Source organism: Cystobacter fuscus (assembly GCF_002305875.1).
GTDB lineage: Bacteria > Myxococcota > Myxococcia > Myxococcales > Myxococcaceae > Cystobacter > Cystobacter fuscus_A.
In genome coordinates this window covers 4763831-4994516 of record NZ_CP022098.1, presented here as the reverse complement: position 1 = coordinate 4994516, position 230686 = coordinate 4763831, and the positions used below count along the sequence as shown (strand labels likewise).

Genomic DNA, 230686 nt, shown 5'->3' with positions numbered 1-230686 from the left:
GCCGCCCACTCCGGCCAGGTCCTTCACGCGGTGCAGCAGCGCGTTGACGAGTGTCCCCGAGGCATGGCCCGCGCCCGGGTGCACCACCATGCCCGCGGCCTTGTCCACCACCACCAGGTCCTTGTCCTCGCGCAGCACCGCGAGGGGCAGCTCCTCGGCCACCGGCAGGGCCGGCGTGGGGGCGGGAACCTCGAGGGTGAGCCGCTCGCCGCCCTTGAGCCGCAGGGAGACCTTGGCGGGCTTGCCGTCGACCCGGGCGTGGCCGGACTCGATGAGGCCCTGCAGGCGCGAGCGCGTGAACTCGGGGAACACGCGCGCGAGCACTTGATCCAACCGCTCACCCCGGGCTTCGGGCGGGGCCAGCTGCTCGCGCACGGCGGGGCCTACCAAATCTTCGACTTCACGTGCGCCTTGGAGCGCAGGACGATGTCGTTGATGGCCCGCTCGAAGAAGTTCATGCGCTGGAAGATTTCCGGGCTGACGCGGCTCTTGTACAGCTCACGGCCTTCCTCGAGCTCCTCCTTGAGGACCTCGAAGAGGTTGTCCTGCTCGATGCCCTTGATGATCTTCTGCTCGTTGTAGAGCGAGATATCCGAAGCAATCGCGCGGGCCAGCCGCATCGCCTTGATCTTTTCTTCTTCCGTCATTCTGGCCCTTTCTAGGCAGCGCCTCCTGGGGTGTCAACTTCGTTGCCAGGGGCAGATGCGGGGGAATGACGTTCCCGCTCAGCGCTTCTTCCTATCCTCCGAGGAAGCAAGGGCCATGTAGCTGCGCGCCACGCGCAGGCCGTCCAGCCCGAGCTCCCGGGCCATGCTCATCAACATGCCGCGCAGGTAGACGGGCGCGGGCAGCTGGTCGTAGCGATCCGCCTCGATGTTCTCCACGTGCCGCACGGAGATGCGGGTGCGATCGGCCAGGGACTGCGGCGAGAGGTTGCGGCCCTCGCGCACCTGACGCAGCAGCTCGCCGTTGAACTCGGCCTCGGCCGAGATGTCGACGACCGTCTTGAGGCGGGTGCGCGAGTCGCGCCGATTGAGGGACGGCTCGGCGGGGGAAAGGGGCGCCGCCGGGGGAAGCGCCGAGGCCTCGCCGGGCGGTTGTCCCGGGGACGGACGGTTCACCACGCGCGACGGCTCCACCGCGGGGCGGGCGGGAGGCGGGCGCAACCCCGGGCGCGCGGGCAAGGGAGGAGGAATGACGCCGCCGTGCCTTCTCGCCGGCGCGGAGGGCCGCGCGTGGACGACGGGCTTCGTGCCCACCTGAGGCTCGGGCAGCAGGGCTTCCGGAGGCGGAGGTGGGGGCGGAGTCACCACCGCGACCGAGGCCTCGACGATGACGGAGGACTCCTCCCCCATCGGCGCGGCCTCCAGCATGGCCGTCAGGTCCACCACCACCGAGGCCGCGTCCACCACCGGCGCGGTCTCGGCGACGGGGGCCACTTCCGCCACGGGCGTGGACACCTGCTCCGGCACGGTCTCGGCAACGGGGGCTACTTCCGCCACGGGCGCGGCCGAGGCCATCGGGGCCGCCGTCACCACCGGAGCGGCCTCCGCCGCGGACGGGTCCTCCACCACCACTTCCGTCTCGAGCAGTTCCAGGGCCTCGATCTCGGAACCCTCGGGGGCCGGCGTCTGGGGGGCGGCCGCGCGCGCGAGGTCCTCGCCCCGCAGCAGGGCCAGCTCCTCCGGAGTCCGCGTCACCCCGAGCTCCCGGTCGTACTCCAGGCGGCGCTCCAGCGTGCAGAGCACGTCCCGGGCCTTGGCGAGGCGCTGATGCAGGGCCTCGAGCTGTCCCGGGTCCACCAGCGTGTACACGGCGATGGAATCCGGCGCGTATGTCTCCATGGCCTGGGTATAGGCGCCGAGGATCTGCGCCTGTGAAGCGGATACGGGAACCTCCAGCAGCTCGTAATACGACTGTTGCTCGAAGTGGTTCATGGGGAAGTCACTCCGTCGAGAGCCAACAAACGGTCGGCGATGCGCTGGATGCCCAGGGCGGAGGGGGAATCGGGCTTGTCCAGCACGATGGGACGGCGCTTGCGCACCGCGCGCCAGGCCTCGTCGTCGTAGCGGATGGCGCCGAAATCATCCATCTCGAGGCCGAAGAACTTCTTCCACGCGGACACCACCGCGGCGTTCACCTTCACGTCCGCGTCCGTGCGGGCCTGATTGAGCACCAGCTTCACGCGGAAGGCGGCCAGCTCCTTCTCCAGCTTCGCGGCGAGCGTGGGGCTCTGCTGGCGCACGTGCTGGACGATCTCCAGCGGCGTGCGGCTCGCGCCCTCGCGGGTGGACAGGGCACGCTCCACCAGCCGCTCGATGCCGTACTCCGCCTCCACCTGCTGCAGGCGCCGGAAGAAGGCGGCCTTGACGAAGCGGTAGGCGTTCTCCACCGAGGTGGGCTCGGGCAGGAGCACCAGCACGCCATGGTCGGCGATGATGAAGAAGTCGAGCGTGTTGAAGCTCGAGCCCGCGCCCAGATCGAGGATGAGATAGTCCACGGACTGGCTCTGCAGGCTGCGCAGCAGCCGCTGCTTGTGGGCGTACTTGATGTTGGCCGCGTCCAGCACGTCCAGCGCGCCGGCGATCAGCGACAGGTTCGGCACGCCCGTGGGCACGATGACGTCCTCCAGCCGCGACTTGGGGCGCAGCAGGAAGTCGGACAGCGTCGCCGTGGGCTGGCCCACGCCCAGGCACGTGTGGAGGTTGGCCCCGCCCAGATCCGCGTCCACCAGCAGCACGCGTTGCCCTCGCGCCGCCAGCGCGACTCCCAGGTTGGAGGACACGAGCGATTTGCCAATCCCACCCTTGCCGCCTCCCACCGCGATGATGCGGTGGGGGCGGGCCCGCGCGGTGCCCGTGGGTTCCACGGGTGCGGCGTTGGGAGCGGAAGGCGAGGCTGCGGAGCGGAGAGAGTTCAAGGCAACCGCATCAAAACCCGTCCCGGGCCGCTCGTCGACTCCCTGACCGGACGGAAAGACCCTTGGCCCTCGGACCCAGGCCGTCACCTCGTCGGGCGGACAGGCGACCCCCTGGAATCCGGAGTCGTCCGGTTTCAGTCATCGAGCAATTCTACGTTCCAGTACGACGCATCGGCCAGGTTGAGGAACGGCAACCACTCCCGGTAGGTGACGCGGCGAGACGCGCCGCGAAAGAAGGGCGTCCAGCGGGGCCGGACCGGGGTGCGCAAGAGCTTCATGGCCGCCTGCTCCGGCGTGCGGCCTCCCTTGCGCAGGTTACAGGGCACGCAGGAGCACACCACGTTCTCCCAGCTCGTCTTGCCGCCCTGGGAGCGGGGCATGACGTGGTCCAGGTTCAGCTCCGAGCGCGGGAGCTGCCGGGCGCAGTACTGGCAGGTGTCGTGGTCGCGCGCGTAGATGTTGAGGCGGGAGAAGCGCACCCGACCCCGGGGCAGGTACTCGTAGGCGGAGAGCACCACCACCCGGGGCACGCGGATGCGCCGATCCACGGTGCTGATGGAGTCATGGGCGGTGGTGGCGCTCAGGGCCGCCCAGTCGTCGAACTCGTAGAGCCGGTACTGCGAGTCGATCGCCTTGGCCACCCCGAGGTAGAGCAGCAGGACGGCCCGCTTCACCGAGGTGACGTGAACAGGCTGATAGTTGCGGTTCAACACCAGAACGGCGCTGTTCAACATGGCTGCCTTCCCTGTGAAGCCATGGCGACGGCTTCAGCAACCGGCTCGAGGTCCTCCTCCGCCAGGCAGCGGACATCGAGAACGACATCCCCGTCCGAGATCCGCCCGATCACCGGAACGTCCGCTTTCCGAAGACATTCCAGAAGAGCGGCTGGCTGGTTGAAATTGAGGACGCACGCGAAAGAAGGCAACCGGGCCGCGGGCATGGCCCCCCCACCTACCTGTCCGGAAACAGGCGCGACCCGGGCATGAATGCCTTTGGGGGTCAACAGGGAGAGCAGCCGTCGCGCGCGCGCTTCCAACACGGGCGCGGGCGTGGTGAGCAGCCGGTAGGTGGGAATCGCCTCCAGGCGGCCATCCCGGTACAGCTCCAGGGTGGCCTCCAGCGCGGAGACCGTCATCTTGTCGACGCGCAGGGCCCGGGTGAGCGGGTGTTGGCGGATACGGGCGAGCAGCGCGGCGCGGCCCACGAGGATGCCCGCCTGGGGGCCTCCCAGCAGCTTGTCGCCGGAGAAGGCCACCACGTCGGCGCCCGCGGCGACGGTGGCCGGAACGGTGGGCTCGTGGACGAAGTCCTCGCCCGGCAGGGACACCAGGGCCCCCGAGCCCAGGTCCACCAGCACGGGCACGCCGCGCGCGCGGCCGAGCGCCGCCAGTTCCTTGACCTCCACCTCGGCGGTGAAGCCCACCAGGGCGAAGTTGGAGCGGTGCACCTTCATCAACACACCGGTGTCCGGCGAGAGGGCGGACTCATAGTCCGAGTGCCGGGTGCGGTTGGTGGTGCCTACCTCCACGAGCCGGGCCCCGGACTGCTTCATCACGTCGGGCACCCGGAAGCCGCCGCCGATCTCCACCAGCTCGCCGCGGGACACGATCGCCTCGCGGCCCGAGGCCAGCGCGGCGAGCATCAACAGCGCCGCGCCCGCGCAGTTGTTCACCACCAGGGCGTCCTCGGCGCCGGTGAGCTGGGTGAGCAGCTCGACGACGGGGGCGTAGCGGCTGCCCCGCTCGCCCTCCTCCAGGTCATACTCGAGGTTGCAGAAGCCGCGCGCCACGCTGGCCACGCGCGCCACGGCCTCCAGGGCGAGAGGCGCCCGGCCGAGGTTGGTATGCAGCACCACCCCGGTGGCGTTGAGCACGGGCCTCAGGTTCGGGGTGGACAGGGCGCGCAGGGCCCCGTCCACGTCCGCGTCCTCGAACGCTCGCTCCTCGCCCTGGAGCAGCCGCTCGCGCACGGATGCCACGGCCAGACGGAGCGCGGCGACGGCCCGGGCGCGAGGAACGCCCGCCAGCCGCGCCTCCAGGGAGGGGCGACGGAGGAGCTGCTCGATGGAGGGGAGTGCGCGCAGCCGCGCGTTCTTCCCCCCGTCTTCGGTCGAGGGTGCACCCACGCCGACAAGTGTAAGAGGCAACGGGCGCGCGCGCCAGCCAACCCCCCTCCCCTTCACCGCGAAGTCACCGTCTCACCGACTCCAACACCACCCTCGTCTACCTGATGCATTCCGGCTACGGCGAGTCCGTGCAGTTGAAGGAAGTCGTGCGGCGTGAAGGCGGGAAGTTCATCACCCCGTAGGCGCTCACCCGCGAAACCGGGGGCTTCCCGGAGCGGGCGGCTCGAGTGGAGCTGGAGCGGTCTCCTCGTCCGGGTCCTGCCGCCGGGGCTGACGCCGCATCATCTGGAAGTTGTGCGTGCGCTCCAGGTACCTCGCGTTGGTGCCCTCCCGCCATCGCTCGTCGTCCACGGGCTTCCGCTCGGCGGGCGGTGGTGGCTCGGCCGGTGGGGCCTCCGCGGCCATCGCCGGAGCCTTCGTGGCCGGAGCCTTCGTGGCCGGAGCCTTCGTGGCCGGAGTCTTCGCCGGAGGCGCCTTCACGGAGGAAGCCTTCTCGGGTGAGGGTTTCGCGGAGGACTCCCGCGCGGCCATGGCGGCCTCGCGCTCGGCCCGGAGCTTCTTCATCTGGACGATGTGCGTACGCTCCATCTCCATCGCCTTCATCACCGGCGCCGCCCCCGCCCGCCGCCGGGTGCCCGCCGACCTCGGCGCGGCGAGGGGATCCCGCTCCGCCAGCGCCATGACGAGCGCGCGCAGGCTCTCGACGTGGCCGGTGCGGTACGGGCTGAGGTGCGTCCGCGCCACCCCATCCAGCTCCGCCAGGACGCGGGGGGCCTGTTCGGGATCGGGGTTGCCGCGCAACCGCTCGAGCAGCTCGGCGGTGAGCTGGCCCCCCTCCGAGTTCATGCCGTACAGCGCCGCGTGATGACAGAGGGCCGAGCCCAGCAGCCTCCGCGCCTCCTCGCTCTCCCCCTTCTGACTGCGCGCGAGGACCACCCCACTCAGGGCCCGGAACACCTGGCGGGCGACGCGTTGCACGAACAGGCTGCCCCCGTTGCGATAGTGGGCAGCGGCCAGGCCGCACTCGGCCAACAACTGGAGGATGCGGGGATGCCCCAGGGGGCGCACCGCCACGGGCACGATGCCCAGGAAGCTCGGTTCCCCCAGCTCTTCCGCGATGAGCGTCTGGCGCAGCAACCGCTGCCCGCTGTCCGTGGTCCCCACCGCGTCGAGGCTCGCCACCGCCACGAGCGCCTCGGTGACCAGGGGGCCATTGCCCCCGCCCGGCACCACGTTGCGCGCCGCGAGCAGCAGCGCGCACATCGGCATCAGCTCGGCCAGCGTCGAGACGTGTCCGTCGAGCTTCTGGCTGCGCTCGAGCAGCTCGCCCTTGTCCACCGCCGTCTGCACCGCGCCCAGCATCGGGCCACAGCGCTCGCGCGCCTTCTGGACGATGTCCTGGAGGCTCTGGCCCAGGGCCGCGGCCACGTCGTGCTTGCCACTCTCCGCCAGATTCAACATCAACCGGACGGCCCAGTTGCCGCCCTCCGGTGCCTCCAGGAGCGCCGGGCCCAGGGCCTTGACGAGCTTGCCCGCCGCGTCCGCGGAGCCCGGGCCGAGCGCTCCCGCCAGGAAGGCCTTCGACATCGTGTTGCAGGCCACCCGTCCCAGCGCCTCCGACGTGCCCAGGAACAACACCAACACGTCATGGAACTGATTGGTCGGCAGGCGGATGGCGTCACGCGCCAGCCGCTCGATGTGTCCACGGCTCTTCTCGACGAGCGTGGCGCGGTAGGCCGGGCTCGCCGCGCACCGCAGCGCGGCCTGGAATTCGGAAACACGCTCGGCCACGCCCGCGCCAGAGAAGGCCGCGAGGTGTTTCGCCTCGGCGCTGGCCGTCTCGGCGAGCATCTTGTCGAACGTCCCGGCGTTCTCGCTTCCGGCCATGTGGGCGGCGCGCGAGATGAACGCGGCGATCTTCCGCCGGTTCTCGGTGGTGGCCTGGTCCACCTGGCCGGCGAGCCGATCCAACTGCGGCTTGAGCTCGCGCGCCAGCATGCTCTTGAACTCGGAGCCCTGCGCCCCACTGAGCTGCTCGTTCAACTGGCTCACGATGCGCGTGGGCGCCTCGCCCTGGTGCTCCATCTGGCCGAGCAACCGCGCCTCGCGCCGCGCCTGATCCACGGCGTTGATCTCCGTGTCCTCCCCGAGCAGCCGCGTCCTCATGACCGAGCGGGTGTGCGCGTCGTTCTCCTCCCCCTTGACGAGCGGGCGATCGACGAGACCCGGGATGCGCCGCGCCTCCCTGTCCGCCCCGGCGCCCGGTGACTGGGAACCGGGAGACTGACGCCCGGAACCCGACCCCATCCTGGACCCGGCGGGAGCCTTCGCGGCGGGAGGGCGGCGTGGGGCGTCCGGAAAGAAATCCCCGCCGGGTTTCGGGGCGGGACTCCTCGCCAGGCCCTTCCCCTCTTTCGTCCCAGACGCGCCCGGCGAGGACTCGGGCCGGGCGGGCGATGGGGGCTCGGGGGGAGCGGACTTGGGCATGGAGGCCCGATTCTACCCGCTCCTGGCCGGGCGCGTCAGACGCAGGTGGGGTGAGGAAACGTGAGACCGAAATTCCCTGCTTCCACGAAGAATCCTGTTATTTCTATTTTTTCAGATAAAAGCCTTGAGACTGAGACAATGAGGAACCCTCTCATGAAGAATCCCTGGATGAAGCGTGGTCCCTGGCTCGCCCCACTCGCCCTGTGCGTGCTCCTGGGGACTGCCTGTGGAAATACCCAGACGTCGGAGGAACCAGGCTCGGGGCAGACCGGCACCGACCACCCCTCCGAAGGCAGTGGCGGTGGCGGTGGTGGCGGCGACCAACCCATCCAGGCCTCGGACTGTGCCGCGGGCCAGGCGGCCGCGCTCGAGGACCTCGGAGACGACCTGCCGGAGGGCACGGGCACGCCGGTGACCACCATGAGCATCCTGAACGTGGGGGGCACGGGCTCGTACCAGCGCGTGACGAACATGTTGCCCGGCGTATGGGGACAGCCCTGCCCGTCCAATGCCTGTCAGAAGGCGGATACGCCCGTGAGCGGCCCGCTCGCGCCCTTCAACGAGGAGATGACGGTCAACTTCCGCGGCCCCATGGAGCTGTATGACATCGCGGTCTACCAACCGGGCGCGAGTGCCTGGAACCGCGTGTCCTCCTGGAACCGCTGCGGCTCCACGAACCTCACCTTCTTCAACAACCTGGGGGGCGGTGACGTCAGCGGCGAGTGGACCGTGTGTGGAGGCAACAGCCAGAGCTATGCCTCCGCGGATGGGAAGACGGCGGCCAAGGCGCCCACGCGCTTCAACGGCACGCTCGCCAACCGGACCGAGTTGAACATCCTCTCCGACAAGGCCTGCGTGGGCACGGGCGACTCGAGCGAGTGCGGCTTCTACCGGGGAGTGACCCGCCATGGCTGGGGCGGTGCGAAGATCTTCGCCATCCGCGCCCGCATGCCGCGCTACACCGAGCCCAAGACCCAGTACTACGACGACGTGCCAGCCATCTGGATGCTCAATGCTCGCGTGGTGCGCACCGCCCAGTATGGCTGCAATTGCCGGGGCATGGGCTCGCCCGGCGGCTGCGGGGAGCTCGACGTCGCCGAGGTGATCCATGGCGAGAACCCGCTGTACGCCACGAGCACCATCTACTCGTTCGAGGGCGCCACCGGCAGTGGGTCGAAATACTTCCAGCGTCCGGTGAAGGAGAGCGCCACCTTCATCGTCATCTTCGACGCGAGCGGGAAGATCCAGATGCTGCGGCTCGCGGCGGATGCCTTCAACTTCGGTGACACCGTGTCCAACACCACCGTGTCCGAGTGGCTCGCGCGCACGGGCCTCAAGATGTCCCTGCCGTGAACGGTGCTCCGGGTTGATGGCGATGTCTGGGTTCCAGATGGCCCCGCTCGGTGCCATCCTGTGTGAATGGAAGATCCCATTCTCGTCCGTGTGGTTGATGCGCTCCGGTCCGTCCCAGGCGTTGCCGCGCTCGTGCTCGGTGGCTCGCGAGGGCGGGGCACGGCGGGCCCCACTTCCGACTACGACATCGGCCTGTACTACGAGCCCGACGCGCCACTCGATGTCGCGGCGCTCCGGTCGGCCATTGCCCCACTCGTCGATGACCCCTCGTCGACGGTGACCTCGATCGGCGAGTGGGGACCGTGGATCAACGGCGGCGGTTGGCTCACCATCGCGGGCGTGGAGGTCGATCTCCTCTACCGCGACCTCGGACGCGTGCGCGAGGTCATCGCCGAGGGGCGACAGGGCCGCTTCTCGATGAACTACCAGGTGGGCCACCCTCACGGCTTCTGCTCGGTCATCTGGATGGGCGAGGTCGCCACCTGTCAGCCGCTGCTCGATCCGCTCGGCCTCATCGCGGAGCTGAAGGGCCAGACCCGGCCCTATCCAGAGCCACTGCGGGATGCACTGATCGCCCGCTTCGGCTGGGAGGTGGGCTTCGCCATCGACAACGCCGAGATCGCGGCCAGGCGCTCCGAACAGACGCACATCGCGGGCTGCGCCTACCGGGCACTGAGCTGCGTGGCCCAGGTGCTGTTCGCCTTGAACGGCCGCTACCTCATCAACGAGAAGGGCGCCGTCCCCGAAGCCGCGACCTACCCCCTCACGCTCGAGGGTCTGTCCAAGACGCAAGCCGAGATCTGGAGCGACATCGGCAACGCGGACCACGCGAGCGCACTGCGCCGGTTGCGCGGCGTGTCCGACGGTCTCCGCGCGCTCGTCGAGCGAGCGGGGATGAAGGCTAGTTGATGGGATAGGAGTGCACGAAGAAGTAGACGAGCATTCCCTGGAACAGGGCGCAGCCCAGGATGATCGGGTCGCGCAGCGCGGGACGGCGGGCGAGCCACGCCCCCAGGGGCAGAAAGGCCGGCCACACCGCGGCGCTGTAGCGCCCCAGACCCACCAGGCCCACCGTCCACAGCACGAGCATCAGGGGAAGCGCGAAGGCGGCCAGCACCCACCACTGGCGCTGCCGCAACAACAACAGGGCTCCCACCCCGGGGATGAACGACACCCCCACGTAGAGGCCGACCTCCGGCGCCCACTTTCCGCGCAGCCAGTCCCCCAGCCCCGCCCAGGCGCCACCCCACCCCTGCGCGCGCACCTTCCACCAGAGCTGGGGATCTCCGAAGGTCCGCCACAGATAGACGAAGTAGAGCGAGGTGATCAGCGGAGGCAGCAGCAGCGCGAGCACATCCCGGTGCAGCAGCGCCCGGACGCCCCCGCCCCGCGAGCGGAGCTGTTGGTAGAGCAGCGAGAAGCCCGCCAGCAGCGAGAGATGGCGCGCCAGTCCCGCCACCCCCAGCGTGAGCCCGGCCCACCCATGTCGGCCCCGCAGGCTCAGCGCCACCGCGAGCGCGGTGAGCAGCACCATCAACGACTCGGGATAGCCCGCGGAGTGGAAGAAGGCGAAGGGATAGGCCGTGAAGAGCAGCAGCGCGGTGCGTGCCTCCTCCTCGTCCGCCAGCTCGCGGAAGAGCTGGTGCAGCACCACGAGCGCCAGCAATCCGGCCACCTGCGCGATCCCCACCAGCGCCACCGGAATGCTCAACCCCGTGAGCTCATGCACCATCCGTCCGAGCAGGGGCAGCAACGGAAAGAAGTTGGTGGCCTGGGCCCGGGTGTAGCCCTCCTGGGCGATGCCCGTGTACCAACCGCAGTCCCACCAGCAGAACGCCTCCAGGCCCGCGAGTCCGGGGTACTTGAAGGGCGGGCGGTACAGCCGCGTCTCCAGCACGAGCGACACCCTCGCGAGCAGCAGGAGCGCCAGGCGGCTGAACACGAACAGACCCACGGGAAAGGCGATCCGAGCCCCCCACTCGCGCAGCCGGGCGCTCGCGCTCATGGCGTCATCACCCGGAGGTTGAGCTTGCGGAAGGGGGCCAGGGTGGACTCGGAGGCGGGTGTCTCGGTCACCAGCGCCGCCAGGGCTTGCACGGGCGCCACCACGAAGGGCGCGAGCGTCCCGAGCTTGTCGGCCGTCACCACCGCCACCGTCTCGGCCGCGCCCTGGATCATCGCGCGCTTGACGGCCGCCTCCTCGGCATGGAGCGCGGTGATGCCCGCCTCGGCGTGCAGTCCACAGACGCCCAACAGGAACAGGTCGGCCCGCACCTGCCGCAGTGCCTCCACCGTCTCGGCGCCCACCAGCGTCAGGGCCTGCGGGTGCACCCGGCCCCCCACCAGCCGGACCTCGAGCCCCGGATGCTCCGCCAGCGCGAGCGCCACCGGCGGACTCACCGTGACGACGGTGCCCCGAAGCTCCCGCGGCAGGCACCGCGCCACTTCCAGCATCGTCGTTCCCCCATCGAGGAAGAGCACCTGATCGGCGCGCACCAGCCCGGCGGCGATCCGCGCCAGGGCCTGCTTCTCGGATTGCCGTGCCTCGGCGCGAACCGTGTGGGCCAGCGGCGCCTGGGCTCGGGGAAGCGCGCCACCATGCACGCGCCGCAGCAGGCCCGCCTCGTCCAGCTCACGCAAGTCCCTCCGGATCGTATCCTCCGAAACCCGCAGGATCCCGCAGAGGTCGGCGGCGAAGACCCGGCCCTCGGTCGCGAGCCGCTCGAGGATGATGCGCCGCCGCTCCTCGGGCAGATGCGCGGTGGCGGAGCTGTCTGGAGGTGGCATTCCCTTCCATCTTCCGTGCGGTTCGACGCGTGATACCGCGGGCCCCTGCGGGACTCAAGCGGAGGAAGTGGAACGGGGCGGGAGTGGAAAAAACACACGGCGTCTGGCTCGCTCCCCACGAACCAGACGCCGGCGGAGGGTGAAACCACCCTCGATAGAAACCCTTCGTGACTCAGTAACCGACGTAGCCGCTGCCGTTGTTCATCGCCTGCAGGCCGGGCACGTTGGACACCGAGCCGTAGCGATCCACCGCGTAGCGCACGCCCGCGATGATGTTGTCCACCGGGTTGCGGATGTTGTCGTGGCCGGGCAGCTTGTACGCATCGAACGTCGGCTGGATGGTCTGCATCAGGCCGATGGACGGCGTGCCCTTCTTCGCGTTGTCGTCCCACAGGTTGATGGCGTTCGGGTCACCGCTCGACTCGTGCTGGATGATCTTGGCGATGTCCTCCGCCTTCATCTTGTCCGCGGGGATGCCCGCCGCGGCGAGCTGCTTCTGCGCCTCCTTGATCCAATCGCCCACCTGGCCCTTGGGGGCCTCACCCGCGCCCTGCGTACCGCTCGTGCCTTCCGGACCGCCCGGACCACCCTCCGGAGCGCCCGGGCCCTCCGGGTTCTGGAAGAGCGACTGCGGCTGCTTCCCACCCGCCGGCGGCTCCTCGCCGATCTCCGGCGCCTGCAACAGCTCGGTCAGCTGCTCCAGCGTCTGCACGAGCTGCTTGGCCTGCTCCAGCAACTGGTCCAGCCCTCCGCCCTGCCCCGTCGGGTCGCTGAAGCTCGACGGGGTCGGCTCGGTGCTGAAGGCGTCCGCGAACAGATTCAGCAGCTGGCTGGGATCCAGCTCCGGCAGGGTCTCCGTCGGCGTGGAGGCGAACGACGGGGTCTCGGGAAACTTCACTTCGGGGAGGCGATACGACGAGCTACGCGAGTTGACGGAGAAGGACATGGCTGAATTCCTTGGGGTAAGGGGAGCGCGGCTCGCCGCCGCCGAGATGCCCTGACCCAAAGCAGGCTCCGTGCCAGCCGCTCCCCGCCCCCTGGGAGACACGTATCCCCCTGATCTTCTTGGGCCGTGGCTCCTGGAAGCTGAATCCCGGGGGCTCGAGCGGAGAATTCGGGGCCCTGGACCTGGTGACTGCTGTCACCGGTCGCTGACGGTTGTCACCAGATCCACTTCCCACCCGGCAGCAGGCGGGCACTCGATGGAGGGGTTGCCCCTTGCCGGAGGAACAACCCGTTCACATGAGTTCACTCCGAGCAGTGAATCCACGCAGCCCACACACCCACCTGGAGACGAGCGACATGGGAATCAGCAAAGGCAGCGCGCAGTGGAACGGGGGGCTCAAGGACGGCCAGGGGGTGATGAAGCCCGCCCACGCCCCCGAGGCTCCCTTCTCGTTGGGGACCCGCTTCGAGGGAAAACAAGGGAGCAATCCCGAGGAGCTCATTGGCGCGGCGCTCTCGGGATGCTTCTCCATGGCCCTGTCGCTCGGCCTGGAGACCGCCGGCCTCAAGCCCACGAGCATCAAGACGTCCGCGGACGTGCAGCTCGACAAGCAAGGCGCTGGCTTCGCCATCACCACCATCGCGCTCACCACCGAGGCCATCGTGCCCGGCGCGAGCGATGAGCAATTCCAGAAGATCGCCGAGGAGACGAAGAAGGGCTGCCCGGTGTCCAAGGCACTCGCCGGTACGACCATCACGCTCAAGGCGTCGCTCGCCCGCTGAGCGCCGCCTCGGGTCCTCGGGTCATCCCCTCCGGTGGCGGACGCATCCACCGGAGTGCCCGGGCACGGCGGCGCGCGAAGGAGCCGCCGTGTCCGAGCGCTCGGGGACTACCAGCAGGTGATGCCCACGTTGTTGTAGCGCACGTTCGCGGTCTTGAAGACCAGGGTCCGCATGTCCCCCGCCGCGAAGCCGCTCTCGCCGCAGGCGCAGGTGGAGCCCGTGCCCGTGCACGACGTCCAGTTCGTGGTGTCGCCGCCTCCGTCCACGCGGTACTCGGCGTTGAAGACCGCCTTGTTCTGGCTCACGAACGAGGTCTTGTAGACGCCACACTCCTGGTAGCGCTGGCACTCCTCGTTGATGGCGAAGTCGAAGTACGGGGCGAGCTGGGTGACTTGATCGATGTCATTCTTGAGCGCGATGCCCAGGCAGTTGGCATGGGCCGTGTCGGCGAGCCAGCGGTTGTAGGCGAGCTGATCCGCTGCCGTGATGCCCCAGCAGGCCTGGTCGGTACACGAGATCTCATCGTCGTGCGAGTAGGCATCGACGTTGTCCGGCTCGACCGCGTCACATCCCTTGGTCTTCGCCAGTTGAATGCGCGTCGCCATCACGTCACGCACCGCCTGCTTGCGGTGATCCAACCACCACTCACAGTTTCCGCCGCTCTCACACCAGTCACCCATGATGTGGATGGACTCGTTACAGTCCTCGCCGGGGCTGCAATAGGTGTTCTGCGGGAACTGGTTGGCATCCTCCCGCCAGTTCTCGAAGGAGCCGGCGCTGAAATAGCAGACCACCTTCTTGCCGGCGTTCTTGTACGCCTGGATCGTCGTGCTCGTGGTCTCATAGAGGTCCACGACGTAGACCTGGGCGTTGAGATTCGTGGGCAGCGAGCTGTTCTCGAGGTCCCAGATCCAGGTGGAGCCCTTGGGGAAGCTCGGAATGGTGCACGCCGCGCTGTCCACCGTGCTCACGGCCGTGTCGCCGCTCCCCGCTCCCTCCCAGGCCTCGTCCCCCTCCAGGGGCTGGCACGCGGACATGAGCAGCGCGGAACAGGAAATCAGACAGGTCAGCCGCTTCGACATGATGTCTCCCTTCATGCGTCGGTGTTGAACTTCGCCGCGCATAAGCCACGCCATGCCGCTCGTCCGCAACTGACAAATGTGAAGTCCGAGAAAATGTCGAATAACAAGAAAATTAGCAGAACCCGCCGCTGATCCGGCGGGTTCCCCTCTCCTTTTCTTAGAGGGAGAGATCGATGCTCACGCGGATCCCGAAGTCACACGAGGCCGTATTGCCGGACGCGTCCTTCGCGGTGCAGGTGATGCGGGTCAGGCCGGGCAGGAAGATGGTGCCGGGGGGAATCGAGCAGGTGACGGGCGCCGGGCCGCAGGCATCCCGGGACGAGACGGCGTACTGAAGGGAGACACCGATCTCGCCGAGGCGGATCTTCGCTTCCAGCGCGAGGGGGCAGGTGATGGACGGGGGCGTGTCATCCACCACGGTGACCGAGCCCACGCACTGAGCGCTCGCCGCGCCATCCGAGGCAATCAACGTGACGGCGTGGCGGCCCGGGCCGAAGGACGCATCGGGCGACTGGGACACGGAGAGCGGCGCCGGGCCGTGGTCCGGATCGTAGCTGCCATTGTCCACGCTGGCGCGGGCCTGACAGGAGGCATCGGCGCGGACGGTGACGTCGCGGCAGAGCGCCACCGGGGGTTGGTTGCTCGGAGGCAACTGGCAGGCGAGCTCCATCGAGGTGGAGGTGGTGTTGTTGCTCTCGATGCACTCGGTGTGGCGACCCCCGCCCTGGCCGTCATCGTCCGCGATGGCCGAGAAGCTCACCGGGCCGTTGGGTGGGGCGGGCACGGAGAGCGCCGCGAGCGCGCTGGTGCCCACGGGCAGCGCCTCGGCCACGGAGGCCACGCCGAGCAGCGTGCCGCCCGAGGTGGGCTCCCCGTCGAAGAACGCCACCTTCACGCCCGCGGCCACCGGGGCCTCGCCCTGGTTGAGCACGCGCGCGCGGAGCACGACCTGGCCCTCGCCCTCGCACGTGGCGGACAGCTCGGACACGACGAGGTCCGCGGCGGCGTAGGGGCCGGGGCCCTCGCCGAAGTGGTTGGCGACGTTGGCGTGGAAGGTGTTGAGCCGCGGGTGGAGCCAGTGGCTCGTCGAGGCCGCCGGGATGGAGCCATCGTCGAGGACGTTCGTCACCGAGTAGGCGTGCTGGTTCCAGAGGCTCCGGGTGCCCGCCCACCCCTGCCGCCCCTGGAACACGCGAACGCCGTGGGTGCCCGGGTAGGCATGGTCGTTGGAGACCACCACGAGCTCCGCGGCGGGGTCCCCATCCACGTTCGCGACGACGGGGTTCTCGTGCGTGGTGCCCGAGCTGTTGGGAAGCTCCCAGCGCACGACCCCTGTGGCGGCGTCCAGGATGCGCAGCTTCAGCTCGTCGGCGAAGACGATCTCGAGCGTGCCGTCATCCTCGAAGTCGAAGGTGGTGGAGCCCACCTTGCCGGAGCTGAGATCCTGGAGGGGGGTGGACCACTTCACGGAGCCGTCGGAGGCGAGCGCCGAGTACGCCCGCTCTCCGGCCACGCCGATCTCCAGCGCCCCATCTCCGTCGAAGTCCGCGAGGGTGGGCGAGCCCCCATGACCCCCGCCGGGAACGTCGACACTCCAGCGCAGCGAGCAGTCGTCGTCGAGCAGGCTCACCCTGCCACGGCCCGCCACGACGATCTCCCCGGCCGGGTCCTCATCGAAGTTGGCCACGGCGGCGAAGCCATGGGGAATCTCCGTGTTGACGCACAGCGGGGTGCCATCGTGGCGGTAGATGGCGCGGTCGTTGACCACCTCCTGCTGGCCGTCCTGATCGATGTCCGCCGCGAAGGAGACCGGACCCGTGTACTGGGCGCCGCCCATGCCGTCGGAGCCCACCCACTTCAGCGTGCCGGTGTGATCGTAGACGCGGTTGCCGTCGAGGATCTCCACGAAGCCATCGCCGTCCAGGTCCGCCAGCGAGGGGCCTCCCCATTCGTTGTAGTCGTTGGCGGCGAGGGCCGAGCGGAACTTGAAGGTGCCGTCGTTCTCGAAGCAGATGATGCCGCGGCCGTTCTCGGGGATGGCGCAGATCTCCACCTGACCATCCTCGTCGAGGTCTCCGGCGGCGAGGCTGGCGGCGGGCTTCACCCGGGCCGCCGGGTCCGTCACGGCCCACAGGTCGTGCCCGTCCTCGCCGCTGACGGCCCGCAGCACGCCATCCGCCTGGAACGTGCCTCCCGCGAAGGTGCTGAAGACGATGTCCGCGACACCATCTCCGTTCACGTCCACCACCACGGGCGTCATCATCACCTGGTGGTGCTCGGGCATCACCGCGCTGCCCGTCCACGCCCACTTCAACTCCGGCTCGAGGACGCCCGGGGCCGGCGGCCGCACCTCGCAGCGCTCCGCCAGGGGGCGCGCCTTGAGCGTCATCTCCTCCTGCGGCGCCTGCGTGTTGCCGCACCCCGTCACGGACAACATCCCCAGCACGGCGAACATCCGCCCATACAACGGCCCACTCCCTGCCACATGACGATGGATACCGTTTCGCGTCTTCATGCCGTGTCTCCTCCCCTCACCGGCCAGACCGGGGACAGGGCCCACCCAAGAGCCACGCGTGCCGGGTGAGCAGTCCTGGTTCCATTTCATTGGAGCAGAGCGCTGGAATTGGATCTCCATGCCCTGGGTGTGCTCGTGCCGCACTCGGAGGCTGCTCGCTCGGGCTCGGTCCTCCGCCACCGTCTCGGTTCATGGACTGACACGGTCAGGAGATGCGGGGAATCGACCAGGCGAGTCCGGAGTGTTGCTTCCCTGGCCGTCGACTGAACAAACCCGGCTGTTCCGGCGGGCCAACTTCCTCCGGGTGCGCTCTTCCTGGTAGACATGACGTATCGCGCCAGATGTCCGGCCGGAAAAACCCATGGAGCACCGGTTGATGCAGACAGCAGACGCCTCACCCCAACAAGTCTTCCGTCAACTCAATCAGGTCTCCCTCCGCACCGTGACGGCCCACGCCGTGCCCATCGTGTATCTGATCATGGTGATCATGGGCTTCTCGGGGGAGGAGGTGACTGGGACGCTGTTCATCATCGCCCCCGCGCTGCTGCTGATCGGCGTCGCGGGGCCGTACCTGGTCCTCAACTGGCTGGTGTCCCGCGCCCTGCGCGAGACCGATGTATTGGAGTCCAAGGAGGCCCGGCTGCAGCGCATCCTCCGCCTGCCACAGGCGTACGAGGGCGGGCTCATCGCGCTGACCGCGCTCGGCACGGCCGTCTATGGCGCCGTCCCGACGCTCTACTACCCGGACAAGAATCCGTGGGCCATTCCCTGGGCCATCGTCACCGTCGTGCTGCTGTGCCTGCTCAGCGGCATCCACAGGCGCTTGATGTTCGAGCAGGTCCTGCGCCCCCATGCCATCCAGGAGTTCCAACGCCATCCGGAGCTGGACCTGGGAGGCTCGGGTTTCTCCTGGCCGCGCTACCGCTGGTACCTGCCCTACGCCTTCGCCCTGTTCATCCTCTGCGCGCTGGTGGTGAGCTTCACGGTGCTCGGCCAGGAGGCCCGCCCCGTCTATGCGCAGGTGCTGGCACAGGTGGACGCCGCGCCCCCGGGCCAGGCCTCGCCCTACCTGCGGGCGGCCGTGAGCCGGGTGCTCGAGTCCTCCGCCCTCCCGCTGTTGCTGCTCAACAGCTACCTGCTGTTGGTGGCCACGCTCTCGGCCTTGAGCCTCGCCCGGCATCTGTCGGAGGGCGCGCGCAGCGTGCAGGCCTCCATGGAGGCGCTGGCCGAGGGCGCGCCCATCCTCCCCGAGTGGTCCTCCACCGACGAGATCGGCGACCTGGCCGCCGCCACCGCCCGCGCCTTCGCCAAGCTGCGCGACTTCTCCCTGTCCCTGCGTGACTCCGCGGGCGCGCTCAAGAACAGCGCCGAGCAGCTCGGCATGTCCACCACCAAGCAGACCGAGGTGCTCACCCTCCAGGCCACCGCGCTCCAGGAGACCCAGGTCACCGCCCAGGAGATCAAGGAGACCTCCGCCATGGCCACCCAGAAGGCGGAGAACGTGCTGCGCCAGACCGAGCGCGCCAATGAGATCAGCCAGGTGGGTGAGAAGGCCATCGAACGCACCCTGGATGGACTCAAGGCGATCCAGGGTCAGGTGAACGAGATGGCCTCGCGTATCCGCGCGCTCGATGAACGCGCCCGGCAGATCGGCCGCATCACCGAGAGCGTGAAGAGCCTGGCGGACCGCTCCAACATGCTCGCCCTCAACGCCGCCATCGAGGCGGTGCGCTCGGGCGAGCACGGCAAGGGCTTTGGCGTGGTGGCGCGGGAGATCCGCTCGCTGGCGGATCAATCCATCAAGGCCACCCACAACGTGAGCATCATCCTCGAGGACATCTCCGAGGCCATCCGCTCCACCGCGGCCATCACCGAGGAGGGCTCGGCGAAGGTGGGCAGCAGCCTGGGGGAGATCCGCGAGTTCGGCGAGACCCTCCAGCAGTTGTCCAACATCGTCCGGGACAACGCGCAGTCCGTGCGGCAGATCACCACGGCGGTCAATCAGCAGGGCACGGGCATCACGCAGATCTTCCAGGCGGTGAGCGACCTGTCGACGATGATGGACCAGACCATGGCCCAGCTGAACACCTCCATGGGCGCGGTGGACCTCGTCCGGGACGTGTCGCACCAGGTGTCCAACTTCCTCGGCAACTATGGCTGGCAGGAGAAAGAGAAGAACCCGGAGTCGTACTGAGGCCCCCCCGCGCGCGGGCTCCAGGCGGGCGGACGCCGGGGGCCCCCTCCGTGGCCGAGTGTCTTTCGTGTTAAAAATCGAGCCCTACTCCAGGGGCGAAAGACATGTCCTCCACAGCCGAGCGGCTCATTGAAACGCTGAGAGCGGAAATCCCCGCTCTTGGTCAGCAGGGCGGAGTCGTCACGCCCTCCGTCTACGACACGGCGCAGGTGCTGCGGTACGCCCCGCCCCCGGATGCCCAACCCGCCATTGACTGGCTGATGGCGCAGCAGCATGCGGACGGAGGCTGGGGACCCGAGGTCATGCCCCTGGCCCGGCACGTTCCCACGCTCGCCTCCGTCCTGGCGCTGCTGGTGTCCAGCGACGCGCCGGGCAGCCACGACGCGGCGACGCGCGGACTCGACTTCCTACGCCGCAACGCGGAGCTCTGGTCCTTCGAGCAGGCGCTCCCGGATGACATCCCGGTCGCCGTGGAGCTCGTCCTGCCCCGGCTGCTGGAGGACGCGGCCGCGCTGGGGCTCGATCTGCCCCAGCAGCCCTTCCGGTTGCTGCGCACGCTGGGCGAGCGGCGGCGCGGGTTGATCGCCCGGATGAAGATCCGCGCGGGCACCACGCCCGTCCATGGCTGGGAGGCGTGGGGCACCCAGGCGGACCCCGCGGTGATCGACGCCACGCAAGGCGTGGGCAACAGTCCCGCGGCGACCGCGCTCTGGCTCAACCGGCGCCGGGCGGCCACCCCGGGAGCACAGGAGCTCCGGGGCGTGGAGGAGTTCCTCGCGGGGGCCTCGGCGGCGACCCGGACGGGCATTCCGGGCGTCGTGCCCACCGTCTGGCCCATTCCCACCTTCGAGCGACCCTGGGGCTTGCTCGCCCTGCTCTCCTCGGGACTGCTGTCCCACCCGGCCCTCCAGGACGTCATCCGTCCCCAGCTCGAGGCCCTGCACCGGGCGCTCAAGCCCGAGGGCATGGGCATGAGCGACAACTTCGACGTCGACGGGGACACCACCACGACGACCGTCGCCCTGTTGGCCAACGCGGGCCACGAGGTGGATGGCCGCGTCCTGGAGCGCTACCAGCGCGATGGGTTGTTCATCACCTACTCGCACGAGCTGCAGCCCTCGCTGACCACCACGGCGCATGGCGTGCTGGCCCTGGCGATGCTCGGCCAGGACGCGTCCCAACCCCTGCGCTTCCTCCTGGAGAAGCGTGGACACAACGGGGTGTGGGTGGGCGACAAGTGGCACTGCTCCTGGCTGTACGCCACCTCGCAGGTGATGGGGGCCCTGGCCCAGGCGGGAGCGGCGGCGGAGCTGCGCGCGAGCGCGGAGGCGATGATCGCCCTGCAGCGCGACGACGGTGGCTGGGGCGTGGGCACGGCCTCCAGCGCGTCGGAGACGGCCTTCGCCGTGCATGCGATGTATGGGCTGCGCTCGGCGCCGGGCGCTAGCGGCGTGGCGGTACGGCGCGCGCTGCGCAAGGCCGCCGCCTGGCTCACCGCCTGGGACGCCGCTCCCCGCGCCGCCGAGACACTGTGGATCGGCAAGGAGCTGTACGGCCCCGTCCGGGTGGATCGCGCCTTCGTGCTCACCGCCCGGCTGGCGCTGGAGCTCGACCGCGAGCTGCTCTCGCGCTGAAGCACCGGGGGGAGTCGGTGGTGGCCCCTCCACGTGGGTGTGGCGGAATGACCCAGCCCGCCCCCACCTGGAGTGCGGGCGACGGGCGCCCCTTGCGCTCGCGTCTGCCCCGTGCCCCTCGAGCACCACTCGTGGGCGGTGGACCCCGTTCTGCTTGATGAACGACTTGGCATGCTCCGTGCTGTGGAGGGTCTCTGGACACACGGAGCGATCTCGGGTCTGTATGCGCCGCCTACATCAAACACAGCAGCCAGACGGACGGGTCTTCTCGCCCATGTCCTCCACCCCGGGTGGAGGGGCACGGGGGGAGCGGTTGGACGGGGACCCCGCGGGAATCCGACTTGGAGAACTCATGAGCCACACCCACTCGGCGGGCCCCAGGCGCCTGTCGCTTTTCGCCACACTGATGCTCGCCGCCACATCGCTCACCGGTTCGGACGCGCTCGCCCAGCCCACGGGCCTGGGCCGCTTCGAGCTGGAGCGCCTCGTGCTCAATCCCAACGGCCAGGGCTCGCTCACCGTGGGAACGGGCGAGCTGCTCCCCCAGGGAGGCTACCGGCTGTCGCTGCTGGGGCACTACGAGAACGATCCCCTGGTGATGTACCGGGACGGCAACCGGCTGGGCTCGGTGGTGCGCGACCGCGTCACCGCGCACCTGCTGGCGGCCTGGGCTCCCTTGCGGTGGCTGGAGCTGGGCGCGCAGCTGCCCGTGGTGGCGTGGCAGAACGGGGATGACCTCTCCGGGCAGGGCGTGGGCGCACCGGCGCGCACGGGCCTGGGCACGCCCATGGTGTACGCGCGGCTGGGACTGCTCGCGCAGCAGCGCGAGGCGCCATTGGATCTCGCGCTCGAGCTGGGCGTGGGCCTGCCCGTGGGCAGCGTGGACACGCTGTCGCGGGACGGGAGCGTGCGCCTGGAGCCCAAGCTGATGCTGGGCCGGCGCTTCGGCGGACTGCGCGCGGGCGTGGAGGGCAGCGTGCTGGTGCGGCCCTCCGTCGTGTTGGGCGAGGGCGGCGAGCTGGAAGACGAGGTGGGCAACGAGGTGCGCCTGGGCGCGGTGGTGGCCACGACGGGGCCGGGGCTGCGCGGAGAACTCAACCTGCGCGGAGTCCTCCCGCTCGGCGGCCAGCCGCGGTCCATGGAGCTGCTGGCCGGTCTGCGGCTGCCCCTGAGCGAGCGCGTCGAGGCCTATGCCCTGGGCGGTCCCGGCTTTGGTGACACCCTCGGCACGCCCACCTTCCGCGCGCTGCTGGGCGTGGCGCTGGTCGACGGGAAGCCGCGCGACGCCGACAAGGACGGCATCGAGGATGGCCAGGACAAGTGCCCCAACGAGGCGGGCCCGGCCGAGCGTCAGGGCTGCCCGGTGCGCGACGCCGACCGGGACGGCATCGAGGACGGCCAGGACCAGTGCCCCAACGAGGCGGGTCCGGCCGAGCGCCAGGGCTGCCCGGTGCGCGACGCCGACGGGGACGGCATCGAGGACGGCCAGGACCAGTGCCCCAACGAGGCGGGTCCGGCCGAGCGCCAGGGCTGCCCGGTGCGCGACGCCGACGGGGATGGTACCGAGGACGGCCAGGACCAGTGCCCCAACGAGGCGGGTCCGGCCGAGCGTCAGGGCTGCCCGGTGCGCGACTCCGATGGGGATGGTCTGGTGGACGAGCGGGATGCCTGCCCCTCGCAGCCAGGACTGAAGGAGCTGCGCGGCTGCCCGGCGAAGGACAGCGACAACGACGGCGTGGCGGACCACCTGGACAACTGCCCCACCGAGGCGGGTGTGGCCGACAACCAGGGCTGCCCGGCGAAGCAGAAGCAGATGGTGGCCATCCAGAAGGGCAAGCTGGAAATCAAGGAGCAGGTGTTCTTCGCCACGGGCAAGGCGGTCATCCAGCCGCGCTCCTTCAAGATGCTGGATCAGGTGGCCAAGGTGCTGCGTGAGCACCCCGAGGTGGAGCAGATGGTCATCGAGGGCCACACCGACAACCGGGGCAAGGCGGAGGCCAACCGCAAGCTGTCCCTGGCTCGAGCCGAGTCGGTGAAGAAGTTCCTGGTGGGCAAGGGCGTGGAGGAGTCGCGCCTGGAGGCCAGGGGTTTCGGCCCCGATCAGCCCATCGCGTCCAACGACACGGAGAAGGGCCGCGCGACCAACCGGCGCGTGGAGTTCATCATCACCACCGCCGAGCGCGAGCTGAAGTAGCCGGAGAGGAATTCGAAGAACATGAACACTCCAATCATCAAGAAGTGGCTCGCGGCGGTCCTCTGCCTGCTCTGCGCGCAGCCAGCACTGGCGGCACGGGACATCTACCTGCTGGGCAACGGCCACAACGGACCGCTCGATGTCACCACGGGCCAGCTCGTCGTCAACAGCTACGCCAAGGTGGCGGCCAACGTGGCGCAGGGCGCCACGGAGCTCTCCGTGGACACCAACACGGGCTTCTCGCCCGGGGACCTCGTGCTGGTGCACCAGTCGACGGGACTCACCCCCGAGCCCGCGCCGGGAAACATCGCGGACATCAACCTCGGCAACAGCTCGGTGGGCCGCTGGGAGCTGGCGCGGCTCAGTACCGCTGCCATGGAGTCGGGCAAGCTCAAGCTGGATGCGCCGCTGATCCACGCCTACACGGCGACGGGCGCCCAGGCCGTCAAGGTGCCCGAGTACACGGACGTCACCGTCCGGGGTGGCGCGGAGCTGACCGCTGATCCCTGGAATGGCTCCAAGGGTGGCATCCTGGCCTTCCTGGCCAACGGGGCCGTGACCATCGAGTCGGCAGCGTCCATCAATGCCACGGCCCTGGGTTTCCGTGGCGGGCAGTACATCAAGGACACCACCACGACCCGCCGGGCATGCTCCAGCGACACCGAGGCTGCTCCCGGAGGCGCTCAGCGGGCCGAAGGCGTCGCACCCGGTCTGTATAGCCCCACGTCCACCGGACGTGGCAATGGCGCCAACGGTGGCGGTGGAGGCGTGTGCTACCTGGCGGGTGGCGCAGGCGGCGGCAGCTCGGGCCGGGGCGGTGATGGCGGCAAGACGCACTCCTCGTCAGATGGCGCGCGCTCCGTGGGAGGAAAAGGCGGCTCCAGGTTCATCCTCGATCCGCTCAACCGGATGATCTTCGGCGGCGGCGGCGGCGCGGGACACGGCATCATCGATTCGACCGCTCAGGGAGGCAGGGGGGGCGGCATCATCTTCATCCGGGCCAAGAGCCTGGATGGCGGTGACGGCACCATCCTGGCCAATGGCGCTTCCGGCCCTACCACGACGGGCAACAGCGGCGCGTTTGGTGGAGGAGCCGGCGGTACCGTGTACCTGCGCTTCGCCCAGCTCGCGAACTGCAATGTGCTCTCCCAGGGTGGTCGCGGCGGCGACACGAGTCTCAGTACGGCCTTCATTGGCCCGGGTGGCGGTGGTGGCGGCGGGCGCCTGCTCATGCAGTCCCAGACCGGCACCTGCGACATCTTCGCCGACGGAGCCGTCGCGGGCCAGACGCCCACGCAGCGTCCCGGCGACACGGTGAACTACGGCGCGACCCCCGGCAGCACGGGCGAGGTGGCGCAGATCGTCAATGATGGTTTCCCCGAGACCATGCCCACGCCCGTGGTGGTCACGCCCGCCAACGGGAGTTCCACCAACAACCAGCGGCCCACCTTCACGGGCACGCTCGACCCGTCCTTCCCGACGGGCGCCCAGATCATCCTCACGGTGACGACGGGCACGACCACACTGACCATCAACCTGCCTGCGGCGGCCAACTGGAGCTATACGCCCACCTCGGACCTGGCGGTGGGCAGCTACACCGTCTCCGCCGTGCTCACGAAGCAGGAGGTCTACAGCCCGCAGAGCAACACCAACACCTTCACGATCGACATCACCGCGCCCGCGGCGCCGGTGGTGACTACGCCGGCCAACGGCTCGCGGACCAACGACACCACGCCGACCTACAGCGGCACGGCCGAGCCGGGCAGCACCGTCACGGTGATCGTGGACGGCACGCCCTTGCCCCAGACCGTCACGGCGGATGCCAGCGGCAACTGGAGCATCACCCCCACCACTCCGCTGGGACAGGGGTCGCACACGGTGACGGCCACGGCGAGGGACGCGGCGGGCAACGTGAGCACCAGTTCCAACACCAACACCTTCACGGTGGACACCACGCCTCCGGCGGTGTCGGTGACGACGCCGGCCGAGGGCACCACCATCAACGACGCCACGCCGACCTACAGCGGCACGGCCGAGCCGGGCAGCACCGTCACGGTGAGCGTGGATGGCACGCCCTTGCCCCAGACCGTCACGGCGGATGCCAACGGCAACTGGAGTCTCACCCCCACCACTCCGCTGGGGGATGGGCCGCACACCGTCACGGCCACGGCCACGGACACGGCGGGCAACTCCGCCACCGACAGCAACACCTTCACGGTGGACACCACGCCGCCCGCGGCGCCGGTGGTGACTACGCCGGCCAACGGCTCGCGGACCAACGACACCACGCCGACCTACAGCGGCACGGCCGAGCCGGGCAGCACCGTCACGGTGAGCGTGGACGGCACGCCCTTGCCCCAGACCGTCACGGCGGACGCCAGCGGCAACTGGAGTCTCACCCCCACCACTCCGCTGGGGGATGGGCCGCACAACGTCACGGCCACGGCCACGGACACGGCGGGCAACGTGAGCACCAGTTCCAACACCAACACCTTCACGGTGGACACCACGCCTCCGGCGGTGTCGGTGACGACGCCGGTCGAGGGCACCACCATCAACGACAACACGCCGACCTACAGCGGCACGGCCGAGCCGGGCAGCACCGTCACGGTGAGCGTGGATGGCACGTCGGTGGGGACTGTTACGGCGGACGCCAACGGCGACTGGAGCATCACCCCTACCACGGGCCTCTCGAATGGCTCGCACACGGTGACGGCCACGGCCACGGACACGGCGGGCAACTCCGCCACCGACAGCAACACCTTCACGGTGGACGTCGTCATTCCGGCGTCCCCCGTGGTGACCGGTCCTCCCAACGGCACGGTGACCAACGACAACACGCCCGTCATCACCGGCACCGCCCCGCCCAACACCACGGTCACGGTGATCGTGGATGGCAACCCCATCGGCACCACGACCTCGGACGCGGAGGGCAACTGGACGTACACGCCCTCCACCCCGCTGCCCGATGGCCCGCATGACATCAACGCCACCACCACGGATGACAAGGGCAACACCAGCCCGCCGTCCAACACCGTCCACGTCACCATCGATACGGAAGTGCCAGACACCACCATCATTTCCGGTCCCTCCTCGGGCACCACGCCCGACCGGAGCGCGACGTTCGAGTTCGACTCCGGGGAGCCGGGCGTGACGTACGAGTGCCGCCTGGATGGTGGGGAGTGGACGCCGTGCACGTCACCCGTCACCTACGACAACCTGCCCGATGGCGAGCACACCTTCGAGGTCCGCGCCCGTGACTCCGCGGGCAATGTGGACTCGACGCCCGCCACCCACACCTGGACCGTGCACGTGGGGGACATCGACTTCCGCGGCGATGGTCTCGGCTGCTCGGCCTCCGGCGGGGACTCCTCGCTGGTGCTGATGGCGCTGGGCTCGGTCCTCGCGCTGGCCCGCCGTCGCCGTCAGCGCTGAGCCCCACCCACACGTGATGCAAGCCGGGCCCCCTTCCCTCCTGGGAAGCGGGGCCCGGTCCTTTTCTGGCTCCCCGCCGGGCCGTCACGGGGCCATCACTCCCCCCGCGATAGAGACTCACTCCGAGGCCGGCGGGCTCCACCCGCCCCATCCCCTCAGTGAGGAGCACATGATGAATGCCAAGGCGAAACAGGTGCTGGACGCGGCGCGGGAGCTGGCTCCGGTGGTGTCCTCCCGGGCGGCGGACATCGAGGCGGGGCGCCGGCTGCCGTTGGAGCTGCTCGGCCAGCTCAAGCAGGCGGGCTTCTTCCGGATGTTCGTCCCCCGGAGCCATGGAGGCCTCGAGGTGGACCTGCGCACCGGCATGCAGGTCCTGGAGACCCTGGCCCGAGCGGATGGGGCCACCGGGTGGACGACGATGATCGGCTCGGAGAGCCCCCACCTCTTCTCGTTCCTGTCACGGGAGCGCTTCGATGCCATCTACTCGGGAGGGCCGGACGTCATCCTGGCTGGCGGCTTCAACGCCCAGGGACAGGCGGTAGTGGAACCGGGTGGCTACCGCGTCACCGGGCGGTGGGCCTTCGCCAGCGGCTGCCAGCACGCGGACTGGCTGATGGGCAACTGCGTCGTCCTGCGTGACGGCAAGCCGCTCCCGAGCCCCACCGAGGGCACGCCCCGGATGCGGGCCATGCTCCTGCGGCCCCAGGAGGTGCGCATCCTCGACACCTGGAACGTGCTCGGCCTGAGGGGCACGGGCAGCCATGACCTCGAGATGGAGGGCGTCTTCTGCCCCGAGGAGAACACCCTCGACATCTTCTCCGGCACGTCCCACCTGCCGGGCCCGGTCTTCGTCGCGCCCCTGTTGCAATTCGCGCTGCACATGGCGGCGGTGGCGCTGGGCATCGCCCAGGGCGCGCTGGAGGATCTGGTGACGCTCGTCGGGACGGGCAAGCGGCGGATGTACGCCCGCGCGCCCCTCTCCGAGTCCCCCGTCTTCCAGCTCCAGCTCGGCCGCGCCGACACGCGTGCGCGGGCGGCCCGGGCGCTGCTGCGCGACCTCTCCGAGGAACTCTGGGACGCGAGCACGAACAACCCCGCGGCCATTCCGGCCGTGGCACCACGGGTCTCGGCGGCCCTGGCCTGGGTGACGGAGACGGCGGTCGAGGTCGTGGGCGCGTGCTACCAGGCGGCGGGCGGCAGCGCGCTCAAGGACGGCTCGAGCCTGCAGCGGCGCTTCCGGGACCTGCACACCTTCCGGCAGCACGCGGCCGCGGCGGAAGGCTGGTTCGGCCAGGCCGGGGCCGCCCTGCTCGGGCAGCCCACGGGCTTCTGGACCTGAGCGGCCGGAGCCGCCCGCTCGCTACTTGGAAGCCTGGAGCAGGGGCGCCTTGGTGGGGCGCCCGTAGAGGAGCTGGTAGGTGTTGAACGAGCGCAGCACGCGCTTGATGTAGCCGCGCGTCTCGGCGATGGGCACCTCCTCCACCCACGCGTCCAGCGGCATGCCCGGACGATCCGCGCGCCACCTGTCCACCGCCAGGGGGCCCGCGTTGTAGCTGCCCACGGCGAACGGCGTCTGCCCGGGGAAGCGCTTGATGAGCGAGCCCAGGTAGTGCGCGCCCAGACGGATGTTGAGCTCCGGCTCCAGGAGCGCCTGCGTCGAGGGAGCCTTGAGCTTGAGCTGCCGGGCCACCGCATTGGCCGTGGTGGGCATGAGCTGGGTGAGGCCGAGCGCCCCCGCCCACGAGAGCGCCTTCGGGTCCAACGCGCTCTCCTCGCGCATCAGGGCCTGCAGCAGGTCCGGCTCCACGCCCGCCGCGGCGGTGTGCTTCTCGATGAGGTCGCGGAAGGCGTTGGGATAGGCCACCTCCCACAACGGGCGCGTCTGGGGGGTGATGGGGCCGCTCAGGTCCCGGCGCAGGGCGATGCGCGCCACCGCGTGGGCCCCGCGCTCATCTCCGGACAGCGCCAGCAGGTGCACGATGAGCCGGATGTTCTCGGCCGGGAGGCTCACGCGGTTGATGGCGAGCAGCTCCGAGGACACCGCCTCGGGGAAGCCCAGGCGCAACAGCTCCACGGCGGCGAGGAAGTGCGGATCCTTCTCCATGTCGCCGGCGTGCAGCGGCCAGGGCTCGCGCCGCTCCTGCTGGGAGAAGTCGAGCTGGGGAGCCAGGCGCCGCGTGCGCTCCGCGTCGAGCGTGCCCAGCATCGTGCGCGCCAGCAGGCCGTAGTAGGTGGCGGGGTGCTCCAGCGCGAGCGACTCGAAGAGCGTCGCGGCCTGCTCGGGCTGCTTGCGCTCCTGCAGCGTGCGAGCCCGCCAGTAGCGCGCGCGCTCCACGTCGTTCGTCTCGTCCGCCTCGGCGAAGCGCTTCTCGATCTCCTCGAGGATGGGGATGCCCCCGTCGGCGACCTTGCGCTCGCGGGCGATCCAGTAGTCCTTGAAGAGCGCCTCGCCCAGGTAGTCGCCCTGGGGGTAGAGCATGGCCAGCGTCTTGAGGCGCTCGGAGGCGAGCTCCAGCCGTCCCGTCTTCACGTACAGGTCGGCGGCGAAGAAGAGCGCGTCATCGGCGAAGGAGTGCTCGGGGAAGTCGCGGGCGAGCCGCTCGTACGTCTCGGGGCCGCGCACCTGATCCACGATGGAGCGCGAGGAGCCGAGCACGTAGAGCACGCGGGGCAGCAGCTCGCGATCCTGGCACTTGTTGGCCACGGGGGTGAGCGCGGCGATGGCGCTGGTGTGCTGGCGCTCCTTGCGCAGGGCCTTGCCGTAGGCGAAGTGGGCGCGGCAGGCGAGCGCGTCGGGGAGCACGAGCTTGGGCAGGAGGGGCTGGAGCAGTTCCAGACCCTGGCGGTTGCGGTGCAGCTCGATGAGCTGCTCGGCGCGCACGACCTTCATCTCCAAGGGGGGCTGCTGGCCCTTGAGCCGGGCCTGGGCGACCTGCGCCAGGGGGGTGAGGGGGTGGCGGGCCCACAGGCGCCAGAGGAAGTCGCGCTCGCGCGCCTTGTCCTTCAGGTCCACGGCGAGGTCGGCGCAGGCCAGCAGGGCCTCGGCGCCGACGTTGCGGCCCCAGGCGGGGGCGACGAGGTTGGCCAGGGGCGCGAGCGCGGTGAGGGCGCCCTCGGCGTCCTTCGTCTTGCGCAGCACGCGGCCGAGCCCCAGGCGGGCATCGGCGTAGAGCCGGGACGACTCGGGCACCTGGGAGAGCATCTCGGCGGCCTCGGGGAAGCGGCCGAGGGCCTCCAGGGCGACGCCGGCGTGGGTGAGGCAGCGGTCGCGCAGCGCGGGGTAGTCCGCGGCCAGGGAGCGCATCTCCTCGGCGGCGCGCGCGTTGTCTCCGGCGCGCACGGCGCTCAAGGCGCGCAGGTAGCGCACGGGGGGAGAGTTGCCCTCCTTCTCGAGCAGCTCGCGGGTGCGCGTGTACTGGCCCTGGTCGAAGGCGGCCTTGGCCAGCGGGAGCGTGCCCTGGGCGAAGTACGGGGCGAGGTCCTCCAGGCCGTAGGCGCGACCGAGGGAGACGGGAAGGGCCAGGGGCGGCGCCGGGGGCGGCTCACCCGGGAAGGCCGGGTTGAAGACCTGCATGTAGCCCGGGGGCACGAGGGACTTCTCCGTGTCCGGGGGGGGCGAGAGCTGGGCCTCGGGGGGCGCGTTGCCGGTGAGCGACCGGGGAGGCGCGGCCGGCTCCTGGGAGGCGGACTCCGGGGGGGGAGACGCCTGGGTGAAGGCCAGCGAGGTGGCGGCGGCGACGGCGAACAGCGGCAGGAAGGCTTTCATACTGGGGGTGCCCTGGGAGATGGACCGGGGCGGCGACAGGAGACACGGGGAAGCAGGGGAAAAATTTCCAGAACGCGATGAAGGTTAGACTCTCGACCCGCCCATGGACATCCGGACACAGAGCGCACTTCTCGCATCCATCATCGGCCTGGCGCTTGGCGTGTCCATGTTGTTGAGAGCCGCACGTCCGCGGGTGCTCACGCTCTACTCCGTCTTCGCGTTGACGTTGGGGGGATACTACCTCTCCACCTTCATCCATGGAGTGTTCCCCTCGGGCCACTACCCGTGGGTGGCGCGGGTGGCGGTGGGAGCCACCATCCTACTGGCTTCGCTCGTTCCTGGCGCGGCCGTCGCCTTCTTCCTCGAGTTCCTCGGCGTCAGCCAGGGTACCCACCTGCTGGGCAGGCGGCTCGCCTTCCTCTCGGCCGTGTTCGGGCTGATGGTGGCGGTGTCCCCGCTGGCCCAGAAGGAGTGGGCGCGGATCGTCGTGGGCACGTGGGTGCTCGGCGCGCTGCTGGCCTCGGTGTCGTTGCTGCTGCGACGAGTGCGCACCACCGAGTCGCGCATCGAGCGGCTGAGGCTGACGTACCTGGCCATTGGCGCCGGGGCGGCCATCCTCTTCAGCGTGCTGGATCAGCTCGAGCGCTACGGGCTGCCCTTCCCCACCCCGCTGGGGCCCGTCTTCACCACGCTCTACCTGTTCTTCCTCGCGCAGACGCTGTTGCGGCTGCGGCTGATGGATCTGCACGAGCTCCTGGCGAAGATCGTCTCGCAGACGGTGCTCGCCTCCATCCTGGCGGTGGTCTTCACGCTGCTGACGATGTGGGTGGACAAGAACAACACGTCGCTCTTCATCTTCAACACGGTGGTGGCGGCGTTCGTGCTGCTCATCCTCCTGGAGCCCTTACGGGCCAAGGTGGAGGAGCGGGTGGTGGCGGTCTTCTTCCGCGAGCGCTTCGAGCTGCTGCGGGTGCTCGGCAGCACGCGGGCGCGCATGGCGGGCGTCATCGAGATCTCCGAGCTGGCGCGGCTGGTGCTCGACGCGCTGCACGAGTCGGGGCGAATCACCCACGCGTCGCTGTACCTCCTGGCCGAGGACCGGCCGGGCTACCGGCTGTTGGACGCGCGGGGGCCGGCGCCGGTGTCGTTCCTGGACACGGGGGCGGCGCGCGGGGTGCTGTTCGCGGTGGCGTCGGGGCAGAAGGCGGTGCTGCTGGAGAACGTGGAGCGGCGCATCGCGGTGATGAGGCAGCAGGCGGTGGAGGGCAAGCGCTTCCGGGACGAGCTCAAGCGGCTGCACGACACGCGCGCGGCGCTGGTGCAGATGAAGGCGGGCATCACGGTGCCGCTCTTGGGCAATGACCGGGTGATCGGCTTCCTCAACCTGTGGGACGAGCGGGTGCCGGAGGCGTACGCCTCGGATGAGATCGCGCTGATGCTGGAGGTGGCCGAGCGGCTGGCGACGGCGCTGGAGAACTCCAAGCTGTACGAGACCATCCGAGAGAGAGATCGCCTGGCGGCGCTGGGCGAGATGGCGGCGGGCCTGGCGCATGAAATCCGCAATCCGCTGGGGGCCATCAAGGGCGCGGCGCAGTGTCTGGATCCGCGGCGGCTGCCGGGCGAGGAAGGAGAGTTCCTGGAGGTGATCGTCGAGGAGGTCAACCGGCTCAACGGGGTGGTGTCGGCGTTCCTCGACTACGCGAGGCCGCTGAAGCAGACGTTCGGGCCCACGGACCTGAACGAGGTGGTGACGCGCACGGCGCGGCTCATCCACAACGAGCTGCCGGCGGGGTTGGAGCTCAAGGTGGAGCAGGAGGAGAACCTGCCGCGGGTGGAGGCGGATGCGGAGCAGCTCAAGCAGGTGCTCATCAACCTGGTGCAGAACGCGATGCAGGCGCTGGGCGGGGAAGCGGGAGGAGGCATCACGGTGAAGACGGTGCGGCCGGACCGCTTCAACGACTTCCGGCACGCGGGGGACTCGTTCGTCGAGCTGCACGTGTCGGACACGGGCCCGGGGATTCCGCCCGAGCAGCACCAGAGCATCTTCGTGCCCTTCTACACGACGAAGCAGAAGGGCACGGGGCTGGGGCTGGCCATCTCGCAGCGCATCGTGAAGAACCACGGGGGGACGCTGTCGGTGCGCAGCAAGCCGGGCGAGGGCGCCACGTTCATCATCCGCCTGCCCGCCCCTCCCCCCGAGCCCACCCAGACCCATGACTCGGGGCTCGCGAACGAGCCGTCCTTTCCCAACGGGAGGCTCGCCGAGACTCCGCCTCCGGATGGCACGCCAACTCCGCCCCGGCATGAGCGCAAGTCCAGGCGCGAGAAGAAGCGCCGGGCGGTCTGAGACGTGGGGGTGAAGGCCAGCATGTGGAGAAGATCTTCGGAATCAGCCATCTCCGGAGCATCTCCTGGCTTCACCACGGCATCAAAGTGTCCCGAAGCGTCTGCCGGATCCTCACGCCCAGGGTCCGAGGAACCGGCTTCCTCGTAGCGGGTCCCTGGCTCCTCACGAACCAGCACATGATTCCGGACGCTCAGGTGGCCACCAATGCCGGCGGTGAACTGGTGGCCAATGCCTGCGGCGACAAGGTATTCGCAAACCAGGGCATCCACATGCCTTTCGAAAGCGCCAACTCAAATATCGGCACAGCCTGGCAGAAGACCCTTACAAAACCCCGCATATCCAGGCAGACACACGAACCATACCAAAGATCCGACCTGCCGCCTCATCACAAACGTGCGCGACCTTATTGGATATAGCAACACGTTGCCGCCGCCATCACCTTGTTGCTGGATGTGTTTATAAGATAGCAACCATAAGCGCCAGCAGAAAGAGATGATTGCGCGAAAGTCGTAGATCCCCCACTCTGAGAACACGCGCCTCCCATTGCATACCATCCCGCCGGACAGCGTGCATAAGTCCATGCACCAGAGGCTGAAACCGGCCCGTTCACAACTCCACACTGAACGATTGCTTTGGGACCAGGAGGGCCTTGGGGTCCGGTCTGACCGGTATCGCCCTTGGGACCAATGGCGCCCGTCAGCCCTTTCTCGCCTTGAGGACCAATTGGACCTTGCTTGCCCTCGGGACCGACCGGGCCAACGGCACCCGTCGCCCCAGGGTCACCCTTTTCACCTCGAGGACCGGCTGCACCGGTATCGCCCTTGTCTCCCTTGGGACCCGGAGAGCCCTGCGGGCCGGGATCGCCCTTGGGGCCCTGTGTGCCCAGAGTCACATCGAAGGAGTCATTCTGTTCCACGTTGGGGCCGGTCGACATCGTCAGCAGGTAGGAACCGGCTCCCAGGAACGATAGAGGCACGGAGATGATGACATTAGAGGTGTCGTAGGTCACGACCCCCACTCCCGTTCCCATGAACTGGACGACGGGCGGGACACCAGAGGCAGTGGCGAGGTTTCGACCATGGATGGTCATCTGGCTCAAGGCGTAGTTCACCTCCACCTTCGTGATAACCAACTGCGTCTGGGTGTCCTGCGCCTGTACCTGTGCCGGAACCGTGAGTCCCGCCATCACGCTGGTCAGCACACCCAGTCTCGTGGTCATGGACGACATGCGCAAGCGGGCAGCCAACGTCCTACTGATGAAAAACCTCAACATGAAGTGAGCTTGTCTCTTTTGATGTGTGGAACTGCGACACGCGCGAAGGCGCAATCGCTGGAATCCAGCTTATAGTAAAATCCCTGCCTTCAAAGGGGCGCCAGGGACTACCGTTTCAGGTTGGCTGCTCCTCGAACGAGCAGTTGAACGAGAGGTGAGCAAGCCCGCGCCTCGAGAGGGTGTCCGGAGAGGGTGTCATAACGGAAGTCAGTTAAATGTGGATCTTCTGTAGCCGAAATGGGCGTTCCCGCCGTGGACGGGAGGGTCTCCGATGAGAGATGGGGAGCGAGAAGCCGATAGAGGCTGTCGCTCTGGGAAGAGACCAGGTCGCGGAGTTGCAGTACGTGCCGCCCCTGCGGTGCTGGAGGGGGAGGCGGGGCGTGGCGGGGCCAAGGCTGCGAGAGGTGCTGGGGCGGGTGTTGCGCATCCAGAGGCTGAGTGTGCAAGGGGCCCGGCTGGAGGCCAAGGGAGTGGTGGTGGAGGTGCGCCCGTGCCAGCGCAAGCCGCGCTGTGGAGTGTGCGGCCGGCCCGCCCCCGGCTACGACGCGAGCCCTGGGCGGCTGTGGCGGCACCTGGCGCTGGGACAAACCATCTTCTGGCTGCATTACGCCCCGCGCCGTGTGCACTGCCGCGAGCATGGGGTGAGAGTGGAGCGGGTGCCCTGGGCGGCGCACGACTCGAGAGACCCTCCCGTCCACGGCGGGAACGCCCATTTCGGCTACAGAAGATCCAGAAGAGGGCGGCCACCTCGGCCACGCACTGACTTGAAGCCGTAGTTTGTAACGCGCCATGGAGGAGCTGACATCCCTCTCAAGCATCAAGCCAGAAGCGACTGCCTCCACCAACGCTCGGCCTCGGCCTTCAGTATCCCCGATGAAAGTTAAATGTGTGGATGCGGGTCGGTTTAGTGAAAGACCAAACTGTAGTCGTAGCTGGTGCTAGCGTTGCCGGTGTGGGCTCCACCGGCGGGGCATACCGAGCCAGGATTTCCTCCGTTTAGCAGGCGAGCAAGAGAGCGGTGCTTCGGCTGATTGGTGCAAGAAGTAGGACCCGCATGCTTACTTCTGCGGTCATGCGCAAGCCTCGCCTTGATGACCAGCAAGTCCATGCCTTCCTGGAGTCGCTCTTCGAGGAGGACCTGCACGCCAAGCGCGTGCTGTCGCTGGCCTATGCCGTCCTGGGTGTCATTCACGCGGCCAGTCTGGGAGTGCATCTCATCGGCAAGGCCCTGGCGTGGGCGCGAGGCACGAAAAGCAAGCATGGCGTGAAGCAGGTGGACCGGCTCTTGTCCAACCAGGGAGTCAACGTTTGGGAACTCTTCGCGCAATGGGTGCCCTACGCCTTGGGTCAGAGGAAAGAGGCCGTCGTGGCCTTGGACTGGACGGACTTCGACGCGGATGGACAGACGACGCTGGTGGCGTCCTTGGTGGCCAGCCATGGGCGAACCACGCCGCTGGTGTGGCACACGGTGGAGAAGTCCGCCCTGGAGGGGATGCGCAACGAAACAGAGGATTTCGTGCTCCATCGACTGCGACAAGTCGTGCCCGAGGGGGTGAGGCTCACGGTGCTGGCCGACCGGGGATTTGGAGACCAGAAGTTCTACGCGTTGCTCGAGCAGTTGAAGTTCGACTACGTCGTGCGCTTCCGTCAGTGCATTCAAGTCATGGATGAAAAAGGAGAGAAGAAGAGCGCGGGCGAATGGGTGCCCGAGTCGGGGCGGGCGGTGAGCCTGCCAGGAGCAAGGGTCACCCAGGACGAGACGTCGGTGGGAGCGGTGGTGTGCGTGAAGAAGAAAGGAATGAAGGAGGCGTGGTGTCTGGCGACCAGCTTGAAAGAGTCGACCGCGGCCTTCGTGGTGGGGCTGTACGCCAAGAGGTTCCGGACGGAAGAAACCTTCCGCGACATGAAGGATTTGCGTTTTGGAATGGGCCTGTCGTGGGTCCGGGTGCGCTCGGCGGACAGACGAGACCGGCTGCTGCTGGTGAGTGCGCTCGCCTGCGCGCTCTTGACGCTCCTGGGGACAGCGGGAGAGAGCTTGGGAATGGAGCGCTATCTCAAGGCCAATACAGCGAAGACGCGCACCTACTCGCTCTTCCGTCAAGGCTGTGAGTATTACCAAGCCATCCCCATGATGCCGGAGGATCAACTGGTCCCCTTGATGGAGCGATTCGCTGAGTTGTTGCGCGAGCAGCCTGTTTTCCAGGAAGTTTTCGGCCCAATATGAGGGGATGGCTCAGCCCCAGGGCTCCTCCGAGTCCAGCTGACGACCAGGAAGCTTCAAGGGAGGAGGCTGCGCCTGGGCAACGAGGACACTCAGGAGCACCAGGACAAAACCCACCACACTCCAGGTGCTCCGCCTCCTGCGTCCACACTCGTGTCTGCTCAACATGCTCTATTGCCGCTCCAGTTCCCCGTCCCAATCCGCCAGCAATCCAGACACCGCGTAGAGGCAGGCGCTGGAACAACGCTCGAAGTCCTTTGGAGGGAGCGCGGCGAGGTGCTCGCGCAAGAAGTCCGGGTCGCTGAGCACCTCGCGGTGCTTCAAGTCGTGTTTCAGTTCCAACAAGACGGGAATGAAGCGGAGCACGACCTCCATGCACTCTTCCCGGGTGGCGCGCGCCATGCGCTCCACCGTCAAGGCCAGGTGCTCGCGCACCGAAGCGGGGCCCCCGGGGCACCACGCCTCCAACGTCTTGCGGTAGAGGTAGTCCATGAGTTCTTCCAGCGAGCAGTCCCGCCACTGAAACGCCCAGAACGCGTAGCGCGGGGCCTGGAGCACGTCCCAGAAGCGCAGCAACGCCGCGAGCCGTCTGGCCATGCGCTCCGCGCTCTCCGGCGGAGACGGAGAGACCGCCTGGAAGAGAGCTCCCCAAGGAGTGCTCAGGCAGAAGGCTTCGAAGGACTCCTCCATTCGCTGGCGCTCCTCTTTCGGAGCGCCGTCACTCAAGCTCATGAAGACATTGATGAAGAGGTGCACCTGCCAGCGAGGATGGAGGTTGACGTCGAAGTGGCCCACTGGGTCCATGACCAGCAGCTCGCCGGGCGGCACCGGGAGCATCCGCCGGGGCAGGGAAAAGGCACCCGTCTCGAGGTACTCCCGCGCCCAGCTCTGCCCCTGGGTTCTCACCTCGCGGATGATGTTTTCGGTGTGGCCGTAGAGCATCTCCGGAAGCTCGAGCACCGGGAACTGAGGTGTGGTCATGGCACCGACCCTACTACAGAGGTCACATCCACCTCAAGCGCCAGGGCACAGGCATCCACCGCAGCCCAGCGCCGTGTCATCCAGCTCCGGCTCCGCCGAGTAGCACCGCCTGGAACATCCTCAACAGCCAGCCCATCCCCCTCCCCCGCATGCACTCCGCCGAACCGGATGCACCCCGTGGGCCAACTCCAAGTCCTCCGTTCTCGCGCGCGTCCCTCATTTCGAGTCCTTTGACACCGTCTCCGGGTGTGCTGAGGATGCTTGTAACGTTGTAGGATGGGATACATGTGTTTCCCGCACGCCATGAGGGGCGCTGCTCTCTTGTGTCTGCTGCTGACCACGTGTGCCTCTTCGGCTCCCGCTGTTCAGGGGGACGAGGAGCCATGGGAGGCCGTGGTTTCGTGGGAAGAAGCCCGCGAGGACGCGAGCTGCGGTGCATCCCCTCGCGCGAACCCTTTGAGAAGCACCACATCTTCCCGCAGGAACCGCTCCTGGCGGGTTGGTTCAAGCGGCAGAGTATTGATATCCACGCCTTCACCATCAGGCTCCCCAGGAGCTTTCATTCCTGGTTGCACTATTGCCAGGAACGATGAAGATGCCATGAATTACTTCAGGATGAAGGAAGACAGAGCGGCGGGCTATACAGGCTTCGTTGATGCTGCCCATCGTTGGGGGCTTCCTGGCATTCACTGCCCCGTGTGCAAGTCCACTTGGAGTGGAGGAGCCAAGGTATATCCCTCGGTGGATCTGACGCCAGTGATTGCGCTGGCTGACTTCGAGGAAGCGCGCACCGAGCCCATCGAGGAGTATGAGCGGCTGAGTGAACTGGTCCGTCCGCTGTTGCCGCCGGGAGCCCAATTGGAACCTGGTGCGACATTCGGGCCGCTCGTGGGTAAGGCACAGGGTCGTTTCGGGCAGTTCGTCTCCAACTACTCTTTCTTGATCCTGATTCGCCGCGAGGCGTACGAGCAGCTTCAGTCCGAGCCCCTGCGCGGACTCAAGGGGTGCCGGATGGAGGTGCGCTTTCGTCAGCGCAATCCTCCCGAGTTGCTCGAACTGGAACTCCTCCCCAATGGACGCGTACATCCAGACTGCCTTCCGCCGGACCACAAGCCCCCATGCCCTCGCTGTCATCGCCGGGGCATTCCACTCCCCAAGGACCTCCTCCTGGACGCCACTATGCTCCCCACCGAGCTGGACCTTTTCCGCCTGGAGGACTTCCCCACGGTGGTGGTCTGCACCGAGCGCTTCGTCGAAGCCTGCCAACGCCTGGGGCTGGATGGCCTCGCCTTCACGCCGCTCCCAGTGCGCTGAGGACAGCCCACGATGGGACGAGGAACCTGTCCCACGCTCCTGCCTGCTGCATCTCCACCCGAAGCGGACCAACAACCACTCCACAGGACCTGTAGTTCACCTTGACTTGTTGGGTCAAATCCGTTCCGCTGGTCGCTGACTGGAGAGGGCGCGCACGTGGCGAATGACCAGAATGGCAAGGACGGTGGACGGGGGCGGTTTGAACGGGGCGCGGCCTACGACGAGGTGGGGCCCGGCCTGGGCCGCCTCCACGACGCGTGGGACGTGGAGACAGGGCGGCCGGCCTTGCAACTGCTGCCCACGGAGCGCGTGGACTGGCAACCCGAGGGGCCCTGGCGAGTGTCCCTCCTGTGCGAGCCTCATCCCACCTCGGTGACACTGAGGGTGGAGGAGACCCCCCCGTCCGTGCCCGTCTCGGAGCTGGCGGACATCCTCGTGCTCACGACCGCCGCCGTCACGCGAGTGGAGAACAGTCCCCGTCTCCGGGAGCACCTCGCCTCGGGCCTGTCGCTCCCACCAGTCCCACCCAGCTCACACCGGAGCCCGGGGCACACCGTGGCGAACTGGACGGGCCTCTGGCTGGGTCTGGGCTTCTGGCTGCTGACGAGTCTCTCCGAGTTCCCCCGTCCTCCCGTGGAGGAGACACCCGACGTCTTCTCCCAGGAGGACGCCTCGTCCCTCGTCGACCTGGAGGCGTCCGACCCGGTGGCCCTCACCTACCCCCTGCCCGCCAAACCCTTTCGCAATCAGGCCGTGCCCCCCTGCAAGATCAACAAGGGCGCGGTGGAAATCAAGGGCGGGTGTTGGGTGGCATTGGAGCAGAAGCCTCCCTGCTTCAGCGATCAGGCCGAGTACCAGGGCAAGTGCTACCTGCCCGTCGCCAAGCCCCAGCGGCTGCCGCAATCCGCCGCTCCTTGACGGAAAACATGAGGCCGGAGGCCAGAAAATGGATGCGGCGTGAGCGAACTCAGCGGGCGTACATTTCGCCGGGTGAATAGGCAGCACGGATCCACGACGCATCCGTTCCAATGGAATTGACCTGGTACTTGATCCACATGTACCCATTCAATCCCCATTTCACCCCCCAGGAGTTGCGAACCAGCCAGGCCCCCTTCTCATCGTCCCAGCCGACGATGGCGACCGCGTGATTGGCCGGCCCTTTTTCGTCCTGATTGAACACGCCCTCCGCGTAGGCCTGCATCGCCAGGGTAGCTCTCACCGCGCTGACGATGGGGCCGTATCTGCAAAGGGATTCCTTGATCGCGGGAGTACTGGGAACCACTTCCTCGGCATTGACATAGCCCCAGGACAGGGCACGCATCTTCCCCGAGGGAGGGATGCAGTCGGAACGTTGGCCGAGATAGGGCTCGACCTCGGCGCCCACGGCCCCCTTGTTCGTGAGGACCTTGTAGGCGTCGATCACCAGTCCCCCGTTGCAATCGCTCGATTCCGAGGCGCAATTCAAGACGTTCTGCTCCGAGACAGGGACGTACTTGCCATGTTGGACGGAGTAGCTCCCCTCGAAGGCAGCGGCGGCGGCGAAAGCCCAGCAGGAAAAGCATTGACTGCCTTGATCTCGGATGTTGCCAACGTGACCCTCGGTCCGCCAATCCCACTGGGCCGCCTTGGGGTCACATCGGGTATTCCACGGCCCGTTGAGGGGTTTGCTCGCGGAAACGGGCTGAATCCTGGATTCCTTCGTTTGCTCACGCGGCTGCCGCGAACTCATGGTCCTGAGCGGAATCCGTGGGGGGGAGATGGAAGAAACTCCTTGGAGAGTAGTCTCCGCTGTGTCCAGGCTATTTCGCCGCGACCGCGAGCTGGACGCTGAAGGTCTTCTCGGCGTTCTGCTTCTCCCAGGGTCTGGCCTTCTTGAACTCCAGACTCACGTCCCCTTTGGACACCGCCTTGAAGCGAAAGACCTGGACTTCACGCAGTCCGACCCTGCCCGCGGAGCTATTCTGGGCTTGAGTCTGGGGCTGTGCCACTTCAGAGCCCAGAAACTCCAGGTTGACGGGAGTGGCGCCAACAAGGTGCCAACTCGAGCCCGAACTCATGTGGACATTGAGGCTGACCTTGACGGTGTCTCCAGCACGGAGCTTGACCGGGCGTGTCGTCGTCTCGTCCACGCTGACCTCCGTCTCGTCCACGCTGGCTTCCGGTGGATTGCTACAGGCCAGCAGCAGGAGCGCGGGAAGCGCGACTCGAAGATGTCGAAAACCCTTTTTCATCCCGACTCCGGTCGTGTTCAGTGCACCACCACAACAGGGATGGAGGATTGTCGCGACGACACAGAACGCGGTTGCGTCTTTCCCCCTGCCCCTGGGCTCTCAATAACTTCAAGGGTTTACCAACATCCCTGCCCCTGCCACAACCCATACGAAACCCGTATACCCGGATAGACCAGCTTGATTGGATGAATTGGTCAAGCATGCACCTGGTTCCTGGCTCTCCGCAACTGGCCTGCTCCGGTGATTCACCAAATAGGGTCAACCTGCCAACATCCCGGAGAGCGTGTCTCGGAGAGGGTGTCAAAGAACTCGAAGGCGCTCGGGCCGGGTATGCGGATGCTGGGCCCTCACGGCTCTTGCCAATGCCCGCCAGACTCCAGGTGCTCCGCCTCCTGCGTCCACACTCGTGTCTGTCCAACATGCGCTATTGCCGCTCCAGTTCCCCGTCCCCATCAGCCAGCAATCCAGACACCGCGACGAAGCGGCGGATGTGCTTCACCAGTGCGTCCGGCGACTCGAGCATCGGCAGGTGCCCCGTGGCCGGCAGCACCTCCATCCTCGCCCCCTGAATCCGCGCCACCACCTCGCGCTGGAGTACGTCGACCGGCTCGACGTGGTCTGCCTCGCCGACGATGACCAGCGTCGGCACATGGATGCGCTGGAGGTCGGCGGACACGTCGTCGAGCATGGCGACCTCGGTCCAACCGGCCCGTGCCGGTGGCGCCCCGCGCAGGCTGTCCTCCATCACACGCGAGCGCTGCTCCGCCGACAGCGGCCGGCCCGCCATCACGCCGATCGCCTGCTCGACGCCGGCCGGCGTCTCGTAGAGGTGGGTCATCGACCGGCGCGCCTCCGCGGGCACCCCGAGCGGCGTCGCGGGCGCGGGCGCCACCAGCACCAGCGCGCGCAGCCCGGCCGGCCGCCGAGACGCCACGAGCTGTGCCGTCTTGCCGCCCATCGAGTGCCCGACCAGCACGTAGTCGTCGAGGCCGAGCGCGCCGATCACCGCTTCGCAGTCATCGGCCAGCTGACGAATGTGATACCCCTCCGGCGTGGGTGCCGCCTCCGAGTCACCCCAGCCCCGGTGGTCGTAGGCGATGCAGCGATGCGAGCCGCGCAGCTGTTCGATCACCTCTCGCCATGTTCTCGAGGAGCCGCCCCAGTAGTGAAGGAAGACCAGCGCCGGTCCCCCGCGTCCCTCGTCAGTCACGCTCAGCCGCAGCCCATTTGCCTTGATGTGCACGTACCTACCTCCTGCACATCAAGCTATTCCCCGTGGCTCCATCCATCATCGGCGCTCTGGTTCCGAGACTCCGCACTGCGAGTGCATAATCGGCGAATGGACCAGGTTGAGAGCATGAGGGTGTTCGTGCAGGTCATCGGCAGCGGCAGCTTCGCCGGCGCCGCGCGGCAGCTGCGCCTGTCTCCCGGCATGGTCGGCAAGCACGTCCGAGCCCTCGAGGATCGCCTGGGCGCGATGCTGCTGCATCGCACCACGCGCCGGCTTCGGCTGACCGAGGTCGGCGAGCGCTACTACCGTCGGTGCACGGCAATCCTGGCGGACATCGACGACGCCGAGCGCGAGGCGCGCGCGCGCCAGTCCACACCGCGTGGCCTGGTCCGCTTGAGCGCACCGGTGTCGTTCGGCGTTCTCCACCTCGCCGCGGCGCTGGGCGACTTCGTGGCCGCGCACCCCGCGGTCACCCTCGACATCGGCTTGAGCGATCAGTTCGTGGACCTGGTGGCCGAGGGCTACGACCTGGCACTGCGCATCGGGCAGCTCGGCGACTCGAGCCTGATGGCGCGGCGGCTGGCGCCCTGCCGCATGGTGGCGTGCGCATCGCCCGAGTACCTGCAACGGCACGGTGCCCCCGAGTCACCGGAGGCGCTGGCGCGACACGACTGCCTGTACTACACGGCGACGGCGGGGCCGGGCCGATGGCGCTTCGTGCACAAGAAGCGCGTGCACGTCGTGCAGGTCACCGGCGGTGTCATCGCCAACAACATGGACCTGCTGCGTGTGCTCGCCGTCAGCGGGCGCGGCATCGTCCTCGGGCCCACGTTCGTACTCGGCGCCGACCTCGCCTCCGGACGCCTGGTGCCGGTGCTCGACGGGTACGAGCAGCCCGCGCTCACCATTCATGCCGTCTATCCGCCCGGCCGCAACGTGCCGGCCAAGGTGCGTGCGGTCGTCGACTTCCTGGCCACGCGGTTCGGACCCGAGCCGAGCTGGGATCGCTGGCGCGGCCGGACCTGAGTGACGGACGTCTCCTGGCCACCAGAAACTGCGAAACTCGAACTTATGGGCAGCGTTCAGATTGCCCGTGTATCGGGGGGAGGGGTCTCTTTCCAACGCGTAGAGTTTCATGCGGGCGAGTCCGAAGTTCAAGGAGCGAGGAGTTGGAGTCCAGGGGCGGGCACCGGAGCGTGGTACGGCCTGATGGGACCGGCGATGTCGAAGCGCAAGGCCAGCTCGAAGGCCTTACGGATCAGGACCTCCCGTGGCACATAGCCTGGATTGGCATTGATGTATTGCCGCCACGCCTGATTCCATGGGCCGCCATTCGCTCCGTGATGGATATGCGCAGGTGCACGTGCTCCGGGATCCGCATCGTCCACTCGAGGAGCGAGCACGACGCACTGGTCGGCATCCGCGTCGTCGCAGGCGGTGGTGTCGTCAGGCTCGGTGCCCTCCAAGGCGGGTTGGGGAGGTGGCGCACGCGGCCAGCACCAGCGCGGAGAGGAACAGCGGCAGCAGGGGTCGGGGCCGGGGGGATTGGGTCATACAGCGCCGAGATTCGAAACCCGGAACCGAGCGAGGACGCGACCCGACCCGGACAGATGCATTTGCCGATTTCCGGGGGTTAATGTGCCAGGCGAGCACTTCAGCCCTGGGAGACAACTGACACATGCGAAAATCCAAGTTCGTCCTGACGGTGGTGTCCGCCGCCCTACTCGCGCTCGCTTGCGGTGGCGGCGCCCCGCCGGGTGCTGGCAATCCTCCCGGGACGGAGTTCCCCGTGGACCCGGCCGTGCTCGCGGCACAGCCCAAAGCCTCGAACACGCCGATGGACGAGATCGTCACCCGGCAACTGCTGCCGACGATTGATCGCCTGTTTGACCAGGTGCGCGCGCAGGGACTGGACACGGAACTGCAGGGCGTGAAGGTCTTCGCTCCGAACAGCGGCGACAAGTTCCTGCCGGGCAAGGTGGCCATCGGGTTCTCGTACCTGCTGCTCAACGCATCGCCTTCGGACGCCAGGTACCAGACCTACCTCGACGGCTACCGCGCGATCTCCGACATGACGATCAACGTGACGAACGAGACCTGGGGCATCTACTACTACCTCTCGGCCCTCTGGAAGCTCAAGAAGGCGGGCTACCTCGACAGCGCGAACCCGGCCGTCAGCGCCGCCACCCTGGACAAGCTCAAGACCCGGCTCGACTGGCGCACCTTCGTCAACCCCGATTACACGTTGATCAATCTGCCGACCAACTACTACGGCGTCGCTTTCAGCGTGGCACGTCTGCGCTACCTGCTCGGCTGGGAAGGCCCCGAGGCCAGCGAGGCCCTGCTGCAGAAGATGATCAACCACTACAAGACCTTCTCGGCCTTTGGCTTCTCGGACGAAACCGATGGCAGCGGCCGCTTCGACCGCTACAGCATCCTGCTCATCGGCGAGATCGTGCAGCGGCTGATCGAGACCGACATGCAGGTCGCGCCCGAGGACCTGGCCGCGCTCAAGGGCTGGCTGCGCCAGTCGGTGGATGTCATCAAGATGCGCCTGAACCCGGCGGGCAATGGCATCGACTATGGCCGCAGCCTGAGCGCCTACGCGGACACGTCCTTCGCCGAGGTGCTCTCGGCGGCCGCGCACATGAACGTGCTGACGGCCGAGGAAAAGGACATCGCCTACGCCTTCGCGACACGCATCACGGCGAAGTACGCCGAGTTCTGGTACGACGCCGAGACCGGGTCGCTCAACATGTGGGACAAGGGCCGCCGCACCGATGGCTACCGCGGCAAGGCGCGCATCCTGGGCGAGAACCTGAGCCTGTCGCACCAGTTGCTCTACACCAACAACCTATGGAAGGTCAGCGGCCATGCGCAGAAACCGCCGGTGTCGACCCGCGCCTTCATCGACTACCTGGACACGTTGCCGCGCACGGCGCTCACCCGGTTCGCCGGCTTCGACGGGCAGTCGGCCACCTACGACCGCGGCCTGGTCACCTACCGCGACGGCCTGCGCATCATCAGTCTGCCGGTGGTCAACGGCGCGGCCACCTACCACCGCACCAATCCGTACTTCGCGATCCCGTATTCGTACAACATGCTCTCCGGTGTGGCCGACACTCAATGGCCGCAGTTGCAGCCGATGTTCACCCTGGCCGATACGAGCACGGGCACGCCACAGGCGCTGATTCCCGCGGCGTACCAGAAGAACCTGCGGACGCAGGAGTCCGCGGACGGCAAGGTGTTGCGGGTGAGCTACGAGCAGGACGCCATGGACCGCGTGACCGGCACCGGCAGCGGGGGCTCGCCGTTCAAGGACAAGCGCATCACCTCCACCACCACCTACACCTTCGAACCTGGCCAGATCACACGCGAGGACACCTACACACCCAATGGCGCCCTGAGCCTGTCGAAGATCGAGCTGGAGTTCGGCTCGTTCTCCGACGGCGTGAGCACCAGCGGCGACAAGCGCTTCAGCTACGCCAGCGGCGATGTCTACGCCTTCGAGGTGGAAGGTCTGCAAGACTGCACCGTGGCCGACGTGCGCGGCGACGCGGACTACAACACGCCCGGCGGTGCGCTCCAGACCAGCATCCGCTGCTCCACTCCGGCCCAGACCTTCAGCACGCCGCTGACCATCAAGTGGATGCTGAAATACCACTCGCCCGGCGTGGCTTCGCTCGCGCCGCACTGAGTTTCAACCCCCAACTCCTCCTTCCCCTGGGAAGGTGTCAAAAGACTCGTTCCGACACCTCGTTTCCTACGAATCGTCTGACACCATTCCGGAGGCCTTACGGACTAGTGAGGCGCAGCAGGTGGAGGTGCGCGCCACACCGTCGTGCGTGGAAGTGCTGCTGGGCGGCCGGCGCGTGGCCAGCCACGTGCGCAGCGAGGAGCGCGGACGCTTCACCACACAGGCCGAGCACATGCCGGCCAACCACCGCGCGCACGCGCAGTGGACGCCGAGCCGCATTTTCTCGTGGGCCGCCACGCTGGGCCCCAGCACGGCAGGGCTGGTGGAGGAGGTGATGAAGCGCCGGCCCCAGCTTCCGCTCCGCCCTGGGCGTCATCCGCCTGGCTGAGCGCCACGGGCCGCAGCGCGTGGAGAAGGCCTGTGCGCGGGCACTGCGCCACCGCGCCTACAGCTACAAGTCCGTGGCCGCCATCCTCCAGCACCACCTCGAGGAGGTGGAAGCGAAGCACGAGGACAAGGGGCCGCAGCCCCAGCACGAGAACGTGCGCGGCGCCGACTACTACCCGTGCGCGCTCGGGCAGAAGGCCTGCCGCGACGGCTACGGCGTGGTGTACCGCCGGGCCTCGCGTCTCTTCGACGAGCTGGCGCAGGCTCGCGCCGACGGCATCCACCCGCAGTTGCTGCGCAGAGGCCCAGGTGCTGATTCTGGACGAATTCGGCCTGGAGCCGCTGGGCTCCAGCGAGCGCAAGGAGCTGCTGGAGGTGCTCGAGAACCGCTACGGCGTCGGCGCCACCGTGGTGACGAGCCAGCTCGAATCCAAGGACTGGCACGCGGTGATTGGCGACGCCACCCTGGCCGACGCCATTCTCGACCGGCTGGTGCACAACGCTCACCGCCTCAAGCTCTCGGGCGACTCGGTGCGCCGCCCGGATGGGAATTTGACCCGGGGGCCAAGAAGGGGGCGAAGTGAACCGCACCCAGCGTCGCTGACGCTCCGACTGTTTCTCATGGCCGGAACGAGTGTTCCACTTCGCCGGAATACGCACCTGGAAACGGTGGCCGAGCATCTGCACCGCGCGCTGGTACTCGGCCGCCGTGAGGGCCACCACGCACGTGTTGCCGCGCGCCAGGGGACTATCCGCGAAGACAACCACCATGGGCTCGAGTTGGCGCGGAGCCGCGCGGGCCTCCTTCGCCGACGAAGGCCGCCAGCGGCGCTCCTCGGCAACCTGGCCTCCCATAGGGGCCTGCGTCGCGCATGCCGCGTTGAGGAAGAAGAGGATGAGCCCAAAGGCCCCCGCGGGTGCCCCTTGCGACGGGCCCCTCGTCACCTCTCTCCGAGCTTCAAGCTGCGTACCGCCGCCCTCCCCCGCCCCAGGACTTCGGTACTCGTTCGCCATGACGCTAGCCTATCCCCCAGGTGGAACAGCCCTGGAGGATAGGATGCGGGACAGCCACCCATACAGAGGGGAGGACCCGCACCGGCCCGCCAAATGACTCGCCCCCACTTGACGGCGCCCTCCCGCTTCGAGTTGCACTTGTAGGACACGAGCCCGGAGATTCCGCCCGAGCAGCACCAGAGCATCTTCGTGCCCTTTTACACGACGAAGCAGAAGGGCACGGGGCTGGGGTTGGCCATCTCTCAGAGCATCGTGAAAGAACCACGGGGGGACGCTGTCGGTGCGCAGCTAGCCGGGCGAGAGCGCCACGTTCATCCTCAGCCTGCCCGCCCCTCTTCCGAGCCCACCCAGTCCCACAAGCCGGAAATCGCGGACGGGCCGTCCTTTCCCAACGAGGGCTCGCCGAGACTCCGCCGCCGGATGGCACGACGCCTCCCGCGCAGCACGAGCGTAAGTTCAGGCGCGAAAAGAAGCACCGGGCGAGCCCCCGAAGGGTGGGATTCGAGCGGTGCGCTCCCTCCGCGAATCCTTTGACACCTTCTGAAGGCCCATTCATCATCTATGCGTCAGTGAACCATGGTCTTGGAGGTGTACTGATGTTCACCGTGAGAGTATCAGGTGGCTCTGACGGACTTCATATCCCATGGCACCTTCTGTGCGACACGATGCAGCGTTTAGCGCCTACCTCTGTCCCGTTCCACCAACTGTGATCCCAATCCCCTCGGAACGTTCATATGACAAAATCATCCGCCCTGTTGCTGCTCTCCTTCGCCATATGGTCCGCGAGTTGTGCTCCTGCTGACACTGGCTCGGCGCAGTTCTCCGTGTCCGTGCGTCAAGAACTAGTTGACCATATTTCCCGAGTATCTGTCACGTCCAGCGCCGCCGATTTCTCCTCCATCACCCTGGACTTGGCCCCCACAAATGGAAAATGGGGCGGCGTCCTCGGCAACATCCCTGCGGGTAGCAATCGCACCTTCCTCGCACAAGCGTTTGATGCCTCGGGCACCAAGCTCTTCGAAGGGTCCACATCAGGCATCACCATCTCTGCGAACCAGACGACCGAGGTCGTCCTCATCTTGCAACAAGTCAACCCACCGCCTCCGTTCGAGAACGAGGCACCGCTGATCGACTCGTTAACCATCTCGTCCACCACCGTAGCAGTGGGTGGTTCCATTTCGCTGGTGGCCACCGTCCACGATCCCAACCCGGGTGATACGTCATCCTACGCATGGAGTGCCACAGCCGGAACGTTCTCCATGCCGAACGCTCTCTCTACTTCGTGGACGGCCCCCGTGACCACGGGCATTCAAAAGCTCACTCTCTCCGTGACAGACTCAAGGGGTCTGTCCTCCAGCGTGACTCTGACTGTCAACGTCTCCCAAGTAGGGCAAGAGGGAGAAGCAAGTCTCGACATTTCGTTCAACAGCTCGCCCAGGGTGTCCGCCATGAATGCCAGCCCCACGCAACTCTCCATGGGCAACCCATCAGTAGTATCTGTCACGGCTTCTGATCCAGATGGCGACGTCCTTTCATACCAATGGAGCGCAACTTGTGAAGGAGTCTGGAACAACTCTTACTCCCGAACGGCTCAATTCACTCCCTCCGCATCGCCCATTGGCGCTTGTAATAACTGCCAACTGACTGTCGTGGTCTCGGATGGGCGGCAGGGTCAAACCAAGGGCACAGTGGCCATATGTGTTGGCAATGCGCCTGCTGTCGACCACTTCAACCCCGTGATCGTGCGTTCCTATCGTTCCTCGGATACAGCCTCCGCCGGGCAGGAAATCACCTATGAGGTGGTAGCCAACGATCCCGAGGGGTCCGCGCTCACCTACGCATGGACCACTAATACAGGCGCGCTCGCTACTCCGAGTCATGGCGACTTCAACAGCCGCGTGGTTTGGACTGCGCCTTCCTGCGTCAGCCCCGGCGTCTCTCCCACTGTGGTCGCCACCGTCACCAATGGATTCAACTTGAAAGCAACCCGAAGCTTTTCTGTGACGGGACTACCAAATTGTTCGGGGTGGATTCCGACGGGCTCCATGGCCGAGCCGCGTCGAGACTATACGGCGACACTACTGGCAGACGGCAGGATGCTCGCTGTGGGAGGCATGAACGCCACGAATCAACAAATGGCGACCGCAGAGGTGTATAATCCAGTCACAGGTGTATGGACTGCCACGGGTTCCCTGAGTGTGTTTCGTCACAGTCATGCGGCGACACTGCTCCCCAACGGAACAGTGCTTGTCTCGGGAGGAAGTAGATTTGGCGGAGCCAGTGCCAGCGCGGAGGTGTACGACCCTTCCATGGGCACTTGGAGAAACACCACGCCCATGCGCACGCCCCAACACCAGCATACATCGACGCTGCTGGCCAATGGTCAGGTACTCATCGCTGGAGGATGGGTCGCCACCTCGACAGCAGAAATTTACGATCCAATCATGGAAACATGGACTGCTACCGGTCCGATGACGGAGGGCCATCGCATAGCGCCCACGGCGACGTTGTTACCCAATGGCAAGGTGCTCGTTGCTGGCGGAATGCGCCTTCGCAACAACGAATGGGAAGGGATCGCGTCAGCAGAGCAATACGATCCTTATTCGGGCTCATGGAGCGTTACCGGATCCATGTCCACGCTGCGTCGATATCACGCGGCGACGCTGTTGCCCAATGGCAAGGTGCTCGTCACGGGTGGGTATAATACCAACACGGCACTCAGAAGCGCGGAAGTGTATGATCCTTCCTCGCGTACCTGGACCGTCGTGCGCTCCATGGCGGTGCCTCACGTCGGACACACGGCAACGCTGCTACACAACGGCAAGGTACTCATCGCTGGCGGAACCTTTGGATCTTCCGATTCCGTAGAAATCTATGACCCGGAAACGGACACCTGGAGCGTGGTGAATGACATGACTGCCGTGAAGAGAATGGGGCACACGGCGGTGTTGTTGCCCACCGGCCAAGTGCTCGTCGCGGGCGGCTATGGACCCGTCACCTACCTTGCAACGGCGGAATTGTATTATCCCTGACTCCCGGTTTTTGGCTGCGCGAGCTTCGCCGGCCTGCTTTTCTTGATATCAATCTTCGTTCAGTCCGCCAGGAGCGAGTTCGAACCCGGGGAGAGCGCCAGACTCGACTTTCGCTATTTTTGACCAGCCGAGAGCCGTGGTTCATGCGGCTCTCAACTGAGGCCAAGAAGTGGGCAGGGGCAAACGGGCGAAAAAAAGACGCGGGTCCACCCGATCCACCGAGGCGAGCGTACACTGGGCGAGGCGCAGAATGTCAGCGAAGCTGACGGTGCGGCCTTTTCGTCCTGGTTGAACAAGCCAAGACACGCACTTGGTAGCCCGCTGCCCACGGCATTTGCTTCTTCATGGGTTGCACTACCGGCAGTAGCCTCTCCGCGATCCCCTGTACCAAGGCCCGCACCACCTGCGGCTCGGTGCGATTTACCTTGTCGTAGAGCGCAGCCAGTGAGACGGGCAACTACGGGTTGGACTGTGCCGACTGGGAGACGCCTGCCGCCTCCTCAGTGGCAGTCATGTTACCGCGCAGCGTAGATGGGGGAGATCGGCCCGGAAATGGACCGACTGGATGATGGGAGGAGCCGTAGGGGCGTGGAGTGGCCCATCACCCAGCAGGTTCGGGTCAAGCCATGACGGGTGAGGTAGTGCGCAAGGCCCAGGAGGGCGGGGCCGCGAGGCAGGGAGTGCCGCTCCGACGGCCCGGCTGGGGCGCGGAGAAAAAGGAGGCCCGTGACGTGTAGCAGCACGGCACGGGCCAGAGCTCCGCGCAGACATTGGAGAAAGAGAAGCGGAGCAGCCGAGAAATCATCCGAGTCGCGCTGCCAGTCAAGACCTGGAAGCAGGGGCCGCCGGACGTGGAGGCGGTGAGGCCGGGGAGGTGCCCCGGGTGCGGCGCGGCGAGCCGACCGGTGGGAGGGCGGGTGGTGCTGCACGGGCACGGCAAGAGAAGCCGGCAGGTGCTGGGGCCCGAGGAGCCGGGAGGGACGCCGAGGCAGGAGGAGGTGCAGGTGCGGCGCTACCGCTGCCAGGCGTGCGGGGCCACGTGCACGGTGGCGCCGTGGGAGGTGTGGACGCGGCGACTGTACTCGCTGGCGGCGGTGGCGTGGGCCTTGGCGTTATGGGCAGTGGTGGGGCTTGGGCTGGCGGCGGTGCGTGGATGCGTCAGCCCCTGGGTGCACGTGGGAGCCACCTCGGCCCGGCGCTGGCGCACGCCGCTGGCGTGGGTGGAGGCGGTGGAGGAGCGCAGGCTGCTGTTGCGCGTGCGCCCCTGGCCGGCCGGGTGGGCAGCGCGCCGAGCGGCGGCGCACGTGGCCAGCGCGGTGGCGGGCCACGCACCGCCGAGCGCGCCCTCGCCGCCGCTGGCGGTGCAGGCCTTCCGAGGAGCCGTGCACGCTGCGTGAGGGGCGGCGGCGTGGGGCTGGGGCCCCAGGCAGCCCCCACCCGAGAGGTTGCCTCCCCGCGCCGGCTGGTGGCGGGCACGGTGGGAGTGCGCCCGCGGCGTGTGGCCACCACTTACGGCCGGCGACTGGCGGGCGCGGGAGAAGTCCACGTATGGAAGGCCTCACCCCCAAGTCCCACGCCGAAGCGGTAGCGGTGTTTCGCCATGGCGTGCTGGGCTCCCTCACCCAGGCACAGTTGGAGAAGGGGCAGCTGCGCGCGGCGCTGCTCGCCCTCAGCCAGCAGCGCTTCCGCCCTCCTGGTGCCCAGGCCACGCGCAGCTTCTCGGTGCCCACCCTGGAGCGGTGGTACTACGCCTACAAGCGGCAGGGCCTGCCGGGCCTGGTGCCCACGGCGCGTGGCGACAAGGGCCGCGCCCAGGCCCTGTCCCCCGAGCAGCGCCAGCTGCTGCTGGACATTCGCAAGGAGCACCCCTCGGCCTCGGTGCCCCTCATGCTGCGCACCCTGGAGGCGGACGGACGGCTGGAGACGGGCGCCGTGTCGGCGGCCACCGTGCGCCGGCTGCTGCGCGAGGCAGGGCATACGCGCCAGGCCCTGCGCGACTCCTCCTCCAGCCATACCCGCCTGCGCTGGCAGGCCGAGGCCCCCATGGCCCTGTGGCATGGCGACGTGTGCCACGGCCCCTCCCTCTCCCTGGAGGGCAGGACACTCCCTCTTCGTCTCCACGCCCTGTTGGATGATGCCAGCCGTTACGTGGTGGCCCTCGAGGCCCACCACTCCGAGCGCGAGGTGGACATGCTGGGCCTGCTGGTGCGCGCCCTGCGCCGCCACGGCAAACCGGACGCCCTCTACCTCGACAATGGCAGTACCTACCGCGGCGACACCCTTGCCACTGCCTGCGCTCGCCTGGGCACCACTCTGTTGCACGCCCGCCCTTATGACCCTCAAGCTCGTGGGAAGATGGAGCGCTTCTGGCGCACGCTGCGCGAGGGCTGTCTGGATTTCCTCGGCACCCTGGCCAGCCTCCACGACGTGAATGTCCGCCTGTGGGCCTTCCTCGACGAGCACTACCACCGCGCTCCCCATTCCTCGCTGTTGGGGCGCTCGCCCCTGACTGTCTTCCAAAGCCATACGCAGACACCTGGCGGCTTCGACGAGCAGCAGTTGCGCGAGGCCCTCACCGTGCGCATTCGCCGCCGCGTGCGCCGCGACACCACCGTCAGCCTCGGGGGCGAGGACTACGAAATGGACGCTGGCCACCTGGCCGGCCGCGTGGTGACGCTCTGCCGCTGCCTGGTGGACGCGCAGCAGGCGCCCTGGGTGGAGCACGAGGGCCAGCGTATTGGCCTGCACCCGGTGGACCCGGTGCGCAACTCCCGGCGCGAGCGGCCCTGGCGCCGCCCCCACCTGGATGAGACGGCTCCCAGCCACCCGGCCTTCGACCCGCCGCGCGCCCTGCTGGACAAGGCCACGGGCCGCCGCCCCGCCCACGCCGCCGGTGAGGACGGGGGTGAGGCATGACTGCCGCGTACCTCTCCCACTTCGGCCTCACCCTGGCTCCCTTCTCCAAGGAGATTGCCGATGCCGACCTCTGGCTGCCCTCTTCCAAGGCCGCGCTGGTGGAGGAACTGTGTGAGGCCCTGCGCCAGCACCAGAGCGTGGTGCTCACCGGCGAGCCGGGCGTGGGCAAAACCTGCGTGCTGCGCGCGCTGCGCCACCGGCTCCCCCACAGCGGCTTCCGCCTCACCTACTGCCACAACGCCACCCTGGGCCGACGCGACTTCTACCGCCAGCTGTGCCTGGCGCTGGGCCTCAAGCCTTCGGCCACCGCAGCGGCCGTCTTCTACGCCGTGGCCACCCATGTGGAGCAGCTGGGCCAGGAGCGCACGCACCCCGTGTTTCTCCTGGACGAGTCGCACCTGCTGCACCAGGACGTGCTCGACCACCTGCACATACTGCTCAACTACCATTGGGACTCCCAGGCCCTGCTCAGCCTGGTGCTGGTAGGCCTGCCGGAGCTGGAGGGCCGTCTGGCGCGTCGGCACAACCGCAGCCTCTACTCGCGGCTGCACACCCGGCTGCACCTCTCTCCCCTCTCGCCCGAAGACACCGCCGAGTACCTGCGCGTGCGCCTGGCTCATGCCGGGTGCGAGCGCGAGCTGTTTGCCTCCGACGCCGTGGCCATGCTGCACGAGGCGGCCAACGGCGCCCTGCGCGATATGGACCGGCTGGCCACCGCCGCGCTGCGCGAGGCCGCTCGCAAGAAGAAGAAACTGGTGGAGCGCGACACCCTGGCACGTGTCCTCGACTCCGGCTCCCATGAGGACTGACATGGACGCGCACCTGGAGCTCGTCCTGTGCGCCCCGGAGCTCGCTGTGCTCGCCGCTCTGGAGGCCACGCTCCGCGCCTCGGTCGCGGCCCTCACCGCCGCCCACGCGGAACTGGAGGCCGAGGACTTCGCGGCCTCTCCTCATCCCCCCTCCGCCCAGGCGTGTCTGGCCGATGCTCTCCTCACCCAGGTGGAGGCGCTCCAGCACTCCCTGCGCCGCTACCGCACCCTCATCATCATGCAGGAGGTGTGGGCGCGTGCCGCGCCTCCCTCCGAGCACTCCTCCAGCTGAACCTCACTCCGGCCAGCCCTCGCCGGACGTGCGCACCCACTGCTCACGTCCCGTGAGGGCTCCATCAACGAGCGTGACGCGCGCCCGTGTGCCCTCGCTGATGCCCATCAACCAGCCGGTCCAAATCTCCATCTCCATCAACAAGCGTGCGCGGTAACAGCTACCTGCCATTCGAGAAGCGCAGTGCCCACCTCTTCTTCCAACTGGTGGCGCGTCGTTACGAGAAGGGCAGCATGCTTCTCACCACCAACCAGATGGTGGGCCAGTGGGGCGGCGTCTTCGGCGATGACGTGCTGGCCGCGGCCATCCTCGACCGGCTGCTGCACCACAGCCACACGCTGCTCATCCAGGGCGACAGCTACCGGCTGCGGCAGAAGAAGAAGGCCGGGCTGCTGAGCCGGAGCGTGCCGCAGGCCACCGGCAGTGCAGCTGAACCCGAGCGCTGAGACTCGGCGGGCGCCTGCGCTCGCCCTCGCTTGAGAAACAGCGAGGGCGAGCTCCGGCGGACGCAGGACGCAGAACGACGTAGCATCACGACGTAGAAACCGGGCCTTGGGAGGGGGTCAGTTTTAGTGACGCAAGGGGGTCAAAAATTCCTGTCGCCTGACAGCATCTGACAGATGGAGTGCCCATCTTGGTACAGGGGCCCGTCCGCATCGGGCTCTATGCGCCCGGGCACCCGCTGGATTTTTCGACTACTGCGCTCAGCGTCTCCATCATCCATGGCAAGGTCAAGAAACTCCTCGATCAACTCGGGTTGAGCAGCCAGATGCAGTTGTTCCCCATCACCGTTGAAGGGCAAGCAGAGCCCTATTACCTGTTGAACCTGCTCCGAGTCGTTCGCTGTATCGACGATGCGCGGTGTGAGGAGGTTGCGTATCGAACCGCCGAGGCCGGCTACGAGGACAGAATCGGTGAATACCGTAACGTGGTCGGCATGCGGATTGACCCGAGCAAGGTAGGGGACGCCGAGACATTCCGCCCGTGGGGCTGGCAGACGAACATCATCGTTTCTGAGCGAGTCAAGCGTGCCATGGAGGAGTCCGGTATGACAGGTGCGCGCTTCACGGAGGTTTGACGGATATTCCCACCAGCCAATATGCCCGTCGTCTCCCTGTTGCCGCTCACCGCCGACGGCCCATCAGCCCATCCCCCTCCCCCGCTTACACTCCGCCGGGCCGGATGCACTCCGTGGGCCAGCTCCAAGTCTTCTGCTCTCGCGCAAGTCCCTCGTTTCGAGTCCTTTGACACCATCTCTGATAACGGATTTCAGTTGAATGTTCCGGTCGAAATTGACCTATTGGAGCTGGAGGAGGAGTCATGCCCCGGCCCTATTCGGTGGACTTGCGTGAGCGCGCAGTGGCGGCCTATAGACGTGGTGGCAGAACCCTGGAGGAGGTGGCCGCTGAATTCAGTGTATGCGCCAAGACACTTTCTCATTGGCTGACGCTCGAGGACGAAACGGGGAGCCTGGAGCCACGGCCAAGGGGCGGAGGCAACTTCTCGGCCATTCGGGGGGAGGTGCTGGAGGCGCTTGAGGGCCAGGTACGTACACAACCCGATGCCACGGTGCGGGAGCACTTCGACGCGTTGGTGGCCCGAACAGAAGTGCATACCAGCTCCTCGGCGGTCTGGCGGGCACTGCGACGCCAGGGACTGGGGCTCAAAAAAAGTCGCTCGTAGCTTCGGAGCAGCGCTCCCCTCGGATTCAGGCACTGCGGCGTGTCTTCCTCCTGCTGATGCTCCTGCTCGACCCGCGACGGTTCGTCTTCCTCGACGAAACCGGCTGTCACACGAGCATGACGCGCACTCGCGGACGTGCTCCCCGAGGCGAGCGCGTGGTGGGGTACGTCCCCAGGAATCGCGGCGTCGTCACCACCGTACTGGGTGCACTGGCTCTGGACGGCATTCGGGCGCTGATAACTATCGAAGGAGCCACGACGGCCGGTGTCTTCGAGGCCTTCGTCGAGCACATGCTCGTCCCCAAACTCAATCCGGGCGACATTGTGGTCATGGACAATGTGGGGGCGCACAAGCCCGCGCACATCCTGGAGCGTATTCGCGCCGCCGGTGCCCATGTTCTCTTCCTTCCACCCTACTCGCCGGACCTCAATCCCATTGAACTGCTCTGGAACAAGCTCAAGGAGCTGCTCAAGAGCATGGGTGCGCGTACCCTACAGGCTCTCGATGACGCCATTGCCAGGGCCATGGACCTCATCACTCATGACGACATCGTCGGCTGGTTTCGGTATTGCGGATATAATATATAGGAACATTCAACTGAAATCCGTTATGAGACACCCTCTCTGACACCATCTCTGGGTGTCGGGCTCAGCGGACCTCCAGCTCCTTGAAGACAACTCCATCCAGTTCCAGGCGGCGTACCGCGTCCACCAGGAGCTCGTTGGCGATGATGCGCGTCGAGGCGTCGGCCAGCCGGAAGATATCCACATGCTGTGGCAGTGAGGCCGCGTCGAGACAATACGAGTCTGGGACGCTGTAGCCCATGGCAACACCACAGGTGGGGCATGGAGGGTTCGGAGGCGGTAAGCAGTCCGGGTGGAATCGCCCGTGGATTTCGAGCTGGATGTCCCGCAGGTTGGGGGCGTGTCTGGTCCGGAATCGCACCTGGGTGGGGCAGCCGGTCAGGCCACGTACGCCCGCGCTCTGCAAGCGCTCCAGGGCCTCACGGCGCATGCAGAGGGACCAGGGGTTCTGCATGACGAGCTGGCCGAAGTAGCCCAGGCCACTCCCCTGCAGCGGGCCAAAGCGCGCTCCCGATGTAAGCACGGCATAGGCAGGCACCAGAGGCCGCACCAGCTCGCGCAGCCGGATGAACTCCTCACGCGCAACGGGCCAGGAATCGGATAGCTTCCTCTGGTCCTGGGGCGGCAGAGCTGACAGGTCCACGCAAGGGTATTGGCCCATCGTATACTCCTCTGGCGGCAAGTCACAGACAGGGCAACGCTCCACACCGGGCAGCCCCCACTTGTGGGTAGCGTTCAGATTGCCCGTGTAGCGGGGGGACGGGTCTCTTTCCAACGCGTAGAATTTCATGCGGGCGAGTCCGAAGTTCAAGGAGCGAGGAGTTGGGGTCCAGGGGCGGGCACCGGAGCGTGGTGCGGCCTGATGGGACCAGCAATGTCGAAGCGCAAGGCCAGCTCACAGGCCCAAGCCCCCCTGCCCCCATTTCTCTTATGCGCAACAAGGCCTTCAGAAACGGCCGCGAAGGGCTTCATCCAGAGCGCGAAGCAGCTCCCCGACGCGCCCTCCACCAGGCGGTGCCGCAGGGTAGCGTTCAAGCACGTCTATGACGGCTGATGTCACGCGCCGGCGCACTTGCTCGATGTGCTCAGCGCCGACATCTCGATCATCGCCAGCGATGAGTTCGACCGCTCGCGCCGCATGGGCCGCTGCTCCGAGAATGTGCTTCACCTGGTGGGCGTCGGCCAGTGGATGCAAGTACGCAGCGGCGGCCGCGGACATCGCTGCTCGCGCCGCATCACCCGCCGCCGCCGTGTCTGCGTGTCGGGCCGCCTTGTGCGCCGCCCACCCGGCGTCGCGCAATGCCTTTCCGCGCGCTCCGCCTCGAGCGAACGTCCATGCGGCGTCGATCGCGTCGCGAGGCCGCGAGTCGGCCGGGTGTGCTCTCTCGAAAATCTCCAGGACTTCCTGCGCGCTCTCCGCAGCGTAACGGGTGACCTCACGAAGATCCTGCATGCTCAGAACGATCTCGCTGGTTTCGTTCGCCATCGGTACCGTCCTCGTCTACCACACGGGGAAGGTGTCAAAAGACTCGTTCCGACACCTCGTTTCCTACGAATCGTCTGACACCCTTCCAGGGATGCACCCGGCCGTACGCGAGGAGGCCGCAGTCTACGTCCTCGGGTGCTTCGAGCGGCGCATCACCCTCTACAGTGGTTGCCGTCCACCGGAAGTCCGTAGTCAGGTAGCGCCCATGCTGTCCACGCCAAGCGTCTCCCTCCTCGTGATGCCCGTCCTCCTGCTGCTCACGCCCGGGTGTCTTCGGCGGTCCTCGGTGGAGAGTCCCCGCGCCACTCCGCTCCCGCGTATGGAGCAGCCCCTCGGCGGAGCGCTGCTCGTGGAGCGTCAGCCGTGACGGGGCCCGGGCCGGGGTATATCGAGCGCCCCCCATGCGCCGCGCTCGCGCCCTTCGTCCAGTGCTACTGGGCGTTGACCGGGTACGTGGCCTCACCGCGGGGCCACCGGGTGCTGCCGGATGGGTGCATCGATGTGCTGGTGGAGCTTGGCTCCTCTCGGAAGATCATCCGGGTGGTGGGGGCGATGCAGCGCGCGGAGGTGGTGCCGCTCCTGGGCGAGGTGTGCTCGCTCGGCATCCGCTTCCTGCCCGGAGGGGCCCACCCCTTCCTGCGCTTCGGGCTGGATGTGCTCACGGACGGGGACCTCGCGCTGGATGCGCTCTGGCCCCGCGAGGCGCGCGAGTGGGTGGAGCGCCTGGAGGAGACCCGGGGAGTCCAGGCCCGTCTGGCCCTGCTGGACACGCTGCTGTTGGAGCGGCACGTACCCGCGGTGCGCGACGAAGCCCTCGCCCACGCGGTGGGGCTCATCCACGCGGCGCGGGGGCAGATTCGGATCCAGTCCCTGGAGGAGCGACTGGGAGTGGGGGCCCGCCAACTCGAGCGCCGCTTCCGCGCGACGGTGGGCCTGTCCCCCAAGGTGCTCTGCCGCATCGCGCGCATGCAGCACGCCACGGAGCTGCTCGAGCGGTGGCCGGATGTCGGGGGGGCCGAGCTGGCCTTGGCCGCCGGGTACTACGATCAGGCTCACCTGGGGAAGGAGTTCCGCGCCCTCACGGGGCTGGCTCCGGGGGCGTATGCGCGCGAGCGGGCGGGTGTCGGATTCGTACAAGCCACCCCGGTCCCGGGCGCCTAGAGTGCCCGGCCCATGACCTCTTCCGCTTCACAGACCCAGGCCCAGCACCACCACCGCGTCGACTACCTCGAGCTGCCCGCCACGGACATCGCCGCCACCAAACAGTTCTACACCACCGTCTTCGGCTGGCACTTCGAGGACTACGGCCCCGAGTACACGAGCTTCCAGGATGGCCGCATGAGCGGGGGCTTCTTCAAGGCACCCTCCGTTTCGCCAGGGGGTGCGCTGCTCGTCATCTACTCGCGCGACCTGGAGGCGAGCCTCGCGCGGGTGCGCCAGACGGGCGCCCGCATCGTGAAGGAGACCTTCTCCTTCCCCGGTGGCCGGCGCTTCCACTTCGCGGACCCGAGCGGCAACGAACTCGCGGTGTGGACCGAGCCCTGAACTCGAGGAGTCATGATGTCGTGGAGCTTGAGAGGGAGCGCGACGAGACCGAACCTCCCAGGACCCATGGTCCACCTTGACTTGTCTGGTCGAATCCGTTCCCCTGGGGGCCCAGGAGATGGGCGCGAGCACCGTCGTCTGGTGCATGGGGACCCATCCAGGAGCCGCGCATGGCGAACGAGAAGAACGGGACAGGGGATGGAACGGCGTCCTTCCAGTGGGGCAAAAGCTACGAGGTGGATCCCCGCCTGGGACGCCTCCACGAGGCGTGGAACGTGCTCACCGGCACTCCGGCCCTGACGCTCGTCCCGAGGGGTGACGTGGCCTGGCAACCCGCGGGGCCCTGCCGGATGAGTCTCATCTACGAGCCGGAGCGGGACTCCGTGACGCTGGACGTGGAGCAGGCGCCCGCCTCGGTGCGGACCTCGGAGCTGACCAACCTCTTCGTCTTGATGACTGGCGCGCTCCAACGCGTGGAGGATGATGTCCAGGTGGAGGCTCACCTCGCGGGGGGGCCGGTCGGGGCTGGGGTGCCTGGGGCCTCGCCCGTGCGTCGGCTCTGGCGTTTCAGGACGGGACTCGCCGCCGCGGGAATCGCCGTGCTCGCGGTGGGCCTGGGTGTCTGTCTCTCCTCGAGGCTGGACGCCGCGCATTCCCATGTCGGCAATTGCGTCTGGGCCCTTGAGGATGCGCTGCAACGGGAGACGGACTTCATCGACCTGAGCAATCCGGACCGGGAGACCATCGCCTATCCCCTCCCCGAAAAGCCCTGGACGAAACAGGCCGTGCCTCCCTGTGAGACCAACAAGGGCGCGGTGGAGATCAACAAGGGATGCTGGGTGGCGCTGGAGAAGAAGCCGCCCTGCTACAGCAATCAGGCCGAGTACCAGGGCAAGTGTTACATGCCCGTGCGCAAGCAGGACCCCGTGCCGCAATCCGTGGAGCCGTGAGCCCGGTCTCCCTCCGAGATGCTCCGTGCGCAACGATGACAAGCCGACAGTGGCGGCTCAAGGTGGACGGGCCTTTCTTGAAATTCGAGAAGGGCTCGTCTATACGGGCCGGGCGCGCCGGCCTGTTCTTTTTTGAACTCGTGGCTTCTTCACGGTCCGGCGCGTCTACCCCTCGAACACGGAGAAGACGTCATGAAGATGCGGACCCTCGCGGGACTGATGGTGGCGGCGCTGTCTTTTGGGATGACGGCGTGCGGTGACGCGGAGATGGCGAACGACGAAAGTCTGCCCAACCCCGGTGAGGAGGGCGGCTACGTGCACGCCATGGCCTCCGTTACCAAGACGCTCTACTACGAGGGGGCGTGTTCGTGGCTCAAGTGCGCCAACGGCAACTCGGCCACGGGCGCCTGCGGTTACGGGTGTAGCGACAGCAAGCTGGCCTTCGCCCGTGACTCCGCCCAGCGCATGACCTGCGGCCAGTCCGCGAAGGTGACGGCCAACGGCCGCACCGTGACCGCGACCGTGTGGGATCAGTCCTGCTGCAACCGTTTCGAGGGCACGGATGGCCTCATGACGGCGCTCAGCATCTCGCACGGCGACGGTGCGTGCCGCGGCAAGGGCGACTTCGACTACGGCTACGGACAGGCCTCCGCTACCTTCGTGTACTGAGAAGGGCCGGTTCATCGCGGACCCATGAGAGGATATATGCGTCGTGCTTCGCTTGCAGGTGTCGTGACCCGGGTCACGTCGTGGGTTGGACTCGTATTGCTCACCCTCGTCCCGGCGCTCGGTTGCAAGGAGCGCGCACCTCGTCCTCTCGTGTTGCCCGCCGTGGAGCGCACCTGGGTTCCGCTCAGTGGCCTGCCGCTGCGCGGACCCGCCACCGCCCAGGTGACGCTGCTCGTCTTCTGTGACTTCCAATCCCCCTACTGCGCGCGCGCGGCCGAGCGGCTGCGCGAGTTGAAGCTCGCCAACGGGGACGCGCTGCGCATCCAGTACCGCTTCAACCCGCTGCCGCTCTATCCCCAATCGCAGCTCGCCGCGGAAGCCTCGGTCGCCGCCGCCGAGCAGGGCCAGTTCTGGCGCTACCACGACATCCTCTTCGCCCACCAGGACGCGCTGGATCGCGCCTCGCTCGAGCGCCATGCCCAGGAACTGGGGCTGGATCTGCCGCGCTTTCGCGACGCGCTCGACACCGAGCGGGCCCGCCAGAAGGTGGACGACGACTCGCTGCTCGCTGGCAAGCTCCAGGCGCGCGGCGCCCCGGTCTTCTACGTGAATGGCCGGCCCGTGCGAGGCCTCGTGCCCACCGACGTCCTGCAGAAGCTCATCGACGAGGAGAAGGCGGTGGCGCGCAGCGTGCTCGACAGCGGCGTGGAGCCCAAGGCGCTCTACCAACGCATCGCCGGCCGGGACTCGGCCACCGAGAACCCCCCGGCCACGAGCACCACGAGCACCGCCCTCCCCGAGAACCCCCCGGCCACGAGCAGCGCTCCCCCCGAGCCCGCCCCGGTCCCCAACGTGTCGCTCTCCGATCCGGACCCCGTCTACAAGGTCCCCGTGGGCGAGTCCCCGAGCAGAGGCCCCGCGGACGCCAAGGTGACGATCGTCCTGTGGTCCGACTTCGAATGCACGCGCTGTGGCTCCTTCGAGGCGGCGCTCGACACCGCCATGGCCAGCGCGCCCCGGGACGTGCGCGTGGTGTGGAAGTTCCGCCCGGTGGTGGACCACCTCGGCGCGCTCCTGGCCTCCGAGGCGGCGCTGGCCGCCGGCAAGCAGGGCAAGTTCTGGCAGATGCACGACAAGCTCTTCGCGGACCCGGACTTCGAGCAACCCAAGCTGGAGGAGCACGCGCGGCAGCTCGGTCTGGACCTCGCGGCCTTCCACACGGCGCTCGAGGAGCGGACGTACTCGGAGCAGGTGGCGCGCGATCTGGAGCTCTCCGAAGAGCTGGCCATCGGCAACCTGCCCACCCTGTTCATCAACGGCCGGCGTCTGGAGTACGGCGGGGGAGGACGCAGCCAGCCCAACGTCGCCCTGACGGCGGAGGCGCTGCGCGAGCGCATCCAGCAGGAACTCCAGGCGGCCCAGCGGCTCGTGAAGCAGGGCGTGCCGGCCGCGAAGCTGTACGAGACCCTCACCGCCCAGGGCCAGGAGTTCGGGCCCCCGGTGGGAGAGATTCCCGCGCTGCCCACGGGCCTCTACGCGGTCGACGTGGGGGACTCGCCCGTGCGCGGCCCCCAGGACGCGCCCATCACCATCGTCACGTTCTCCGACTTCCAGTGCCCGTACTGCGCGCGGCTGGAGAAGACGCTCGCCCGGGTGCGCTCGCACTACGGGGACAAGGTCCGCATCGTCTGGAAGGACGCCCCCAACATGGAGATCCACCCGGGCGCGATGGTCGCGCACGAGGCGGCGCGGGCGGCGGGGGAGCAGGGACGCTTCTGGGAGATGCACGATCGCATCTTCAGCCGGCCCTTCGTCCTGCGCCGCTCCACGTTCGAGCAGTACGCGGCCGGGCTGGGGCTGGATCTCGCGCGCTTCCGCGAGGCGCTGGACTCGGGCCGGTTCCAGGCGGCGATCCGCGAGGAGAGCGCGTACGGTGTCAGCCTCGCCGGCCCGAGCGGTACGCCGGCGGTCTTCGTCAACGGGCGGCTGCTTCCGGGCGCCTTCCCCTTCGAGACCTTCCGCCAGGTCATTGACGAGGAACTGCAACGGCGTAAAGGCCCGTGATCATCATGCGAGTGCAACGCGGATTGTGGATGGGGGCAGCGGCGCTGCTCGTGCTGGCCCTGGGGATCTGGATTGGCGTGCGGTGGAGCGCTTCCGCGCCTTCGCCGGCGGGAAGCCGGGAGCAGGAGGGGGCCGAGCGTCCCTCCGCGCCCATTGCCCAGACTCCGGCCCCGACGCCCGTCCCGTCCACCACGCCACCGCCCCGACCCGCCTCGCCTCCGCCGGCCTCTCCGCCCGCGCCGCCTCCCGCGAACAGCCCGCCCTCCGAGGACGATGAGGTCCTGCTCCCGCCGCCGCCGGCGGACATGCCGGACACCCGGGCGGATCGCTACGAGTCCCAGGATGGGGGCGAGCCGGAGATCCGCACCATCCTCGCGGTGGGGGACATCCGGATGGGCGTGGTGCGCGACTCGGAGATCCGCGACCAGGAGGGACTCAACCGGGTGCTCGTGCGGATTGGCGGTGAGCTGGAGCGGCGCATGCAATCACAGCAACCCCAGCAGCGCGGCGAGCTCGCGATGCAGAAGCTGCTCGACGACTACCAGGAGGAGCTGGGCCGGTACATGAATGGCGAGGTGGAGCTGCGAGGCCCCGGCTTCTCGATTGGCACCGAGGTGGGGCCGCCGCTACCGCGTGAGAAATGGTGGAAGCCGCGGCCCCAGTGAGGCCCCGGCCCCGACCGTCACGCCCCCATCACGCGGTCCGCGTAGAGCAACCCGCCCAATCCCGATTCGAGGAGGCGTGCGTGGCTTTTTCCGTGGAGGCACTGAAACAGCGTGGCGACATCCTGGGGGAGTCACCCACGGCTCTCGCGCCCATCCGGGTCCTGCTGGTGGATCCGGAGCGTGCGACCCGCCAGGCACTGGGGCTGCGGCTGGCCGCGGATCCCGAGGTGGAGCTGGTGGGCCAGTGTGCCAGGGGTCCCGAGGCGCTCCGGCTCCTGCGCCAACACCCCATGGATGTCGTCTTCCTCGATGTGGAGCTGTCGGGCATGGATGGCTTCCAGGTGCTGCGGGAAGCGGGTTCCGAGCGCACGGGGGCCATCATCTTCGTCACCGCGGCCGCCACCCATGCCCTCAAGGCCTTCGAGGTGCATGCGCTCGATTATCTCCTCAAACCCATCCAGGACGAGCGCTTCACCCGGGTGCTGGCCCGCGCCAAGGAGCACGTCCGGGGCGAGCGGATCCAGGTGCTGGCGCGCCAGCTCGTGGGACTCCTGGGCATGACCCCTGGGGCGGCGCCCTCCGCCCCCTCCCTGGTGCCACCGCCCTCCGCGCCGCACTATCTGGAGCAACTGGTGCTCAAGGAGGTTGGCCGGGTGGCCTTCCTTCCCGTGGGCGAGGTGGACTGGATGGAGGCCGAGGACTGCTACGTCCAGGTGCACGCGGAGGGACGGACGCACCTGCTCCGCCAGTCCCTCCGGGAGCTGGAGGGGCGGTTGGATCCCCACCAGTTCGTGCGCATCCACCGCTCGACCATCGTCAACGTCCACCGGGTGCGGGAGATGCGCCCCCTCTTCCACGGCGAGTACCAGGTCATCCTGCGGGATGGCACGTGCCTCAAGCTCAGCAGGAGCTACCGCCAACGGGTGGATGTCCTGCTGGGCCGTGCTCGGAGTCGCGCGTGACCACCAGGGAATCCACCTGCCATGGCAGGTGGAGCCGTTGTTTTACTGTTTTAACGGCTTTCCTTTACAAACTCGATTTCCTGGTGCCATGCTCCCAGGCCATTCCGGGAGGTTGTCTCATGTTCGCGTCTCACCGCCGCCGAGCGAGGTTGCTCGCGACCACGTTGCTCTCCACGGTGGCCGGGGTCGGCCTGTCGGCCCTGCCCGCTCACGCCGCCCTCGGGTCCGTCACCAGTGCCTCCCTCTCGGGTGACACCCTCACCCTCACCGTCGGCGGCGACAAGCTCCTTGTCCAGGCCCTGCGCCCGGACATCGTCAAGGTGGACTACCACCCCGGTGGCGTCGCCGATCCCCCCACCGCCGTCATCGATCCCGCCAAGACGTGGGCCACGGGCAACATCACCTCCGCCGACACGGCGTCCAATCCCATCGTGGTCACCACGGCGCAGCTGACCGTGAAGATCAGCCGGAATCCCGCCCGCCTCTCCGTCTTCGACGCCACGGGAGCGCTGGTGCTGAGCGAGCAGGTCGCCGAGGGCGTGTATGAGGACGGGGTGAAGTTCCACCATGGGTCCGGACAGGCGTTCTACGGCATCACCGGCAACCCGGTGCCCTGGGCCGAGAAGGATCCCAAGCAGAACCTCGCCGAGGGCATGCAGCGCAACGACGGCGGCCGGGTCAACGCCAACATGCAGGGGGACGGTGGAGCTCCGCTCGCCTTCACCAGCCGTTATGGATTGCTGGTGGACTCCATCGATGGAGACTTCGCCATCACCGACACCACGCTGGAGTTCAGTGGCGTGTCGACTCGCAACATCGCGTACTACGTCCTGGTCGGTCCGCCCCGGCAGGTGATGGCGGGCGTCGCGGAGATCTCCGGCAAGCCCGCCCTGTCACCCAAGTGGGCCCTGGGATTCAACAACAGCGAGTGGGGAACCTCGCAGACGGAGGTCACCTCGATCGTCCAGGGCTACCGGGATCGGAAGATCCCCCTGGATGCCTTCACGCTGGATTTCGACTTCAAGGCATGGGGCGAGGATGACTACGGCGAGTTCCGGTGGAATTCGACCTCCGCCAGCGGCAACGTGCACCCGAACAAGTTCCCCAGCGGGGCGGCCGGGACGTTCGCCCGGGACATGGCGGCCAGGGGCGTCATGTTGATGGGGATCATGAAGCCCCGGGTGATCGTCGGGAAGGCGGGCGGAGGCACCACGGCGCAGGGACAGTGGGCGCGCACCAACAACTGCTTCTACCCGGGCCTGGCCGATTACAACGAGTACTTCTCCGGCCGACCCGCCAATGACGTCGACTTCTCCAAGCAGACGTGCCGTGACTGGTATTGGCAGCACTCCCGGACGCTGTTCGACGCGGGCATCGCGGGCTGGTGGAACGACGAGGCCGACGAGGCGAACGGGACGATCTTCAACAGCCTCCAGCACTTCAACATGCAGCGGTCGCTGTATGACGGGCAGCGGGCGTACTCGGACCGGCGGGTGTTCTCGCTCAACCGCAACTTCTACCTCGGCGCCCAGCGCTACGGCTACGGCATGTGGTCCGGCGACATCGAATCCGGGTTCGGCAACATGGCCGATCAGCGCACCCGCATGCTCACCAGCATCAACATTGGCGAGAGCAAATGGGGCATGGACATCGGCGGCTTCTTCGGGGATCCGTCCTCGGAGAACTACGCGCGTTGGATGCAGTTCGGCGCGTTCGTGCCCATCTACCGGGCCCATGGCGTGGATGGCAAGCAGCGCCAACCGTGGGTCTACGGGGCCACCGCGGAGAGCGCGGCCAAGCGCGCGATCGAGCTGCGCAGCCGGTTGATGCCCTACCTGTATGCCCATGAGCGGATCAATTACGAGACGGGTATCGGTCTGGTGCGGCCCCTGTTCTACGACTACCCCACGGATCCGAACGCCGCGAACCTCACCAGCGAGTGGATGTTCGGCGAGTCGCTGCTCGTGGCGCCCGTCGTCGAGCCGGGGGCGGCCAGCAAGCAGGTGTACCTGCCCGCGGGCACCTGGACCGACTACACCCGTGGCTCCGTCTACACGGGCCCCCTCACCTTCAACTACCCGGTCAACGCGTCCACCTGGCAGGACATCCCGCTGTTCGTCAAGGCGGGTGCCATCCTCCCGACCCAGGAGGTGCTGCAGTACGTGAGCGAGAAGCCCGTCAAGCAGATCGACCTCGATGTCTTCCCCACCACGGCCCGGAGCGAGTTCACCCTCTACGACGACGACGGCCTGACCCGGGCCTATGAGAACGGAGTCTTCTTCAAGCAACGCATCACCGCGCAGCGCACGAGCACCTCCGTCACCGTGGAGACCCAGGCGAAGACCGGCAGCTTCAGCCCGGCGCTCACCCACTACATCGTGAAGGTCAACGCCACGGCGGGCACGGCGGCGCGGATCAACGGGACCGCCCCCACCCGCTACGGAGACCTCGCGGCGCTCAAGGCCGCCACGGGCGAGGGGTGGACGACGGGTGTCGATGTCTACGGTCCGTACACCGCGGTGCGCATCGCGGCTGGGGTGGCGCGGACGGTCGTGGTCGACGGCACCCCGAGCACTCCCCCTCCTCCCCCCCTGACGAGCGTGCTCGAAGCGGAGGACGCGGTGCTGTCCTCGGGCGCGATCGTCCAGAACGACCACCCGGGCTACTCCGGGCGCGGGTTCGTCGCCGGGTACTGGAACTCCGGCGCGGCCACCACGTTCACCGCGCAGGCCAGCACGGCGGGCACCTACTCCACGACCCTGAAGTACAGCAACGCCAACGGCTCGGCCAGGACGCTCACCCTGGAGGTGAATGGCGTGCGCACCCAGCTCACCCTGCCCGCGACGGCGGACTGGAACACCTGGTCGACCTACACCACGCGAATCCCGCTGAACGCGGGCACCAATACCCTCGCCCTCGTCTACGCCCCGGGAGACTCGGCCCACGTCAACCTCGACTCCCTGACACTCTCACCCCTCCCGACGATTGTGCTCGAAGCGGAGGACGCGGTGCTGTCCTCGGGCGCGATCGCCCTGAACGACCACACGGGCTACTCCGGACGCGGGTTCGTCGCCGGGTACTGGAACTCCGGCGCGACCACCACGTTCACCGCGCAGGCCAGCACGGCGGGCACCTACTCCGCGACCCTGAAGTATAGCAACGCCAACGGCTCGGCCAGGACGCTCACCCTGGAGGTGAATGGCGTGCGCACCCAGCTCACCCTGCCCGCGACGGCGGATTGGGACACCTGGTCGACCCACACCGCGCGAATCCCGCTGAACGCGGGCACCAATACCCTCGCCTTCGTCTACGCCCCGGGAGACTCGGCCCACGTCAACCTCGACTCCCTGACACTCTCACCGTAGCGGACCACGGTTCCAACGAGCTCACCCAACCCGGGGAGCTCTACCGGTGCCTGCGCCTGGCTCCGCCGCGGGGAAGTCCCAGCGGCGGAGATACCGGCTCGGTCAGCGTCGCCAGCGCGTCCACGAACAGGCGGACCTTCGACGGGAGATTCAACCGGCTCGGGTAGACGGCATAGATGGTCCGCAGCATCGCCGGCCTGGGTCCGAAGAGGATCTTCAACCGTCCGTCTCGAACCGCCTCCCGGCAGAGGAGCTCTGGAACCCGCGCGATGCCGACACCGGCGATCGCCGCCTCGCACGCCACTTCGAGGTCGTTCACCGTCAGCACCGGATCGATCCGCGTCTTCACGTTCTCGGCCTCCCAGGTCTCGAACGGGCTGAAGCCAATGCATCGCGCGGAGCGAAGCGCCTTCGCGCTCGGCATCCCGTGTTTCGAGAGGTACCCGGGACTCGCCACGAAGTAGAGGGGACCCTCCCCGAGCTTTCGCGCCACCAGGGACGAGTCATCGATCGTCCCGATGCGAATCGCGAGATCCAGCCCCTCCTCGATGAGGTCGACGCGGCGGTCGGCGAGCACCAGCTCCACGCTCGCCTTGGGATGGCGGGAGAGGAAGTCCGCGACCACTGGCGCCAGGTAGCGGCGGCCGTAGAGCATCGGCGAGGCCACCCGCAGCAGACCCACGGGCTCCGCCTGCCGCCGCTGCACCTCGCTGTTGGCCTCGTCGATCTGCGCGGCGATCGCGGCGCACCGATCGTAATAGGTGGTTCCCGACTCGGTCATCCGCAGACGTCGCGTCGTTCGCTCGAGCAACCGCACCCCGAGCTGCTCCTCCAACTTGCCGATCCGCTCGCTGGCCGTCTGCTTGGTGATGCCGAGCTGGCGCGCCGCTCGCGTGAAGCTGCCTTCACGCACGACCGCCGCGAACAGGACCATGTCGGCTGGCGAGATCATCATCGTCAAGAATAACCTGACAAAGAGTCCATGGGCGAGGTCATTGTCGCCAGGAGGGATGGGACTGCATGTTGTCGCGGCTCACCCCCCACAGGAGTTCTCCGATGAAGCTCTACTTCGCCCCGCGAACCCGAGCGACCCGCGCCCGCTGGCTGCTCGAGGAACTCGAAGTGCCGTACGAGCTGGTGAAGCTCGACGTCGCGAAACAAGAGACCACGACCCCGGCCCACCTGGCGTTGCACCCCCTCGGCGAGGTCCCGGTGCTGGTGGATGGCGCCACCGTGCTCTTCGAATCGCTGGCGATCTGCCTCCATCTGGCCGACCGCTTTCCCGAGAAGAAGCTGGCGCCGCCCCCAGGCTCGGCCGATCGAGGCGCCTATCTCCAGTGGATCGTCTTCGCCGAGGTGACGCTCGATCCGTTGGTCGTCGAGCACTACTGGAACACTCAGCAGCCCGAGGAGAAGAAGGCGGACCTCTCACGGCAACACGCACGCCTGAACGACGTGCTCGAGGTGCTCGACGTCCGGCTCGACGGCCGTGAGTTCATCGCGGGCGACTCGTTCACCGCCGCCGACGTGGTCCTGGCGTCGATCCTCCACCTGGCGCACACGTTGAAGCTGCTCGATGGGTACCCGAAGCTGTTCGAGTACACGCTCCGTCAGGCGAAACGCCCCGCCACGCGACGCGCGGTCTCGGGGTGAGGGCCCTGCTCGGGCTCCTGCGGGGCCTCGCCTCGTGCGATGCGGTCGGCGACGGTGGGACTGGTACGCATGGGCTCGGCCGATTCGACGGCCATCAGACCCGAGAGTTCGCCCGGGTCGATGTGGATCCGCTCCTCGGGGATGGTAAGGCCCCCATCAGAACCGAGGGGGTCTGGCTGGTGAACCGTGGCTTCCCGGCGGGCCGCTCCGCTTTCCATGGAGCGGCCCGCGTTCGCTGTGGCTACTTCTTCTTCGCGGCGGGTTTGGTGCCGGAGGCCGGCTTCACCGCGGGAGCCGGAGCCGGCGCCGGGGCCTTCTTCACCGAGGCAGCCACCACCGCGGACGGAGCCTGCTCGGCCGGCGCGAGAACGATCTCGATGCGCCGGTTCAGGCTCCGCCCCTCCACCGTCTGGTTGGAGGCAATGGGCTGGTATTCGCCATAGCCCAACGCGGAGAGCACCGTGGGCGGCACGCCCTGCTCCTGCAGCAGCTTCACGACCACGAGCGCGCGCGTGGTGGACAGCTCCCAGTTCGAGTCGAACTCTGTCTTCGTGTCCGTCGGCACCGGAACGTTGTCCGTGTGGCCCTCGACCCGGATGATCTTCCCCTGCACGTCCTTGAGGGCCTGCGCCACCTTCGCCAGCGCATCCTGGCCCTCCTTGTTGAGCTTCGTGCTGCCGGAGGAGAAGAGGATCTTGTCCTTCATCTTCACCACCATCCGGCCCTTCAGCTCGGACAGCTCGATCTTCCCGGTCTTGATCTCCTCCTTGAGGCTCTTGGCGAGGCTCTCGTACTCGCCGGACTTCTTCTCGAGTGCCTCCTTCGCCGCGGCGAGCTTCTCGGTGCTGCGGGACAGTTCCTGGTTGAGCTCCGACAGTTCGTCCACGCGCTTGCGCAGCGCGCGGCGCTCGGCGTCACTGTTGGAGAGCGAGGACTCCAGCTCCGCGTTCTCCTTCTGGGCCTTCTCGGCCGCGGCGCGGCTCTCGCCAAGCTGCTGCTCCAGCGCCTTCCTCTGCTCCTGTTGCTCGTCGTACTGCTGCTTGAGGGTGAGCGCCTCCTTCGACTTCGAGTCGAACGCCTTCTGCGAGACGCACCCGGCCAACGGAACCAGCAGGACGACACACCAATGCATGCGCATTCGAGGCTCCTTGGGTTGAAGAAGTGCTCTTATACCTCCTGGCCCACCCGGGTGGGAGGGCGCGTGTTCCCCACCTGGGGAGTCGAACGTGAGGAAACACGACGGTGTCACGCGAAAACTTCCATGGGAGAAACGAGTTCCGAAGAGGTTCTGGTCCGTATTCTCATCTTTCGACATTCGAAGAATGCGCTGGCATCCAAGATGGGCGATTCGAATTGTTGAAAGGCAACAGCGTGGTGCCATGGCGAGCTGGATGCGGTGCTGCCGCGGCTCCGGCGCTCAACGAGAGCTGGCCTGAGCTGGTGGCGCGCGGCCCGCCGCCCGGCCCAGGCGCTCGGACATGCGCCGCAGGTGGTCGATGAGCTCCGGCGGCTCGTGGACCTCGAAGTCGAAACCCATGGAGCCGAGCAGCCACGCTACCGCCTCCAAGGTCTCCGCCCCCGTGTGCACGAGGCACCGTCCGGACTCCTGTTCCTCGACACGGAAGGCGATGCCGGACAGCTTCGCGGAGACCGTCTGCGCCGGGGCGTGCACCGTCGCCCGCGCGCGGAAGCGGTAGACGTCCGTCGAGACACGCTGCGAGACGTAGGCCGCCACGTCCCCGGCGGGCAGGGGCCGGGGCTTGAAGGCGCGTCCCGGCCTGAGATTCGGGCCGATGCGGTCGACGCGGAACGTGCGCCAGTCCTCCTTCCCAAGGTCATACGCCAGCAGGTACCAGCGGAAGCGGGTGTGGACGAGGCGGTAGGGCTCCACGTGGCGCTCGCTCGCCTCGCCCTCCCGGTTGCCATAGTCGAAGCGCAACTGGAGTTCGTCGCGGCAGGTGTTCGCGAGCACTGCCAGCGTCCCGGCGTCCACCGTGGGCCCCGCCGCGTCTCCAAGCCGCACGCTCACCGCCTGCAGCGCGTTCACCCGGCGGCGCAGGCGCTTGGGCAGCACCTGCTCGAGCTTGCTCAGGGCCCGCACCGCCGCCTCCTCCAGTCCCGTCACCGGACCGACCGCCGCGGCGCGCAGTCCCACCGCGACGGCCACGGCCTCATCGTCCTCGAGCGGCAATGGAGGCAGTTCCTTTCCCGCGCCGAGCTGATAGCCGCCCCCCACTCCCGCCGTCGCATGTACCGGGTAGCCCAGCGTCCTCAGCCGGTCCACGTCCCGGCGGACACTGCGCTCGGTGACCCCGAGCTGGCTCGCCAGGTCCCCGCCCGCCCAGAAGCGCTGGGACTGCAACAGGGACAGCACCTTGAGCAGTCGGGCGGACGTCTGAACCATGGAAGGGCACCTCGAATCGCGGACCGAACCTGTCCGCTACCCTTCCTACCTTCTCCTCGTCACCGGGGCGAGCCCGAAAACGCCCCCTTCCTTCCCGAAGCAGGAATCAGAAAGAACGAACGTCACCCATGCTCGACTCAATGACACGCATCAATTGGCTTGCCGTTCTGGCGGCGACCTTCGCGGCCACCATGCTTGGTGGAGTGTGGTTCACCGTGCTGTTCGGCAAGGCCTATGCCTCCATCCTCGGCCGGGCGCATGATCCGAAGGCGAAGCCCGCCCCCCTCTTCATCCTGGGGCCGCTCGTCTGCTCGCTGCTCACGATCATCACCAGCGCCCTCCTGATGAAGGCCCTGGACCTCTCCTCCGTCGGTGACGCCATGGCCTTCGGGGGGGTGATCGGCCTGGGCTATCTCGTCGCGACCATGGCGAACACCGCCATCAACCCCAACATGCCCCGTCCGCTCATGTACAGCCTGGTCAGCGGACCCTATTTCTTCCTCATGAGCATCATCTCCAGCCTCATCCTCGTGGCGATGCCGTAGCGCCGGAGAGCACAACCTCCATGGGCGTGACCTTCCTTTGGGCGCTCGCGCTCATCACCAGGGGCAGAGGGGAACCGGGGCGAAACCGCACCGCCCCGCGTGCTAGGTTGAGCGCATGTCCTCCGACCGTCGCCCCTGGCTGGCCGTGATGGTGGCCGCGCTTGGCTACTTCGTCGACATGTTCGACCTCGTCATGTTCTCGATCCTGCGCATCCCCTCGCTGCGCGGCATCGGCGTGACGGACCCCGAGGAGCTGGCCCGGCTCGGCAAGCACCTGCTGGACATGCAGCTCATCGGCATGCTGCTCGGGGGCTTCGCCTTCGGGGCCGCGGGAGATCGCTTCGGCCGGACGCGCACCCTCTACGCCTCCATCGCGCTCTACTCGAGCGCGAACCTGCTCAACGCCTTCGTCACCAACGTGGAGGCGTACGCCGTGCTGCGGGCCCTGGCGGGCTTCGGGCTCGCGGGAGAGCTCGGCGCGGGCATCACCCTGGTGGGCGAGCTGCTCCCCACCCGGCTGCGCGGCGTGGGCACCACCCTCGTCGCCACCGTGGGGCTGCTGGGCGCCGTGGTGGCGGGCGCCACCGCCGAGCTGCTGGGCTGGAAGGCCTGCTATGTGCTCGGCGGGGTGCTCGGCTTCGTGCTGCTCGCCATGCGCCTGGGCGTGGCCGAGAGCGGCCTGTTCGAGCAGATGGCCCGGGGCACCGCGCCCCGAGGCAATCCGCTGGGGCTGCTCTGGCCCTCGGAGCGGCTGATGCGCTTCGGCTGCATCGTGCTGAGCGCCATGCCCATCTGGTTCGCCACCGGCGTGCTCTTCGTGTTCGCGCCCGAGCTGGGCAGGGCCATGGGCCTGTCCGAGGCCATCCAGCCCGGCCGCGTCATCGGCTTCGCCTACGGCGGCGTGGTGGTGGGCAACTTCTCGAGCGGCTGGCTCAGCCAGGTGTTGCGCAGCCGCAAGCGGGCCATCGGGGCCTTCCTCGTCGCGCTCGCCGTCTCCATGCTCGTGTTCCTCGAGGTGGCCCCGCTCGGCGCCATGCCGTTCTACGCGATGATTTTCGTGGTGGGCGCGGCCACCGGCTACTGGTCCGTCTTCGTCACCACGGCGAGCGAGCTGTTCGGGACGAACCTGCGCGCCACCGCCGCCACGAGCGCGCCCAACGTGGTGCGGGGCCTGGCCGTCCCCATCACCTCGCTCTGGTTCGCCCTCAAGCCCACGCTCGGAGTGATCCCCGCCACGCGCATGCTGGCCCTGGGCTGCTGCGCCATCGGGCTGGTGTGCACCCTCATGCTGCGCGAGACGTTCCACCGGGATCTCGACTTCACCGAGTCCTGAGCACGGGCGACTCCGCACCCCCCCCCCAACACGGCACCCCTGCGTCCTATACGTTCGGCTCAGGGCCGGGGCGCGCGGGGAAGGCGGCTCATGCGCCGGGCGAGGTGGAAACTCATCTCCAGCGCCTGACGGTAGTTGAGCCGCGGATCGCACAGGGTGGCGTAGTTGCGCTCCAGGTCCTGCTCGGTGATGCCCACGGCACCGCCCACGCACTCGGTGACGTCCTCCCCCGTGAGCTCGAAGTGCACCCCACCCAGGTAGGAGCCGAGCTTCTCGTGCACGTCGAAGCTCTGCTCCACCTCGCGCAGCACGTCCTGGAAGTTGCGCGTCTTGATGCCGGAGGAGGTGCTCACGGTGTTGCCGTGCATCGGGTCGCACACCCACAGCACGAGCCGGCCCGCCCGCCGCATGGCCTCCACCACCGGGGGAAGCGCGTCCGTCACCTTCTGGGCGCCCATGCGGGTGATGAGGACGAGCTTGCCTGGCTCGTTGTCCGGGTTGAGCGCCTCGGCCAGGCGGACGGCGTCCTCGGGGGACACGCTGGGGCCCAGCTTCACCCCCACCGGGTTGCGGATGCCGCGGAAGAACTCCACGTGCGCTCCGTCCAGGGCCCGGGTGCGCTCGCCAATCCACGGCAGGTGCGTCGTCAGATCGTACCAGCCCTCGCGCCACGGAACCTGACGTGTCTGGGCCGACTCGTAGTGGAGGTTGAGGCCCTCGTGGCTGGTGTAGAAGTCCACGCGGGTGAGGTCCGCCACGGTGCGCTCGCCCAGGGCCTCCATGAAGCGCAGGGCCTCGCTGAGCTTGCGGGTGGTCTGCTCGTACTCCTCGCGCAGCTCGCCCGGCACGGCGGCCTGCCGGAAGAAGCTCAGGTCCCAGTACTCGGGGTGGTGCACGTCGGCGAAGCCACCGTCGCTCAGCGAGCGCACGAAGTTGAGCGTCATCGCCGCGTGGTGGTAGCAGGCCAGCAGCAACTTCGGGTCCGCTCGCCGCGCCTCGGGAGTGAACTCCGGCCGGTTGACCAGGTCCCCGAAGTAGCTGGGCAGCTCCACGCCCCCGCGAACTTCCGTGGGCTTGGAGCGCGGCTTGGCGTACTGGCCGGCGATGCGTCCCACCCGGATGACGGGCCGGTGCCCCCCGTGGATGAGCACCAGCGACATCTGCAGGATGATCTTCTGCCGATTGGTGATGATGTCCGAACGGCAGTCGGAGAGCGACTCGGCGCAGTCTCCGCCCTGCAGCAGGAAGCGGCGGCCCTGCTGGGCTTCCGCCAGCAGCTCACGCAGCCGCTCCACCTCCCAGGAGGTGACCAGCGGAGGCAGGCGGCCGAGCGCCGCGACGACGTCCTCGACCTCCTTCGGATCCTCGTAGCGGACGTCTTGGGTGATGGGCTTCGTCTTCCAGGAACCAGGGGACCAGGTGCGCATACCCGGGTAGAGATATCAGACCAAGGCCCCTGGGTGAGAGCGGCTGGAGACCGTCCCCGACACCCTGCGGAAGCTCTTCAAGGGCGAGAACACGGGCAAGCTCGTGCTCCAGGTCGCCAGGGAGTAGCCCCGCCGCAACCGCGCCCGCCGAGGCCCACGGTGGGCTCCTCGGCGGTGCAGTCCTCGTCTCCGGCTTAGGGGATCAGACGGCACGTCCTGACGTCACAGTAGTACCCATCCGGGCAGGGCTGGGGGTCATCCACCTTGCACATGGGCAGCAACTGCTCCTGGCTGTCCAGGTGGGTCTCCGTGTCCGTGGCCTCGTCCACCGGGCCGCCACAGCCCACCATCGCGATGACCGCAACGAACCCCAGCCCCTTGAACAACATGTCTCGCAGCATTGCGTTCCTCCGGTTGAGGTCCCGAGGCTCCTCCATTCCCGAAGGAAACGTCAATCAACCTTTCTGAACGGCCACGGGCTGCGCTTGAGGTGCTCGGGCCAGGTATGCCCATTCCTCCGCGAAGCGTCCCCGCGCTCCCGCCGCGTCCTTGCGCCCCCTCTTGCTCCAGCGTTTTGTCCAGTTGAACGACTGGAACACTCACCCCGGGTGCATGCTCGTGGAGGTGGCGGCGGTGTGTACCCGGAGACCTCACGCTGGATGATGGCCATGGCACTGCACGTCAGGCAACTTCCTACAACCCGCCAACCTGGGGAACATATGATCCGTCCCATCCTCATCATCCGAAGACGCAGGGAGACATGTACAAAGACGCGCTTCTTCATGAACAGGGCACCCCCTCACGCATCACCCCACTCGGAGTTCAATGATGGGCGAGCACTATCCGCGTATTCGTATCCAGATGGGCGTTGATGGTGTCCGCTCCCTGTACATCCGGGAGAGCGTGAGCATCACCTTCTACATGCGGTCCTCACACCGGGAACTCGTGAAGCCGGTGCTGCGCGCCCTGGATGTATATCGAAACACCGTAGGTCTCCAGAGGCTCGGTTGGTATATCAACCCCTACAATGAAGATTGGGACGAACTCGATGACAAGGGTTGGGCTTACGTCCGGAGCGAGATGCATGAGCGTCCCGCCACCTCCATGTGGCTGAGAGAGCTGCCCAGCGACACCACGGGGTACGAGTTCAACTACCAGGGTCGTCCACTAGAGGCCTACAACGCGGAAGCGACGAGTGCTGTCGCATTCCATCTCCCCACGGAATACATGGAGGAGCATGGACCCGGACACGTCCAGGAGCTGGCGTTGAAGCTCGCGGCCGAATTGCCCTTCAACTCGGGTCATGCGGGTCTCGCTTTCGACTTCCCGGAGGGTCTTCTCGTCGCTACGCGAGCTGTCGAAGCACGGTGTTCCCGCTACCCGGGCATGGATGTCCCCGGCTTGCACTTCACCTCTCTCTTCATCGGTACGAAGGTCGATGGCGTCCATTGGCTGAACTTCCTCGGCCCCCCCGTATTGGGAGGACTCGGAGGGGCCGCGGGTCTCCGCGCCCAGCTGCATTCACCCGGCATGACCGTGCGGGAACTCGACGGCGAGCGGGCGGTGGTGATGCTCGGCGAGTGGCCCGAGGCAGGAGATACGGAGCAGGGCCACACTCTCCCCGCGTACCGTGAGCTGGCGCGCGTCCTGGAGCCATGGCTCCATCTCAGCCGCACCTCCGACGAGAACATGCGCCGGTGGGAGCGACGATTCCTCGACTGACGCACTCTGGGGGCACACCCTCAACGGCCAGCGCCGCCAGCCAGGTGGCGGGCCCGGGTTCAGGGCTCGAACTGCACGACGTAGACGCCCCACCGCGCCAGCTTCTCACCGGAGTCGCGGGCGATCTGCAGTTGTGTGGACGAGTTGAACTCGAACGCGCCGAGGGACTCTCCGATGAGATCATTGCCTGAGTAGGCCGACTCGCCTCCTCCCTGGCCGTTCATGGCCTGCCCGCTGGCGAACGACACCGTGCGCGATTCATCCACCGAGGAAATGCTGGCCTGGGTGTCGTTCTCGCCCGAGCCAATGGACACCGTGAGCGCCTGCACCTTCGCGAGCGTCCTGAAGTCGATCCGCTCCCAGGCGATCTCCTCGATGACCGCCGTCGTGCATCCCGTGGTGGTGCCCGCGCCCCGCGAGAAGGAGACCCCCGTGCTCGAGGACATCTCGCCTCGCAGGACCCGGTCACACAGGTTCGCCGTGGCCACGTTGGACACCCGGTAGGTGAAGAGCAGCGCGCTGGAGGCGAGATTCACGACCGGCTGAGAGGTATAGGCCACCTGGGTCTGGGTTCCGGACATCGTCCCCGCGCCCCGGTGGACCTGGATTCCGTCGGCCTCCACGACCTGGAGCGAGCCTTTCCAGGCGGTGTTGCAGGCGGTGGAGAAACGCAGCTCCACCTTGTTGGTATCGGTCAGCTTCGCCGTGTAGAAGTTGTCTCCCAGCGTCGAGCCGCTCACCTCGCTCGACACCAACAAAAAGGTCTTCGAGGGTGTCACGGGCTCGATGGGAACCGAGAGGGTGCTCCCCCCCTGGCAGGTGGGCTGCAGGTGCTGGACCTTCAGCCCGGACCCCAACTCCACGGTCTTCCACACGATGTAGACGTAGACCCCGGCTTGATTGCGTCCACAGGTGAGGGCGTCCCTGCCCGACAGCCAGCAGCGCAAGCTCGCGGCATCGGGACTGGTTCCCCCGGGATTGGCCTGGACGAACAGGATCGTCTTCGACAGATCGATCTGACCCGGAGAGATGGGGCAGGTCACCGAACGGCGCTCGGAGGGCATGTCACAAAAGCCCGTGCGCACCACGGGCCGGATGGTCTGCTCCTGCCTCACCGTGCTCAGACCCGACACCGCCGCGGAGAGCGTGATCGTCCCGCTCGTCCTGCCCTCGAAGTAGAAGGCGGAGCGCGTCGCGCCCGCGGCGAACACCGGATTGGACAACGGCGTGGTGCACGCCTCGTCGGAGAAGAACGAGAGCCCCGTTCCCGACAGCGTCATGCTTCTCGGAGAGGAGAGGACGACGGGGTTGGCGCCGCTGTCGCGCACCTCGAGCTCCACCTTGCCCGAGCATCCCCTCGTGGCCAGCGTCTGGGCTGCGGAGACGAAAGCCACGCTCACCGGCGGACGGCCCCCCGCGTCCGGAGTACCCGAGTCCGGAGTGCCCGAGTCCGGGCCCTCGGGCTCCAGGGGGCGCTGACACATGCCCGCACGGCAGACGAAGCCCGAGACACACTCGTCATCCCCGGTGCAGGCGTAGCGCCGGGTGTCGGCGCCCGTGGAACCGGAGGGACATCCCGGCAAGATGACCAGAAGCACCAGGACCAGCCAGAAGCAACGATTCATATGGGGTGAGACCTTCCGATGCACAGCCAACCCCATTCGGGGAAGTCGCGCAAGAAGCCGAGGTGGCATGCCATGGAAGGAGCGCCCTGGCACGACTCGACCGGACCCGGCTCCCCGATGCCTCCCGCCCGCGGGACTCCGTGCGAGAGAGCCTGCTGACGTTCAAGGACATCCCCGGGCGAGCCATCTGGAGTCGCACCTTCCCTTGAACGGCGGGAAGCGTAAACCGCGGCTCCCGGCGGATGTCTGACTTTCAGGAACCAGACATCCCCAAGCAGCGCTCTCCTGGACGACAGCCATTGATGGGCTCGTATGTCTGCATTCCAGACGACGTCCGAGGTCCTTGATCCATGTCCGCGCCGTCCACACGTTGCAGAGCATGGACACACCAACACTCGCCACGATCATCTCCCGCCATACCTCGGATTTGAAGCAGGCAGATCGGATGCCACCCGAGACATTGAAAGACTATCAGTCCGCGGCCCTGCGCGCCGTGGCCACCCGGGCCCAGGAGTACTCGCCCTTCTACCGGGAGAAGCTGGAGCGGGCGGGCATCCGCCCCGGAAGTATCAGAGGCCTGGAGGATCTCCCGCGCCTGCCCTTCCTGACCAAGGAGGAGCTGCGCGGACACCCCTGGCGTCTGCTCACCTGCGAGCGCCGGGACATCATGATCATCCAGGTCTCCACGGGCACGAGCGGCGGCGAGGAGATCTACAGCACCCAGAGCCGGTTGGATCTGCGCTATCACCTGTCCGCCCATTATCCCTCGCTGCTCCCGGTCACCCCGGGAGACGTGTGTCTCAATGCGCTGCCCTATGAGATGAGCACCTCGGGGCTGGCCATGCACCGGGAGTTCACCGAGGGCAGCCATGCCACGGTCATCGCCGCCGGGAAGGGCGGCGCGTACTCCACGCCCGCGAAGACCCTCAAGGTCTTCCGAGACCTTCGTCCCAGCATCGTCATCACCAGTCCGTCGTGGGCCATCGCCCTGGCGGAGGAGGCGGTCAACCAGGGCCTCTCCCTGCCGTCGATGGCCCCCCGGAAGATGTGGCTCACCGGCGAGGGCTGCTCTCCCTCCTTCCGGCGGCGCGTGGAGGCGCTCTGGGGCTGCGCTGCCTTCTTCCTCTATGGCTCCCTGGAGGGCGGAATGATGGGCGTGGAGTGCGAGGCCCGCGAGGGCTACCACCTGACCCAGGGCCACACCCTGCTCGAGGTGGTGGCCCCCGACACCGGGGTGCCCCTGCCCCCGGGCTCGGTGGGAGAGCTCGTCGTGACGGCGCTGCTGCGCCACGACAGTCCCCTGCTGCGCTTTCGTACCGGGGACCTGGGGGTGTTCGAGAAGGACACGTGCACCTGCGGCGCCACGGCGAGCCGCTTCCGCGTGCGTGGCCGGGCCTTCGAGCAGCTCCACTACCGGGGCCAGCGCGTGTCACCCCTCTTCCTGGAGGAATTCCTCATGCGCATGCCCGAGGTGGGCAACTGGTTCCACTTCGTCGTGCCCGCCTCGAACACCGCCCGCATCAAGGTCCGATGTGAGCCCGCCACCGGGGTGCGGCCCTCCCGGGAGCTGGGCAGCACGCTGGCCAGCAGGATGGAGGCCTTCACGCACCTGCCCTTGGACATCGAGTTCGTCGAGCGCCTGCCCCGCACGGGTACCAAGACCCTGCGCGTCGTGCGCGAGTGAGGACAGTCCCACCCCAGCAAGGAGTCGCGGCATGATCATCGACGCACACGCGCATCTGTGCCCCAAGCCCTATGGCTCGGTGGAGCACTACCTCTCGCAGCTGGACCGCAGCGGCATCAAGCAGGGCCTCGTCTGTCCAGGGGGCATGGTGGATGTCCGTCGGATGAACGAGTTCACCTCCGGCAGGCGCCAGGCCGACCCCATCCCCTGCAATGACTACATCCAGCAAGCCGTGCTCGCCCATCCCGGGCTGGCCGCCGTGGCGTGCCTGGACCCGCGCCCGCCGCACGCCCCGGAGGCGCTGGAGGAGTGGGTGTCCCGGGGCTTCCGGGGCCTGCTCGTGAGCCCCCTCGTCCACCGGTTCTCGTTCCTGGACGAGTGCATGGCGGCGCTCGCGTCGCTCTGTGGCGAGCGAGACATTCCGATCGTCTCCCACGTCGGCTTCCGGACAGGGGCGAACCCCGGAGACTTCATCCAGCTCGCCCGGCGCTTCCCCAAGACGTGCTTCCTGCTCGAGCACATGGGCGGGCCCCAGGCGGACACGGACGTGGTGGACGCGGCCGCGAGCCTCGACAACTTCTTCCTGGAGACGTCCCTGGGTACCTTCATGCACCTGCAGGAGACGGTGAAGAAGACGGGCGCGAGCAAGCTCGTCTTCGGCTCCGAGTTCCCCATGTCCCACCCGGGGCTGGAGCTCAAGAAGATCAGCCTGCTGCCCGTGTCCGAGGCCGAACGCGACCTCATCCTCGGCGTCAACGTCCAGACACTGTTCCACCTGAACTGACCTGATTTCTCGAAATACAAAATCCGCCGTGCCCGGTGACACGTCGAGGGGGGATTGGTTTTCCATGGAATCGGAAGACCCAATTCACGAGGAGCACAGGTGCTTCGACGATTCATTCTGGGGGCGGCCCTTTTCGTGTCGGGGGAGGTGTTCGCCAAACCGCCCGCCGGCGGAGTGTTCTGCACCACCTATCCTTCGGCACCCGTTTGCACCGGGCAACAGCCCTCCTGCACCTACTGTCACGTCGCGCCGCCACAGCGCAACGCCTTCGGAGCCGGGTTGGAACCCCACCTGGCGCCCGGTGCGCCGCGTCCGCTGTCCGACAATGACTTCGCCTATGCACTCCCCACCGCACTGAGGGCCGCCGAGTCGGCGGATGCCGATGGCGACGGCGTGCCGAACCTCGTGGAGATCCAGCGAGGCACCCTGCCGGCCGACGCCAACAGCTTCCCCGTGGAGACGGGCGGCTGCGCGGCGGGCACCAACCCCCAGTACGACGTGTGCCGCTACGACACACGCTTCGCGTACCGGCGCGTGCGGCTCGACTTCTGCGGGCAGTCACCCACCTACGCGCAGCTCGAGGAATTCGCCGCGTTGAACGCCGAGGCGCAACGCGTCCGGCTCGACGCCGAGCTCGATCGCTGCACCCAGAGCGAGTTCTGGCGCGGCAAGAACGGGCAGTTGTGGAAGCTCGCGCACCCGAAGATCCGCCCGGTGGGCTCGCTCAAGGAAGGAGAGGACGAGGGAGCCATTCCCCTCGCCGACTACTACGACGACTACGCGCTCTACGCCTATTCGCAGCTCGACGACCACGACGCGCGCGAGGTGATGACGGCGAAGTACTTCGTGCGCAGGGAGTCCAACCCCACGCGCTACTCGATGACGACGAAGCCGAATTCGATGCTGTACGTCCAGGACGAGCAGCACCGCGCGGGCAACATCACCTCCTCGTGGAGCCTCGTCTACTTCGTGATGTTCACCGCGATCCCTCGGAACGCCGCGTCACAGGCCTACCGCGCATATCTGGGCTACGACATCGCCAGACAAGAGGGCCTCTACGGCATTCCCAACGAGCCCCGCGACTACGACGCCAAGGGCGTGACGGAGCCCGCCTGCGCGGCCTGCCATGCGACGCTCGACCCGCTGAGCTACCCCTTCCGCAACTACCAGGGCATTTCCCTCACGGACCAGCAGAGCTCCGCGAACTACATCCCCAATCGCCTCGAGACGTACTTCAGTGACGTCGCGCCGACCATCACCCAGACCCCCGAGGCCGGCTACATCTTCGGCCAGAAGGTGAACAACCTCGTGGAGTGGGCGCGGGTGGGCGCCAACAGCGACGCCTTCGCCATCGCCACCGTCACCGACTACTGGAAGCTGCTCATCGGCCATCCCCCCACCCCCGAGGAGCACGCCGAGTTCGTCACCACCTGGAAGCGCTTCAAGGGCACGCACCAGTACCGCGTGCAGCGCATGCTTCATGACCTGATCCGCACGGAGGCCTACGGTGCGCCCTGATTCCCTTCGCGTGTTGTTCCTGTCCGCCGCCTGCGCTCTTACCGCCTGCCCGTCCCCCGCTCCCTCCCCCACTCCACCGGGGCAGGACCCGGGCACGCCACCACCCGCCGAGCTGGCACGCTCCTCGCGCAACAACCCGCGCTTCAAGGGCCCGGAGCGGCTGGCGTCCGACTTCGCGGCGGCGTTGTCCCTGCCCGTCGAGCAGGTGTGCAACGAGTTGGGCCAATACTCCTGCACCGCTTCCGTGCACACCGTGGCCCTGGGAGGCGTCGACCCCTACGGCCTTGGCTTCTACGAGCCGCTGCCCTTGACCGGAGTGACCACGCCCATCGCCGTGGACCGCGTGGCGACGGCGGCTTGCGTCCGGCGCGTCACGCTCGACGTCACCCTCCCCGCGGAGGCTGTCATCTTCGGGGGCATCGAGCTCGACTCCCAGGGGCGTCTGGCGAGCCGGGAGGGAGAACCGGTGAAGAACGCCATCACCGCGCTCTACCAGCGCGCGCTGTTGCGAGACCCCACGGAGGCCGAGGTGGGCACGCTGTCGCAACTGGCCACCGACATCGAAGCCTCGAGCAGTCAGGCGCCCGGCCGCGACTGGATGAAGGCCGCCTGCTTCGTCGTCCTCTCCTCCGCCGAATCCATCTTCTTCTAAAGGAAAATGACATGTCACTCCGCGACAATGGTCGGCTCTCGCGCCGGGAAATGTTGAAGGCACTCTCGCTGTGCGCGGCGGGCTCCGCGACGCTGGGACCCCTGCTGACGGGCTGCCGTGACGGGCTCAACACCCCGGAGACACTCGAGCGGCTCGGGGGCGTGCGCCACGCCCGCCTCGATGGCAAGCCCCGCTTCCTCATCGTGGTGGGCGCCGCCGGAGGCGCCTCCATCGTCGACAGCCTGCTGGCGGTGCGCGCCTCGGAAGCCGGCGCCAACGCCTCGCGGCTCAACACCTTCCCCGACGAGCAGGTGCGGGGCGTGGACGGCTCTCCGTTCCGCGCGGTGAAGGTGAGCAACCAAATGCTGGGCACCATCCCCCAGTGGGTGAACACGGATCAGCTGCCCTTCGTGCGCAAGCACAAGGACTCCATGCTCGTGGCCACCTCGGTGGGCACCTCGGTGAACCATGCCATCGCGCAGAAGCGGAGCATCACCGGCAACGCCGCCTGGCGCGGCCGCACGCTGCAGGAGTGCGTGGCCCTGCAGCATGGCGCGGGCTTCCCCATTCCCAACGTGAACATGGGAATGGGCGGCTACTCCGAGCGCGGCACCGATGGTTCGCTGCCCTCGTACTGCTACGGGGAGGTGGTGTCCAACGCCTCGTTCTGGCCATTGGGGCTCGACGGCGGCAAGGGCATCAAGGACGCGCCCCCACGCGACGTGGTGGAGATGGCCCGGCGCACGCGCAATACGCTCGATTCACAATCGGTCTTCGGGCGGACCTTCGAGAACGCGGCGGCGCTCCAGCGGTGGAACGAGCAGCGCATCGTGGGGCAACCCGCGCTGGAGGCGAAGGATCTGATCAACCGCCTCAACGTGCTGCCCGACCAGCCGCCGAAGATGCCTCTCACGGAGTACGGCCTGTCGAGCTCCCCCGATGGGGATCGGCTGCGCACGCTCTTCCCGGATTACCTGACCGACCCCGTGCAAGGACAGGCGGCGCTGGCGTTCCTGCTCCTCAAGTACCGGGTGTCGGTGACGGTGACGATTGGCCCGTCGTTCAACGTGGCGGTGGGGAACGATGAACAGGCTCCCATCGCCAACCCACCGCTGGCCTTCGACTTCAGCCACACCGATCATCGCGCGGGTCAGGCCTTCATGTGGGCACGGGTGATGGACGTGGTGGACAAGCTCATCGACCTGCTCAAGGCGGAGCCCTTCGACGGGACCACCGGCGAGAGCATGTGGGACCGTACGCTCATCTACGTGGCGACCGAATTCGGGCGCACGCGCTCGCGGCCCAATGACACCATGGCGTTCAGCACCGGGCATGACCTCAACAATGGCTTCTTGATGCTCTCGCCGATGCTCAAGGGCAACACGGTGCTGGGTGGGATCGACAAGGGCACCACGCTGACCTACGGATTCGACCCGCGCACCGGAGCTCCACGACCGGGCAAGGTGGAGACGAACGAGCCCGACATCTTCTCCGGCATCCTGAGCGCCCTGGGCGTGGATACCTCTGGCAGCGGACTCCCCGACGCGAGCGCTTTCGTGCGCACCTGAGCCGAGCCATCGAGACCAAGGTGTCAATCGTCTGACCCCCTTCGGGGGGCGGGGGCTCCCGGCAGGCGCCATTGCAACCGCAGACGCGGCTCTCCCTCCTGGGTCCAGTGGACCTGCAGTCCGCCCATCAACCGGGGATCCTCCGGGAAACCGCTTCGCTTGCGCTCCACCAGGGCCTCGAAGAAAGGCAGCAACAGCTCGCGCACCTTCCCCTGAAGCGACCGAAGGGCGGCCCGAGTGGCCTCCACCCTGTCCTTCCCAGGCTCCCAGGTGTCGAACACCACCGCGTTCCAGGTGGTGACCGCCAACTCGAGCATTGTCATGAATTGTTCGGGGTCCAGCTCCTCGGGCTCTGGAATGAGCGGCTCGACGAAGGAGATGAGCGTCTGGGAAATCTTGCGATGGGGAGGGGGTGGTACCCGGGGCGGAGGCACGGTACCCGGCTCGACAGGCCGAGGACGCCTCGGCGGAGACACGGGCGGGGGACGCCTCGCGGTGAAGAGTGGCACGTGGGCGCGGATGTGCGCACTGACGCGCAGCCCACCCAACGACGCCTCTTCTCGAAGCTCGAGCTGTTCTGGCGAGAGCCGTGCGAGGGCTCGGGTGAGCGCGAGGAGCGTCAACAGATCCTCCCGGCGCAGGGGGACGAAGCCTCCACCCGACAAGCGCAGTGGGGAGGGAAACATGGGAAGGCCGGCGAGCCGGCGAACCTCGGCGCGCACCCAGGCGGGCTCCTCCTCGAAGATCAGGGCGAGGCACTCCTGGTGGAGCGACTGCTTCATGCGTTCGACTTCCGGGAGTTGGCCCAGGCGCATGATGGAGCCGGGTTGTTCGTAGAGCGCGAAGCCGAACTCCTCGCCCCCATTGCCCAGCACGCACAGCTCGCGCCAGCCAGGGACGGGGCCCTCCAGCCGCAGCGTGAGCACCTCGATGTTCGTCCACAGTTCCCAGGGTCGAGCCCGCCACAGGGCACCGGCCGCCTCGAGGAGCCGCGGGAAGAACTCGGGTGGGACATCCTTCGGACCCAGCGGACCCCATTGCGTGGAGAGCGCCATCATGGCTCGTAACGGGAACAGCTCCCGAGGTACGGGGCGAGAGACGAAACCATACGAGGCCCCAGCGCGCGCCAGCCGGGGCTCACAGTAGAGACGGTGCCCCGGGAAATGGGGGGCCAACCGGGCCAGTCCCCTGGCGTCGCCTTCCGCCACCTCCGGATGGTGGGCTGTCCCATCCCCTCGCAGGGCGAAATAGACGAAGCACCGGCCCTCCTGCGTTTCCAGGGGTCCCAGCTTGAAGACATAGAGCGCATCGGGCTCGAGGCCCGGGTGCCCGGTTTCCATGGAGCGGGAGGCATGGCGCCTGCGGAAGGGCACCACCTTGTCATCATCCGACTTGGAGTCCATGGCGCTTCACGCTACCAGCTCCGGGGCCCGGAGATGACCGGAAAAGTCACGTCGTTGGAGTGACTCCCGCAGTCGTCCTCGTGGACAGGGGATCGGACTCGACGCCCGCCCCACCGTGTGACGAACCGGTCACGCGAGTGCGAGAAGCAGGTGAGTTGAGTCGTGGACGGTTGAGGGGGCGGCGGCGCTGCGTCACACAGTCGTGGCGAAGGTGCCCGAGGGGAGGACCGTCCGGATGTGGAAGCTGCGGTGGGGAGTGCTCGCGGTGGTGATGCTGCTGGCTGCCTGCAAGGAGTCCAGCCAGGGGACTCCCAGTGCACCCGATGCCACGCGCGAGCCCCAGGCGGCGAGCGGCGGGCGGCCCGTGGTGCTGACGGTGGCCTACGGCAGTGAGAAGAAGAGCTGGTTCGAGGAGCAGGCGCGGGCCTTCGAGCGGAGCGGGTCGAAGACGAAGTCGGGCCGGCCCATCCGGGTGGAGGGCCAGGCGATGGGCTCGGGCGAGGCGGTGCAGGACATTGTCTCCGGCAAGCTCCAGGCGCACGTCTACAGCCCGGCCTCCAGCGTGTACCTGCCGCTGCTCAACAACGCGTGGATGACGTCCAGGGGCGGGACGACACCCGTGGTGAACGAGGCAGAGCCGCTGCTGCTCTCGCCCATCGTCATCGCCATGTGGAAGCCCATGGCACAGGCGCTGGGCTGGCCGGGCAGGCCCCTGGGCTGGGCGAACCTGATGAAGGTGGCGGCGGACAAGCGGGGCTGGGGCGCATACGGGCACCCCGAGTGGGGCCGCTTCAAGCTGGGCCACACCCACCCGGACTCCTCCAACTCGGGCCTGCTGTCGGTGCTGGCCGAGGCCTACGCGGGCTCGGGCAAGACGCGCGGGCTGACGGTGGCGGACGTGGAGAGCAAGAAGACGAAGGCGCTGATGACGGAGATCGAGGGCACGGTGGTGCACTACGGCAAGTCCACCGGCTTCTTCTCGGACAAGATGCTGCGGCGGGGGCCAGACTACCTGTCGGCGGCGGTGCTGTACGAGAACCTGGTCATCGAATCCCACGGCAAGCAGACGGACGCGCCGTTCCCGTTGGTATCCATCTACCCGGTGGAGGGTACCTTCTGGTCGGATCATCCGTACGCGGTGCTGGACGCGGACTGGGTGGGCCCCGAGGAGCGCGAGGCGGCGCGGACCTTCCTGGCCTTCCTCAAGGCGCGGCCGGCACAGGAGCGCGCGCTGGCGCTGGGCTTCCGTCCGGCGGACCCGTCGGTGGCGATCACCGCGCCGGTGGACGCGGCGCACGGCGCGGATCCCAAGCAGCCGCGGACGCTGCTGGAGGTGCCCGGCGCGAACGTGCTGGAGAAGCTGCTGGCCGTGTGGCGCGAGACGAAGAAGCCCACGGACGTCACCTTCGTCTTCGACAAGTCCGGCAGCATGACGGGCCGCCCGCTGGCCGAGGCCAAGGTGGGAGCGAAGCGCTTCCTGGAATCGCTGTCGGACCGGGACGCGGTGACGCTCGTCCTCTTCGACAACAACGTGTACCCGCCCCTGGGGCCGATGGTGCTCGGCAAGGGCCGCGCGGAGCTGCTCGGCCGCGTCGACAACATCATCGCCGACGGGGGCACCGCCCTCTATTCGGCCACCCAGACCGCCTACAAGCTCGCTCGGGAGCGGGCGCGGAAGGAGCCGGGAAGGATCCACGCCGTGGTGGTGATGACGGACGGCATGGACGATAGCAGCACCCTCACGCTGGGGGACCTGGAGCAGGGCCTGAGCACTTCGAGCGGGGAGAACCCGGTGCGCATCTTCACCATCGCCTACGGCGAAGACGCCGAGGGCAAGGTGCTCGAGCGCATCGCCGAGGCGGCCAGGGGCTCCAGCGCGAAGGGCGGCGTGGAGGACATCGTCCAGGTGTACCGGGACATGGCGTCCTTCTTCTGAGACGTGGGATGAGGGGACTGGCCAGGAGCCGAGCCCCCCGCGCTCAGCCCTGCAACTCGCGCAGCGTCACCGAGGGCGGCGCGTCCAGCACCCGCCGGGTGGCGAACATGCCCGCGCTCACCGCCGCGAGCACCCCCAGCCCGCCGCCCACTCCCACCAGCCGCCAGTCCGCCTGCCATGGCAGTTCGAACACCTGCGTGGCGATGACTCCGGCCAGGAGGGAGGCGGCGAACGCCGCGGTGAGGCCCGACAAGAGGCCAATGGCCGCGAACTCCGAGGCCTGCGCGAGCCGCAACTGCCGGCGGCTGCCGCCCAGCACCCGCATCACGCCACCTTCCAGCAGGCGCTCGTCCTGACTGGCGCTGACCGCGGCCATCAGCACCAGCAGGCCCGCGAGCAGCGAGAAGTAGAACACCACTTCCACCACGGTGGAGACCTGGTCCGCGGTGTCGCGCGCCTGCTTGAGCAGCGCATCCACATCCACCACCGAGAGGTTGGGGAAGCGGGACACCAGCTCCGCGGTGAAGCGCGTGCGCTCGGGGGGCACGTGCATCGCGGTGATGTAGCTGGCCGCATAGCCCGCGAGCGAGCCCGGCGACACCAGCACGATGAAGTTCGGCCGGAAGCTCTCCCACTCCACCTCGCGCAGGCTGGTGACGGTGGCCTCGAGCCGCTGGCCCGCGATGTCGAAGGCCACGCGATCTCCGAGCTTCCAGCCCATCGCGGAGGCGAAGTCCTCCTCCACGGAGAGCTCCGGCTTCTCCGGGCGCCGCGGTCCCCAGAACGTGCCCGCGGAGATGCGGTTGTCGTCGCGAAGCGTGGTGACGCTGGAGAGGTTGTACTCGCGATCCCTCCGCCGCTGCCCGCGACGCTCCTCCTCGGTGTTGGCGGCACCCTCGGCGGGCGTGGCCTTCACCGGCTCGCCGTTGTGCGCCACCAGGCGGCCGCGCACCATGGGGAAGAGGTCCGGCGCGGGCAACCCCCGCTCGGCCATGAACGCGCGCACCGGCTCGAGCTGATCCTCCTGCACGTTGACGATGAAGCGGTTGGGGGCCTCCTTGGCGAGCGCCACCTGCCAGCGGTCGAGCAGATCGGTGCGCACGAAGGTGAGCAGCAGCAACGCCATCAGCCCCAGGCCGAGCGCCGACACCTGCGCGACGCTGGTGGCCGCGCGCCGGCTCACATTGGCCAGCCCGTAGCGCAAGCTCCCGCGCAGCCGCGAGCGCAGCCGCCGCACGACGGAGATGAGCCCCCACGCCAGGGCGGCCAGCACGCCCAGCGTGGCGACGATGCCGAGGAGCATCGCGGACGCCAGCCCCGCCGAGCCGGCCTTCCACCACAGCAGCGCGGTCAACCCCGCCACGCCCGCGAGCCCCACCAGCCAGGAGCTCGGCTCGGTGCGGTCGAGGTCCCTGCGCAACACGCGCAGCGCGGGCACCCGGCGCAGCGCGAGAATGGGGGGCGCACCGAAGGTCAGCAGGACCACCAGTCCCACCCCATACCCCTGCATCGCCGGCACCCAGCCGGCCGCCGGAATGTCCAGCTTCAGCGCTTCGGAGAGCCACCTGCCCACCAGCCACTGCACGAGGAAGGCGAGCAGGACACCGAGGGAGCTCGCGATGAGGCCGGCGAGGAGCAGCTCGCCACCGTGGGTGGCCACCAGCGTGCGCTGGCTCGCGCCCAGACACCGCATCACCGCGGTGCTCGACAGGTGCCGCTCGCTGTGCCGGCGCGCCGCCATGGCCACGGCCACCGCCGCCAGCACCACCGACACCAACGCCGCCAGGCCCAGGAAGCGGTCGGCCCTGTCGAGCGCGGAGCGCATCTCCGGACGCGCGTCCTTCACCGTCTCCAGGCGCTGGCCACGCGCGAGCCCCTCACGCGCGGTGCGCACGAAGCGCTCCACCGCGTCCGGCTCTCCGGCGACCACCAGGCGGTAGCGCAGCCGGCTGCCCTCCTGCACCAGCCCCGTCGCGGGCAGGTCGGCGAGGTGGAGGAACACCCGGGGCGCGATGTTGAAGTAGTCGATCGCCGCGTCCGGTTCCTGCACCACCAGCGCGGAGAGCCGCAACTGCGACTCGCCAATGCCAATCATGTCCCCCAGTCTGGCATCCAGCGCGTCCGCGCCAGCGCGGCTCAGCCACACGCTGCCGCGCTCGGGAATGCCCGTGGCGTCGCGCTCGGGGCCGTCCACCGAGTCCACGATGCGGAAGCGGCCCCGCAGGGGAAAGCCCTCACCGAGCGCCCGGAGCTCTCCGAGCTTGAGCCGCTCATCGTCCGCGTCGCCGACCCGGATCATGCTGGGCAGCTCCTGCGTCTCGGTGCTCCGCAGCCCGGGCGCTTTCGCCGCCTCGCGCACCACCCCCTCGAGGGGCGTGTCGCCGAGCACCACCGCATCTCCGCCGAGCAGCCGGTTGGCCTCGAGGGCCAGCGCGCGCTCGGCGCGGTCGGTGACGAAGCCGATAGCCGTCACGGCCAGCACCGCGAGCACCAGGGCGGCGAGGAGGATGCGCAGCTCTCCGGCGGCGAAGTCACGGCGCAGCTGGCGCCAGGCCATCTTGAGCAGTCTCATGACGCTTGCCGCTCCTCGGTGACCAGTCGGCCCCCGTCGAGCCGCAGCCTGCGCCCGCAGCGCGCCGCGAGGTGATCGTCATGGGTGACGAGCACCAGGGTGGTGCCGGCCTCCGCGTTGAGCGAGAACAGCAGCTCGACGATGGCCTGGCCGGTGCGGGTGTCGAGGTTGCCGGTGGGCTCGTCGGCGAAGAGCACCGCCGGACGGGTGACGAAGGCGCGCGCCAGGGCGACGCGCTGCTGCTCTCCGCCGGACAGCTGGCGCGGGTAGTGGCCCAGCCGCTCCCCCAGCCCCACCTTCCCGAGGATGGCCCGGGCGGGCGACTCCACGTCCGCGTCTCCGCGCAGCTCGAGCGGCAGCATCACGTTCTCCAGCGCCGTCAGCGAGGGCAGCAACTGGAAGCTCTGGAAGACGAACCCCACCTTCTCACCGCGCACGCGCGCACGGCCGTCCTCGTCCAGGGCGGACAGCGGCTCGCCGTCCAACAGCACGCTCCCGCTGCTGGGCGTGTCCAGCCCGGCCATCAGCGACAGCAGCGTGCTCTTTCCCGAGCCGGAGGCGCCGACGATGGCCACGGTGTCTCCATGGGAGATGGAGAAGCCCACCCCCTCGAGGATGGTGAGCGCGCCGGACGGCAGGGACACGCGTTTGCCCAGTTCCGACACCTGGAGGGCCAACCGCCGCGGGTCGGGCTGGACTTTGATGTGCATCGCGAGATCGTGGGGCATATTCGAGTTGTTTGTCAGGGGAGCGTCTGCTCGCGGAGCAGGCTTGTAACGGCGGCCCGGAGGAGTTGCAGCGGATGAGCCAAGAATACATGAGGGAGCGCACCCGGATCGTCGGTGTGCTCGGTTACCTGGTGGTGATACTGGCCATGGGGCTGGCCACGCTGGGAGCACCGGTCGCGGAGGCCGGGCCCGTGCGGACGGTGCTGATGATGGGGGACTCGCTGTCCGCCGCCTACGGGCTCGCGCCGGAGGAGGGCTGGGTGGCGCTGACGGCCGAGCGGATGGCCAAGGAGACGCCTGGCTGGCGGGTGGTGAACGCCAGCGTCAGTGGAGAAACCACCGCGGGCGGAGCCGCGCGAATCGAAGGAGAGCTCACGCGCAACCAGCCAGCGGTGGTGGTCATCGCCCTGGGCGGCAACGACGGGCTGCGGGGCCTGCCGCTCAAGCAGACCCGGGCCAACCTGGAGAAGATGGTGAGCGCGGCCAAGGCCTCTGGAGCCCGGGTGTTGCTGGTGGGCATGCGCATGCCGCCCAACCTGGGAAAGGCCTACACGGAGGGCTTCACGGCCAACTACCGAGCCGTGGCCGAGGCGCACAAGGTGTCCCTGCTCCCGTTCCTGCTGGAGCCCATCGCCATGGACCGCGCCTCCTTCCAGGCCGACAACATCCACCCCGTCGCCGCCGTGCAGCCCAAGCTGCGCGACCATGTCTGGCCCGCGCTGGCCCCGCTGTTGAAGTGAGGGCCCTCGCGCCCCTTGGTCCCTCGAGGCCCGCGGCTGTGTCCTTCTGCTCGCGAAGGTGAACGCTCCCCGAATCAGGCACCTCGCCCTGTTCAACTGTCAACAACATACCGAAGACCAAGGCCAGCGCCGCATGACGATGCTGGCTTTCATCCAGACACCAGAGGAGGGATCTCGGCGAACCGACCCCAGCCCCACTCTTCCCATGAAAGGTGCTTTCCCATGAAGCGAGTCTCTTATTTCGAACTTCTCTCCAAGGTATCGCCCGCCCAGTCGGCGTTGAGGGCCGAGGAGTCGAACCGGCTATTCGCGGAGAGTCCTCGCAAACGTCGCGAAGAGCTCGCGCCCTCCGTACGGGCACTGGCCGAGTACGTGAAACGCCCGGAGAACGAGTTCCTCCGCATCTACATCGGGAGCATGCTGGACGAGGCCAACCAGAAGAACCCCATCAACATCAAGACGCCGGAGGACTTCTTTCAGCAGCTCAACAACGCGCTCAACAGCCTTCCGAGGTACGATTCGAACTTCATGGCCGCGCTGCCGTTCTACACGGTCCTGCAGCCCTTCATGGAGAACAGCTACGGCTGGGCCTTCTTCACCAACGAGGCGGTCCGGCCCTATTTCGCCGAGATCCTGAAAGCGTATCACGCCAAACTGGAGACGCCCGCCTCTCTCGCCTACCTGAACGACTCCTACGGGAACTGGCTCAGCGCGGAGGCCAGCAAGTATCTGAGCCTGGACGAGTACGTCTACGATCCCGCCGCGCCGCACGGCGGATTCAAGTCCTGGAACGAGTTCTTCATCCGCAAGTTCAAGGACTTCGACGCCAGCCGCCCCCTGGCGCCCGATCCCACGGGGAAGGTGCTGATCAGCCCCGTGGACGGGCAGGTCTGGAAGATCTCCAAGCAGGTGCAACGCGAGGCCGCGTTCGAGATCAAGGGCGAGCAGTATTACCTCACGGACCTCCTCGCCGAGAGCGCCGACAGCCCCCTGCTGCGACCCTTCGTCGACGGGCTGGCGGTGCAGATCGTCCTGATGCCCTTCAACTACCACCGGTGGCACTCGCCCGTGACGGGCAAGATCAAGAAGGTGCGAACGGTCCCGGGATACTTCTTCGCGCAGCCGGCCCCGAACCAGGATTACGCGGCATCGTTCCCCTTCCTGAGCCACGTCAACACCCGGACGATCGTCTTCATCCAACCCGAAAATCCAGACATCGGAGAGATCGCCATGATCTTCGTGGGGCTGACGGAGGTGTCCTCGTGCATCGCGACAGTCAAGGAAGGCGATTCGGTGCAACGAGGAGCCGAGATCGGCCACTTCGCATTCGGTGGGTCGACCTGCTGCATGCTGTTCGACCGGTCGAAGATCTCTTCTCTCTACATCACGGACAACGCCACGTTGAGCGACGGCTCCAGCGGGTCTGGCGAGAAGCTGGATAACGTGGTGCAGGTGAGACAGAACATCGCGATCGCGCTGTAGCGGCGATCGCGGCGTCCCCTCGAGACGTGACAGCCCCACCGGTGATTCGAGCGCGTACAATGGCGCCATGCTCTCGTTCCGCTCGCATCTGCTTCTCCTGGGGCTCCTGGCGTCTCCCGTGCTGGCCGCGGTCCCCACCGGCTTCCAGGAGACGGCGTACACCTCTTCGGCTCTGACCCCCGCGACGGGACTGGCCTGGGCACCCGATGGCTCGGGGCGGCTCTTCATCACCAACAAGAACGGCCAGGTGCTCGTCGCGGCGATGCGCGATGGGGCGCTCGTCGTGCAGGACTCGAAGCTGGTCACCTCCGTGTTCGCCACGGAGAGCGTCTACACTTCCGAGGAGTGTGGCCTCCTCGGAATTGCGTTCGATCCGAACTACACCGTCAACCGCTACGTCTATCTGTTCATCACGGCCATCGGATCCAAGCAGCAGATCGTCCGCTATACGGACGCCAACGGAGTGGGCACGGCACACACGGTGCTCGTCGACAACCTGCCGACCGCCACGCAGAACCATAACGGCGGAGCAATTGGTTTCGGCCCGGATGGAAAGCTGTACTGGGCCATCGGGGATCTGGGCACGGGCGCGGGCGTGAACGCGGATCTCACCTCGATGGCGGCCAAGGTGAGCCGGGCCAATCTGGACGGCACTCCCGCCAATGACAATCCCTTCAATGATGGGGTGGGCCCCAACAGCGAGTACATCTGGGCGCGCGGCTTCAGCGACCCCTTTACCTTCACCTTCCAACCGGGCACCGGGGCGCTGTGGGTGAACACGCCCGGAACGGACTACGAGCAGATCTTCGTGACGAGGAGAGGGGAGCATGCGGGCTACAACAGCTACGAGAACAACCAGCCCGCGGGGTTCATCACCCCGGTCATCAAGTACCGCACCAACGGCGTGGACACGCGCAACATCACCGCGGGTGGCGCCGTGCGCAGCGCGGGCCGCGTCACCTTCACCACCACGGCGCTCCACGGCTTCCGCAAGGGGGAGAAGATCACCGTGGCCGGCGTGACGGACCCGAGCTTCAACGGGGAACTCCACGTGTCCAGCGTCCCGAGCGGTACGACGTGGACAGCGGTGCAGGCGGGAGTGGATGCGACGAGTGGCGGGGGCACCGCGACGACGCAGTCCCTGGGAAGCGCCCTGACGGGCGGGACCTTCTATGACTCCACGCTCTTTCCGAGCGACTACCGCGGCAACTTCCTCTTCGGGGACTACATATCCGGAAGGCTGGTGCGAGCCACGCTGGCCGGGGATGGCTCGGTGGCCACCGTGGATGCATGGGCAAGCGGCATCACCCATGCCGTGGATATGGACGTGGGACCGGATGGCGCGCTGTATGTCGTGGGGGTCGACTCGGGCAGCCTCCGGCGGATCTCTCCCACCGCGTCCGGGCAGAAGCTCCTCGTCTCGGCGCTGCACGTGACACTCGTCGAGGGCGGCAGGGCCGTGTTCACGGTGAGGCTGGCCGAGGCGCCCACCGCGGAGGTCACCGTCCGCGTGGCGCGGGACTCGGGCGACGCGGATCTGACGGTGGTGGACGGCGCGGAACTCACCTTCACACCGGCCAACTGGAACCAGCTTCAGCGCGTCACCCTCGCCGCCGCCGACGACGCGGACGTGACGGCGGACAGCGCGGCCTTCACGGTGTCCGCACCCGGGCTGAGCCCCGAGACGGTCCAGGTCGTGTCCATCGACGACAACACGGCGCGCCTGGTGCTGTCCTCCACGGCCCTGACGCTGAACGAGGAGGAGACCGCATCCCTGACGGTGGCGCTCTCCAAGGCCCCTTCCAGGAATGTCTCGCTCACGGTGGCGCGGACCGAGGGGGATGCGGATGTCAGGGTCTCCAGCGCCACGACCCTGACCTTCAGCCCGGCCAACTGGAGCACTCCGCAGACCGTCACCGTGGCGGCCGCGAAGGACGTGGACTACCTGGCGGACTCCGCCACGCTCACCCTGGCCCTGGCCGGAGGGGACGCGCGCACGGTGTCCGTCACCGTTCGGGACAATGACGCCGTGGCCCCGGTCATCTCGTCCACGCCTGGCACCTCCGCGGTGGTGGGTGTCTCGTATCGCTATCAGGTGGTGGCCGACGGGCTGCCCGCTCCCTCGTTCTCGCTGACGAGCAGCGTGGCGGGCCCGGTCATCGACTCCAGCACCGGCGTCCTCGTCTGGACGCCGGAGAGCGTGGGCACGGTGGACATGACGGTGAGCGCGAGCAACGGGGTCCTTCCGGACGCGCAACAGTCCTTCCAGGTCCTGGTGGTTGTGGCGGCGGAAGACCCGCGGGGCTGTGATTGTGGCGTGGGCCCTGGAGGCGCGCTGGCGTGGGGAGGGCTGGTCCTGGGTGCGATGCTGCGCCGAAGGCGGGCGAGCAACGCATAGGAGGGCGGGCCCACGCCTGCCTCGTGCGGGCCCCCCCGGCTCTACGCCTCGGCTCAGGACGCCTCTTTCATCTCCTCTTCTTCCACGTCCTCGAAAACGGGCTCGAGCGCTGCTTCGAGCGCCGGGTAGATGCCGAGCAGATCCTCGACACTGGAGTTCAGGCTGAGCCAGTTCACGATCCGCACCGCGTCCTCGTTGGTGATGCACACGCGCCGCAGGTGGCGGTTCACCACGAAGTGGCGCTTGCCCTGGGGCGTGTCGAACGCATACCCACGCAGCAACTCGGCGGCGGTGTATTGGCGGATCGCCGATTCCACCTCGGAGAGCTGTTTCTTGAGCTCCGCGCGCCCGTAGCGGCTGAGCAGCAGCAGCAGGTGTTCGCGATCGATCCAGTGCCCGTGCATGTAGACGCCCCGCGCGCGCTTGAGCTTGTTGTAGCGCTCCAGCGCGCGCTGCGCTCCCTCGGCGCTCAGGCCCGTGGTCGTCTCGTAGTCGTAGAACAGATCCAGCACGGTGTCCGTCCGGCTCATAGCGGCAGACGTAGTCGAAGCAGGTGCCGAACAAGCGCGTGACCCAGCTCATCCTGCCCCAGGGCGCGGACCAGCCGGACAACGCCGAGGCGGCCCAACGGCGCGGGCTGGCCGTGTCGCTCTCCCCCACTCCAGAGAACCGGGAGCCCGTGGAGGCGGCGCTCGAGCGGGTGCTGAAGGACGCCGCGCTCCGAGCGACAGCACGCGCCGTCCAGGAGGAGATGGCGGGACTCCCGACGCCGCATGACATGGTCGAGCGGCTCGCCGCGCTCACCTGACGCCTCCCGCACACAACGAACACCCACACTGTGAAATTGACTTTGATAATCGATTTCAACTAGGAGGAGACCGTCACTTCGTCCCTGACCCAGGAGACCGAGCATGCCGCCGTCCGCCGCCCCCTCGTGGCCGCGCCAGGAAAGGCCCTGGCGTGTCGTCCTCGCCCTGTCCACACTGTCATTGACCCTGGCCTGTGCCTCACGGTCCGGAGTCTCCGCCGGGAGCGGAGAACACCCCGTGTCCTCCGCGTGCGACCCGGAGCGGGATCGGGCCGCCATCCTCCAGATGGCGGGCAACTACCGGGTCGAGTTCGCCTTCGACGAAACAGTGGGATTCAGCGAGGGCTACACGCTCCACGCGCCCTACCGCGCGAGCGCGACGGAGTGGGTGGAGGTGTTGGAGGACACGCCCCGGAAGGTGTCGCTCCAGCATGTCCTGATGATGGAGCGGGACGGCAAGCGCGCGACCCTGAAGCACTGGCGGCAGGATTGGACCTTCGAGGACACCACGCTGCTGGAGTTTCGCGGGCATCGGACATGGGAGCGCCGCGTTCTGGCGCCTCACGAGGTGGCGTGCACGTGGAGTCAGGCCGTGTACGAGGTGGACGATGGGCCCCGGTACGAGGGCCATGGGAGGTGGACCCATGCCCATGGCGTCTCCGCCTGGCAGTCCGAGGAGACGTGGCGGCCCCTGCCTCGCCGCGAGTACACGAAGCGCGGTGATTATGACGTGCTCGTCACCACCAACCGGCATGCCCTGACGCCCACGGGATGGGTGCATGAGCAGGACAGCCTCAAGGTGGCGCTCGGCCCCACCCCGCATGCGCTGGCACGAGAGCACGGACTCAATCTCTACACACGCCAGCCGGCCGACACGGCCTCCACCGAGACGAGCACCGCCTGGAAACAGACACAGGGCTTCTGGAGCGAGGTCCGTGATGAGTGGCGGACCCTCTTCCAATCCCACCCGCGCTTCACCCTGCGGGACAGCGTCGACGGCAAGCCGCGCTTCGAACACCTCTTCGCTCTCGAGCACACGGCGGCCTCCGAACGGCGCGAGCGGATCCGCGCGGCGATCGAGCGCTTCCTCGAAACCACGGTGAGTGCCAGGGCAGCTCCCCCTGGCGAGTAGACAACCTCCCAGCCAGCGTGCGCCGAGGCTCAGTTGTTGGGCGCGTCGGCGAGGATCCAGGAGCGGATGCGGGTGAGCTCGCCGGGGTGCTCGTCGAAGTAGGCCAGGTTGTCCTGCGGCATCCTGGTACCGCAGAGGGGATTGGCGATGAGCTTCTTCACGAGCAGCGAGTCGTCGGGCTGCTTCGGCAGCACGCGCGCGAGGTTGGTGCTGACGCAGGGCGCATTGTTGCTCTTGACGTTGACCATGGAAGCCCAGGACTTGCCCGCATCGAGGTTCAGCCCTCCGCGGGTCGCCGTGCCGCTGTTGTGACAGCTCGTGCACTGCGCGTTCCAGATGGGCTGGATGTCCCTGGCATATGAAGGGAGGGTGACCTCCACGTTCACCGAGCGCGTCACCGAGTCGTGCCCGTCGGACACCGTGACCTGGAAGGTGTAACTCGTCGCCGCGGCGAGGTCGCCGGAGCGCCACTGCGCGGCGGCGGCCGTGGGGTTGGTGAAGGTGCCCGCACCCGCCGGATCGACCGTCCAGGCATAGGTGAGGATGTCCCCGTCCTGATCCGTGGCGCCGATGGAGAGGTTGACGGTGTCACCCGCGATCACCGAGCCAGGCGCGGTGATGGCCGCATCCACGGTGGGGGGGCGGTTGACGGTGGGAACGTTCTTCACCACCACGTCCACCGAGCCCTCGGCCGTGCCGTCCTTCCCATCCGAGACCGTCACGTGCAGGGTGAAGGTCGTGTCGGCCGGCACGGCGGGCGCTGTCCACGTGCGACTCGACCCGGTCTCGGTGCCGAAGGTGCCGACGGGGGTGGCGGGGGTCTGTGTCCAGGTATAGGTGAGCGGATCCCCGTCCGGGTCGGTGGCGGTCACCGCGAGGGTGGTGCTCGCGACCTCGTTGACGGAGGCCGGCGTGGCGGTCACCTGGGTGAGGGAGGGAGCCTGGTTCTGGTCCTCCGGGGAGTTCTGACCGAACAGCCCGCATCCGCTCCACCCCAGGCTCAGGAGCAGGAGCGCGTGGAACGACTTCCGCGATGGCCGCCACGAGGGCGGGGTCGGCTGAAGCGTGTGCATGACTCTTCCTTGTTCGGGCACCACTCGCGAGTCCGGTGCCAGCGACCATCCTATGCCGGACCCGCGCCAGGACGCTCCCGGGCAAGGAAAGGTTCGCTGGCCCTGTGAAGTCGGTAACAACGCCACGCCCGTCGTGTGCACGAGGGCACAGGGCGACTACTTGATGCCCTGGTTGAGCTGCGCGCACTCCGCGGCGGTCACGTTCTCACCGCAGACCGCGATCTGGTCCTGTGGCTTCGCGTCCGACAGGTTGCTCACCAACGCGTTGCCGAGCACGTGGTTGAGCGCGTTGAGGTTGTAGCCGTTGTCCTGCTCCACCTGCCACCCGAACACGCCAGCCAGACCGTTCGCCTTCGCGTAGGCGGCCTTCAGCGCCACGGTGCGCGGCGTCTCGAGGGTGATGAACGAGCCGAGCGGGTTGACCAGGTAGTCCGCGTTGGAGGCCTTGTCCGTGTAGAGGTGGTAGCCGTTCTTGGGCTTCAGGTCCTTGTCGAGGAAGTTCTGATACAGGTCATAGCCCTCCAGCACGCCGGCCTCCCACGAGCCGACGCCGGCAACGCCCAGCACGAGCCCGACGCCCGTGGCGTTCAGGTCGCCGAAGGTGGAGCTCCCCTTCAGGCCGTGGGTGTACTCGGTGATGTCTCCGGGCTTGATGGCCTTGGCGCGGTGGTAGTTGGCGATGCCAATCATGATCTTGTTCGCCGGCGCGCCCGCCTGCCTCAGCGTCCGGACCGCCGCGTCCACGGACAGGGGCGCGGTGTTGCCCTGGGCATCCTTGAAGTTGGGGTTGGTGAGCAGCGGCGTGTGGTGACTGAACTGGCGCTCCCAGGCACCGGAGAAGTCGTACGTCATCAGGTACAGGCGGTCGAGGTACTTGCTCGTCTCCGCCCAGTTGATGAGCGTCAGCTTGCTCGGGATCGCCGCGATGGCGCTGGAGAGACGATACTGCTTGCCGGTCTTCCTGCTCAGCCAGTCCATGCCGGCGCGCAGTTCCTTCAACAGTTGCAGGTAGTTCTGCGGATCATCCGGACGGGACATGCCGGGCACCGCGCCGTCCGCGCCCGGGTACTCCCAGTCGATGTCGATGCCATCGAAGTCGAACTGCTCCAGGAAGCGGACCACCGAGTCCACGAACGCCTTGCGCCGCGTCGGGTCGTACGCCATCCACGGGAAGCCCTCGCTCAGGGTCCACCCGCCCACCGACAGATCCAACTTCAGGTGCGGGTTCTCCTGACGCAGCTTGTAGAGGACGCCGAACACGCCCGCCACGTCCTTCGGGTCCAGGTCATACATGGGCTCCGTGCCCGTCACCTTGCCTCCGGTCTGGCCCGGCAGAACGCGCAGGAAGGCCGCCTCGAAGTCCGCGACGGCCATCGCACCGTCTGGCAGGTTGCTCTGCTTGCACGTCCGATTGACCGCCGCGGGCGCGGTGGTGGGGAAGCCCGGGTCCTGCGTGTTCTTCGCGGCCGGGAAGCAGATGCCCGCGAACCCGTAGACGAGCCGGTGCACGTTCTTCACCGGCAGCTTGTTGAAGTCGAAGCGACGGCCATAGATGGCCCAGTCCCCGAGGTACTCGACGATCTCCTGTCCGGCGCTCAGCTGATACACATTGTGCTGGAGTGGCAGGGTCCCGGGAGGAAGCTTGGAGACACGCGCGCCCGTGTCCGCGTCGAAGCCAGGGTGGTTGCCACCCGGATCCTTCGAGGGATCGATACCGCCCCGGGTGCCACCGGTGCCGGTGCCGGAGACCGGGTGGGCCGCGCCGATGGGTCCCGAAGGCGCGACGCTGCCCGCGCGCTCGTTGCCCGTCACCACCGACGGCTGGCCGTAATCGATGGTGTTGGGGATGGACACCGGGCACAGGGCCGCATCCGGAACGCCGACGAGTTGCCACATGTTGTAGACGGTGTCGTCGGGCCTGATTCCGTGCACGTCGGCCAGGGCGCGATAGGCCCTGCTGTCGTATCCGACGACCTTCCCCTTCGCATAGATCTTGGTGGCCACCCACGCGGGTGCGCAGAAGGGCGTCGTGGGGCCGCCTCCTCCCGTGTCGGGCGGAGCCACCTTCCACAGGGAGGGGACATTGGGCGGCTCCCAGCCTGGCCCGGAAGTATGGGCGAAGATGCACTGGTACTTCACGCCATTGTAGGAGACGACGTCGCCCACCGCGTACTGCGTGTTGGCGGCCCAGGGTGTGGCCGTGCTGGTACCAGCGTCAGTGCCGGTGCCAGCGTCAGTTCCTCCGCCTGTACCTCCGTCCGTGCTTCCTCCACCGCAACTCCCTCCTGTCTGCCAGAGAGTAGTCGTATCCCTCGGATTCCAATTGGCCCCGGGATGTGCGGTGTGGGCCACCCGTGCGGTGTACGTCGCCCCCTGGTAGGTCACCACCTGCCCGGCCGTGTAGCTCGTCCCTTCGGCCCACTCGGAGCAGGCCGCGGCCAACGAACTCTCGCTCTTCGCCAGCGGGGGGGCGTCATGCTCACCGCAGGCAGTTCCAAGAAACAGGATGGCCGCCACCGTGGCGGACAAACCACACGCACGACGCCGCATAACGCCTCCGCAATGCACGATGTCTGGTCAAGCGGCCCTCCTCGGGCCACGCCGCCAGGTTCAGGCAGAAGGAGACGGGTGACTCATTTTTCGGGTCATCGCGCGGCTACGGCCCCCAGTGGAAGCCGGTGCCATCCTCGGCCACGCTCCAGACCTCGTCCGACGACAGCGCCTCGAGGCTCGAGAAGCCCTGCGTGCCGAAGCGGAAGTCCAACCACCGCGTCCCGTCGAAGCGGACGATGTCATCCGTGTCCAGGCGTCCGAGGACGGAGCCCTTCCCGAAGGACACCACGTCGAGGATGTCCGGGGCGACGCCGCCGTCCACGTAGATGGGGTACGCGGGCTTCGTGGTCCACGTGTCCCCCTCGCGCTCCAGCAGCAGCCCCTGGTCTCCCGAGGCGTAGGCGAGGCCCGGGCTCACCACGTGCACGGACTGGAGGGCAGACTGCCCCGCGGAGGACGACGGCAGCGGTTCCGGCAGCCACGTGCCACCATCCGGGTTGGCGTGGTAGGCGACCGGCACCTTGCCCCCAGCCGTTCCCACGGCGATGAGCGTCCGCGGGTCGAGCCCGTGGATGGAGCGCAGGTCCGCGTCCACGTGCGCCACCCGCACCGGGTCCTCCGGGTAGTCCCAGCGGAGGATGTCCCCGGACTCGCTCACCGCGTAGAGCGTCGTGCCCCCGTCTCCCTCGAACCCCACGATGTCCTGGATGGCCGCGCCGCCCCCGTCGAAGGACGCCAGCGTGCAGGGCGCCCCGACGACGGTCGTCCGCGTGGCGAGCCGGCCCAGCCAGGAGCCCACGAAGACGCGCCCGTCGCTCGGCCTCGCCCAGGCGGTGGACCACTCCCCCGGGCAATCGCTGAACCGCCGCACGTCGAAGCCGCCGTCGGCCTCGCGGCTGACATAGGCGAGCACCCCCGTGTTGTCGCTCACGAACCAGGCCCGGCCGCGCGCGTGGGGGGCCACGTCCCGGAGGGCCACTCCGCTCATGGGCGGTGTCGTCCTCCATTCGACGCCGGCGCAGATGGGATCCGGGTCCACGCGGGTGTCGCAGTCGTTGTCGAGGAAGTCGCAGCGCTCCTCCAGCCCGGGTGCGATGGAGGCGGAGCGGTCATCGCAGTCCGTGCCCTCGGAGGAGGCGCTCACGTAGCCGTCTCCATCCTCGTCGAGCGCGCTCAGGCCCAGGGAGACCTCCGCGCTCCCCTCGTCGGGAACCTCCACCCGGCCCGTCGCGGTGGCCACCTCCTGTCCGGTGCACGAGTGCTCGCGGGCGGAGGCCGACACCACCACGGTGTGGCTCCAGCCGGCCTTGCGGATGAAGCCCACCTCGCGGGTGCCCTTCCCCTCCAACACCGGAGGATCCACCGGGAGTTCCAGCGTCCTCGAGGACGCCTCCGCGTCCGCGAGCCGCAGCGTGACGCAGCCCGGGCGGAAGCCGTCGTAGGACAGCAGCACGCGGACCTGGCAGGGGTGGTCCGCGTCGCAACTGCTCGGGCGCTCGGCCTCGAGCTCATCGATGTCCGGCACGGTACAGGTGATGCAGAGCCACCCGAGTCCCACGGCCACGGCACGCTTCATGGCGACACCTCCACCCGCGACGACGGCGTCCTGTCCGCGAGGAACCAGGTGACGGCCGCCCCGGCGGCGGCGGTGACGGCCGCGCCCAGGAGGACGTTGGCCACGAGCGCCTGTCCCCGCGCGCTGTCCAGGTGAGCCCGCCGGTCGCTGTAGAAGGCGGCCTCGCGCGCGTTGCTCACGTTGCCGCGTGACTGCAGGCCGAAGTAGCCGCCCACGCCGCCGAGCACCGCGCCCGCCCCCAGCAGCGCCAGTGGGAGCACCGGCGTGGAGCGCGAGGCGCGCACCTCCGCTTCCGCTCCGCCAGGGGGGACGAGCCCGGAGGCTGGCGTCTGCGCGAGCTTCGCGTCCGGCACCGCGCGCGGCGCGTCCGACGGTGGGCTCGGGTTGAGTGCCAGCACTTCACGGCGCACGTCCTCGAAGTCGCTCGCCACCTTGGGGGACACCTTCACCGGGAGGCTCGCATTGGGCCGCAGCATCAGGCCGGCGCGGAAGGCAGCCCGGGACGCCTGGCGCCGCCTCAAGTCCCCGAGCACGAGGCCCCGGTAGATGGCCACCCGGGCCCGCTCTCCATCGTCGCGCGCGAGGCGGCTGGCGCCTTCGAGCTCCTGGAGCGCATGTTCGTAGTCGAGGTTCTCGTAGGCACGCGCCGTGGCCGCCATGCGGCCCTCGAAGTCCGGGGCAGTGGAGGCCGACGGCTGGCTCCACGCTGGTGACGCCAGCATCAGCACGAGGCCGAGCACGATTCGCAGGTCCATGGACGGGCAGGATACTCACCCGGCTCCAGGCCGCGAGACGTTCCGTCTCCATGGTGCGGTTGTCACCGGCGCTGTAACCCGGTGAGCATATGCTCATGCGAAAAAGTTATTTATCTCCAGACGACTCCTCGAACACGCTGATTACTCCGTGTTCGAGGAGCGTCGCGCATGAGCGCATCCCTGTTTCCCCATCGGCTGCTGGCGGTCCTGGTTGGGGGCTGTCTGGCACTGTCCGCCCAGGCGGCTGACATCGTCATCGGATACCAGACGGGCATCGACCCGACCAAGGTGCCGCAAGCCGACGGCACCTACGAGAAGGCCATCGGCCAGAAGCTCGACTGGCGGCGTTTCAACAGCGGCGCGGAGGTGATCACCGCCATGGCCTCCGGCGCCGTGCAGCTCGGCAACCTCGGATCCAGCCCGCTGGCCGCTGCCGCCACCCGGGGCCTGCCGATCGTCACCTTCCTGGTCTCCGCGCAGATCAACTCCGCCGAGGCCCTGGTGGTCCGCCATGGCAGCAACATCAACACCCCCCAGGATCTGGTGGGCAAGACCATCGCCACCCCGTTCGTCTCCACCTCCCACTACAGCCTGCTCGGCGCGCTCAAGCACTGGAAGCTGGACGCGACCCGGGTGAAGGTGATCAACCTCAACCCCACCGAGATCGCCGCGGCCTGGAAGCGCGGTGATATCGACGGTGCTTTCGTCTGGTCTCCGGCCCTCGGCGAAATCAAGCGGAGTGGCAAGGTGCTCACAACCGCCGCCGAAGTGGGCGCCTGGGGCGCGCCGACCTTCGAGGTCTGGGTCGCGCGCAAGGACTTCGCGGAAAAACATCCCGAGGTGCTCGCCCGTTTCGCCAGGGTCAGTCTGGAAGCCTTCGCCGACTACGCCGCCCACAAGGAGGCCTGGACCGCCCACTCCGAGCCGGTGCGGAAGATCGCCAGGCTGACCGGCGCGAACCCGGAGGACGTGCCGGAACTGCTGGCCGGCGCCACCTTCCCGGATGCCAGTGCCCAGGAACGGCTGCTCGGAGGCGAGACCGCCAGGGCCATTGCCGCCACCGCCCTGTTCCTCAAGGAGCAAGGCAAGACCGACACGGTACGGCCCGACTACTCGCCCTACGTCAGCGCGAAGTACTTGAGGGAATGACGCTGTTCCGCCCCTCCCCTCCCCGAGACGACGATGGCCCTACTCCAACTGGAGCGCATCAGCGCACGCTACCCCGGCACGGCCGGTCCGGTCCTGACGGACATCTCCCTCAGCCTCGGGCCACGGCAGTTGCTGGTCGCACTCGGCCCGTCCGGCAGCGGAAAGACCACGTTGCTCAACCTGATCGCTGGCTTCGTGCCACCCAGCGGTGGACGCATCACCCTCGACGGCGTCCCGGTGCGCGGCCCCAACGCCGAGCGCGGCGTGGTCTTCCAGGACGACGCCCTGCTGCCCTGGCAGGACGTGCTGACCAACGTCGCCTTCGGCCTCGAACTGGCCGGCATGCCGCGTGACCAGCGCGAGGCCCGGGCCCGCGAACTGCTCGCCCTGGTCGACCTGGCCGGTTTCGACACGCGGCGCATCTGGCAGCTCTCCGGTGGCCAGAAACAGCGCGTCGGCATCGCCCGCGCCCTCGCCGCGGACCCGCGCGTCCTGCTGATGGATGAACCCTTCGGCGCGCTGGATGCCTTCACCCGAGAACAAATGCAGGAACTCCTGCTCCAGGTATGGAAGCGCACGTCCAAGCCGGTGTTCCTGATCACCCACGACATCGAGGAGGCGGTGTTCCTCGCCACCGAGCTGATCCTCCTGTCGCCCCATCCGGGACGGATCAGCGAACGCCTCGAGCTCGACTTCGGCCAGCGCCATGCCGCCGGAGAGAGCGCGCGGGCGATCAAATCCGACCCGCGCTTCATCGAAACCCGCGAGCACGTCCTGGCCCAGGTCTTCGCCGAACGGAAGAGGAGAACGGCATGAGCAGCCTCGAGCTTCCAGCCGTGGCGAACACCCCCGAGCCCACGGTCCGGCCTCCGCGCCGCCCGCTGAGCCTCACGGTCATCAGCGTCCTGACTGTCTCCACCCTGCTGTTCCTGTGGTGGGCGGTGACCACCGCCGGGCTGATCGAGCCACTGTTCCTGCCGGGCCCCCAGGCCGTGGCGCGGAAGGGCTGGGAGCTGCTGACCCTGGGCTACATGGACGCCAGCCTCTGGCAGCACCTGGGGGCCAGCCTGGGACGCATCGGCGTGGCCCTGCTCGCCGCCGTACTGACCGCGATTCCACTGGGCATCGCCATGGGTCGCAGCCGCGTGGCCCGAGGCATCTTCGACCCGTTGATCGAGTTCTACCGGCCGATCCCCCCGCTGGCCTACCTGCCGCTGATTGTCATCTGGTGCGGCATTGGCGAGCTGTCCAAGGTGCTGCTGATCTTCCTGGCCATCTTCGCTCCCATCGCCATCGCCACCGCCACCGGCGTGCGCCATGTCGATCCGACCCGGCTGCGTGCCGCGCAATCCCTGGGCGCCACCCAGGCACAGTTGATCCGCCATGTCATCCTGCCCAGCGCCCTGCCGGACATCCTCACCAGCGTGCGCATCGGCCTCGGTGTGGGTTGGTCGACCCTGGTGGCCTCCGAGCTGATCGCCGCCACCAGTGGCCTCGGCTTCATGGTGCAGTCGGCGGCGCAGTTCCTGGTCACGGACGTGGTGATCCTCGGCATCCTGATCATCGCCCTGATCGCCTTCGCCCTGGAGCTCGGCCTTCGCGCCCTGCAACGCAGGCTGGTGCCCTGGCATGGGCAGAATCACTGAACCTTCAGAAGAGGTAGAGACGATGTCCCTGAAGATCACCCCCTTGAATCCCGCCCTGGGTGCGGTCATTGAAGGCATCGACCTGCGCGAGCCCCTGAGCGACTCCCACCGTGATTCCATCGAGAAAGCCCTGCTGCAACACCAGGTGCTGTTCTTCCGCGACCAGCCGCTGACGCCCCGACAGCAGGCCGCCTTCGCCGCGCGCTTCGGAGAGCTGCACATCCACCCCATCTACCCGAACATCCCCGAGCAACCACAAGTGCTGGTGCTCGACACCGCCGTCACCGACGTGCGTGACAACGCCATCTGGCATACCGACGTCACCTTCCTGGAAACCCCAGCCCTCGGCGCCGTGCTCGCCGCCAAGAAACTACCCCCCTGTGGGGGCGATACCCTGTGGGCCAGCAGCAGCGCGGCCTTCGACGCCTTGTCGAAGCCGATGCAGAAACTGCTCGACGGCCTCACCGCCCTCCACGACCTGACCCGCTCCTTTCCCCTGGAGCGCTTCGGCACCACCCAGGAAGACCTCGCCCGGTACGAGGAAGCCAAACGCAAGAACCCACCGCGCACCCACCCGGTGGTGCGCACCCACCCGGTGACGGGACGCAAGGGATTGTTCGTCAACGATGGCTTCACCACCCGCATCAATGAACTGGAGCCGGCGGAGAGCGATACCCTTCTGCGCTTCCTCTTCGCCCACAGCACCCGCCCGGAGTTCTCCCTCCGCTGGCGCTGGCAAGAGAACGACGTGGCCTTCTGGGACAACCGCATCACCCAGCACTACGCGGTCGACGACTACCGCCCACAGCGGCGGGTGATGCACCGCGCCACCATCCTCGGTGACAAGCCGTTCTGACGTCATGGAGTCACCGATGAGTTGCTTCAGTAGAGGTTGGTCTTGTAGTCCTTCTCCAAGCCCTTCAGCAGAAGGCCGGTAACGCCGGGAACGGACAGGACCGCGCCCGCCAGCCTGGCTCCGAGGCCCTTGTCGCTATTCAGCTTGAGGTGCGCGACGAACACCTTTGCCGGATCGATGCCTTCGGTACGCGCTTTGACTGGCCAGAGATTGGCGCGGACGAGTGTGGGGCTCTCGCGCAGATCGATGGTCGGGTCGTCGATGCCAGTCACCAGCGTGGGCGTCTTGCCCTGAACGACGAATCGCGCGCGAACCGCCTCATCGGTCGTGAGCCGCGCGACCCCCGATAGATGGGCGACGTGCGTCGAACCAGGGATCAGGAGCGCGGCGGCGACATGCGGCTGGGCGATGATGTTGCGGAAGCTGTCCACGCGGCGGTTTCCCGGACGATCGGCGAACCAGGCCCCGCCATCTTCGAGACTCGCCATCGTGCCAGCTGGATCGCCCTTGGGGCTGAGGTCGGCGCGTCCCCGCGCGTCGATCGTCGCCAGCGCCATGAAGCGGCTGGCGGAAAGGAAGGCCGCGGCCTCCCGCGGCGTGGCCGCGCCAGGCGAAGCAGCCCAGAAGTCCGAGCGGATCAGCGCCTTGGCGCAATGGCCATAGCATTCCTCGACCGTGATGCGGAACTCGCCCCCGTCCACCTTCGCCACCCTGCCGTTGACGCGCAGGGTCTCGCCAACGCCGGGGAGCAGGAACAGCGAGCCGAACCCCATGCCTGGCCGGGCCAGCGTCGGGTCGTCGAGCAGCGCGGTGGGCAGACGCAGCTCATGAGCGTCGCCCCCAGCGAAACCGGGGTGGCCCCCACCGAGGGTGACACCGATGCGGGAGCCATCCCCGAACCCGGCGAAGACAAGGGGCGACGCGGCGATCCAGCGCAGCGCGCCTTCGTCCAGATGATCGATGACCTTGAGATTCACCGGCGCTGGCGCCTTGCCGATGTAGGCTTCCAGCTCGTCAACCGTGGCGATTGAGTCGCTCGTCCTCCGCACGATGTTCGCTCCTTCTGATGAGGATGAAAGGCGTGACCCTGTCCCTTCAACCTGACCTGATTTCCGCTTGACCGCATTGCGCAACCTGGCCAACTTGTTTCGAGATTCGGCCACCACGTAGAATCGACCCCGAATGCCCCACCTCACCCTCCCTGCCGATGCCGATCCGGATGACGTCGCCCGACCCGCCCTGGTGGTCGGGATGGAGATGATGACCGGGGAACTCGAGCTGGGCTTTCACACTCACCGCAAGGCACAGCTGTTCTTCATCGTCCGTGGCGAAGTGACGTGTGAGGCATCAAACGCCCTGTGGCTCGTCCCCCCTCAGTCCGCGCTGTGGATTCCAGGCAATACGAACCACAACATCAAGGGCCGGGCACCTCTCGAGGGGGTCGCGCTGTTCGTGGAGCCCGACGCGATCGCCACCTTGCCCAGGGAATGCTGTGCGGTTTCGGTCAGCCCTCTGCTCCGGGAGCTGCTGTTGCGCGCCGCGATGCTGCCAGCACTGTATCCACTCGACGGGCCGGAGGCCCGGCTGTTCGCCGTACTGCTGGACGAGCTGGCGGCGGCGCGGGTGGAGAATCTGCGGCTGCCCATGCCCACGGATGCGCGGCTCCGGCGGCTCGTCGAGATGATCACCGCCCATCCGGCGGACGGCTCGACCATGAAGGAATGGGCGAAGCGGATGGGCGTTGGCGAGCGAACGCTGAACCGCCTGCTCGTTCACGAGACCGGCATGAGCTTTGGTCGATGGCGCCAGCAACTTCACATCATCCTGGCATTGCAATGGCTCACGCGGGGAGCCTCCGTGCAGAGCGTGGCCATCGACCTGGGCTACGAAAGCGCGAGCAGCTTCGTGACGATGTTTCGAAAGGCGTTCGGCACGTCGCCCGCGCGGTACATCTCGCGGCGGCTGGACCTCGCCAGCCCCGATGCTGGCGACTGACTGCCTGTGAATGCCCTCCCCGCCGCCTGGGTCCGCGGGGCGAGGTCCTCGCTCCGGGCTCGGTGTCAATCCTCGTCGGCTGCTGGTTTGTCAGCATCCCGTATCGGGCGCGAGTCCTGATCGTTGGCCCAGACAGCACCTCCGGGCGTTTCGACCTTCACCGAGACTCCGGACTGCTTGGCGTCGATCGGCCCCCGCACCGTCGCATTGAAGGTTTTCACGACGCGATCATCATCGGTGATCCGTCGACCAGCGTGCCTCAGTTCCTCTTCGTTCCATTCCTGCTTGCCCCCATGGGTCCGGGGAATCAGGGCGACCGCCCGGTCGGCCTGACCGCCGTCGGCGACGTCCCGGCCGAGCTTCTCCTCGTCGACTTCCACCGAGATGCTGGTCGCGGCGGGTCCCTGAACCGTTGCGGCCGTCTCGACGTGAATGGCCTTGGATGTAACGTGGGGTTGGGATCTGGTCTTTGACATGGTTCATGCCTCGGGTTGGCCGAGCCATGAAGTTAGGGATTCACACGTCAACATCAAGTGTCCCTACCTTTTTTATCTGGTTGAAATCTTGTCAAAGCAAGGCACTGTCAAGATGAAAAGTCGTCGGGGTGAAAAGCTGTCAAAGCCGGCCCCTCGGCGTATAAAGGGACGCGTTTTCCCGACAACGTCGTTACAACGAGGAGTTCCGTCCATGTGGTTGCGCGGCAAGAAAAGAATGGCGGGTCTGGTGGTCGCTGGACTGCTCGCCGGCTGCAAGAGCACCGTGCCCCCCCCGGTCGACGAGCCCGATGTCCCGGGAGGGGATGAGCCCACCGAGGTGGATCCCACCCCATTCGTCAACCCCTTCATCGGCACCCAGAACTTCGGCAATACCTTTCCCGGCGCGAGTGCGCCCTTCGGAATGGTGCAGGTCAGCCCGGACACGGGTGGACAGGGCGGCTACGACTACCAGCAGGACTCCATCTACGGGTTCAGCCAGACGCACCTGTCCGGTGTCGGCTGCGGCGTCATGGGTGAATTGCCGATCATGCCCACGACCGGCGCCGTCGAGACCGTCGACGTCAACGGCTACAAGTCGAAGTACTCGCATGACGACGAGGAGGCCACGCCCGGGTACTACCGCGTCGGCCTCTCCCGCTACGGCATCAAGGCCGAGCTCACGGCCACCGAGCGGACCGGCTGGCTGCGCTTCACCTTCCCGGCCACGGCCGCCGCGAATGTCCTGTTCAACACCGGGAAGGCCAACCAGGCGGTTCAGGACTCGGAAATCCACGTCGTCGGGGATCGGACCCTCGAGGGCCGGATCAGGGCCGGCGGCTTCTGCGCCGGGCGTGACCAGCACACGGTGTACTTCACGGCCACGTTCGACCGGCCCTTCGCGTCCCACGGCTCCTGGCGCGGCTCCACCCCGACACCGGGCTCGCGGGACGCGGCCGGACCAGGAGGCAACGGGGCCTGGGTGACGTTCGACACGACCACGGATCTCGACGTCACGGTGAAGGTCGGGCTGTCCTATACCGGGCTCGACGGAGCCAGACGGAATCTCGCGAAGGAGACGGGCGAGTCATTCGACTTCGATGCCACACGGACCCGGCTGCATGACGCGTGGGTCGACAAGCTCGGGGCGATCAAGATCAGCGGGGGTTCCCGCGACCGGCAGGTCGCCTTCTACACCGCGCTGTACCATGCGCAGTTGCACCCGAACCTGGCCGGCGACGTGGACGGTCGGTACGTCGGTTTCGACAACCAGGTGCACACCGCGAGCGGCTACACGCCGTACCAGAACTTCTCGTTGTGGGACACGTACCGTCCCCAGAACCAGTTGCTGGAGTTGCTCGAACCCCAGGTCGCTCGGGACATCGCGCTGTCGATCCTCGCCATTGGCCGGGAAGGGGGCTGGCTGCCACGCTGGGCGCTCGCCAACAGCGAGACCAACATCATGACCGGGGATCCGGTCACGCCGTTCCTCGTCGAGGCCTGGGCCCGAGGGCTGCTCGAGGGCCATGAACAAGAGGCCTACGCGCTGCTGCGGAAGAACGCGCTCAGCACGCCCCCCTCCTCTTCGCCCTACAACGGACGTTCGGGTATCGAGTACTACAACACCCGCGGATACCTCCCGTCCGGTCTGAGCCTGGGCGTCGACTGCGCGCACAAGGGCGGTGACAACGACTGCGTGCACCCGGCATCGGCGACGCTCGAATATTCGGCGGCCGACGCGGCGCTCGCGTTGATGGCGCGGGGGCTCGGGCACGAGGACGATGCACGGCTGTTCGCCGAGCGTGGGCAGTGGTACCGCAACCTGTGGGACTCGTCCCTCGGCCAGTTCCGTCCACGCACGGTCGACGGCACGTGGATGACGCCGTACGACCCGGTGGCGGCCTCCCACCAGTTCCACGAGGGAGGGGCCTACCAATATCAGTGGCTGGTGCCACAGGATCCCGCCGGGCTGGTCGCACTCATGGGTGGTGAGCGCGCGACCGAACAGCGGTTGGATGCCTTCTTCGCCTACGACAAGCTGCTCGCCGATCCCACGGGAACCGCTCGCGGGGAATGGATCACCCAGCCCTACGACTACTACGGCAAGCCCACGTACAACCCGAACAACGAGCCCGACCTGCTCGCGCCCTACATGTACCTGTGGGCGGGAGCGCCCGCGAAGACGGCCACGGTGGTGCGCGCGGCGATGACGTTGTTCACCACGGGGCCGGACGGCATGACTGGCAACGACGACCTGGGCACGATGTCGGCGTGGTATGTGTTCTCCTCGCTCGGGCTGTACCCGACGATGAGTGGCGCGAACTTCCTCGCCCTCTCCAGCCCCCAGTTCGAGTCCGCCGTGGTCCGCATCGGGTCCTTCGGCACCCGCCAGGGCGGCACGCTGAAAGTCACGGCGCCCGGCGCCAGCGACACCCAGCGGTACATCCAGCGCGTGACGCTCGACGGGCAGGATGTCCCACGGACCTACCTGGAGTGGAACGAGCTCGTGCGGGGCGGCACCCTGGCGCATACGCTCGGCGGCGAGCCCTCGAGCTGGGGAACCGCGAGCACCGCGAGGCCACCGTCGGTCAATCAGGCCGAGGGGGACTCCCGCGGTCATGTCGACGCGTCCGTGCGGCCTTCCTCGGCTGTCATCGCGGCGAGCAACGAGGCACAGACGGTCGAGCTGGCCCTGGACGTGCTCGGCCAGGCGCCTGTCGGGTTGGACGTTTCCGTGACGCCGACCGTCCCGGCGGGCTGGTCCGCCACGGCGCCCTCGTTCCGGTTGTCGTCACAGCGTCTGCCCGTGCAGTGGACGGGGCCACTCACCATCACCGTGCCCGCGAACACTCCTTTGGGCGTGTATCCACTCCAGGTGGCCGTCTCGGCGGATGGCGCGAACACCGTGACCCGAAACGTGACCATCGAGGTACGGCCGGCGGGGGCCTGCATGCCCAGCATTCCCGAGCAATGCGCCGTGGATCTGGCGAACGATCGCAACCATGACGGCACCGCGACGGTCGCCCAATCGCGAGAGGGCAACTTCGACGGCCAGGGTTGGAGCTACGACGCGAACCTGCTCCCCGTGGCCGGAGCCATTACCTGGTCGGGCGTGACGTACTCGGCACCCGATCCGAGCGGGAGTGCGAACAACTTCGTGGAGGCTCGCGGTCAGGGAATCCTCCTTCCGCGGGGCAATTACCAGACGCTTCACCTGATCTCCGTGTCGCACAATGGTCCCGTGACGACGGCGATCACCGTCCGGTATTCGGATGGTAGCCAGACGGACATCCCGGTCACGGCGGGGGACTGGGCGGGAAGCACGCCGTCCGGCACCACCGTGTTGCTCGACATGCCTCATCGGATCAAGGCCGGGAGCGGCGTGGACGGGCCGCCGGTGCGGTTGTTCGGCCAGTCACTCGCACTCGACCCGGCGAAGCAGGTGCACTCCATGACCCTGCCGAACGACGCGCGGTTCGAGGTGTACGCCATCTCGCTCGGCGAATCCAAGTGAAGCACAGCGCACCCAATGGACTGGAGCATTGGGTGCGCAATCCATCCCCATCCATGTCGAAGGACGCGGTCCGCCCTACCCTGCCCTGGTGTTGTTCCTTCGGTCTCGACTCCGAGGAAGACACAGGAGTAACGTGTTCCCGGCCGTCCCCCGTAGAAGAACCCAGGAGCTTCCTCCATGCGTATCAAGTCCTTTCTCGCTGTCTCCATCGCGGGCCTCACCCTCGGCCTGATGGGCTGTGGCACCGAGGCCGTGGTGGTCCCGTCGTCCGAGCCCGCCGCCGTCTCGGAGCAGGCCCCCACCGGAGAGCAGGAGTCCTTGCAGAGCACGGCCCTGGTGGGCATCTGCCCGTTGAAGTGGACGTGCAATTTCCAGACCTTCTACAGCACGCAGACGCAGTGCACCACCGCATGTGGCGGCTCCGAGTGCTGGCGTGAGTACGCGTGTACGGGCGGCTGCGTCTGTCCTTGAGGCGTTGACGGGCGGAGCAGGACGCACCCCTGCTCCTCCTTCCCGGTCAAGGCGATTCCGGCCCACGGCACAGGTGGACGATACGACTTTCAAAGTGGGGCCGCTCGTGCGGCGCGAGCAGGTTCCGCACCGCGGCGAGCCGACGCAGGTCGATCGTGCTGCGCGCCACCAGCAGCGAAGTACCCGCTTGCCGGCAGACCACCTCGAAGCTCATCTCCAACTCGGCTGCCATGCACTCCACTATTTTCCGCCTGCTTCTCGAAGACGCGAACTCCCGCGAGGGAGTGGCGGCGCTGCAAGCGACCCAGCCCTGAGCCTTGCTCGTGAGGGTGAGCGGGACTCAGGTGGAAGCCGAGCCCCCTACCGATTTCACATGGTTCACCAGCCACTCGGCAAGCGTCTTCGGGGCCGCAGTGCCAGGCAGGCTTCCTATGTCAGAATGATTGAAGTCCCACTTGCCCCCCCGAGTACGCTTCGAGGGGACGAGTTCGAAGCGATCGGGCAGGTGCGTAATCATGAAGCAGAGGGCACGCTTCTCGAAATCCCGCCAGTTCTTCGCACCGGATGCCTTGATGATGATGGGCTCGTAGGTGTTGCGGTTGGGAGTGGGGATTCGCGGATTGCCACGCTCGATCGTGGCTTGAAGCGCGCCAGCCAACCCTGCCACGTCCGCCATCTCGACAGCACGGACTGGCTCGATATCCACGGAAACGTCATCCATCGTCCGCCCGACATCTGGGACGTAGAAGCGATTCTCAAAAAAATAGACCTGAATACTTTGTGCAGAAGCGCTCATCGAATCTCAATCACCTTCATCAGAATGCCACGGCTATTGGCATTTTGGATTGCTTGGTTGATGACCTGTTGCTGGGCTGGGCTCACTGCCCCCTTTGGGATGACGACTTCGAGGACGCGAGACTGAATTTGGCTCTGGCTGATGGTCTGGCCCATCCGAGAAGCTCCACGGAAGTTCGCGAGTTTGTTGACATACCCGTTGAGCAACGACGAGAGTCGAGATGGATTTTGATAGGTCGCGGCTCGCAAATTAATGGACTTGATGCTGGTTGCCACGCCTCTGGAGAACTTGTCGATGACAGGGAATCCGTAGGGCAGTTTTCCCCCGAGGTGTCCTTCGATCAGATATCCCCGGAGGGATTTTGGCAATCCCCAAGGCCGTAGAGCCCACCGCGGCAACCAGGAACCAATAGTGGAAGCCAGTTTGGTGCTGCCCACGCTCCGCACGATGCCGCGGCCGATGAAGCCCGCGAGCCGCCCCAGTATCCAACCTCCCGCCAGCGTGATGAGGGCCTTGGCTGCAGCACAGGCGATGCAAACGTTCGACCAGCCATTTTCCAATCCTTGGTGGAGCACGTCCGCCGCCATCATGGCGCCAGCCCCCAACCAGGGATTGACCGCGAACGCCGCACCAACGACAGCCCCCTCGAGCGCGGCGGCGGCGATCTCTAGCGGACTCTTGCCCTCACTTGCCGCCATGACACCACTGACGACGGCGCCAATGATAGCCCCCGCCGCGATCCAGGCCCATTGCCCGTACGGATCGATGCGGTTCCAGGGATCATTGTCGCAGTAGCTGTAGGCCGTCGCACCGTGCTTGAACCAGAAGGGGTCGCGCGAGAGATACGACTTGAGGATGGGGCTATAATACCGTCCCAGATTGTAATAGAGCCCGGTGCCCTCGTCCTCGTATTGGCCAGCAAGACGCCAGGGCTGGCGAATCTCTCCGACCTCGACACGTGCCTGGCCAAACGAGTCATAGCTTGCCTTCCAGACAAGCCGTGCCTCCTCGTCGAAAGCACAGATGACAGCGCCTCGCGTGTCCTGTTGCAGCCAGAACGTCCGTCCCGCCTCGTGGAAGGCGATGGGCGTGTTGCCACCCGGCAAGTAGAGATACTCCCGGCGGAGCGGAGGCTGTTCCGCGGAGGAGACAAGCTCCTCCCAGATCAACTGGAGCCCAGACCAGCCATAGCGCCAGGTGCGCTGCCCATCAGTCGCCTCGATCCGTCGACCGAGCGCATCGTACTTGAACCGCCACGACACGCCGTTGGCGCGGACCTCCTGGAGAGTGCCATCCAGCCCATGCTGGCATCCGAGGTCACCCTTCTTGCCAGGCACCCGGGTCGCTTGCCCCAGTGCGTCATAGGTGACCGGGTTTCTCCCGTGGATGACGACCTCGTCCATGAGGCCAATCTTCCGGAGCGTATCGCCGTCCCGAATGAGATTCCCATTGGCATCATGGCCATACCTGACGGAGCGCAGGACCGTGCCATTCTGGCCGACCGACTCGGCAAGCAACCTGCCGCCCCGGTCATATTCGAACGAGCGCTCGCTCCACGGCGTTTCGAACTCCCGCGAGAAGAGCGCTACCAGCCGATCACAGGTGTCGTAGAGATAGCGCTGCTCACCCAGGCTGTGGCCCGAGCAAGCTGTGACCCGGGCATGGGTCAGTCGCCGGCCACGCGCGTACTCTCGCTCTTCCTGGAGGGAGTCGCCGTAGCGCAAACGCTCGAGTCTTCCCGTGGACGTGTACTCGAAAGAGACCGTCTTTCCCCAGGCCCGGACGCACAGCAGCTTTCCATCAGCGTCGTATTCGTAATGGGTGGAGGGCCCAGGTTCCGCGAGCGAGGCGACCAGGCGGCCGGCCTCGTCGTACTGATGCTGGACTGTAGTATCTCCGGAGCGCTCGTATTCGAGACGGCCCGACGCGTCGTAGCCGTATTCGGTTCGGGCGTGTGGGTTGGAGATGGCCAGGAGGCGACCCAGCTCATCCGTCTCCAGACGCACGGTCGTGCCATCAGCCCAGCAGATCTCCCGGATATTCGCACGCTCATCCAGTCTCCGTAGGACGGGCTTCCCGTCCCTCCCGGTCATGACGGCTGTCCGCTCGATCGGATCGTACGAGAAAAACTCTTGCGAGCCGTCTGGATAGGAGATGGATGCGAGGTTGCTCTGATCGTCAAAGTCGAGAAGTGTCCGGCGCCCCAGCGGATCAATGGAGCACTGGAGTTGCCCCTTCGCATCGTAGCCATAGCGCCGAACCGCTCCCGACCGCTCCCGCCACTCCGTCACCCGGCCCCCCTCGGCGTACTCCCATTCCTCCTTTATTCCGTCAGGATGGAGGATGCTCTGGAGGCGATCCTGCTCGTCGTAGCTGAACTGGTAAGTGGAAACACCCACGTGGCTGGCGGAGATGAGCCGGTCACGAACGTCACGTCCAAGCTCGAAGCGTTCGCCATCCGGGAGCACGACCGTACGCAGTCTGCCTTTCGAATCGTTCTCGAGCCCATAGATTGAACCTGCCGGGGTCACCAGTTTCTGGGGGAGGAAGCCGGGTCCGAAGGAGATTCGTGTCTGGTGGTTCAGGGCATCGTGCCCAACGAGATCGCCAGTGGAGGATTCCCGCCAGACGGTGTGCCCTTGTTCACGAAGGAGCTTCAGGAGTCGCTCGGGAACGTGCTGATTCACGAGCGGCTGGAAGGCAACGACGTGGGACTCGCGCATGCGGAAGCGCTTGCCTACGGGCCAGGGGCTGACGGCCTTCAGGTATCCAGAGGACGGCCGCTGAAATCTCTGACCACCTTCTGCCTGGGAGAAAACCGAGAAGGCCGCGAATTGGCCAAAGAAGTCCTCCAATTCCCCGACGGTGCAAACCGGAAGGAACGCACGGAGGATACGCGGATCGTAGTACCGGAAGAGCCAGCGCTCACCCGCTGGCGAGTCGACTGTCAGGAACTTGCGAAGGTGACTGAAGACCTCGGCGAACGGGGCCTGGGCATGAACGAATATGCCCCACGGCCGGCCTGAAAGATCGCGGAGGATCCATCGCAACCGTTCTTCGTCCACCTGGACGAGGTAGGGAGCCTGTTCAGCGAAATTGTTGGCTGCCGAGCCCTTGTACAAGCAACAGGCCCGATCGATGCCCAGGGAAGACACCTGCGCAAGCACTTCCGGACTGCCACAGGAATCGAGCACGGCGAAGAGCGAGCCTCGCCGGCTTTCCCTGAGGAGCTCATCATCACCAATCGCCGAGGCATTGAGCCACGACGCGGAGCTCACCGGTGGAGTTGGCATATTCGCTCTCCCAGAGACCTGTTGGGCGAAATAGAAGACCGGAGGACATCACTCGGCCATGTCGATGCTAACGAAGGGAGCGGCGTTGTCGCGAGCCGCGCTCATCGCGCTGTATGACTCATCGCCAATGAATACTGTCGCCGCTCCCGAGACGATCTTGCCGCCATGGCACAAGGTATCTCCCAGGCGCGCCGCCTTCTGGTTACCGATGATAACGGTAGAGGCACCCGAGCCCGTCTTGGCCTCGGCCCCGACGCCCGTACACAACGCCGGATCACCTACTCGGGCAGCGGGGCGACTCTCGATGAGTACAGTGTTCTCACCCGAAGTGATGGGACCCCCCACGTGTGGAGTGGGTCCTGGATTCACCAAGGGACAGGATTGGATGTCTCCGACTCGCGCGGCTGGTGGCACGTCTCTCTTCCTCCCATACTCCGCAAGAAAATATCTCGTTTCTCCTGCGTCCTGCGGAAAATCGAACCCGTCTCTCTCCCTGTCCCACTGCCTCTGCAGACCTTGTAGACGGGCTTGCGCTTCTCGGCAAAGACGCATAGAGCGAACAGGTGGCCTGTTGAGGGCGAGAGTTGGGGCAGAGGGACCGAGGAGGATCGCGAGCTGGTGCCGCCCGGGCTGTACGCCGGGCCGAAGGAGAGACCGTGCAGCCCCTTGGGGTACACGCCCGCCCAGGCGGCCCACCCAGGCGGGAGGCAGCAGGGGCGTGGGCGTCTACTGCTTGCCACATTCCAGTTACCTGGCGAAATCCCGCTCCACGTACCGAGGCAGGCAGCGCCCCAACTGAATCCCATCGGAGAGCCGTGTAGTACCGGGCACTCCGGCGATCCCGCCCACCACGAGACCCGGAGGGCGGTGAAGAATCCAGGCACCTCCCCTCGACTCCGGATCCGTCCATGATCGACTCACCCCCTCGCCGCGCGCGGCTCGTCTTCGTGTTCCTCCTCTGTCTGTCCTTTTCGGCCCAGGCGGCGGAAGTGACGTCTCCGGAGTCCTTCCTCGCCAGGCACAACACGGAAGCGGCGCGGATGAATCAGACGGCCATGACGGTGCTGCTCGGCTGGGCCGCGCTCAACATCGCCACCGGCACGGCGGGACACTTCGCCACCCAGGGGGAGACGCAGGCCTTCTGGCAGGCCAACGCGGCCTGGAACGTGGTGAACCTGGCCATCGCGGGCTTGAGTCTCCACGGGCAGGCCACGGCCTCTCCGGGGTCCTGGGACCTGGCGCGCAGCCTCTCCGAGGGACAGAAGATGGAGAAGCTCCTGCTGCTCAACGCCGGATTGGACGTGGGCTACATCGCCTTCGGGGGCCTGCTGCTGGAACGGGGGTATCGCACGGACTCGGCGCGGCTGCGGGGATGGGGCAAGAGCCTGCTGCTGCAAGGCGGCTTCCTGCTGCTCTTCGACACCGTGCTGTGGGTGCTCAACTCGAACATCAACTCGAGGCTCACCGCCCGGCTGGTTCCCGCCCCCAATGGGGTCGGCCTCGTCTTGAGATGGCCATAGGGCGCAACAGCAGCGAGGCTACTTCTTCGCGCCCTCGGGCTTGTGCGCCTGTATCCGCTCACCCGTGGCGAAGAACACGCCGCCAGCCAGGTGGTGGATGGGGCGGTACTCCTCTCCGGCGCTGAAGTCCCACCCACCCTCCTTCCACACCGAGTCCTCGACCCAGGCCGCGACGACCTCGGCGAGGAACAGGTCGTACTTGCGCTGGACGTCCGACTCGGGCAGCACGCGGCACTCCAACCACCCCACGCAGCCCTCCACGAGCGGCGCTTGCACGCGTGAGGCGGGAGCCGCCCTCAGCCCCGACAACGCCCACTTGTCCTCGTCGCGCCCGGAGTCCGAGCCCACGGCGTACACCGCGTCCAGCTGTGCGCGCGTGGGGACGCACAGGGTGAGCTCACCCGAGGCATCCACCAGCTCGCGCGTGAAGGTGCCCTCCCCGATGACGACGGCGACCTTGGGCGGCACCAGGTCGACGGGCATGGCCCAGGCGGCGGCCATGACGTTGGTGCGGCCATGCGCGGCGCTCGTGACGAGCGTGGTGGGTCCGTGGTTGAGCAGCTTGTAGGCGCGGCGGAGATCGAGCGGGACTCTCATGGTCCGAGCACTCTAGCCGCGATGCATGGCATCCACGACCCGGCTCGACGCGCTCGTTGGAACATCACGAGCGCGTCGCAGTCGCCCTTGTCGACTCGAGTGAGCCCCCAATGCGTCGGGGGCCCGGAGTTCCCTACTGCCCGAGAACGACGCGGAAGATCTTCTCGTTGCTGTTGTCGGGGATGCTGTCCTTGTCGCCCTGGTTGGTGGTGGTCAACCACAGGTTGCCGTCGGGGGTCGGCTCGACGGTGCGCAACCGGCCGTAGGTGCCGACGAAGAACTGCTGCACGTTGGTCAAGCTGGAGCCGCTGATGACCTCGCGGTAGAGGCGTGAGCCGCGGGCGCAGGCCACGTAGAGGACGTCGCGGACCACCGCGATGCCGGAGCAGGAGCCGTCCGCCGTGGAGTACGTCTGCTTCGGAGCGATGTACCCGGCCGTCGCGCAGCCCGAACCGCCCTGGGACACCGTCCCTTCACAGTCCGGCCAGCCGTAGTTCCCGCCCTTCTGGATGAGGTTGGTCTCGTCCATCACGGAGTTGCCGAACTCCTGTTCCCACAGGCGGCCCTGGGAATCGAAGGCCAGCCCCTGCGGGTTGCGGTGGCCGTAGCTCCACACGTAGTTGCCGAAGGGGTTGTCGGACGGGACGCCGCCGTCGGGATTGAGCCGCAACACCTTGCCGGCCAGGTTGTTGATGTCCTGCGCGTAGGAGCCGTTCTGGGCATCCCCGGTCGACGCGTAGAGCTTCCCGTCCGGTCCAAAGCGCAGGCGCCCGCCGTTGTGGAACTTGTTGCGACCGATGCCCTGGATCAGCACCTGGAGCGAGGCGGTGTCGAGGGCCCCGTTCTCGTACCGCAGACGCACGATGCGGTTGTCGGTCGGAGAGGTGTGCATCACGTACAGCCAGTGGTCGCTGGAGAAGGTGGGAGAGAGGGCCAACCCCATCAGCCCGCCCTCGCCGTCCGTGCTCTGCACGTTGGGGATGGTTCCCACCGACGTCTTCTGGCCTGTCGCCGGGTCCAGGCGAACGATGTTCTGCGCGTCCCTGCGGCCGTAGAGCACCGAGCCGTCCGGCAGGTTCACCAGGCCCCACGGGATGTCCGTGTCGGTGGCGACCTGGATGACGGAGCAGACGGCGTTCGCGCAGGCCTGGCCGGTGGTGACCGTCACGGCCGGACTCTGGGCCGACGCATTGCCCTGGGCGTCACGGGCGAGCACGGCGTAGGTGTAGGCCGTGTTCGGGGAGAGGCCACTGTCGACGAAAGTCGTCCCGGGCGGCGAGCCGGACACCGTTCCGATCTTCACGCCCCCTCGGAACACGTCGTACGCGCTCACGCCCAGGTTGTCGGTCGACGCGCTCCAGCTCACGGTCACACTGGTGCCCAAAGCAGTGGCGGTGACGCCAGTCGGGACGCTGGGGGCCTGGGTGTCCACCTGGCACGGCGGCGGGGTGATGGAGAGCGAGGCGCTGCCTTGAGAGACGTTGCCCGCCGCATCCCGCGCGTTCACGTACAGACCCCAGGTGGCGCCAGGGACCACGGTCAGAACGGTCGACACCGTGGCGCCGGAGACGCTCTTCATGAGCTGGCCGTCGTGGTAGACGTCGTAGAAGGCGACTCCCTCGTTGTCCGTGGACGGAGACCACGAGAGCGTGGCCGAGTTGCACGTCACGTTGGACAGGATGAGCCCGGTGGGCACGGTGGGCGACTGGGTGTCGGGCGGCAGCGACCACTGCTGGTTCGTCTGGGCGTTGCAATTCCAGAGGATCACCGGCGAGCTGTTGGTGGTGGCCTGGTCGGAGACGTCGAGGCACAGCGAGGACGGCGTATGGATCACCGCGCCGTTGGCGTTGCGGACCCACCGCTGGTTCGCCGCCCCGGTGCAGGCGCCGATGACCGCCCGTGCCCCAGCGCCGGCGGTCGCGGGCTGGACGCACCAGGCGCCGTCGAACACGCGCAGTTCGCCCTCGGGCGTGAACAGGAACCGCTGGTTCGCCTGCCCGTGGCAGTCATAGATGTTGAGCCCTTGCCCCGGCGTCTGGCTGTTCTGGGCCACGTCGAGGCAACGGCCGGATTGCACGCTGATGAGCCGGGTGCCCGCCGTGAGCGCGGCGGTTCGCGTTTGGAGTTCGGGGTCGTTCTCCGGCTTCACGCCACAGGCAACGACGGTGGCGAAGACTACGGCCAGTCCGGTACGACGAACGACGACGGGCAGGTGACGAAGGTTCATTGAGATGGGACGCTCCTTTGCGGCCGCCTCCTTCCCGGTCTTCGGGGTTGGATTCAAGTGATCTTTGTGGGTCCGCATCGCCAGGTGTTGAACCCCGAGCAACAGGTGCCCACAGGCCCACGGCCCCGCGCACAGCCCGGGTAGCACCCGTTCGCTGCCCTCCTCGGTTAGATTGCCGCGCTGGCTCTGGAAAGAGCGACAGGGAGAACCCAACGATGGTCACGTCCATGCCCGGTTATCGGGTGACGGAGCAACTCCACGACGGACAAGGCTCCACCGTCTACCGGGGGGTACGGAATTCGGACGGACTGGCGGTGGTACTCAAGGAACTCAAGCCCGCCTATCCTTCTCCGGAGAAGATTGCCTGGTTCAAGCGCGAATACGACGTGCTTCGCGCGCTGGATACCACTGGAGTGGTGAAGGCCCACGAACTGGGGACCAGCCAGTACCGCTGGGTGATGGTGCTGGAGGACTTCGGAGGTCAGTCGCTCGACCGCATCCTGCGGCGGCACCGGTTGTCGCTGGAGGAAGTGCTCACGCTGGCGATCAAACTCGTGAGCGCGCTGGGCCAGGTTCACCAGCGAGGCTTGATCCACAAGAGCATCAACCCCGGCAACATCGTCTGGAACCCGGAGCGCGACGAACTCAAGCTCATCGACTTCGGGATCGCGACGGAGCTTCCGCAGCAGAGCACTCCGCCGAGAACTCCAGACGTCATCGAGGGCGTGCTCTCGTACATCTCGCCCGAGCAGACCGGGCGGATGAATCGGGCCATCGACTTCCGCTCGGACTTCTACTCGCTCGGCGTGACGCTCTACGAGCTGCTCACCGGCCAGCTGCCCTTCCAGGCCACGGAGCCCCTGGAGCTCGTCTACTGCCACATCGCCCGGCAACCCACCCCACCCCATCAACTCGACCCGGCCATCCCCAAGCCCATCTCGAAGCTGGTCATGAAGCTGATGGCCAAGACGGCCGAGTCCCGCTACCAGAACGCCCATGGCATCAAGGCCGACCTGCAAGAGTGCCTGAACCAGCTTCGGGCGCGTGGGACCGTGGAGGACTTTCTCCTCGGGCGGCATGACACACTCGAGCGGTTCCAGCTTCCGCAGAAGCTCTATGGACGAGAGAAGGAGCTGGAGCGGCTGCTCGCCAGCTTCGACCGGGTAGCGGCGGCCCAGGGGAGCGCCGAGCTGATGCTGGTGACGGGCCACCCTGGAATCGGCAAATCGATGCTGGTGCGGGAGCTCTACAAGCCGCTCACCGCTCGGCGGGGTTACTTCATCTCGGGAAAGTTCGAGCAGTTCCAGCGGAGCACACCGTACTCCGCCGTGGCGAGCGCCTTCCGGTCGCTGGTGAAACAACTGCTCGTTGAGAGCGAGTCCCAGGTCAATCAGTGGCGGGAACGGCTGCTGAGCGCGCTCGGCCCCAATGGGCGCGTCCTCATCGAGGTCATCCCCGAGGTGGAGCTCATCATCGGCGAACAGCCTGCCGTCGCGCAGCTCGGACCGACCGAGGCACAGAACCGCTTCAACCTGGTCTTCCAGAGCGCCATGCGGGTGTTCGCCCAACCTCAACACCCGCTCGCCCTCTTCATCGACGACCTCCAATGGGCGGACTCCGCCAGCTTGAAACTCATCGAGCTGGTGATGCGTGACGATGAGCTCCGCCACTTCTTCCTCATCGGCGCGTACCGGGACAACGAGGTGGGCCCTGCCCATCCGCTGACGATGCTCCTCGATTCGCTCCGCGAGGGCGGCGCCGTTCTCGAGGAGCTGCACCTCGGTCCGTTGAGCCTGGACCAGACCACGGAGCTGATCGCCGACGCGGTGGGACAGACTTCCGAGGCGCTCGGGCCGCTGGCGGAGCTCGTCCACCGCAAGACCGAAGGCACTCCCCTGTTCGTCAACGAGCTTCTCAAGCGGGTGCATCAGGATGGACTGCTCACCTTCGACGCGCAGGAGGGACGCTGGCGCTGGGACATCGCCCGCATCGAGGAGAAAGGCATTACCGACAACGTCGTGGAGCTGATGGTCGGAAACCTGAAGCGGCTGTCGATGCAGACGCAACAGGCCCTGAAGCTCGCGGCGTGTCTTGGACACACCTTCGATCTGCGCACGCTGGCCACCATCGTGGAGCAATCGCTCGCGGAGACGGCGGCGCGGCTCACACCGGCCCTCCAGGCGGGGTTCCTTCTCACGGCATCGGAGCCGGAGGTGAGGACCGAGGAGAAGGGGGGCGAGGACTCGCTGCTGGTCCACGACTACAAGTTCGTGCACGATCGAGTGCAGCAGGCGGCATATGCGCTCATCGGCGAGAATGAGCGCCAGGCCGCCCATCTGCGGATCAGCCGGTTGATGCTCGCGAACGCGACGGAGCAGGAGCGTAGCGAGCGGGTCTTCGAGCTCGTGCGTCAGTCGAACCTCGGGCGCGCGTTGATGACGGATGAAGCGGAACGGCTCGCGCTGGTGCGGATGAACATGGAGGCCGCGAAGAGGGCCCGGTCCTCAATGGCCTACGCCGCGGCGCGGGAGTACCTCACCGTGGCGATGGAGCCGCTCACCGAACGGAGCTGGGAGGAGCACTACGAGGAGACCATTCACCTGCACCGGGAGCTCGGCGAACTCGAGCGGTTGAATGGCAATCATGATAAATCCGAACCGCTCCTCCGGCGAGCGTTGGAACGCGCACGGACGCCAATCGAGAAGGCCCACATCCACCAGATGCTGGTAATCCAGTACGCGATGTTGGCCAGGCACCAAGAGGCCCTCAAGGAAGCCCGGAATGGTCTCGCGCTCCTGGGCATCGAGCTCCCAGAGGGTGACGCGACGGCGGCCATGCAGGCGGAGTTCGCCGAGGTCCAGAAGAACCTGGGGGGCCGTGACCCCTCCTCGCTGTTACACCTGCCTCCCATGTCTGATCCCCATGCCAGATGCATGACGAGGCTCCTGGGCACCGCTCTGGCCACCGCGTACCTTCTGGATCAGACGCTGTATACGCTGCTCCTCCTCAAGTCGATGAACCTGCAGCTCCGGTACGGACCGCACACGGAGTCCTTGGACGTATTCGCCAGCTATGGGTTCATTCTCGATGTCATGACGGGCCAGTACCGCTCCGGCTACCAGTTCGGATTGCTGGGGCTGAAGCTGAGCGAGCGATTCAACAATCCCGCGAGCCAGTGCAGGGTGAGCTTCCTCATCGCGAACAACCTGGCCCCCTGGGTGGAGCATCTCCGAACCGCTTATGCCTTGCACGACGTCAGTTACCGGGCAGGGCTCGAATCGGGTGAGTTGAGGTACGCGGGGTTCTCCCTCATCTCCAGAATACTCTACCAACTCCAGGAGGGCAGGCTGCTCTCCCAGGTACGAGCAGACCAGCAACAGTTCCTTCTGTTCAATGAGAAGATCAAGAACCAGTTCAGTGTGGACTGCCTGCAGGGAACAAAGCTCATCGTCGCCAACCTGAGCGGGATGACGGCTGGGCGACTGGACTTCAGCATGGAAGGCCTGACCGAGGAAGAGTTCCTCACTCAATGCCAGGCGAACAAAAGCGCTCCGGCCAGCTGCTTCTTCTACGTCTTCAAGACGATGGTTCTTTGTCACTATGGCGAGACATCCGCCGCCCTCGAAGCGTCGAGGAACGCGGAGAAACTCATCCGCGCCATCGCCAACAACGCAGTGGTGGCCCAACACATCTTCTACACCTCACTCAGCCTCGCCGCGGACTACCTGAAGCAGTCCGAGGACGAGCGTCAGAAGTCCTGGGCACGGCTCGAGGCCCATCAGAAACAGATGAAGCAGTGGGCGGAGAGCTGTCCCGCGAACTTCGCACACATGCACGCCCTGGTGGCCGCGGAGCAGGCCCAGCTCTCCGGAAAGGACGCCGAGGCGGTGGGCCTGTACGAGCAGGCCATCGCGCTGGCCAACAAGCACGGCTTCCCCCACCAGGAAGCACTGGCGAATGAGCTGGCCGCGCGGTTCTTCCAGAAACGAGGCCAGGAGCAGCGCGCTCGCGAACTCCTGGACGCCGCCTATTACGGCTACCGGTTGTGGGGAGCCGAGCACAAGGTGAAGGACCTGGCCGCGAAGTACCCGCATCTGCGCGAGGACACGGAGGAGGCCAGACCCAGCGCGGCTCCTTCCGGCAACACGAGACCCGGGGCTGCCGGTGCGCTCGATCTCATCAGCCTCGTCAAGGCGTGTCAGGCCATCTCCAGTGAGATCGTGCTCGACAAGCTCCTTTCCAAGCTGATGGGCATTGTCATCGAGAACGCCGGAGCAGAGCGTGGCATCCTCCTCCTCGCGAGGGACGGACGGCTGACGGTTCACGTGGATGAGGGCCAGGATGCGCGGAATGCGTCCGGGGCCCAGGCGCTCCCCATGGCGGCCGACAGCTACCCGTCCATCGCGCAAGGCCTCATCAACTACGTCGCTCGGACGAAGGAGAGCGTCATCCTCAACGACGCCCTCCACGAGGGAGACTTCACGCGAGACCCCTACGTCACCCGTCGAGAACCCCGCTCCATCCTGGGCACTCCCCTCATCACCCAGGGGCAACTGGTGGGCATCCTGTACCTGGAGAACAACCTCACCACCGGCGCGTTCACCCAGGAGCGGCTCGAGTTCCTGCGCCTGCTGTCGCACCAGATCGCCATCTCCATCCAGAACGCGCTGCTCTACGACGACATGGAGAAGAAGGTGGAGAAACGGACCGAGGAGCTGCGGGCCAGGAACACGGACCTGCAGTCCGCGCTCCAGCACCTCCGGGAGACGCAGCTCCAGCTCGTCCAGGCAGAGAAGATGGCCTCGCTGGGGCAACTGGCCGCCGGCATCGCGCACGAAATCAAGAACCCTCTCAACTTCATCAACAACTTCGCCGAGCTCAACGTCGAGCTCATCCGGGAGCTGTTCGATGAGCTGAAGAACAACCCCTCGTTCTCCCCGCGCGACATCGAGAGCATGCTCGCGGATGTGAAGACCAATGGAGAGCGGATCCTCGAGCACGGAAAACGAGCCGACGACATCATCCGCAGCATGATGCAGCACGCGAGCGGGGCCTCCGGCGAGCGCCAGACCACCGGCGTCAACGCGTTGGTGGACGAGTACGTCAAGCTGGCGCAACATGGCCTGAAGGGGCTGGAGGAGCAAGGCGGGGTGGTACTCGAGCGGGCCTACGACGGGGCGGCCGGCAAAGCCGAGTTGGTGCCGCAGGACATCGGGCGTGTCCTCGTCAACCTGCTCAACAACGCCTTCTATGCCGTTCGAGAGCGGCAACTCTCCGTGCCCCGGGGACAGTACATCCCCAGGGTCACCGTCCGCACACGCAGGCAGGGCCAGAACGTGGAGATCCTGGTCGAGGACAACGGCGTGGGTGTCCCGGCCGCGTTGAAGAGCAGGGTCTTCGAGCCCTTCTTCACGACGAAGCCCCCCGGTGTCGGAACGGGGCTGGGCCTGTCCTTGAGCTACGAAATCGTGGTGCAGGGGCACCGTGGGATGCTCAGTGTCGATGGGCAGGAGGGCCAGGGGGCGACCTTCATCATCTCCCTGCCGTCGACCATCGGATGAGCAGACGCGGCAGCCGCGGGCCTTGAAAGTGTCCTCGAGGCGGTCCCTGGTCAACCGTGCACGGTGCGGCTGTCGGCGGGCGCGTCCGCCCGGTCCTTCAAGCCGTAATCCCTGACGACGTGGGCCACGCGCAGACGGTAGTCGCGGAACACGCCCTCCCGGCCTTCTCCCTGGGCTTCCCGATGGGCTTGCTGGCGCCGCCATTCGGCCACCGCCGCCTCGTCGCGCCAGTAGGACAGCGACAGCAACTTGCCTGGATCGCCGAGGCTCTGGAAGCGCTCGATGGAGATGAATCCGTCGATACCCGACAGCAGGGGCCGCAAGGCCGCGGCGAGATCGAGATACCGCTGGCGGTGGTCCTCGTGGGCCCAGACCTCGAAGATGACGGCAATCATTGTAGACCTCCCAGGATGCGAGCGTTCGTGGAAGCACGCCAGGTGATGGACTTCGACAGCGGGGTGAGTTCCAGGCCACTCGCGAGCACGCGCTCCACCGCCGCGGAGACCATCGTCACCGCGAGTTCCCGGCCCGGACAGGCATGGGCGCCCAGGCCGAAGGTGAAGGTCTGGCGTTCGGGGCGGCGTGGGAGGAACACGTCGGGCTGGGGATTCACCCGGGGATCGCGGTTCGCGGCGGCGAGCACGACGACCACCGTCGCCCCCGCCTCCAACTCCTGATTCGCAACGGTCGCGCACGCGTGGATGAAGCGCCGGGTGTTCTGGATGGGGGACTCGTGGCGCGCCGCCTCCCGGACCACGTCGTCAATGGAGCACTCGCCCCGAGCGAGTTGTTCCCGCAGCGCGGGCATCCGCGCGAACGCGAGCAGCGCGGCCCCCAGGAGGCCGGCGGTCGCCTCATACGCCTGGGTGAGGAGCCCCACCGCGTTGGGAACCAGTGCCTCCAGCGCCCCTCCCTCCTCCCGCATCCGCGAGGAGAAGGCACCGAGCAGTTCCGGTGCACGGGGTTTCGCCTGGAGACACGCCGTCACGCGCTCGACGAGCCGCACGGCGCCCAGAGCGCCCTCTGTCCGCGCCCCCGGTTGGGTCACCGAACGAACGTACGCATCCACCTCCCGCACGCTCTCCGCCAGGAACTCCTCGGGAAATCCCAGCAGGCAGCCGAGCACGAACACGGGAAGCTGGAGCGCCTTCTCTGGCAGGAGCGACAGGCGCGGCTCGGAGAAGAGCCGGGCCGACCAACGGCGACTTTCCGCATCCACGGCCCGCATCACCGTCGGAAGCGCGGAGGCCAGGGCTTGTTTCACGGCCGCGGAGGGCGCTCCGTCGTTCATCCGCACGAGCCGCCCGAAGAGCGCGCCAGCGGGAGAGCCGAGCAGGTGCGACGGGACGGGCTCCGCCTGGGGGCGAACCCGGCAGGCCTCGCTCGTGAGCACGGCGCGCACCGTGGCGGCATCCGCCGCGATCCAGGGCTCGAAGCCCGCGATGCGTTGCAGACCTCCGCGGGCACACAGGCTCGCGTAGTACGGATAGGGGTCGGGGTGCGTGACGGCCTGATAGGGGTCGGTGGGGGGTGTCATCGGTCCTCGCCCGGAAGACACTGCCCTTGTTGACCCCTCCGTGTGCTAGGAAATGGTTCGTCATGGAACGAACGATGAACGCGGGGCCGGACCTCGCCGAGCTGGCCGGAGCCGTCGGAGATGCCACGCGGATCCGGATGTTGGAATTGCTCATGGAAGGCCGGTCGCTCGTCGCCAAGGAACTGGCCTTCGGCACGGGCGTGAGCCCCGCGACGGCGACGGTCCACCTCCGGCGGCTGGAGCAGGCCCGGTTGATCCGCTCGACCCGACAGGGGCGAAACAAGGTGTTCCGGCTCGCCACGCCCACCGTGGCGCGCATGGTGGAAGCGCTGATGACCGTGGCGGTCCGAGGGCCTCGCGCGTCGGCGACGCCGGAGAATCTCCGGGCCGCGCGCTACTGCTATGACCATCTCGCGGGGCGGCTCGGGATGGGCATCACCGATGCGCTCCTGCGCAACGGGCACCTCTCCCTCCGGCGGCGAGCCTTCGCGCTGACACCGAGCGGTGAGGAGTGGTTCGAGGCCTTTGGAATCGAAGTGGCCCCCTTGCGCGAGCAGCGGCGCCAGTTCGCCCACCGCTGCCTCGACTGGAGCGAACGACGGGATCACCTCGCCGGTGCGCTGGGGGCGGCGCTCGCCTCACGCGTGTTCGCGCTGGGCTGGGTCGAGCGTCAACCCGACTCGCGCGGACTCATCGTCACGCCCGCGGGCCAGCGGGGACTGCGTCGTCACTTCGGCGCGCCATGAGTGGAGACGTCACGACAGGAATTGCACCGCCATGAGCGCGAGGGAGCCCACGAAGTAGAGCAGCGCGCAGGTGATCTCCACGAACCGCCGGACCCCTCGCGCGCGGCGTGGAGACAACCACGTTCCCCCCAATGCCAGCACTTCCGCCGGGACACGCAGGAGCGTGGCGTACACGACGAGCGCCGCTCCGAAGTACACCCAATAGGTGAACAGGCTTTGCAGATAGGGCGCGAGTCCATACATGCGGTACTGCGCGAACGGCCCACCGTAGGTGATGTATTGATTGGCCCGGAACATGATGCCGCCGGGGATGAGGGGAAACAGGAAGAACTTGAACGCGAACAGGAGCGCCCCCGGACGCATCACCGTTGCCCGGGCGTGAGCGAAGGCGGTGAGCGGATGCCGCGCCTCCTCGCGCGCCTGGGCATGCTCCTGGCCGAACGCCTCCAGCACGGGGAGCGGATCCTCCACCTGGACGCCGTATTGGAAGCGCCTCCCCGAGCGCATCCGCAGCGCGAGCCCCGCGACCGGCAGCGGCAACCGCCACCCGCGAACGGACTCCACCGAGGACACTGGAATCTCGAACCGGTCCCCGCGGCGCTCCAGCACGAGCCGCTCGGGTTCCACCTGGAGGGTGGCGGCCGAGCGCCAGCGCAACAGGCGGAGGAGCCCATACAGGCCCAGCGCCAGCAACCCGAGCATTCCGGCCCGAGGCGGAGGCGTCGGGTTGGCCTCGCCCTCGAAGGTGAAGTGGAGGATGAGCACCGCGGCGGCGAGGACGGTGGCCACGAGCAGGGCCTGGAGCACGGCGTCGGCGAGCCGTTGCGGTGCCGTCCAGGCGCGAACGGGGAAGCCCGGGAGTGTGGCCTGACGCGGAGCGGCGGGCGCCGGGGCGGCATCGGCGTGCGGAGAGGACATGGGGACGGATTGCCCGGGAGGCGAGGGGTCCGTAGCATACGGGGCCCGAAGAACAGGGGCGAGAATGGCTTCGCGGCCTCCTACCTATGAGCGGCACGTCGATGGTGATGGCGTGACCCGCATCCAGAAGAAGAACACGTCCCAGGGCACCTGGCTCATCTGGCTGGCACTCGGCTTCACCGCCGGCTGCGCGGCCCTGTGCGCGTGGCTGCTGTGGCCCGAGGATCCCTCCCCCGCGCCCGAGCGGATCGCGCCCCCGCGCGTCACGGCGACCCGTCCCCCTCCGCCGCCACCGCGCACGGGCAACACGCCCGCCCCCCTCCCCCACGCCGAGGCTCCGCCCTCGCCCGCTCCGGAGCCCGTGCCGCCACGGGACGAGCCCGCGGAACCCTCGGACGGCGTCCACCTGTACCGCCCGGGAACCAAGCCCCTCAAGCAGGGCCTCGTCGTGCCCGAGGGCTTCGAGCTGCCCCCCGGCTACGTGCGCCACTACCAGTCCACGGATGAAGGGCAGGCCGTGAAGCCCATCCTCATGTTCCATCCGGACTACCACCCGACCGACTCGAACGGACAGCCGGTGGAGTTGCCCGCCAACCGCGTCGTCCCGATGGAGCTGGCTCCCCCGGGCATGCCCCTGGAAGTCCTGGAGCTTCCCGAGGGGCCCGAAGGAGTGGAGCCCCTGCCATGAGCGGGTGGGCGGCACGCGCGGGGAGATGGGGGCCCGCGCTGCTCGGCATCCTGGCGAGTACCACCCTCCTCGCGTGGTTCGCGCGCCTGGAGGCCCGGTGGGTGGCGCTCGGCTGGGTGGAGCTCGTCCCCTGGCTGTGGGTGTTGGATCGCACCCGCTCCGGGAAGGAGGCCGTCCTCGCGGGCACGGCGCTCGCCATGACCTTCACCGCGGCCATCTTCGGCTGGTTCCCCGAGGCGCTGCACGGCTACTCCCAGGCGCCCCTCGTGGTGTGCTGGCTCGCCGTGCTGCTGCTGGCACCGCTCATGGAGTCGCAGTTCATCATCTACGCGCTCGTGCGCCACCACCTGCGGCGTACCACCCCGGAGCCCCTCGGCTTCGGGCGCATCACCCTCACCTGCGCCCTCGTGTACGTGGGCACCGAGTGGTTGTGCCCCAAGCTCTTCGCGGAGACGTTGGGCCAGGGCTTCTACGCCTCCGAGTCCCTCCGGCAGGTCGCGGACCTCGCCGGAGCACACGGGCTCACCTTCCTGCTGCTCATCGGCAACGAGTGCGTGCTCGCCGCGGGCAAGGCGCTCGCGGCGCGCGAGGCCCCCCGACGCGTGGCGGTGCCGCTGGCCGTGCTGGCAGTGCTCGTCCTGGCGGGGAGCGGGTATGGGCGGCTTCGCATCTGGCAGGTGGCGCGGGAGACGGCGCGTGGGCCCGCCCTGGAGGTGGGCGTCGTCCAGGCGAACATCACCAAATACGACAAGCTCGCGGCGGAGACGGGCATGTACGAGGTGGTGCGGATGATCCTCGACACGCACTATCGGCTCTCGGACGAGCTGCTCCAGGGCCGGGGCGTGGATCTGCTCATCTGGCCCGAGACCGTGTATCCGACGACGTACGGCTCGCCCAAGAGCGAGGCGGGCGCCGAGTTCGACGCGGACCTCTCCGGGTTCATCTCCGAGCGCCGGGTGCCCCTGCTCTTCGGCACCTACGAGCTCGAGCAGGAGCGCGAGTACAACGCCGCCGTGTTCGTGGGACCGGGACACGGAGGGGAGCTGACACGCTCGGCCTACCGCAAGACGATGCTCTTTCCCCTCACCGAGTGGGTGCCCGAGTCGCTCGACTCGCCGTGGTTGCGCGAGCGTCTGCCGTGGACGGGCTACTGGAAGCGGGGGCCGGGACCGCGCGCGCTGGAGCTGGCCCTGCGCGAGGGCCGGCGACTCACCATCGCGCCGCTCATCTGCTACGAGTCCATCTTCCCCGGCTACGTCGCCGAGGAGGCGCGGCGGGGCGCGGAGCTCATCGTGACGCTGTCCAACGACTCCTGGTTCCAGGGGACACCCGGGCCCAAGCTGCACCTGATGCACGCGGCGTTTCGCAGCATCGAGACACGGCTGCCGCAGGTGCGCGTCACCAACTCGGGCATCTCCGCCCTCATCAGCGCCACGGGCGAGGTGCTCACCGAGGTGCCCGATGATCACCGCGCGAGCCTCGCGCTGAGCGTGCCGCCCCCGCCGCGGCTGACCACCCTCCTGGTGGCCTGGGGGGATTGGTTGGGGCCCACGGCCCTGGTGCTCGGCGGGCTCCTGCTGCTCGGACGCGCCCTCCCCTCGCGACGCCGGGTCCCTTGAGGCCCGCGTTTCCCGCCCTGGACACTCCGCGCTCTGTCCCCCTGCTCGTCCGCTTGAAGGGGGTTGCCTCCCGGGGGAAGGATGGCCATGGGGTGGGGAGGCGAGGTGGCATGAATACTCCGCCGTGACGGACGTCCCCACCTCCACAGATTCCAAGCCCGGGCACGCTCCGTTCGTGCGACGACGGGCCGGGACCGAATGGATTGGAGAGTGTCATGACCCCTCGGTGGTGGATGTGTCTGATGATCGGGTTGGCGGCCCCCGTCGTTCACGGGCAGACCGCGCCCTCCTATTCGCAGGACTCCTCGCAGGGGTATTACGACGAGGATGAGTACTCCGAGGAGGAGGCGGGCCCCCTGGCCCCCTACGCTCCTCCGGCCCTGCCCAACGAGACGCAGACGGCCCGCCCCTTCCGCGACGCGGTGTGGGCCTCCGGGCACTGGTACTGGGACGGCAACGAGTGGCGCTTCAATCCGGGCACCTGGATCGCCTCCATGCCGGGCTACCAGTTCATCAACGGCTACTGGCAGCAGGAGGGCTCGGGCTGGCGGTGGATCTCCGGCGGCTGGGCGCGGCCCGGCTCGACGCAGGTGGAGATTCCCATCGCCGTCACCAACGAGGAGGTCGTCGCCTCCCAGGCTCCTCCAGCGCCCCAGATGGAAACGCCTCCCCCCGCGCCCGCGCCTTCCTACACGTGGGCTCCCGGGTACTGGTACTGGTCCGGGGTCAACTGGTCCTGGGTGACTGGGAGCTGGATGGCTCCGCCCCGTCCGGACCTCGTCTTCGTCACGCCGCGCTGGGTGCGTCGCGGCCCCTCCTGGTACTTCGTGGGTGGGGGCTGGGCAATGCATGGCTCGACCCGGGTCGTCGTGCCGGAGTACCGGTACGCGCGCATCTCCGTGGGTTGGGGCCGACCGAGCTACTTCGTGCACACCTGGCGCCGCTACCCCATGTTCCACTGGAGTCGGCCGTACGGGTACCGCCATGGCCCCCGCTACAACCCGCCTCCCTACTACCGGGACCGGGACTGGGATCGCGGACCGCGCCACCACGACTCCGGGCCCAATGGGCCCTGGAGGGATCGCTACGACGGCCCCCGCCGGGACCACGACGGTCCTCGTGGCCGGGACCACGACGGTCCTCGTGGCCGGGACCACGACGGTCCTCGAGGCCGGGACCACGACGGTCCCCGCGGCCGAGACAACGACGGTCCTCGAGGTGGAGGATGGGGCCGGCACGACGCCACCCCGGTCCGCAACCGCTGAGCCCCGTCCGGGCGCTCCGCCTCAGAGCGAGGCGGACGCCTCGGCGAGCTTCTCCTGCGCGGTCTCCCACCGCGCGTAGAGCTGCTCCAGCTCGCTCTTGCCGTCCCGGTGGGCGTCCATGAGCGGCTTGGCCTTGGCGAAGTCGTTGTAGAGCGCGGAGTCGGCGAGCTGCGTCTCGCGCTCCTTCTGCGCCTGCTCCAGCTTCGCGATCGCCTCCTCCAGCTTGGCGATCTCCTTCTTGATGGGGCCCTCGACGACGCTGCGCCGCTGCCGGGCCTCGGCCTCCAGGCGCTTGCGCTCCTTCTCCGAGAGCCCCGCCGCCGCGCCCTTCTCCACCGGCTTGTCGCCCCCGCCCTCCGCCTCCAGCGCCAGGCGCCGTTGCTCCTGGTGGTAGAGGTAGTCGTCCAGGTTGCCCGGGTGCGTCTCCACCTTGCCGCCCACCACGTCCCAGACATGCGTGGACAGCCCGTTCACGAACGCGCGGTTGTGGGACACGAAGAGCAGCGTGCCGCCATAACCCTGGAGCGCCTCGATGAGCATCTCCGTCGAGTCCAGGTCCAGGTGGTTGGTGGGCTCGTCCATGAGCAGCAGGTTGGAGGGCACCAGGAGCAGCTTGGCGAGCGCCACGCGCGCCCGCTCTCCACCGCTGAGCACGCCCACCGGCTTGTCCACGTCATCGCCCGAGAACATGAACGAGCCGAGCACCCCGCGCACGAAGCTCTCCGGCTTGTCCGCCGCCAGGGGGCGCACCTCCTCGATGATGGTGTTGCGCTTGTCGAGCTTGTCGCCGTGGTGCTGCGCGTAATACCCCATCACCACGTTGTGCCCGAGCTTCACCGTGCCGCCGTCCGGCGCGAGCTCGCCCGCGACGATCTTCAACAGCGTCGTCTTGCCCGCGCCGTTGGCGCCCACCACCGCGATGCGCTGGCCGCGCTCCACGCGCGCATCCAGCCCCGAGTACACCACCGCCTCGCCGTAGCGCTTCTGGATGCCCTCCAGCGTCACCACGTCGCGCCCCGAGCGCTCCACCTCCGGGAAGCGGAAGCGCATGGTGGCCCGCTCCTCGAGCACCTGCACGTCCTCGAGCTTCTCGAGCATCTTCGCGCGGCTCTGCGCCTGGCGGGCCTTGGTGGCCTTGGCGCCGAAGCGATCGATGAAGCCCTGCAGCTCCGCCTTGCGCGCCTCGACGCGCTCGGCCTGGGCCTTGAGCTGCTCCTTCTCCTCGGCGCGCTGGCGCTTGTACGTGTCGTAGTTGCCCACGTACGAGCGCAGCCCCTCCAGCTCCAGCGACAGGATGCGGCCCACCTGCCGGTTGAGGAAGTCCTTGTCGTGGGAGATGAGCACCACCGCCTTGCGCGAGCGCTTGAGGAAGCCGTCGAACCACGCCTGGGTGGGCACGTCCAGGTGGTTGGTGGGCTCGTCCATGAGGAGCAGATCCGGATCCTGGAGCAAGAGCCCCGCGAGCGCCGCGCGCATCCGCCACCCGCCGCTGAGTGCCCCCGTGGGCTTGGCCAGGTCCGCCTCCCGGAAGCCCAGGCCCTTGAGGATGCGCTCGGCGTGGTGCCGTCCGTAGTGGTCCTCGAAGTGATCCAGCTCCGCGTGCAGGTCCGCGAGCGCCTGGGCGAGCTCCAGCTGCTCCTCCTCGGAGCCGGCCGCGGCGAGCGCCGCCTCCGTGTCGCGCAGCCGCGCCTCCAGCGAGTCCCGACCGGGCACGGTGCTCATCACCGCGTCCACCACCGAGCCATCGGGCAGCCCGGCGAGTTCCTGGGGCAGGTAGCCCACGCGGGCCTTGCGCCGGTAGGTGAGCGTCCCCGAGTCCGGGTGCTGAACCCCGGCGAGGATCTTCATCAACGAGCTCTTGCCGGTGCCGTTGGCGCCCACCAGGCCCACACGGTCCTTGGGGCCGAGCGTGAAACTCTCAGAATCGAAGAGAACCTTCTTCCCGTAGGAGAGGCAGATGTCCTGGGCGATGACGAGGCTCATGGCGGATCCGGGGGTGTAACAGCCCGCCGCTCGGACGGGAACGGCTGATCTGCCTGCCCGCCTCCTGGGCAGCCCGGAATCCATGCGGGATCCCCGCCACTCCCCCTGCCCCCGGCCTCCGAGGTTCCCCTATACTCGCCACCCCATGGCTTCCCCCTGTCAGCACTGCGGCAGCACCGACGGTCCCGATCATCTCTGCGGCGGCTCCCAGATGGCGCTCATCGGGCAGGTGCTCGATGGCCGCTATCAAATCGAGGACGTGCTCGGCCAGGGAGGCATGGGCATGGTCTTCCGCGCCACCCAGACGTCCGTGCAGCGTCCGGTCGCCGTCAAGACGCTCAACCCCTCGCTCGCCGCCGCGCCCCAGTTCTTCGAGCGCTTCCGGCGCGAGGCGGAGGTCGCCAGCCGGCTGCGCCACCCCAACGTCATCACCATCTACGACTTCGGCCGCGCCCAGGACGGTACCTGCTACTACGTCATGGAGCTGCTCGAGGGCGAGAGCCTGCGCGAGCTCGTCAAGCGCGATGGCCCCATGAGCCTGCGCCGCGCGGTGGACGTCATCGAGCAGGCATGCCGGGGCCTCGCCCACGCGCACGAGCAGGCCGCCGTCCACCGCGACATCAAGCCGCACAACATCATGGTGCAGCAGCTCGACGGGCGGGACTTCGTCAAGGTGCTGGACTTCGGCCTGGTGAAGGCGCTGGAGATCGAGGAGGAGCAGCAGCTCACCACCACCGGACAGGTGCTCGGCACGCCCCAGTACATGCCGCCCGAGCAGGCCGGGGGCGATCACGTGGACCACCGCTCCGACCTCTACTCGATGGGCGGCGTCTTCTATTACTGCCTCACGGGCACCTCGCCCTATGGGGCCAACTCGGTGCGCAAGGCGCTCACCGCCGCGCTGACGCAGCCGGTGCCCACGGTGGCCTCCAAGCGCCAGGGAGCGCCCGTGCCCCAGGCCCTGGAGGAGTTCTTCCAGATCGCGCTCGCCCCCGAGAAGGAGGACCGCTACCAGAGCGCCGAGGAGTTCATCGACGCCATGTTGGAAGCGGTGGCGTCCCTGTCCGCGCAGCAGCTCGACGCGCTGCCCACCAACTCCTCGCCCGAAGCAGCGGGCGGTGGCAGCAAGAGCAGGGGCGGCCAGCGCAGCGGGTCGCGCAGCCGCTCCTCCGCGAGCGCCGTGCGTCCCAAGCCGGGCTCGGGCGCCCGGAGTGGGACACCCGCCTCTGGCTCCCGTGCCGGCCAGCCTTCCGCCGTGAGGAACGCGGCGCCGGGATCGCGCCAGCCCAGCAGCGTCGGGGGAGGCACCTCCCGCGTGGGCGCCACCTCGCCGGGCATGCGCCCGAGGACGAACTCGTCCCGATCCACCCCGCCCCACCAGGAGGTGCCCTTCAAGTGGTCGGTGAAGAAGATCTCCATCGCGGTCGCGTCGCTGGTGCTCTTCGCCACGGCCGGAGCGGTCGTCGCGCTGCGGCCCTCCAACAAGCCCGCCCCGGCCTCGGCGGCCCCCGTCACGGCGAAGTCACAGCCCGCCACGCCGAGTGCCGCCGCGCCGCGTCCCTCCGACAACGGCACGCTCCTGGTGCGCATCCGCTCTTCTCCCGCGGGCGCCAGCGTGTTCGACGGGGACGTGCAGATCGGCACGACGCCGCTGGATCGTCAGCTCCCGCGCACCCAGGTGCGTGAACTCACCTTCCGCATGGCCCAGTATGAGGAGCGCAAGCTCAAGCTGGACTTCACCGGGATCGTGTCGGACTCGCAGGACGTGAGCGTGACGATGACGCCGCTGAAGGCCGCCGCGGTGGAGCCCGCCCGCCCGACCCGGGCCGCCAAGTCCACCAAGGAGACCCGGGACGACTCCGTCCCCATCTTCGAGTAGGGCCGCCCGCCTCGCGCGTGGCCCGCGCCGTCAATCGAAGGTCACCAGGGTCGGCAGGAGTTCTCCGCTGCGTGTCACGGTGTTCGGAGTCGCGGCGAAAAGGGCTTCAGGATAAACCTACGCACCGCCTGGGGGACCCCCTCCGGCGACCGTATCGAGGAGTCCACACCATGGCGGAAGTCACCCTGGATCTGCGTGGCCGACCCAAGGCCGAGGCCTATGCCGAACTGCACCAACACGTCGAGGCCGTCCTGGAGGGCATCGACGACGACGTGGCGGCCATGGCCACGATGAGCTGTCTGCTGCACCACGCCTTCGGCCACCTGTGGACGGGCTTCTACCGCGTGGTGGAGCCGGGCAGGCTGCTGCGCGTCGGCCCCTACCAGGGCACGCTCGGCTGCCTGGAGATCCGATTCGGCAAGGGCGTGTGCGGCACCTCCGCCGCCGAGGGCCGCACCGTCATCGTCGAGGACGTGCACGCCTTCCCGGGCCACATCACCTGCGATGGCCGCTCGGCCTCGGAAATCGTCGTGCCCGTCTACAATCCCCAGCGCGAGCTCATCGCCGTGCTCGACATCGACTCCGAGCACAAGGCCACCTTCGACGACGCGGACCGCCGCGCCCTCGAGGCGATCATGGGCTGGTTCTCCCGGCCCCGGCGCAAGTAGGCGGGGCGCTCAGCGCCGGGCCATGCGCGCGAGGATCTCCTGCTCCAGCGTGCGCACCACCTCGGACAGCGGCAGCAGCGAGGAGTCCACCCGCCGGGCATCGTCCGCCGGCTTGAGCGGTGCCACGGCGCGCGAAGCGTCATCCTGGTCGCGCTTGACCTGATCGGCCAGGACGTCCGGCAGCGTGCGCTCCACGCCCTTCTGGAACAGCTCCTCGAAGCGGCGCCGGGCGCGGATGTCGGGATCCGCCTCCAGGAAGAACTTGGCGTCCGCGTCCGGGAACACCACCGTGCCGATATCGCGCCCCTCGAGGATGGCGCCCTTGGGCGCCTGGAGCGCCAGCCGCCGCTGCAGCGACAGCAGCCCCTCCCGCACCACGGGCCGGCTCGACACCTGCGAGGCCGCCATGGAGTTCTCCGGCGTGCGGATCTCCTCCGACACGTCCTCGCCATCCAGGAACACGTGGTTGTCCTCGCCCACCACCTCGAAGGACACGTGCACGCTCGCCAGCAGCGCGCCCAGCCCGGCGTCGTCGTCGAACGCGATCCCCTCGCGCCGCGCCTTGAGCGCCACGCACCGGTAGATGGCACCCGTGTCCACCAGGGCGAAGCCCAGGCGGCGAGCGAGCACCTTGGACACGGTGGACTTGCCCGCGCCCGCCGGTCCGTCGATGGCCACGATGAAGGGTCTGGAACTCATTGAGGGGCTCTCTCCTGGAGGCGGCACGGTGCGGCTAACGTCCGGAGAACACACCGAGCTTGCGGAAGCGCTCGTAGCGATCCCTCACGAGATCGTCCGGAGACAGGCCCGACAGCTCGTCGAGGTGCTTGCGCAGCGCCTGCCCCACGTTCTGCGCCGCCTTGGCGTGGTCGCGGTGCGCGCCGCCCGCGGGCTCGGAGATGATCTCGTCGATGACGTTCATTCCCATGAGGTCGCGCGCCGTGAGCTTGAGCGCGTCCGCCGCCTTCTCCGCCTTGGTGGAGTCGCGGTAGAGGATGGAGGAGCACGCCTCCGGGGAGATGACCGAGTAGATGCTGTTCTCCAGCATCAGCACGCGGTTGCCCACGCCGATGGCGAGCGCGCCGCCCGAGCCGCCCTCGCCCACCACCGTGGAGACGATGGGCACCTTGAGCCGGCTCATCACCTCCAGGTTGACGGCGATCGCCTCGGCCTGGCCGCGCTCCTCGGCGCCGATGCCCGGGTAGGCGCCCGGCGTGTCCACGAAGGTGAGGATGGGCTTGTCGAAGCGCTCGGCCATCTCCATCAGCCGAAGCGCCTTGCGGTAGCCCTCCGGGCGCGGCATGCCGAAGTTGCGCGCCATGTTCTCCTTCGTGTTGCGCCCCTTCTGGTGGCCGATGAGCATCACCACCTGCCCATCGAAGCGCGCGAAGCCGCCCACGATGGACGAGTCATCCCCGAAGTGCCTGTCCCCGGCCAGCTCCAGGAAGTCCGTGAACAGGTACTGGACGTAGTCCAGGAAGTAGGGCCGCGAGCTGTGACGCGACAGTTGGACCACCTGCCAGCGCGACAGGTCGCTGAAGATCTCCGTCTGGAGCTTCTTCGCCTTCTTCTCCAGCTTGGAGATTTCCGAGGAGAAATCCACCGAGCCGCTCTCCGAGAGCGTCTTGAGCTCGCCGATCTTCTTCTCCAGCTCGATGAGCGGGCGCTCGAAATCGAGTGGATAGTTGATGCCGTTCGCCATGGCGCGGGAGCCCTATCACCCGCCATCCAACCTGACAACGCGCAACCTGTTACGCGGTACGCTGAATCCCCACCTCCCCCCCTCGTCGGAACGACATGGACGCCCTCCCGCTGCTGCTCGCCCTCCTGCTGTCCGCCGCGCCCGCCCCCTCGGCGCGTACCCTCAACACCCAGGGCTTCCGCCTCTACCAGGCGGGCAAATACCCCGAGGCCCTGGAGAAGTTCGAAGCCGCGGCCCGGGCGGACCCGAAGATGGCCCTGGCCCACTACAACGTGGCGGCGACCCTGGGGGTGCTGCGCAAGAAGGGGAAGATTTGCGACTACTCGGCCTACCGGGAGACGATCGTCGAGCGCCTGACGCGCTCGGTCGAGTTGGATGCCCGCCGGCTCGCGCGCGCCAAGAAGGACGCGGACCTGGACCCCATCCGCGACACCCTGGGCTGGCAGCGCCTGCTGGGCCTGTCCCCCCAGAACGAGGCCGATGTGCCCAAGCTGCTGCGCCGGGTGACGTGGTTCCGGCTCACCGAGGGGGACATGCACGCCCGCACGACGCTCACCTTCCCGGACGCCCGGAAGGTGGTGGTGGAACGGACGGGCTTCGACGAGGAGACCCAACGCGTCACCACCCGGAAACGGACCGGCACCTACACGCTCCAGGGGCGCACCCTCCAGGTCACCCTGCCGAACGAGCCCCCCGTCCAGGGCACGTTGACCGACAAGGGGGCGCTCCAGCTCGGCACGCTGGGGACGTTCACCGATCTGCCGCCGGAGTGCGATGCATAGAACGGATCACCACCTGACGGACTTGGCGGCCCGGGGGGCCCGTCCCACCCTTGTCTTGGGGAGGTGGTGGGGATGGTGAGACTCGAGGGACGGCAGTGGGGGTTGGTGGCGTTGGTGGCGTTGACGCCCTTCTTTTTCGCCTTCCTGCTGGCGGCGTCGGCGCCCGGCGTCGTCGAGCCCGTGCTGGGCACGCCACTGGGCGGGGCGAGCTGGCTGCTGGCGGCGCTGCTGGGGCTGCTCGGAGGTGCGCTGTTCGCAGGGTGCCTGAGCACGCTGACGGCGCTGCCGGGGCGGCCCTCGGCGACGCGGCGCGCGCTGCACCTGGTGGGCGCGACGGTGGTGCCGGTGGGGCTGTGCATCGTCCCGGCGCTCTGCCTGATGCTGGCGGGCCCGGCGATCGCGCTCCAGCTCGAACAGGGCCAGGCCCTGCCCCAGGTGCTCCGCCCACGGCCCACGCACCCGTTGTTGGAGGGATTGCGCTACCAACTGCCGCGCGTGCTGCGCAACATGGGCGGGCTGCACCTGCGCTGAAGCACTCCCTCCCGGCGAGGGAGAGGGGCACGGCGGCCGATCAGGCCGCCTTCGTCTTCGCGGTGGCGCTCAGGGCGTACCAGGCGGTGCGGAACGCCTTGAGCTCGCGCAGGCCGGCGGGGTGACGACCCAGGGCGGGCGCCACCGTCACCGGCAGGCCAATCGTCTTCTCGATGTTCTTGGCCGCGTTGAGCTCGTTCTTGCGCCGGTTCTCGCACTTGGGGCAGTCCGCCTTGGGCCCCACGCGGTTGACCAGCACGCGCTCCACCTGGAGCTTGCGATCCTTGAGGTACTGCACCAGGCGCTCGGAGCGCTCGGCCGCCAGCTCCTCGCCGCGCGTGACGACGACGAAGCGCGACTCGGTGGGCGAGGCCAGGGCCTCCTCGAAACGCTTGATGTGCTTGAGGAAGCCGGCCATGTCCTCGGCCAGCTCACCCAGGCCCTTGGACTTGTGCTTGGACAGCACGCTCTGCAGGGCGCCGAACCAGCTCCGGGCCGTGTCCACCAGCTCCACCACGCGCAGGGTGGAGACCATGGGGGCGCCGTCCACGACGATGCGCTTGAAGCGCTCCTGCACCAGGGCATCCGTCAGACAGGACAGGGCGGCCAGCTCGTCGATGCCCGCGGGGGCCGCGTCGAGCAGGTTGCGGAAGAGCAGCAGATCCACCGGCACGTCGTTGCCCGTCTTCGGCGCGCCCTCGTAGGCCTTCTCCGCCTTCTCCTTCCAGCGCTTGCGCACGGCGTTGAACCAGCCGGCCATGTCCAGCTCGCGCGCGTACAGGCCCTTGGTGCCCTTGACCTGCGTCTCCACGTCCGTCAGCCGGCTCTGCAGCACGTCGGACAGCGAGTGCGCGGGATCCGTGGAGATGAGGAGCACCGGCCCCTCCTTCTCCGTCAGCGTGACGGCGGCGGCGGCGGCGCAGGAGCTCTTGCCCACCCCACCCTGCCCCACGAAGAAGATGAGCCGCGTGGGCGGCAGCGGCGGCGCGGCGATGGGCGGCATGGACGGGGCGCGCACCAGGGCGGGAGGCCCCTCGGCGGCGGCGAACTCCAGCGTCTTGGTCTCCTTGCCACTCGCCCACTCCTGGGCGAAGGGCTTGAGCAGCTCCAGGCCCCGCGGCGCCACCTCGCGCCGGCCCACCAGGTGCACCGGCACGTTCTTGTCCAGCGCCTGGTACTTGCGCACGTGCGGCGCTTGGAGACCGCGGCGGCCCAGACAGGCGGCACAGCCCTCCTTGTCCTCCACCTGGTTGACCACCACCTCGACCACGGGGAGGCCGCGCTCGCGCAGCTGCGCGAAGTACATGCGCGTCTGGGCCTCGGGCACCGGCTCCGCCAGCGCCACCAGGTGGAAGGCCGTGCGCGCCGGATCCTTCAGCAGCGCGAGCAGCTTCTCCGCGCGCGCCAGCTGCTCCTCGAGGAACCCGGGCTCCTCGACCGCGGCGGCGGCCTTCTTGCCCTTGCCGCCCGAGCCCCGCTCCGAGCCCACCCTCACGAGGCCCAGGAACTTGCGCAGGCCCACCGGCATGTCGAACACGCGCAGCGTGTGGCTGGTGGGCGCGGTGTCCACCACCACGCGATCGAACTCACCACTCTCCGCCAGCTCCGCCACGTACATCAACCCCAGCAGCTCCTCGAGCCCCGGCGTGGCCTGGGTGTACAGCTTGCCCAGCTCGTCCTCCGACAGGTGGGTGCCCTTGCCCGCCGCCTTCTGCAGCGCCGACGCGTACTTGCTCACGAAGGACTTGCCCAGCGCGCCCGGCTCCAGCTCCATCGCCCACACGCCGCCGTCCGGCTTCGCCTTGGCTCCCTTGCCCTTGGCCTTGGGGGCCTCCTTCACGGGCTCCGTCTCCTCGGCCTCCAGCTTCGTCGGCTTGCCCGTCAGGGGCTTGCGCAGCAGATCCGATAACGAACGCACCGGATCCAACGAGACGAGCAGCACCCGCTCCTTGGGCGCTTCATCCGCCAGCCGCAGGGCGTATGCCGCCGCGAGTGTGGTCTTTCCCACCCCACCCTTGCCGCCGAAGAAGTGAAGAACTCGTGCGTCGCTCATGAACACATGGCCTTCCTTGACACCCCTCGGCCGAGCCCGCCTCCGTCCTCTCGGGGACGGTCATGAACAGGGCTCGCTGGATCTCTGTCCGGGTGGGGAACAGTCCTACCGGCTGCCGCATGGGGTGTGGTGTGACCTGAAGGATCGCCCGTCGCGACCCTGTGAGTCAAGCAGAGACCGGGCCGTCACCCCCTCACCCAACGCAGCGTGTCATCACTCAAAACAAGACCACCGTGAAGCCGGACACCCGTCTGCCCGGCCGCCCGATCCACGCGTCCCCCACCGCCCGCGACCCCACCCGTGAGGTAGGCCTGGCGATGGGGGTCCACGAAGTCCGCTCAGCGGAACTCGGGGCCGTTGTTGATGAGCGAGCCGCCATGGCCCGACGACAGGGTATTGCCCTCGCCGCCCTTGCCCTGGCGGGCCTCGGCCGCGTAGCGGTTGAGCTTGTTGTAGAGCGTCTTCTCGCTCACCCCGAGGATCTCCGCCGTGCGCGCCTTGTTGTTGCTGTTGCGCTGGAGGCTGCCGAGGATGTACTCGCGCTCCACCGCGTCGAGCGACAGCCCGTAGGGCAGCCGGAAGGTGTGGCGCTCGGGGCTCTTGCCGGCCATGTCGGGCGGCAGGTGCTCGCGCATGATGAGCTCGCCATCGCAGAGGATGACGGCGCGCTCCACGGCGTTGCGCAGCTCGCGGATGTTGCCCGGCCAGTCGTGGTTCTTGAGCGTCTCCATGGCGTCCGGGTGCACGCCCGTCACGCGCTTGGCCGAGTCCCCCCGGAACTTCTCCACGAAGTGCTGCACGAGGATGGGCACGTCGTCCCGGCGCTCGCGCAGGGGCGGCAGGTGGATCTGGAAGACGTTGAGGCGGAAGTAGAGATCCTCGCGGAAGCGCTTGGCCTCGATCTCCTTCTTGAGATCGCGGTTGGTGGCGCACAGCACGCGCACGTCCACCTCGAGCTCCACCTTGCCGCCCAGCCGGCGCAGCTTCCCCTCTTCCAGCACGCGCAAGAGCTTGGCCTGCAGCTCGATGGGGATCTCACCCAGCTCGTCCAGGAAGAGCGTGCCGCCGTGGGCCAGCTCGAACACGCCGGGGCGGCGCTGATCCGCGCCGGTGAAGGCGCCCTTCTCGTGGCCGAAGATCTCCGACTCGATGAGGGTGGCGGGGATGGAGGCGCAGTTGATGGCGACGAAGGGCTTGTCGCGCCGCTGCGACAGGTTGTGGATGGAGCGCGCCACCACCTCCTTGCCCGTGCCGGACTCACCGGAGATGGCCACGCTCGCCTTGGAGGGGGCCACCTTCTCGATGAGATCGAACACCTTGCGCATCACCGCCGACTGGCCGATGAAGTCCGTGGCGCCCAGTTGCTTGAGGCGCCGGCGCAGGCCCTGCACCTCGCGCAGCGTCTCCTTCTTCTCCAGCGCACGGTCGATGCAGACCTTGAGGCGCGCGGTGTCCACCGGCTTGACGATGAAGTCGTAGGCGCCCTCGCGGATGGCGGCCACCGCGGCGTCGATGGTGCCGTGGCCGGTGAGCAGCACCACCGGGCAGTCCGGCAGCTCGTCGCGCAGCGTGCGCAACAACCCCAGACCGTCCGTCTCCGGCATCGCCAGGTCCGACAGCACCACGTCCGGACGGAACTCGCCCGCCTTGCGCAAGGCCTCGTGTGCGTCGAAGGCGGTCTCCACCTTGTGACCCCAGGCGGTCAACATCTCCGCCAGCGCCTCACATGAATCGCGCTCGTCGTCCACGGCCAGAATTCGCGCGCTGCCCACGGGACCTCCAGACATCAAAACTGATCGGGTGAAGAAAGAGGGGAGAAGAAAGCTTCAGACCACCCCGCCGCCTGGGATCAGGCGAGCGGGAAGCTCAACCGGCAGGTGCCGGCCAGCAGATGCAGCTCCACACCGAGCTGCGCACACCGCAATTCCAGGGCGGCCGAGGCCTCACTGCTCCCCACCACCCCGGCGGCGTTCGCGTCCACCACCTCGAACACCGCCTTCGCGTCCTCACTGCGCACCGTCACCGTGACCTCGTGCCCCGCCTCCGAGCGGCCATAGGCCCGCGTCAGCGCCTGCACCACGAGGAAGCCCAGCTCCCCGATGTCCGCCAGCCGCGCCCGGACTCCGGGAGCGAGCGTGGGGCGCACCTGGAGCCGCCGCTTGCGGCTCTCATGCGACAGAACCTCCATGGCACGTGTCACCGTCTCCGACAGGTCCGCGTCCCCGGCACCTCCGGGGCGACTGACGATGAACTCCGCGAAACGCCGCAGAATGCCGTCCACGCGCTGAATCTGTTCACGCATGGACTTGAGGTTCTTCTCTTGCGAGGGCGGCACCTGGCCGTCGACCTTGAGCTTCTCGGTCAACACCTCCAGATGGATGGACATCGCGTTCAAGGGATTGCGCACATCGTGCAGCAGGCTGTCCATCAGGGAGGGCACCGTGCTGTAGCGCGCGGCGTCCACCACCGTCTCCGTCACTTCGCGCACCGGGGGCGCGCCGCTATTCGCAGCCGTGGAGTTGATCACAGATTCTCCTGAGGTTGACTGGCGCCCGTCACTCCCGCCGCCCCGTCGCTTCGAGGATTTAGGGACTGGCGTTATTACCGTCAACCCTGGACCGGTAATTCTTGCCGGGCGATAGGAATTCCCACACCAAGCGTCTGCCACTCGGCCCTCGGGATGTTGTCTCGCGAACGCTTCTCCTGCCTTCGAGTGCCCATGCACTCGAGGTCCGTGCGCCGCTGGACATCCGGTGCCGTTTATCGACGCTCGGAGGGTTGCTCTTCCGGCCCGGGACCCACGAGCTCGATGCTCAGCCGAGCGGCGTACTCGAAGATGCGCGGATCCCGGTAGAACTCGCCATAGACGATGCGGCTCACGCCCGAGTTGGCGATCAGCTTGAAGCACGGCCAGCAGGGGCTGGCGGTGGTGTAGAGGGTGGTGGGCTTGTCGCGCTCGCTGTCGATGCGCACGCCGTTCTTGGCCGCCTGGATGATGGCATTGGCCTCGGCGTGGACGGTGGCCACGCAGTGGCCGTTCTCCATCAGGTGGCCCACGTCCGAGCAGTGGGGCATGCCCCGGATGGAGCCGTTGTAGCCCGTGGAGAGGATCGTGCGATCTCGCACCAGGAGCGCTCCCACGTGCTTGCGATCACAGGTGGCCCGGCTGGCGACCTGCCGCGCGATGTCCATGAAGTACTGATCCCACGAACTGCGGTTGCCCATATGCGCCTCCCCCGTGGGATGTACCGTGGAGGCGCCCCCTGTCGAGTTTCGCGACTAGCGGCTGGCGGTCTGGGCACCCGCCGGGCCCGGGCCACCCGCTTCCTCGGCGAGCAGCCGGGAGAAGCCCCGCTGCGCGAGGAACTGGCGCACCTTGGCGCCCGGCGCGGCGAAGGTCTCCCCGGGCATGGGCACATCGAAGCTGAAGTTCTGCTCGGCCACGGCGAAGCCCACCTTGGCGGTGCGGTAGCCCTCGACGATGGCGAGCAGCTTGCCGGACTCCAGGCTGAAGATGCCGCCGCCCGAGGCGCCATAGCCGATGGGCGCGTCCGTCTTCACCATGCGCGGCCGCTTGCTCTCCTTGTCCCACTCGACCTGGGACACCATGCCGCCGGAGAGCGACAGGGCGCGGCCGAAGGGCGAGGCGGCCACCACCACGTCCTCCCCCATCTCCAGCTCCGCGTCCGTGGCGAGCCGCGCGGGCGTGCGCTGCAGGCCGGGCACCTTCACCAGCGCCAGGTCCATGTCTGGCACCGCCCCGAGCGCCACCACCTCGGCCCGGTACTCGGTGGAATCGGCCCGCGCGTCCACGATGACGACGAGGCCCGGGTGCTCGAGCTCCCGCGTGTCCACCGCGTGCGCGTTGGTGAGCACGTAGCTGACGGGCCCCTGGGGCGTCTGCTCGTTGCCGATCACCACCCCGGAGGCGGTGCTCCGGACCTTCTCGCCCTCGAGCAGCGCGAGCCGCACGTTGTGCGGGAGGATGCGCTGGACCTGCGCCTTGCGCGACAGCCGCGGCGCGGGGACCTCCACGGGCCGCGCCACCTCGGGCGGAGTGTTGTCCGTCCTCGCCCCTTGAGCGGGGGCGGAGGCCACGGGCGAGGCCGAGGTGGCCGCGCAGGACAACAGGGCGAGCAGGCCGGGCAGGCCGAGGGAGAAACGCTTCATCGAGGCTCCAGGAGGGTACAAGGGAGAGAGGGCCGGAGTTTCCAACCGTGAGGCCCCAAGGATCTTCCCCCCTCGAGGCCCCACCGGAAAGCATCCCGCCCCCCCTGCGTCGGCTCCCCTGGCCGCCCAGCAGCCGCTCAGCCGTAGCGCTTCTTCATGAGGAAGAGGATGGCGTCCTTGGCGCAGTGCTCGCAGTAGCCGTAGCGCTCGCTCATCGTCTTCAGGGTGCTCTCCACCTGGGCCTGCTCGCGCGCGGACAGGGTGCCGCGGTCCTCGGAGAGGTACTTGAGGACGTTCTCCTTGTTGCGGCGCAGCACGCGCTTGCGCTCCTCGAAGTAGTGGTCGCGCAGGCGGCGGAACAGGTCCGGGAAGATGCGCGGGTAGTCCATCTCCGCGTCGTCCGGATGGTCGAGCTTGTGCGCGCCGATCTGCGAGATGAGCCCCCGGCGGAACTCGCCCGGATCCTCGCCCTTGGGCATGACGATGGCCTCCATCTCCGCCATGCGCTGCTCGTCCACGCGCTCCATGGCACCGGTGTGGCGGTTGCGGATCTTCTCGCCCTTCACCCAGTGGCTCACGTTGTAGACGTAGCGCTCGACGAGCTCGCGGTACTGCCCCTCGGAGACGAGGCCCATGGACTCGCGCACCTCCTCGTCCACCTTGTCCAGGTAGGTGGCCTGCACCGCGCGCACGAACTCCTCGTGGTCATGGTAGCCGTCCACCACCTCCTGCAGGAGGAACTCGTAGACGCTCTTGTCCTTGCAGATGGCCTCCAGCTCCTCGAACACCGCGAGCGCGTGCAGGCACTTGTAGTCCGGGTGCTGCGCGGCGTTGAACAGCGCCGTCTTGATCTCCCGGGCGCTCGCGCCGCTGCGGCCCTCGTAGTTGGGGTAGGCGTCGGACTCCTCGTACATGTCCGCGCGCAGCTTTCGCAGCTCCTTGCCGTGCGCGAGGCTGAGCCTGTCGGGCACCACCCCGTCCTCGTACAGGAACATCTTCTCCACCGGGGTGATCTGATCCACCAGCTCCTTGACCCCGGGCGGGTAGCGGTCGGGGATGGGCTTCTTCAGGCGCGTGAGCACGGCCCACATGGCGGCCACCGCGGTGGCATGCGGGGCCACGTGCTTGCCCACGGTGGTGGGGGTGATCTGCGCGTCGTACACCTGCTGCTCCGCCTTGTAGCGGCGCAGGTAGGGCACGCGCACCAGCTCGATGCGGCCCTTGAACGAGGCGAAGTCGGGCAGCTCCTTGAAGGCGCCCAGGTGCTTCTCGTTGGACGAGGCGAGGAGCACCTCGTCGAGCTGCAGCACGAAGTGCTCGAGCGGCACCTGCGCCGTCTCGCTGAAGCCCAGGAGGTACTTGAAGGCCTCCAGCGGGCGCTTGAGCAGGTCCGAGTACTCGATGAGGCCGCGGTTGGCGTGCACGAGCGCGCCCTGGGGCTCGAAGAGCGCCACGTTGTGCAGCGCGGGCGGCATGTTGAGCAGCTTGGCCCGGTCCGCGGACACCTGCTGGTACATGGCGTCCACGCTCATCTGCGGCTCCACCGTCACCGTGCCCTCCTGGTAGCGGCGCGAGATGTAGAAGCGCTCGACGCGCACGTGGCGCATCACCTGCATGTAGTCGCCCTTGTAGTTGGCCAGGAGCGCCGTGTAGATGCTGCGGCACTTGTGGCACAGCTCTCCGTGCAGGATGAAGTCGGAGAGGACGAAGTCGCCCTCGCCCTGCCCGTCTCCCGTGCCCACGCCCTTCTTCTTGAGCGCGCCCTCCAGCAGGCGCTGGCGCTCGGAGGGGGGAATGGCGAAGAGGGGGGGATCCCTCAGCTCGCACGGGATGCGCACGTCGATGGAGTCGGCGTCCAGGTGCGCGTAGGTGGACAGGTCCCCGCTGGTGGCGGGAATGCGCTCGCCGCCAAAGCCGATGGAGCCCTTGACGAGCTTCTCCGAGGGGAAGATCCAGCTGATGTGGTAGAGCGCCCCCTCGGACTGGCGCGAGTAGTGCTCCATGCCGGCCTTGAGGGCGTTGACGAAGGTGGACTTCGCGCTGCCGTTGGGGCCGTGCATCATGATGAGCTTGTTGATGCGGCCGGCGCGCGTGAAGTTGCCGAGCATCCGGTAGACGGCGTTCTGCACCTCCTCCTGGCCCGCGACCCGGCCGTCCCGGTCGCTGGCGGGCACGTCGAAGACCTTGAAGCGGCGCATCTTCCCGGTGGGGTGCGTCACGGTCTCCGTGCCGAAGGAGTCCATCACGTCGCGCAAGTACTGGGCGGCATTGCGCGCCTGGCCTCGAGGCTCCGCCATGAAGAGCGTGAGGTACTCCTCGAAGGAGAGGATGGAGCGGTTCTTGACGAAGTCGTCTGACACCTGGGCGCCCACTTCCTGCAGGTATCGTTTGGCTTCCACGGGTCTTCTCCTCCTATGCCTGGATGTTGGGAACCCACTCGAATCAACCTGGGCGGGCCGCCGCCACGAAACGCCGGGGGCCCTCAGACCTTTCCTCCCGGCCCGCGCGAAGTCCAGGGTCCTCGTCGCTTTGTGTCCGGGGCCTTGCTCTCCGCCGGCCCTCCCCCCACCCCCCGGGCGGGCTCGTCCCCCGTCCCACCGGCTCCCGCCCCCTGGCGCCTCCCCCTCCGACGGGCCAAAGGAGACCTCGCGCTCGCGCGCTCCCGTGAAGTTGCACTAACGTCGCGACTTGATAAGCGGGGGCGCGCCCCCCGCCCCGCCGCCCACTTCCCCGGAGTTCACGCGCGATGCAAAAGGATCCCATCATCGGCATCGACCTCGGCACGACCAACTCGTGCGCCGCGATCGTCGAGGACGGTGGGAACGTGAAACTCATCCCCTACAAAGGAGGCGAGTACACTATTCCCTCGATCTTCGCGATCGACGACAAGGGCAACGAGCTCATCGGCTACGAGGCCAAGCGCCAGTGGCAGCTCAACCCGAAGAACACCATCTACGGCTCCAAGCGGCTGGTGGGGCGCTCCTTCCAGAGCGACGTCGTCACGGAGATGAAGAAGGTCGTGGCGTACTCGATGCGCCCCGGCAAGAAGAACGAAGTCCTGCTGGACGTGGGCAAGAAGGAGTTCTCCCTCCAGCAGATCAGCGCGAAGATCCTCAACAAAATCCGCGACGTGGCCGCCAACTACCTCAAGACGCCCATCAAGCGCGCGGTGGTGACGGTGCCCGCGTACTTCAACGACCGGCAGCGTCAGACGGTGAAGGAGGCGGGCAAGCTGATCGATCTGGAGGTGGTGCGCATCATCAACGAGCCCACCTCGGCGGCGCTGGCGTATGGCGCGGGCAAGAGCGTCAACAAGAAGGTGCTCGTGTATGACCTCGGGGGTGGCACCTTCGACGTGTCCATCATCGAGATCCGCGACCGCGTCTTCGAGGTGAAGGCCACCGGCGGCGATGTGTTCCTGGGTGGCATCGACTTCGACAACGCCATCATCCACCACGTGCTCAAGGACTTCGCGTCCAAGACGGGCCTCGATCTGGCGACGGATCCGGTGGCGATGCAGCGCATCAAGGACCTGGCCGAGCGCACGAAGATCGACCTGTCCGCGCGCGACGACGTCCAGTTCAACATCCCCTTCATCACGATGACGTCGCAGGGCCAGCCCCTGAACATCGAGATGAAGTTCACGCGCAAGATGCTCGAGCAGCTCACGAACCACCTGGTGGACCGCACCCTGCAGATGGTGGCGCGGGTGCTGGTGGACTCGGGGCTGTCCACCAAGGACATCGACGAGGTGCTGCTGGTGGGCGGCCAGACGCGCATGCCGATTGTCCAGGACCGGCTCACGAAGTTCTTCGGCAAGACGCCGAGCAAGGGCGTGCACCCGGACGAGGCCGTGGCGGTGGGCGCGGCGCTCTACGCCAAGAGCCTGGAGGACAACTCCAGCCTGCGCCTGCAACTGCTGGACGTGATTCCCATGGCCATTGGCCTGGAGCGCGCCGGAGGGGCCTTCCACACGGTCTTCCCGCGCAACGCGCCCATTCCCAATGCGAAGCAGCTCGTGGCCACCACCAGCCGCGACAGCCAGACCGAGCTGGCCATGCGCATCTTCCAGGGGGACCACGAGCAGGTGGCGAGGAACGATCTGCTCGGCGAGTTCACCTTCTCCGGCATCCGCCCGGCCAAGGCCGGCTCGGTGCAGGTGGAGATCACCTTCGACGTGAACGTGGAAGGCATCCTCACCATGCGCGCGCGAGATCCGGCCACGGGCCGCGAGATGACCACCACGGTGCGCGTCAGCTCCTGACGCCTCCGCCCCGCTTCGCCCCCGCCCCTTCCTCACCCCTTCCCTTTCCGGTGGACTCCGCGCGTCCGTGGGCCTCGCCCGCAAAAGCCGGGCCCCGGCGAGGGAGCGCGTCGCGCACCCAGGCCGGGGCCTGAAACCACACCCGAGCGTCGGGATTACTGCTGCTGGAACAGCTCGACGGCGCCCTGGTTGGTGTTGCTGTTGCCGGCCACCACCAGCACGCGGCCATCCAGCAGCAGCGTGGCGGTGTGGTAGTAGCGGTCCGTGCTCATGCTGGCCGCCGGGCACCAGGTGCGGCGCGAGGGATCGAACAGCTCGGCCGTGGTGAGGATGCCCGAGTTCTTCGGGTTGTAGCCGCCCGCCACCAGCACCGCGCCCGAGGGCAGCAGCGTGGCCGTGTGATCCCGCCGGGGCGTGGAGAGGCTGCCGGCCGGCGACCAGGTGTTGGTGGCCGCGTCGAACAGCTCGGCGGTGGCGCCGTTCACCGTGCCGTTCGCCTCGCCGCCCACCACGAGCACCTTGCTGCCCGACAGCGCGGTGGCCGAGTGATCCAGGCGCCCGTGGGCCATGGAGCCCACCGCCGTCCAGCGACCCGTGGCCGGGTCATACACCTCGGCCGAGGACAGGTTCGCCCCGCCGTTGGAGCCACCCGCCACCAGCACCCGGCCGTTGGACAGCGCCGTGGCGGTGAAGGTGTAGCGCGCCTGGTTCAGGCTGCCCGTCGAGGACCAGGTGCCCGTGGCCGGATCGTACAGCTCGGCCGAGGCGAGCGCGGCGCCGCCCGCGGTGTTCTGCCCGCCCACCACCAGCACGCGTCCGTCCTTGAGGCGCGCGGCGGCATGGCGCATGCGGAAGGTGCTCAGGTTGCCCGTGGCCGACCAGGAGCCCGTGGCCGGGTTGTACACCTCGGCCGAGGAGGTGGCGTTGGCGCCATCGCCGCCCGCCACGAGCACGCGCCCGTCATTGAGCAGCGTGGCCGTGTGGTAGCGGTGCGTGGTGCGGGTGTTGCCGGTGTTGGACCAGGTGTTGGTGGAGGGGTTGAAGACCTCGGAGGTGCGGCTGAAGCCGCCCAGCACCAGCACGCGCCCATCGGTCAGCCGCGTGGCGGTGTGGAGGATGCGCGGCGCGGCGAGGCTGGGCGCCGACGTCCAGGCGCCCGGCGCGCAGTAGGGGGCGGCCGGCCCGGGGCCGTTGGAGCGGAAGGTGTTCAGCCCCTCGGTGAGCCAGTTGGCGACCGGCTGGGCGGGGATGGAGCCATCATCCTCGATGTTCGTCACCGAGTAGGCGTGCTGGTTCCAGATGCGGCGGGCGCTGCGCCAGCCCTCGCCGTGGAACACGCGGATGCCGTTGAAGCCCGGGTAGGCGTGGCTGTTGGCACCCACCACGATGTCCGCCTGGTAGTCCCCGTCCACGTCCGCCACCACGGGGCCCTCGTGCGTGGTGCCCGAGCTGTTCTTCGTCTCGAAGAGCACCGTGCCCGTGGCGCCGTCGTAGATGCGCAGGTACGTCTCGTCGGTGAAGACCACCTCGAGCTTGCCGTCACCGTCGAAGTCGAAGGTGGTGGAGCTGTTCTTGCCGGAGCTCAGGTCGCGGATGGGGCGCGACCAGCGCACCGTGCCGTCCGCCTCCAGCACGCTGTAGAGGTTGTTGCCAGCGACGCCGATCTCCGGCTGCCCGTCGCCGTCGAAGTCGGCGATGTTGGGCACGCCACCGTGGCCGCCACCCGGCACCGCCACGCTCCACAGCACGGTGCAGTTGTCGTCCACCAGGCTCACCTGCTCACGTCCCACCACGACGATCTCGCCCTGGGCATCCGCGTCGAAGTTGCCCACCGCGGCGAAGCCGTGGGGCACGGTGGAGGGAGCGCACAGCAGCGAGCCATCGGCGCGGTACACGGAGCGGCCGTTGATGAGCTCCTGCCGGCCGTCCTGATCGATGTCCGCCGCGAAGGCGTTGGGGCCGGTGTACTTCGCCCCACCCATGCCGTCCGAGCCCACCCACTTGAGCGCGCCCGTGGCGGTGTAGACGCGGTTGCCGTCGAGGATCTCCACCTGGCCATCACCGTCCAGGTCCGCCAGCGCGGGGCCGCCCCACTCGTTGTAGTCGTACGCCCCCTCGGGGGTGCGCAGCTTGAAGGCACCTTCATTCGTGAAGCAGATGACGCCGCGCCCGTTCTCGGGGATGGCGCACACCTCCACCCGGCCGTCTCCGTCGAGGTCGCCCGCCGTCAGGCCCGCCGCCGCCTTCACGCGCAGCGTCGACTCCGTCACCGTCCACAGCTCGTGCCCGTCGTCGCCGCTGATGGCGCGCAGCACGCCATCGCTGCTGTAGTTCGAGCCCGCGAACGTGCTGAAGACGATGTCCGGCACGCCGTCCCGGTTGAGGTCGATCACCACCGGCGTGGTCATCACCTGCTTGTAGTCGGGAAGCACCTCGCTGCCCGTCCACGCCCACTTCAGCGTCGGCGCGATCGCGGAGGACACCAGCGCCTGGGAGCCATCCGCCGTGAGTCCCTCGCCCGACTCCGAGGGCGCCTCGTCGGCCGTCCCCTGACACGCCACCAGCGTCGACAACGCCAGCGCCACCGAACTACCCATCACCCGCCGATTCATGCGCCGCGTGCTTCGGCTCTTCGCGCTCGTCTTCATGTGTTTCCCCTTGCCGCGTGGAACCCGGGCCCATCGCATTGGCCCTGGAGGACGAGCCCGGTTTAACAAAGGAACTTTCCGAATTCAAGTGAAATTGATAAATTTCAACACATTCACACTTATGTAAAATTCCAGGAAAACTGGTTTGACGCGAGTCTCCATGAAGTCACGAGAGCGGGAAAGGTTCTCGAGAGGGGGCGGAGCCGCTGGCGCGAGAAGGTGGGCGCGAAAGCGCGGGGGCTCAACCCGCGCGAATGAGCGCACCACACCTACAGTGGCCACCAGGGCCCCCCAGCTCGGAGGGAGGGGCTCACGCCTCCGAGGGGAAGTCCGTACTCCGGGAGAGGGCTTCCCAGGCGTCCAGCTCGCGGCTCATGAGGGCCACCTGCGCGCGCGAGCGCTGGAGCGCGTCCGACCCGAGCACCAGGTGCATGGGGGGTGTCCGCGCATCGACGGCCTGGAGGATGGCGCGGGCGCCGCGCTCGGGATCTCCCGGTTGCCGGCCCTCGAGCTGCTCCAGGTACCGCACCGCCTTGCCGCTCGTTCCGGCGTAGGCCTCGAGTGACGTGTCCGCCTTGCGGATGGAGTGCGCCGACAGGAAGTCGGTGCGGAACGCTCCGGGCTCGATGAGCGTGACCCGGATGCCCAGGGGCGCGAGCTCCTGCGCCAGCGACTGGGACATGCCCTCCAGCGCGAACTTCGCGGCGGCGTAGAGGCCCGAGCCCGCCATGGGCGCCAGCCCCGCGATGGACGAGACATTGAGGATGTGCCCGCGGCCTCGTGCCCGGAGCCAGGGCAGCGCGGCCTTGATGAGTGCCAGCGGGCCGAAGAAGTTCACGTCGAAGACGCGCCGCGTCTCCTCCTCCGTCGACTCCTCGATGGCCCCGAGCAGGCCGTAGCCCGCGTTGTTCACCAGCACGTCCACGTGCCCGTGCAGCGCGAAGGCCCGCTCGACGCAGCTCGCGATGGCCGCCTTGTCCGTGATCTCCAGCGGCAACACGTGCAGCGCTCCCGCCCCCGCGTCGAGCCCGGCCGCGCCATCGCGCGTCGTGCCGATGACGACGTCTCCCCGGGCCAACACCGCCTGGGCGAGCGCCTTGCCGAAACCGCGCGAGATTCCCGTGATGAACCAGATCTTCCGAGCCATGACCGCCTCCAGCGAGGTGCGGAAGTCGCACCCACGGAGGTCAATCTGCCGCGGCGGCGCTCTTTCAGAATCGGGACAGAATCGAAGAGGCCATGAAGCGGGAGCGATACAATCGCCCGGGACACTCCCCCGCCCTCCTCCCCCCGGAAGGGGAGAGGCAAGGGAGGCCCTGGCGGACACTCACGCCGACTTCTTTTCCTTCTCCAGCACCAGTTGGGGCGCGTCGTGCTTGGTCACCACCGTCTCGGTGATCTTGCACTCCTTCACGCCGTCCCGGTACGGCACGTCGTACATGATGTCGAGCATGGCGTCCTCGAGGATGGCGCGCAGGCCGCGCGCTCCGGAGTTGCGACGCATGGCCTCGCGGGCGATCGCCTTGAGCGCTTCCTTGGTGAAGGTCAGCTTCACCTTCTCCATCTCGAAGAGCTTCTGGTACTGCTTGATGAGGGCGTTCTTGGGCTGGGTGAGGATCGTGATGAGATCCTCTTCCTTCAGGTCGTTGAGCGTCGCCACCACCGGCAGACGGCCGATGAACTCGGGAATCATCCCGAACTTCATCAGATCCTCCGGCTCCACCATGGCGAGCAGCTCGCCCACGCTGCGCTCCTCGCGGTGGGTGATCTTCGCGCCGAAGCCCAGGCCCTTCTCACCCACGCGGCGCTTGATGACGCCGTCGATGCCGTGGAAGGCGCCGCCGCAGATGAACAGGATGTTCGTCGTATCAACCTGCACGTACTCCTGCTGGTTGTACTTCTTGCCACCCCGCGGCGTGACGTTGGCGCGCGTGCCCTCGATGATCTTCAAGAGCGCCTGCTGCACGCCCTCGCCGCCCACGTCGCGCGTGGCGCTCGGCGTGTCACCCTTGCGCGCGATCTTGTCGATCTCGTCGATATAGACGATGCCGCGCGCCGCCTTCTCCACGTCGTAGTCGGCGTTGTGGAGCAGGTTCTGGATGATGTTCTCCACGTCCTCGCCCACGTAGCCGGCCTCGGTGAGGCTGGTGGCGTCGGCGATGGTGAAGGGAACGTTGAGGAAGCGCGCGAGCGACTGGGCCAGCAGCGTCTTGCCGCTGCCCGTGGGGCCCACGAGCAGGATGTTGCTCTTGCTCAGCTCCACGTCCTCGGAGCCCGAGGGCTTCATCCCCGGACGAGGCCGGGCCGCCGGCTTCTTCTGGTAGATGCGCTTGTAGTGGTTGTACACGGCGACCGACAGGACCTTCTTCGCCTGGTCCTGGCCGATGACGTAGTCGTCGAGGAACGCCTTGATCTCCATCGGCGTGGGCAGGCTGACCTGCGGCTTGCCCTCCTCGCGTTCGTTCTCGTCCGCGATGATGTCGTTACACAGCTTGATGCACTCGTCGCAGATGTACACCGTGGGGCCCGCGATGAGCTTGCGGACCTCGCGCTGCGACTTGCCGCAGAACGAGCAGGACAGGTTGACGTGGTGCTCCTTCTTCACTGCCGCCTCCGAGTTCTACCGACCCCGGTCCCCCGGAGCCTGCCTAGCCGACACCCTCACCACACCCAAGTCGCCCGGCTGCCCACGTCGCGAACAACCGTCGAGCGAAATATAGGCGCCTCCCGAATCCACAGGAAGCCCATCCCGAATGTGGCGCCCATCGGCTTGTGCACCGCTGGACGAGGTCAGCGTTGAGTAACACTCGTTCAGGCGTCATTCACGCTCGAAGCGCACTCCTCGAGATCCTGGGCCAGGGCGCTCGCCCGCTCAGCGACGGCGTGGGGGACTCGCCGACATCCGGACACTTCGGCCGCCAGCTTACGCGCCATCTGGGCCAATTTCTTCACCTGAATGCCCTCCGGAGGGGGCTCCGGGGGGGGCCGGGGGAAGCGCTCGGTCACCTCCCGCTTCAGCTCGCTGACGGGCTTGTCGGCGTCCCAGATGCTGTCACGGAGTGAACGGTACTCCTGGGGGGAGAGCTGGCCCCGCTCCTCGGCGTCGGCGAGCACCTCGATGACCTCGAAGGGGGGGGCCTTCTGGGGGAATTCCGGCTGGGCCACCTCCTCGGCGTCCTCGTGGCGGGCCAGGAAGCTGAAGGAGCGCGTGAGCTTGAGCGCGGTCTGCTTCTTGATGTGCAGCTCCTTGAGGCAATAGGCCTCGAAGGAGGCGTAGCCCCAGGGCTCCCAGAGGTTCTCGTCCCTGACCTGCACGAGCAGCTTGCCCAGCTCCGCCCAGGTGGACTTGAAGCGCTTGGCGGCCACGAGCACGGTGTGGCGGAAGGTGCCCGGGGGCACGGAGGCGGCCTTCTTGTCGATGTCGGCTTCGGCTACAGAGAGCATGCACCCTGTATCCGTCAGGAAGACGGGAGGGGCAAAAAAGCGGCCCGCCGCCCCCCTAGCGCTTCTTGCCGATGGTGAACGCCAGGTTCACCGTGGCGCGCTCCCCCGTGTAGGCCTTGAAGGGCCACTTCTTCAGTTCGCCGAGCAGACAGTCGAAGAGCGGCCCCTTCTTGAGCTTGGGGTTGTCGATCCACAGCTGCGCCACCCGGCCGTCGTTGCCGATGGTGAACTCCAGCGGCACCTTGGCCGCGAAGCCCGGGCTGCGCTCGACCTCTTCCTTGAAGCAGTGGCTGAGCGTGCCCTGCTGGGCCTTCACCACCCGGTTGATGGCCCCCATGTCGTAGTTGACCTCGGTGGACAGGCCGTCGGGGTCCGTGGAGACACGGCCCGTGGGACGGCCGCCGCTCTTGCGGCCCGGCTTGGGCTCCACGGAGGCCACCTTCTCTGGCGGCTTGTCGCCCGTGGGCGCGTCCACCGCGGCGGGCTTGTCCGGCGCGGGTTCGACGGGGCGCGTCGGGGCGCGCTTGGGCTCGCCCGGGTAGTCGAAGAGCTCCTCGGGAATGGAGCGGCGCGCGGGGGTGATGACGGGCGGGTCCACCTGGAGGGAGAACTCCTCGCCGCCACCCGGCAGGTACACGGCGGCGTAGCGCGAGAGCTGCCAGGCGCCGAAGCCGAGCGCGGAGAACAGACCGAGTGTCATGGCGCCAGCCACCGCCTGCTGCCGGTTGCGGCGCGCCCGCGCGGCCCGGGCCTCCTCCTCCACGCGCAGCTTCACCACCGCCTGGGCCACGTGCAGCTGGAAGGGCTCCAGATCCTTGATCTTGCGGAAGCCACTCGGGCCCGACGAGGACACCTCGGTGTCGCCGGTGATGCCTCCCGCGTAGAGCTTGTCCACCAGCTGTTGGCCGGTCAGGGGCCCGAGGACGAGATCTCCCTGGCGATAGAGCCATTGAGAGGGAGGCTGGGCCTGTTCGGGAACGTGGAGGTCTTGTGCGGCCGACATGAGGCGCGAAGTATCCTAGGCTCCGCGAGCTACCGCAACGCCCCTGCCGCCCCTCCTCGACCCTTCATGAAACGCACGCCTGCCGCCCTGTGGATCTGGTATCGAGGCACGACCTTCCGGGGCTTCCAGCGCCAGCCCGAGGGCCCCACCGTCCAGGAAGTACTCGAGGACTCCCTGCGCAAGGCGGGTGTCCCCTACCCCATCATGCCGGCGGGCCGCACCGACCGCGGCGTCCATGCCCGCATGCAGGTGGCCAGCCTCCGCCTGCCTCCCTGCTACACCTCGGAGATGCTGTCGGAAAGGCTCCCACCCCACCTGCCCCCGGACCTGGGGTTGTGCGTGGCCCGGCGTCCACCAGAGGGCTTCCACTCTCAATGGAGTGCCAGCGGGAAGGAGTACCGCTACCGCGTCCAGTTGGGGGGTGAGGTGGCCGAGGCCTGGCGGCCGTTCGCGATGGATGCCCGTCAGGAGCCCCGGTTGGAGGGCCACGTGCCCACGCCGGAGCGGGTGGCGGAGCTGCTCGGGGCAGCGGTGGGATGCCGTGACTTCAGGGCGTTCCACGAGAACTCCAGCCTGCGCAAGCCGCGCACGCTGGAGTCGGCCACCCTGCACGCGTTGGGCGGCGGTCTGTTCGAGGCGCGGCTGAAGGGGGATGGCTTCGGGCGCTACCAGGTGCGCTACCTGGTGGGCACCGCCCTGCTCACCGCCGCCGGGGGCCTGTCCGAGGAGCACTATCGCGCCGCGCTCGACACGGGCGTTTCCATCCCCGGGCTCAAGGCCCCCGCCCAGGGCTTGTTGCTCTGGGAGGTGCGCTACCCGGCCGACAAGGATCCGTTCCCACACGAGGAGCGCGCCCGGCCGCCGCGACTGCCGCTCGAGCCGCCCTTCATCAGTAGTCCCGAAGAGGCGGACGTCCAGGCGGCCTGAGCAGGGCCGATGAGCGGTTCAGGTCACGACGCGCAGCGCGCCGTGGTCATCGCAGTGGGGCCCGTGCGGGTGGTGCAGGTGGCCGTTCACCAGGTAGTCCACATGGTCGCCATGGGGAACCGTCTGGTGGCCACACGTGGGGCCGTGCTGGTGCTCCTTCGCATGGTCGGCACAGGCGTGCTGGGGCGTGCACTCCACGGGGTTGGCCGCACCGGCCTCGATGCGGCACTCGCCCACCTGCTGCCCCGACGGCCGGTGCAGATGGCCCTCGTGCAGGTAGTCCACATGGTCATCGTGCTGCACGGCGATGTGGCCACAGCCGCTGGCGTGCTGATGGTCATGCGCCTCGTGGTGCTGGTGGTGGCTCATTTCATCCATCCCTTCCGTTCGTACGGCGTTGCCGATCGGCCCGCTCTCGGACCGGTCCACCCTTCACGGTAGGAGGCCACCCGCGGAATCGAAACCGACCAGCAAGGAGGGCGGGTCCTTTTCCGCTCGAGAGCGAGGGCGAATCTCGAGTCGCCGCGCTCGGTCCATCCAGGCAACCCGGCCAGCCCTGGCGCCCCCCTTCGTCTCGACGGGCCTCGAGATTTCAAATGCAACATCGTTGCTTCTACAATACGGTTGCCGGATGTTCGGACCACGAATTCGGGTTGCTCCCGCCACGGGATTTCATGACAGCTCCAGCACGGGGCGTTGGGACCGATGGGGGCAGGCGCTGTCGCTGCTGTGCATGGTCCATTGTCTGGTGCTACCCCTGGTGCTGGGCGCGCTGCCGGCGGTGATGAGCCAGGCCCTGGAAGAGACGCCCATCCACCTCGGCATGGTGATGCTGGCGGCCGTGCTCGGCGGGGTCAGCTTCGTTCCGGGCTTCAGGCGACACCGGGATGGGCGCGTCCTCGCCCTCGGCGCCCTGGGGCTGGGCCTGTTGATCCTCGCCCAGCTCCTGGAGCACGAGAGCGCGCGGGAGACGGCGGTCACCGCCCTGGGCGCCACCGTGCTGGTCATCGCGCATGGGTTCAACCGCCGCCGCTGCCAGGACTGCTGCGCCGAGGCCGTCGTCAACGCCCGCTGACGAACCCCCACCCGGGCTTGTTCCGTTCCGCACAAAAGCGCAAGATTCCCGTTCCATCTCGAATTACCGGGAAGGCTCGATGACCCTGTCTCTCAGTCTGGCTGCATGGATGCTGGCCCCCCTGGTGGATTGGTTCGTCAAGGGGCGGAGGACGGCGCGCGTGGCGGTGGAGGGCTTCCTCTTCGTCGCGCTGGGGGGTCTGGTGCTGGTGCACATCCTCCCCCACGGGGTGTCGTTGGCGGGCCCGGAGGCGCTGGGCGCGGCGGCGGTGGGCGGAGGGCTGGCGCTGGCGTCACGCCGACGGATGCCGGCCTCGGCCGGAGGGGTGCTCGCCGTCGCGGGACTGGTGGCACACGCGGCCCTGGAAGGACGGGCCCTGTCGCTGCTCGGCCCCCAGGGTGATGCGCTCACCGTGCTCGCGGTGGTCCTGCACCGGCTCCCCCTCGCGCTGGGTCTGTGGTGGCTCGTGCGTCCCCGCACCGGTGCCCTGGGCGCCAGCGTACTGCTGGCGGGCGTGATGCTCGTCGGCGCGGTGAGCCTCGGCTGGGGCGGTGGAGTGCAGGCCCCCGGCGCCCTACGGGCCGCCGCCCTCTTCCAGTCCTTCACCGCCGGAGCGCTCCTGCCCGCCCTGCTCCGGGGACGCCCGGGTCTCGAGTCCCAGGACGCCTCGCAACGGCTCACCGCGGGGCTCGGGGCGGTCGCGGCCGTGGCGCTGCTCGGGCTCATCTCCCACGCGCACCCGGTGCTGGGCGCCCAACCCGGCGAGCTCGGCGCGGGGGCCACCTTCCTCTCGCTCTCCCTGGAGACGGCGCCCGCGCTGCTCGTCGCCTATGTGCTCTCCGGGCTGATCCAGGCCTTCCTCGGAGAGGCCTCGCTGGGGTGGCTGCGGCGCGGCTCCTCCCTGTCCCAGGCCCTGCGCGGCAGCGTGGTGGGCATGCCCCTGGCGCTGTGCTCCTGCGGCGTGCTCCCCGTGTACCGGGGCCTCATCCGCAAGGGCGTCCCCGTCGCCGCCGCGCTGTCCTTCCTCGTGGCCGCGCCGGAGCTGGGGGTGAGCGCGTTGATCATGTCGGTGCCCCTCATCGGCTGGCCCCTCACCCTCGCGCGCCTGGGCGGTGCCTTCGCCGTGGCCGTGCTCTCCGGCGTCCTCGTGGGTCGGCTGGTTCCCACCTCCCCAGCCCCCTCCCCCTCCTCCTCCACCGGGCAGGCCGTTCCGCCCCTGCGTCAGCGCCTCGCCCATGGCCTGCGGGAGGGACTCGTCGAGTCCGTGGACCACACCGCGCCGTGGATCCTCGTGGGCCTGGGACTCGCGGCCCTCATCGAGCCCCTGCTCCAGGCGCAATGGCTCTCCCGCCTCCCGCCGGGCGTGGACGTGCCCCTCTTCGCGCTGCTCGGCGTGCCCAGCTTCGTGTGCGCCTCGGGCGCCACGCCCCTGGTGGCGGTGCTCCTGCACAAGGGCATGTCCCCGGGCGCCGCGCTGGCCTTCCTCCTCACCGGTCCGGCCACCAACATCACCACCTTCGCCGTCATGGCCCGGCTGCATGGGCGCAAGGTGACCGCGGCCTTCGCGGGCGTCGTGGCGCTCAGCTCCATCGGCATGGGGCTCGTGCTCAACGCGCTGCTGCCAGCCCAGACGGGTCTGGCGCACCAGCCCCACGAGGCGCATGGCGGAGTGCTCGAGTGGGTGGGGTTGATCCTCCTGGGCGCCGTCTTCCTCGCCTCGCTGCTGCGGCAGGGCCCCCACGCCTTCCTCGCGCAGATGTGGCCCACCGCTCCGGGCGCGGAGACCAGCGACTCCTCCGCGGAGCGCATCTCCCAGTTGCACGTGCACGGACCGGCCTGCGGTCATGCGCACCATGCCCCCGCCGCCCCCGACGCCCCCGGCCCGGGCCGCGCCGCTTCCCCCCTCCGGGCGCCGCTGCGCTGGCGTCCCCGCCGGGCCCACAGCCATGGCCCGGCGTGTCACTCCGGCGCCTGCCGCCACTCCCGCGACGGCTAGGCGCTCCCAGCCCCTCAGTCGACCAGGCTGTCCTCGTACTTCGTCAGCAGGTCCGAGATGGCCTCGCGCAGGTACTCGCTCTGGCGGATCCTCGTCGAGCGCGACAGCTCCTTGAGCGCATCCAGCTTCTCGCGGCTGAGACGGAACACCACCGAGGTGAGGCGAGGATTCATGTCCATGTGCGTTGTCTCCTACAGGTGCGCACGTTGTCGCACATGTGCGAGAGATCGCAAGAAACCCACTGACCTGGGGGATCACCCGGGGCGGGGGTTCGCGCTCGCGCGGGCAAGCTCTACGTTCGATCCGAAACAGGATCCAACTTCCGGCTCGCCGACCTGTCGGATCAGCTCCCGGCTCAGCTGCCGCTCAGCTCACGACGGGCAGCGGATGGACGTCGGCGGAGGGCTTGGAGATGCCGGCCGCGTCGTTCATCCGCCCGGAGCGGAAGGGCTCGAGGTCCAGGGCCACGAACTTGAAGCCCAGGGCCTTGAAGGCGGCGTCCACCTCGCGCCGCAGCTCGGCGGACAGGAAGCGCTCGTACTCCTCGGCGGCCAGCTCGATGCGTGCCACCTCCTGGTGGTAGCGCACGCGGAACTGGCGGAAGCCGCGCCTGCGCAGCTCGGACTCGGCGCCGGCGATCTGGAAGAGCCGCTCGCGGGTGACCGAGGTGCCATAGGGGATGCGCGACGCCAGGCACGCCATCTGCGGCTTGTCCCAGGTGGGCAGCCCCAGGGCGTGGCTCCAGGCGCGGATCTCCTCCTTGGTCAGCCCCGCGAGCGCCAGGGGCGAGCGCACCGCGTGCTCCTGGGCGGCCTTGTGCCCCGGGCGGTGATCCTTGAAGTCGTCCGCGTTGAAGCCGTCCAGCACCACCGCCAGGCCCCGCTCCCGGCGCTGGGCCTCGCACAAGTCGTACAGCTCCGTCTTGCAGAAGTAGCAGCGGTTGGTGGGGTTGGCGGCGTACTGGGGGTTGGACAGCTCGTCGCTGGAGACCACCACGTGCCGGGCGCCGAGCCGGGCGGCCAGCTCGCGCGCCTCGCGCTCCTCCTCGGGGGCCACCGAGGCCGACAGCGCCGTGAGCGCCAGGGCGCGCTCGCCCAGCTCCTCCACGGCAACCTTCAGCACGAAGGTGGAGTCCACCCCGCCGGAGAAGGCCACCAACGCCGAACCGTGCGCGCGCAGCCCGGCGCGCATCACCTCGAGCTTGGGGCGGGAGGACTCACACAGGGCCTGGATGCGCTCGGGGGTCAGCATGGGGGCCCTCTATAAACGAAGAACCCCCGGGTTGCCCATGCAACCCGAGGGTCCGTGGAGGGGCCAACGCTCCGAGGCCGCCCGGCTAGCGGGCCTTGCGCTTGGAAGAGGACGCCTTCTTGGCCGCCTTGGTGGGCTTGGCCACCCGGGCCGCCCGCGCCGCGGGACGCGCCTTGGCGCCCTTGGACGAGGCCTTCGGGCCCTTGTCCGCCTTGGCCGACGCCTTGCCCACCTTGGCCGCCTTGGGCGGCTTGGCCGAGGACACCCGCGTCACCTCCACCTGCGTGGGCGGCTGCGCCTTCATCTTCTTGCCGGTGATGATCTTCAGCTCGTCCGTGGTCACGTAGCCGAGGTCCAGCAGCGACTGGAAGATCTTCGCCGCCCCCTCCTCCACGCTCTCCTGATCCGAGTGGATCACCACCTCGGCCGAGGCGGGCGGCTCATACGGCTCGGTGATGCCGATGAAGTTGGGGATCTCCCCGCCGAGCGCCTTCTTGTAGCGCCCTGTACTGTCGCGCTCGATGAGCTTCTCGGTCGGACAGTCGACGTACACCTCGATGTAGCGGCCAATGGTGCGGCGGTTGTCCTCGCGGCCCGCCTTGTAGGGGCTCACGCAGGGCACCAGCACCGCCACGTTGTTGCGAGTGAGCAGGCCGGCCACGTACCCCAGCCGCCGGACGATCGTCATGCGCTCGTCCTTGCTGTCGCCCAGGCCCTGCCACAGCTCGCTGCCCACTTCGTTCTCGTCGATAATCTCCACGTTGCGGTCGACCTGGCGGAGCCGGGCCGCGATGTAGGCGGCCATCGTACTCTTGCCAGTTCCGGACATGCCGGTCAGCCACACGGTGAAACCAAGCGTCTGCGCCATACGGGTTCAAACTCCCTGCGCTTCCCAGGGCGTTTACCTTCGGAGCCCCCCAAGAGCGCGGCAGATCAAAAGTCCGGGGCGTTATAGACGAAAAACCGGTCGTTTGACAATTCGCGCCTACCTTTCCGCAGGTAGAGAGAACAACTGGACAAGCGCTCGTCTTCTCAGGGGATTTCCGTGGAGGCGAGCGGCCTGGAGCGAAAACCTCCCGCCTCCCAGCGCGCCAGTGACGCGGCCGTGACGCACCCCGCCCGCACCGCCATCACCAGGTAGCTCACCCCTGGCAGCAGGGGCTGGCCGTCCGGCGCCGCCTGGCGGGAATCCTCGGGGGAGAAGTCCGCCGGGCCGTCCACATGGGAGTGGTACACACAGGCCACCACCTCTCCCCGCGCCTCGGCCTCCAGAAGGACGCCGAGCCACTCCCGCAGCTCGAAAGCATAGGCGGTCCGGGCGGTGCGAGGAAAGCGCACCGGATCCTCCTCATGGAGCGCGTCCTGAACGTTGCGCAGGGGGCGGCACCGCCAGGGCCCCGTGCGCCCCGCGCGCAGCAGCACCCCACAGCCCTCGCGCGGCCAGGCGGACTCCAGGTGGCGCACGACGTCGCCCAGGTCGTCCGGCAGGAGCGCCCCGTCCTCGCCACCAGGGAGGGGAGCGCCATGGGCGGAGGCCACGCCCTACCCGCCCGCCATGGCCGGAATGAGGGAGAGGCGGTCCGCGTCCGCCACGGGCGTGGCCAGCTCCTCCAGGAAGCGGATGTCCTCGTCGTTGAGGAACACGTTGACGTAGCGCCTCACCGCGCCCCGCTCGTCGAGCACCCGCGCGCCCAGCTCCGGGTGGAGCCGACCCAGGTGCTCGAGCACCTCGCCCACGGTGGCGCCCGGAACCCTCACTTCGCCCTGTCTTCCCGAGAGGCCGCGCCAGGCGGTGGGGATGCGGACCATGGCCATGGCCTCCGTCTCGCCCAACCCCTCGCCGCCGTCAACCCCGGGCCCGGTGAAAAGCTGCCCCTCGCCCACGCCCCATGCCTATCTTCCCGCCGCGCTCCGGTTCCCCGCCCGAGCCTCCACTCGCCGTCCTCCCCGAGGATCCATGAGACACGCGCTCATCCTGCTCGCCGCCGCCTGCCTCACCACCGGTTGCCCCACCAAGAAGACCGCCGAAGCCCCCGCACCCAAGGAGGAGACCGCCTCCACCGACGCGGCCCTGTCCGTCCGGGACGCGGGCGCCCCGGCCGAGGATGGAGGCTCGAGGGCCGCCCAGGAGGCGTGCGTGGACCGCTGGCTCCAGGAGCACAAGCTGGACCGCTATGGCCACGCCGAGGGCACCATGTACACGGGCGGCACGCCCCTGTTCAACGAGGCCACCGGCGAGACCCAGGATCGTCTGGAGCACGTCTTCGCCCGCCAGCCCGACGCGCTCAAGGCCTGCCCCACCCCGTGAGCCCACTCCGCCCTCCCCCACCTGGTGGGCGGGCGACCTCGGTCGTTCGGAGGATTACCGGGAACCCGGCGCGTCCTCTAAGCTCGCGGGTCTGATGGAACCCGTCGTCGGCCTCGATCACACCACTCCCGAGTCGCACCGACGCGCCCGGGTGCGCGCGGTGCTCGAGCGGCGCAACCTCACGGACAACGTCTCCGCCGAGCAGGCCGCGGCCTCGTGGGAGCAGGAGCGCTTCGTCACCCGGGCCCGCGCCCTCTTCTACGCGCGGCTCATGTTCCTCTCCCTGGGCCTGGCCATCCTCGCGGTGCCCCGCTGGTCCTTCTACTTCGGACTGCTGGGCCCCCTGTCCTTCGCCGGCTACTTCGCGATGCTGCTCTACAGCGTCGCCAACTTCCTCGTCATCGATCATCCCCGGGCCGGCCGGTGGGTCACCTACGTCACGCTCTGCCTCGACGTGGTCATCATGGTCGTCGTGCTCGCCAAGCCCCAGGTGGGCGGTGGCTTGCAGAGCCCGCTGCTCGCCACCCAGCTGCTCTTCACCACCCTCTTCGCCCTCCTCTTCCCCAAGCCCCTGGCGATCGTCCCCGCGCTGCTGTCGCTCCCCGTCATCCTCCGGTTGGATCTGCTGCTCGACCGCGAGGTGTCCGCCATCGAGGTGCTCACCCTCTTCTGGTACCTGGGCCTCAACGTCATCATCATCTACGTGCTCTCCTACCTGAACGACCGCGAGACGGCCGCCCACCGCGAGGTGGTGGAGATGCAGTCGGATCTCAAGGAGATGGCCCTCGTCGAGGAGCGCAACCGCCTGGCGCGCGAAATCCACGATGGGCTGGGCGCCTCGCTCTCCTCGATGATCATCCAGACGGAGTACATCCTCGGGCTCGCCCAGGGCGGCCCCCTGCGCGCGGAGATCCAGGAGCTCAAGAGCAACGCCGAGGAGTCCATCGAGGAGCTGCGCCGCAGCCTGCAGATGATGCGCGAGGACTTCGAGCTGGCCCAGGGGCTCGAGGAGTACGTGAAGACGTTCCAGCAGCGCACCCAGCTCAACGTCCGCTTCGAGCGCACCGGCCTGTCACGCCAGCTCGCGCCGGACGCCCAGCTCGCCCTCTTCCGCATCCTCCAGGAATGTCTGACCAACGCCGCCAAGCACGCCGAGCCCCGGCAGGTCGACGTGCGCCTGGACTACGATCCCGAGCGCATCCACCTGCTCGTGCGCGATGACGGCAAGGGCTTCGATCCCCAGCACACCCCCCGTGGCCACTACGGCCTGCTCAACATGCACGAGCGGGCCATGAAGCTCGGTGCCACCCTCCTCGTGGACTCGGCACCCGGCAAGGGCACCCGCGTCTCCTTCTCCCTCCCCTCCCGCCCATGACCGAAGCGAGCACCGAGTCCCCCATCCGCGTTCTCGTCGTCGAGGACCAGAAGCTCATCCTCAAGAGCCAGCTCAAGCTGTTCGAGGGCCGCCAGGAGCTGGAGATCGTCGGCACCGCGCTCTCGGGCGAGGCCGCGCTCGAGGAGGTGCCGCGCTGCCAGCCCCATGTGCTGCTGTTGGACCTGGGACTGCCCCGCATGAGCGGCATCGACGTCACGCGCCACGTCAAGGCGAACTGGCCCCACGTGGAGATCCTCATCTTCACCATCTTCGAGGAGGAGGACAAAGTGCTCGAGGCGGTGAAGGCTGGCGCCTCGGGCTACCTGCTCAAGGGCACGCCCGTCGACAAGATCATCGAGGCCATCAAGGAGGTACGCGCCGGAGGCACCGTCATCCAGCCGAGCCTCGCGCGCCGCCTGCTGCGCCACTTCCGCGTGAGCCCGGATCCCGTGGCCCCCGCGCCCACCCCGCCCGCGTCCAAGCCGCCCGACGCTCCGGTGGGCGACGCCGGGGGGCCTCCGGTCAAGCCCCTGTCGGACCGGGAGAAGGAGATCCTCCAGCTCATCGCCAAGGGCGTGTCCAACAGCGAGGCGGCCCAGGTGCTCTCCATCTCCAAGGCCACCATCCGCACCCACCTGGAGCACATCTACCGCAAGCTCGAGGTCACCAACCGCACCGAGGCCGTCACCGAGGGCATCCGCAAGGGCATCATCTCGGTGTGACGCGCGGGCTCACCAGGAGGCGGTGACGCCCGCGAGGACGCTCAGGTACGACTCCTGGGCCACGCCGCCCTCGGTCCACCCGCGCCGCGCCCCCTGCCCCGTGAAGCCGTCCCGGTAGCCCTCCACGTGCCCCCGCACGCTGTAGCCGAAGGGGCCCCACACCTCACCGGCGACCCCCACCTCGGCCGACCAACCGAGGCTCGACACCGCCGTGCCGTAGTCACGCACCTCCGAGGGGTACGGGCCATCGTCCCCGCCACCCAGCAGCGAGTGCCCCGGCGAGGACGGGAAGAAGAAGCGGCCCGCGGCCTCCACGCGCACGAGCTCGAGCAGCGGCACCGAGACGTCCAGCCCCACCGCCGGCGAGAAGCGGTGCACCAGCGGCAGGGCCGCGTTCAACGTCTCGTCCAGGCCGAACTCCCGGCCGAGCAGGCCCAGCCGCACGCCGGCGTACCCCCACAGCGGCGCGTCCGAGCCCCCGCGGGCGAAGAAGTAGCGCCAGGCGAGCATGGCGCCATAGGCCGTGTCCGTGGCCGTCACCTCGCGCCGGGGCGTGGAGCCGGTGGGCGTAGTCACCACCACCGTCGTCGGCGCGAAGCTGCGCTGATAGGCCAGGGTGAGCCCCAGCCCCCGCAGGAGCGACGTGCGGTGCGCCAGGGGGAACACCTCCGCCTCGGCGGCGACGCCCGCGTAGGGCGCCTGGGCAGCGTAGTCGGCGGTGTCCCCCAGTTGCTGCTCGGGGGGCCGCGCATCGAAGGCGGCACAGGACTCGACGCCCGGCCGCGCACAGTACGAGCGCCACGTCACCACCGCGCCCACCAGCACCCGCACCCGGGGGGGATGCGCGCCGGGACGCTCGGGGACGTCCTTCACCTGCTCCTCGTCGGCGACGCCTCCCCCGCTGCCCGCCACGAAGGTGTGCGACTCGTCGTCCAGCTCCACCCACGCGAGCGCGGCGGAACGCCCGGCCTTGCCCGGAGCGGGGGCCCTGGGCGCCGCGGGCGCGTCCTTCCCCTTCGCGGGCGGCTCGGGCGGCACCACCCGGGGCGCCTCGCTCGGCTCGGCGCGGGCCTGGGGCTCGGCGCGGGACGGCGGCGGGGGAAGGGGCGGGAGCGGCGACGAGGCCGCCGGGGTCGGTGCCGGGGGCTCGGGCGCGGTGGTGGGGGCCGTGGCCACCGCCTGGGCGAGCCGGGCCGCGTCCTTGGGCGCGAGCAACCCGCGCTTGAGCGGATAGCTCTCGGACCACACCACCTGGCCCTCCTGGTTCATCAATCGCACGTCGAGTTCCCGCCCCGCCGAGCCCGTGAGGACGGCGTCCACCCGGAGCTTGGGCGCCAGGCGCTTGACCGCCGCGGGAGTCACGGCCGCGGGGCCCTTCAACCCCTGCTTGCCCGCCGCCTGCGTCCAGGCCGTGGGGGGCGACACCTGCACCTTGCGCGTCTTGCGCAGGGCGGCCGTCACCTGCGCCCGGAGCTTGCCCTTGGGGTCTCCCTCGAGCGCGGAGACCGCCACGCGCGCGGCGAGCGCGACCTGGGAAGTGAGCAGCACGGCGGCCAGGCCCAGCACCGCGCTCCAGCGACACAGCCTGAGTCCTGAAACCTTCATGTGCCCGGCAGCCTCACCCACCGCGCGGGCCCTTGTCCAGGCTCGCGGTGCGTCAGACCTCGACCGCCGCGGGCGTGGGGCCCACCGGAGCGGTCGGCGCGGTGGACGAGGTGCTGGTGGCGGTCGCGGCGGGAGCCACCGCGGGCGGCGCTCCTCGCGCGCGCAGCCCGAGGAAGTCGCGCCGGTAGATGCGCACCATGGCCATGAAGAGCGAGGCGATGAGCGGCCCCACCAGCAGCCCCATCATCCCGAACACCGCCAGGCCGCCGAAGATGGACAGGAAGACGAGCAGCGGGTGGAGCGTCATGCGCGAGCCGCACAGCCTCGGCCGGATGACGTTGTCGATGCTGCTCACCACGAAGGCGCCCCAGGCCAGGAGGAAGATGCCCTCGTTCACCTTGCCCATCATCAGGAGCACCAGGCCAATGGGGCCCCACACGAGCGCCGTGCCTCCCACGGGCACCATGGCCACCACCGCCATGGCCGCGCCCCACACCCCCGCGTGTGGCACCTTCACCAGCATCAGCCCCACCACCCCCAGCAACCCCTGCACGAGCGAGGTGATGGTGTTGCCATAGATGATGGCGTGCGCCACGTCGGTGAACTCCTTGGCGAACGCCTGGATGTAGCGCTTGTCCATGGGCACCAGCTGCGTGCCCTCGGCCCACAGCCGCCGGCCATCCAGGAAGAAGTAGTACATCGCCACGATCATCAGGAAGAGATCGACGATGAGCTCCGTGCCCGCGCCCAGGAGGTTGGTGAGCACCGACACCCCGCTGGACATCGCCTCCGTCAGCGCCTCCTCGGTGCGCGTGCCGTGCAGGCCCAGCGCGTAGCGCCGCAACCCGCGCGGCAGCCCCGCCGCCATCCGCTCACGCAGGTCCACATGGTCGAACACGACCTGCGCGTGCTCCACCAGCTCGAGCACCTCGCGCACCACCAGCCAGCCCACCACCACCAGCGGCACCAGGATGAGCAGGAACACGGCCATCGTGCTCAACCCCGCGCACACCGGCGCCGACAGCTTGAAGCGCGAGCGCGCCAGCGCGTCCTGCAGGGGCTGGAAGAGCACCACCAGGAAGCCCCCCAGCAACACCGGCATCAAGAACGGCAGCAGGATGCGCGAGAAGAGGATGAGCGCCAGGACGAAAAGTCCGGCGAAGATAAGATTGGAACACCGCTTCGTATCGAACCCCGTCACCACCCCACACCCCCACCCACACCAACCCCGCCCAGGACACGACAAACCTAGGAACCTCGTTTCCTCGCGGGAAGTCCATTCCCCCCCTTCGTGGGAGACAAGTCATGACTTCTGGACGGATCCCCTCGCCCCCACTCGCCGCCCTCCTCGTATCCCTGAGCGCGGCGGGGTGTGGCGGCTCATCCCAAGGCTGCATCCAGTGCTCGCCCGTCGACGGGCGCTATACCCTCGAGTTCGGCGACGGGATGACACCCGGCACGTGCCAGGGGGTGACGGTGACGTTGCCCCAGGGCTCCCTGGACATGACGCGCCAGGGCAGTGAGTTGACTGCCCAGTTGGACGGCTTGACGCTGCGCGGCACACTCTACGAGACGAACGACTTCAACCTGCTGGGCGGCCGCGTGGGGAGCATGGACGGGGGCACGGCGGACCTCGAGTCGGAGAGCCTGACGGGGCGCTACGTCGCCGGGGTGGGTGACGGAGGCGTGGACAAGCTGATCGGCGACTGGCAGGGCAACTTCGCGAGCACCTCGACGGGGAGCACCCGGAGATGCTCGGTCACCCGCCCCTTCACGGCGACCCGCCAGTAGACACCGGCGGGCGGGCACGTGCGGAGCGGGTCCGAGCCGCGAGACTACTTCTTCGCGGCGGCTTCCTTGGCGGCGGCCGCCTTGCGCTTGAGCTGGCGCTTCCACTTCTGGCGGATGATGTTCTGCACGCGGCGGTGCTTGCTCTTGCTACGGGCCATCTGGGTGACTCCTGGGTGAGGTAGGACGGACGAAAGCCGCCTACGTATCAGAACTCTTCTTGGAAGAGGAGTCCTCGATGTCCCGCCCCGGCTCCACCTCCGGCGCCGGCCGGGTGGGATAGGGAATCCCCTCGGCGCCCCGGAGCTTGGCGTGCTCGGGCTTGTCCCCCTCGGCCGGCTTGCCCTTCCCCCCGGGGGTGCCCGCCTGCTGGGCACGCTTCTTCACCGAGGAGAAGATGGGCTGGCAGGCGCTCACGAACCGGCGCACCTCGTCCAGGGGCAGCGCCGGCACGAAGTTGCCGTTGACCCCCGTCATCGACGTGGCCATGCACATGGCGTTGAGGATGGCCTCCTCGGTGGCCTCCATCACCGCCTCGTAGAGGGGATCCAAGCGCTGATCCAGGAGGATCTTCAGCTTGTAGACCATCTTCTGGGTGCGCCGGGGGATGACGTTGGCGGTGGAGAAGCCCACCACGATCTCCCCCGAGCCGTGCGCCGCGTAGCTGCCCACCCGGCCGATGCCCAGCGCCACGCGCTTGCACAGGCGGTTGATCTGATTGGTGAGCAGGGGCGCGTCCGTGGCCACCACGGAGATGATGGAGCCGTAGTTCTGCGTGCGCCGGGGCATGTGCTTGAACTTCTCGGCGAGCAGCTCGCCCACGGGCAGCCCGCCCACGCGCAGGTTGTGCATCTTGCCGAAGTTGGACATCACCAGCACGCCCAGGGTGTAGCCGCCCAGGGACTCGGGCAGCTTGCGCGAGGAGGTGCCGATGCCGCCCTTGAAGTCGCACGTGAGCATGCCGGTGCCGCCACCCACGTTGCCCTCGGCCACCGGGCCGTCCGAGGCCGTGCGGATGGCCTCGTAGACGTGCTCGCGCTTGACGTGCCGGCCGGAGATGTCGTTGAGGTAGCTGTCGTCGCACTCGCCGACGATGGGGATGATGACGTCGTGCTCGTCGCCGATGCCCGGGTTCTGCTCCACCATGTGGCGCGTCACCGCGTCGGACACCGCGCCCACGGCCATGGTGTTGGTGAGCAGGATGGGCGTCTCCACCAGCCCCCACTCCATGAGCTGCGTCATGCCGGACACCTCGCCGGCCCCGTTGAGCACGAAGCCCCCGCCCGTCATGCGCTCCATGAAGATGTCGCGCCGGTTGGGCAGGATGGCGGTGACGCCCGTGCGCACCGGCCCATGCCCCGGCCGCAGCGGCCCCTCGCCCTGGATGATGGTGCTGTGCCCGACGAGCACGCCCTCCACGTCGGTGATGGCGTTGTGCCGGCCGGGCTTGAAGCGGCCCAAGGGCAAGCCCAGCTCCCGGGCGCGCACGCGCTTCTCGGGGGTCTCTGACTCGGGAAGGTAGCCCATGGGACGCCAACCTAGCCGAGGCGCCCCCCCGGTCAATTGTCCGGAGGCCGGGACGACGGTTTCCGCTCGATCATCTCCCGGATGCGCGCCGCCAGCACGTCCAGCGCGAAGGGCTTGGTGATCATCTCCATGCCGGGGGCGAGGAACCCGCCGCGCACCGACGCCCCCTCCGCGTAGCCGGTGATGAACAGCACCTGGAGCTCTGGCCGGTGCTGGCGCGCCACCTCCGCCATCTGGCGCCCGTTCATCCCCCCGGGCAGGCCCACGTCCGTCACCAGCAGATCGATCCGCTCCTTCCCCTCGAGGATCGGCAGCGCCGAGCGCGCGTCCTTCGCCTCGAGGGCCGCGTAGCCCAGGTCCTCGAGGATCTCCAGCACCAGCATGCGCACGGCGGGATCATCCTCGACCACGAGGACCGTCTCCCCTTCCTGGGCGCGCGGCAGGGGCACGATCTCCGGCCTCGCCTCCCCCACCTGGGCGCCCGCGCCGACATGACGCGGCATGTAGAGCTTGATCGTCGTGCCCCGACCCACCTCGGAGTAGATGCGCACGTGGCCGTCCACCTGCCGGGCGAAGCCGTAGATCATCGACAGGCCGAGCCCCGTGCCCTGGCCGATGGGCTTGGTGGTGAAGAAGGGCTCGAAGGCGCGGGCGATGACCTCCGGGGGCATGCCATGGCCCGTGTCGCTCACGCACATGACCACGAAGTCGCCGGGCCTGAGCCCCTCCACCCCGCGCGCATAGGCCTCGTCCAGCCGCGTGTTGCGCGTCTCCACCGTGAGCTTGCCACCCTGGGGCATGGCGTCGCGGGCGTTGATGGCCAGGTTGAGCAGCGCGTTCTCGAACTGGTTGGCGTCCGTCCTCGCCGGCCACAGGACCGGGTCGAGCATCGTCTTGAGCGAGATGCTCTCGCCCAGGGTGCGGCGCAGCAGCTCCGCCATGGACATGACGAGCGCGTTGATGTCCGTGGGCTTCACGTCGAGCGACTGGCGGCGGCCGAAGGCGAGCAGGCGCGCGGTGAGCGAGGCGGCCCGGCGCGCCGAGTTCATGGTGGCGTTGATGTACTTGTCCACCTCCGAGTAGCGACCCGCCTCGATGCGCCGCCGCAGCATCTCCATGGAGCCGATGATGCCGCCCAGCAGGTTGTTGAAGTCGTGCGCGATGCCCCCCGTGAGCTGCCCCACCGCCTCCATCTTCTGGGACTGACGCAGCTTGTCTTCCGTCTCGCGCAGGGTCTGCTCGTGCTGGAGCTGCCGGGTGATGTCCCGCGTCACCATGCCGAGACCGAGCAGCTGGCCCTCTCCGTCACGCGTGGCGAACACGTTGTACTCCACCGGGATGTCCACCCCCGTCGTGAGGTGACGGAAGCGGCAGCGGCCCACCCACTTGCCTTCCCGCAGGGCCGTGGGCAGCGCCGTGCCCTCGATGAGCGGCCGATCCTCGGGCGAGAAGAACTCGAGCACGGTGCGCACGGCCACCCCGCCCGGTCCGGACAGACCGACCATCCTCCGGCCGGAGGCGTTGACATAGAGGATCCGGCCCTGGGGCTCGGCGATGCCGATGAAGTCGGGAGACTGGTCGAGCACGTCGAACAGCCGCTGCTGGAGCGCGGCGGTCTCGCGCTCGGCGGTGACGTCCCGGCCGATGGCATAGAAGACCTTGTCGTCGCCGGGCACCGCGGTCCAGGACAGGGAGCGGTAGGAGCCGTCCACGCGCCGCAGGCGGTTCTCCATGCGGTGCACGCGCTCACCCCGGCTCAGGCTCGCCACGACCGCTCCCACGGAGGCATGGTCGTCCGGGTGGATGAGGTCCAGGAAGTGGCTCATCAGCAGCGACTCCGCGTCGACCCCCAGCAGGCGGCTCCAGGCGGGATTGATGGACTTGAGGAACCCATCGGTGCTCATCACCCCCATCAGGTCATCGGAGTGATTCCAGATGCGATCCCGCTCCCGCGTGCGCTCCTCGACCCGCAGCTCCAGGCGCTTGTTGGCCTCGAGCAGGGCGCGCTCGGCGCGCTTGCGGTCCGTGTTGTCCAGGATGAAGAGGTAGACGCCCTGGACGTTGCCCTCCAGATCCCTTCGGGGAAAGAAGCGCAGCTCCAGCTCGCGCGGGCTGCGCCCCGGGATGTACAGCGGCGCCTCGAAGGAGGTCGCCTCTCCCTCGAGCGCGCGCCGGAAGTAGGGCTCGCGCAGCGCGAAGGCCTCCTCCCCCAGCAGCTCGAGCGCGGACTTGCCGATGATCCGATCCAGGGGCCGGGCGAACCACTCCTCGTAGGTGCGGTTGACGAACCGGTAGACGAGGTCGCGATCGACGTAGCCGATCATCTCCGGCGCCTGATCCGTGATCTGCCGCAGATCCTGCTCGCTCTCGCGCAGCCGCTGCTCGGCCTGGGCCCGCTCGATGGCCTCCCACGTGCGGACGGAGACCTCCCGGATGAAGCCCACGTCCGCCTCCTGCCAGGCGCGAGGCAGGGAGCTGTGCGCATAGACGAAGCCAACGAGCCGATCGTTGCGCATGAGCGGCAGGCCGGCGAAGCCGCGCATGTCCAGGGCACGGTAGTTGGGCAGCTCCGCGGCGGGGATCCACTCCGCCATCTCGGCATCCGTCTCCACGAGGGACTGGCCGCGCCTCAACAGCTCCAGGGCGGAGTCGAAGACGGTGAAGGGATAGCCGCCCGCGATGCCCGCGACCTCTCCGTTGGACCAGTCCTGCTCGACGGTGAGGATCTCGGTGTCCAGATCGACCAGGGCGAAGCCCACCCGGGACAGGCCCAACGTGCGGCCGATCAGCTGCGCGCCCAGGATGGCGATCTCACGCGTCCCGTTCAGGTTGCGCAGCCGATCGCTCAGCTCCAGCAGCGCGTGCTGGCGCAACTCCGCCCGCTTGCGCTCGGTGATATCGATGACGATGCCCGGAAACCGCACGGGCCTGCCCTGCTCGTCCCGGTAGATGCGTCCCCGGACCTGGATCCACCGCACCTCGCCCCCGGGCGTCACCCGGTACTCGCTCTCGTACTCGAGCTCCCTGTCGAGGCCGCGCTGGATCTCCCGCCCCACCCGCTCCCGATCCTCGGGGTGGATGCCGCCGAGGAAGGTCGCGAGCGGAGCCCCGGCGGTGGCCACCTCCGGCGCGACGGAGAAGAGCCGGGCGCAGCGGGCATCCTGGTAGAGCTTGTCGGCCAGGATGTCCCAGTCCCAGACGCCCACCGAACCGGAGGCCTTCAGGGCGAGCTGCAAGCGCTCATCGCTCCGGCGCAGCGCGGACTCGGCCAGCTCGAGCGCGGTGATGTCCCGGTTGAGGAGCGCGTAGCCGGTGAGGCGGCCCGCCGCGTCGCGCAGGACGAAGGCGTTGCAGTCCACCCGGATGAGCGCCCCGGTGCCATGGTGCTGGAGGTGGACCCGGCCCCGCCAGTGCCCCATGGCGCGCTGCATGGGCAGGATGACGTCCTGGAGGAAGCCGCGCTCCGCGGGCGGGAAGAAGTCCGCGAGGCCCATGGCGCGGATGTCCCCCTCCGGCAGGCCCACCAGGCGTCGCCCGGCCTGGTTGATGAACAGCCCCCGGCCCTCCGCGTCGGCGAGGCACACGAAGTCGGTGGATTGCTCGGCCAGGAGGATGAAGCGCTCGCGCTCCTCCTCGAGCCGCTTCTGCGGGGTGCGATCGCGCAGGATCTTCACGAAGCCGATGGGCGTGCCCCGCTCGTCCTTGAGCGGCATCATCTCGCCGCTCGCCCAGAACCGGGAGCCGTCCTCCCGCTGGTGCCAGCGCTCGTCGACGGCGCGGCCTCCCGCCAGCGCCTTGCCCATCTCCAGCTCCGGGATGCCCCGTGCCCGGTCCTCCTCGGTGAAGAACACGGCGGCCGGCTCGCCGCGGATCCGCTCCTGCGTCCACCCGAGGATGCGCCGGGCCCCCTCGTTCCAGTGCGTGATCCGCCCCTCGAGGTCCAGGGCGATCACGGCGAAGTCGATCGCGCTCTCCACGATCCGCCGGTAGCTCGCCTCCTGGGAAGCGTTGGGGTCGATCCCTCCCCGATGGAGCAACCCGCGCAGGCGCTCGACTTCCGCACGCAGGAGCCGCAGCTCATCGGCCTGGGAAGAACTCATCGAATGCTCGGCTCATGGGGGTGGATCCAGAAGACATGCCCATTTGTCGCCGCGCACGCAATGGGGAAATGGGCGGCGGAGGGCGCCTCACTCGACCGGGGTGAGCGCCAGACCCCTCATCAACATCCGCGTCTGCTCCCGGGCCAGCGCCTCGACCCCCGTGCTCAACCCCGTGTGCTCCAACTGGCGATCCACCCACAGTGAGGCCAGACCATGAACCAGGGACCAGCACGTGAGCGCGAGCGCATGGGGCTCGCCCGCGCGCACCTCTCCGGCCCGCTGGGCCTCGAGGAGGACGTCCACCAGCACCTGGAACGAGTTGCCCTCCTCCTGGGAGCCGGAGGGCGTCAGGGGCCGGGTGAAGTGGGGACCGAACATCACCCGGAAGTGCGCGGCGTTCTCCACGGCGAAGAGGACATAGGCCACCCCACAGGCCATCAGGCGTTGGAGGGGCGTCGGCTCCCGGGCCATGTCCTGGCGCATGCGCGCCGTCATCGAGCGAAAACCCTCCTCGGCCACCGCCGCCAGCAGCGCCTCCTTGTCCGCGAAGTGCCGGTAGGGCGCCGCGTGCGTCACCCCGGCCCGCCGCGCCACCTCCCGAAGGGACAGGGCGCCAAAGCCCTCCTGGGAGATGAGCTCCAGGGACGCGTCCAGCAGCGCCCGGCGCAGGTCGCCATGGTGATAGTGCGCCTTGTCCGCCACCTTCTTCCGGGCACCCCGCACCGCCATGCCTTCTCCTCTCCCCTTGGGCACACCACGCTCGGGCGACATGCCGGAGCACGGGGAAGGGGGCCCCGGCACCCTACATGTTGACACCGTCAGCACCAACGGAAGACTCCGCGCGGCGAGCGCGACAGGGGGGGCAACTATAAGGAGGGCTTCCCCTCTTGCCCGAAGACCCCATGACGCGTGCCGCCTCCGCCCTCCGTTCCGCCGAGAGTCCCTCCTGGCTCAAGGCCTACCGGGACCTGTCTCGGACCCATGGCTTCGAACCGATGCGCGTGGAGGGCCGGCTGCCCGAGGAGTTGAACGGGACCCTGGTGCGCGTGGGGCCGGTGGCGTTCGGCGTGGGGGGGCAGAGCTACGGCCATTTGTTCGACGGGGATGGCGGCGTGCTGGCAGTGCGCTTCGCGGGCGGCCAGGCCCAGGGGGCGGCGCGCGCCATCGACACTCCGAGCATCCGCGCCGAGCGCGATGCGGGCCAGGTGCTCTACAGCAACTATGGCACCCGAGCGCCCACGCTGTGGCGGCGGCTGTTCGGCGGGGTGAAGAACGCGGCCAACACCTCCCCCCTGGCGTGGGACGGACGGCTCTTCGCCCTGGTGGAGGCCGCCCTGCCCACGGAGCTGTCCCTGGAGGACCTGAGCACCCTGGGGGAGACGGACCTCGGAGGCGTGGTGGGACCGGCCTTCTCCGCCCACCCGCATCCCGTGGTGTCGCGGCGGGCGTCCTACAACTTCGGGGTGCGCTACGGGCGTGTCACCCAACTCGATCTGTACGAGCTGCCCGACGCCGGACCCGTGCGCCGCCTGGGCAGCGTGCCCCTGCCCGGTCCGACGCTGGTCCACGACTTCATCGCCACCGATCACCACCTGGTCTTCTTCGTGTCGCCGGTGCGCCTGAACCTCTTCCGGGTGCTGCTCGGCCAGGGCAGCGTGTCGGACAATCTCGAGTGGCGTCCGAAGCTGGGAACGGAGGTCCTCGTCGTTCCCATCGATGCGCCCGCCCAGGTGGTGCGCTTTCCGGCCGAGCCCTTCCATGCCTGGCACTTCGGCAATGCGTTCGAGGACGCCGGACTCCTCCACGTGGACTACGTGCGCTACCCGGACTTCGGCACCAACCAGTGGCTGGCCGAGCTGCCCCGCGGCTGGACCAGCACGGACGCCCAGGGCCGGCTGCACCGGGCGACGTTGGACGTGGAGGCCGGCTGGTTGCGCTCCGAGCAGGTCTCGGACCGAAGCTGCGAGTTTCCCAGTGCCACGCCGCTGCGGGCCGGGGCGCGCCACCGCTACACGTACGTGGTGGCGCACTCGGGCCCCGACACCTGGCGAGGAGCCCATGACGTGCTGGTGAAGGTGGACATGTGGACGGGCGCGGAGACGGTGGTGACGCTGGGCGCCGGGCACCATCCCGCCGAGCCCATCTTCGTCCCGCGGGCCGGGGGCTCGGCCGAGGACGACGGCTGGCTGCTGGTGCAGACCTACGATGCCACGAGCGACCGGACGTACGTGGCGGTGCTGGACGCGAAGGCGCCCGAGGCGGGACCGGTGGGCCGGGCCTGGTTGGATCACGCCTTCCCCTTCACCTTCCATGGCACCTGGGTGACGGCGCGCTGACGCCGGGGACCGCCACTGGCTACGTCCGTGCCGCGCCTCGTACACTTCCGGGCATGACGACCTCATCCCCGTCCGCTGTAACGACGTCCTCCGAGCATCCCCTGCTGGCCGAGGCCCGGCGCCTCGCACCCGAGCTGTCCGCCCGTTCCGAGGAGATCGAATCCGCCCGCCGGCTGCCCGCGGCGCTCGCGCGGGAACTGGCCGATGTCGGGTTCTTCCGCATGGTGCTGCCCGAGGCCTATGGCGGACTCGAGCTGCATCCCGCCCGGATCATCGAGATCGTGGAGGAGCTGTCCCGGGCGGATGGCTCGGTGGGCTGGAACGTGATGATCGGCGCGTGTACCGCGATGGTCGCCGCCTGGCTGCCCGAGTCCGCGGCGCGCACCATCTTCAATGCGTCGGACGTCATCATCGGAGGCGTGGCCGCGCCGACGGGACGCGCCGAGCTCGTCGAGGGGGGCTATCGCCTCACGGGCCGCTGGGCCTGGGCGAGCGGGAGCCAGAACTGCCGCTGGCTGGTGGGCGGCGCGGTGGTGACGAAGGACGGAGCGCCCCGCATGGTGCGCGAGGGCATGCCCGAGATCCGCACGTTCTGCTTCCCCGCCTCGGACGCGACGCTGCACGACACCTGGAACGCCATGGGCCTGAGTGGCACGGGCAGCGGGGACATCTCGGTGCAGGACATCTTCGTGCCCGCCGAGCGCTCCTTCTCCCTCGTCGCCGAGCGCCCGCGCCTGGACCGTCCCCTCTATGCCTTTCCCGCGATGGGGTTGTTGGGGGTGGGCCTGCCGGCGGTGGGGCTCGGCATTGCCCGCCGGGCGATCGACGAGCTCGCGACGCTGGCGCAGAGCAAGAAGCTCATGCCCACGGGACGCCTGCTGGCCACGCGCGGCGTGGTGCAGCACTCCTTCGCCGAGGCCGAGGCCACGCTGCGCGCCGCGCGGGCCCTGCTGCTGGAGACGGTGAACGTCACCTTCGAGGCGGGCGTGCGCCGGGAGCTGACGGTGCGCCACCGGGCCGAGCTGCGGCTGTCCTATGCCCATGCCATGCGCAGCGCGGCGCGCGTGGTGGATGCCATGTACGAGGCGGGTGGAGGTGTGTCCGTCCACCGCGCCTCCCCGCTACAGCGCTGCATGCGCGACGTCCACGTGGCCACGCAGCACGCCATGGTGGGCTCGGTGGTCCTCGAGACCATTGGCGGCGTGCTGCTGGGCGTGGATCCGGTCGCGCCCCTGCTGTGAGCCGCGGCTGCTACTGGAGCGCGCCGAGGATGGCGTCGCGCATGGACTTGCGGATGTTCAACAGGCCCGTGTTGGGAAAGGGCGCGCCGGTGGCGGTGGCCGCCCCGATGACGGGGTAGAAGGGATCGGCCTTCACGCCGGGCAGCTCATACACGTCCAGGTTGGCGGGCATGAGGTAGCGCGGCACCCGGCCCTCGGCGGGCGCGTCCTCGCCGAGGACGATCCACTGATAGGTGCTCGTGCGGGTCATGTACGCGACGAACGCCTGGGCGGCCTGCTCGCACGCCCCGGTGCAGCGCTCGCCCAGGAAGAACGAGTCGGTGAAGAGCAGGGGTTGATTGCCCTGACCCAGGGGCGCGGGGGAGATGCGCAGCGCGGCGCGGCTGTCCGCCGACGGGAGCTTCTTGAGGATGCCGTGCAGCCGCTCCGAGAAGCCCAGGGTGGCGTCGGCGCGGCCCTCGGCGAGCAGGACATCGGGCACGTCGAGGTTCTCCTCGGCGTCGTACGTGCCATCGATGCAGGGATTGCCCTCGGCGGTGGCGCAGGCGCTGGCGAGCTTCTTCATGCCGGCGAGCACGTCCGTGTCGTAGTGCTCGGTGGTGACGGCGGACTGCACGTTCGCGGGGCCGTGGGTATCCGTCCAGGCATCGAGGTAGAGCGAGGGCAGGTTCCAGCTCCCCAGGAGGTTGGCCGAGAGATCCATGGCGGGGGTGTTGAGCGCCGCGAGGGCCTGGACCAGCTCATCCACCGTGTGCGCGCGGCTCACGGCCTCGTCGCGGGAGATGATGTAGTGGGCGCATTGCCAGTGCGGCACGCCGTAGAGCTTGCCCTCGAACGTGGAGGCGGACACGCCCGCGGGGTGCCAGCGGGGACCCTCGGGGAGCGCGGACCAGGGCCGCACGGCGCCGGTGCCCACGAGCTCGCCGAGCAGGGAGGTGTCCACCTCGACGACGTCATAGGGGCACTCCCCTTCTCCCCGGAGCGAGCGCGCGAGCTGCGAGGGCTCGTAGAGATCATCCTGGAAGCAGGAGGGATTGACGTCGAGGTCCACCTCCGGGTGCTCGGCCTCGAACTCGGCCTCGACGCGCGCGGACAGGGCCTGGAACTTGTCCCCCGCGGCATCGGGAATCCACGAGTAGAGCGGGACGCGCAACACGATCCGCTCTCCCGCGGGCGGAGTCGGCGTGACCGGTGGCTTCCCACCGCAGCCGAGCACGGGACCCGCGACCACGCCCCACAACACCATCCACTGCATCCACCGCATGTTCTTCGTGACGTTCATGGAGTCTCCCCGACAGTCGATGCGACGGCTGCCGTTTACACCACTTGCGTCGAACGCGCGGTGGAGGCTCCGCGCCTCTGTTCACGAAGAAGAGGCCCCGTGGGGACTCACTGCTCCGGCACGGACTCGATGCGCAACGCCTCGCGGGCGAAGCGCTGCATGCGCTCCATCAGCGGGGGGATGACGTCGCGGAAATGACGGCCGGACAGGTCCGCCGCCGACTCCAGCTTCTCCTTGCAGCGCAGGTCCTGGCAGAGGTTGACGCCCACCCGGCGCTTGGAATTGACGTCCGTGGTGAGCAGCCCGATCTCGTTGGACGAGCCGTAGGAGTGGCACCAGTCGCACATCTGGGAGGGCGCGGGGCCTCCGTGCGAGTCGCGGCGGAAGGCGATGCCCATGGGCCGCTTGCCCTGCGGCGAGGGGCACACCAGGAAGACCCGGGTCCCCGCGGGCTCCACCCACGCGAAATAGTCCCGCACGAACAGCGGGAAGCGGATGTCCTTGGGAAGCTCGACCTTCTCCCGGTCACGGGGGCGGAAGGCCTGCAACAAGTCGTTCTCGGTCTCGATGAGGAACATGGTCGATCTCCTCACGGGGGCCTGGGCGCACCCGTGCACCGGCTACATAAGAGCATGGATGTTCAGCCGCTCGTGTCTTGCGGAAGCGAGCGCCCGCCTGACACCTCGCCTCGCGGGCGCTACGGGGTGGGGGGACCCTGGAAACCGTTGGCACGGAAGGTCAGCACCAGCGTATCCCGGTGCCCCTGCCCGGCCAGCGGCTGGATGGGCGTGCTCTCGTGGATGACGCGCTCGTCATCGAGCAGGAGCAGCGACCAGGGCTCGGTCAGCGTGAAGCGGATGCCGTGGGGGCCATGGGCCTCGAACACCCGCGTCTCTCCGCCCTTGATGCCCTCGCGCCCGATGAGCAGGACGGCGACGAAGTCCACGCCATCCCGATGCGCTCCCTCGGGCGTCGGCCGGCCAATGCCATCCGTCGTGTCGATGCGGAATTGGTGCGCCTCGACGAACCAGGGCCGCGCGCCCCGCAGCTCGGAGCAATACGCGGCGAGCCGGCTCAACAGGCGCGGCCAGACGGGCTGCGCGACCACGGTCGGCGTCATGGGCTCGAACCAGCGCTCCAGCCCGCCGTGCAGCGCGTTGTATTCGACCGGCTGCCAGTGCGCGCGGTGGGGCACCTGGGTGACGGCCGCCCCCTCGACGACGAAGCACGAATGCCGGCGCGAGCGATAGCGGCCCCCGTCGCGCAGGTAGGCGTCGGGCGGCAGCTCGTTCCAGGTCGGACGCAGGGCCTCGAGCGCGGCGGCCGAAGTCCCCACGTGTTCACACAGTCCCGCCCGGTCGAGCACGGCATAGCCAAGCTCACGCAGCGAGGAGGTGACGTGGGAAGGGGTGGTGACAGGCGGTGAGAGGCTCATGGAGGGGGCCCGGAAGGTGTCCGGGCTCTATCCACGAGCCAGGAAGAAGTCCAGCGGCGATGCCGGGAGGCGGGAGCGTGTACCCGCCTCCCACGCGGCCTCAGGCCTTCACGTGGCCCTTGTCCTTCGAGCCGCTGCTCACCTGGATGCGCTTGGGCTGCACCTCGGGCACCTTGGGCAGCCGCAGGTTGAGCACGCCGTCCTTCAGGTCCGCGTTGCAGTGCTCCGCGTCCACCCCTTCCGGCAGGGTGAACGAACGGCTGAAGGAGCCGAAGCTGCGCTCATAGGCGTAGAAACGGTCGGATTCCTCCTTCTTCTCGTTCTCTCGCTTGCCGCTGATGGTGAGCCGGTCTCCGGTGAGGGAGATCTCCAGATCCTCCTCCCTGATGCCGGGAAGATCCGCCTTGAAGATGTACGAGTCCTTCGTCTCCTTCACCTCGAAGGCTGGGGTGAAGCTCCACGACCGGTCGGCCCCCAACAGGCGATCCACCTGGTCGAACGGATCGAATCCCATCAATTCCTTCATCTGCTCGAAGGGATCGGCCGTCCTTGGCCATCGACCCAGGGACGAAGTACCACTGCCTCGACGCACGGGAAGATCAGACATGACGTTTCTCCTTTCTACTCAGGGTCGCGCGATGCGCTACGGCCCTCCCATTTCAGGGTAGAGCGTCGAGAGGTGCTGGCAAGACGCACCCACGCGAGGCCCCTGCCCTCCTGCTCTGCCTGGAGGCACGCGACCCAAGGGGCTGACGCGGGAGTCAATGGCCCGTCCATGGCGCTCCCGTGGTGACGGGCCCGTGTCACCACTCGGGTCCATTCATTGCTCGGGAACCTGGACCACTGTCGATGGCCTCGCGATCCATCACGCGGTTTGCTACAGGACGCAACCTGGAGTTCTTTCGCCCGTCCAGGAGCCTGTCCATGAGGCCAGTCATGAGTGCGAGTGCCGGTTCGGCCGGGTCGGCATCCGCCATGGCTCGGGTCTCGGCTCCTGGCCTCTCGATGACGCCGCCACGCGCGGCATGGAACGGATTGCGACGATGAGATTCACACGAAAGCACTACGACGTGGCGGTCATCGGCGGAGGGCCCGCGGGACTGGTCACCGCCATCGCCTTCGCCCACCGGGGCGCGCGGGTGCTCGTGCTCGAGGCCAATCCGCAAGCGTGTCGGCGCTTCGCGGGCGAGTTCATCCACCCCCCGGGGGTCGGCGTGCTCGACTCGCTGCGCATCCGCCGCTCGGACTGGGCCCACGCCCGCACGAGCTTCGGCTTCAAGATCTTCCCGGACGATGGCAGCACGCCCATCGAGATGGCCTACCCCCAGGGCGTGGCGCTCACGTGTGCCCACGACACCCTGGTCGAGGGGCTGCGCGAGGAGGCCGCGGGCCTGGCGGGCGTGGAGCTGGTGACGTACGCACGGCTGGCGGGCATGGAAGGGCACGTGCTGCGCGTGGATGACCGGGAGCGGGGCGCCCAGGTGGAGGTCACCGCGGCGCGCATCATCGGGGCGGATGGACGGGCGTCCGTGGTGCGCCGGCAGCTCGGCCTGGAGGAGAACAGCACGCTGCTCTCCTATATGGCCTCGGTGGAGCTGCGCGGACTGGAGCTGCCCTTCGAGGGCTTCGGGCACGTGCTGCTCGGCGGTCCCGGACCGGCGCTCCTCTACCGGATCGGCCCCGATCGGGTGCGGGGCTGCCTGGACGTGCCCCTGCGCTACGGCGCGGCCCAGCGCAACCCCACCTTCCTGTGGGATGCCTTCAGCCCGGTGTTGCCTCCCGCGCTGCTGCCCGCCTTCCGGCGCGCGCTCGCCGAGGGCCCCGTCACCTGGGCCGCCAACCGCTTCCGTCCGCGCTCCGACTTCGGCCGGGGCCACGTCGCGCTCGTGGGCGACGCGCTCGGCCACGTGCACCCGATGACCGCCATCGGCCTGAGCATGGGCTTCCTCGACGCGCGCAGCGTGGCCGCGCACGAGGACCTCGAGCGCTACGCCGAGGAGCGCCGCGGCTACGTGCCGGAGCTGCTCGCCAGCGCTCTCTACCACTGCTTCCGACGCGAGGATCCGAGCGCCACGGGCGTGCGCGAGGCCATGTTCGACGTGCTGCGCGAGAACGCCGAGGCGCGCGGCCAGACGATGCGCATCCTCTGTGGCCAGGAGGAGCGCACGTCGAGCTTCGGCGGCATCTTCATGCGCATCGCCGCGGAGGCCATGAACAGCACGGCGCGCTCGGCGATACGCCGCGGCGGGCTCAAGAGTGTGTCCACCGAGCTGGCCGCGTATGGCGAGTGGATGCAGTGGCCCGCCGCCAGCCTCGTGCCGGGCGGGGTGCATCAGCGCTACCGCGGACGTGGCACCCCCACCCACCCCATTCCCCTGCTCAAGGAGTTCATCCCCGTGCGGGACATGCTCCGGAGCGAGGCGGAGGAGGGAGAGCCCTCCCCGCGCCGCCAGGCCCCGCCCCCGCCGCTCGCCCAGGCCATGGAGCAGGCCACGGATTTCCTCCTCCGGGAGCTGGAGTCCTTCGCCACGCAGCTCAAGCAGCGGCCGGATGACATGCTGCGCGCGGGGGCGATCCGCGTCATGCGCGCCATCACCCGCACGGACATGCGCGCGGGCATCTCGGCGCGGATGAGCCTGTGGCGCCGCCACCTCGCGCACGAGGGCCTGCGGCGCCTGCTCGAGCTCGAGGAGCACGAGGCTCCGGGTGCCCAGCCGCCCTCCATCGCCACGGCGGACCTCGCCGGACTCTTCCACCTGCTGCTGGGCGGCTCCACCTGGGTGCAGGAGCCCATCGTGGGCATCTCCGAGGGCGTGGACGTGTTGCTCGGGTGCCAGACGATGGCCGGCGGCTTCGCGGCCCGGACCTTCGACAGGACGCGCGCGGGCGGCCGGGGCGTGGGGGAGCTGCGCGCCACCGCCCTGGCCTGCGAGGCGTTGAAGATCATCCAGCGCCGGCAGCCCGGCATGTTCGACGCGCGCATCACTCCCGCGCTCGAGCGCGCGGCCCGCTGGCTGAGCGAGACGCAGTCGCCCGACGGCTCCTGGGCCCCCCTCGGCTCCGAGGGCCGTGTCGCCGCCACGGCGTGGGCCATGGAGGCCCTGCTCGCCGCCAGGGGACCCACCACGCACTCCCGGCTGCGCCGCGCGGCGCGCTGGCTCGTCGAGCGGCAGGCCGAGGACGGTGCCTTCACGGAAGGAATCCCCGTCCAGGGGGACGCCGAGCGCCGGTGGCTCACGGCGATCGCGCTCCAGGCCCTGATCTCCGTGCGCGCCCCCTACCCCGAGGCGATGGAGGCCGCGGAGGCCCTGCTCGCGACGGCGCTCGCCGAGGGCCTCCACGACGAGGCACGAGGCCCGTTCCAGGTCGCGCCCTGGGAGGAGTGCGCGGAGAGCCTCGACGCACTCGCGCTCTACGAGACCCTGCGGCGCGAGCGGCCCGAGCCCCTGCGCCGCGCGACCTCCGCTCCGTCCGTTCCTTCCGGCCGCTCCGAGGCGGATTGGATCTTCTGCAAGGAGAGCCTCGGCGAGGTCTCGCGCACCTTCGCGCGGCCCATCGCCCTGCTGCCCGGCAACCTCGAGGTGGCCATGACGCTGGGCTACCTGCTGTGCCGCGTCGCCGACACCATCGAGGACCACCCGTCCGTGCCGCTCGCCGCCAAGGAGCCGCTCTTCGCGTGCTTCCTGGACGTGCTGCGCGGCCACAAGGAGCCGGAGGCCTTCACCGAGGCGTTCAAGCCCATTGTGGGCCAGGACGCCGAGCTGGCCCTGTCGCGCGCCCTGCCCACCGTCATGCGCGTCTTCCACACGCTGCCGGAGAACATCCAGGCGAGCCTGGCGCGCTGGACGTCGGAGATGGCGCGCGGCATGGCCATCTACGCCCACCGGGAGCGCGGCGCCGACGACATCGTGGCGCTGCACACGGTGGCCGACCTGGAGCGCTACTGCTACTTCGTGGCGGGCACCGTGGGCCACCTGACGACGGAGCTGTTCCTGGAGGAGCTGGGCGGCGAGGTGACGCCGGAGCAGGCCCAGACGATGCGCCTGCACGCGGAGGCCTTCGGCACCGGGCTCCAGCTCGTCAACATCCTCAAGGACGTGACGGACGATCGCGAGGAGCGGGGCTGGTCCTTCATCCCCCGCGCCCTGTGCGCCGCGGGCGGCCTGGGCGTGGCGGAGCTGACGGACCCCGCGCAGCGTGCCCGGGCGCACGCCGCCGTCGCGCCGCTCTTCGAGATCGCCCGGAAGAACCTCGACGACGGGCTGAGCTATGCGCTCGCCATCCCCGCCACCGCGCCCCAGTTGCGGCTCTTCTGCCTGCTGCCGCTGTGGATGGCGGCGCGCACGCTCGTGCTCGCCCGGGGCAACGACGCCATGTTCGTCGCGGGCCAGCCGGTGAAGATTCCCCGCGCGGAGGTGGAGGCGCTCATCACCGACTGCATGAACCACCACGCCGATGACACCACGCTCCAGGCCCGCTACGCGGAGCTCTGGCTCCAGGCGCCCAACCACCACCAACGCCTCTCGGCCGGGTAACGCGAAGGAACACGCACATGCGCAACATGGCTCCTGATTCCACTGCCGGCGCGCGGCGCACGGTCGACTCCTCCCTCTCCGCCGCCATCACCCACCTCTCGGAGCTGCTCTCCCCGGAGGGCTCGCTCAAGGGCGACTATGGCGGTCCCCTCTTCATGCTGCCCATGTACGTGGGCACCGCGCACGCCGTGGGGCTCGAGCTCGATGCCGCCACGCGCGAGGGCATGGTGCGCTACCTCAAGGGCGTGCAGAACAAGGACGGCGGCTTCGGTCTGCACGTGGAGGCGTCCAGCTACGTCTTCACCTCCACCCTCTGCTACGTGGCCCTGCGTCTGCTCGGCGTGAGCGCGGAGGACCCCGCCGCCACGTCCGCGCGCCAGTGGATCCTCGCGCACGGAGGCGCGCTCACCTCCGCGCCCTGGGGCAAGTTCTTCCTCTCGGTGCTCCGCCTGCACGAGTACGAGGGGTTGGATCCGCTCCTGCCCGAGCTGTGGCTGCTGCCCGAGGCGCTTCCCGTGCACCCCTCGCGCTTCTGGTGCCACTGCCGCATGGTCTACCTGCCCATGAGCTGGCTCTACGGCAAGAAGGCGCGCATCCCCGACTCGCCCCTGCTCCAGCAGTTGCGCCGGGAGCTGTACACGACGCCCTACGAGCAGATCGACTGGCCGGCCCAGCGCACGCGCGTGTCGCCCACCGACTCGCAGGTGCCGCGCTCGGCGCTCGTGCTCGCGGCCAACTGGCTCATGGGTGTCTATGAGACCCAGGCGTCCACGCGGCTGCGCGAGCGCTCCCTGTCCTTCGTGTTGGATCACATCCGCCAGGAGGACGAGAACACGCGCTACATCTGCATCGGCCCGGTGAACAAGCTCTTGCACGTGCTGGTGTGGCACTTCGAGCGTCCCGGCGGCGCCGAGCTGCGGGCCCACCTCGCCCAGCTCCCCGACTACCTGTGGAAGGGGCCGGACGGCGTGAAGATGAATGGCTACAACTCCTCGGAGCTCTGGGACACGGCGTTCGCCGCCCAGGCGGTGGTCGCCAGCGGCCGCATCCAGGAGAACCTGCCGTTCTTGCGCTCGGTCTTCGACTTCATCGACCGCAGCCAGGTGCGCGAGGACACGCCCAACGCCGAGCGCTACTACCGCCACCGCTCCAAGGGCGGCTGGCCCTTCTCCACGCGCGACCACGGCTGGCCCATCAGCGACTGCACCGCCGAGGGCCTCAAGGCGGCGCTCGCGCTCGAGCCCTTCGTCGACTCGCCCCTGTCCCAGGAGCGGCTCACGGACGCGGTGGACCTGATGCTGTCCATGCAGAACGAGGACGGCGGCTGGGCCACGTACGAGCTCACGCGCGGCCCCAAGTGGCTCGAGCTGCTCAACCCGTCCGATTGCTTCTCGGACATCATGATCGACCCGTCCTACGTCGAGTGCAGCTCGTCCTGCATGCAGGCGCTGGCGCGCTTCCGGGAGCGCTTCCCGGGGGTACGCGCGAAGGAGATCGACGCGGCGATGAAGCGCGGCGCGCGCTACGTGGAGCGGGCCCAGCGACCGGACGGCTCGTGGGAGGGAAGCTGGGGCATCTGCTTCACGTATGGGGCGTGGTTCGGCATCTGGGGCCTCGTCGCCGCGGGGTACTCTCCGAGTCATCCGACCCTCCAGCGCGCCTGCGACTTCCTGCTCTCCAAGCAGAACGCGGACGGGAGCTGGGGCGAGACACCCGAGAGCTGCCGGCAGCGGCGCTACGTGCAGGCCGAGCAGGGCCAGGCGGTGATGACGTCGTGGGCGGTGCTCGCGTTGAGCAAGGCGGGCCGGCGCGACTCGCCCGAGGTCCAGCGCGCCCTGGGCTTCCTCGTGGAGCGGCAGCGTCCGGACGGCAGCTACCCCGAGGAGCACATCGCGGGGATGTTCAATAAGACGAGCGGCATCCACTACGATCACTACCTCGACGTGTTTCCGCTCTGGGCCCTGTCGCCAGTGCGGTAGACAGCGCGTCCATGACGCCCTCGGAACCCTCCGTCTTCGCCTGGCTCGGCCGGGCGGTTCACCGCCACCGCGGCGTGGTCTTCCTCCTCACCGCGGGAGTGCTCGTCCTCGCGCTCCTCGGCATCCTGCGCGGCGGACAGTTGAGCACCGGCACGGTGCGGGGGACGGAAGCGGCACACGCGGCGGAGCTGTCGCGGGGCATCTCCGCGGCGTCCAACGACACCACGCTCGCCGTCATCTTCCACTCGGACGAGTGGAAGACGGACGACGCGCGCTTCACCCAGGCACTGGAGGAGGTGCTCGGCCCCGTGGGCAAGCTGCCCGAGGTGAGCGCCGTGGTGTCCCCCCAGGGCGCCCCCGAGCAGCTCGCCAGCCGGCTCCTCTCCGCCAGCGGCCATGACGTGCTGGCGCTCGTGCGGCTCAAGGGCGACGAGCGCGAGGCGGCGCGCGCCTTCCCCACCGTGCGCCGGGCGCTCACCAGCGACAAGCTCGGCGTGCTGGTGACGGGCAAGGTCGCCTTCGTGGAGGCGTTGGATCGGCTGCTCGAGCATGATCTGCTCAAGGCGGAGCTCATCTCCTTCCCCCTCGCGTTGATCGTGCTGCTGTGGGTGTTCCGCACCCTGGGCGCGTCGCTGCTGCCCATCGCCGTGGGCGGGCTCGCGGTGATGACGGGCGTGTCGGGCGTGATGCTGCTCGCGCACGTGACGGACATGGCGCAGTACACCATCAACGTCGTGACGCTCATCGGCCTGGGCGTGGCGATCGACTATTCGCTCTTCATCGTGAGCCGCTTCCGTGACGAGCTCGAGCACGGCGCCACGGTGGAGGCGGCGGTGGTGAAGACGGTGGACACGGCGGGCCGCGCGGTGGCGTTCTCCGGCCTCGCGGTGGCGGTGGGCCTGTCGGGGTTGCTCTTCTACCCAGGCTCGTACCTGAGCGCCATGGGCCTGGGCGGGGCCGTCGTGGTGGCGTTCGCGGTGATCTACTCCCTCACGTTCCTGCCCGCGCTCCTGTCCGTGCTCGGCCCCCGGGTGGACTGGGGCCGCCTGCCCATTCCGCGCTTCGGCGAGGGCAAGGGCCTCTGGCACCGGCTGGCCATGTGGGTGATGAAGCACCCCTGGCTCGTGCTGTTGCCCACGCTCACCGTGCTCGTGGCCATTGGCCTTCCCTTCCAGCGGCTCCAGCTCGCCGCCACGGACATCACCGCCCTGCCCGCCGAAACGGAGGCACGGCGCGGCGCCGAGGCCCTCAAGAACCTGTTTCCCTCGCAGGCCGCCACACGCATCCTGGTGACGGTCCAGTTCCCCTCGGGCGACGCCTTCACCCCGGAGCGCGCCCGCGCGCTGTACGCCACGAGCCGCCGCCTGGCCAAACTCCCCGGGGTCCAGGGCGTGGAGAGCATCGTCGACCTGGACCCGGGCATCAGCGCGAACCGCTACGCCGCGCTGGCCGAGGAGCCCGCCGCCCGGCCGCCCGAGTTCGATCTCGCGCTCGAGGCATTCATCAAGGGAAACATCGCGGTGATGCAGGTGCTCACGCCCCATGCGGCCGCGAGCGCCGAGGCCCGTGAAGTCGTCCGCGCCATCCGCCAGGAGCGCGCGGTGGGTGACGGGCAGTTCCTCGTGGGTGGCCAGACGGCGGCGGACGTGGACGGCGCGGCCTTCATCGTCGGGCACTCGCCCCACGCGGTGCTCTTCGTCATGGGGCTCACCTACGTGGTGCTGTTCGTGCTGCTTCGCTCGGTGATCCTCCCGCTCAAGGCGCTCCTGATGAACCTGCTGTCCATCGCGGGCTCGTTCGGCGCGCTGGTGTGGATCTTCCAGGAAGGCCACCTGAGCGGCCTGCTCGCGTTCGAGCCGCGCGCCATCGAGCCCTCGCTGCCCATCCTCCTGTTCTGCGCGCTCTTCGGCCTGTCCATGGACTACGAGGTCCTGCTGCTCACGCGCATGCGCGAGGAGTGGCTGCGCACGCACGACAACGCGCACTCGGTGGCCGAGGGCCTGGAGCGCACGGGCCGCCTCATCACCAGCGCCGCCGCCATCATGGTCGCGGTGTTCGCGGCGTTCTCGCTCGCCCAGGCGGTGGTGGTGAAGGCCATGGGCGTGGGCATGGCCATCGCCGTGGCCCTGGACGCCACGCTCGTCCGGGTGCTCATCGTCCCCGCGATGATGCGGCTCATGGGGGAGTTCAACTGGTGGGCCCCCGCGCCACTCGTGCGCCTGCTCGGCGGCACCCACGCCCCCGAGGACTCGCGGCCCGAAGCCCCGAAACAGTGAGTTCCAGCATGCCCGATGGTGGTGGTGGTGGCGGTGGAGTGAAGGGCGTCGTCAGGGTCCGTGGCGCCCGCGAGAACAACCTCAAGAACGTCGACGTCGACATCCCGCGCGATGCGCTGGTCGTCTTCACGGGCGTGTCGGGCTCGGGCAAGTCGTCGCTCGCGTTCGGCACGCTCTACGCGGAGGCCCAGCGGCGCTACTTCGAGTCCGTGGCCCCCTATGCGCGGCGGCTGATGGATCAGGTGGGTGTGCCCGAGGTCGACTCCATCGAGGGCCTGCCCCCGGCGGTGGCGCTCCAGCAGCAGCGTGGCTCGCCCACGACGCGCTCGTCCGTGGGCAGCGTCACCACGCTGTCCAACTCGCTGCGCCTGCTCTATTCGCGCGCCGGACACTATCCGCCCCATCAGGAGCACCTCGCCGCGGAGGCGTTCTCGCCCAACACGCCCGCGGGCGCTTGTCCGCGCTGCCACGGGCTCGGGCGCATCTACGAGGCCACCGAGCGCTCCATGGTGCCGGATGACTCGCTCACCATCCGCGAGCGGGCGATCGCCGCGTGGCCCCCCGCCTGGCACGGCCAGAACCTGCGCGACATCCTCGTGTCGCTCGGCTACGACGTGGATCGTCCCTGGCGCGAGCTGCCCCAGAAGGACCGGGACTGGATCCTCTTCACGGAGGAGCAGCCCACCGTTCCGGTGTACGCCGGCTTCACCCCCGCGGAGACGCGCCGGGCGCTCAAGCGCAAGGAGCCGCCCAGCTACATGGGCACGTTCACGAGCGCCCGCCGCTATGTGTTGCAGACCTTCGCCACCACGGAGAGCGCGTCCATCAAGAAGCGGGTGTCGCGCTACCTGCTGAGCACCGAGTGCCCCGAGTGCGAGGGCAAGCGGCTGCGCCGTGAGGCGCTCTCCGTCACCTTCGCGGGCCTGGACATCGGCGAGCTGTCACGGCTGCCCCTCACCCGCGTCGCCGAGGTGCTGCGCCCCACGGTGGAGGGCACGGCACCGGGGATGGCGAAGCTGCGGCGGGAGCACCCGGAGAAGGCGCTCGTCGCCGAGCGGTTCGCTCGCGAACTGCTGGGGCGCATCCAGGTGCTGACCGAGCTGGGGCTCGGCTACCTGTCGCTCGAGCGCAGCACCCCCACCCTCTCGCCCGGAGAGCTGCAACGGCTGCGGCTCGCCACGCAGATCCGCTCCCAGTTGTTCGGCGTGGTGTACGTGCTCGACGAGCCCTCCGCGGGCCTCCATCCGGCGGACACCCAGGCGTTGCTCGCGGCGCTCGGACAACTGAAGAACGCCGGCAACTCCCTCTTCGTGGTCGAGCACGAGGTGGAGGTGATTCGCGAGGCGGACTGGATCGTCGACGTGGGACCGGCGGCGGGCGAACAGGGGGGCCACGTGCTCTACAGCGGTCCGCCCGAGGGGCTCGAGCGCATCGAGCAGTCCCAGACCCGCCGCTATCTCCTCGGACACGACGAGGCTCCGGGACGCGAACCCCGCTCGCCCCGGGGCTGGCTGCGCCTGGAAGGCGTCAGCCGCAACAACCTGCACGCGCTCGACGTGGACTTCCCGCTGGGCGTGTTCACGACGGTGACGGGCATCTCCGGCTCGGGCAAGTCGAGCCTCGTGAGCCAGGTACTGGTGGAGCTGGTGTCGGCGCGGCTGGGCCATGCGCCGCCCCCGGAGGAAGAGGAAGGCGAGGAGCTGGAGCGTCCTCCCGTCGAGCCGGTGGGCGGCCGGATCTCCTCGGGACTGGAAGGCGTCACGCGCCTGGTGCGGGTGGATCAGAAGCCGATCGGCCGCACCCCGCGCTCCAATCTGGCGACCTACACGGGGCTCTTCGACACCATCCGGAAGCTCTTCGCCGCGACACCGGCCGCGCGCTCCCGCCGCTATGACGCGGGACGGTTCTCCTTCAACGTGCCCAAGGGACGCTGCGAGACATGCGAGGGCGAGGGCTTCGTCAGCGTGGAGCTGATCTTCCTGCCCGATGTGTTCGCCCCCTGCCCCACGTGCCACGGCGCCCGCTACAACGCGAAGACGCTGGAAATCAAATACAGGGACCAGAGCATCGCCGACGTGTTGGGCATGACGGTGGACGGAGCGCACGCGTTCTTCGCCGACGAGCCCCACGTGCAACGCGCCTTGAGTGTCCTGCGGGACGTGGGCCTCGGCTACCTGCGCCTGGGCCAGCCCGCGACCGAGCTGTCCGGCGGCGAGGCCCAGCGGATCAAACTCGCCACGGAGCTTCAGCGGGTGCAGCGCGGCAACACGCTCTACGTCCTGGACGAGCCCACCACGGGCCTGCACCCCGCGGACGTCGAGAAGCTGCTGACGCAGCTCAACGGGCTGGTCGAGCAGGGCAACACCGTCATCCTCGTCGAGCACGACATGCGCGTCGTGGCACAGAGCGACTGGGTCATCGACATCGGCCCGGGCGCCGGTGCCGAGGGAGGCCGGGTGGTCGTCTCCGGAACCCCCGCGCAGGTGGCACGCGTGGTGAAGAGCCGCACCGCGCCCTTCCTCGCGCGCGTCCTCGAAACCGGGCGCTCGGCAAGCCTCGATTCTCCAGGCGGCCCCGAACCGTGAACCAGTCAACAGATCTGGTATGAAGCGTATATTGTACCCCCTCCCGGGACCGTCAACTCCCGTGGTCCATTGAGTGTCGTGGAGGAGGGGGAACCTTGTTCATTCGTGTGTTGCAACGCTGTATCACTGGTGTCGTCATGCTCGGGACCTGGAGCGCACTGGCCCAGGACTCGAGCATTCCTGGATTCGAGCTCGAGCGGCTCCAACTCAACCCGGGTGCGAGAGACAGCCTGGTGCTGTCCACGGGAGATCAACTGCGGCAGGGCCGCTACCGCCTCGCGCTGACGGGGCACTGGGAACTCAACCCCCTGGTGCTGGTGGAGAACGGCGAGCGCAGCGCCGTCATCGTCAGCGACCGGGTGACGGGGCACCTGAGCGGCGCGTATGCGCTCCATGACTGGCTCGAGCTCGGCGCGCAGGTGCCCATCGTGGGCCAGTGGGCCGGAAACCCGGGCTCCGTGGGACTCTCGGCCCCCTCCTCGTTCGCGCTGGGCACCCCCTGGGTGCAGGGCCGCGCGCGGCTCCTGTCCGAGGCGAACGCGGACGCACTGGACCTTGGCCTGCACCTGGGCGTCGCGCTCCCGCTGGGCAGCGCGGAGGCCCTGACGCGGGATGAGGGCTTCACCTTCACGCCCCGAGTGGGCCTGGGCAAGCAGTTGGGCGCGGGGTGGCGCGTGGGCGCCGACGTGGGCGCGCTGGTGCGCACGAAGACGTACGTGCTCACCTCCGGGACGAGCCAGCCCCGGGATGAGCTGGGCGTGGAGCTCAACGGCGGCGTCAACGTCACCGGCCCGCTGGTGAAGAAGGTGAAGGGCGAGCTGCTCCTGCGGGGCACGGCGCCCCTGGCGCGCTCCCCCCTGTCGATGGAGGCCCTGCTCGGCGTGCGCGCCCCGGTGGGCCCCGTGGAGCTGTACGCCATGGGCGGCCCGGGCTTCGGCACCACGGTGGGCACGCCCGCCGTCCGCGTGCTCGCGGGGGTGGCCTTCGCGCCGGAGGACAAGCCCGTGTGCGTGGAGGGCCAGTCGTACCCGGTGGCGCTCTGCCCCGAGCTGGACGCGGATGGCGATGGCGTGAAGAACCGCGCGGACCAGTGCCCCCGGGACGCGGGCCTCGAGCAGTTGGGTGGCTGCCCGGACAAGGACGACGATGGCGATGGTCTGCCCAACCTGGTGGATCGCTGCCCCCAGCAGGCGGAGAACGTCAACGGCTTCGAGGACGGCGACGGCTGCCCGGACGAGCCGGACTCGGACGGTGACGGCATCACCGACTCGAAGGATCGCTGCCCCCAGCAGGCCGAGGACAAGGACGGCTTCCAGGACGAGGACGGCTGCCCGGATCCCGACAACGACGGGGACGGCGTGGCCGACGCACGGGACGCCTGCCCGAACGAGGCCGGAGTGGCGGCGAACAAGGGCTGCCCGGACAAGGATCGCGATAGGGACAGCGTCGTCGACCGGCTGGACAACTGCCCGGACGAGCCCGGCACCCCGGAGAACAACGGCTGCAAGCAGAAGCAGCGCGTGCGCCTGGAGACGGGACGCCTCGACATCCTCGAGTCCGTCTACTTCGAGGTGAACAAGGACGTCATCGACAGGCGCAGCTACAAGCTGCTGGATGACGTGGCCTCCATTCTCCGCGAGCACCCGGAGATCGAGCGGATGCGCGTGGAGGGCCACTCCGACAACCAGGGCGATGCGCAGTACAACACCGAGCTGTCGCAGCGCCGCGCCGAGTCCGTCGTGAAGTACCTCGAGGGCAAGGGCATCCCGCGCGAGCGGCTCCAGGCGAAGGGCTTCGGCCCGGCGAAGCCCCTCGCGGACAACACCACCAAGGAAGGCCGCGCGAAGAACCGCCGCGTGGAGTTCCACATCGTCGGCGACGCCGAGGGCGTGGAAACCCAGCAGGGCACACCCAACTCCGACACCGCCAGGTGAAACCAACCATGAACATGCATCCCAAGACAGCATGGACTCGCCCGGCGCTTGTCGGGCTCACCCTCCTCTTCACCTCGGTGGGCTGCCAGACGCAGCAGGAGCCGCCCTCCGCCACCCCTGCCCTGCTCACGCGGGTCAGCCAGGCCCTCGTCGCGGACGGCAAGCTGCAGCCCGGCGAGGAGTGTGACGACGGCAACACCCAGGGCGGTGACGGCTGTAGCGCCACCGGCAAGCTGGAGGACGGCTTCCTCTGCCACATCCCCGGCAAGCCGTGTTCCCTGGCGAGCCTGTGCGGCAACGGCGTGGTCAACTCGGGCGAGCTGTGCGACGACGGCAACACCGCGGACAACGGCAACGGCTGCTCCGCGACGTGCGACCTGTCCTTGTGCGGCAATGGCACGCTCGACAACCGCTCCTACCCGAACTACGCGCAGGAGATCTGCGACGACGGCAACCGCTTCGACGGCGACGGCTGCAACCGCCTGTGCGAGGTGGAGCCGGGCCAGGCGTGCGCGGGCTCTCCGAGCCGGTGCGTGCGCGCGGGCGTGACGCTGTTCAACACGGGCGTGGACGCGAACAACCGCCGCCTGGAGGGAACCGCGGCGGATCCGCACTGGTCCTACCGGGGCACCACCACGGGCGCCACCACGGGCGGGCGCGAGGGGGGCGACTGGCCGCAGGAAGTCCAGACGGCGCGCTTCATGGCCCCGCAGGGAGTGAGCACCTGCGTGTACCAGGACTTCATCATCCCCTCGACCACCACGCTCTCGCGCTTCCGCATGCGCGTGGCGACCTTCAACGACAACCAGTTCGATACCGCGTCGGTGAACGGCGCGGCCTTCACCCCCACCGTCATCAGCCAACCGGGGGGCCAGCCCTGGCAGAAGAACATCATCCGCGAGCTGGGCACCACGGCGCGCTGGCGCACCGGGCTCAACCGGCTGGAGCTGTGCAACGAAAACGAAGACGGTCCGCCCAACGCCTTCCGCTACCTGTTCGTGGATGCGTACGACGACAAGTGTGGGGACGGAGTCATCTCTCCCCGCGAGGAGTGCGATGACGGCAACAGCACCGCCAACGACGGCTGCGGCGCCACCTGCGGCATCGAGCCGGCCTACGGCTGCACGGGCGAGCCCAGCCGGTGCGCGCGGACGTGTGGCAATGGCGCGCTCAACCCGGGCGAGCAGTGCGACGACGGCAACCTGACCACGGGCGATGGCTGTGATGCGCGCTGCCGGGTGGAGACAGGGTACGCGTGCCCGACCGCGGGCAGCGCCTGTGTCCAGCAGTGCGGAGATGGCGTCATCAACCCGGGTGAGCAGTGCGATGACCGCAACACCTTCAACTCCGATGGCTGCTCCGCCGCGTGCCGTGTGGAGAATGGCTATGAGTGCCACGGGGAGCCGTCCGTGTGCGGCACCGTGTGTGGCAATGGCCGGATGGACCCGGGCGAGCTGTGCGACGACGGCAACGTCTCCCTGGGAGATGGGTGCTCGCCGGCCTGCACCCTCGAGCTGGGCTATGTGTGCCCCACCGCGGGCGCGCCGTGCGTGAAGAGCTGTGGCAATGGCAAGCTCGAGCAGGGCGAGCAGTGCGATGACGGAAACCTGAACTCGGGGGATGGATGCGCCACCGAGTGCCGGGTGGAGCCGGGCTACGCCTGCTCCGAGCCCCAGAGCGCTCCGTCCTCGTGCGCCGAGACGTGTGGCAATGGCGTGCTGGAGGCGAACGAGACCTGCGACGATGGCAACAAGAGCGCGGGCGATGGCTGCTCGCCGGGCTGCCGCGTGGATCCGGGTTATTCCTGCAGCGGTACGCCGAGCACCTGTGCGACCCTCTGCGGTGACGGCATCGTGGCGGGCGCCGAGCAGTGCGATCACGGCAACACGAAGTCGGGCGATGGCTGCTCCAGCACGTGCCAGATCGAAGCGGGCTGGACCTGCCCCTCGCCGGGGACGGAGTGCACCCAGGTGTGCGGCGACGGCGTGCCGGACATCGGCGAGCAGTGCGATGACGACAACACCCAGGCGGGCGATGGCTGCGGTGCCACCTGCCAGCAGGAGACGGGCTACTACTGCAGCGGGTCACCCAGCGTGTGCGTCACCTCGTGCGGTGACGGCCAGGTGGCGGGCACCGAGGCGTGCGACGACGGCAACCTGGAGGACGGTGATGCATGTTCGCCCCGCTGCCGCCTGAACCTGGGCCAGGCGTGCACCTCGTCCAACGCCTGTGAGGGCGTGTGCAGCCCGGCCACCCACACCTGCGTGCTCGCCAATGTCTGCGGCAACGGCCTCACCGAGCAGGGCGAGGCGTGTGACGACGCGAACACGGCCTCGGGCGACGGCTGCGGCGCGGCGTGCGCCATCGAGCCGGGCTATCGCTGCCAGGGCCAGCCCTCCGTCTGCACCTCGGAGCCGCCCGACACCACGCTCGTCCGGGGCCCGCCCGCCATTGGCCCCAACCCCAACGCCGGGTTCGAGTTCTCCTCGGACGATCCGGGTGCCCGCTTCGAGTGCAGCCTGGATGACGGGCCCTACCAGCCCTGTGAGGCCACCTACGTCGTCACTCCGGGCCAGCACACGCTGCGCGCTCGCGCGGTGGACGTCGCGGGCAACGTGGATCCAACGCCCGTCGAGCACACCTGGCGGGTGCTGGATGACAACCGCTCGCTCGCGGGTGGAGGCTGCAGCGCCGTGCCCATGCCCTCGGTGCTGGGCCTGTTGGCGTTGCTGGCCCTGCGCCGGCGCGACCAGCGCGGCTCAGCGCCCCGACAGCGCGGCGCGTAGCCACAGCCACGCGTTGCCGAACCCCGGAGCGATGCACAGTTGAGTCCACCGCACCTGACGGAGCTGTGCGCCCGTCAGGTGCAGCATCGGCTCGATCAACGCCTGGGCCTCGGCCGGCTGCTTCTGCCGGGCAAGCAGCCGCGCCAGATCCAACCTGGGCGCGAAGAGCGAGGGATCCAACCGCAGCGCTTCCCTCAGCAGGATGATGGCCTGGGGGCGCTCGTGCTTGCGCTGGAGGGCGAAACGGCCGCGCAGGAGCATCCGCACCGCGTCGGCCTGACGCCCCTTCTCCAGGTGCATCCGCGACACCTGCTGCCACAGACCCACCTGGGCCGGGAACGTCTCCGCCGCCTGGGTGTAGACGGCCAGCGCCTTGTCGGCGAAGCCCTTGTCCAGGTGAACCTGGGCCGCCTCCCGGAAGAGCTTGAGCGAGGCCTCGTCTTCATTCGTCCGGGCGAGCAGGGGCGCCAGCTTGCCGAGCACCGCGGGATCCTTCGGCTCCAACTCCAATGCCTTGCGGTAGCCAATAATGGCCCGCTTGAGTTTGCCTTTGGAGCGGGCGCGATCCGCCGCGACGATGAGCTCCGAGCGAGAAGGGGGGGTTTTCCGTCCGAAGAGCATGCGACCTCCATGCTAACCCGGTGTGGACACGGGGTGAGCGGCGCTGGCGCTCCTTCCCAGGAAGTCGTGGAGTGTCACTACAAACTTCCACGCGGCGCATCCGTCCGCGGGTGGCCTACGGCCAGAACCCCTGCCAGGTGGCGTAGAACGAAGCGCTCTCGATGACGCAGGAGTGCGGAGACGTGCCGCAGTGATCGGCGGTGCTCGTGGTCGTCTTCCCGTAGGCCCCGGCGTTCAACCGGCTGGCGTCCCAGTGGATGGTCGACGCCGTCACGAAGCTGTCCTTGGTATGGACCAGGCCCCGGTAGTTGCCGCCTCCCGCGGGCGTCGCCAGTCCGCTCGAAGCCAACGTGTAGCTGGGAACCGTCTGCTCGGGAGTGCGGTCGGTCGGGCCCGCCAGCATGACGACGGTGTCGACCAGATGATCCTTGCCGATGACGGCCGCATGCCCCGCGCCCTGGGAGTGTCCCGCGACGATGAGCTTGTTCCAGACGATGCCACAGGGAAGGGTCGTGTTCCGGGTGCCCGTGCAGTTGGAGGGCGTGAGGTAGGCCCCCCACCCTCCGGACGGATCCTGGCCATCGCGCAGGGTCACGAGCAGCCGGACGAGGCGGGCCTCGATGCCGTCGTAGTAGCCCATGTCCGTCACGGCGGAGCCCGGCTGCACGACGCCCGTGATGAAGGTGCGGCGCGTGGGCAGGTGGCAGTCCACGTTGGTGCCGCAGACCTCGCGGATGTTCGGGGAGTTGCGGTGCGTGAGCCCGAGCACGCGATAGCCCTTGTTCACGGCGCTCGCGAAGAAGCTGGTCGCCGCGGTGGCGTAGCCAGTGCTGTGATAGAAGTTGCCGGCGCTCGAGCCCACCCCATGCAGCATCACGACCAGGCTGCTCTTGCTGGGGCTGTTGGGCCGCAGGGCATAGTGCGCGGCGTTCCAGGACGTGGTCCTTCCGCCGAAGTTGGTGTCCGTGGGCAGCATCTTCCAGCACTGCGCCGCGGTGGGCGCCACGCAGGAGGAGATCTCTTCCTGCTCCTGGATGGCCAGCGCGTCTCCGGGGAACGGTCCCTCGTCCTCGAGGGGACCACACGCCGCGAGTGACAACAACGCACACAGTGACAAGGTGGGCTTCAGCGACTTCATCATCCAGCTCTCCCGAACAGCGCTCGGTGGCGGAGGATACACAGTTCTTTTGTATTTAGACAGTATTTCTGGATTTACATGGCTCGAAAGGGAAAAGAAACAGGAAGGCTCCGACCCGCCAAGGAGGCAATCCGCGCACGCCTCCGCCGTGCACGCGAGACACGAGGCAGGCGAAGGAACGCTCCGAAATAAAGAGGGACGCATGGGTAGGGCCTGGCGGATACTCGGGACGTGAGCGACACGCGCCTGTATACGGTGGGCGGGACGGTGCAGGCGGGCGGGGGGGTGTACCTGGCCCGGAAAGCGGATGTGGGGATGTCTGCCCGGAGGAGAGCGAGCTGTACCGGCGTTACTTCCACGAATGGCCGCACGTGGGCTGAGCCGTGATCGCGCACCTCGAGGCCCCCGGCCCGCTGGAACTCACGCTCCACCTCGTCTCCGTCGAGCGCATGCGCGACGCCGACCGCTTCCTCTTCCAGCCGCGCGACTACCTGCGCCTGCGCGAGGAGGGCACCTCCGCGCGAGCCTCCTTTGCCTGGGAGCACGCCCTGGAGGACCTGGCCAGCCTGGGCTCCAGCCACCCCAGCCCCAACGCCGCCCAGCGGCTCGGGGAGCTGCTGCGCGCCTTCCTCGCGCCCCTGGGTTGGGCCGAGGACGAGCAACGGCTGCGGCGGGCGCTGGAGGCGGGCCAGCCGGTGCGACTCACCCTGCGCCTGGAGCCCGCCGAGCTGTGCGCGCTCCCATGGGAGCTGCTCACGCTGGAGCCCACCGGCCAGGCGCTGAGCGACCTCGCGGGCTGCACCCTGTGCTACGAGCGACCCGGGACGCGGACCGCGCCCCCATCTCCTCTCCCCCGCCCGAGGGAGGCCGCATCCTCTTCGCCTGGGCGGGGGACGTGCCCGCCGCGGCGCACCAGCGCGCCCTCGCCGAGGCCTGCGCCCGTGCCGGGTATGACTTCGATCCGCGCCGGGACGTACTCCCCCAGGTGAGCCTCGCCTCGCTCGAGCGGGCCCTGCGGGAGCGTGAGGAGCCGCTCGCCGCACTCCACCTGCTGTGTCATGGCGTCCCCTCGGAGCCCGGGGCGTACGGCCTCGCCTGGAACTCCTCGTGGAGGGAAGGAGAGCCGCACGTGGTGGACGCCGCCACGCTCCGGGCCGCGCTCGAGCCGCACGCCGGGAGGATCCGCATGGTGGTGCTGTCCGCCTGCCGTGGGGGCGACACGGGGCTCCCAGGCAAACACCTGGGCAGCCCCGCCCGCGAGCTTCACCGCGCGGGACTCTCCGCGGTGGTCGCCTCCCGGCTGCCACTGTCCACGGCGGGCTCCGTCATCCTCACCCGCGCGCTCTATGGCGAGCTGCTCGGGCACCACACCTCGCTGGAGCAGGCACTGGCCGAGGCGCGCAAGGCCCTGCGGCTCGAGGGGGCTCGAATGGATGGGGCCTCGCTCCAACTCTACGCCCGCGCGGGTGACGGGCCGGACCTGCGCCCCTTCATCTTCCCTCCGTATTGCGGCCTGCGGCCCTTCGAGCCGGGAGACCACCGGCGCTTCTTCGGCCGCGGTCCGCTCCGCCAGACACTGCTCCAGCGGATGGAGGCCGCCGCGGAGGGGCGCTTCTCCTCCTTCCTGGTCCTCGCCGGCGCCTCCGGAAGTGGCAAGTCCTCGCTGCTCCGGGCGGGGCTGCTGCCGGCGCTGTCCCCCGAGCGTTGGGAGCTCACGTGGGTGCGCGCGGGCGAGACCGGCGCGCTGGAGGTGGTGCGTTCGGCGCGAGCCTCCCCGGGCAAGCGCAAGCTCCTGGTGGTGGACCCGCTGGACGAGGCCTTCACCCGGCTGGGTGAGGACGAGCGCATGGAGCTGCTGTGTGCGCTGTGGGAGTCCTCGCGGGAGCCCGAGCGGGGCACGGTGGTGCTCGCCACGCTGCGGATGGACTACCTGGGACGCTGCGCGGAGGTGCGGCTGGGGGAGAGCGGGCCGCGGCTGGACGCGGTGCTCTTCGAGGGCGAGCGCCTGCTGCTGGTGCCGGAGATGACGGTGGGTGAGCTGCGCGAGGCCATCGAGTACCCCGCGCGGCGGCAGGGCTTGCGGCTGGAGGAAGGGCTGACGGAGCGGCTCCTGCGGGAGGTGGAGCGCCAGCCGGGAGCCCTGCCCCTGCTGGCCCATGCGCTGGAGCGGCTGTGGCGCCTGCGTGAGGGGAGATGGCTCAAGCACGGCGCCTACGAGGCCCTGGGCGGAGTGGCCGGGGCGCTCGCGCAGGAGTTGGATCGGCTGTACCTGGGGCTGGACGAGGACGAGCGACACCAGCTGCGCCGGCTCCTGATGGAGCTGGTGGACGTGCGCCAGGGCGCGGCCCCTTTCACCTGCCAGCGCGTGGAACGCGAGCAGGTGCGTCCCCTCGAGGAGCGAGCGCGCCGCGCCTTCGACACCGTGCTGGGGCGGCTCGTGGAGAGCCGGGTGCTGGTGCTCGGTGGTGGCGCGGAAGGGGGCGAGGTCTCCATCGAGGTGGCCCACGAGGCGCTGTTGCGCCACTGGCTGCCCCTGGCCGAGTGGATCCGGGATGGCCAGGAGCGCCGGCGCAGGAAGCTCGAGCTGCGCGCGGCGGCGGAGGCGTGGCGTGCCCACGGGGAGTCGGCGCACGCGGAGGACTACCTGCTGCGCGGCCGGCGGCTGGAGGACGCCCTGGAATTCCAGCAGGCCCACCCGGACGAGCTGGACGAGCGGGTGCACCTGTTCCTCGGTGCGAGCTGGGAGCGGGCGGAGCGCCTGGCGTGGGAGGAGCGCGCGTACCAGGAGCGGCTGCGGGACTTCGCCCGGCTGATCGTGGCGGACAAGCTGCGTGGGGAGGATCCCACGGCGGCCCTGCTGGTGCTGCTGGAGGTGCGCGAGCCCGAACAACACCTGGCGTGGACGCAGACGGCGCTGGAGGTGCTCCAGCAGCCGCTCGCCTCGGCGGTGCTGCGGGGCCACCGGGGGCCGGTGCGCGCGGCGGCGATCAGCGCGGATGGCCGGTGGGTGGTGACGGCGTCGCGGGACGGGACGGCGCGGGTGTGGCGCGCGGATGGCACCGGCATGCCGCGGGTGCTCGAGGGACACGGCGGAGAGGTGCTGGCCGTGGCCTTCAGCCCGGATGGGCGGCGGGTGGTGACGGCCTCGGCGGATCACACCGCCCGGGTGTGGTGGGTGGAGGGCGACTCGGGTGCGGAGCTGCTCGCGGGGCACATGGGCGAGGTGCTGGCCGTGGCCTTCAGCCCGGATGGCCGGTGGGTGGTGACGGCGTCACGGGATGGGACGGCGCGGGTGTGGCGCGCGGATGGAACAGGAGTGCCCGTGGTGCTCCGAGGCCACGAGCAGGGCGTGGTGACGGCGGCCTTCAGTCCGGATGGGCAGCGCGTGGTGACGGCGTCGCGAGACTGGACGGCGCGGGTATGGCACGCGGATGGACGGGGCGAGCTGGCCGTGCTCTTCCACCCCGGCGACGTGCGGGCCGCGGTCTTCAGCCCGGACGGGGAGCGGGTGGCCACGGCCTCGGTGGATGGAGCGGTGCGGGTGTGGTGCGCGGATGGGCAGGAGGTGCCCAGCGTGCAGCACAGCGACTCCGGCATCGTCAACGCGGTGGCCTTCAGCCCAGAAGGAGGGCTGGTGGCGAGCGCGCATGCGGATGGATCGGTTTGCCTGTGGCGGGCGGACGGCAAAGGCGAGGGGATGAGGCTCGCGGGAGACACCAGGGAGTCCCTCTCGGTGGCCTTCAGCCCGGATGGCCGATGGGTGGTGACGGCCTCTCGGGACGGCAGGGCGCGGGTGCGGCACACGGACGGGACGGGTCCGACCACGGAGCTGCTGGGGCACACGGACGAGGTGCTGTCCGCGAGCTTCAGTGCGGACGGGGAAAGGGTGGTGACGGCCTCCCGGGATGGAAGTGCGCGCGTGTGGCGCTGGCGAGCCCAGCCGCGTGCACTCACGCTGCCTCGCCGTGCGGGCACGGTGCGAGCCCTGGCCTTCAGCCCTCGCGGAGAGAGGCTCGCGACCGCGTATGCGGATGGCACGGCGGGGGTGTGGTGGCTGAGCGGTGGCACGGAGCCAGTGCTGCTCAAGGGGCATGGGGCGGAGATCCGGACGGTCGCCTTTGCTCCAGACGGAGAGCGCGTGGTGACGGCCTCGGATGATGGGACGGCCCGGCTGTGGCGCACGGACGGGCGCGGCGAGCCGATGGTGCTCCACGGCCACACGGGCCGGGTGGTGACGGCGGCCTTCAGCCCGGACGGGGAGCGCGTGGTGACGGCCTCGTGGGATGGGACGGCCCGGATGTGGCGCGCGGATGGGCTCGGCGAGCCGGTGGTGCTCCACGGGCACACGAGCTACCTCCGGAGCGCGGCCTTCAGCCCGGACGGGACGAGCGTGGTGACGGCCTCGGATGATGGGACGGCCCGGGTGTGGCGCACGGATGGGCTCGGCGAGCCGGTGGTGCTCCACGGGCACTCGGCCCGGGTGGTGGCGGCGGCCTTCAGCCCGGACGGAGCGCGGGTGGTGACGGCCTCGGATGACGGGACGGCGCGGCTATGGCGCGCGGACGGGCTCGGCGAGCCGGTGGTGCTCGAGGGGCATGAGCAGGCGGTGGTGAGCGCGGAGTTCAGCCCACACGGGGCGCGGGTGTTGACCGCCTCCCTGGACAAGACGGTGCGGGTGTGGTCCGCCGAGGCGGTGGAGGAAACGGTGGTCCTCCGAGGACACACCGCCCGGTTCGATCCCCGAGGCACGCGGGTGGTGACGGCCTCGGGGGACGGAACGGTGCGGGTGTGGCCCGCGGATGGGAGCGGCGAGCCCCTGGTGCTCACCGGTCACGGGGAGCAGGTGACGGTGACGGCCTTCAGCCCTGGGGGCGACGTGTTGGCGATTGCCCTGAACGATGGCTCCGTGCGGGTGTGGGGGCTGGGGGTGGAGACGCTGCGCGAGCGCCTGCGCCAACTGACCAGCGCGAGCCTGGAGGTACGGCAGCGCCAGCGCTACCTGGGCGAGCGCCCCGAGGAAGCGCGCGAGGCCCATGCCCGTGACGAGCAGGCGCGGGGGCGCCACACCGAGAGGGACGCCGGGCTACTTGCGTGAGGCCACCGCTCCCGAGAGGTCGGGCGGAGCAGCAGGCGGGGTTCCCAGGTTCGAATCGGTGATGCTGTCGACCACGGCCACCATGTCGCCGACCTTCAGGGCGTCGGAGAGGACGATGATGTCGGCGTTGTCGTGGCGAACGCACCCGTGCGAGACATCCTCCCCGAGCTGGGCGGGAGCGCTGGTGCCATGCAGCTCCTCGCCCGAGCGGGAGCCATCGGCCCACGAGAGATCGATGATGCGCGGCCCGAAGACGGGGCCACCCCACAGCTTCTTGCCGAGATCGATCGACTGGGCCTCGTTGAGCTTGCCCGTCACCTTCTTCAGGCCGGAGTCGGTCCGGGTGGTGCCCGTGCCCACGGCGTTGCCGAAGATGGACTGGAGCCGGCCCTGGACGTCGAAGAGGAAGGTGCGGTGCTCGTCCTTCACCACCACCACGCGCACGGGCGTGCCCTTGTACTGGGGCGGGGGCAGATGCTGCGTCTGGCCGCGCTGTCCCGGCGCCGGGGCGAGCGCATCGAGGGCGCGCAGGGTGGCGGTGTCCACGGTGCCGGTGGGCTGCACCCCGGAATGGGCCGAGCGGGCATGCACCTGGAAGTTGCGCACGGCCTTGGCCGACTGCGCGCCGAAGATGCCATCCGCGCCGCCCCCGGGGACGCTGAAGCCCATGTCGAGCAGGGCCTGCTGCACGGCGCGCACGCCCGCCCCCTTCGAGCCCTTCCCGAGCGGAGGCTGGCCGGCGAGCACCCCCGCCAGCTCCGGCACGGGGGCGAAGCGCGCGTTGAGCAAGGGGGCCTGACCGCCCGCACCGGCGGCGGGCGCGGCGGCGGGGGGCGTCGAGGAACCAGCGGAATCCGTGGGCATGGAGCACCTCGTTCAGAAGAGAGTGGACGCCCTCGAGCCTAGCCCGGATATTCACCAGGGCATGGCGAGAAGCCGCGAAGGGGCCGTGGGCAGACCCAGGGGGCACGAGCTGGCTCGTTGCCCCTATCTGTCAGGTGAGCGGCAGTCGGGTTGGCAAAGGGGAACTAAATCCGTGGGGTTGGATGGCAGCGACTCGCGCGCGGCACCAGGCGCACCTCGGCCGTCTCGGCCAGGTGGCCGTGCGCAGGAGCAGCGGGGCCCGTCCACGGCGTTCTCCAGGCGGCAGAGCGTGGGCTGCGAGGACAGGGGCGAGCCGCTGTGCGGCATCAGGTCGCACGCCACCTGGAGGGCCGGGTCATGACGCAGGGCTTGCGCGTCGTTGCAGTCTTCGTAGCCCAGGGCCATCTGGTAGACGCGCTGGCGCACCCGCTCCAGACGCGAGTGCACCACCCGCGCCGGGTCGCGTGCGTCGGGGATGCACCCGGCCAGCTTGCTGGTGAGGCCCAGCCGCTCATCCATCAGCCTCGGCAACAGCGCTCCCCCATCGCTGGAGGTGTGTGGTGCGTCGCTCGTGAGGTGAACTGGTACGGGGTTCCACCACCTAAACGCACTGCGACGACAGCCCCGGTTCCGAGGTCTCCTCGGGCCGGGGTTTTCTTTCGTCCCTGCGCGAGCTGGAGCCTCGCCCTACATGAAGATCCCCGGGGCCGTCTCCAGCGCGGCGCGCAGTTCCTCCACCGTCGTCTCCATCTTCTCGGCCACGGTGGGTGCGTGCCACGTCACCGCGACTGAGCCTGCGGGCGAATCGCACGCGACCTCGACTGTGACCTTGCCGAACAGCCCCGGCCATGCGTGCTGCCGCAGCGCCGTCGCGTGCCTGACTGGATCCACGAAGGTGAAGCACGGCCACCGTGGTAGGCGGATGGTGCTCATGTCACAACCGTTGAAGCCAACCGCATGGAGCTCGGCCTCGGAGAAGTCGCAGTCCTCGATCCCGCCCGGCTTGAACCGCGACGTGTCAACAAGGGCCTCGCGGAACCCGAACTCGTTGCCCCTGAAACAGCCCTTGAATCGACACCCCTTGAACATCATCTGCGCCCACACCACGCCCTTCAACTGGCCTTTCGCCTGGATGGTGCAGTTGATGAACTGCCCCCCCAGGGGCACCAGCGAGCGCCCAGCCGCACTGATGATGACAGTGGAGTCGCGCACCGTGAGGTCCGGGCCGAGCCAGTAGATCGGGCCCTTCTTCAGCTCCAGCCGCTCGCCGCCAATCTCTCGCTTTTCGTAGTGGATGTTGGGAGTCACTCGGGCCTCAGAAGAAGATCATGCGGAAGAAGGTGCTCGCCATCCGCCGCCCGTGCAGCGCGAAGTTCGACTCGGTGCCGGACAGGATTTCGTAATGGTAACTCTGTCCACCCGGGCCCGTGATGTCGACACCCCGGCTGTTCCACGACAGGCCCGGGAACCGCAACTTCATCTGGGATTCAACCCAGCGCCCTCGCGCCTGACGCTCGAGCAGATTCGCTCGATGCTCAAGACCGCGCCGGAGCATATCCCTAATGGCCTCTTGCTCCTCCCTTCTAAGCTTCGCCGGCGACCACCCCGCCACCACCTCCTTCACGGCCGCCTGCAGCTCGTCGCCGAGCCGGTCCTCCCCCGGAATGTCCCTGTAGCTCTTCCCGCGCGGGAGGTGCCAGCGCTCCCCGCTGCTGAGGATGACTTGCTTGTTGCCCCCGCGGTGCTGGATGGCCACGGTGCCCGAGTTCCCTCTTCCCGCTCCCGAGCCTCCGCTCCTCGTCAGGACGTTGATGGCCACAGGCGCCTGCGGGGAGGTGAGGACGACGAGGGCGCGGCTCTGCTCCACCACCACCTCCACCGCGGCGGCCTCCTCCATGGCCACGGCCACCGAGCCTTCCATTCCCTGGGCCGCCCACTGGGCCTGCACCTGATTGAACCTCGGCAGCGAGCGCACGTGCGTGGCTACCTCGCCCAGGGTCCGCCCAGTGAGGGTGGCCACCCCGAGAATGAGGGCCCGGGCCGCGTCCGTGCCTATGCGCTTGCCGAAGGCCTCGCCGGCGTCGCGCAGCTCCTCGAACGTGCTGGCCTCGTGCGCCGCGTGCGCCATGCGGGCCCACCCATCCATGAGGCCCCACAGGGCGTCCACTCCCAGCCAGGCCAGCAGCACCACCGACAGCGCGGCCGCCGCCGCCTTCGTGCTCGGCTCGGGTAGCAGCCAGAGGGCCAGGTACAGGCCCGCGGCCCACACCAGGGAGGAGAGCAGCGCCCGCGGGCTGAGCTCGCGTCCGAGGGCCGCTCGCGTCTCGTCGAGCACGCCGCCGAAGGCCAGCGCGAGCGCCAGGGTGCGCCTGTCGTCCGTGCGCAGGTAGGGCCCATCCGTGAAGAGGCCCAAGCAGTCACCGCCGCCCCGTGGCTGACACCACCGGAGGTACTTCGCCTTGAGCGCCGCCTCGGCCTCGGGGACGAGCGAACCCTTGTCGTTGAGCGGCACCAGGGTGAGGACCTTGTCCCGGTACACCTCGGCCAGCAGTTCCTCCTCGGGCATGGCCTGGAGCAGCCCCTGAGCGGCCTCCTGGGGCGTCCCGTGCACCTGGTGGTGCTGGAGGAGTCGCGCCACCGCGCGTTGGTACTCCTCCCGCGTGACGGCCACCACCCGCGTGCTGCCGCGCGCCTCCACCTCGGCCGCGTACACCACCAGCACCGGCTGCAGCTCCCTCGGCGCCGCTCGCGCCTCGCTCTCCGCGGCCTCGTCACCGGCCCGGCCGCCCCCGGTCCCCCTGCTTGACGCGGGCCCCCGCGACGCGCAGGCCGCATGGAAAATCAGGACAATGAGCCAGAGGGCCCCGGCCGGCGCCCAGGGTGGCGCGCCCCCCGCCTTCTTCCGAGCCTCGAGCTGCGTGCCGCCGCCCTCCCCCGCCCCAGGACTTCGGTGCTGTTGCGTCATGAACATTGGCCGCCCCCAGGTGTAGCAGCCCTAAAGGATAGGATGCGGGACGCCCAACCATATAGGGGGGGCAAATGCCCGGAGTCTCAGCCGTCTCCGCCGCCCGCGCATTGTGAGGGTCGCTGGCCCGATGACCACGATCACTCCTAGATGTCCGAGGCCGTCTCGGCCAGGTGGCCGTGCGCAGGAGCAGCGGGGCCCGTCCACGGCGTTCTCCAGGCGGCAGAGCGTGGGCTGCGAGGACAGGGGCGAGCCGCTGTGCGGCATCAGGTCGCACGCCACCTGGAGGGCCGGGTCATGACGCAGGGCTTGCGCGTCGTTGCAGTCTTCGTAGCCCAGGGCCATCTGGTAGACGCGCTGGCGCACCCGCTCCAGACGCGAGTGCACCACCCGCGCCGGGTCGCGTGCGTCGGGGATGCACCCGGCCAGCTTGCTGGTGAGGCCCAGCCGCTCATCCATCAGCCTCGGCAACAGCGCTCCCCCATCGCTGGAGGTGTGTGGTGCGTCGCTCGTGAGGTGGACCGGAAAAGTGGGATGAAAGTGGAGGACGGCTGGAGTACGGTGTGTCATGCGGGCGGGCGCTTCTGAGTCGGCCTGAGTTCTGGACAAACCCAAGCTAAATCAGGGCGTTCCGCCCGCAACCGCCCTCCTTCTCCTCTCCCCTGGTGAATAATCCGGGCCTAGACCAGATGAGTCCCCTTCTCTTTCCTGGAGGCCACAGAGAAGCTTCCCTGGAACTGGTGCCCCATATATATTATGCTCGTAATACAAAAAGGGTCCGCCCAGACACGCCGAGGAGAAGTCATGACCAGTCCACTCCCCTCCCCCAAGACCACGCGGCACCTCCAGGACATGGAGAAGATGCTCCGGGGAGAAACGCCCCCTCCACCGATCGCTCGACTCCTGGGGCTGCTGCTCACCAGCGTCGAGCCAGGCCGCGTCGTCATGGAGCTGGACGCCTCGGCGCGCCATGCCAATCCCATGGGGACGCTGCATGGGGGAGTGATCTGCGACCTGGCCGATCTGGCGATGGGCGCGGCCATGTCCACGACGCTCGAGGACGAGGAGAGCTTCACCACGCTCGATCTCACGACGAAGTTCCTCAAGCCCATCTGGAACGCGCGCCTTCGCGCGACCGGGCGCGTGGTCAAGCGGACGCGAACGCTCGGGCTGATCGAGTGCGAGGTCGAGGACGACAAGGGCAGCCTCGTGGCCAAGGTGTTCAGCACGTGCATGGTCCTGCGAGGAGACGAGGCCCGCGGGCGGTGACGGCTACGAGCGCGCCGGGTCGAGCGGAAGCTCCAGCGTGGTCACGGCGCCCCGGCCGGGTCCCTCGCTCTCGATGGTCAGGCGGCCATTGAGCAGTTGTGCCGCCAGCGCGCTGGAGTGCAGTCCGAAGCCGTGGCCGTCCTTGCGCGTGGTGAAGCCGTGGGAGAACAGCTTGCCCTTCACCTCGGGGGCAATGCCCACGCCATCATCCACCACCTGGATGCGCACCACCGGCCCCTCCACCTTCATCCTCACCCACAGGTTGCGCTGGCCCTCGGGCATCGGCCCCAACGCCTGCTTGGCGTTGCTGATGAGGTTGATGAGGATTTGCAGCACCTTGTGCTTGTCCGCCCTCACCCGCGGCACCGCCGACAACTCCCGGTGCACGGTGACCCCATGGCGCTGCAAGCCCTCCATCTGGATGCGCAGCGCGTCGTCGATGAGCCGCGGCAGCTCGCACTCCTCCGTCATCAGCGACCGCTTCGCATACGTCTGTTGCACCTGGACGATGGCGCGGATGTGCTCGATGTGCCGGTTCATCGCATCCAGGTCCTCCATCAGGCGCGTCTGCTCCTTCACCAACTCCTCGCCCAGCACCCCCAGGTAGTCCGGCAGGTGTCGGCCCCGGGGGTTGTTGGTCAAGAAGTCCACCAGGTGGTCGCGCTGTTCCAGGAGGAGCGCCGCCGCCTGCTTCACGCGGCCCACGCGCAGCGAGCCCACCGCCTTGCGCATCACCTCGAGGTTGACGACGGCGCTGGTGAGCACGTTGCCCACGTTGTGCAGCACATTGGCGGCGACCTCCGCCATGCCCACCTCGCGCGCCGTATCCACCAGCCGGGCCTGGGCCTGCTTGAGCTCGCGGGTACGCGCCTCCACCCGCTGCTCCAGCTCTTCGTTCGCCCGGTGCAGCTCCGTCCGGGCGCGTTGGACATCCTCGTAGAGCCGGGCATTCTCGATGGAGATGGCCGCCTGGGAGGCCAGGTGTCCCAGCAGCACCAGCCGCACCGGGCTGAAGGCATTGGCCGCCAGGTTGTTCTCCAGGTACAGCACTCCGCAGAACTGCTCCTGCCGCAACAAGGGCAGACACAGCACCGAGCGCGCTCCGCTGTGCGCCAGGTAGGTGTCGGAATAGAAGGGATGCGGCTTGGAGGCATCGCCGATGAGCACGTGCTCCCTCGTGCGCCGCACGTAGGAGAGCAGCGACCAGGGCAGCGCGGGGGTCGTCCCCGTCGACGGAGCATCGGAGGTGGCCGCCACCGACAGCGACTCCCCCTCGGGCAGCAACAGGGCGCCTCGCTGGGCGCCCGCGTTCTCGATGGCCGCTTGCAGCAGCGTCTTCACCAGACGCTCCAGCTCGATCTCACTGGAGACGGCCTGCTGGGCCTTGACGAGCGTGAGCGCGTCGATGCGGGTGGACTCCGTGCTGCTGGTGGTCAGCGCCTCCGGGGTTTCCACCAGGGCGGAGAGGTGGGGCCAGAGGGACTCCAGGTGCTGGACCTTGCCCTGGGCGCCCCACTGCCGGTAGGCCGCGCGCGCCTCCCGGGCGAAGGCATGGGCGACGATGGGAGCCCGCCGCGTGCGCCAGAAATTCGCGGCCAGCTCGCTGGCCAGTGCCACGTATTGGGTGGCCCCGTTCTCTCGCGCCGAGTGGATGGCATCTTCGTAGGCGCAGGTCGCCTCATCCGGCCGTCCCGCGAGGCGAGCCAGCTCCGCGGACACCAGCCGCTCGAGCGCGAGGAAGTTCTCGGGGCAGTTCTCCGCCCACTCCGCGAGCTGCCGCTGGTGACCCTGGATGCTCTCGAGCAACCGCTGCTGCTCCTCGGGCGGGGAGCCCTCACAGCACGCGGCCAGGGTCAGGGCGCGGTAGAGGTGGAACTCGCGGAAGTAGAGAATGCCGTTGTGGGCCCGTAGGAGCTCGGCCGCCTTGTCCGCGGCCCTGCGGGCTTCCGCGTAGTCGCCGCACATGAAGCGCGACTGGAGCCTGGTGATCCAGAAGACACGCGTGCTTCTCCTGGGAATGGTCGGCAGTTGGGTCTCGAAGGCCCACTCATCGAAGCCATCCCCGTTCAGCGTGCCGAACGAGAGGGTGAGTCCGCGCAGCTGCTGCACGTAGCGCTGATTGAGCAGGAGCGACTCCTGGGGATCCAGGAAGCCCGTCTTGCGCAAGAACTCACCGCGCGCGAGCGACTCCTGGTGGACCTCCTCCAGGTTGTGCCCCATGGCCAGGCGGTTGAGGAAGATATCCAGGCCACAATAGGCGGCGGCGGAGACGTTCCCCACTTGAAGCGCGTGATGGAGACCGCTGAGGACGAACTCCTGCGCCTTGGGAAGGGGCTGGTTCCAGTAGCTGATGAACTGCGAGCTGAGGAGGACATCCGGCCGGATGAAGGCCAGCTTGCACCGCTCGACGAATTCGTAGGCGAGCCGTGTGAAGGCAAGGCCATCCCGGTAGCGCTTGAAGAGCGAACCGGTGATGACGCCAAACCAGCTGAATCCGAGCGCGGCGGAATCCACGACGCCGTGGCGGAGGGAGAGGCAGACCATCCGGCTCAAGAGGACGACGAGCAGGTGGGCGTTGGTGGAGAACGCGGAATTGAAGAGCTTGAAGAGGGCGCTGATGACCAGCTTCATGTCCGGATCCGTCGTGAGTGGCAGCTCGACGAGGCTCGCGATGGGACGCTCCCCCAGCAGGACCCACACCTCTTCATGAGCGGCCACCGCCTCCTCCCAGGAGGGGTCCCGCGGCAGCGGCATGCCCAGCAACGCCAGACATTCCAACATGCAGGCAATGCCTTCCTGGCGCTCGACCGCGGCGAAGTGGACGTCGTGCTTCAAGCCATAGCAGGCCTCGATGTCCGAACGGGTGCGCGCCCGGGGAAGGAGCTTCTCCACCAGACGGCGCGCCTCGGGGATGTTGCCGCTCATGTACTCACAGCGCGCCTGGGTAAGCTTCAGCTTGAAGGCCAGTGCATGATCCGTCTCCCAGGGGTCTCCCGGAATGAGCGGGAAGGCCGTCGCGAAATAGGTGATGGCGGGGCGGAGTGCGACCGCGGCCATGGCCCTGGCCCCCGCCTCGGCGTTCAGCCGCGCGAGCTCGTGACGCTCCGTGGCCTCCTCGATCAGGCCCACCCCGGCGTTGAGCTGGCTGACCACGTCGAAGAGTGACTCGCGCGCCTCGTCCTGGGACAGGCGCTCGAGCAGCAGGCGGCCGATGCGCAGGTGGACGGCCTCGCGCTCCGCTTCGGAGAGGAGGCGATGGGCCGCCTGCTGGATGCGGTCGTGCAGGAAGCGGTACTTCTCCGGGCCCAAGCGCATCAGCATGCCTTCCTGGAACGCGGGCTCGAGCCCTTGTTCCACGTCTCCCAGGTCGGCGAGAAAGCCCAGCATCTGGGGTGAGAAGACATTGCCCACGCATGCCGCCAGGCGCAGCAGGTGCTGCGTGCCCGGGGGGAACTGGCGCAGCTTGCCCACCATGAAGTCGACGATGTTCTCCGAGTAGTCCCGGGCCCGCACCTCCTCCGCGTCCCACTGCCAGCCGTCTCCGGGCACCCGCACCAGCAGGCCATCCTGGTGGAGCGCCACCAGCAACTGCAGCAGGAAGAAGGGGTTGCCCCCCGTCTTCTCGTGCACCAGCGCCGAGAGGGGCGCGACCACTTCCCTTCCCGCTCCCGGCAGCGTGTCGGCCACCATGTGCTCCACCTGCGCCACGCTCAGTGGCTCCAGGCGGAGGTTCGTCATCCTCGCCCCCTCCTTACCAATCCCTTCCAACACCTGCATCAGCGGGTGCGAGGGGCTCACCTCGTTGTCCCGGTAGGCGCCCATCCACAGCACCGGGGGGCTCTCCGGGTGGGTGAGCAATTGAGAAAGCAATTGCAGACTGGCCAGATCCGCCCACTGCAGGTCATCCAGGAACACCACCATGGGATGCGCCCGGGTGGCGAACACGGCGAAGAACCGGCGGACCACCTGATAGAAGCGGCGCTGGGCCTCGCGCGGGGGCACCTGCTGGAGCGCGGGCTGGGGGCCCACCAGCACCTCCAGCTGGGGCACCAGCTCCACGAGCATCTGGCCGTGGCCCTCCCAGGTGTCGTTGACCTGTTGGCGCCACCGGGTGATGTCTTCCTCGCTCCCCGCGAGCAATTGCTGCACCAGCCCGCGAAGGGTCTGCGCCAGGGTGGCGTAGGGAATGTCCCGCTGGAACTGCTCGAACTTGCCACTCAGGAAGAAGCCGCGGCACTGCACCACGGGTTTGTGCAACTCGTTCACCACGGAGGACTTGCCGATGCCCGAGTACCCGCTGACCAGGAACAGCTCCGGCCTCTCCGTGCGCGACACCCGCTCGAAGCCCTCGAGCAGGGTGGCCACCTGGGCCTCGCGGCCGTAGAGCCGCTGCGGCAGTTGGAACCGGTCGGGCCGGTCCTGGGTGCCCAGCGCGAACACCTCCCGCGTGTTCTGGCTCAACGCCTCGCGGCAGCGCTCCAGGTCCGCCCGCAGGCCCTCGGTGCTCTGGTAGCGCTCCTCGGCGGTCTTCGCCAGCAGCTTGAGGACGAGGGCGGACAGGGCCGGGGGCACCTGGGGATGGAGCTCGTGCGGAGGCGTGGGCCGCTGCGCCATATGGGCGTGAAACCACTCGAGCGCATCCTTGCCCTGGAAGGGACGCTGCCCCGTGAGCAACTCGTAGAAGGTGACGCCCAGGGAGTAGAAGTCGGTGCGGTAGTCCACCGCCCGGTTCATCCGTCCCGTCTGCTCCGGCGACATGTACGCCAGCGTGCCTTCGATGAGATGCGTCGGCGCCGCGTCCAGGTACTCCACCTTCTGCAGCGTGGCCACGCCGAAGTCGATGAGCCGCGCTTCCCCCGACGGCTCCAGGATGATGTTGGAGGGTTTGATGTCCTTGTGGATGACGTTGCGGCAGTGGACCTCGCCCAGGGTGGACACCAGCGACAGGGCCAGATTCAAGAAGAGGGACAGCTCCAGGGGCTCCCCCGTCGACGTGGACTCGGACAGGGTCTTCCCCTGCACCCGCTCCAGCAGCAGCACGGGCCGCTCACCGAGCCGCTCGCAGGCATAGGGCCTGGCCACGCCCCGCACGTCCCGCAGCCGCTGCAGGATGCCGAACTCCCGCCGGTACCGCTCGCTCTCCATGCGACCGGGAGAGGCCGCCATGGGCGTCTTGAGGATGACGGGCAGGCCATCGGCCTCGCGCACCGCCTGGAACAGCGCGTTCGAGCCCATGGCCCGGAGGATGCCAAGAACCCTGTACCCTGGAATATCCAACATGAAGGAGCACACCCGTTGGCGAGGACCCGGTCCCCATGACGTCGTCGCGCCAGCAAGCCAACCCAACTTACAAGCCTTCGGGTGGAAACAGGGTGCTCGTCCCGCTTATTCGGCGCTCCAGGGTTCCAAGTGCCCCTGACGTTCATGCCACGCGAGGGACGTTACCTTCCCGCGAGGCGCCGCGCATCCCAACGAGGGGCTTGTAGAATCGGCGCCCTCTGCCAGTGAAACGCGGGAGCCCGAGGTGGTGAGAGATGTTCAAGGGCCATCCGGTCCACGGCGGCGGTCGCTCGACGCATGCCAGTGCTCGCAATGCCAGAGACCGAAGGTCGTCACCGGCCGGAAACCCCGGTACACTGTCACTGGCTCGAGCGCGCGCACCTCGTCGCAGTGGTCCCGCAGACGCTCCTCCGCGTCGCGCAGGGGCTGCCGCGCGTCCGAGACGATGATCGCATCCGTGTCCAGCCCGCGCACCCTGTCCATCCAGAAGTCATAAGCCAGTCCGGAGCCACCGAGGGCCCCATCCGACTGCGTTTCAGGATGATCCGGCAGGTAGAAGGCCAGCTCGCTCGCCGTCTTGTAGCCCCACCCGATGACCAGGGGAGGCCGGGCGGAAGCGTCCCATTGCTCGCGGTAGGTTTGCACGTGCGCGGCCAGCTCCCGCCAGCCATTCACCAGGTTGTCCTTCTCCCGGAAGGGAATGAGGGGAGAGAAGGGCATGAGATACATGCCCAGCACGAGCGCCCCTCCGGTGCTCAGGGTGAGCAGTCCATGAACACGCCGCCACGGCACCGCTCGAAGTTCCCACGCCCGAGCCACGGTCGCCACGAACAGGCCCAGGTAGGCCGGAGCCACCCAGTTCATCTTCACCCAGTGGAACGGGCTCACCGCCGTGAAGACGAGCAGTCCGGGCAGACTCGCGAGGCCCAGGAGTTGTGCACGGGGATCTCCCTTCAACGCCCGCCGCGCGACATGCACCGTCGAGGCGAGCAAGGCCCCATACAACAACGGGCCCACCGCCACGGCCTGCAGACCCAGGTAGCGCCCGATGAGATGGGGTTGCACTCCATGCACCGTCTCCGCCCGGCCTCGCGTCTGGAAGGAGAAGGAGGCCCATCCATGCGTGGCGTTCCAGTAGAGGACCGGCGTGAAGACGGCGAGAGCGAGCAGCACCGCGAGGTAGGGGTGAGGCGTGCGCAGGGCGGCCCGGCCTCGCGGCGTCAGCAGCGCCGTCACGAGGATCTGCGGGGGCAGCAGCGCGGCGGTATACTTCGACAGCATCGCGAGCCCACAGAGCAGGCCCAGCACGTACCAGCGGAACGCGCCCCTTCCCGGTCCCTTCCCATCCGGGAGCACCAGCTCGCACAACACACGCAGCGCCGCCGTCCAGAAGAGCACGAGCGGCACGTCCGGCGTCATCACCACCGCGCCCAACCCGAAGAGCACCGTCATGTTGGCCGCGAGCGCCGTGAACGCGCCCACCGCGGGCGAATACAGGCGGGTCCCGAGCGAATAGAGCAGCAGCGTGAGCACCGTTCCCGACGTCACCGTGAGCAGCCGCACCCCCAGCTCGCTGGTCCCCGCGATCTTCACTCCCAGGGCGATGAGCCACGCGCACATCGGAGGATGATCGAAGTAGGACCAGTCCAGGTGGCGGGCATATTGCCAGTAGTACGCCTCCTGGGGAGCAAGCTGCACCTGCGTCGAGTAGAGGAGCCGGAGCACGGTCAGCACCGCACTGACCAGCAACACCCCTCGCGTCCATGGAAAGGGGGGGCCCGAATCGGCAGTCACGGTCAGCGGCCTGGAAGTCATGCGTGGCCTTATATCCCGGCGGTCAGTGGTTTCATGGGGGGGATGACGGAGCCGCGTGGTTCGACGGCCCCCTCGCGAAGCGCAGGAAGAGCGAGGGGACGAGCAACACGTTCAGCACGGCGGATGAGGCCAATCCCCCGAGGATGACGACCGCCATGGGATGTTCGATCTCCTGCCCTGGCTTGAGACCCCCCACCACGAGCGGGACCAGCGCCAGCGCCGTCGTCAGGGTCGTCATGGCCATGGGCTGCAACCGCTCGAGTGTGCCACGCAGGACGAGTTCGAAACCGAAGGCCATCCCCTCCTCGACCTCCAGGTGACGGTAATGACTGACGAGGAGAATACCATTGCGCGCGGCGACCCCCAGCACCGTGACGAACCCCACGAGCGACCCCAGCGACACCACCCCTCCCGTGAGCAGCACGCCAATCAGTCCTCCCACCAGGGCGAACGGAAGGGTCCCCATGGTGAAGGCGACCAGGCGCGGAGACTGGAAGTCCAGGTAGAGCACGAAGGCGATGCCGAGAATAGCCAGGGCCGTGAGGCCGAAGAGCCGCGCGCTCGCCGCCCGCCGCTCCGCGAACTCGCCCAGCACTTCCGCGTGATGGCCGACGGGCCACTCCATACCGGAGACGACACGCTGGATGTCTCCCACCACCGCGCCCAGCGCGCGGTCCTTGGGATCACACGTCACGTCGATGCGGCGCGAGGCACTCTCGTGCTGGATGATGTTGGGAACGGAGTCGATCTCCACGCGCGCCACGTCGCCGAGCCTCACGGGGGCCCCCGAGGGGGTGAGGAAGCGCAGCTCCTTCACCGAGGAGACGTCCTGGCGCAGGGAGTCCTCGCCCCAGACGACGACGTCGAGGGAGCGCTCCGCCCGGTAGACCTCACCCACTTTCGTGCCCTGGAGCAGCGTGGCCGCCGCGCGCTGGATGTCGCCCGGCGTCAATCCCAGCCGCCGCGCCGCCTCCGGATCCAGACGCACCCGCACCTGGGGTACCAGCACCTGGGGCTCCAGCTTGAGGTTGCCCACCCCGTCAATGGTCCGCAGCTTCGCCTCCACCTCGGCGGCCTTCGTGCGCAGGGTGTCCAGATCCGGGCCGTAGACCCGAACCACGATGGAGCCGCTCGCTCCACTCAACACCTCCTTGATGCGCTCCTGGAGGTACGTCTGCACGTCGCGGTAGAGCCCGGGGTAACCCTCCACCACGCGGTGGATGCGCTCGACGGTCGCGCGATAGTCGACCGCGCCTTCCAGGTTGATCCACAGCTCCGCGAAGTTGGGACCCACCACCTCGTCGGCCACCTCCGCCCGCCCGATGTGCGCCCCGAAGTGGCGCACTCCCGGAATGGAGCGCAGCTCGGCGCTGGCCCGGAGGGCGGTGCGCCGCACGGCCTCGCCCGACGTCCCCGGCTTGGCCACCCAGTGCATGAGGAAGTCCGTCTCCTGGAAGTGAGGCAGGAACCCCTCGCCGAGCAGGGCCGCCCCCACGGCCCCGGCGATCACCATCCCGGCGACAGCGCCGAGCGCCAGACGGGGACGGTCCATCATCCACACGATGAGCGGCCGCGCGCGCTCGCGCAACCACCCGCCGAGCCGGGGGGGCGCATGCTCTCCGCGCTCGAGGAAGAGCAGGCATAGGACCGGCGTCACCGTGAGCGCTACCCCCATGGAGGCGAACACCGCGAGCACGTACGCCACCGCGAGGGGACGGAAGAAGGCGCCACTCACGCCATCCAGGAAGAACACGGGGATGAAGACGAGCACGACGATCAGCGTGGCGAAGACGACGGCGCTGCGCACTTCCATGGACGCATCCAGGATGACCTGGAGGGAGGAGCGGGGCTGGGCGAGCCGCAGGTTCTCCGCCAGGCGCCGCTGCACGTTCTCCACGTCGATGATGGCGTCATCCACCACTTCCCCGAGCGCGAGCACGAGCCCGGCGAGCACCAAGGTATCCACCGTCGCGCCCGCCAGATGGAGGGCCACCAGGGCGCTCACCAGCGACAACGGAATGGCCACGAGGCTGATGGCCGCGGTCCGAAAGTCCTGGAGGAAGGCGAACAGGACGACGATGACCATCACGCAGCCGAGCACCACCGCGTGATGGAGGTTGTCCATGGCGCGCTCGATGAACGTCGCGGGCCGGAAGATGCCTGGCACCACGGTGACGCCCTGGAGAGCGGGACGCATCTGCTCGAGGACGGCCTCCACCTGCCGCGTCACCTCCAGGGTGTTGCCCCAGGGCTGCTTCTCGACGATGAGCAGGATACCGGCCTCGTCGTCGACCACGGCGTCTCCAATCGGAGGCGGGGGGGCTTCCTCGACGTGGGCCACGTCCGCCAGCCGGATGGACGCCCCGTTGCGAAACGCCACGGGGACGTCCTGGAGCGTCGCGAGGTTGGTGGCCCCCGAGAGGCTGATGGCCATGCGCTGATTGGGCGTGTCGATGAAGCCGCCCGAGGCGGGCTGGCTGGCCTCGCGCGCGGCCCGGAGGACATCATCGATGCGGAGGTTGGCCGCCCGCAGGCGCTCGGGATCGACCTTGATCTGCAACTGGCGGTCGCGCTGCCCCCAGATGGCGACGTTCGCCACGCCGGGCACGCTCATCAACCTCGGACGCAGGGTCCACCGGGCCAGGTCCGATAGCGCCATGCGGTCGAGCGTGTCGGACAGCAGGCCCACCTTGAGGACACGGCTCGTGGCGGACAGGGGCGAGAGCATCACGGGCGGCCGGGCCACCGTGGGCAGCGTGGGCGCGACGCGCGTCAGCCGCTCCTGCACCATCTGCCGGGCCCGGAAGAGATCCGTTCCCCGCTCGAAGATGAGGACGAGCGAGGACAGGCCGAGCACGGACTTGGAGCGCATCGTCTTGAGGGCGGGGACCCCGGCGAGGCCATTCTCCAGGGGACCGGTGATGAGGTTCTCCACTTCCAGGCTGGACAGACCGGGCACCTCTGTCTGGATTTCCACCAGGGGTGGAGCGAACTCGGGAAAGACGTCCACCGGCATGTCGCGCACGCTCTTGTAGCCGAGCAGCAGCAGCAACACCGAGGCGGCCAGGGGGATGAGGCGATAGTGGAGGCAGGCGGAGATGAGTCTATGCATGGGAGGTCTCCTTCAGTGGCCCGCGCCGAACTCGGTGCCGAACAGTTCCGCCGCTCCGGTGCCCACGACGAGCGACCCTTCCCGTGGGCCCCGCTCCAACAGGGCCTCGCCCTTCTCCACGCGCAGCACGTCCACGCGCTCCCGGGCGTAGACATGCTCCCGCCGCCGCACGTAGACCCACGCGCCGCCGAGCGCGTCGTAGACGATGCCGGAGGCGGGCACGACGAGCACGTCCCTGGCCTCTCCCGACGTGAGCGTCACGCCGACCCGCTGACCCGGTGCGAACCGGGCCGAGGCGGGCAGCTCATAGAAGGTGTCCACCGTCGCCGCGGCGGGGTCCGCGGTGGGCGGGCCCGTCACCGGCAGCGCCTCCACCCCCGGGTCGCCTCCGGACAGGAGCGCGTGCACGCGCACGGGCGCATCGCCCTTCAAGCGGAACGCCTCGTCGACGAAGAGCGGCACCCGCACCCAGTTGGCGCTCACGCCCACCACCTCGAAGAGGGGCGCGCCAGCCGCCACGGATTGTCCGGGCGCGACCCACACCTGCCGCAGGACGCCGTCGCGCGGCACACGAACGGACATGCTGACATCCGACTCGAGCGGCGATCTGCCCATCTGCTCCAGACGCGCCTGGGAGGCCCGCGCTTCCGCCTCCGCCACGGCATGGTCCGCCCGCGCCTCCTCCACCGCGCGCTCCGTCCCCGCTCCGTCCTTCAGGAGCCGCTCCGCGCGGGCGAGCCGGGACCCGGTGGCCTCGGCTCTCGCCCGGGTGGACTCCAGTGCCCGCTGGGCCTGCGCTTGCAGATCCCTGTCCACCGTGGCGAGCGGCACCAACCGCAACAAGGCGTCTCCTCGCGCCACGCTGACGCCCACGCGCGGTGGGGACTCCTTCTGGACCGCGGCGACCACCCCCGCCACGGGGGCCGCCACGAGCAGGGCGTTCCCGGAGGGCACCATGACCTCTCCACCCGTGAGATACGTGCGCCGGGCGCTTCGCTTCTGGACGGGTTGCACCCCGAGAGCCAGGCGGGACTCGGCCTCGGGGGTGAGGGTCACCGTCGCCAGCGCCAGCTCGGCCACGTGGGTGCTCACGGTCGCGGCGGGAGGCGGGGCCGGGGCGGGCGCCTCGCCCTGGCACGCGAGCAGGGTCGCGAGGGCGCTGGAGATGAGCAGGTAGCGGAAGGACTCATTCATGGGCTGCTCCTTGTCTGCCCAGGCCACGGTCGAGCTGAGCGAGTGCACGGCGGAAGTCCGCCTCGAGGTCGAGGGCGCGCAGTCGCGCGTCCGTCAGGCGGCGAAGGGCCTCCAGCACCTGGAGGTACGGCAGTTCTCCCGCCTCGAAGGCCTTGAGTGCCCCCTCGCTCGCGGCGGTGAGGGCGGGGAGGATGTGGGTTTGAAAGGCCTGAAGGGACTGGGATGCCTGGAGGAGCTGCGCCCGGGCGGTGATCACTTCGTTCGCCACCTGCTGCCGTAAGAGGAGGTAGCGCGCGGAGGCGCGTGAGAGTTCGGCCTCGGCCCGGTCCACGCCTGCCTGGTTCCGGTTGAAGAGAGGCAGTTCCAACTGCGCGCCGGGCACCCACAGCGACGTGTTGCCGCTCGCCGTCGTCGTGGGCTTGGCGTCCAGCCGCGCGAGGAGGTTGACGATGCGCTCCTTCTCCCAGCCCACCCGCTGCCCCGCTCCCTCGAGGCCCAACTCCGCCGCGCGCACGTCGGGCCTCGCCGCCAGCGCCAGGGGGAGGAGTTGCTCGAGCGGGCGCGGGGGCCGGGTCTCCCAGGGGCCCACGCGGGGACTGGCGTTCTCGAGCAGGGGGCTCTGGGCCACGCCCATCAACAGACGCAGCCTCTGCCAGGCCAGCATCGCGTCCGTCCGGGCCCGCGAGGCGTTGTCCACCGCCGTCAGGGCCTCCGCGCGGATGGCCGCCGCCTCCACCTGGCTGGCGTCTCCCGCGGCGAAGCGCGCATCGACGAGTTCGGCCGTCCTCCCCCAGAGGAGTGATAACTGCTCGCGAGCCTCGCGCCGGCCCTCGGCGAGGACCCACTCGGCATGCGCGACGCGCACGTCCCGCGCGAGGTCCAGCCCGTTCTGCACCAGTCCCCTCGCGACCTGCTCCACCTGGAGCTTCGCGGCCGCGACGCGCGCCGGCCGCTGCCACAGGAAGAACAAGGGCATGAGGAGCGAGAGCTCGATCGTGCGTGGGCCCACCGGCATCAGCAGGGAGAACGTGGGGTTGGGCAGGGCGCCCGCCTCGGCCAGGTCCGCCCGGGACACGCCCAGTTGCGCCAGGTCCGCCTGGAGCGCGGCGCTGTTCCAGAGCGCGATGGCCACCGCGGCCGACTCGTCCAGGTGCCCGGCCTCCGCGATACCCGGCGGGAGCGAGGCGGTCTCGGAGCTCTCGGGCCCGAGCGGCGCGGCGACGGATTGGAGCTCGCGGGATACCCAGGCCCGGTCATGGGGAGAGGTGGCACACCCCGCCAGGGTCATCGACAATGAGAGGGTCGCCAGGCGGGTGGGAAGGAGGCGTTGGATCCTGCGGCGGGAACGCATGTCCGCACCATGCCCGCCCCGGGTAAACGGAAGCTGAACGGCGCCCGGGCCGGGCGCGCCGTGGCCGGACGCCGTGCGCTAGCATCTCGTGCATCCCCCCGAGCACCCCATGCGCGTCCTCGTCGTCGATGATCATCAGGAACTGCTGACCCTCGTCTCCCAGGCGCTGGAGCGGGACGGCCACGTCGTGCGCCAGGCCGCCGACGTGGAGCAGGCGCGGCGCGCCCTCGAGGAAGAAGAGGTGGAAGTCATCGTGCTCGACGTGGGTCTGCCGGATGGCTCGGGGCTCGTGCTCTGCCGGGAGCTGCGGCGTGAAGGAATCCAGACGCCCATCCTCATCCTCACGGCGCACAACCGGGTGGATGAGCGGGTGGAGGGACTCGACTCGGGAGCGGATGACTTCCTGGGCAAGCCCTTCGCGGTCGCGGAGCTTCGGGCCCGAGTCCGCGCACTGGGCCGCCGTCGTGAGCGGGCGAGCACGGTGCAGGTGCGGTTGGGGGACGTCGTGCTCGACTTTGGCAAGCGGGAGGCGCTGCGCGCGGACAGCCGCGTGCCCATCACCGCCAGGGAGTGGAGCATCCTCGAGGCCCTCGCGTCCCGGGGAGGCCGCGTCATGAGCCGTGACGAACTCCTGGAGTCCATCTGGGGAGACACGTCGACCGGAGCGGTCAGCAGCCTGGAAGTCCTCGTCGGCCGCATCCGCCGCAAGCTGGGCGACGACGTGGTGAGAACCCTTCGCGGAGCGGGGTACGGCCTTGGGCGAGGATAGAAACACCGCGCCGCGCGACACCCTGGTGCGGCGGCTGTCACACACCGTCTTGGGGGTCGCCCTCGTGAGCAGCGCCCTCACGGCTGGGGCCACGGGCTTCCTCTCCGAGCACATGTTGCTGATGGCGGAGGACCACCAACTGCGAAGTGCCGCGCTGCACCTGTTGGACGAGGCCGCCGGGCTCGACGAGGCCCAGGCCGGCGAGGTGGCGAACCACGAGCTGACGGAGCTCGCCGGCTCCGCGATTGGCATCACCCTGTTCGCGGGAGAGCGGCGACTCGGGGGCGCGCCGGGCATCGACGCCCTCTCCGGATGCGAGTGGTCCCGCGCCCCGGGACAAGCGGGTCTGCGCCGCTGTGGCGTGGCCGCTGGTGGGCGGCTGGTGGTCACCGAGCAACACCTCGCGTTCGTTCCCCTCATGAGGAGCTGGTTGGCGGGAGCCGCGCTCCTCGCGGCGGTGGGTGCCGCGCTCCTGAGTCTCGCGATGAGCCGGCGCATGGCGCGCTGGGCCGCCCGCCCCCTCACCGAGCTGAGCGAGTCCCTCTCGCGGCTGCAACCGGGCATGCCCGTGCCAGCGCCGCTCGACACCCCTGCCCGCTATGCCGAGGTGGATGCCCTCCGCGTCGCACTGGTGGAACTGCTTGGACGCTCGCAGGAGGCGCTGGAGCAGTCGCGCCGGTTCTCCGCCAACGCCGCGCACGAGCTGCGCACCCCCCTGGCGGCGCTTCGCATCGAGCTGGAGCTACAAGCGGAGAACCCGCACCCTCCGGACACGGCCGCCTCGCTCGCGAGACTCCTACGAACGGTGATCTCGCTCGGGACGCTCGTGGAGCGGCTGCTCGTGCTCGCGGACGGCGCACGGGGGACGCTCGAGTGGGTGGAGCCCGTCCGCCTGCCCGAGCTCACCGAGGAGGTGCTGCTGGGCCTCGCGAAGGAGGCGGCGAGCCGGGTCCGCGTGGAGACCGAGGGAGCGGGCCAGGTTCGGGGGGATGCCCACCTGCTGAGGCAGCTCGTGGAGAACGCGGTGGACAACGCTCTCAAGTTCTCGGGGAAGGGGCCCGTCCTCGTGCGCATCCGGGACACCGGGGAGACGACCCTCCTGGAGTTCCAGGACGAGGGGCCAGGGGTCTCGCGGGAAGACTCGGCCCGGGTCTTCGAGCCCTTCTACCGTTCGCCCAGAGCGCGTGCGCGGCATCCTGGACATGGGATTGGCTTGTCCCTGGTGGCGCTCATCGCCCGGGCCCACCACGCCCGCGCCGAGTTCCTGGAAGCCGAGCGCGGCGCCCACCTGCGGGTGACGTTCGCGCGGGAGCCCTGACGAACCCTCGACGGGAGGAGGAGCCGCCCTACCGCCCGGCCGAGCGCGGCAAGCGGAACTTTCCGCATATCGGCGCCATGGACCGACGCCTCCTCGTGGAGCAAGCGAGCCCAGGCACCATCGTTTGCTTGATAACCAAGACTCGAAGTAATAAGCCGCCTCGCGCTGAACGCACTCGGCCGGGAGCTGTTCGGCGGTACCGGAAGGGGCGGAGAACATGAAGATTCTCGTCACGGGGGGGGCTGGTTTCGTCGGAGCCAGCCTGGCTTGCGCGTTCAAGCGGCAGGACCCGTCGGCCGACGTCGTGGTGCTGGACAACCTCCGTCGCCGCGGCGCCGAGCTGAACCTTTCCCGCTTCCGCGAGCTGGGCATCCGCTTCTTCCACGGGGACATCCGCTGCCCGGGGGACCTGGAGGATCTGCCCGGCACGTTCGACGCCTTCATCGAGGCCTCGGCCGAGCCCAGCGTGTTGGCGGGCCTGGATGGCAGCCCCAGGTACGTCCTCGACACCAACCTGGTGGGCACCCTCAATTGCCTGGAATTCGCACGCAAGCGCGCGGGCGGGCTGATCTTCCTCTCCACCTCGCGCGTCTACTCCATCGAGCCTCTCCGGGAGATCCGCCTCACCGAGCGCCCCACCCGCTTCGAAATCTCCCCGGAGCAGGTGCATGCCGGCATCGGTCCCGCCGGCATCAGCGAGCACTTCACCACCCTCCTGCCCCGCTCGCTCTACGGAGCGACGAAGCTCGCCTCCGAGCTGATCATCCAGGAGTACGTGCACAGCTACAAGATGCGCGCGGTCATCAACCGCTGCGGCGTCATCGCGGGACCGGGTCAGTTCGGCAAGGTGGACCAGGGCGTCTTCACCCTCTGGGTGGCCAACCACTACTTCAAGAAGCCATTGCGCTACACCGGCTTCGGCGGGCTGGGCAAGCAGGTACGCGACCTGCTCCACCCCGAGGACCTCTTCTCGCTGCTCACCACGCAGCTCTCGCAGTTGGACCGCGTGAGCGGTCAGGTGTTCAACGTCGGTGGCGGCCGGGAGATCTCCACCTCGATGCTCGAGCTCACCCGGGTGTGCGAGCAGGTCACCGGCAACACCCTTCCCATCGCGAGTGATCCCACCACCAACCCGGTGGACATCCCCCTGTACATCTCCGACTCGAGCCTCGCGCAACGCACCTTCGGGTGGAAGCCGAAGCGCGACGTGCGCGCCATCATCGGAGAGATTGCCCAGTGGATCGGTCAGAGCGAGGAACTGCTCCGGCCCCTTTTCGCCTAGAGAATCGAGGAACCCAGAATGTCCGTCGCGATCGTCACCGGCTCGTCCGGCCTGATTGGCAGTGAAACCGTCCGATTCCTGCATGAGAAGGGGCTGGAAGTCGTCGGTATCGACAACAACATGCGCAAGTATTTCTTCGGCGAGGATGGCTCGACCGAATGGAATACGGCGGTGCTCAAGCAGAGCCTGAAGAACTTCCGCCATGTGACGGCGGACATCCGTGACCAGGGAGTCATCTTCAAGCTCTTCGAGGAGTACAAGGGCCGCATCTCGCTCGTGGTCCACGCCGCCGCGCAGCCGAGCCACGACTGGGCCGCGCGCGAGCCGTTCACGGATTTCTCGGTGAATGCCCAGGGCACGCTGGTGATGCTGGAGGCCACCCGCCTCCACGCTCCCGACGCGGCCTTCATCTTCACCTCGACCAACAAGGTCTACGGTGACACGCCCAACTACCTGCCGCTCGTCGAGCGCGAGACGCGCTGGGAGTGCGCTCCCTCCCACGCATACGCCCCGCATGGCATCGACGAGTCGATGTCCATCGATCAGTCGAAGCACAGCGTCTTCGGCGCCAGCAAGGTGGCCGCCGACGTGATGGTGCAGGAGTACGGGCGCTACTTCGGAGTGAAGACGGGCACCTTCCGCGGTGGCTGCCTCACCGGCCCGGCCCACTCGGGCGCGGAGCTGCACGGCTTCCTGGCCTACCTCGTCAAGTGCGCGCTGACCGGCAAGCCCTATACGATCTTCGGCTACAAGGGGAAGCAGGTCCGCGACAACATCCACTCCTACGATCTGGTGAATGCCTTCTGGCACTTCTTCCAGAAGCCGCGCGCCGGCGCCGTCTACAACATCGGTGGCTCGCGCCACAGCAACTGCTCGATGCTCGAGGCGATCGACACCGTGGAGCAGCTCAGCGGCAAGCGCCTGCAGTACACGCTGTCCCCGGAGGCGCGTGCCGGCGACCACATCTGGTGGATCAGCGACGTGCGGCGCTTCCAGCAGGACTACCCCGAGTGGAAGTACCGCTACGACCAGCGCACCATCCTCGAGGAAATCGTCGAGGCCACCGCCGAGCGCGTGAAGAGGGTGTCATGAAGCTCTCCGTCGTCATCCCCGCCCACAACGAAGAAGGCTGCATCGAGTCCACCGTCCGGGCGCTGGTGGAGAAGCTGACGGAGGAGCGCATCGAGTACGAGGTGCTCGTCGTCAACGACAACTCGAAGGATCAGACCGAGGAGATCCTCGCCCGGCTCAGCCGGGAGCTGAAGGGCGTGCGCTACGTCAACAACACGCCGCCGCACGGGTTCGGCTTCGCGGTGCGCAAGGGACTGGAGTCCTTCTCGGGTGACGCGGTGGCGGTCTACATGGCCGATGCCTCCGATCGCCCGGAGGACCTCGTGCTCTACTGGCGCACCATGGAAGAGAAGCGCGTGGACTGCGTCTTCGGGTCCCGCTTCGCGCGCGGCGCCCGCGTGGTGGACTACCCGTTGCCGAAGTTGATGCTGAACCGGATGGCGAACGCGTTCATCCAGGTGCTGTTCACCCT

The 230686-nt window shown here is 68.5% G+C and carries 180 protein-coding genes and 2 pseudogenes (2 of these 182 cut by a window edge); 93 read left to right on the top strand and 89 right to left on the bottom strand.

Annotated features, from left to right (window positions below; all coding sequences use genetic code 11):
• The 7 genes from CYFUS_RS20540 to CYFUS_RS20510 form a co-directional block, all read right to left on the bottom strand.
• Positions 1 to 390, bottom strand: partial view of an RluA family pseudouridine synthase gene (locus CYFUS_RS20540; protein ID WP_095986767.1) — the 5' portion only. The gene continues 558 nt to the left of window position 1, outside the view; 390 of the gene's 948 nt are visible here — the first part of the coding sequence; the start codon lies at positions 388 to 390; its stop codon lies off the left edge, out of view.
• A complete protein-coding gene (locus CYFUS_RS20535) occupies positions 384 to 647 on the bottom strand; it encodes a hypothetical protein (RefSeq protein ID WP_002627508.1) in 264 nt (87 codons plus the stop codon). Before CYFUS_RS20535 ends, CYFUS_RS20540 begins: the two co-directional genes overlap by 7 nt.
• A gap of 78 nt (positions 648 to 725) precedes the next feature.
• Positions 726 to 1937 (bottom strand): helix-turn-helix domain-containing protein, encoded by a 1212-nt coding sequence (locus tag CYFUS_RS20530; protein WP_095986766.1) that lies wholly within the window; start codon positions 1935 to 1937, stop codon positions 726 to 728.
• A complete protein-coding gene (locus tag CYFUS_RS20525; protein WP_198316917.1) occupies positions 1934 to 2821 on the bottom strand; it encodes a P-loop NTPase in 888 nt (295 codons plus the stop codon). The genes CYFUS_RS20530 and CYFUS_RS20525 overlap by 4 nt, the downstream gene beginning before the upstream one ends.
• 233 nt (positions 2822 to 3054) lie before the next feature.
• Positions 3055 to 3654: an HNH endonuclease gene (locus tag CYFUS_RS20520; RefSeq protein ID WP_095986765.1), complete on the bottom strand. Its 600-nt coding sequence runs from the start codon at positions 3652 to 3654 to the stop codon at positions 3055 to 3057.
• Complete coding sequence (gene selA / locus CYFUS_RS20515; RefSeq protein ID WP_095986764.1) at positions 3648 to 5045, bottom strand: L-seryl-tRNA(Sec) selenium transferase; 1398 nt, start codon at positions 5043 to 5045, stop codon at positions 3648 to 3650. Before selA ends, CYFUS_RS20520 begins: the two co-directional genes overlap by 7 nt.
• A 186-nt stretch (positions 5046 to 5231) precedes the next feature.
• Positions 5232 to 7352 carry a hypothetical protein gene (locus CYFUS_RS20510; RefSeq protein WP_157758547.1) on the bottom strand — a complete coding sequence of 707 codons (2121 nt, stop codon included), beginning with the start codon at positions 7350 to 7352 and terminating at the stop codon, positions 5232 to 5234.
• A 333-nt stretch (positions 7353 to 7685) separates the two neighbouring features.
• Here CYFUS_RS20510 and CYFUS_RS20505 point away from each other — a divergent pair, with 333 nt between their 5' ends.
• On the top strand, positions 7686 to 8885 hold the full coding sequence (locus CYFUS_RS20505; protein WP_095986762.1) for a DUF2403 domain-containing lipoprotein: 1200 nt from the start codon (positions 7686 to 7688) through the stop codon (positions 8883 to 8885).
• A gap of 66 nt (positions 8886 to 8951) precedes the next feature.
• Positions 8952 to 9794: a nucleotidyltransferase domain-containing protein gene (locus CYFUS_RS20500; protein WP_095986761.1), complete on the top strand. Its 843-nt coding sequence runs from the start codon at positions 8952 to 8954 to the stop codon at positions 9792 to 9794.
• Here the strand turns inward: CYFUS_RS20500 and CYFUS_RS20495 are convergent.
• From CYFUS_RS20495 to CYFUS_RS20485, 3 genes are all read right to left on the bottom strand, one after another.
• Positions 9787 to 10890 carry a mannosyltransferase family protein gene (locus tag CYFUS_RS20495; RefSeq protein ID WP_232537679.1) on the bottom strand — a complete coding sequence of 368 codons (1104 nt, stop codon included), beginning with the start codon at positions 10888 to 10890 and terminating at the stop codon, positions 9787 to 9789. The two genes, CYFUS_RS20500 and CYFUS_RS20495, sit on opposite strands and share 8 nt — an antisense overlap.
• Positions 10887 to 11672 (bottom strand): DeoR/GlpR family DNA-binding transcription regulator, encoded by a 786-nt coding sequence (locus CYFUS_RS20490; RefSeq protein WP_095986760.1) that lies wholly within the window; start codon positions 11670 to 11672, stop codon positions 10887 to 10889. The genes CYFUS_RS20495 and CYFUS_RS20490 overlap by 4 nt, the downstream gene beginning before the upstream one ends.
• Positions 11673 to 11844: 172 nt before the next feature.
• A complete protein-coding gene (locus CYFUS_RS20485) occupies positions 11845 to 12618 on the bottom strand; it encodes a transglycosylase SLT domain-containing protein (RefSeq protein ID WP_198316656.1) in 774 nt (257 codons plus the stop codon).
• Positions 12619 to 12974: 356 nt separating this feature from the next.
• Between CYFUS_RS20485 and CYFUS_RS20480 the strand changes: the two genes are divergently transcribed.
• Complete coding sequence (locus CYFUS_RS20480) at positions 12975 to 13400, top strand: OsmC family protein (protein WP_095986759.1); 426 nt, start codon at positions 12975 to 12977, stop codon at positions 13398 to 13400.
• A 107-nt stretch (positions 13401 to 13507) separates the two neighbouring features.
• Here the strand turns inward: CYFUS_RS20480 and CYFUS_RS20475 are convergent, their stop codons facing one another.
• Positions 13508 to 14482: an endo alpha-1,4 polygalactosaminidase gene (locus CYFUS_RS20475; protein WP_157758546.1), complete on the bottom strand. Its 975-nt coding sequence runs from the start codon at positions 14480 to 14482 to the stop codon at positions 13508 to 13510.
• 157 nt (positions 14483 to 14639) lie between these two features.
• Entirely contained in the window at positions 14640 to 16997 is a 2358-nt protein-coding gene (locus CYFUS_RS20470) for an FG-GAP-like repeat-containing protein (protein WP_095986757.1), read from the bottom strand.
• Between the two features lie 376 nt (positions 16998 to 17373).
• On the opposite strand from CYFUS_RS20470, the gene CYFUS_RS20465 reads away from it, so the two are divergent.
• The 5 genes from CYFUS_RS20465 (at position 17374) to CYFUS_RS20445 (ending at position 27793) form a co-directional block, all read left to right on the top strand.
• Positions 17374 to 19191 carry a methyl-accepting chemotaxis protein gene (locus CYFUS_RS20465; protein ID WP_157758545.1) on the top strand — a complete coding sequence of 606 codons (1818 nt, stop codon included), beginning with the start codon at positions 17374 to 17376 and terminating at the stop codon, positions 19189 to 19191.
• Positions 19192 to 19295: 104 nt separating this feature from the next.
• Positions 19296 to 20825: a hypothetical protein gene (locus CYFUS_RS20460; RefSeq protein ID WP_095986755.1), complete on the top strand. Its 1530-nt coding sequence runs from the start codon at positions 19296 to 19298 to the stop codon at positions 20823 to 20825.
• Positions 20826 to 21177: 352 nt separating this feature from the next.
• Positions 21178 to 23019 (top strand): thrombospondin type 3 repeat-containing protein, encoded by a 1842-nt coding sequence (locus CYFUS_RS20455; RefSeq protein ID WP_095986754.1) that lies wholly within the window; start codon positions 21178 to 21180, stop codon positions 23017 to 23019.
• A 21-nt stretch (positions 23020 to 23040) separates the two neighbouring features.
• Positions 23041 to 26454, top strand: coding sequence for an adventurous gliding motility protein AgmC (gene agmC, locus CYFUS_RS53975; RefSeq protein WP_095986753.1), 3414 nt, complete (start codon positions 23041 to 23043; stop codon positions 26452 to 26454).
• 169 nt (positions 26455 to 26623) lie between these two features.
• Positions 26624 to 27793: an acyl-CoA dehydrogenase family protein gene (locus CYFUS_RS20445; RefSeq protein ID WP_232537678.1), complete on the top strand. Its 1170-nt coding sequence runs from the start codon at positions 26624 to 26626 to the stop codon at positions 27791 to 27793.
• Positions 27794 to 27814: 21 nt separating this feature from the next.
• Here CYFUS_RS20445 and CYFUS_RS20440 read toward each other — a convergent pair whose 3' ends face one another.
• Positions 27815 to 30220, bottom strand: coding sequence for a transglycosylase SLT domain-containing protein (locus CYFUS_RS20440; protein ID WP_095986751.1), 2406 nt, complete (start codon positions 30218 to 30220; stop codon positions 27815 to 27817).
• A 103-nt stretch (positions 30221 to 30323) separates the two neighbouring features.
• Between CYFUS_RS20440 and CYFUS_RS20435 the strand changes: the two genes are divergently transcribed.
• Entirely contained in the window at positions 30324 to 32567 is a 2244-nt protein-coding gene (locus CYFUS_RS20435; RefSeq protein ID WP_095986750.1) for a sensor histidine kinase, read from the top strand.
• 403 nt (positions 32568 to 32970) lie between these two features.
• On the opposite strand, the gene CYFUS_RS52795 is transcribed toward CYFUS_RS20435, so the two are convergent.
• Entirely contained in the window at positions 32971 to 33768 is a 798-nt protein-coding gene (locus CYFUS_RS52795; protein ID WP_232537677.1) for a collagen-like protein, read from the bottom strand.
• Between the two features lie 452 nt (positions 33769 to 34220).
• Here CYFUS_RS52795 and CYFUS_RS20425 point away from each other — a divergent pair, with 452 nt between their 5' ends.
• Both CYFUS_RS20425 and CYFUS_RS20420 read left to right on the top strand, forming a co-directional pair.
• Positions 34221 to 34616 carry a transposase family protein gene (locus tag CYFUS_RS20425; protein WP_157758544.1) on the top strand — a complete coding sequence of 132 codons (396 nt, stop codon included), beginning with the start codon at positions 34221 to 34223 and terminating at the stop codon, positions 34614 to 34616.
• A gap of 296 nt (positions 34617 to 34912) precedes the next feature.
• Positions 34913 to 36064 carry an IS4 family transposase gene (locus CYFUS_RS20420; protein WP_095992130.1) on the top strand — a complete coding sequence of 384 codons (1152 nt, stop codon included), beginning with the start codon at positions 34913 to 34915 and terminating at the stop codon, positions 36062 to 36064.
• Between the two features lie 168 nt (positions 36065 to 36232).
• Here CYFUS_RS20420 and CYFUS_RS20415 read toward each other — a convergent pair whose 3' ends face one another.
• Positions 36233 to 37042: a hypothetical protein gene (locus tag CYFUS_RS20415; protein ID WP_095986748.1), complete on the bottom strand. Its 810-nt coding sequence runs from the start codon at positions 37040 to 37042 to the stop codon at positions 36233 to 36235.
• A gap of 383 nt (positions 37043 to 37425) precedes the next feature.
• On the opposite strand from CYFUS_RS20415, the gene CYFUS_RS20410 reads away from it, so the two are divergent.
• The 3 genes from CYFUS_RS20410 to CYFUS_RS20400 all read left to right on the top strand — a co-directional run bounded on the left by CYFUS_RS20410 (position 37426) and on the right by CYFUS_RS20400 (position 39274).
• Positions 37426 to 37635 (top strand): DUF2380 domain-containing protein, encoded by a 210-nt coding sequence (locus tag CYFUS_RS20410; protein WP_095986747.1) that lies wholly within the window; start codon positions 37426 to 37428, stop codon positions 37633 to 37635.
• Positions 37636 to 37642: 7 nt separating this feature from the next.
• Entirely contained in the window at positions 37643 to 38356 is a 714-nt protein-coding gene (locus tag CYFUS_RS20405) for a double-CXXCG motif protein (protein WP_095986746.1), read from the top strand.
• 156 nt (positions 38357 to 38512) lie between these two features.
• Positions 38513 to 39274 carry a hypothetical protein gene (locus CYFUS_RS20400; RefSeq protein WP_095986745.1) on the top strand — a complete coding sequence of 254 codons (762 nt, stop codon included), beginning with the start codon at positions 38513 to 38515 and terminating at the stop codon, positions 39272 to 39274.
• A gap of 49 nt (positions 39275 to 39323) precedes the next feature.
• Here CYFUS_RS20400 and CYFUS_RS20395 read toward each other — a convergent pair whose 3' ends face one another.
• The 3 genes from CYFUS_RS20395 to CYFUS_RS20385 form a co-directional block, all read right to left on the bottom strand.
• A complete protein-coding gene (locus CYFUS_RS20395) occupies positions 39324 to 40085 on the bottom strand; it encodes a C1 family peptidase (protein ID WP_095986744.1) in 762 nt (253 codons plus the stop codon).
• Positions 40086 to 40155: 70 nt separating this feature from the next.
• The gene (locus tag CYFUS_RS20390) at positions 40156 to 40506 is read right to left on the bottom strand and encodes a protease inhibitor I42 family protein (RefSeq protein ID WP_157758543.1); all 351 of its coding nucleotides are present in this window, start codon (positions 40504 to 40506) and stop codon (positions 40156 to 40158) included.
• Positions 40507 to 41011: 505 nt separating this feature from the next.
• Complete coding sequence (locus CYFUS_RS20385; protein ID WP_095986742.1) at positions 41012 to 41830, bottom strand: alpha/beta fold hydrolase; 819 nt, start codon at positions 41828 to 41830, stop codon at positions 41012 to 41014.
• Positions 41831 to 41944: 114 nt separating this feature from the next.
• Here CYFUS_RS20385 and CYFUS_RS20380 point away from each other — a divergent pair, with 114 nt between their 5' ends.
• Entirely contained in the window at positions 41945 to 42844 is a 900-nt protein-coding gene (locus CYFUS_RS20380; RefSeq protein WP_198316649.1) for a LysR family transcriptional regulator, read from the top strand.
• Positions 42845 to 42972: 128 nt separating this feature from the next.
• Here CYFUS_RS20380 and CYFUS_RS54570 read toward each other — a convergent pair whose 3' ends face one another.
• Positions 42973 to 43206 (bottom strand): DUF2380 domain-containing protein, encoded by a 234-nt coding sequence (locus CYFUS_RS54570; protein ID WP_420042709.1) that lies wholly within the window; start codon positions 43204 to 43206, stop codon positions 42973 to 42975.
• Between the two features lie 290 nt (positions 43207 to 43496).
• Here CYFUS_RS54570 and CYFUS_RS20370 point away from each other — a divergent pair, with 290 nt between their 5' ends.
• The 9 genes from CYFUS_RS20370 to CYFUS_RS20320 all read left to right on the top strand — a co-directional run bounded on the left by CYFUS_RS20370 (position 43497) and on the right by CYFUS_RS20320 (position 53965).
• A complete protein-coding gene (locus CYFUS_RS20370) occupies positions 43497 to 45515 on the top strand; it encodes a hypothetical protein (RefSeq protein WP_095986739.1) in 2019 nt (672 codons plus the stop codon).
• A 127-nt stretch (positions 45516 to 45642) separates the two neighbouring features.
• Positions 45643 to 45903, top strand: a complete 261-nt coding sequence (locus tag CYFUS_RS20365) for a hypothetical protein (protein ID WP_157758542.1) — start codon at positions 45643 to 45645, stop codon at positions 45901 to 45903.
• 308 nt (positions 45904 to 46211) lie between these two features.
• Positions 46212 to 46958, top strand: coding sequence for an ATP-binding protein (locus CYFUS_RS52790; protein WP_095986737.1), 747 nt, complete (start codon positions 46212 to 46214; stop codon positions 46956 to 46958).
• A 147-nt stretch (positions 46959 to 47105) separates the two neighbouring features.
• On the top strand, positions 47106 to 47450 hold the full coding sequence (locus tag CYFUS_RS53970) for a hypothetical protein (RefSeq protein ID WP_269770251.1): 345 nt from the start codon (positions 47106 to 47108) through the stop codon (positions 47448 to 47450).
• A 290-nt stretch (positions 47451 to 47740) separates the two neighbouring features.
• Entirely contained in the window at positions 47741 to 49948 is a 2208-nt protein-coding gene (locus CYFUS_RS20345; RefSeq protein ID WP_232537676.1) for a Kelch repeat-containing protein, read from the top strand.
• 920 nt (positions 49949 to 50868) lie between these two features.
• Positions 50869 to 51345, top strand: a complete 477-nt coding sequence (locus CYFUS_RS20335; protein WP_198316648.1) for a hypothetical protein — start codon at positions 50869 to 50871, stop codon at positions 51343 to 51345.
• 151 nt (positions 51346 to 51496) lie between these two features.
• Positions 51497 to 52864 (top strand): DDE-type integrase/transposase/recombinase, encoded by a 1368-nt coding sequence (locus CYFUS_RS20330; RefSeq protein ID WP_095986733.1) that lies wholly within the window; start codon positions 51497 to 51499, stop codon positions 52862 to 52864.
• Positions 52861 to 53673 (top strand): ExeA family protein, encoded by an 813-nt coding sequence (locus CYFUS_RS20325; protein WP_095986732.1) that lies wholly within the window; start codon positions 52861 to 52863, stop codon positions 53671 to 53673. The genes CYFUS_RS20330 and CYFUS_RS20325 overlap by 4 nt, the downstream gene beginning before the upstream one ends.
• 1 nt (position 53674) lies before the next feature.
• Complete coding sequence (locus CYFUS_RS20320; RefSeq protein ID WP_095986731.1) at positions 53675 to 53965, top strand: hypothetical protein; 291 nt, start codon at positions 53675 to 53677, stop codon at positions 53963 to 53965.
• A gap of 3 nt (positions 53966 to 53968) precedes the next feature.
• Here the strand turns inward: CYFUS_RS20320 and CYFUS_RS53965 are convergent, their stop codons facing one another.
• The gene (locus CYFUS_RS53965) at positions 53969 to 54097 is read right to left on the bottom strand and encodes a hypothetical protein (RefSeq protein ID WP_269770250.1); all 129 of its coding nucleotides are present in this window, start codon (positions 54095 to 54097) and stop codon (positions 53969 to 53971) included.
• A 29-nt stretch (positions 54098 to 54126) separates the two neighbouring features.
• On the opposite strand from CYFUS_RS53965, the pseudogene CYFUS_RS20315 reads away from it, so the two are divergent.
• From CYFUS_RS20315 to CYFUS_RS20305, 4 genes and pseudogenes are all read left to right on the top strand, one after another.
• A pseudogene (locus tag CYFUS_RS20315) lies at positions 54127 to 54411 on the top strand (ATP-binding protein); the annotation flags it as partial.
• A gap of 179 nt (positions 54412 to 54590) precedes the next feature.
• Entirely contained in the window at positions 54591 to 55043 is a 453-nt protein-coding gene (locus CYFUS_RS20310) for an imm11 family protein (protein WP_232537675.1), read from the top strand.
• Between the two features lie 242 nt (positions 55044 to 55285).
• Complete coding sequence (locus CYFUS_RS50715; protein WP_157758540.1) at positions 55286 to 55648, top strand: IS630 transposase-related protein; 363 nt, start codon at positions 55286 to 55288, stop codon at positions 55646 to 55648.
• Positions 55649 to 55704: 56 nt separating this feature from the next.
• Positions 55705 to 56235 (top strand): IS630 family transposase, encoded by a 531-nt coding sequence (locus CYFUS_RS20305; RefSeq protein ID WP_095986729.1) that lies wholly within the window; start codon positions 55705 to 55707, stop codon positions 56233 to 56235.
• 61 nt (positions 56236 to 56296) lie between these two features.
• On the opposite strand, the gene CYFUS_RS20300 is transcribed toward CYFUS_RS20305, so the two are convergent.
• Both CYFUS_RS20300 and CYFUS_RS20295 read right to left on the bottom strand, forming a co-directional pair.
• Complete coding sequence (locus CYFUS_RS20300; RefSeq protein ID WP_095986728.1) at positions 56297 to 57022, bottom strand: double-CXXCG motif protein; 726 nt, start codon at positions 57020 to 57022, stop codon at positions 56297 to 56299.
• Between the two features lie 156 nt (positions 57023 to 57178).
• Positions 57179 to 57718, bottom strand: a complete 540-nt coding sequence (locus CYFUS_RS20295) for a putative immunity protein (protein WP_095986727.1) — start codon at positions 57716 to 57718, stop codon at positions 57179 to 57181.
• Between the two features lie 205 nt (positions 57719 to 57923).
• Here CYFUS_RS20295 and CYFUS_RS50710 point away from each other — a divergent pair, with 205 nt between their 5' ends.
• From CYFUS_RS50710 to CYFUS_RS20250, 9 genes are all read left to right on the top strand, one after another.
• Positions 57924 to 58085 (top strand): hypothetical protein, encoded by a 162-nt coding sequence (locus CYFUS_RS50710; RefSeq protein ID WP_157758539.1) that lies wholly within the window; start codon positions 57924 to 57926, stop codon positions 58083 to 58085.
• Entirely contained in the window at positions 58082 to 58879 is a 798-nt protein-coding gene (locus CYFUS_RS20285) for an AraC family transcriptional regulator (RefSeq protein ID WP_198316646.1), read from the top strand. The genes CYFUS_RS50710 and CYFUS_RS20285 overlap by 4 nt, the downstream gene beginning before the upstream one ends.
• A gap of 12 nt (positions 58880 to 58891) precedes the next feature.
• Positions 58892 to 59263: a VOC family protein gene (locus tag CYFUS_RS20280; protein WP_095986725.1), complete on the top strand. Its 372-nt coding sequence runs from the start codon at positions 58892 to 58894 to the stop codon at positions 59261 to 59263.
• A 170-nt stretch (positions 59264 to 59433) separates the two neighbouring features.
• Complete coding sequence (locus CYFUS_RS20275) at positions 59434 to 60213, top strand: hypothetical protein (protein ID WP_095986724.1); 780 nt, start codon at positions 59434 to 59436, stop codon at positions 60211 to 60213.
• Between the two features lie 192 nt (positions 60214 to 60405).
• Positions 60406 to 60882, top strand: coding sequence for an RlpA-like double-psi beta-barrel domain-containing protein (locus tag CYFUS_RS20270; RefSeq protein ID WP_232537674.1), 477 nt, complete (start codon positions 60406 to 60408; stop codon positions 60880 to 60882).
• A 96-nt stretch (positions 60883 to 60978) separates the two neighbouring features.
• Positions 60979 to 62946 carry a DsbA family protein gene (locus CYFUS_RS20265; RefSeq protein WP_232537673.1) on the top strand — a complete coding sequence of 656 codons (1968 nt, stop codon included), beginning with the start codon at positions 60979 to 60981 and terminating at the stop codon, positions 62944 to 62946.
• Between the two features lie 5 nt (positions 62947 to 62951).
• Positions 62952 to 63611 carry a hypothetical protein gene (locus CYFUS_RS20260; protein ID WP_232537672.1) on the top strand — a complete coding sequence of 220 codons (660 nt, stop codon included), beginning with the start codon at positions 62952 to 62954 and terminating at the stop codon, positions 63609 to 63611.
• 80 nt (positions 63612 to 63691) lie between these two features.
• On the top strand, positions 63692 to 64573 hold the full coding sequence (locus CYFUS_RS20255) for a LytR/AlgR family response regulator transcription factor (protein WP_095986722.1): 882 nt from the start codon (positions 63692 to 63694) through the stop codon (positions 64571 to 64573).
• A gap of 119 nt (positions 64574 to 64692) precedes the next feature.
• Entirely contained in the window at positions 64693 to 67938 is a 3246-nt protein-coding gene (locus CYFUS_RS20250) for a TIM-barrel domain-containing protein (protein WP_095986721.1), read from the top strand.
• Positions 67939 to 67978: 40 nt separating this feature from the next.
• Here CYFUS_RS20250 and CYFUS_RS20245 read toward each other — a convergent pair whose 3' ends face one another.
• Positions 67979 to 68893, bottom strand: a complete 915-nt coding sequence (locus CYFUS_RS20245; protein WP_232537671.1) for a LysR family transcriptional regulator — start codon at positions 68891 to 68893, stop codon at positions 67979 to 67981.
• Between the two features lie 101 nt (positions 68894 to 68994).
• On the opposite strand from CYFUS_RS20245, the gene CYFUS_RS20240 reads away from it, so the two are divergent.
• On the top strand, positions 68995 to 69591 hold the full coding sequence (locus CYFUS_RS20240; RefSeq protein WP_095986719.1) for a glutathione S-transferase family protein: 597 nt from the start codon (positions 68995 to 68997) through the stop codon (positions 69589 to 69591).
• Between the two features lie 241 nt (positions 69592 to 69832).
• On the opposite strand, the gene CYFUS_RS20230 is transcribed toward CYFUS_RS20240, so the two are convergent.
• Entirely contained in the window at positions 69833 to 70729 is an 897-nt protein-coding gene (locus tag CYFUS_RS20230) for an OmpA family protein (RefSeq protein WP_420042698.1), read from the bottom strand.
• 279 nt (positions 70730 to 71008) lie between these two features.
• The gene (locus tag CYFUS_RS20225; protein ID WP_095986717.1) at positions 71009 to 71995 is read right to left on the bottom strand and encodes a helix-turn-helix transcriptional regulator; all 987 of its coding nucleotides are present in this window, start codon (positions 71993 to 71995) and stop codon (positions 71009 to 71011) included.
• 128 nt (positions 71996 to 72123) lie between these two features.
• On the opposite strand from CYFUS_RS20225, the gene CYFUS_RS20220 reads away from it, so the two are divergent.
• Both CYFUS_RS20220 and CYFUS_RS20215 read left to right on the top strand, forming a co-directional pair.
• Positions 72124 to 72540 (top strand): DUF1761 domain-containing protein, encoded by a 417-nt coding sequence (locus CYFUS_RS20220; RefSeq protein WP_095986716.1) that lies wholly within the window; start codon positions 72124 to 72126, stop codon positions 72538 to 72540.
• Between the two features lie 115 nt (positions 72541 to 72655).
• Entirely contained in the window at positions 72656 to 73873 is a 1218-nt protein-coding gene (locus CYFUS_RS20215; protein ID WP_095986715.1) for an MFS transporter, read from the top strand.
• Between the two features lie 59 nt (positions 73874 to 73932).
• On the opposite strand, the gene CYFUS_RS20210 is transcribed toward CYFUS_RS20215, so the two are convergent.
• Positions 73933 to 75300 carry a class II 3-deoxy-7-phosphoheptulonate synthase gene (locus CYFUS_RS20210; RefSeq protein WP_095986714.1) on the bottom strand — a complete coding sequence of 456 codons (1368 nt, stop codon included), beginning with the start codon at positions 75298 to 75300 and terminating at the stop codon, positions 73933 to 73935.
• 194 nt (positions 75301 to 75494) lie between these two features.
• Positions 75495 to 75701, bottom strand: coding sequence for a hypothetical protein (locus CYFUS_RS20205; protein ID WP_095986713.1), 207 nt, complete (start codon positions 75699 to 75701; stop codon positions 75495 to 75497).
• Positions 75702 to 76125: 424 nt separating this feature from the next.
• Here CYFUS_RS20205 and CYFUS_RS20200 point away from each other — a divergent pair, with 424 nt between their 5' ends.
• Positions 76126 to 77022: a type VI immunity family protein gene (locus tag CYFUS_RS20200; RefSeq protein ID WP_232537670.1), complete on the top strand. Its 897-nt coding sequence runs from the start codon at positions 76126 to 76128 to the stop codon at positions 77020 to 77022.
• 59 nt (positions 77023 to 77081) lie between these two features.
• Here CYFUS_RS20200 and CYFUS_RS20195 read toward each other — a convergent pair whose 3' ends face one another.
• Positions 77082 to 78647: a hypothetical protein gene (locus CYFUS_RS20195; RefSeq protein ID WP_095986712.1), complete on the bottom strand. Its 1566-nt coding sequence runs from the start codon at positions 78645 to 78647 to the stop codon at positions 77082 to 77084.
• 379 nt (positions 78648 to 79026) lie between these two features.
• On the opposite strand from CYFUS_RS20195, the gene CYFUS_RS20190 reads away from it, so the two are divergent.
• The 5 genes from CYFUS_RS20190 to CYFUS_RS20170 all read left to right on the top strand — a co-directional run bounded on the left by CYFUS_RS20190 (position 79027) and on the right by CYFUS_RS20170 (position 84853).
• On the top strand, positions 79027 to 80331 hold the full coding sequence (locus CYFUS_RS20190; RefSeq protein ID WP_095992124.1) for a phenylacetate--CoA ligase family protein: 1305 nt from the start codon (positions 79027 to 79029) through the stop codon (positions 80329 to 80331).
• 31 nt (positions 80332 to 80362) lie between these two features.
• Entirely contained in the window at positions 80363 to 81115 is a 753-nt protein-coding gene (locus tag CYFUS_RS20185; protein ID WP_095986711.1) for an amidohydrolase family protein, read from the top strand.
• Between the two features lie 99 nt (positions 81116 to 81214).
• A complete protein-coding gene (locus CYFUS_RS20180) occupies positions 81215 to 82633 on the top strand; it encodes a hypothetical protein (RefSeq protein ID WP_095986710.1) in 1419 nt (472 codons plus the stop codon).
• A complete protein-coding gene (locus CYFUS_RS20175) occupies positions 82623 to 83285 on the top strand; it encodes a hypothetical protein (RefSeq protein ID WP_095986709.1) in 663 nt (220 codons plus the stop codon). The genes CYFUS_RS20180 and CYFUS_RS20175 overlap by 11 nt, the downstream gene beginning before the upstream one ends.
• An 11-nt stretch (positions 83286 to 83296) precedes the next feature.
• Entirely contained in the window at positions 83297 to 84853 is a 1557-nt protein-coding gene (locus CYFUS_RS20170; RefSeq protein ID WP_095986708.1) for a DUF1501 domain-containing protein, read from the top strand.
• A gap of 23 nt (positions 84854 to 84876) precedes the next feature.
• Here CYFUS_RS20170 and CYFUS_RS20165 read toward each other — a convergent pair whose 3' ends face one another.
• Positions 84877 to 86256 (bottom strand): hypothetical protein, encoded by a 1380-nt coding sequence (locus CYFUS_RS20165; protein ID WP_095986707.1) that lies wholly within the window; start codon positions 86254 to 86256, stop codon positions 84877 to 84879.
• A 235-nt stretch (positions 86257 to 86491) separates the two neighbouring features.
• Between CYFUS_RS20165 and CYFUS_RS20160 the strand changes: the two genes are divergently transcribed.
• Entirely contained in the window at positions 86492 to 88192 is a 1701-nt protein-coding gene (locus tag CYFUS_RS20160; protein ID WP_095986706.1) for a VWA domain-containing protein, read from the top strand.
• 43 nt (positions 88193 to 88235) lie between these two features.
• Here CYFUS_RS20160 and CYFUS_RS20155 read toward each other — a convergent pair whose 3' ends face one another.
• Both CYFUS_RS20155 and CYFUS_RS20150 read right to left on the bottom strand, forming a co-directional pair.
• Positions 88236 to 90764: an ABC transporter permease gene (locus CYFUS_RS20155; protein WP_095986705.1), complete on the bottom strand. Its 2529-nt coding sequence runs from the start codon at positions 90762 to 90764 to the stop codon at positions 88236 to 88238.
• The gene (locus CYFUS_RS20150) at positions 90761 to 91474 is read right to left on the bottom strand and encodes an ABC transporter ATP-binding protein (protein WP_232537669.1); all 714 of its coding nucleotides are present in this window, start codon (positions 91472 to 91474) and stop codon (positions 90761 to 90763) included. Before CYFUS_RS20150 ends, CYFUS_RS20155 begins: the two co-directional genes overlap by 4 nt.
• A 92-nt stretch (positions 91475 to 91566) precedes the next feature.
• Between CYFUS_RS20150 and CYFUS_RS20145 the strand changes: the two genes are divergently transcribed.
• The 3 genes from CYFUS_RS20145 to CYFUS_RS20135 all read left to right on the top strand — a co-directional run bounded on the left by CYFUS_RS20145 (position 91567) and on the right by CYFUS_RS20135 (position 96112).
• The gene (locus CYFUS_RS20145) at positions 91567 to 92232 is read left to right on the top strand and encodes an arylesterase (protein WP_095986703.1); all 666 of its coding nucleotides are present in this window, start codon (positions 91567 to 91569) and stop codon (positions 92230 to 92232) included.
• 222 nt (positions 92233 to 92454) lie between these two features.
• Positions 92455 to 93714: a phosphatidylserine decarboxylase family protein gene (locus CYFUS_RS20140; protein WP_095986702.1), complete on the top strand. Its 1260-nt coding sequence runs from the start codon at positions 92455 to 92457 to the stop codon at positions 93712 to 93714.
• 67 nt (positions 93715 to 93781) lie between these two features.
• Positions 93782 to 96112: a PQQ-dependent sugar dehydrogenase gene (locus tag CYFUS_RS20135; protein WP_095986701.1), complete on the top strand. Its 2331-nt coding sequence runs from the start codon at positions 93782 to 93784 to the stop codon at positions 96110 to 96112.
• 53 nt (positions 96113 to 96165) lie between these two features.
• On the opposite strand, the gene CYFUS_RS20130 is transcribed toward CYFUS_RS20135, so the two are convergent.
• Entirely contained in the window at positions 96166 to 96642 is a 477-nt protein-coding gene (locus CYFUS_RS20130) for a hypothetical protein (RefSeq protein WP_232537668.1), read from the bottom strand.
• Between the two features lie 23 nt (positions 96643 to 96665).
• Between CYFUS_RS20130 and CYFUS_RS20125 the strand changes: the two genes are divergently transcribed.
• Both CYFUS_RS20125 and CYFUS_RS20120 read left to right on the top strand, forming a co-directional pair.
• On the top strand, positions 96666 to 96920 hold the full coding sequence (locus CYFUS_RS20125) for a nucleotide disphospho-sugar-binding domain-containing protein (RefSeq protein WP_095986700.1): 255 nt from the start codon (positions 96666 to 96668) through the stop codon (positions 96918 to 96920).
• Between the two features lie 238 nt (positions 96921 to 97158).
• Positions 97159 to 98052, top strand: a complete 894-nt coding sequence (locus CYFUS_RS20120; protein WP_095986699.1) for a DUF6607 family protein — start codon at positions 97159 to 97161, stop codon at positions 98050 to 98052.
• Between the two features lie 29 nt (positions 98053 to 98081).
• Here the strand turns inward: CYFUS_RS20120 and CYFUS_RS20115 are convergent, their stop codons facing one another.
• The 4 genes from CYFUS_RS20115 to CYFUS_RS20100 all read right to left on the bottom strand — a co-directional run bounded on the left by CYFUS_RS20115 (position 98082) and on the right by CYFUS_RS20100 (position 104009).
• Entirely contained in the window at positions 98082 to 99125 is a 1044-nt protein-coding gene (locus tag CYFUS_RS20115; protein ID WP_095986698.1) for a PKD domain-containing protein, read from the bottom strand.
• Between the two features lie 156 nt (positions 99126 to 99281).
• A complete protein-coding gene (locus CYFUS_RS20110; RefSeq protein WP_095986697.1) occupies positions 99282 to 101675 on the bottom strand; it encodes a glycosyl hydrolase family 18 protein in 2394 nt (797 codons plus the stop codon).
• A gap of 106 nt (positions 101676 to 101781) precedes the next feature.
• The gene (locus CYFUS_RS20105) at positions 101782 to 103254 is read right to left on the bottom strand and encodes a putative metal-binding motif-containing protein (RefSeq protein ID WP_095986696.1); all 1473 of its coding nucleotides are present in this window, start codon (positions 103252 to 103254) and stop codon (positions 101782 to 101784) included.
• Positions 103251 to 104009 (bottom strand): hypothetical protein, encoded by a 759-nt coding sequence (locus CYFUS_RS20100; RefSeq protein WP_095986695.1) that lies wholly within the window; start codon positions 104007 to 104009, stop codon positions 103251 to 103253. Before CYFUS_RS20100 ends, CYFUS_RS20105 begins: the two co-directional genes overlap by 4 nt.
• Positions 104010 to 104177: 168 nt before the next feature.
• On the opposite strand from CYFUS_RS20100, the gene tauA reads away from it, so the two are divergent.
• From tauA to tauD, 4 genes are read left to right on the top strand one after another with little or no spacing between them, the layout of a single operon-like run.
• Positions 104178 to 105158, top strand: a complete 981-nt coding sequence (gene tauA, locus CYFUS_RS20095; RefSeq protein ID WP_095986694.1) for a taurine ABC transporter substrate-binding protein — start codon at positions 104178 to 104180, stop codon at positions 105156 to 105158.
• A 33-nt stretch (positions 105159 to 105191) separates the two neighbouring features.
• Positions 105192 to 105974, top strand: a complete 783-nt coding sequence (gene tauB / locus CYFUS_RS20090; RefSeq protein WP_095986693.1) for a taurine ABC transporter ATP-binding subunit — start codon at positions 105192 to 105194, stop codon at positions 105972 to 105974.
• A complete protein-coding gene (tauC, locus tag CYFUS_RS20085) occupies positions 105971 to 106804 on the top strand; it encodes a taurine ABC transporter permease TauC (RefSeq protein ID WP_095986692.1) in 834 nt (277 codons plus the stop codon). The genes tauB and tauC overlap by 4 nt, the downstream gene beginning before the upstream one ends.
• 22 nt (positions 106805 to 106826) lie before the next feature.
• A complete protein-coding gene (gene tauD / locus CYFUS_RS20080) occupies positions 106827 to 107660 on the top strand; it encodes a taurine dioxygenase (RefSeq protein ID WP_095986691.1) in 834 nt (277 codons plus the stop codon).
• A 26-nt stretch (positions 107661 to 107686) separates the two neighbouring features.
• Here the strand turns inward: tauD and CYFUS_RS20075 are convergent, their stop codons facing one another.
• Positions 107687 to 108709 carry a pyridoxamine 5'-phosphate oxidase family protein gene (locus CYFUS_RS20075; protein WP_095986690.1) on the bottom strand — a complete coding sequence of 341 codons (1023 nt, stop codon included), beginning with the start codon at positions 108707 to 108709 and terminating at the stop codon, positions 107687 to 107689.
• A 133-nt stretch (positions 108710 to 108842) separates the two neighbouring features.
• Here CYFUS_RS20075 and CYFUS_RS20070 point away from each other — a divergent pair, with 133 nt between their 5' ends.
• Positions 108843 to 109655 carry an AraC family transcriptional regulator gene (locus CYFUS_RS20070; protein WP_095986689.1) on the top strand — a complete coding sequence of 271 codons (813 nt, stop codon included), beginning with the start codon at positions 108843 to 108845 and terminating at the stop codon, positions 109653 to 109655.
• 65 nt (positions 109656 to 109720) lie between these two features.
• On the opposite strand, the gene CYFUS_RS20065 is transcribed toward CYFUS_RS20070, so the two are convergent.
• Positions 109721 to 110131 carry a hypothetical protein gene (locus tag CYFUS_RS20065; protein ID WP_095986688.1) on the bottom strand — a complete coding sequence of 137 codons (411 nt, stop codon included), beginning with the start codon at positions 110129 to 110131 and terminating at the stop codon, positions 109721 to 109723.
• A gap of 211 nt (positions 110132 to 110342) precedes the next feature.
• Between CYFUS_RS20065 and CYFUS_RS20060 the strand changes: the two genes are divergently transcribed.
• Positions 110343 to 113642, top strand: coding sequence for a GH92 family glycosyl hydrolase (locus CYFUS_RS20060; RefSeq protein WP_095986687.1), 3300 nt, complete (start codon positions 110343 to 110345; stop codon positions 113640 to 113642).
• 177 nt (positions 113643 to 113819) lie between these two features.
• On the top strand, positions 113820 to 114113 hold the full coding sequence (locus CYFUS_RS20055) for a hypothetical protein (RefSeq protein WP_095986686.1): 294 nt from the start codon (positions 113820 to 113822) through the stop codon (positions 114111 to 114113).
• 46 nt (positions 114114 to 114159) lie between these two features.
• Here CYFUS_RS20055 and CYFUS_RS20050 read toward each other — a convergent pair whose 3' ends face one another.
• The 4 genes from CYFUS_RS20050 to CYFUS_RS20035 form a co-directional block, all read right to left on the bottom strand.
• Positions 114160 to 114345, bottom strand: a complete 186-nt coding sequence (locus CYFUS_RS20050; RefSeq protein WP_095986685.1) for a hypothetical protein — start codon at positions 114343 to 114345, stop codon at positions 114160 to 114162.
• A 108-nt stretch (positions 114346 to 114453) separates the two neighbouring features.
• Positions 114454 to 114909, bottom strand: a complete 456-nt coding sequence (locus CYFUS_RS20045) for a hypothetical protein (RefSeq protein ID WP_095986684.1) — start codon at positions 114907 to 114909, stop codon at positions 114454 to 114456.
• Positions 114906 to 118202 carry a DUF4123 domain-containing protein gene (locus CYFUS_RS20040; protein WP_095986683.1) on the bottom strand — a complete coding sequence of 1099 codons (3297 nt, stop codon included), beginning with the start codon at positions 118200 to 118202 and terminating at the stop codon, positions 114906 to 114908. The genes CYFUS_RS20045 and CYFUS_RS20040 overlap by 4 nt, the downstream gene beginning before the upstream one ends.
• Positions 118203 to 118250: 48 nt before the next feature.
• Entirely contained in the window at positions 118251 to 118754 is a 504-nt protein-coding gene (locus CYFUS_RS20035) for a PAAR domain-containing protein (RefSeq protein WP_095986682.1), read from the bottom strand.
• Between the two features lie 356 nt (positions 118755 to 119110).
• Between CYFUS_RS20035 and CYFUS_RS20030 the strand changes: the two genes are divergently transcribed.
• Complete coding sequence (locus tag CYFUS_RS20030) at positions 119111 to 119722, top strand: DUF6992 family protein (RefSeq protein ID WP_095986681.1); 612 nt, start codon at positions 119111 to 119113, stop codon at positions 119720 to 119722.
• A gap of 18 nt (positions 119723 to 119740) precedes the next feature.
• Here CYFUS_RS20030 and CYFUS_RS20025 read toward each other — a convergent pair whose 3' ends face one another.
• Complete coding sequence (locus CYFUS_RS20025; RefSeq protein WP_095986680.1) at positions 119741 to 120319, bottom strand: flavin reductase family protein; 579 nt, start codon at positions 120317 to 120319, stop codon at positions 119741 to 119743.
• 133 nt (positions 120320 to 120452) lie between these two features.
• Positions 120453 to 122546 (bottom strand): PQQ-dependent sugar dehydrogenase, encoded by a 2094-nt coding sequence (locus CYFUS_RS20020; protein WP_095986679.1) that lies wholly within the window; start codon positions 122544 to 122546, stop codon positions 120453 to 120455.
• A gap of 215 nt (positions 122547 to 122761) precedes the next feature.
• Here CYFUS_RS20020 and CYFUS_RS20015 point away from each other — a divergent pair, with 215 nt between their 5' ends.
• Positions 122762 to 128107 (top strand): trifunctional serine/threonine-protein kinase/ATP-binding protein/sensor histidine kinase, encoded by a 5346-nt coding sequence (locus tag CYFUS_RS20015; protein ID WP_095986678.1) that lies wholly within the window; start codon positions 122762 to 122764, stop codon positions 128105 to 128107.
• Positions 128108 to 128157: 50 nt separating this feature from the next.
• Here CYFUS_RS20015 and CYFUS_RS20010 read toward each other — a convergent pair whose 3' ends face one another.
• Positions 128158 to 128502 carry an antibiotic biosynthesis monooxygenase family protein gene (locus tag CYFUS_RS20010; protein WP_095986677.1) on the bottom strand — a complete coding sequence of 115 codons (345 nt, stop codon included), beginning with the start codon at positions 128500 to 128502 and terminating at the stop codon, positions 128158 to 128160.
• The gene (locus CYFUS_RS20005; protein WP_095986676.1) at positions 128499 to 129644 is read right to left on the bottom strand and encodes a cytochrome P450; all 1146 of its coding nucleotides are present in this window, start codon (positions 129642 to 129644) and stop codon (positions 128499 to 128501) included. Before CYFUS_RS20005 ends, CYFUS_RS20010 begins: the two co-directional genes overlap by 4 nt.
• 62 nt (positions 129645 to 129706) lie before the next feature.
• Here CYFUS_RS20005 and CYFUS_RS20000 point away from each other — a divergent pair, with 62 nt between their 5' ends.
• The gene (locus CYFUS_RS20000) at positions 129707 to 130390 is read left to right on the top strand and encodes an ArsR/SmtB family transcription factor (RefSeq protein WP_232537666.1); all 684 of its coding nucleotides are present in this window, start codon (positions 129707 to 129709) and stop codon (positions 130388 to 130390) included.
• Between the two features lie 9 nt (positions 130391 to 130399).
• Here the strand turns inward: CYFUS_RS20000 and CYFUS_RS19995 are convergent, their stop codons facing one another.
• Positions 130400 to 131308 (bottom strand): hypothetical protein, encoded by a 909-nt coding sequence (locus CYFUS_RS19995; RefSeq protein ID WP_095986674.1) that lies wholly within the window; start codon positions 131306 to 131308, stop codon positions 130400 to 130402.
• A gap of 64 nt (positions 131309 to 131372) precedes the next feature.
• Between CYFUS_RS19995 and CYFUS_RS19990 the strand changes: the two genes are divergently transcribed.
• The 3 genes from CYFUS_RS19990 to CYFUS_RS19980 all read left to right on the top strand — a co-directional run bounded on the left by CYFUS_RS19990 (position 131373) and on the right by CYFUS_RS19980 (position 134880).
• The gene (locus CYFUS_RS19990) at positions 131373 to 131996 is read left to right on the top strand and encodes a hypothetical protein (RefSeq protein WP_095986673.1); all 624 of its coding nucleotides are present in this window, start codon (positions 131373 to 131375) and stop codon (positions 131994 to 131996) included.
• Positions 131993 to 133615, top strand: a complete 1623-nt coding sequence (gene lnt, locus CYFUS_RS19985) for an apolipoprotein N-acyltransferase (protein ID WP_095986672.1) — start codon at positions 131993 to 131995, stop codon at positions 133613 to 133615. The genes CYFUS_RS19990 and lnt overlap by 4 nt, the downstream gene beginning before the upstream one ends.
• A 215-nt stretch (positions 133616 to 133830) precedes the next feature.
• Entirely contained in the window at positions 133831 to 134880 is a 1050-nt protein-coding gene (locus CYFUS_RS19980; protein ID WP_095986671.1) for a YXWGXW repeat-containing protein, read from the top strand.
• A 21-nt stretch (positions 134881 to 134901) separates the two neighbouring features.
• Here CYFUS_RS19980 and CYFUS_RS19975 read toward each other — a convergent pair whose 3' ends face one another.
• A complete protein-coding gene (locus CYFUS_RS19975; RefSeq protein ID WP_095986670.1) occupies positions 134902 to 136863 on the bottom strand; it encodes an ABC-F family ATP-binding cassette domain-containing protein in 1962 nt (653 codons plus the stop codon).
• A gap of 145 nt (positions 136864 to 137008) precedes the next feature.
• On the opposite strand from CYFUS_RS19975, the gene CYFUS_RS19970 reads away from it, so the two are divergent.
• The gene (locus tag CYFUS_RS19970) at positions 137009 to 138742 is read left to right on the top strand and encodes a serine/threonine protein kinase (protein ID WP_232537665.1); all 1734 of its coding nucleotides are present in this window, start codon (positions 137009 to 137011) and stop codon (positions 138740 to 138742) included.
• A gap of 170 nt (positions 138743 to 138912) precedes the next feature.
• A complete protein-coding gene (locus tag CYFUS_RS19965; RefSeq protein ID WP_095986669.1) occupies positions 138913 to 139410 on the top strand; it encodes a GAF domain-containing protein in 498 nt (165 codons plus the stop codon).
• A 9-nt stretch (positions 139411 to 139419) separates the two neighbouring features.
• Here the strand turns inward: CYFUS_RS19965 and cmk are convergent, their stop codons facing one another.
• The gene (cmk, locus tag CYFUS_RS19960; protein ID WP_095986668.1) at positions 139420 to 140109 is read right to left on the bottom strand and encodes a (d)CMP kinase; all 690 of its coding nucleotides are present in this window, start codon (positions 140107 to 140109) and stop codon (positions 139420 to 139422) included.
• Between the two features lie 34 nt (positions 140110 to 140143).
• Positions 140144 to 141112, bottom strand: coding sequence for an acetyl-CoA carboxylase carboxyltransferase subunit alpha (locus tag CYFUS_RS19955; RefSeq protein ID WP_095986667.1), 969 nt, complete (start codon positions 141110 to 141112; stop codon positions 140144 to 140146).
• Between the two features lie 95 nt (positions 141113 to 141207).
• Between CYFUS_RS19955 and CYFUS_RS19950 the strand changes: the two genes are divergently transcribed.
• Together CYFUS_RS19950 and CYFUS_RS19945 are read left to right on the top strand one after the other, a co-directional pair.
• Positions 141208 to 141894 carry a hypothetical protein gene (locus CYFUS_RS19950; protein WP_095986666.1) on the top strand — a complete coding sequence of 229 codons (687 nt, stop codon included), beginning with the start codon at positions 141208 to 141210 and terminating at the stop codon, positions 141892 to 141894.
• A gap of 72 nt (positions 141895 to 141966) precedes the next feature.
• Positions 141967 to 142425: a hypothetical protein gene (locus CYFUS_RS19945; protein WP_095986665.1), complete on the top strand. Its 459-nt coding sequence runs from the start codon at positions 141967 to 141969 to the stop codon at positions 142423 to 142425.
• Positions 142426 to 142465: 40 nt separating this feature from the next.
• Here CYFUS_RS19945 and CYFUS_RS19940 read toward each other — a convergent pair whose 3' ends face one another.
• The 6 genes from CYFUS_RS19940 to CYFUS_RS19915 form a co-directional block, all read right to left on the bottom strand.
• The gene (locus CYFUS_RS19940) at positions 142466 to 144478 is read right to left on the bottom strand and encodes an ArsA family ATPase (protein WP_095992122.1); all 2013 of its coding nucleotides are present in this window, start codon (positions 144476 to 144478) and stop codon (positions 142466 to 142468) included.
• A 338-nt stretch (positions 144479 to 144816) separates the two neighbouring features.
• Positions 144817 to 146250, bottom strand: a complete 1434-nt coding sequence (gene nla6, locus CYFUS_RS19935; protein ID WP_095986664.1) for an enhancer binding protein Nla6 — start codon at positions 146248 to 146250, stop codon at positions 144817 to 144819.
• Between the two features lie 77 nt (positions 146251 to 146327).
• Complete coding sequence (locus CYFUS_RS19930; protein WP_095986663.1) at positions 146328 to 147005, bottom strand: histidine kinase dimerization/phospho-acceptor domain-containing protein; 678 nt, start codon at positions 147003 to 147005, stop codon at positions 146328 to 146330.
• A 233-nt stretch (positions 147006 to 147238) separates the two neighbouring features.
• Positions 147239 to 147703 (bottom strand): deoxycytidylate deaminase, encoded by a 465-nt coding sequence (locus CYFUS_RS19925; protein WP_095986662.1) that lies wholly within the window; start codon positions 147701 to 147703, stop codon positions 147239 to 147241.
• A gap of 54 nt (positions 147704 to 147757) precedes the next feature.
• Positions 147758 to 148648 (bottom strand): S1 family peptidase, encoded by an 891-nt coding sequence (locus tag CYFUS_RS19920; protein WP_095986661.1) that lies wholly within the window; start codon positions 148646 to 148648, stop codon positions 147758 to 147760.
• 137 nt (positions 148649 to 148785) lie between these two features.
• On the bottom strand, positions 148786 to 151047 hold the full coding sequence (locus CYFUS_RS19915; RefSeq protein ID WP_095986660.1) for a PrkA family serine protein kinase: 2262 nt from the start codon (positions 151045 to 151047) through the stop codon (positions 148786 to 148788).
• Positions 151048 to 151394: 347 nt separating this feature from the next.
• Between CYFUS_RS19915 and CYFUS_RS19910 the strand changes: the two genes are divergently transcribed.
• Complete coding sequence (locus CYFUS_RS19910) at positions 151395 to 152912, top strand: Hsp70 family protein (RefSeq protein ID WP_095986659.1); 1518 nt, start codon at positions 151395 to 151397, stop codon at positions 152910 to 152912.
• Positions 152913 to 153067: 155 nt separating this feature from the next.
• Here the strand turns inward: CYFUS_RS19910 and CYFUS_RS19905 are convergent, their stop codons facing one another.
• From CYFUS_RS19905 to CYFUS_RS19885, 5 genes are all read right to left on the bottom strand, one after another.
• Positions 153068 to 155560 carry a kelch repeat-containing protein gene (locus CYFUS_RS19905; RefSeq protein WP_095986658.1) on the bottom strand — a complete coding sequence of 831 codons (2493 nt, stop codon included), beginning with the start codon at positions 155558 to 155560 and terminating at the stop codon, positions 153068 to 153070.
• A 310-nt stretch (positions 155561 to 155870) separates the two neighbouring features.
• A complete protein-coding gene (locus CYFUS_RS19900; protein WP_095986657.1) occupies positions 155871 to 156707 on the bottom strand; it encodes an oxidoreductase in 837 nt (278 codons plus the stop codon).
• Positions 156708 to 156887: 180 nt separating this feature from the next.
• Positions 156888 to 158165, bottom strand: a complete 1278-nt coding sequence (gene clpX / locus CYFUS_RS19895) for an ATP-dependent Clp protease ATP-binding subunit ClpX (RefSeq protein WP_002623737.1) — start codon at positions 158163 to 158165, stop codon at positions 156888 to 156890.
• A 206-nt stretch (positions 158166 to 158371) separates the two neighbouring features.
• Positions 158372 to 159004 carry a hypothetical protein gene (locus tag CYFUS_RS19890; protein ID WP_095986656.1) on the bottom strand — a complete coding sequence of 211 codons (633 nt, stop codon included), beginning with the start codon at positions 159002 to 159004 and terminating at the stop codon, positions 158372 to 158374.
• 55 nt (positions 159005 to 159059) lie between these two features.
• On the bottom strand, positions 159060 to 160007 hold the full coding sequence (locus CYFUS_RS19885; RefSeq protein ID WP_095986655.1) for an AgmX/PglI C-terminal domain-containing protein: 948 nt from the start codon (positions 160005 to 160007) through the stop codon (positions 159060 to 159062).
• Positions 160008 to 160073: 66 nt separating this feature from the next.
• Between CYFUS_RS19885 and CYFUS_RS19880 the strand changes: the two genes are divergently transcribed.
• Complete coding sequence (locus CYFUS_RS19880) at positions 160074 to 160934, top strand: tRNA pseudouridine synthase A (RefSeq protein WP_095986654.1); 861 nt, start codon at positions 160074 to 160076, stop codon at positions 160932 to 160934.
• 18 nt (positions 160935 to 160952) lie between these two features.
• On the opposite strand, the gene CYFUS_RS19875 is transcribed toward CYFUS_RS19880, so the two are convergent.
• Positions 160953 to 161303 carry a hypothetical protein gene (locus tag CYFUS_RS19875; RefSeq protein ID WP_095992121.1) on the bottom strand — a complete coding sequence of 117 codons (351 nt, stop codon included), beginning with the start codon at positions 161301 to 161303 and terminating at the stop codon, positions 160953 to 160955.
• A gap of 262 nt (positions 161304 to 161565) precedes the next feature.
• On the opposite strand from CYFUS_RS19875, the gene CYFUS_RS19870 reads away from it, so the two are divergent.
• Together CYFUS_RS19870 and CYFUS_RS19865 are read left to right on the top strand one after the other, a co-directional pair.
• Positions 161566 to 162009: a MerC domain-containing protein gene (locus tag CYFUS_RS19870; protein WP_095986653.1), complete on the top strand. Its 444-nt coding sequence runs from the start codon at positions 161566 to 161568 to the stop codon at positions 162007 to 162009.
• A gap of 79 nt (positions 162010 to 162088) precedes the next feature.
• Positions 162089 to 164005, top strand: coding sequence for a permease (locus tag CYFUS_RS19865; RefSeq protein WP_157758538.1), 1917 nt, complete (start codon positions 162089 to 162091; stop codon positions 164003 to 164005).
• Between the two features lie 14 nt (positions 164006 to 164019).
• On the opposite strand, the gene CYFUS_RS19860 is transcribed toward CYFUS_RS19865, so the two are convergent.
• From CYFUS_RS19860 to CYFUS_RS19840, 5 genes are all read right to left on the bottom strand, one after another.
• Positions 164020 to 164184, bottom strand: a complete 165-nt coding sequence (locus tag CYFUS_RS19860; protein ID WP_002623731.1) for a ribbon-helix-helix domain-containing protein — start codon at positions 164182 to 164184, stop codon at positions 164020 to 164022.
• 187 nt (positions 164185 to 164371) lie between these two features.
• A complete protein-coding gene (gene larE, locus CYFUS_RS19855) occupies positions 164372 to 165256 on the bottom strand; it encodes an ATP-dependent sacrificial sulfur transferase LarE (protein ID WP_095986651.1) in 885 nt (294 codons plus the stop codon).
• Between the two features lie 85 nt (positions 165257 to 165341).
• Positions 165342 to 166124: an adenylyl-sulfate kinase gene (gene cysC, locus CYFUS_RS19850; protein ID WP_095986650.1), complete on the bottom strand. Its 783-nt coding sequence runs from the start codon at positions 166122 to 166124 to the stop codon at positions 165342 to 165344.
• A gap of 164 nt (positions 166125 to 166288) precedes the next feature.
• The gene (locus tag CYFUS_RS19845) at positions 166289 to 166795 is read right to left on the bottom strand and encodes a Mov34/MPN/PAD-1 family protein (protein WP_095986649.1); all 507 of its coding nucleotides are present in this window, start codon (positions 166793 to 166795) and stop codon (positions 166289 to 166291) included.
• A 3-nt stretch (positions 166796 to 166798) separates the two neighbouring features.
• Positions 166799 to 167071, bottom strand: coding sequence for a MoaD/ThiS family protein (locus CYFUS_RS19840; RefSeq protein ID WP_095992120.1), 273 nt, complete (start codon positions 167069 to 167071; stop codon positions 166799 to 166801).
• A gap of 142 nt (positions 167072 to 167213) precedes the next feature.
• Here CYFUS_RS19840 and CYFUS_RS19835 point away from each other — a divergent pair, with 142 nt between their 5' ends.
• From CYFUS_RS19835 to CYFUS_RS19825, 3 genes are all read left to right on the top strand, one after another.
• On the top strand, positions 167214 to 167564 hold the full coding sequence (locus CYFUS_RS19835; RefSeq protein WP_095986648.1) for a hypothetical protein: 351 nt from the start codon (positions 167214 to 167216) through the stop codon (positions 167562 to 167564).
• Between the two features lie 94 nt (positions 167565 to 167658).
• Positions 167659 to 168939: a sensor histidine kinase gene (locus CYFUS_RS19830; RefSeq protein WP_095986647.1), complete on the top strand. Its 1281-nt coding sequence runs from the start codon at positions 167659 to 167661 to the stop codon at positions 168937 to 168939.
• Complete coding sequence (locus tag CYFUS_RS19825; protein WP_095986646.1) at positions 168936 to 169661, top strand: response regulator; 726 nt, start codon at positions 168936 to 168938, stop codon at positions 169659 to 169661. The genes CYFUS_RS19830 and CYFUS_RS19825 overlap by 4 nt, the downstream gene beginning before the upstream one ends.
• Positions 169662 to 169670: 9 nt before the next feature.
• Here the strand turns inward: CYFUS_RS19825 and CYFUS_RS19820 are convergent, their stop codons facing one another.
• The gene (locus CYFUS_RS19820; RefSeq protein WP_157758537.1) at positions 169671 to 171266 is read right to left on the bottom strand and encodes a hypothetical protein; all 1596 of its coding nucleotides are present in this window, start codon (positions 171264 to 171266) and stop codon (positions 169671 to 169673) included.
• 52 nt (positions 171267 to 171318) lie between these two features.
• The gene (locus CYFUS_RS19815; protein ID WP_095992119.1) at positions 171319 to 172467 is read right to left on the bottom strand and encodes an AI-2E family transporter; all 1149 of its coding nucleotides are present in this window, start codon (positions 172465 to 172467) and stop codon (positions 171319 to 171321) included.
• A 104-nt stretch (positions 172468 to 172571) separates the two neighbouring features.
• On the opposite strand from CYFUS_RS19815, the gene CYFUS_RS19810 reads away from it, so the two are divergent.
• A complete protein-coding gene (locus CYFUS_RS19810) occupies positions 172572 to 173057 on the top strand; it encodes a hypothetical protein (RefSeq protein WP_095986644.1) in 486 nt (161 codons plus the stop codon).
• A 44-nt stretch (positions 173058 to 173101) separates the two neighbouring features.
• Here the strand turns inward: CYFUS_RS19810 and CYFUS_RS19805 are convergent, their stop codons facing one another.
• The 4 genes from CYFUS_RS19805 to CYFUS_RS19790 all read right to left on the bottom strand — a co-directional run bounded on the left by CYFUS_RS19805 (position 173102) and on the right by CYFUS_RS19790 (position 179410).
• Positions 173102 to 173215, bottom strand: coding sequence for a hypothetical protein (locus CYFUS_RS19805; protein ID WP_002623709.1), 114 nt, complete (start codon positions 173213 to 173215; stop codon positions 173102 to 173104).
• 40 nt (positions 173216 to 173255) lie between these two features.
• On the bottom strand, positions 173256 to 174581 hold the full coding sequence (locus CYFUS_RS19800) for a P1 family peptidase (protein WP_095986643.1): 1326 nt from the start codon (positions 174579 to 174581) through the stop codon (positions 173256 to 173258).
• A gap of 32 nt (positions 174582 to 174613) precedes the next feature.
• On the bottom strand, positions 174614 to 178681 hold the full coding sequence (locus CYFUS_RS19795; protein ID WP_095986642.1) for a PAS domain S-box protein: 4068 nt from the start codon (positions 178679 to 178681) through the stop codon (positions 174614 to 174616).
• Positions 178682 to 178768: 87 nt separating this feature from the next.
• Positions 178769 to 179410: a TetR/AcrR family transcriptional regulator gene (locus tag CYFUS_RS19790; protein WP_095986641.1), complete on the bottom strand. Its 642-nt coding sequence runs from the start codon at positions 179408 to 179410 to the stop codon at positions 178769 to 178771.
• A 158-nt stretch (positions 179411 to 179568) separates the two neighbouring features.
• Between CYFUS_RS19790 and CYFUS_RS19785 the strand changes: the two genes are divergently transcribed.
• Together CYFUS_RS19785 and CYFUS_RS19780 are read left to right on the top strand one after the other, a co-directional pair.
• Positions 179569 to 181017, top strand: a complete 1449-nt coding sequence (locus tag CYFUS_RS19785) for a carotenoid oxygenase family protein (protein ID WP_232537664.1) — start codon at positions 179569 to 179571, stop codon at positions 181015 to 181017.
• A gap of 53 nt (positions 181018 to 181070) precedes the next feature.
• Positions 181071 to 182258 (top strand): acyl-CoA dehydrogenase family protein, encoded by a 1188-nt coding sequence (locus CYFUS_RS19780; RefSeq protein WP_095986639.1) that lies wholly within the window; start codon positions 181071 to 181073, stop codon positions 182256 to 182258.
• Positions 182259 to 182268: 10 nt separating this feature from the next.
• Here the strand turns inward: CYFUS_RS19780 and CYFUS_RS19775 are convergent, their stop codons facing one another.
• From CYFUS_RS19775 to CYFUS_RS19760, 4 genes are all read right to left on the bottom strand, one after another.
• Positions 182269 to 183540, bottom strand: a complete 1272-nt coding sequence (locus CYFUS_RS19775; RefSeq protein WP_095986638.1) for an extracellular solute-binding protein — start codon at positions 183538 to 183540, stop codon at positions 182269 to 182271.
• Between the two features lie 107 nt (positions 183541 to 183647).
• Positions 183648 to 184118, bottom strand: coding sequence for an FBP domain-containing protein (locus CYFUS_RS19770; protein ID WP_095986637.1), 471 nt, complete (start codon positions 184116 to 184118; stop codon positions 183648 to 183650).
• A 119-nt stretch (positions 184119 to 184237) separates the two neighbouring features.
• Positions 184238 to 184975 carry a 2OG-Fe dioxygenase family protein gene (locus CYFUS_RS19765; RefSeq protein WP_095986636.1) on the bottom strand — a complete coding sequence of 246 codons (738 nt, stop codon included), beginning with the start codon at positions 184973 to 184975 and terminating at the stop codon, positions 184238 to 184240.
• Positions 184976 to 185075: 100 nt separating this feature from the next.
• Complete coding sequence (locus CYFUS_RS19760) at positions 185076 to 185582, bottom strand: Hsp20/alpha crystallin family protein (protein ID WP_095986635.1); 507 nt, start codon at positions 185580 to 185582, stop codon at positions 185076 to 185078.
• Between the two features lie 436 nt (positions 185583 to 186018).
• On the opposite strand from CYFUS_RS19760, the gene CYFUS_RS19755 reads away from it, so the two are divergent.
• From CYFUS_RS19755 to CYFUS_RS19730, 6 genes are all read left to right on the top strand, one after another.
• On the top strand, positions 186019 to 189510 hold the full coding sequence (locus CYFUS_RS19755) for a squalene/phytoene synthase family protein (RefSeq protein ID WP_198316641.1): 3492 nt from the start codon (positions 186019 to 186021) through the stop codon (positions 189508 to 189510).
• Positions 189511 to 189527: 17 nt separating this feature from the next.
• A complete protein-coding gene (locus CYFUS_RS19750; protein ID WP_095986633.1) occupies positions 189528 to 191489 on the top strand; it encodes a terpene cyclase/mutase family protein in 1962 nt (653 codons plus the stop codon).
• A gap of 11 nt (positions 191490 to 191500) precedes the next feature.
• Entirely contained in the window at positions 191501 to 193765 is a 2265-nt protein-coding gene (locus tag CYFUS_RS19745; protein WP_095986632.1) for an MMPL family transporter, read from the top strand.
• An 8-nt stretch (positions 193766 to 193773) separates the two neighbouring features.
• Positions 193774 to 196350, top strand: a complete 2577-nt coding sequence (gene uvrA / locus CYFUS_RS19740) for an excinuclease ABC subunit UvrA (protein WP_095986631.1) — start codon at positions 193774 to 193776, stop codon at positions 196348 to 196350.
• A 137-nt stretch (positions 196351 to 196487) separates the two neighbouring features.
• The gene (locus CYFUS_RS19735) at positions 196488 to 198284 is read left to right on the top strand and encodes an OmpA family protein (RefSeq protein WP_095992118.1); all 1797 of its coding nucleotides are present in this window, start codon (positions 196488 to 196490) and stop codon (positions 198282 to 198284) included.
• Between the two features lie 8 nt (positions 198285 to 198292).
• Complete coding sequence (locus CYFUS_RS19730; RefSeq protein WP_095986630.1) at positions 198293 to 201070, top strand: DUF4215 domain-containing protein; 2778 nt, start codon at positions 198293 to 198295, stop codon at positions 201068 to 201070.
• On the opposite strand, the gene CYFUS_RS19725 is transcribed toward CYFUS_RS19730, so the two are convergent.
• Positions 201044 to 201691, bottom strand: coding sequence for a tetratricopeptide repeat protein (locus CYFUS_RS19725; RefSeq protein WP_095986629.1), 648 nt, complete (start codon positions 201689 to 201691; stop codon positions 201044 to 201046). The genes CYFUS_RS19730 and CYFUS_RS19725 overlap by 27 nt on opposite strands.
• 115 nt (positions 201692 to 201806) lie before the next feature.
• Entirely contained in the window at positions 201807 to 202832 is a 1026-nt protein-coding gene (locus CYFUS_RS19720) for a hypothetical protein (RefSeq protein WP_095986628.1), read from the bottom strand.
• 380 nt (positions 202833 to 203212) lie between these two features.
• On the opposite strand from CYFUS_RS19720, the gene CYFUS_RS51755 reads away from it, so the two are divergent.
• Positions 203213 to 203818 carry a hypothetical protein gene (locus tag CYFUS_RS51755; protein ID WP_198316640.1) on the top strand — a complete coding sequence of 202 codons (606 nt, stop codon included), beginning with the start codon at positions 203213 to 203215 and terminating at the stop codon, positions 203816 to 203818.
• Entirely contained in the window at positions 203725 to 207924 is a 4200-nt protein-coding gene (locus CYFUS_RS19715) for a CHAT domain-containing protein (RefSeq protein WP_198316639.1), read from the top strand. The genes CYFUS_RS51755 and CYFUS_RS19715 overlap by 94 nt, the downstream gene beginning before the upstream one ends.
• On the opposite strand, the gene CYFUS_RS19710 is transcribed toward CYFUS_RS19715, so the two are convergent.
• The 5 genes and pseudogenes from CYFUS_RS19710 to CYFUS_RS54560 form a co-directional block, all read right to left on the bottom strand.
• A complete protein-coding gene (locus CYFUS_RS19710) occupies positions 207913 to 208788 on the bottom strand; it encodes a L,D-transpeptidase family protein (RefSeq protein WP_095986626.1) in 876 nt (291 codons plus the stop codon). The genes CYFUS_RS19715 and CYFUS_RS19710 overlap by 12 nt on opposite strands.
• Positions 208789 to 208911: 123 nt before the next feature.
• A pseudogene (locus CYFUS_RS54565) lies at positions 208912 to 209358 on the bottom strand (transposase); the annotation flags it as partial.
• Positions 209359 to 209475: 117 nt separating this feature from the next.
• Complete coding sequence (locus CYFUS_RS19700; protein WP_095986624.1) at positions 209476 to 210096, bottom strand: hypothetical protein; 621 nt, start codon at positions 210094 to 210096, stop codon at positions 209476 to 209478.
• 7 nt (positions 210097 to 210103) lie between these two features.
• The gene (locus CYFUS_RS19695; RefSeq protein ID WP_095992117.1) at positions 210104 to 211510 is read right to left on the bottom strand and encodes a hypothetical protein; all 1407 of its coding nucleotides are present in this window, start codon (positions 211508 to 211510) and stop codon (positions 210104 to 210106) included.
• A 273-nt stretch (positions 211511 to 211783) separates the two neighbouring features.
• The gene (locus tag CYFUS_RS54560; RefSeq protein ID WP_157758536.1) at positions 211784 to 212323 is read right to left on the bottom strand and encodes a transposase; all 540 of its coding nucleotides are present in this window, start codon (positions 212321 to 212323) and stop codon (positions 211784 to 211786) included.
• A 234-nt stretch (positions 212324 to 212557) separates the two neighbouring features.
• Between CYFUS_RS54560 and CYFUS_RS19685 the strand changes: the two genes are divergently transcribed.
• Complete coding sequence (locus CYFUS_RS19685; protein WP_095986622.1) at positions 212558 to 213022, top strand: PaaI family thioesterase; 465 nt, start codon at positions 212558 to 212560, stop codon at positions 213020 to 213022.
• Between the two features lie 3 nt (positions 213023 to 213025).
• On the opposite strand, the gene CYFUS_RS19680 is transcribed toward CYFUS_RS19685, so the two are convergent.
• The 5 genes from CYFUS_RS19680 to CYFUS_RS19660 form a co-directional block, all read right to left on the bottom strand.
• Positions 213026 to 218302, bottom strand: a complete 5277-nt coding sequence (locus tag CYFUS_RS19680; RefSeq protein ID WP_095992116.1) for a trifunctional serine/threonine-protein kinase/ATP-binding protein/sensor histidine kinase — start codon at positions 218300 to 218302, stop codon at positions 213026 to 213028.
• Between the two features lie 258 nt (positions 218303 to 218560).
• Positions 218561 to 220054 (bottom strand): glycosyltransferase family 39 protein, encoded by a 1494-nt coding sequence (locus CYFUS_RS19675; RefSeq protein ID WP_157758535.1) that lies wholly within the window; start codon positions 220052 to 220054, stop codon positions 218561 to 218563.
• Positions 220055 to 220148: 94 nt separating this feature from the next.
• On the bottom strand, positions 220149 to 223229 hold the full coding sequence (locus tag CYFUS_RS19670; protein WP_095986620.1) for an efflux RND transporter permease subunit: 3081 nt from the start codon (positions 223227 to 223229) through the stop codon (positions 220149 to 220151).
• 12 nt (positions 223230 to 223241) lie between these two features.
• Positions 223242 to 224423, bottom strand: a complete 1182-nt coding sequence (locus tag CYFUS_RS19665) for an efflux RND transporter periplasmic adaptor subunit (protein WP_095986619.1) — start codon at positions 224421 to 224423, stop codon at positions 223242 to 223244.
• Entirely contained in the window at positions 224416 to 225711 is a 1296-nt protein-coding gene (locus CYFUS_RS19660) for a TolC family protein (RefSeq protein ID WP_232537812.1), read from the bottom strand. The genes CYFUS_RS19665 and CYFUS_RS19660 overlap by 8 nt, the downstream gene beginning before the upstream one ends.
• Before the next feature lie 172 nt (positions 225712 to 225883).
• Between CYFUS_RS19660 and CYFUS_RS19655 the strand changes: the two genes are divergently transcribed.
• From CYFUS_RS19655 to CYFUS_RS19635, 5 genes are all read left to right on the top strand, one after another.
• The gene (locus tag CYFUS_RS19655; protein ID WP_095986617.1) at positions 225884 to 226543 is read left to right on the top strand and encodes a response regulator transcription factor; all 660 of its coding nucleotides are present in this window, start codon (positions 225884 to 225886) and stop codon (positions 226541 to 226543) included.
• The gene (locus CYFUS_RS19650) at positions 226530 to 227861 is read left to right on the top strand and encodes a sensor histidine kinase (RefSeq protein WP_095986616.1); all 1332 of its coding nucleotides are present in this window, start codon (positions 226530 to 226532) and stop codon (positions 227859 to 227861) included. The genes CYFUS_RS19655 and CYFUS_RS19650 overlap by 14 nt, the downstream gene beginning before the upstream one ends.
• A 217-nt stretch (positions 227862 to 228078) precedes the next feature.
• Positions 228079 to 229143 carry an NAD-dependent epimerase/dehydratase family protein gene (locus tag CYFUS_RS19645; RefSeq protein WP_095986615.1) on the top strand — a complete coding sequence of 355 codons (1065 nt, stop codon included), beginning with the start codon at positions 228079 to 228081 and terminating at the stop codon, positions 229141 to 229143.
• An 18-nt stretch (positions 229144 to 229161) separates the two neighbouring features.
• On the top strand, positions 229162 to 230235 hold the full coding sequence (locus tag CYFUS_RS19640) for an NAD-dependent epimerase/dehydratase family protein (protein WP_095986614.1): 1074 nt from the start codon (positions 229162 to 229164) through the stop codon (positions 230233 to 230235).
• Positions 230232 to 230686, top strand: the 5' portion of a protein-coding gene (locus CYFUS_RS19635) for a glycosyltransferase family 2 protein (RefSeq protein WP_095986613.1). The gene runs 352 nt beyond the window's last position; only the first 455 of its 807 coding nucleotides appear in the window; its start codon is at positions 230232 to 230234; its stop codon lies beyond the right edge, outside the window. Before CYFUS_RS19640 ends, CYFUS_RS19635 begins: the two co-directional genes overlap by 4 nt.

Coding starts and splice junctions, on each gene's coding strand:
- CYFUS_RS19995 (WP_095986674.1), bottom strand. CDS start 131,308: ATGTCCTCTCCGCACGCCGATGCCGCCCCGGCGCCCGCCGCTCCGCGT.
- CYFUS_RS20535 (WP_002627508.1), bottom strand. CDS start 647: ATGACGGAAGAAGAAAAGATCAAGGCGATGCGGCTGGCCCGCGCGATT.
- CYFUS_RS20110 (WP_095986697.1), bottom strand. CDS start 101,675: ATGCGGCGTCGTGCGTGTGGTTTGTCCGCCACGGTGGCGGCCATCCTG.
- CYFUS_RS20230 (WP_420042698.1), bottom strand. CDS start 70,729: ATGCGCATGCATTGGTGTGTCGTCCTGCTGGTTCCGTTGGCCGGGTGC.
- CYFUS_RS19825 (WP_095986646.1), top strand. CDS start 168,936: ATGACCGAAGCGAGCACCGAGTCCCCCATCCGCGTTCTCGTCGTCGAG.
- CYFUS_RS20520 (WP_095986765.1), bottom strand. CDS start 3,654: ATGTTGAACAGCGCCGTTCTGGTGTTGAACCGCAACTATCAGCCTGTT.
- CYFUS_RS19905 (WP_095986658.1), bottom strand. CDS start 155,560: ATGAAGACGAGCGCGAAGAGCCGAAGCACGCGGCGCATGAATCGGCGG.
- CYFUS_RS20330 (WP_095986733.1), top strand. CDS start 51,497: ATGGAAGGCCTCACCCCCAAGTCCCACGCCGAAGCGGTAGCGGTGTTT.
- CYFUS_RS20305 (WP_095986729.1), top strand. CDS start 55,705: ATGCTCCTGCTCGACCCGCGACGGTTCGTCTTCCTCGACGAAACCGGC.
- CYFUS_RS20010 (WP_095986677.1), bottom strand. CDS start 128,502: ATGATTGCCGTCATCTTCGAGGTCTGGGCCCACGAGGACCACCGCCAG.
- CYFUS_RS19840 (WP_095992120.1), bottom strand. CDS start 167,071: ATGGCCATGGTCCGCATCCCCACCGCCTGGCGCGGCCTCTCGGGAAGA.
- CYFUS_RS19835 (WP_095986648.1), top strand. CDS start 167,214: ATGAGACACGCGCTCATCCTGCTCGCCGCCGCCTGCCTCACCACCGGT.
- CYFUS_RS19725 (WP_095986629.1), bottom strand. CDS start 201,691: ATGCTCTTCGGACGGAAAACCCCCCCTTCTCGCTCGGAGCTCATCGTC.
- CYFUS_RS20490 (WP_095986760.1), bottom strand. CDS start 11,672: ATGCCACCTCCAGACAGCTCCGCCACCGCGCATCTGCCCGAGGAGCGG.
- CYFUS_RS20000 (WP_232537666.1), top strand. CDS start 129,707: ATGGAACGAACGATGAACGCGGGGCCGGACCTCGCCGAGCTGGCCGGA.
- CYFUS_RS20220 (WP_095986716.1), top strand. CDS start 72,124: ATGCTCGACTCAATGACACGCATCAATTGGCTTGCCGTTCTGGCGGCG.
- CYFUS_RS20215 (WP_095986715.1), top strand. CDS start 72,656: ATGTCCTCCGACCGTCGCCCCTGGCTGGCCGTGATGGTGGCCGCGCTT.
- CYFUS_RS20190 (WP_095992124.1), top strand. CDS start 79,027: ATGGACACACCAACACTCGCCACGATCATCTCCCGCCATACCTCGGAT.
- CYFUS_RS20410 (WP_095986747.1), top strand. CDS start 37,426: ATGGGAGGCCGTGGTTTCGTGGGAAGAAGCCCGCGAGGACGCGAGCTG.
- CYFUS_RS19685 (WP_095986622.1), top strand. CDS start 212,558: ATGACCAGTCCACTCCCCTCCCCCAAGACCACGCGGCACCTCCAGGAC.
- CYFUS_RS20015 (WP_095986678.1), top strand. CDS start 122,762: ATGGTCACGTCCATGCCCGGTTATCGGGTGACGGAGCAACTCCACGAC.
- CYFUS_RS20295 (WP_095986727.1), bottom strand. CDS start 57,718: ATGGCGAACGAAACCAGCGAGATCGTTCTGAGCATGCAGGATCTTCGT.
- CYFUS_RS20510 (WP_157758547.1), bottom strand. CDS start 7,352: ATGGGGTCGGGTTCCGGGCGTCAGTCTCCCGGTTCCCAGTCACCGGGC.
- CYFUS_RS20225 (WP_095986717.1), bottom strand. CDS start 71,995: ATGGTTCAGACGTCCGCCCGACTGCTCAAGGTGCTGTCCCTGTTGCAG.
- CYFUS_RS20500 (WP_095986761.1), top strand. CDS start 8,952: ATGGAAGATCCCATTCTCGTCCGTGTGGTTGATGCGCTCCGGTCCGTC.
- CYFUS_RS20165 (WP_095986707.1), bottom strand. CDS start 86,256: ATGGACTCCAAGTCGGATGATGACAAGGTGGTGCCCTTCCGCAGGCGC.
- CYFUS_RS20455 (WP_095986754.1), top strand. CDS start 21,178: ATGAGCCACACCCACTCGGCGGGCCCCAGGCGCCTGTCGCTTTTCGCC.
- CYFUS_RS20405 (WP_095986746.1), top strand. CDS start 37,643: ATGAATTACTTCAGGATGAAGGAAGACAGAGCGGCGGGCTATACAGGC.
- CYFUS_RS50715 (WP_157758540.1), top strand. CDS start 55,286: ATGCCCCGGCCCTATTCGGTGGACTTGCGTGAGCGCGCAGTGGCGGCC.
- CYFUS_RS20020 (WP_095986679.1), bottom strand. CDS start 122,546: ATGAACCTTCGTCACCTGCCCGTCGTCGTTCGTCGTACCGGACTGGCC.
- CYFUS_RS20240 (WP_095986719.1), top strand. CDS start 68,995: ATGAAGCTCTACTTCGCCCCGCGAACCCGAGCGACCCGCGCCCGCTGG.
- lnt (WP_095986672.1), top strand. CDS start 131,993: ATGAGCGGGTGGGCGGCACGCGCGGGGAGATGGGGGCCCGCGCTGCTC.
- CYFUS_RS20370 (WP_095986739.1), top strand. CDS start 43,497: ATGCGAAAATCCAAGTTCGTCCTGACGGTGGTGTCCGCCGCCCTACTC.
- CYFUS_RS20530 (WP_095986766.1), bottom strand. CDS start 1,937: ATGAACCACTTCGAGCAACAGTCGTATTACGAGCTGCTGGAGGTTCCC.
- CYFUS_RS19640 (WP_095986614.1), top strand. CDS start 229,162: ATGTCCGTCGCGATCGTCACCGGCTCGTCCGGCCTGATTGGCAGTGAA.
- CYFUS_RS20470 (WP_095986757.1), bottom strand. CDS start 16,997: ATGAAGACGCGAAACGGTATCCATCGTCATGTGGCAGGGAGTGGGCCG.
- CYFUS_RS19780 (WP_095986639.1), top strand. CDS start 181,071: ATGACGACCTCATCCCCGTCCGCTGTAACGACGTCCTCCGAGCATCCC.
- CYFUS_RS20140 (WP_095986702.1), top strand. CDS start 92,455: ATGAAGCGAGTCTCTTATTTCGAACTTCTCTCCAAGGTATCGCCCGCC.
- CYFUS_RS19965 (WP_095986669.1), top strand. CDS start 138,913: ATGGCGGAAGTCACCCTGGATCTGCGTGGCCGACCCAAGGCCGAGGCC.
- CYFUS_RS20025 (WP_095986680.1), bottom strand. CDS start 120,319: ATGAGAGTCCCGCTCGATCTCCGCCGCGCCTACAAGCTGCTCAACCAC.
- CYFUS_RS20325 (WP_095986732.1), top strand. CDS start 52,861: ATGACTGCCGCGTACCTCTCCCACTTCGGCCTCACCCTGGCTCCCTTC.
- CYFUS_RS20485 (WP_198316656.1), bottom strand. CDS start 12,618: ATGTCCTTCTCCGTCAACTCGCGTAGCTCGTCGTATCGCCTCCCCGAA.
- CYFUS_RS20475 (WP_157758546.1), bottom strand. CDS start 14,482: ATGTCGAAGCGGCTGACCTGTCTGATTTCCTGTTCCGCGCTGCTCATG.
- CYFUS_RS20115 (WP_095986698.1), bottom strand. CDS start 99,125: ATGCACACGCTTCAGCCGACCCCGCCCTCGTGGCGGCCATCGCGGAAG.
- CYFUS_RS19745 (WP_095986632.1), top strand. CDS start 191,501: ATGACGCCCTCGGAACCCTCCGTCTTCGCCTGGCTCGGCCGGGCGGTT.
- CYFUS_RS19735 (WP_095992118.1), top strand. CDS start 196,488: ATGCTCGGGACCTGGAGCGCACTGGCCCAGGACTCGAGCATTCCTGGA.
- CYFUS_RS20035 (WP_095986682.1), bottom strand. CDS start 118,754: ATGCGTCTTTGCCGAGAAGCGCAAGCCCGTCTACAAGGTCTGCAGAGG.
- CYFUS_RS19820 (WP_157758537.1), bottom strand. CDS start 171,266: ATGAAGGTTTCAGGACTCAGGCTGTGTCGCTGGAGCGCGGTGCTGGGC.
- cysC (WP_095986650.1), bottom strand. CDS start 166,124: ATGGCGCAGACGCTTGGTTTCACCGTGTGGCTGACCGGCATGTCCGGA.
- CYFUS_RS20135 (WP_095986701.1), top strand. CDS start 93,782: ATGCTCTCGTTCCGCTCGCATCTGCTTCTCCTGGGGCTCCTGGCGTCT.
- CYFUS_RS19865 (WP_157758538.1), top strand. CDS start 162,089: ATGACCCTGTCTCTCAGTCTGGCTGCATGGATGCTGGCCCCCCTGGTG.
- tauD (WP_095986691.1), top strand. CDS start 106,827: ATGTCCCTGAAGATCACCCCCTTGAATCCCGCCCTGGGTGCGGTCATT.
- CYFUS_RS20045 (WP_095986684.1), bottom strand. CDS start 114,909: ATGAGCGCTTCTGCACAAAGTATTCAGGTCTATTTTTTTGAGAATCGC.
- CYFUS_RS19775 (WP_095986638.1), bottom strand. CDS start 183,540: ATGAACGTCACGAAGAACATGCGGTGGATGCAGTGGATGGTGTTGTGG.
- CYFUS_RS20480 (WP_095986759.1), top strand. CDS start 12,975: ATGGGAATCAGCAAAGGCAGCGCGCAGTGGAACGGGGGGCTCAAGGAC.
- CYFUS_RS19755 (WP_198316641.1), top strand. CDS start 186,019: ATGAGATTCACACGAAAGCACTACGACGTGGCGGTCATCGGCGGAGGG.
- CYFUS_RS20420 (WP_095992130.1), top strand. CDS start 34,913: ATGCGCAAGCCTCGCCTTGATGACCAGCAAGTCCATGCCTTCCTGGAG.
- CYFUS_RS19955 (WP_095986667.1), bottom strand. CDS start 141,112: ATGGCGAACGGCATCAACTATCCACTCGATTTCGAGCGCCCGCTCATC.
- CYFUS_RS19975 (WP_095986670.1), bottom strand. CDS start 136,863: ATGAGCCTCGTCATCGCCCAGGACATCTGCCTCTCCTACGGGAAGAAG.
- CYFUS_RS20170 (WP_095986708.1), top strand. CDS start 83,297: ATGTCACTCCGCGACAATGGTCGGCTCTCGCGCCGGGAAATGTTGAAG.
- CYFUS_RS20130 (WP_232537668.1), bottom strand. CDS start 96,642: ATGAGCCGGACGGACACCGTGCTGGATCTGTTCTACGACTACGAGACG.
- CYFUS_RS20380 (WP_198316649.1), top strand. CDS start 41,945: ATGAGGGTGTTCGTGCAGGTCATCGGCAGCGGCAGCTTCGCCGGCGCC.
- CYFUS_RS20445 (WP_232537678.1), top strand. CDS start 26,624: ATGATGAATGCCAAGGCGAAACAGGTGCTGGACGCGGCGCGGGAGCTG.
- tauB (WP_095986693.1), top strand. CDS start 105,192: ATGGCCCTACTCCAACTGGAGCGCATCAGCGCACGCTACCCCGGCACG.
- CYFUS_RS20320 (WP_095986731.1), top strand. CDS start 53,675: ATGGACGCGCACCTGGAGCTCGTCCTGTGCGCCCCGGAGCTCGCTGTG.
- CYFUS_RS19925 (WP_095986662.1), bottom strand. CDS start 147,703: ATGGGCAACCGCAGTTCGTGGGATCAGTACTTCATGGACATCGCGCGG.
- CYFUS_RS19765 (WP_095986636.1), bottom strand. CDS start 184,975: ATGAGCCTCTCACCGCCTGTCACCACCCCTTCCCACGTCACCTCCTCG.
- cmk (WP_095986668.1), bottom strand. CDS start 140,109: ATGAGTTCCAGACCCTTCATCGTGGCCATCGACGGACCGGCGGGCGCG.
- CYFUS_RS20495 (WP_232537679.1), bottom strand. CDS start 10,890: ATGAGCGCGAGCGCCCGGCTGCGCGAGTGGGGGGCTCGGATCGCCTTT.
- CYFUS_RS20460 (WP_095986755.1), top strand. CDS start 19,296: ATGTCCTCCACAGCCGAGCGGCTCATTGAAACGCTGAGAGCGGAAATC.
- CYFUS_RS20435 (WP_095986750.1), top strand. CDS start 30,324: ATGGACATCCGGACACAGAGCGCACTTCTCGCATCCATCATCGGCCTG.
- agmC (WP_095986753.1), top strand. CDS start 23,041: ATGAACACTCCAATCATCAAGAAGTGGCTCGCGGCGGTCCTCTGCCTG.
- CYFUS_RS19770 (WP_095986637.1), bottom strand. CDS start 184,118: ATGTTCCTCATCGAGACCGAGAACGACTTGTTGCAGGCCTTCCGCCCC.
- CYFUS_RS19900 (WP_095986657.1), bottom strand. CDS start 156,707: ATGGCTCGGAAGATCTGGTTCATCACGGGAATCTCGCGCGGTTTCGGC.
- CYFUS_RS20060 (WP_095986687.1), top strand. CDS start 110,343: ATGTGGTTGCGCGGCAAGAAAAGAATGGCGGGTCTGGTGGTCGCTGGA.
- CYFUS_RS19990 (WP_095986673.1), top strand. CDS start 131,373: ATGGCTTCGCGGCCTCCTACCTATGAGCGGCACGTCGATGGTGATGGC.
- CYFUS_RS19795 (WP_095986642.1), bottom strand. CDS start 178,681: ATGAGTTCTTCCCAGGCCGATGAGCTGCGGCTCCTGCGTGCGGAAGTC.
- CYFUS_RS20155 (WP_095986705.1), bottom strand. CDS start 90,764: ATGAGACTGCTCAAGATGGCCTGGCGCCAGCTGCGCCGTGACTTCGCC.
- CYFUS_RS19810 (WP_095986644.1), top strand. CDS start 172,572: ATGACTTCTGGACGGATCCCCTCGCCCCCACTCGCCGCCCTCCTCGTA.
- CYFUS_RS20280 (WP_095986725.1), top strand. CDS start 58,892: ATGACCTCTTCCGCTTCACAGACCCAGGCCCAGCACCACCACCGCGTC.
- CYFUS_RS19940 (WP_095992122.1), bottom strand. CDS start 144,478: ATGAGCGACGCACGAGTTCTTCACTTCTTCGGCGGCAAGGGTGGGGTG.
- CYFUS_RS19890 (WP_095986656.1), bottom strand. CDS start 159,004: ATGCTCTCTGTAGCCGAAGCCGACATCGACAAGAAGGCCGCCTCCGTG.
- CYFUS_RS20505 (WP_095986762.1), top strand. CDS start 7,686: ATGAAGAATCCCTGGATGAAGCGTGGTCCCTGGCTCGCCCCACTCGCC.
- CYFUS_RS19950 (WP_095986666.1), top strand. CDS start 141,208: ATGGACGCCCTCCCGCTGCTGCTCGCCCTCCTGCTGTCCGCCGCGCCC.
- CYFUS_RS19730 (WP_095986630.1), top strand. CDS start 198,293: ATGAACATGCATCCCAAGACAGCATGGACTCGCCCGGCGCTTGTCGGG.
- CYFUS_RS20300 (WP_095986728.1), bottom strand. CDS start 57,022: ATGAAATTCTACGCGTTGGAAAGAGACCCGTCCCCCCGCTACACGGGC.
- CYFUS_RS19710 (WP_095986626.1), bottom strand. CDS start 208,788: ATGCCCACGGATTCCGCTGGTTCCTCGACGCCCCCCGCCGCCGCGCCC.
- CYFUS_RS20275 (WP_095986724.1), top strand. CDS start 59,434: ATGGCGAACGAGAAGAACGGGACAGGGGATGGAACGGCGTCCTTCCAG.
- CYFUS_RS19800 (WP_095986643.1), bottom strand. CDS start 174,581: ATGGGCTACCTTCCCGAGTCAGAGACCCCCGAGAAGCGCGTGCGCGCC.
- CYFUS_RS20070 (WP_095986689.1), top strand. CDS start 108,843: ATGCCCCACCTCACCCTCCCTGCCGATGCCGATCCGGATGACGTCGCC.
- CYFUS_RS53965 (WP_269770250.1), bottom strand. CDS start 54,097: ATGGAGATTTGGACCGGCTGGTTGATGGGCATCAGCGAGGGCACACGG.
- CYFUS_RS19655 (WP_095986617.1), top strand. CDS start 225,884: ATGCGCGTCCTCGTCGTCGATGATCATCAGGAACTGCTGACCCTCGTC.
- CYFUS_RS20465 (WP_157758545.1), top strand. CDS start 17,374: ATGCAGACAGCAGACGCCTCACCCCAACAAGTCTTCCGTCAACTCAAT.
- CYFUS_RS20440 (WP_095986751.1), bottom strand. CDS start 30,220: ATGAAAGCCTTCCTGCCGCTGTTCGCCGTCGCCGCCGCCACCTCGCTG.
- CYFUS_RS50710 (WP_157758539.1), top strand. CDS start 57,924: ATGCTGTCCACGCCAAGCGTCTCCCTCCTCGTGATGCCCGTCCTCCTG.
- CYFUS_RS20030 (WP_095986681.1), top strand. CDS start 119,111: ATGATCGACTCACCCCCTCGCCGCGCGCGGCTCGTCTTCGTGTTCCTC.
- CYFUS_RS20200 (WP_232537670.1), top strand. CDS start 76,126: ATGATGGGCGAGCACTATCCGCGTATTCGTATCCAGATGGGCGTTGAT.
- CYFUS_RS19750 (WP_095986633.1), top strand. CDS start 189,528: ATGCGCAACATGGCTCCTGATTCCACTGCCGGCGCGCGGCGCACGGTC.
- tauC (WP_095986692.1), top strand. CDS start 105,971: ATGAGCAGCCTCGAGCTTCCAGCCGTGGCGAACACCCCCGAGCCCACG.
- CYFUS_RS20040 (WP_095986683.1), bottom strand. CDS start 118,202: ATGCCAACTCCACCGGTGAGCTCCGCGTCGTGGCTCAATGCCTCGGCG.
- CYFUS_RS20260 (WP_232537672.1), top strand. CDS start 62,952: ATGCGAGTGCAACGCGGATTGTGGATGGGGGCAGCGGCGCTGCTCGTG.
- tauA (WP_095986694.1), top strand. CDS start 104,178: ATGAGCGCATCCCTGTTTCCCCATCGGCTGCTGGCGGTCCTGGTTGGG.
- CYFUS_RS20150 (WP_232537669.1), bottom strand. CDS start 91,474: ATGCACATCAAAGTCCAGCCCGACCCGCGGCGGTTGGCCCTCCAGGTG.
- CYFUS_RS19680 (WP_095992116.1), bottom strand. CDS start 218,302: ATGTTGGATATTCCAGGGTACAGGGTTCTTGGCATCCTCCGGGCCATG.
- CYFUS_RS19875 (WP_095992121.1), bottom strand. CDS start 161,303: ATGAGCCACCACCAGCACCACGAGGCGCATGACCATCAGCACGCCAGC.
- CYFUS_RS19805 (WP_002623709.1), bottom strand. CDS start 173,215: ATGGCCCGTAGCAAGAGCAAGCACCGCCGCGTGCAGAACATCATCCGC.
- CYFUS_RS19760 (WP_095986635.1), bottom strand. CDS start 185,582: ATGTCTGATCTTCCCGTGCGTCGAGGCAGTGGTACTTCGTCCCTGGGT.
- CYFUS_RS19830 (WP_095986647.1), top strand. CDS start 167,659: ATGGAACCCGTCGTCGGCCTCGATCACACCACTCCCGAGTCGCACCGA.
- CYFUS_RS20395 (WP_095986744.1), bottom strand. CDS start 40,085: ATGAGTTCGCGGCAGCCGCGTGAGCAAACGAAGGAATCCAGGATTCAG.
- CYFUS_RS19880 (WP_095986654.1), top strand. CDS start 160,074: ATGAAACGCACGCCTGCCGCCCTGTGGATCTGGTATCGAGGCACGACC.
- CYFUS_RS20100 (WP_095986695.1), bottom strand. CDS start 104,009: ATGGACCTGCGAATCGTGCTCGGCCTCGTGCTGATGCTGGCGTCACCA.
- CYFUS_RS20005 (WP_095986676.1), bottom strand. CDS start 129,644: ATGACACCCCCCACCGACCCCTATCAGGCCGTCACGCACCCCGACCCC.
- CYFUS_RS19910 (WP_095986659.1), top strand. CDS start 151,395: ATGCAAAAGGATCCCATCATCGGCATCGACCTCGGCACGACCAACTCG.
- CYFUS_RS20415 (WP_095986748.1), bottom strand. CDS start 37,042: ATGACCACACCTCAGTTCCCGGTGCTCGAGCTTCCGGAGATGCTCTAC.
- CYFUS_RS20210 (WP_095986714.1), bottom strand. CDS start 75,300: ATGCGCACCTGGTCCCCTGGTTCCTGGAAGACGAAGCCCATCACCCAA.
- CYFUS_RS19720 (WP_095986628.1), bottom strand. CDS start 202,832: ATGATGAAGTCGCTGAAGCCCACCTTGTCACTGTGTGCGTTGTTGTCA.
- CYFUS_RS20055 (WP_095986686.1), top strand. CDS start 113,820: ATGCGTATCAAGTCCTTTCTCGCTGTCTCCATCGCGGGCCTCACCCTC.
- CYFUS_RS20145 (WP_095986703.1), top strand. CDS start 91,567: ATGAGCCAAGAATACATGAGGGAGCGCACCCGGATCGTCGGTGTGCTC.
- CYFUS_RS20065 (WP_095986688.1), bottom strand. CDS start 110,131: ATGTCAAAGACCAGATCCCAACCCCACGTTACATCCAAGGCCATTCAC.
- uvrA (WP_095986631.1), top strand. CDS start 193,774: ATGCCCGATGGTGGTGGTGGTGGCGGTGGAGTGAAGGGCGTCGTCAGG.
- CYFUS_RS19670 (WP_095986620.1), bottom strand. CDS start 223,229: ATGCATAGACTCATCTCCGCCTGCCTCCACTATCGCCTCATCCCCCTG.
- CYFUS_RS20270 (WP_232537674.1), top strand. CDS start 60,406: ATGAAGATGCGGACCCTCGCGGGACTGATGGTGGCGGCGCTGTCTTTT.
- CYFUS_RS19860 (WP_002623731.1), bottom strand. CDS start 164,184: ATGGACATGAATCCTCGCCTCACCTCGGTGGTGTTCCGTCTCAGCCGC.
- CYFUS_RS19790 (WP_095986641.1), bottom strand. CDS start 179,410: ATGGCGGTGCGGGGTGCCCGGAAGAAGGTGGCGGACAAGGCGCACTAT.
- larE (WP_095986651.1), bottom strand. CDS start 165,256: ATGCTGACCCCCGAGCGCATCCAGGCCCTGTGTGAGTCCTCCCGCCCC.
- CYFUS_RS20160 (WP_095986706.1), top strand. CDS start 86,492: ATGTGGAAGCTGCGGTGGGGAGTGCTCGCGGTGGTGATGCTGCTGGCT.
- CYFUS_RS19970 (WP_232537665.1), top strand. CDS start 137,009: ATGGCTTCCCCCTGTCAGCACTGCGGCAGCACCGACGGTCCCGATCAT.
- CYFUS_RS19665 (WP_095986619.1), bottom strand. CDS start 224,423: ATGAATGAGTCCTTCCGCTACCTGCTCATCTCCAGCGCCCTCGCGACC.
- CYFUS_RS19660 (WP_232537812.1), bottom strand. CDS start 225,711: ATGACCCTGGCGGGGTGTGCCACCTCTCCCCATGACCGGGCCTGGGTA.
- CYFUS_RS20195 (WP_095986712.1), bottom strand. CDS start 78,647: ATGAATCGTTGCTTCTGGCTGGTCCTGGTGCTTCTGGTCATCTTGCCG.
- CYFUS_RS20245 (WP_232537671.1), bottom strand. CDS start 68,893: ATGATGATCTCGCCAGCCGACATGGTCCTGTTCGCGGCGGTCGTGCGT.
- CYFUS_RS20185 (WP_095986711.1), top strand. CDS start 80,363: ATGATCATCGACGCACACGCGCATCTGTGCCCCAAGCCCTATGGCTCG.
- CYFUS_RS19885 (WP_095986655.1), bottom strand. CDS start 160,007: ATGTCGGCCGCACAAGACCTCCACGTTCCCGAACAGGCCCAGCCTCCC.
- CYFUS_RS20205 (WP_095986713.1), bottom strand. CDS start 75,701: ATGCTGCGAGACATGTTGTTCAAGGGGCTGGGGTTCGTTGCGGTCATC.
- CYFUS_RS19980 (WP_095986671.1), top strand. CDS start 133,831: ATGACCCCTCGGTGGTGGATGTGTCTGATGATCGGGTTGGCGGCCCCC.
- CYFUS_RS20250 (WP_095986721.1), top strand. CDS start 64,693: ATGTTCGCGTCTCACCGCCGCCGAGCGAGGTTGCTCGCGACCACGTTG.
- CYFUS_RS54560 (WP_157758536.1), bottom strand. CDS start 212,323: ATGACACACCGTACTCCAGCCGTCCTCCACTTTCATCCCACTTTTCCG.
- CYFUS_RS20105 (WP_095986696.1), bottom strand. CDS start 103,254: ATGAAGCGTGCCGTGGCCGTGGGACTCGGGTGGCTCTGCATCACCTGT.
- CYFUS_RS19920 (WP_095986661.1), bottom strand. CDS start 148,648: ATGAAGCGTTTCTCCCTCGGCCTGCCCGGCCTGCTCGCCCTGTTGTCC.
- CYFUS_RS20050 (WP_095986685.1), bottom strand. CDS start 114,345: ATGGCAGCCGAGTTGGAGATGAGCTTCGAGGTGGTCTGCCGGCAAGCG.
- CYFUS_RS19870 (WP_095986653.1), top strand. CDS start 161,566: ATGTTCGGACCACGAATTCGGGTTGCTCCCGCCACGGGATTTCATGAC.
- CYFUS_RS19645 (WP_095986615.1), top strand. CDS start 228,079: ATGAAGATTCTCGTCACGGGGGGGGCTGGTTTCGTCGGAGCCAGCCTG.
- CYFUS_RS19945 (WP_095986665.1), top strand. CDS start 141,967: ATGGTGAGACTCGAGGGACGGCAGTGGGGGTTGGTGGCGTTGGTGGCG.